Genomic DNA, 230686 nt, shown 5'->3' on the forward strand with positions numbered 1-230686 from the left:
GAACGTCTGGCAGGGCCAGTAACGGACTTCGGGCTGGGCGAGGTAGTGTTTCAGCGACATCCCGTTGTTGAACACCCACGCGTTGTAAGCGCCCCAGGCATCCAGGCTCACATGGTCCGACAACCGGAACTCGAAGCCCATATTGGGCGTAGTGGTGGCCCAATAAAGAAGGTTGCTCTTTAAGGAAACGTGCTGACTTCTGAGTGGCGTTAAAGTCAGGCAAAGCATGATTATCAACAATAGACCGAATTTGTTCATTTACCCCTTTTTTACAGGAACAACACATTTTTCCCTTATTTACAAAATAAGGTATGTTATCCCGTCTTCCCCACCAATTCGGCTATCGATCTCGTTATCCTGTTATTCGCTTTATTCAGCACCGACTGGTCCAGGTAGATACGCGTGGTCTTCTCCGACGTATGGCCCAAAGCCTGGCTGATGACCGAAACAGGCACATGCTGCCTGAAAGCCTCCGTTGCCCACGATATTCTCACGCGTCAGGTGCGCCATATCCACAAAAGGCATGCCGCAGGAAAGGAAGCTGAACAGGTAGAAGTCCAGCGAACGGGACAATTCCGACCCGCCGATTTCCAGACGGCAAGCCTCCTGCAACGACGATAGCGGAAGCGCGCGCTTGGCGGTAAGCTCACGCCGGAGGCGCAGGAAGCGGAAAGGATTCCTCTCCGGGACAAACAACTCCTCACGCACCGCCGCATTATAGATGGCGCGGAAGCAACTGAGGTAACTGTTCACGCTGTTAACAGCCAGGCCTTCATGGCGGAGGCTCGAAGCGAAACGCTCGATAAACACGGGGGTAACACATGAAAAAGGCAGACCCCCGCCACCCGTAAAAGCCCTCAGGCGGTTACAGGCCACGGTACAGGTCTGCCGTACTCTCCTTGCCCGACGAACGCCTCAAAGCGATCAGACCGGACGAATAAACCAACAAATCGTTTTCCATTTCTCTTGTTTTTAATACTGCTAAAAACAAATGTATGGAATTTTGTTCACTCCCGGCAAAACTTTTGTTTCATGCTGACAATATTTTTCATAACTTTGCGTCCAATACATACATTATTAATATAGTATCCATGAATAATCCCTATATATCGCCATTCGCTAAACCTGTATATGTGATGTTAAAGCCTGTCGGCTCTGTCTGCAATCTGGCATGCGAATACTGTTATTATCTGGAAAAAGGGAAATTATATCCGGAGGTCAAGAACCACATCATGACCGATGAATTGCTTGAAAAATTTATTCAGGAATATCTCGAATGCCAAACCATGCAACAAGTTCTTTTCACCTGGCATGGCGGAGAAACCTTGATGCGTCCTATCAGTTTCTATAAAAAAGCATTGGAGTTACAACGTAAATACGCCCGCGGACGTCAGATAGACAACAGCATCCAGACAAACGGTACGCTGTTGAATGACGACTGGTGCCGCTTCTTCAAAGAAAACAATTTCCTTGTAGGGGTTTCAATAGACGGCCCGCAAGAGTTTCACGACGAATACCGCCGTAACCGGCAAGGACTTCCTTCTTTCTACAAAGTGATGAAAGGTATTGAACTACTGAAAAAACATGAAATAGAATACAATGCCATGGCCGTAGTAAACGATTATAATGTAGACTATCCGCTGGACTTCTACAACTTCTTTAAGGAAATGGACTGTCATTATATCCAGTTCGCCCCTATCGTAGAACGTTTGCTGCAACATAATAACGGAACTAAACTAACATCGCCGGAACAGGAAGATGCGAACATCGAGTTAGCCTCTTTCTCGGTAGACCCGGAGAAATGGGGAGACTTTTTATGTGCCATCTTCGACGAATGGTTGAAGGAAGACGTAGGCAACTATTACATCCAACTGTTCGACTCCACGCTTGCCAACTGGGTGGGGGAACAACCGGGCGTATGCACCCTTGCCAGAAATTGCGGACATGCCGGCGTGATGGAGTTCAACGGAGACGTTTACGCGTGCGACCACTTCGTATTTCCGGAATACAAACTGGGTAACATCCGGACACAGACGCTTACCGAAATGATGTACAGCCAACGCCAATTAAAGTTCGGAACAGACAAGCACGATAAGCTGCCTGCGCAATGCAAAGAATGCGAATACCTGTTTGCCTGCAACGGAGAATGCCCCAAGAACCGTTTTATGCACACCGCCAACGGAGAAGCCGGATTAAATTACCTGTGCAAAGGATATAAAAAGTTCTTCCGCCACGTTGCACCCTATATGGACTTCATGAAGAAAGAACTTTTGGCACAGCGTCCTCCGGCAAATGTGATGCAATGGGCCAAAGAGAATAAGAATAACTTATAAAAACAATATGAAATACAACAGACGTGATTTTATCAAGACAGGAGGTATGGTTATGCTAGGTTCACTGGCTGCACCCTCTTTTTTAAGCAGTTGTACCGGTAGCGCGGCAGACAAAGCCGCCGGTATCTCATTCGCACTGAACCATTTCGGTGTAAGCGAAGGTGATTTGAAAAAAGTGCTGACCGCAGCATTGGAAAAGGGAGGAGATTATGCCGATCTTTTCTTTGAACATTCTTTCCGGAATAATATAGGCTTGCAGGACGGGGAAGTAAACCGTGCCGCTTCCAATATTGATTTCGGTATGGGAGTACGTGTTTTGGCAGGAGACCAAACCGGATATGCTTATGTGGAAAACGTTACCATGGACGAAATGCTGAAAGCCGCCCGTACGGCAGCACGCATCGCAACAGGCTCGGCGGCAAAAAGCCCGGTAAACCTGACGGAAGAAACTATCGCACAGAATTATTATACGATTCAGACACCGTGGGACGAGATAGCCGTAAGCGAGAAAAAGCCTTATCTTCAAAAGCTGAACNATCCGGAACGAACAACTCCTCACGCACCGCCGCATTGTAGATGGCGCGGAAGCAACTGAGGTAACTGTTCACACTGTTAACAGCCAGGCCTTCATGGCGGAGGCTCGAAGCGAAACGCTCGATAAACACAGGGGTAACACATGAAAAAGGCAGACCCCCGCCACCCGTAAAAGCCCTCAGGCGGTTACAGGCGGCACGGTACAGGTCTGCCGTACTCTCTTTGCCCGACGAACGCCGCGAAGCGATCAAACCGGACGAATAAACCAACAAATCGTTTTCCATATCTCTTGTTTTTATACTGCTAAAAACAAATGTATGGAATTTTGTTCACTCCCCTTTATAATCCAACCACACTTTCATCTTACCGGCCGTACGGTTATCCCAGGCGTAATAAGGAATCAGGGACGCACATTTGTCGCCGTCGGCAGCCTTAACGGTTACCACTCCGTTCAACAGGTTGGCATCGAAGCCTTCGGTAAAGGTGGTTGCCGGAGAGATTGCCAGTTTGTCGAAATCTTTCTTATTGTCCGTCTCTTCCATGCAGTAAACAAGCGGTCCACGCTGAATGGCACGTTTGCCGATGTCTTCTTTTACACGCGGGTCGGCTTCCACCACTTCCACCGGCATAGCCATATCCAGCGTAATAACGTCGCCCGATTTCCATTCGTTATCCAGCACCGCATATCCCTTTTCCACCGCAGGAGAAACCTGTTTACCGTTCACCGCAAGCGTATATTGCTTACACCAGCCGGGGATGCGCATACGTATTTCCTTCTTCAACGGAGAAGATGCAGAAACCGTAAGCCGCACCTGTCCGTCCCACGGGTAAGCGGTTTCCTGCTTCAACGTAACGTTTCCTTTACCCATCGGTATCTCGGTAGTATTGCCAATATACAGGTTCACCCAAACAGCCTTATCGGAAGTTCCGTAAATATAGTTACCTATAGAAGGCAGGAAGCGTGATATCTGGCTGGGGCAGCATGCGCAACCATACCATTCCTGACGGTGGTGGTCGCCTTTCGATTCCAACGGATTGACATAGAAGAAACGGTCGCCAGAAAGGGAAATACCCGCCAACGCACCGTTATACATGGAACGTTCCAGTACATCCACATACTTTGAATCTCCCGTAAACTGGTTCATACGCTGATTCCAGTATACCATACCGACGGAAGCGCATGTCTCGCAATAAGCATCCAGATTAGGCAAATCGTAGTCTTCGGTAAAACCTTCATTGTGGCGTGACGAGCCGATACCGCCGGTAACGTACATATTACGCAGCACGACGTCGTCCCAAAGACGGTTCAAAGCCTTTATATATCCGGTATCTTTTTTCAAGGCGGCCACATCCGCCATACCGCAATACAGATACATGCAGCGAACAGCGTGTCCGGCAATATCCGTCATTTCGCGTACAGGCATTTCATCCTGGTAGTAGAAAGGATTCCAATCGCCTTCGCCCCCTTTCGTTCCGTGTCCGTGTCCACGTTCCTCAATCAGCCAGTTGGCAAAGTCGAGGTATTTCTCTTCGTGCGTCACTTCATACAACTTGACAAGCGCAAGTTCTATCTCTTCGTGTCCGGGCACCCAATGACGTTTGTCCGGGCCAAACTGCGTCATCATGTGGTCTGCCATGCGGATGCAAACATCCAGCAGCTTGCGCTTGCCGGTAGCTTTATAATAGGCAACGCCGGCTTCGGTCATGTGTCCGGCACAATACATTTCGTGCTTGTCCATATTCGTCCAACGCTTGTCGAGCCCTGTCAACGTATAGAATGTATTGATATATCCGTCCGGCTGCTGGGCGGCGGCAAACTTATCTATCCATTCGTCGGCTTTCTTTTCCAGTTCGGGATCGGGGTTGTTGATAAGGCTGTAGGCAATACCTTCGAGCGCCTTATAAACATCAGAGTCATCGAAGAAGATGCCGGAATGCTCGCCCTGCCCTTTTGCCGCGTTCTCGAAGTTGCGGATACGGCCTGTCCGGTTCTCGATCTGGTCTATACAAACCGGCAAGGTGGCCGTGATGTGTTTAGCCAGGCGCGGCGACCAGAAATTATCCTGTATTTTTACATGGGAGAAGTCCACCTGCTCTATCATTTTAAGCGGAGCTTCCTTTGTGACTTGCTGTTCCTTGCATCCCCAGAGAGACAGGCAGGCAAGGGATAATAATACATACTGTTTCATGCTATTAGAATTAAGTAATTAAAAGTAACCACCCGGACACTTCGCCCAACCGAAACCACAACCACGTAAAGGACGCGTATGGCTTCGGGCAAAGCAACGTTGCCGGCAACACTATTATAATAACGGCCGACAACAGCAAATCCCCAAACCAACCGACAACAAAAAACATCAGTTCCATTTTGTTCCACCCCGATGAAACTTTTGTTTCATGCCGGTGAAACTTTCGTTTCATCCCGATGGAACAAGTGGTTCATGCTGACGGAACAAGTGTTTTATGCTGACGAAAACAGATCGAATTACGGAACTTCATCAAAATGGTTATCCACTTGGGAGCAGAAAAGAATAGTTCAGACAACTCTGTCGCACTTATTAATCTTTCAGTATGGATTATATCGCTAAATTCATCCGTATAGTCGTAATTCTTATTGCCTTTCATAATTCTTTAGTTCAACAACTTACGATTGTAATTATCGCCACTTTCCAATATACTCATTTGATGGATAGCTATTTGGTTTAGCTTAACAAGACGCTCTCTTTGTGTCATATTCTGTTCGATAAACACAGCATTTAGATTCTCCATATTCGACAAGCAGATAAGTTCATTGATAGTGGCATAATCACGGATATTTCCTTTCAGTTCGGGATTAGCTTCCCTCCATTGTTTTGCTGTCATACCAAACATCGCCACATTCAGCACGTCAGCTTCATTGGCATAAATAATGCTTGCTTGTACCGGTGTGACTTCCGTCGGAATAAGATTTTGCTTTATAGCATCAGTATGTATGCGGTAGTTGATTTTCGACAATTCACGTTTCGCTGACCACCCAAGCAACCTTTGTTCTTCTGTCTTTAGCCGCTGATACTCCTTAACAAGAAGTAATTGGAATTTAGGAGAAATCCACATACCAAAATGATATGCTATATCCCGATGTGCATATGTGCCACCGTAGCGACCAGCCTTAGAACGAATGCCGATTGCACTGGTTCGTTCTATCCACGTTTTTACCGAAAGCACGAAATTGTTGCTCCCTGCCGCATTTTTAATTGTACCGAATTCGGTACAATTAAAATCGGGGTTATACAGCATTTCCCATTCGCCAAGATATTCAATAGTACTTTTAAGGCTAAGCCAACGGAAAATAATATGCTCTTGCAGTTGGCTTCTTGCCATGTCTGTAAGGCTGATGTAGTCTTCTTCATTGTACTTGACAACGCTAATATCTGTATTTTGAACGGTAATTTTTGCCATTGTAATTGATGCATTGAGTTTCAATCACGAAGGTCGCTATAATTTGCGAGATTATATCCTTTTTAATGGACTATTCACAAAGATGGAATGTAGTTTTTTCGATAACAAGCATTATTTTCCGAATAATTATTCTACCTTTACAAATAGAAAGAGTTATTTGACAACATAACAGCGCAAAACGCTGAAATTCGAACGGTTACTAACTCGTTACCATTACTTCTCAAATAATTCGCTAAAAATTTATTCTTCAAATGGTTATATCAAACCGTTGAAAATCTAAAACAAACCTTGTACTTTATATACAAACTCCATCCATACCCAGTAACGAATGGCTTTTCCTAAAAACATAGAGATAGCTACAATCCATATATTAGCACGCAGGAAACCTAAAGCAACGGCTATAAAATCGCCAATACCGGGAAGAAACACGAAGAATCCCATCCAGGAACCTTTCCCTTTTATCCAGTCCTGAACTTTCTGGAGTTTTACGGCGTCTAATTTGAGATATTTTTCTATCCATTCTACTTTTCCCAACATGCCCAGCCAATAGCAGCTCATCCCTCCCAGGAAGTTTCCAAGCGTGGCGGCAACCATACAAGGCCAATAGGCGGCACCGGCCAGTAAAACTCCCGTTAAAACCACTTCACTGCTAAACGGAAGTATCGTAGCCGCCAGAAAAGAGGCTATAAACACTCCTATATATCCATACTCTATAAAAATTTCCATAAGCGTATAAATAAAAGGGCAATAAAAAAGAGTACTGTAAAATGAAACAACCAAACAACGTATTTGTTACGCATTACGGTAAAGAAATGGGCCATTAATATAGAAGCGGGGACACAGGCCATTTCCAGATATTCTTCGGAAGACTGTTCATACAAAAAGAATAACACGAAAGACCATACCGCCATTACTATGACAAAAGACAAGAACTGACGCGTACGTAAATTATCTTCATACTCATGCATTATGATATTGACAGAAGCGATTATTAAAAGCAATGCCGTGTACAAAAGCCCTATCCAATCCAGAAAGTCGGCATCCCTTATCAGCACGAAATGTATTTTGAACAGAGAAGTAAAGGGAACGATGAACAACGTAAAATCTTTTTGCCAGACACACCAGCCCAGCACAAACCAATAGATAGTACATACGCCCAGCAGTGAAGCAATAAAAGTCCGGATGTTCAATGACCTGAAACTATACATTCCTAACCAGAACAGCGGCAAGAACCACAATATATCCACCCACAGCAGGCTTCCCAATCCTATTAAAAGAGCCGCATTGTACGCATTGCCCATAGACAGGGGTTCATGATATGAAGTAAACAACTGGTATACGGCAAATATGAGGCAGAAGACGCCTAATGAAGTAGATTTAAGCGGAAAGAAATTCGGATTCGTACTGATAAGCAGTATAAAAAAGAGAAAAGGGAGCAGAGTCTTTTCGCGGATCAGCATTAACGCGTAGTTCGCCCGATGCAATAAAAAAGCCCCTCCAACCATTAATAACAGACCGATAATATAAGTAAATACTTTGCCGGGAAGAATTTGGCAAATGGCATTCCATAAAGGCGGTGCCATCACTTCGCCATATACCGGATACCCAATCGAATTGATATAACTAAACACCCAACATAGCATACATGCCGCAAATACATATATGTATACTATGGGAGTGTCTATCTGATATTTTCGATATTGCAGGTCTGCCATTTCTTTCAATTAATGCAACCGGACCTGATTATAAATCAAATCCTATATCCTTCCGGAAATATTTCTTATCAAAATCAATACGGTTCGCACCGGCAAAGGATTTTGCCAGAGCCTCTTCCTTATCTGTTCCATACGAGCTTACAGCAATCACACGCCCTCCGCTCGTCAGGATTTTGCCGTCGGCGGCTACTGTGCCGGCGTGGAAAATAATATTTTCGGAAGAAACTTTATCCAGTCCACTAATCACCTTCCCTTTTTCATACGCTTCGGGATAGCCGCCGCTAACCAGCATAACAGTAACAGCAGCGCGTGGATCGTGTACTAAGGTACGGCCGGCCAAGTCGCCATTAGCAACTCCTTCCAACAAATCGACCAAATCACTTTGAATACGGAGCATAACCACTTCGGTTTCCGGATCACCCATGCGACAATTATATTCGATAACCATCGGCTCTCCCTTCACATTAATCAGGCCTAAAAAGACAAAACCTTTATAATCTATATGTTCCGCCTTCAACCCTTCAATAGTAGGGCGAATTATGCGTTCTTCCACTTTCGCCATAAAAACATCATCGGCAAACGGGACCGGAGAAACAGCTCCCATACCGCCTGTATTTAAGCCGGTATTTCCCTCTCCTATACGTTTGTAGTCTTTGGCAACAGGTAAGACTTTATAATCTTTCCCGTCGGTCATCACAAACACGGAGCATTCTATTCCATCCAGGAATTCTTCAATAACGACGGTCTTGCTGGCGTCTCCGAACATTCCTTCCAGCATATTGCCTAATTCGGCCTTAGCCTCTTCCAGACTATCAATAATCAAAACTCCTTTTCCGGCAGCCAATCCGTCCGCTTTCAATACATAAGGAGCTTGCAGCGATTCCAAAAAGGCATAGCCTTCTTCCAGATTCGCCGCGAAAATACTTTTATAACGTGCGGTTGGAATATTATGCCGTATCATAAAGGCTTTCGCAAAATCCTTGCTTCCTTCCAACTGAGCGCCTTCTTTGCTTGGTCCGATAACAGGAACAGCCGCCAGCGCCGCATCCTTCTTAAAGAAATCATACACCCCTTTTACCAGCGGGTCTTCCGGACCGACTACTACCATATTTATATGGTTTGCCAGTACAAAGTCTTTAACAGCGGCAAAATCATCGGCCTTTATGTTTATATTGTTTCCCACCAGCGCCGTTCCCGCATTGCCGGGCGCAATATACAGGTTATTTACTTTCGGACTTTGGGCAATCTTCCAGGCTATTGCATGTTCGCGGCCGCCGGAGCCTAGTAACAAAATATTCATAGGAGTACTTTTATTGCTATGTTAATATCGCAGCAAAGGTACAAAATAATACCGTTTGCTTCCTACTCATTGGAGATGTATATGAACCTGTTGTGTACTAACTAACGGAATCCAGAGAATCAGCTTGTCGCCGGTCAGTTCCGGAAGGTATCCGTATTGGAAGTCTTTCCCTTTTACCAACGCTTTGCCGTTTATTGAAACCGCCGGAGCATCCGGATTATCCCAATCCTTGATTTCCAATGCCAGATTTTGCACAGGGGAAGCTTCGCTGGCTTCGACGGTCAGGTCCAGCGATGCAGCATTTCCACCGGCCTTGTTACGGGTGATCCGGTAAGCACGTTGGTACACATTATATCCCTGATAATCGAATCCGCTGCCTGAGACACGGATCACCGGAGGATAATTCCAGGAACGGGCCAGGGGAAGCAACGATGAAATCGGGGCTGTTGTCATGCCTATCATCTGCCGGGCCATGACCGTATTATTTTCTCCCCGTTCGACCAACTGGTCTTTGCCGCTGATCTCTGTCAGGGAAGTATGGGACGGTTTATCCGGGCTGGTCGCGTTGCGCCCGTCGCTCTTGATCTGTGAAACCGGCCAATGATTCCAGCAAGGGAAGGTGGAATATCCCTCTACCCAACCGAATTTGAACGGTTTGGTAAACCGTTCCGGCTGGAAGATCGAGAAAGGCCGGTATTTCGCTTTGATATTGATTAACTGGATGGGCTGATGGCGCGGTTCGGTGAAGTCGTTCGGTGCGCCATGCTCCCACGAGTAAGATGCTGTTTTACCATCCATATCGGCAAACAGGATAGCCTCCATTTCGAGATTGTCCTGCGGTTTGGTGCCTGGCTGGTTAAACAGGATGGTTTCCTGAAACTGGTAAACGTCCGTATCGAAATAATCGGAGTGCAATATTTGCTGGCGGATACCGACACCATCCGGATAGACAGTCCAGTATTCATCCGTCCAGTCGCCCCATCCCGTTTCATCTTCGTGCATGATCTGGTTATGGATTCCAGCCAACGCATACCGCCAGTGGATAACACAGCGGGCGGGTGTCGATTCGATGATACGGACGTGCGAATAACGGCATTGTTTGTCGCCCATCGCTTCGAAACATTGTCCCCAACCGTAGTCTTCAAGACTTTGGTCGGTCATCCAGATATTGTTTTCGCTGACAATGGCAGGGATGTATCCGGTTCCTCGCCAAAAGATATATTTAACCGGGCTGTCAGGAAAACGTACAACGACGTCGGGATATTCGCCGGTTTTCCATAAGGCTTCCCACCCATCGGTATAACGCAAACGGGTATAATAAGCACCGAACGGCCCTTGCGGAATGTCGGCGGATGGCATTTGGGGCATCGGAAGGGCTTGTTCGCCCGCCTTGCCTACCTTCTGTATTTCTTTAGCCAACTGTTTCTCATCGGGGATTTCGGTAGAGATACGGAGTTCGTCTATCAGGCCGCTGAAACGCATCCAGCTCTTGACGTTCTTGCTACTGGGGCCTTCCGTGTAAGTGGGTGTTTGTTTGGTTTGTGTCTTCCCGATGAAAAGGGGAAGCGTTGGATTCCAGTTCAGTTCGCCTTCGACCGCTCTGGACGCAACACAGATTCCGTTCAGGAACAAGCGGATGCCGGACGAGGAATTGAAAGCGAAGGCTACGTGTGCCCATTTCGATTGCGGCAATACTTCCTTAGTGACACAAGTCTGCCATTTTCCACCAGACGACAATGCGCCGACCAGCTGGCCGTCTTGATTGATTCCGAAGAAGAAACCTTCTTCAAACGCTCTTTCCTGATCCACTATGGCAGACAGATTGAAAGAGTATTCCTGAGGTGACACCCAAGCCTCGATAAACAGACTACCGGGCGTTTCGGTGATTCCGGGAGTAATCCAGTCACTTGTATAACCGTCGAACCTTGCCCCATTTCCTTTGATACCGGGGATGAACTTAACGTTCTTTACTGTGTCTGTCACGGCAATAGCTTCGTCGAAACTCCAATACCGGCTGATCGATTGCGCAGAAAGCTGCATACCGGCGCATGCAACGCATAAAAATAATCCAAGTCTTTTCATAATAGTTTGTGTTTAAGTCAGGTATTTGCCGGCTGTGCCTTATTATTTAAGGTAGTCGTCAAAGTATCGTGTAATCTTCTCGTGCAAATGCGGACGGTCTTTACCGATCACATTATGCTCATGACGCGGATAGACGAAATAGTCGGGATAGGTATCGGCATCCACACATGCTTTCAGGAAGCTGAGGCTGTGTTGCCAAACGACCACAGGATCGATATCACCATGTATCAGCAACAGATGTCCTTTCAGGTTGCCGGCCTTTAATTTTAAGTCGGCATTCTTATAGCCTTCCGGATTATCCTGGGGACGATCCATATAACGCTCTCCATACATTATTTCATATTTGCTCCAGTCGATAACAGGACCGCCGGCTACAGCTACCTTAAACACATCCGGATGGGTAAGAATAAGGTTTGTCGCCATAAATCCTCCGTAACTCCAACCATGTACGCCTATGCGGCCTTTATCCACATAAGGCAAACTTTTAAGGTACTCCACCCCTTTCATCTGGTCGGCCATTTCATTGATACCCAAATTACGGTGTATAACGCTCTCAAAAGCATGCCCTCTGTTTGCAGAACCACGTCCGTCAACGGTAAATACCACGTAACCACGCTGAGCCATATAAATATCCCAACCACGCGCACCATTCATCCAGTCGCCTGTTACCATCTGAGCCTTTGGCCCTCCATATACGTATATAATAGCAGGATGTTTTTCCGTTTCAACCAAGCCCACCGGTTTTATCAGGCGAAAATTCAGATCGGTAACTCCATCGGCCGCCTTTATCTTACCGGTTACGATCTCCGGCATTATATATCCTTCATAAGGATTTTTCGCAGACAGCAAGGCTTTAACAGGCCGGCCATCTTTTGTCTTTATAATATCTATATTACGAGGAACGGACGGTGAAGAATAATTATCAATAGCGTATTGTCCGGAAGCACTCAATAATACTTTATGTACTCCTGTTTTCCAATTTATGCAAGTACGTTCACCCGTTTTAATATTCACTTTCCAGGTATAAACTTCCATCGGTGTTCCATAACTGAATGAACTCAACGGGTAGGGAGCAGTTGCCGAAATAAAGACATTATCTCCTTTCTTATCAAAGCCTAAGACGTCCAAAACGACCCATTCACCGGAAGTTAACCGCTTTATTTCTTTTCCGGAGGTATTATAAAGATACAAATGATTATATCCGTCTTTCTCACTCTGCCATATAAACTTATCCGGATCATCCGGTAAGAAAAGAACCGGATGTTGGGGTTCTACATACCGCTCGTCCTGTTCGGAGAATAATTCGGCCTCCTTTTCTCCGGTCACGACAGAGTAACGCACTAAGCGCATATCATTCTGATCGCGGTTCAACTCAGCGATGTAAATACTTTTTTCATCCGGGCTCCAGGCTATATTAGTAAGATATTTCTCTTTGGGTAACCCCGTCTTAAGCCATACCGTATTTCCGGTAGACAGATTATAAACGCCCACTGTTACCTCATGGCTTTTCATACCTGCCATCGGATATTTATGCGGTTCAGCCACCGCACAGCGGGTATCAATATTCACAAACGGATAATCCGTAACCATGCTTTCATCCATCCGGTAAAAAGCCAACGCAGCCCCTCCGGGCGACCAGAATGTACCTTTTCTTATACCAAATTCATTCTGATGTACGGACTTCCCGCATACAATACCATCCTTTTCTTCTGATGTAACAATCGTAACCGTATTATCCGGTGACAGTATCCGTAAATTATTTCCTTCCGTACAGGCCAGATAACCGTTTGCCGGACAGAAATCATAATTTGCCCATTTAGCCGCCAACTGATAATCGGCAACAATTCTATTTTCCTTAAAATTATAGTGGATACGATGATTTTTACTTTCAAAGGCAAGGACCGGCTCTTCTTTGTAAGGAACAGAGAAAGAAGGCAAATGGCCGACAACCCGTAATTTTTCCATCGTCAATGCATCATTCAACTGCTGACGAGTAAAAATAACACGTTCCGGTTTACCGGGAACAGCTCCCCAAACAGTATCGCCTTTCGCATAAAGGTATTCGTCGGCACACCATTGAAGCTGTTTAAGATCACGGGGGACAAAACGATTATACGTTTTCCCTCCCGGAATTAAATCATGCAATGTCAATGATTGTTTTGATTGCGCCATAACCGACATAGATGCTGATGTAAAAAACAGACATACAAATACTATAAACTTAATCTTTAAAGTCATCCCGTCCTTTTTTCTTAAAAGGTTTCTTAGTTATATGCTTATTCCCAAATCCCTTTCGATGGTCGTCGTCATCACGATAACGCATTTTAGTCAGCTTTTTATTTGAAATATAACCGCTATCATCGTCATCATCAAGATGAGCAGCCGCAAAGCGCCGTTCCGGGCGATCCATACGGGCTGTCTTAAAGTTCGTCTTTTTTACAACCTTCGAGCCATCATTTCGTTTCGTAACAGCAGAACGCCGTTCCTCTCCTTCGCCTCTCTGTTCATTCAGAGTCTTCTTGAAATCTTTGTTTTTTCCGTCAAACATCTCAAAACAACGATATTCACACTCCAAAGAACCGTTCATCAACTTCATCTTTTCACTCGGACGTAAACCTATCTTGTCGAAACATTCATCCTTATAGCTCAATATCCATACTTTATAACCGGCAAAAACATGTTTCAACCGTTCACCTATCATGCTATACAGTCCCAATAAATCACGAGAAGAAATACGTTCGCCATAAGGAGGATTCGTTACCATAATACCCGGTTGCGGAGCTTCCGCATATTGCTGGAAAGGCATTACTTTCAAGTCTATATATTTCACCAGACCCGCGCTGCGTATATTCTTTTGAGCTATTTCTATAGCTGCCGGTGAAATATCCGAGCCATAACATTTAAATGTAAACTCCCGTTCTTTACTTTCATCATTATAGATACGGTCAAATAATTCCTGATCGAAATCTATCCATTTTTCAAAAGCAAACTCTTTACGGTGAATACCCGGCGCAATATTCAATGCAATCATAGCGGCTTCAATCAGCAATGTACCGGAACCACACATCGGGTCTACAAAATTAGACTCTCCTTTCCAGCCGGTTTTCATAATCATACCGGCAGCCAGCACCTCATTCAAGGGCGCTTCCGTCTGGTCTACACGGTATCCCCGTTTATGAAGACTCTCGCCGGAACTGTCGATTGATAAAGTACAATCATTATGTGATATATGTATATTAATATATAAGTCCGGATTGTTGACGCGGACAGACGGACGTTTCTGCATCTTCTCCATAAAATAATCGACAATAGCGTCCTTCGTACGATAAGCGACAAACTTAGAATGATTAAAATCTTCCGAGTAAATAACGGAATCTATCGCAAAGGTTTTATCCAATGACAAGAATTTTTCCCATTCTACCGTCTTTACCTCCTTATATACAGTGTCTGCATCTTTAGCTTTGAAGTGATAGATAGGTTTCAAGATGCGAAGAGCGGTACGACAACAGAAGTTTGCTCTGTAAAGGAGTTCTTTATCACCTGTAAAAGAAACCATACGGCGGCCTATTTGCAAATCGTTGGCACCTAAAGCTAATAATTCACCGGCCAAAATATCTTCTAACCCATAAAGAGTCTTGGCCACCATTTCAAATGTCTCGTTCATTTCAGTTGGAAGTTAGCAATGGATCATTGACAATCAGTATTTACCATGTACAACATATCCAATCGCTTAATTAGTAATTTATTTAAATTTGTTTTTATGTTTTTCTCATTGTTCAACAATTATCAATTGTCCCTTGTCAATTGAACCTTGCTTTACAGTAGCTCCTGCCGGAATATCTTCCGTAAGCCAAACGTTACCACAAATAGTAGCCCCTTTGCCTATACGTATTTTACCTATCAGAGTAGCATTTGAATAAATTGTAACGTGATCTTCCAGAATCGGATGCCGCGCGATACCGCGGATGGCATTTCCATTCTCATCCGGCGGCAACTTTTCACCGGCCAGACTGACCCCCTGAAATATACGGACATAATTTCCTATTACACTGGTTTCACCTATAACCGTGCCTGTTCCATGATCAATAGAAAAATGATGGCCTATTTGTGCTCCGGGGTGGATATCAATCCCTGTTTCGGAATGTGCCATTTCCGCAATCATTCTCGGGATATAAGGAACTTTCAATTTATATAACTGATGTGCTATACGATGATTGCTTATCGCGCGGAATCCGGGATAACAGAAAATCACTTCTCCGGGATTCTGTGCCGCCGGATCGCCATTAAAGGTCGCTTCCGCATCCGTAGCCAATACAGATCGTATTTCAGGGAGTTTAGCAATAAACTCCTCAGAACGTATTTCCGCAATTGCCAAAACTTTTTCTTCAGAGCATACTGTACAAGAAGTATCTGCGAAACAAAGTCCTGCGTAAATCTGCCGGGATAATAAAGAATGGAGCGTCTGAACATTTACCCCTGTATGAAAGCGGATAGTCTGTTTGCTAATCCGCGCATTTCCATAATAACCAGGGAACAAGATGGCACGACACAGGTCTATAATTTCCTTCAATACTTCCCCGGAAGGTAATGCCTCTTCATCCCGATAAGCATGGAACAATTGTGTATACGATGCCTCATCCGACAGTTTATCTATCGTTTCGCCCAGCACTTCGCGATGTTCCTGCAAATCCATTATTATTCAGGTTATTCTTTATAATCGACAAAGGTAATTTATTTTTCTGTTTAATAGTTCATCACGACTCTGAATTGCGCCTCACCAGGGGCAACACTCGTTGCAAAGTCACTGTAAGTTACATAAAATGTAATTGAGCCGGGCATAAAATCAAAATTTATAATCTCCGACCATCTCTCGTCATATGTATTTTCCAAAGGAATAGTATAAGGCAACGGCGTTTGCACCTCATCATTCCTGCCCGGATTTTGTATCCAATAAGCAAATACGTTTCCGTCTAAATAAATATCATTGGAAAGATCGTTCACCCTTACTTCACATTTATAAAAAGAATTACGTCCATCGGGGTCAGAATACAATTTCCAATCATTTTCACGTATTGTATATGTTTTCACAAACCAGGTCATTCCCGTTCCATTCTGTCCCGGAGGGCCGGCAGGTCCTTCACACGCAGTGAAAGCCAATAGCATCATAAAAAGGAGTAAAAGATTTTTTTTCATCATTATTTATTTTAGTTGATTTTACAAAAATAGCTAAATAAACGAATCGTTTATTTTTTATGGGGTGCACCAAATTCCTTGCAAGTCATTTCATCCACTTTTACTTTCCAGATTTTTACGTTTATAACTGCCGGATCGCTATACTTGAAAGTCTTATCGGAATACTGTTTCATAATAATATCCAGCGCTTCCACTTTCTTATCAAAATCTTCCTCATAGGTTACTTTTCCCCAGCAGATAACACTTTTGGAACGCATACGGTAACTGCAAGCTACCTCCGGATGCTGAAAAGCCAAAGCATGATCCGTACTGAATGTTATACAAACTTTCGGATTACGTTCCAAAATAGAAATACTGCGTCCCTCTTGAGCCGAGTGCAGATAAACAACGCCATCCCGATAGCCAAAATTCATCGGTAACACGTAAGGAGTACCATCTGTGTCCGCCAATCCCACATAGCAAACATCACATTTTTGAATTATATACTCTATCTGTTCTTTATCAGTATGTACAAGTGTTTTCATTTCTCTTTTGAATTATGTCATTGCAAACATAACTAAAAAAATTCATTCTTATTATCAAGGTTCGTTTCTAATAGTATCAGAAGAAATTTTCTATTACAGAAATATTTCCTTATTCTTATTGCTTGATATGCGGATTTAGCATACCTTTGCACGATAATTACATAGTTTAAGATTGAAATTTTCAAACACAATTAAATAACTTAAATTATTATCTTATGTGGTTACTTAATTCCTCTATCGGGAAGAAGCTGATAATGAGCATATCAGGTCTTTTTCTTGTTTTGTTCTTATTGTTCCACTTGTCAATGAATGTGGCGGCTGCTTTCTCGGGAGAAGCCTATAACATCATTTGCTCATTGTTGGGAGCTAATTGGTATGCTGTTGCTGCGACTTTAGTGTTGGCAGCAGGCGTTGTGATTCACTTTGTGTATGCACTTATTCTGACACTGCAGAACCGTAAGGCTCGCGGTAACGACCGTTATGCAATTAACGCTCGTCCGAAAGGAGTAGAATGGGCATCTCAGAACATGCTGGTGCTGGGTATTATCATTGCCCTGTTCATTGTATTGCACCTTAGCCAGTTCTGGTATAAGATGATGTTCGCCGAACTAATGGGCAATCACATGGTTACACTTTGCGACGGAGTAACAAGCGTGTCTCCTCAGAATGGTGCGGCATTCATCAACTATTATTTCCATACAAGCTCGCTGGCTGCCTTATGGACAGTTCTGTATATAGTATGGTACGTAGCTTTGTGGTTTCACCTGACACACGGTTTCTGGAGCGCTATCCAGACTATCGGTTGGAACAACACGATTTGGATGAACCGTTGGATCTGTATCTCTAAGATCGTAGCAACTGTTATCTGTGGTCTGTTTGCAATCATTACGATTATCTTCTTCCTGAACGGTGTGGGAGGCGATTGCGTAGCTGCTTGTGCAGGACATTAATTTAAGGTGTAACAATATTGAAAATAAATCATTATGACTCAAATAGATTCTAAAATCCCTCAGGGCCCATTGGCTGAGAAGTGGAAAAATTATAAAGATCATCAGAAACTGGTGAATCCCGCAAACAAACGTCGTCTGGACGTGATTGTAGTCGGTACCGGTCTGGCCGGTGCTTCTGCTGCTGCCTCTTTGGCAGAAATGGGATTCAATGTATTGAACTTTTGTATTCAGGACTCTCCCCGTCGTGCGCACTCGATCGCTGCACAGGGTGGTATCAATGCTGCAAAGAACTATCAGAATGATGGTGACTCTGTTTACCGTCTGTTCTACGATACAATCAAAGGCGGTGACTATCGTGCCCGTGAAGCTAACGTATATCGTTTAGCCGAAGTTTCTAATAATATTATCGACCAGTGCGTAGCTCAAGGTGTACCTTTCGCTCGTGAATACGGAGGTCTGCTGGATAACCGTTCATTCGGTGGCGCTCAGGTATCCCGTACGTTCTATGCCCGCGGTCAGACCGGACAGCAGTTGTTATTGGGCGCTTATTCTGCTTTAAGCCGTATGATCGGTTTGGGTAAAGTAAAAATGTATACTCGCCACGAAATGCTGGATGTTGTTAAGGTAGACGGACGTGCTCGCGGTATCATTGCCCGTAATTTGATTACAGGAAAGATCGAACGTTTCTCGGCTCACGCCGTAGTTGTTGCAACAGGCGGTTATGTAAATACATTCTTCCTGTCAACCAATGCAATGGCTTCCAACGGTTCTGCCGCATGGCAGTGCTACAAGAAAGGTGCTTACTTTGCTAACCCTTGTATGGTTCAGATCCACCCGACTTGTGTTCCTGTACACGGTGATTACCAGTCTAAACTGACTTTGATGTCCGAATCTTTGCGTAATGACGGCCGTATCTGGGTTCCGAAAAAGCTGGAAGATGCAAAAGCATTGCAGGCCGGAACAAAGAAAGGAAAAGACATTCCGGAAGAAGACCGTGACTACTATCTGGAACGCCGCTATCCGGCATTCGGTAACCTGGTTCCTCGTGACGTGGCCTCACGTGCCGCTAAAGAACGTTGCGACGCCGGCTTCGGTGTTAATAACACAGGGCTTGCCGTATTCCTGGATTTCTCCGATGCTATCAACCGTTTAGGTAAAGAAGTAGTAAAACAAAAATATGGTAACTTGTTCGATATGTACGAAGAAATTACCAATGATGATCCATACGAAACTCCAATGATGATCTATCCTGCACTTCACTATTCAATGGGTGGTTTGTGGGTAGACTATGAATTGCAGACTTCTATTCCGGGTCTGTTCGCTATCGGTGAGGCTAACTTCTCAGACCACGGTGCTAACCGTCTGGGTGCATCTGCTTTGATGCAAGGTTTGGCCGACGGTTACTTCGTGTTACCTTATACGATCCAGAACTATCTGTCCGACCAGATCCAGGTTCCGCGTTTCAGCACCGACCTGCCTGAGTTTGCAGAAGCTGAAAAGGGTATCAACGACCGCATCAAGAAATTGATGAGTATCAAGGGGAAAGAATCAGTAGATTCTATCCATAAGAAACTGGGTCATATCATGTGGGAATACATCGGTATGGCACGCGATGCAGAAGGTTTGAAAGAAGCTATTCAGAAACTGAAAGACCTGAAAAAGGAATTCTGGACAAATGTACATATCCCGGGACAGGCAGAAGATCTGAACGTAGAACTGGAAAAGGCATTGCGTCTGGCAGACTTTATCGAGATCGGTACTTTGATGGCTCACGATGCTTTGGATCGTGCTGAATCTTGTGGTGGACACTTCCGTACAGAACATCAGACTGAAGAAGGCGAAGCTCTTCGTCATGATGATAAGTTCATGTACGTATCTTGTTGGGAATATCAGGGTGAAGATAAAGACCCTGTTATGCTGAAAGAAGATCTGAATTATGAATTCGTAGTACCACAGACACGTAACTACAAGAAGTAAATACAGTAGTTAGAAGTTAGTAGCCGGTAGTTAGTAGAATAATTTCGACTATCTCCCACTGCTAACTACTGACTACCTACTACTAATTACTAAAAAATATTAGAATCATGGATAAAGATATAAATATCACACTTAAAGTCTGGCGTCAGAAAGGTCCGAAAGAAAAAGGACAGTTCGAAACTTACCAGCTTAAAAACATTAACCAGGGAACATCTTTCTTGGAAATGCTGGATATCCTGAACGAACAATTGATTAACGAAGGTAAAGATCCTGTAGTTTTCGATCACGACTGTCGTGAAGGTATCTGCGGTATGTGTTCATTATATGTAAACGGACATCCGCACGGACCGGCAACCGGTGCAACTACTTGCCAGCTTTATATGCGTCGTTTCAATGATGGCGAAACAATTACTATCGAACCGTGGCGTTCAGCCGGTTTCCCGGTAATCCGCGACTTGATGGTAGACCGTTATGCTTACGATAAAATTATCCAAGCAGGTGGTTTCGTTTCCGTAAACACAGGTGGTGTACCTGATGCAAATGCAATCGCTATTCCTAAAGCGGATGCCGAAATGGCGATGGATGCTGCTGCATGTATCGGTTGTGGTGCTTGTGCTGCCGCTTGTAAGAACGGCTCGGCTATGCTGTTCGTTTCTGCAAAGGTTAGCCAATTGGCATTGCTTCCTCAAGGTAAGATAGAAGCAGCCCGCCGTGCAAAAGCAATGGTTGCCAAGATGGACGAACTGGGATTCGGTAACTGTACCAACACTCGCGCATGCGAAATGGAATGTCCGAAGAACATCTCTGTCAGCAATATCGCCCGTTTGAACCGTGAGTTCATCTGCGCTAAGTTGAAAGACTGATAAATAATCCGGAATACATTTCGGAAGATGATAGAAGGGGTTGCGAATGAACACATCCAGTGTCATAACGCAACCCTTTTACTTTTCAAATAAAATACCACCACAAACAAAGAGTAAAACATGAAACCACTAAAAATAGCTACCGTTCAATTTGAGCCTCGTGATAACGACAAACAATATAATCTTTCAATAATCCGTGATATATGCCGTAATGCCGCTGCCGACGGTGCGGAAGTCATTGCTTTCCACGAATGTTCCGTCTGCGGATATACATTTGCCAAAGATTTATCAAAAGAAGAACTATTAGCTATAGCGGAACCTATACCTTCCGGTCAAAGTACACAGGCATTAATTTCAATTGCAAGAGAATTCAATATAACTCTATTAGCCGGTTTCTTTGAAAAGGACAGTTCCGACCACATATATAAAGCACAAATCTGTGTAGACGAAAATGGATTGAAAGCCAAATACAGAAAACTTCATCCTTTCATCAACCCGAACATTTTACCGGGAGACCAATATGTCATATTCGATATTAAAGGATGGAAATGCGGTATTTTAATCTGTTATGACAATAATATCATAGAAAATGTCCGGGCAACAGCCCTCTTGGGTGCAGATATAATATTCATGCCGCACGTAACAATGTGTACTCCTTCCCCACGTCCGGGAGCAGGATTGGTAGATCCGGCATTATGGGAAAACCGGGAGAATGACCCGACAACACTCCGACAAGAGTTTAACGGTTTGAAAGGCCGTGCCTGGTTAATGAAATGGCTTCCCGCGCGTGCGTACGACAATGCTGTATACGTAGTATTCTCCAATCCGATAGGAAAAGACTACAATGAAATAAAGAACGGTTGTTCCATGATACTGGATCCGTTCGGAGATATATTGGCCGAATGCAGGAAACTGGGAAATGAATATGTGATAGCGACATTAATTCCGGAGAAATTAACACAGGCCGGAGGTTTTCGTTATCGAAATGCCCGCCGGCCCGATTTGTATGCTGAAATCATTGGTCAGCCGCATAAATCCGTTCAGAAAGTTGCCTGGTTAACGGGGAAGACAAGTAAATAGAATACTAGGAACACTGTCTGTCAATATTCAAGGAAAGCCCGGATTAGTTTTTATTATATGTTATAAAACACTATTTAGCATTATATCTATTGACAAAAACAGAAGAACCTGTACATTTGTACCGTGGTTTTTTCATAATAGTATTAGATTTAAGGTTAACAAAGTTTGGTTAGGGCTTGTCGTGAGACAGGCTTTAATTGTTTTATATAAGTTCTTTTGATCAGAATTGTTCACAAACTACCTGTTTTGATCTCTTATTTTCTCAAACAGGCTTCGTTTTCTTTCGGTGTTTATCGGGTTTATTCCGTATTTTATCGGGATTTCGCTGTAATAGAACGTTTTTCTCTTGATGTATCTTATCTCTTGCCCTACATTTGCACCAAACGAATTTAAAATATAGCAGATTATGAATAAAAGAAATGTATTTTGGGCAATCCCGTTTATCTTTGTCGGCATTGTCTGGTTCCTTAAAAATATGGGAATAGTTACGCAAGAATTATTTTCCATACTTATTTCCTGGCAAGTGCTTGTTATGTACATCGGTATTTACAATCTTTTCGGCAGACATTTCTGGGGCGGAGCAATTACTTTTGCCGTAGGAGCTGTATTCCTGTTACCCGAAATTGGTTTGCTAGACAGCCATTGGCTTCATGTTTATTGGCCTTTAATATTTATATTTATCGGTGTATTCCAATTAATCAAACCGAAGAGAAGATATAATGAAGCTTTCCGTCGGAAACATTTTCACCACATGCATGGTCGCGGAGATTGGAGAAAAGGGCAAAATATGTATTCAAACACAGACTATTCCAGTAATGACGGCTTCGTTGTATCCAACAACACCTTCGGCTCTATTCAACAGATCGTATTAGACCCGGTTTTTAAAGGAGCAGATATCCGGAATACATGCGGAGGCACTGTATTGGATTTGAGACGCACCAAACTGGAAGCCGCACAAACATTCATTGATGTAGAGTGTACTTTTGGCGGTATTGAAATCTATATGCCTGCGGAATGGAATTTACAATCGCAAGTGAGTGCCGTTATTGGCGGATGCGATGATAAACGCTATCAATCCTCCGCCAATATAGATCAGGAACACGCACTGGTCGTTCGGGGAAGGATTACTTTTGGTGGTATCGAATTTAAAAGCTGAATGTATGCAAACACATCCGTTTTTTGGATCAGTCATTGACCGGATAGCCGGAATCTTTGTAACTATAACGGCATGGATACTTTATTCCCTGTTATTATATTGCTACGGAGGTCTGGAATGGTGGATGGCTGGCATAGATGGATTAGTCTCCGTAGGACTGTTAGCAATAGCAGGCTATCTATACGGATACATTGTAGAAGCGATTCATGCGTTTCAGATACGTGTATTGCTGGGAAGCCTGGCTCAGGCAATCAGTCTGGCTGGAGCTTGGGAAATAGAAGTTTGGATACGTAGGGAAACTCTGGCGGACTTTTCGGCAACCCTTCCGCTTCGGCTCACTTTTGGAATATCAGCCTGGATTATCCTATTGATGTGGTATCGTATCTATAATCTCGAAGAACAGGATTTAACGGAATCAACAGAGCCGGATGAACCGGAATACCTTATAAATGAAGCATCGGCTGCAACATCTGATGAAGAATCTATGCTAGACCGTATTTCTGTAAAAGACGGTTCCCGCATACATATTATCCACTTGGATGAATTGCTGTATATACAGTCCAGCGGAGATTATGTAACTCTTTTTACTCCCTCCGGACAGTATGTTAAGGAACAAACGATGAAATATTTTGAAGCTCACTTACCTTCGGATATATTTGTGCGCATTCATCGTTCATGTATTGTAAATATGGAACAGATACTGCGAGTGGAACTGTTTGGCAAAGAAAATTATCAGGTACGATTAAAGAATGACGTTTGTCTGCGGGCAAGTTTATCCGGATATAAACTACTAAAGAGACGTCTCAATTTATAGGCATATATCATCAACAAAGTGTTAATTTTAGCATATTTTGATTGCAATCAATGAAGTTTTATATAGAATAACACTTTTTAGACGCAGGACGGCTACCACTTAACATATATTAGACGGAAAACCCTTGACAGAAGAGGATTACAAGTTGTATATTTGCAATGTGGTTTTTTCATAATAGTATTAGATTTAAGGTTAACAAAGTTTGATTAGGGCTTGTCGTGAGACAGGCTTTAATTTTTTATATACATTCCTTCTTTCAGAAACACCCCTTTTACTCCTCTTATAGAACACTGTAAATCACCCCATTAAAAAGAGCTGACTTTTGCAATCAAAAGACATGTCTTAACATTTCAAAAGAGCAGACCTTTGAAGTGTTAAGACGGGACTTTTACATTCAAAAGATATATCCTTTTAAAGCGTTGTATATCAGCATAAAAAAGGAGGTTGCTTCAAAATCAGAATGAAGCAACCTCCTTTCTATAAACTACTATAGATCAATCTATTGTTTTACTATCTCTGCAACTTCCATTTCAAAAATCAAAGTCGTATAAGGGAGAATCGTAGCCTGGCCGGTTGTTTGGGCTCTCTTTCCAGCAGATCCGTAACCCAACTCCTGAGGAATCCAAACTTCCCATTTATCGCCTACGTGCATATGTTGCAATGCCGTAGTCCATCCATCTACCACTCCCGAAACAGTAAACTCAGAGGGAGCTCCTTCTTCAAAGGTATGAGAATCAAAAATAGTACCGTCAATAAAAGTTCCTCTGTAATATACTTTAACTGTACTTGTATAGTAGATCTGCTCTGTTCCTTCGCCTTTCTTCAAGACTTTATAAAGGATAGAGCCTTCATTACTTTCCGATCTCAGCTGTTGAAACTCCGGGTCGAACATTTTTGCCTGAAAAGCCTCTTCATTCCTTACTTTCCATGCTTCATCTATTTCTAACGGTTCATCATCATTGCCACAGGAGGAAACCACCAGTGTGCAAAACAACATCAGGGCTATTTGCAGGTATTTCTTCATTCTTTCTTATTTATTCTATTATCTTTTTCAACAAATTCTTCATATTAACCTTCTCAGAGATAATGTCGTGTAGCTTGTCAATACTTACACGTTCCTGTTCCATTGTATCACGGAAACGGATTGTTACGCAATTATCTTTCAAAGTATCATGGTCTACAGTAATACAATACGGAGTACCTATCGCATCCTGACGACGGTAACGCTTACCGATCGAGTCTTTTTCGTCATACTGGCAACGGAAATCGAAACGCAGCATGTTCACGATCTCTTCGGCCTTTTCAGGCAGGCCGTCTTTCTTCACCAACGGCAATACGGCCAATTTGATAGGAGCTAATGCTACAGGCAACTTCAACACAACGCGAGTTTCTCCGTTTTCCAATGTCTCCTCGCAATATGAACCGGCCATAACGCTCAGGAACACGCGGTCTACACCGATAGATGTTTCGATTACATACGGCGTATAGCTCTGATTCAATTCCGGGTCGAAATATTGGATCTTTTTACCGGAGAACTTCTCGTGCTGGCTCAGGTCGAAGTCGGTACGGCTATGGATGCCTTCCACTTCCTTAAAGCCAAACGGCATTTCAAATTCAATATCGGTAGCCGCGTTAGCATAGTGTGCCAGCTTTTCATGATCGTGGTAACGGTACTTCTCGTTACCCAGCCCCATTGCCTGATGCCATTTCAAACGGGTTGCTTTCCATTTCTTAAACCATTCCATCTCTTCTCCCGGACGAACAAAGAACTGCATTTCCATCTGTTCGAACTCGCGCATACGGAAAATGAACTGACGGGCTACTATTTCATTACGGAAGGCCTTACCGATCTGTGCAATACCAAAAGGCACTTTCATACGGCCTGTTTTCTGTACATTCAGGAAGTTCACGAAGATACCCTGAGCTGTTTCCGGACGAAGATACACTTTCATAGCACCGTCGGCGGTAGATCCCATGTCGGTAGAGAACATCAGGTTGAACTGACGTACTTCCGTCCAGTTACGTGTTCCGGAGATAGGGCAAACGATTTCACAATCCAAAATCAACTGGCGCAGGTCCTCGAAGTTGGAATCGTTCATATCTTTCACATAGCGTTCGTGTATCTCATTCCACTTAGCCTGATGTTCTAATACGCGGCCATTGGTAGCACGGAACTGGGCTTCATCAAAAGCATCGCCAAACTTCTTGGCAGCCTTGGCTACCTCTTTATTTATCTTTTCTTCTATCTTTGCCAGATGGTCTTCCACCAATACATCGGCACGATAGCGTTTTTTAGAGTCTTTGTTGTCTATCAACGGGTCATTGAACGCGTCTACGTGGCCGGAAGCCTTCCAGATAGTAGGGTGCATAAAAATAGCGGAATCAATGCCCACTACATTCTCGTGCAACAAGGTCATACTGTCCCACCAGTATTTCTTTATATTATTTTTCAGCTCTACGCCATACTGTCCATAGTCATATACAGCTCCTAAACCGTCGTATATTTCAGAGGAAGGAAATACAAAACCGTACTCTTTGCAATGTGAAACTAATTTCTTAAAAACATCTTCTTGTGCCATAGTGTAATAATTTGCCAATTCATCAATATGCCAATATGCCAATCAAAACCATCCCATGCAACCAGCCAATTCTCATTGGCATATTAGCACTTTGGCACATTGGCATATTATTTAAGGTTGCAAAGTAAATGATTTTTCATCAAAATACGATACTTTTAGAATGCTTCTTTCTGATAAACACTTAATTTACTTTTAAAATCGGAATATAGACTTGTATTTTTTATTACATTTACGACATCTCAATTAAGCATGCCATTTTTTCAACATGAAAGCACTTGTTAAAATATCAGTTTTATCTTTTTCCATTAGTATGTTCCTTATTTCAGGACTAAGTTGTACGAGTACAGGACTGTCAGAGCCCGTAATTTCAATAGATAACGGAAAAATAGAATTAGGCTTTGAGCGCTCCACCGGAAAACTAATCTCATTCTCAGACATTGAAACCTCCTACAATTATATTGATTCGTCAGCCGTAGAAGGTTTGCCATGGTCGTTGAACGTTGCCGCCGGATCATCTCCATTAGGCAAGTTACCTACAAAAGTCAGTTTTAAAAAGCCCGATCCGTTTACCCTGAATATAAAATGGGAACAAGCGGATGAGACAGATGGTATAAAGGTACTGGCATCCGTATCGCTCGATAAAGAGAAAGCTCTATCTTACTGGAACATCAAGGTAGAAGGGATGAAAGAACAAAATATCCAACACGTGAAATTCCCTGTCATTGCCGGCATTAAAGACTTAGGAAATGAAGAACTGGCCGTATCAACCTGGCTGGGAAGCCTTATTAACAATCCGAGAGCAGGCATGACGAACGCTGAAACTCCTAAAACATTTACGTGGAATCATCCCGGGCATCTTTCCATGCAGCTATTGGCGTTGTATAATAAAGAATCGAACGGAATCTATTTTTCATGTAATGACACGCTGGCCTATACAAAGAATTTTTCAATGACCTTCGACTCCAAAAACAGCTTGGAATACAGTATAACAAACATTCCTCCTTTTAATAACCGCATCGACACCTATCAACCGGCTTACCAGGCTATACTCGGTTCTTTCCAGGGAGATTGGATTACTGCTGCAAAAATATATCGTGAATGGGGCATCCAGCAGAAATGGTGCCGCGAAAGCCGGTTTAAGAACAACCGGACAGCAGAATGGCTTCCCAAAACCGCTTTATGGGTGTGGAACAGGGGTAAATCACCGAATGTACTATCCGAAGCAATAGATTTTCAGGAAAGACTGGGTTTGCCCGTCAACGTATTCTGGCATTGGTGGCATAATTGTTCTTACGATGATTATTTCCCCGAATACCTTCCCCCGCGTGAAGGAGGCGAATCTTTCATCAAAGCAGTAACAGCCGCCCAACAGAAAAACGTAAGGTGTATCGTATATATGAACTCTTTCCAGTGGGGAACTTCTACAGATAGCTGGAAAGCGGAAAATGCAGAACCTTACTGTGCTAAAACCATCGACGGAAAAACATACGAGCATGCTTATAATATATTTACCAACAAAGCAATCACTCCGATGTGCATGGCCACCGAGTTTTGGCAAAACAAATACGCCTCATTATGCGACAGCGTAGTAAATGTTTATCAGACCAATGGCGTATACATGGACCAGGCTTGCATGAATTTCCAATGCTATGACAAGAGCCACGGGCATGATCTGGGCGGAGGTAATTACTGGGTAAACGGATTCGGGAAATTAACATCACTCATCAGAAGTAAAATATCCGGTAAAAACCAACCTATTCTTGCGGGAGAAGGTTCGGGTGAAGACTGGATAGCCTACCTTGACCTCTTTCTGACACTGGAAACAAGCCGTGAACGTTACGCAGGTATCAGTAATATTGAATCCATTCCTCTTTATCAGGCGGTTTATCACGATTACGCCATGACTTACGGAAGCTATTCTTCTCTTGTATATCCTCCTTATGATGAGTTATGGCCGGAGCAGTATAGTCCGGCTAATAAAGAGAAAGCTTTGCCCGAAGATTTCAACGCCCAGTTTTTAATGGAGCAATCCCGATCTTTTGTATGGGGCATGCAGCCTACTATAGCAAACTATCACGCTTTTTTAGCCAAAGACCGGAAAGAAGAAATAGACTTTCTGATAAAATTGGCTAAAACCCGCTATAATGCACTTAAGTATCTGCTTTACGGAGAATACTGCCGCACCCCTCAAATAAATTCTCCCCAGCAGGAAATCGACATATCGAAACTCTCTATTTATGTAGGGCGTACAGGAGGCAATGTTTCCCGCTTTAAGAAAACAGTACCTTCACTATATACCGGAACCTGGAAATCTTCGGACGGATGTATAGGGATCGCTATCGCCAGCATAAGCGACAGACAAATACCTGTAGACTTTACACTGGATACATCCGAATATAATCTGCCACAAGAAGGAGATGTTTATGTAATAACAGACAATGCACGTACTCTCTTACAATCGTATGGCAAAAACCGGACAGACATCCATTTTGTTATGCCTTCACGTGGAGTTTGTGTACTCGAATTTGTCCCCAGGCAATAAGAAGCAAAATCAATCAGTAGAAATAATATATTTAATACATAATAGACCATGAAATCAAAAGACACTTCACGCCGCCTGTTCCTGAAACAAGCCCTTGCCCTTTCGGCCACCGCCGCCATCCCTTCATTCTGGATACCAGTAAAAGGACACGCCACTCCGGCATCCCCGTTCGTCAGTCCGAACGACCGCGTCAACATAGCCTTCATCGGTATTGGCAACCGCGGAGGAGAGATCGCCAAGGAATTATACAACACGGGACTGTGCAATGTAGTTGCCCTGTGCGACGTAGATATGGGCGCTCCGCATACGCAGGAGGTCATCTCCATGTTTCCCGACGTACCCCGCTTCCAGGACTTCCGTAAGATGTTCGACAAGATGGCGGACAGGATAGACGCCGTTACGGTAGGCGTGCCGGACCATTCGCACTTCCCTATCACGATAGAAGTCATGTCGCACGGAAAGCACGTTTACGTAGAGAAGCCGATGGCACGTACTTTTAATGAAGTGGAACTGATGATGAAGGCTGAAAAGAAATTCGGCGTCGTCACCCAAATGGGCAATCAGGGACACTCCGAAGCAAACTACTTCCAGTTCAAAGCCTGGCAGGAAGCCGGAATCATTAAAGACGTTACAGCCATTACAGCCCACATGAACAATTCACGCCGATGGCACGGGTGGGACCCCGGAATCAGAAGATTCCCCGCTGCCGAGCCTATACCCGATACGCTGGATTGGGATACCTGGCTGGGCGTTGTGAAGCATCACGATTATAATCACGACTTCCATCTGGGACAATGGCGTTGCTGGTACGACTTCGGTATGGGAGCGCTTGGCGACTGGGGGGCACATATATTAGACACCGCCCACCAATTCCTCAACCTGGGCTTGCCCGTCGAGATCAATCCCACTTACCTGAAAGGGCATAACAAGTTCTTCTTCCCGATGTCGTCTACCATCGTCTTCAAGTTTCCGGAGCGTGGAGCTATGCCACCGGTTGATATAACCTGGTACGACGGTCTGGATAATATCCCGGCAGTGCCCGACGATTACGGGATTTCCGAACTCGATCCCAACATCCCGACAGTAGCCGGAGGCAAGATACAACCCGCCAAACTGAACCCCGGAAAAGAGATTTACACAAAGACACTCACCTTTAAGGGCGGTTCGCACGGCAGCACCCTTTCCATCATTCCGGAGGAAAAGGCCAAGGAGATAGAGCCCCTGTTGCCGGAAGTACCGCAAAGCACCTCCAACCATTATGCTAACTTCCTGCTGGCTTGTCAGGGGAAAGAGCAGACGCGCTCGCCCTTCTCCATTGCAGGTCCGTTAAGCCAGGTATTTTGTCTGGGGGTATTAAGCCAACAATTGGGAGAGAAGCTCCTGTTCGACCGGGCTACGAAGCAAATCACCAACAACAAGCTGGCCAACCAAATGCTGGCAGGCGCGCCTCCACGCAAAGGATGGGAGGAGTATTACAAGATATAAGTGCCGATTAAAACAGTAAGACATGGAATCGGGCATGTGGAGATATACTATTCAGCTAACCATCGGTTAATCTGCGTCAGTATTTTTTCCTTCATGTCATCCGGCATATTGCTGATACGTGCACGATGACTGCCTCTTGGCTGAATATAGACCTGCTCATTCTTTTTACCTTTGAAAGACGGAACACGAGTTGCGCTCCACGGATCAATTTCGCCATAAATAAAGATCATCTTCGGATCATTGTCTTTCAAAAAGCTATACACCTTCCGGTAAAGTTCGGGGCGGAACTCGACCGTTCCCGCACTCTTCGGAAGCATGATACGGCTCAGATATCCCTCACTACTTTGTATGGAGAGATACTTTTCAAGAGGCTTTGTATCATAACCATAATACCCCAGTTCACGGGCAGCCTGCACAAAGAAAGAGGCATTTGGCTGGTCTTCGGCAAAATAATCCGGAGAGCAGACAGCCACCAGATGCCTGAATAGAGTATCCGTATCCGAAGAAAGAACAGGTATCGTACCCACCGGAGTGCCCCATTGCCAAAAAGCAAAAGGGTATTCTAATACGCAATAGTCCAACACTTCATCCATTGAAATATGAAAACGCAGACTGCTTTCCTTGCAGAAAGCCTCCAGCAGGGGAACGATCTCGGTCCTGCGCTTCAAGACTTCCTCCTGGAACTTCTTAATCCGGGTACGTTCCGCTTTAGTACCCACCTTACGTAAAAAAGGCTCGTGACGCCCGTCCTCCACAGCACGATTCAGAGGAGCTACATAAGGGACTGAGAAATCCACATCATCCGGAAAGAAGGCACGATACAAAAGGGTAGTCTGTCCACCTTTGCTTATACCCGTACTTATCCACTTTCCGGTGTTATATATCCAGCGGAAAGTCTGGTTTACATGATGAAGGTCATAAGCAGAATTCTCGGCAGTCAGATAGTCCCAATTCAACGGTGACGGCGTAGATTCCAAAAAGTAGCGATACTCCACAAACACAAGATTCGCATCCAGCAATTGTGTCAATTCTTCCCGGTATCTGGGGTTCATAGCATACGCAGCTCCATAGCCTTCGGTAACCAGAACGGTAGGACGATCGAAGCCTACATGTCCTATGATGACGCGCTGTGTAAAGCTGCCAGCCTCCGGATGTTTCGGATCGAGTGGCTGTGTGATACGCACCACATATTTCTCGGGATAATGATCGGACTTTAATTGTTCTACATGACTAATACCAGGCAGAGCTTCCAGTTTCGCCTTCAACTCGCCCGTTGCAGCCGCAACGGCTATCATAAAACTAAACAGAAGCAGTATCAGTATGGACGTTCTTCTCATGGGTTTATTCTTTTAAGTTTCGTATTGTGCGCAGCAAGCCTTCGTACTTGGCTCTTTTCACCGCCGAATGGGCAAAGATACGATTATATTCTTCTTTAGTAAGCATGCGGAGCTGTTCTTTTTTAAGGGAGAGAAGGGCTTCCGAGGGACGGAACTCGTCTTCTTTCGTGGGAACGGCAAAACGGTTCCAGGGGCAAACCAGCTGGCAGGTATCGCAACCGTACAGGCGGTTGCCCAGTTTACCGGCTTGCTCAGCGGGGATTTCTCCTTTATGCTCGATGGTGAGGTACGACAGGCATCGGGAGGCATTCAAACGTTGCTCACCCTCCAACGCTCCTGTGGGGCAGGCTTTGAGACAACGGGTACAGTTGCCGCAACGGTTTTTCTGAGACTCATCATATTCGTCCACCTCCAAAGTAGTTACAATCTCGCCCAGAAAGAAAAAAGAGCCTTTGCGGGGAATAATCAAATTGGTGTTCTTTCCAATGAAGCCTATGCCGGCCTTCCAGGCCCAATAGCGTTCCAGGATGGGTGCCGAATCGGTAAAGATACGGGCGGAGGGGGCCTCTTCGGGCGTCATTCCGTCTTCTTGAAACGAAGACAGTATGCTTTCCCATAGCCGGCGGAGCTTTTCCTTCACTACCTGATGATAATCTTTGCCATAAGCATAATAGGCTATATGGGGAATATTGGCAGGAAGCTTCTTCTCCGGATAATAATTCAATGCGACGGAGATGACGGAGCGCGCACCTTCTACCAGGCCTTCGGGATTGAAACGTATATCACGGTGATTCTCCATATACTTCATCCCGCCGTGGCACCCTTCGGCAAGCCAGCGGTCAAAGCAGGCGGCCTCGGTGTCTGCCGAAGCTACGCGAGCTATTCCGCAGGCATCGAATCCTTGTTTATACGCCAGTTCTTTTATCAATGTAGATAATTTCCGCATCTTTATATTGTCTGTTGATGGTATGTAAAAAGTAGTCACAGGCACCTTAGTATGTCATTGCGGGCTTGACCCGCAAACCCATACTATACAAAAGCACAACTAAGAGGATAAGAGGCAGGTCAAGTCCTCCAAGACATAAACGCTATAAACAATACTTTTTGCACATCCACCTTATCTTTCTTTAAGTTCTTTATTCATATTATATCCCAATCTGCTGCCAAATCATTCCAATCAGGATTGATACTTACAACAAGAGCATTCTTCCATTTTCTTTTCCAATTTTTCAATTGCTTCTCACGGCCTATGGCATCCTTTATACTGTTAAAACTCTCAAAATAAACAAGCTTTGTACAATTATACATAGCTGTAAAGCCAGGGATTTCCCCGCTTTTATGCTCTCGTACACGACGTTCAAGATCGTTTGTAACTCCAGTATAAAGAACATTTCCGTGCTCATTGGTTAGCATATATATCCAATACTGATGTACATTTTTAATCATAGTTAGATTGATTTAGGATAAGATGGCGGGTCAAGCCCGCCAGGACAATTACCATTGACACATTACCATGATATTCCGGCAATATTTTTACCGTACTAACAGTAACGCTCTTGCGGCGTACACGGTAAAGGTGTTACCGTACTAACGGTAACGCTCTTACCGAAAAACAGTGCTTTGCCCAACAATACGGCGGCAGAGGGAGGCTATTCAAATACCTTAAACTCGTAGCCTTGCTGCAGCAGCCATTCAATGGAACGGGGCATGGCTTCGCGCATGTTTCGTTCGGCTTTCAGGGAGTCGTGGAAGACAATAACGGAGCCGTTGCGGGTATAGTTCTTTACCACGTTGAAGACGCCGTTAGGGGTCATGTGCGGACTATAGTCGCGCGTCACCACGTCCCACATCACAATTTTATAATGTTGAAGAAGTGTAAGGATCTGCGGGAAACGCATATGCCCGTGCGGCGGACGGAAAAGGTCTGTCTGTATATAATCGGCCGCCTTCTTCACATTTGCCAGATAATTCTTCGTCCAGTACTGGATGCCCTGGATATGGTTGTAAGTATGGTTGCCCACCCGATGCCCGCGGTCTATCACCAGTTGGTAAAGATCCGGATGTTTGCGTACGTTATCGCCTACCATAAAGAAGGTGGCTTTTACGCCATACCTGTCCAATACATCCAAAACCCAAGGGGTAATCTCGGGAATAGGGCCGTCGTCGAAAGTGAGATATACACACTTCTTCTCAGCCGGTATTCGCCAGATTACCCCCGGAAAGAGGACCCTGTAAAACCAGGGCGGTTGTTCTATAAACATAATTCTCGTTCTACTCTTTACTTTCTGCCGCACCGTAAGCCATACGGTAGTTGTCAAATTCCTCCTGATACTTCTTGCCGAACTCAGGGTTGTATTGCTTGTTTACGCGAAGCACTTCCTGCAATATAGCCAGGTTCTGACGAAGCTCACCCTCTACAGATGACAATTGTCCCGGTTTCAGGCGGAAGAACCAGTTGATATTACGCAGTGCATCATCGGCAATACCGGTATATACCTCTTCTGCCTTTTCCTTTTGGCCGAGCACATAGTAAAGCTCACCGATAGATAGAGCGGAATAGTCTAACGGCACATTTTCGGGCGGAAGCACCTCCATACATTTATCCAGCACCTCCAAGGCTTTGTCTTTCTGGCCTTCGTTATACAGTGCGGCGGCCAGTTTGGCAAATATCACCATACGGTAGCTTTTGCACATGCGCATTACGTTTTCGTCCAGATAGATGCCTTTCTTATCTACGCCGCCCCATTTGAACTTGTTCATCACGTTGTCGTACATCTTCTCGGCGTTAACCTCCTTGATAGTACCCTTTACCTGCATCGGAACGATCTGGTTGGCCAGTCCGGTCTGTTGGAAATACGGATCAAGATTTACCCATTGATCGCTTGCTACCGTTACAGCATAGTATATCGGACGCTTCCAGTCGTTTGTCTGCAACATGTCCAGTACCATCAGTTCCTGCTTGCCCAGAATGTCTTTGCCTTTCAGGTCAATCGTCATGTCTTGAATATAACGGGCATCGGCCGTATCTACCACACCATTCTGCACGGCGGCATTAGGATCGACCTTATAAACAAGCGTCTGCGACGGTATATAATCCAATTCCTGATTGATTTGCGGTATCTTCTTATACTTCGGATCATTGCTGCGGACGAAATCCAATGCTGTTTTCAAATCAACAGCCTGTTCCGTCAGCGGGAAGACATATGCGGCATCACGCGTGCCCTGCACATAATCTGCCCGATCCCAGGAGATAGGCAGCGGCTGCGATTCATAGGCCTGCTTTTTCATTTGGTCTATATACCAGTCGGTCTGCAGGTAGCTGGTGTTACATACACGAACGTCGGTACGAATGCCTTCTACTTCCTGGGCGTACCACAATGGGAAGGTATCATTATCACCATTGGTAAAGATGATGGCGTTCGGTTCGCACGACTCCAGATAATTCGATCCGAAATCACGACAAACATAACGGCCGGAGCGATCGTGGTCGTCCCAGTTCTGAGCTCCCATCTGAATAGGAACAAACAGACAGAGAAGCGAAGCGATAGAACCGGCAGCTACTGCCGACAACTTTCCATACTTCTCCAGGCCTTTTGCCAGCGCCGCCACTCCAAAGCCTATCCATATACAGAAGGCATAGAACGAGCCGGCATACGCATAGTCTCGTTCGCGTGGCTGGTATGGCGCCTGATTCAGATAAAGCACAATGGCTATACCCGTCATGAAGAACAGGAAGAACGTCACCCAGAATGCCTGTATGCCTTTCTTTCCGGCATAAGCCTGATACAACAGGCCTAAGATGCCGAGTAAAAGCGGCAACATGTAGTACACGTTATGTCCCTTATTGTTTATTATATTGAAAGGCATATCTTCCTGAGAGCCTACAAGGGCTTCGTCGATAAACGGAATACCGGTAATCCAGTTGCCATTCAACACTTCTCCATTTCCCTGAATATCATTCTGCCGACCGGAGAAATTCCACATGAAATAACGCCAGTACATGAAATTAAGCTGATAAGCGAAGAAGAAGCGGAGATTCTCCGCAAAGGTAGGCTTCACTACCGAGATCATCTCTCCGCAACGGTTATACTTGACTGGCTGTCCTTTAACCTGTGCCCATTCTTTATAGGCCTGGATATGACGCTGGTCGTTGCTATGCATGCGGGGGAAGAGCATATTCAGCTCATCCACGTATTTATAATCCGTCTCATAACGGGAAACATAATAACGGTCTTTCTCATTCTTATCTTTTTTGATAACGCGGCTCCAGGTTGGCGCGCCTTTTTCGGAAACAGGAACGCAATTGCCGTCCTTATTCTCCCGTTGCACTTCCGATACATAAGTCTGTCCGTATACTAAAGGTGTTTTGCCATATTGCTCACGGGCCAGGTAAGTACGCAGTGTAAAAATATCACTCGGCGCGTTCTGGTTCATCGGCGTATCGGCAGATGCACGGATTAGCGTCAGTGCATAAGACGAATAACCAACAACAACAACCATTAAGCAGATCAGTACGGTATTCAGCATCTTGATATTTACTTTCTTACTCATAAACAAGTAAGCCGTAAGAGCAGCCGTAAGGATAACAGCCAACAGATATCCGCTTCCAATAAATGGAATGCCAATCAATACGACGGCCAGTATAAAGGAAACTTTCATACGCACCGGATTGATCTCATCACGCATTGTTTCCCAAATAGACCAGGCCAGTACTCCTGCCAATACAATCACGTAAGCAAATACACCGGAGTTATATGGCATGCCGAATACATTTACAAACAGAAGTTCAAAGTAACCGCATACTTCTACCAATCCTTGTACTACGCCGTACATCATCAAGGCCACGATAACGAATGAAACCAAAAGGGCAATTAATGTTCCCTTCATGGTAGGATTCTCAAACTTCTTATAATAGTATACCAATACGATAGCCGGAATACACAACAGGTTCAACAGGTGGACACCGATACTCAATCCCATTAAGTAGGCTATCAGTACAATCCACCGGTCGGCATGGGGTTGGTCCGCCATATCTTCCCATTTCAGTATCAACCAGAATACTAAAGCAGTAAAAAGAGAAGACGAAGCATATACCTCACCTTCTACGGCACTGAACCAGAACGTATCACTGAATGTATAAGCCAATGCACCGACAAGACCGCTACCTAAAATAGTAATCAGCTTTCCGGTTGATATTTCTTCACTCTCATTTACCATAATTTTGCGGGCCATGTGCGTAATACTCCAAAACAGGAATAAGATAGTCAGCCCGCTAAAAAGTGCAGACATGCTGTTCACCATCATCGCAACTTTCGAAGGATCGGGAGCAAACTGTCCGAAAAGATTAGCTACCAGCATAAAGAAAGGCGCTCCGGGTGGATGTCCCACTTCCAGTTTAAATGCCGAAGAAATGAACTCGCCACAATCCCAAAAGCTGGCTGTGGGTTCGATAGTCATCAAATAAACGGTGGTAGCGATTGCGAAAACAATCCATCCCAAAACGTTGTTGATTAGTTTATACTTTCCCATTTTTTTGTATAAAGTGATATGATTAATTACTATAACAAAACCACCCTTCGCCGGGTAACCGGGCGCAAAGGTAAGCATTTACGTTTAATACGTAACGTTCAGATTCCTTATAAATTGTAATCAAGAGATTAGAAATGTATTAAAGAAAAAGTAATTACAATAAAAACACACGCCACTTTTGTTAAACAAAGCTTCAACACAAACTGTTTTATCTATACATAGGGATTAAAAATTAAAGAATATGGCTGAAGACTATAAATTAACGGACAACGAAGAACGTCACCAGTATGAATTTCATATAGACAAATACGTTCCAAGAATCGAGTATATCAAATCAAAGAATGGGGAAATTTATTTAACCCATACCGAAGTACCTGTAGCTCTTGAAGGAAAAGGTATCGGTTCCCAATTAATAGAGAAAGCGCTTATAGATATAGAAAGTAAAGGATTACGCTTAGTTCCACTCTGTCCTTTTGTAGCAGGTTACCTGCAGAAGCATCCGGATTGGAAACGTATCGTTATGCGAGGCATTAATGTTTAATCATCATAAAAAATGGACATGGCAGAAAAAAAAGAGTATTCAAACGGCGAGTTGACCATCATCTGGCAACCGGATTTATGTCAACATTCAGGAATATGTGTAAAAACATTACCTCAGGTATATAATCCAAAAGAAAGACCTTGGATTAAAATAGAGAATGCGACCACTGAAGAGCTAATCGCTCAAATTAAAATGTGTCCTTCCGGGGCTTTAAGTTATAAACTAAATAAGAAGTAAAGTAAATTACCGTTTATATCATTTATACTGCATTTCATTGATATTTAAACGGTTCTTTGGGTTTATCGGAATATACTACCACATTATAGACAGTAACATTTGCCTCCGGTTGAGGGTTTAGCCATTTAAAGGATACTTTATGTTTACCTTTGGGCAACTGATATTTATAAAAAAGATCTTCACGGCGACGAATCTGGTCCGCCGGAAGAGGAATTGTTTCCAGTAACTCGCCATCTACATAAGTTTCAACCATTGCGATATAAGCAGGATCATTGCTGGTCACACCTCCGGGTATGGCAAAACCTACTCCGTCAAATTCAAACTCATTCCATTCCCGAAGACTTTTGTTAATTGTTCTCTTTTCTATCGGATAATGATTGGTAAAGCATTCTTCAAAAGCAACCGGTTGAGGGGTCTGGCAACGAATAACAACATCGTCATTTTCAATTTTTCCTCCATTCTTTTCTATCACCTGAAGAGCTTGGTTATAACTTAACTGATATACTTTATTCAAAGAAATATCGGTATATGCAAATGGAATATCCTCCACTTCATATAAATTCTTTTTCCAATATTCAGGAATATTACTATAGCCTAACATTGTACCTAAAATACCTCCTGCTGAGGCCGGGTTACAATCCGAGTCGAAACCGCAACGAGTGGATATTTCCAATGTCTTGGCATAATCTCCGCCACCATACAACAAACCTATTACAATATATGCGTTATTTATGATAGCATCAATATTATAATAATTAAAGACACCCGTAGGCGAGCCTTTGTCATTATCCCATTTAATTTTACATTGGCTCCAGGTTTGCTTCCAGTCATCAGGATATTGTTTATGCCAACGGATTACATCAGTAATACACTGATAAAAAGTACTTTCTTTAGGAATTATCTTTATGGCTTCATTTACTACAAATTCAATATCGTCGGAAACAAAAGCCAATGCATACATAGCACCTACAAAAACACCACCGTACCAACCGTTACCATAATTCATTATGTGCCCGATCTTATCACATATTCCGGCAGCGGTATTCGGCATTCCGGGAGACATTAATCCGGAAAAATCAGCTTCTATCTGGAAATCTATATCATCAGCATGCGGATTATTCAACCAGTGCCCGGAAGCAGGAGGCATTATACCATGCAAGATATTATAACGAGCCGTTTGATTTGCAGCCCACAGCATATAGTCTGCATTTGCAAAAGCCATAGCAAAAGAATCTACCGGAGCATCTAAGCCTAAACGGTCGAACACTTGTACAAAAGTCAAATCCATATACACATCATCATACAATCCGGGGAAAGTATCAAAATAGCCTTTTATAGCTCCGTCCGGCCAAAGAATATCTACATAGTCGGGAATATACACTCCGTTATATTTAAATTCGGTAGGACCGCCGTAAGTACAACCGATAGTCTGTCCGGCCCATCCGCCTTTAATCTTATCGAGTAACACTTCCTTACTTAATTTCTTTTCAACAGGAACAGATTGTTTGCTTTCTTGTGCGCAACTAACCAATAAGAACAAGAGCACCAGCACATAATAAACATTTGTTTTACTTTTTTTCATAATAGCATTTATATGGAGTGAAACAACACCTACAAAGCTAATAAATATTTGTTTACAAAGCACATATCTTAATCTTTTACAGTATTTGTACTGTTATTAATGCAGAAATAGTATATTTGAACATTTTGATTAGTAACCGATAAGTACCAAGAATATGTTTAGGAAACACGTTTTATTTACTGCTATCCTGCTTTGCTTTACTACATTATCTTCGATCCTGGCACAGGAAATACAACCGCTGCCCATCGATCCGCAAGTACGGTATGGCAAACTGCACAATGGACTAACTTATTATATCCGACACAACGAACAACCAAAAGATAGAGCCGATTTCTATATAGCCCAGAATGTAGGATCTATTTTGGAAGAAGATAATCAACGCGGACTGGCCCACTTTCTGGAACATATGGCCTTCGACGGAACAAAGAATTTTCCCGGGCACGGTATGGATGAATTTATAGAAAGCGTAGGGATGCGCGGTGGGGAAAACTTTAATGCTTATACCAGTTTCGACGAAACTGTTTATATGATCATGAATGCCCCCGTAACCAATTCAAGTGTAATAGATTCATGCTTGTTGATCCTGCATGATTGGTCCGGTTTCATTACACTGGCAGATACAGCAATAGAAAAAGAACGCAATATAATCCGCGAAGAATGGCGTACGCGACAAGATGCGCAAGCTCGAATCTGGGAACAACAATTTCCCAAGATGTACCCGGATAGTCGCTACGCAAATCGTTTGCCCATTGGAAGTATTGATGTTATCAACAACTTTAAGCCGGAAGAATTAAGAGATTATTATAAAAAATGGTATCGCCCCGATTTGCAAGCTATTATTATCGTAGGCGATATTAATGTTGACCAAGTAGAAGCTGCCGTTAAACGCATTTTCTCTGATATCCCCGCACCCGTTAATCCGGCAAAAAGAGAAAATTTTACTGTCCCGGATAACGATCTCCCTATCATATCTATTGCAAAAGACAAAGAAGCGTCAAATATTATCCTCAGTATTTTTTATAAACATGAAAAATTACCCGATGATCTTTACGCAACAATCACCGGTTTAGTGAAAGATTATGTTCAAGCCGTTTGTGCCAATATGATGAATGAACGTCTAGAAGAGCTTCTTCATCAAGCTAATCCTCCTTTCGTTTACGCCGAAGCATATGACGGAGACTATATGATTTCCAAAACGCAAGGCGCTTGGACTATTACAGCTATTGCAAAAGAAGGGGAGATTGATTCCACCCTAATAACATTAGTAAAAGAAACAGAACGGGTAAAGCGCTATGGATTCACAGCCTCAGAGTATGACCGTGCACGTATTAATATACTAAAACAATACGAGACAGCCTATAATGAACGTGACAAACAAAAAAACAGTGCTTACACTCGTGAATATGTCCGGCACTTTACCAACGGAGGATATATTCCCGGCATTGAAACAGAATATACGCTTATTAACCAAATAGCGCCTGTTATTCCCGTAGAACAGGTAAACCAATACATCCAAGATATGCTGAGCAGCGATAATAATATCGTAATCAGCCTGACCGGTCCGGAGAAAGAAGGTTTGTCTTATCCGTCAGACGAAAATCTGCTACGTACTTTCCTGAAAGCACAATATATGCCTGTCGAACCGTTTCAAGAAACGGTCTCTAATGAACCGTTAATACCAACTCTTCCTGCTGCCGGAAAAATAACAAAAACAGAAACAGACCAACGCTTCGGAGCAACAGTTCTCACGTTAAGCAATGGCGTTAAAGTGGTTTTAAAACCGACGGAATTCAAAAAAGACCAAGTGCTCATGACCGCGACTAAACCCGGAGGAAGTACACTATTCGGCAATAAGGATATAGACAACTTAAAAATATTCAATGACGTGATCGGATTGGGAGGGCTAGGAGATTTTTCTGCTATTGAATTAGGAAAAAGATTGGCAGGAAAGCAAGTATCATGTGCTCCCTCATTAGGATTGGACAATGAAAGTCTGAATGGCTCTTCCACCCCTTCAGACCTGCAAACACTCTTTGAGCTGATCTATCTTACTATCACAGCTCCGCGTACGGACGAAGAGGCTTATGCTTCCTATGAAAACCGGATGAAAGCACAAATGAAGAATCTGGAATTGAATCCAATGGTAGCTTTTAGCGATTCACTCACCAAAGCAGTTTATAGCGATAATCCAAGGGCCATGCGTTTGCAACCGGAAGACTTCGAACATATCAGTTATTCCCGTATTATGGAGATGTATAAAGAACGCTTTGAAGATGCCTCTGGTTTTGTTTTCACATTTGTGGGCAATATCAATACCGACAGCATTCGCCCCTATATCGAGCAATATCTGGCAACTCTTCCAGCCAAAGGAAATGTTGTAAACGGGAATCCCGCCGAAGTACCCGCTTTGCATAAAGGAGACTATACAAACATTTTTCGGCGACAAATGGAAATACCTAAAGCAACCGTAGCAATCCTTTACTCCGGGCAAATGGACTATATACTGGAAAATATTATCAGTGCCACAATGTTAAAACAAATTCTTGATCTTGTCTATATGGAAAAAGTACGTGAAGATGAAGGCGGAAGTTATGGCGTACAAACCTCAGCCCGTATCTCCCCATTTCCCCAGGGACAAACTATTCTGCAAATCTTTTTTGATACAGATCCGGTAAAACGGGAACGGATGAATGCAATTATACATAATGAGTTAAAACGTATATCCGATATGGGGCCTCGTCCTGAAGATTTCAAAAAGACTCAGGATAACATGCAAAAACGCCATGCTGAAAACTTGCAAGAGAATAGTTATTGGTTAAATGTTTTGGACAACTATTATTATAAAGGCTTCGATGCTGACACACAATACGAAAATTTATTACAAGGCATAACGCCTGTCAAAATACAAACATTTGCAAAAAAATTGTTATTACAGGGGAATTGTGTGGAAGTCGTCATGGAACCGTAAAAACGAAATCATCGGGATCATTTTATAAAATCATCGGGATGAAATAGAAAAAACATCCCGATGATTTTTTATTATATATCATTCATTTTCCACCTAAGTTCTGGAAGAACTAACGTTAGTACCCTGAGAAAACTTACTCTAGTTGGTTTGTGCGTGGCTGCTTTGCAGTTTCAATTAATGGCAGCATCGTCACAAATGATAACATTAAGTATTACAAGGGGTACCATTTCAGATGTATTCAAAGCAATAGAAAGTCAGAGCGACTATAAATTCTTTTATAATAACAGCCAGGTTGACCTAAACGACCAGGTAAATGTTAACGTATCGGAAGGCTCTATTGAAAGCGTTCTGGACAATGTTTTTACAGGGACAAACATTACCTACAAGATTGTAAATAACCACGTTGTCCTTACAAACCGCACATTAAAAGACGCAGAAGTTACTATTGTAAATCAACAAGGCAAACGGGTAACCGGTCAGGTTCTAGATCCAAACGGTGAACCGTTGATTGGTGTGAATGTACTTGTAAAAGGTACAACTATCGGTACAACTACAGATATGGACGGTAATTATGTTTTGGATGGTGTTCCTGCAAACGCAACATTGGAGTTTTCTTATATTGGTTATAATGTACAGAGTGTAAATGCAGGGAATAGAACGAACATAAATGTTACATTATCAGAAGATACTCAAAAATTGGACGAAGTAGTAGTAGTAGGTTACGGTTCATTTAAGAAAAGTGACTTGACCGGTGCTATCTCTCAAGTAAAGGGAGATGAGATTTCGTCTTTACCGCTTCGTAGTGCATCAGATGCTTTACAAGGTAAGGTTGCCGGTGTAACAATCACTGCTAATTCTGGTAGTCCGGGTGCCTTAGGCGACGTTCGTATTCGTGGTGTTGGTACGTTGAATGGTAATAATCCACTATATGTAGTAGACGGTATGCCCCAAGATGGTATCGGTTGGTTAAACCCCCGTGATATTGAAAACATTGAAGTATTAAAAGACGCATCTGCCCAAGCTATTTATGGTTCTCGTGCAGCTAACGGTGTGATTCTTATTACCACTAAACGTGGAGCTAGTGGAGACTCCTATCGTAGTAATATCGAATTTGACATGAGCGTTGGTTTTCAAGCAGCATCAAAAACATACGATATGTTGGATGCCGAAGGTTTTATGGAATACAAAAACCGTGCTTATGCAGCTGCCGGCAGAGAATTGATGGATGATTTTGCCACTCCTGAAAAACGCGAAGCTATTCTTTCGTTTTTGGAAAAGAATGGAGGTCGTCAAGGTACGAATTGGTGGGACGCTATTACTAATAAACCAAAAGACGCCGTTAATCAAAGCTATAATTTAGCATTATCGGGGGGAACAAATAAATTGAGATATCGTGCTAGCTTCGGCTATATGAACCATAAAGGTCTTGTGAAAAGTTCTGAATATGAACGTTTAAATGGCCGTTTAAGTGTGGATTCAGAAGTAACAAAGTGGTTCAATTTATCTGCTAATGTGAATGTTGCATATGAAGCACGCAAAAATATTACGGAAAACGATTCTTATACTGCAACTGTATTCTCTACTGCCTCTGCAGACCCGATCACTCCTATTTACAGAGATAATCTGGTAGATGTACCTGATTTCTTGTACGACCGTATTTATAATAGTTACGAACCTGCCAATCCTTGGTCTCGTTATACAGGAGTACTTTATTCAAACAAACCGAATACAGTAGCTCAGGTTGATCGTCATGCTTTAAATGTTTGGCATGAAATCTCAACAAAGAGTAATATTGCCGGTGAATTTAAACTATTCCCGTTCTTAACCTATAAATCTAGTATCTCTGTTGATTTGATCCGTGCCCAATCTGATGGCTTTAATCCTAAATATTATTTAGATGGCGATGAATATAATTCTTTTGCTACCGCAAGCCGTAGTGTTTATAATACAGATTACTGGGTATTTGATAACTACTTGACTTATGCAGAAAAATTTGATAAGCATAATGTTTCCGTGATGGTCGGTACTTCCGCAGAAAAGAAAAAGTATGAGGTAATTTCTGCTTCTAAACAAGGTATGATTAATAATGATCCGGGACAACAAATTATTAATGCCGGAACAATGAATCCCGGAGCAGGCGGCTATTATGTTATCAATACATTGAATTCATATTTCGGTCGTGCTTTCTATTCTTTTGACAATCGTTATATGATTACAGCTAATATTCGTTGGGATGGTTCTTCGCGGTTTGCGGATGGAAACCGCTGGGGTGTCTTCCCTTCCGTATCCGGAGGTTGGAACTTCTCAGAAGAAAAATTCTTAGAAAGTACTAAAGGTTGGTTATCACAAGGTAAGCTAAGAGCCGGTTGGGGTGAAATCGGTAACCAAACAATTGGTGATGGTGCTTATTTAAATACATTCGCAAATGGTTCTTATTTCCTATTCGGAGGTGATAATACACAGTTAAGTGGTAGTCGCAATCAGGTTGGTAACCCTGATTTAAAGTGGGAAACAACCCGTCAGTTAGATTTAGGTTTGGATCTGGCATTTTTACAAGGTTCTTTGAGGTTCACATTTGATTATTATAATCGTGATACAAAGGATATGTTGGTACAGGTTCCTAATCCTGCCAGTTTAGGTTTCCCGAATACTCCATGGGTAAACGCGGGTAGTATTAACAATAAAGGTTTTGAAGTAAGTGTTGGTTATGACGGAAAAGCCGGAAAAGACTTTGTTTACCACATCAATGCCAATGTATCTACCTATAAGAATAAAGTAAAAGATTTGGGTAGCGATGCCAGCATTCCGGGAACAGGAGTTCATTTGGGATATTATACTTATACTATGACGGAAGTTGGAAAACCAATTGGATATTATTATGGTTATCAAACAGACGGAGTATTCCAGACCCAAGAAGAGATTGACAGTTATGTAAATAACGGTCAGGTTGTTATGCCGGGTGCCAAACCTGGTGATTTGAAATTTGTTGATAAAAATAAAGATGGCAAATTAGATGACCTTGACCGTGGTATGGTAGGTAATCCACATCCTGATTTTACATTTGGTATCACATTAGGTGCAGAATATAAAGGATTCGACTTCTCTGCTTTCTTCCAGGGATCAGTAGGTAATGATATTTTGAATATCTTGAAGTATGACCTTTACGGCGGTGTTGGTTGGTATAATGCGCCAAAAGATATCTTGACTACATTCTGGAATGGCCCGGGTAGTACAAATAAGAACTTCGCAATTGATGCTGACAGCCGTTTGAACCGTGAAATGTCAGATTGGTTTGTAGAAGATGGTTCTTATGTCCGTTTGAAGAATTTACAGATAGGCTATACTATCCCGTCTTCTATTACAAGAAAGATTACATTGAATAATCTTCGTGTATTCGTAGCTGCTCAAAATCTATTTACCATTACTGGTTATTCCGGTTTGGATCCTGAAATTGGTGAATATAATAATAATCCAATCTATAGAGGTGTTGATATGGGATATTATCCACAGGCAAGAACCTTTATGTTTGGTATCAGTATGAAACTATAAAAATGGATATCTTATGAAATCAATAATAAATTTTGGAAAAGTCTGCATTATGACATTATTCGCCAGCATTTTGATGGTAAGTTGTAATTCCGACTTTTTAGACCGTCCGACTTTAGGGTCGGTGGATGAAACGACTTATTTGAACTCTGAGAATGGTGGTTTTAAGTTATTAATTAATTGCTACCAGCCTATTAATGATCACTGGAATTACCAGCAGATGAAGTTCGATGTGGGAGACCAATTAACCGATGATTGTTCGAAAGGTGGTTCTGATGCAGCAGACCGTGTGGTTGTAACAGAAGTAACACGTGGTAATCCTACTACGACAAGTAGTATGTTAAGAGATTTGTGGAATCATCGTTATCAATCTGCAATTTCTGCATGTAATGTATTTTTATCATTGGTTACTCCGGAAACTCAGTTAATAAAAGATGGAGGTGCTTTAGTTACAACAGCTGAAAAACAGCGTTGGATAGCAGAAGCCAAATTCTTACGTGCATTCTATTATTTTGATTTAGCAATGATGTTTGCTAATGTGCCTATTATAGATAAACCGTTAACTTCTGCGGATAAAGGTAGTATTACTAAATCTGATAAAGAGGAAGTAAGAAAATTTATTCTTGCGGATCTGGATGCTGCTATAGCAGAAGCTAATTTGCCAGGAGCAAGTGCAATTCCTGCTTCTGAAACTGGACGTATTTCTAAAGAGGCAGCAATGGCTTTCCGGGCACGTGTAAAAATGTTCTTTGGTGATTATGAAGGTGCAAAAACAGACTTGAAGGCTGTTGTAGATGGTGGACAATTTGATTTGATCAGTGACTATCAGACATTATTTAATAGTGCAGCAAACGGTTATATGTCTAAAGAAGCTGTTTTTATTACAACACGAGCATATATACCTAACTATACTGGAGGTAGTGTTGTTCCTCAAATGTGTATTGGCCGTAATACCACCGGTGGTTGGGGCGGAGAATGCCCTACCAATAATCTAACTGCAGAATATGAAGTGGGCGACCCTCGTTTAGTTCATACTGTTATGTCATCCGGTGATATCTTCTACAAAGGAGATGGTGTAACGACAGAGCTTCACGATTATTCCGGTTATGATAACTTCCCTCAGCAACATAACCGTAAGTTATGGATTGATTATTCAAGAAGACCAACAGGAGGTTTAATGGATACAGACTGGTCTTTCTATCATATCCGTTATGCTGACGTATTGTTGATGTACGCAGAATGCCTGATAGAAACCGGAGGAGACAAACAACTGGCTGTAGATTTGATTAATAAAGTTCGCTATCGTGCATTTGTAACTACTTCGCCGAAGGATCAATTTGCCCAGTATCGCAAATTCAATGTGGCGGATGATAAGAAAGTAACAGAGGCAGTTTTCAATGCAAATTATAAAGTGAAGGTTTCTGATGATCTTCGTAAAGCGGTACGTCATGAACGTCGTGTAGAATTAGCCGGTGAAGGTCTTCGCTTGTATGATTTACTTCGTTGGGGTACATTTGTTTCTACTATGCAGGCTTTCAGCAAGACTACAGAAGCACAATACTCCGGTGCAGGTTCCAATGTTACGGATAAGACTTGGCCATATCCGATACCTCAAACAGAAATAGATAATATAGGAGGCGCTTTAACTCAGAATGATAATTATAAATAAATAATTATTTTCTACTATAAGAAAAGCCATGTTCCCAATAAGGGCATGGCTTTTTTGTATTTCAGGATCTGATGGATTTGCAACTGAACCCTTCAGTTTTTTATCGCTTTTTATCAGTTATTTACACTAAAGCTGAAAGGTTGAATGGTTTAATGTATGTTAATCGAAATACAATTCCCTTTATTCGTTTTTAAAAGAGCAGACCTTTGAACTTAAAAGTCTTGTCTTAACACTTCAAAGGTCTGCTCTTTTGAAATGTTAAGACGGGACTTTGTAATTCAAAAGATAGCTCTTTTTTGATGCTTTCTTTCGTAAAAAAATCATAAGAACTGACTGAACAAAATATCGGATGATCTATAAATTAATTCTGCCAACAGGTTACTATATAAAAGAGAATAATTTAAATTTGTCCTCAACTAATATTCAGTTAATCATATATACATATTATGAAAACATTAAAATCATTCGTTTTTGTGGCTTTATGCCTGTTAGTATCTGTAACTGTGTATGCCGGAGATAAAAACAGTTTTCTTAAAAAACAGTTTACTACCTCTAATGGCTATAAATTAAACTATAGGGTGTTGTATCCCGAAAACTATTGCCCTGATCAACAGTATCCTGTTATCCTTTTCCTGCATGGTGCCGGTGAAAGAGGGGATGACAATGAAGCTCAGTTATTTCATGGGGGCGACATGTTTGCTTCACATGCAAATCGATCCAAATATCCGGCTATTATCATTGCGCCGCAATGCCCGAAAGACATATCATGGTCATCTTACCGGAAACCTGAGAAAGATGGGGAAAAACGTTATTACCCCTCCGTAACCCCGATTACAAAACCAATGGCTGCAGTAAAAGAGCTTTTAGACAGCTATATTGCTAAAGGAATTGTGGATACAAAACGGATTTATATTACGGGGCTTTCTATGGGAGGCATGGGAACGTTTGATCTTGTTTGCCGTTATCCTAATCTTTTTGCAACAGCTACTCCTATCTGTGGGGGTGCTAACCTGCAACGATTAGCAAACTTTAAGGGAAAAACCGTTTTTAGTATTTATCATGGAGCAGATGACAGTGTTGTAGACGTGCAGTTTTCACGAGATGCTTACAAAACATTGAAAGAGGCGGGTATAGATGTTCGTTATAAAGAATATCCCGGCGTAGATCATAATAGCTGGGATAATGCGTTTGCCGAGCCTGATTATCTCGAGTGGATGTTTCTGCATAAGTAATCTTTCACTACTTTTGCAGCCGCATCAACTAAAGAAATAAAATGAAACCAACTTTATTAACAACCTCACGCCAGGTTATGTGGAGAGAAACGAGGGATTATCTGATGATAGCCCTCGGCATGATATTTTACGGTATCGGTTGGACTGTTTTTCTTTTACCTAACGATATCACAACAGGAGGCGTGCCGGGTATTGCTTCAATCGTATATTGGGCTACCGGATTCCCTGTACAATACACATACTTTATTATTAACGGTTTCTTACTCCTGCTTGCCTTGAAAATTTTGGGCTTCCGCTTTAGTATCAAAACCATCTTCGCTGTATTTGTACTCACCTTCTTTTTATCTGTGATTCAGAAGCTGACAGCCGGGCTGCATCTGCTGCATGACCAGCCTTTTATGGCCTGCGTGTTAGGAGCCTCTTTTTGTGGTAGTGGCATAGGTATTGCTTTTTCATCCAACGGAAGTACAGGAGGTACGGATATTATTGCCGCTATTATCAACAAATACCGTGATATTACGTTAGGGCGTGTGATGATGGTCTGTGATATGATTATTATAGCTTCCAGTTACTTCGTTTTAAAAGATTGGGAAAAGGTTGTATATGGTTTTGTTACATTATATGTATGCAGTTTTGTACTTGACCAGATTGTAAACAGTGCCCGTCAATCTGTACAGTTCTTTATCATTTCCAAAAAATATAAAGAGATAGGGAAAGAGATTAATGCTCTTCATCGTGGTGTTACAGTGATTGATGCAACCGGCCTTTATACCGGACAAGAACAAAAAATAATGTTTGTGTTGGCTAAGAAACGCCAGTCTACTACTATTTTCCGTATCATCAATGATATTGATCCGAACGCTTTTGTTTCACAAAGTGCTGTTATCGGTGTATATGGTGAAGGTTTTGATCATATTAAAGTGAAAAAATAAAAGAAAATTAGGCATACGGTAATGTTTAACGAATTATTGCATGCCTAATTTTGACTCCTTTTGCAGACTTTATTCAGGGATTAATCTAACAAATGTTACTCCATGATAAGGGACTTCTGTATTAAAGGAAGTTTGAGACGTCGCAAGATCTTTCTGCCGCCATAAATCTCGTATCGTATATTTTCCATTCAGTCCGATAGACTTGAAATCCAAGTTGAATCTATATTTACGACTTTGTACATCGTCTGTTTGATCCCAATAGATAGCATACGGATTGGCATGGAAAAATCCTATTGCAACCGAGCCATCCTCCAAGTATTTATACCAGATTTGCCCGTTTTCAGTTATTATCTTACATGCCGGCATAACTAATGGGTCTTGATTTACGGCCAGAACTTCATCATTTGTAAGTAAACCGGTGGTAAATTCGTCCATTTCATTCATATCACAGCCTATTAGTAACGGAGCAGATAAGATACACCATAAACTTATATGTGAATACTGCTCGTCAGGGGTGAGATAAGAGTCGTGTGCCCTTGCTCCCCAGCCCAATCCAAGTTTACCTACCACAAGCATATCCGGATCATTATATTTACCCGGCCGGGTTGCCTGTGCACAAACATCCTGGAAGAAGCCGATACTACGTACAACGTTCCACTCATCTGTAATATCACGAGTGGTACGCCATTGATTGCCTCCGGCATCGCTACCCCAATTCCATACATTAGGAGCTCCATAGCCTACGCAATAAACAATATCGCGGTTTACTTTATCCAATGCTTTACGCATTACGACATAAGGTTCTTTTATTATTTCTTCCGTAGGAACCGGAGCGACCTGTGTATACAGGCAATAATCATATTTAAGGTAATCGATACCCCAGGCAGCCCACGTATCGGCATCAATTTGTTCATGTTGGTAACTGCCTAAATGACCTCCGCAGGTAAGTGGTCCCGGAGATGAATAGATACCGAACTTTAATCCACGGCTATGAATGTAATCACTTAAGTCTTTAAAATCCGGGAATTTCTCATTACCCATCAATACCCCTTCAGAAGTACGTTCTCCCGACTCCCATCCATCATCTATATTAACATAGGTCCATCCATGGTTAATTAAATTGCGTGCCATATAGTCGGCCGCATCTTTTACCTTTTGGTCGTTTACTTGTAATCCCCAACAATTCCAGCTATTCCAACCCATCGGAGGAGTAAGGCAAATCTCGTTTCCAACTTCGATACGCAAGGGACGTATATCTTCACCGTTACTATTTTCGGCTTTCAGGATTACATTAAATGTGCCTTGCTTTATTAATTTGCCCCGGATGAAGCCTGTTTCAGAATCTAACGTTAGTCCTTCCGGAAGATTAACAGCTGAAAACTTCATTGGACGATCTCCTGTAGCTGCTATAGTATATAAAAATGGGCTTCCGGGTCTTACTCCAAATACTTTTGCGCTATTAATACGTGGAGTTGCATCGGGACATGGGGTAAGGATGTACTTTTCGCCCAGACGAGGTTCTGGCATAACCGGTTCAGGTATTACAGAGCCGGAGGTTTCAATCTTTGCATTAAGCCAATCCGCATGGTCATACATAATCCCGTCTCCAGCTTCTTTAATCAGCAATGCTAGTTTCTTTACGCCTTTTAAATTAATATTAAAGGGTACAGCAGGCATTCCTTTGTGAAGTACTCCACTACTCCATACTAATTGTTGGTCTGCAAGAATCTGAAATTCGAGGTTTCCTCCAAAGTCATTATGGTCGTCTGCACCGGCCAAGCCGGAAAATGTTTTTGCTTTTCCTTCTAAATTTAATAAAAAACGACTGACAGAATGAGATCCTATACCGCGTTCATACTTCACTCCATTAACTTGCAAAGAGGTACCCATAACAGACTTGTTAGCTAAAGGTACACCCCAGTCTTGTAACATATACCCTAAATCTAGTTGATCCAGATATACTGTTTTAGCAAATGATAGGGATGGTATCAAACATGCCAAAATGATTAATTTGATTTTCTTCATATATAAATGGTTTAAATAGTAAAAAATAAGGCCATATCCTTATTTGGAATATGGCCTTAAAGATAAGGAAATAATTACTTATTAATAATTATCATTCTGTGTTAAAGAACCTCCTACAAAATCAATTTCATTCTGTGGTATCGGATATGGCCAGGTTTTATCCGTAACCTGTGTACCAGCACCGGAGTATTGACCTTCTGTAGTTTTTCCAAATGCTTGCATAGTAGAAACAAATGTTCCCCAACGAAGTAAATCATAAAAGCGTAAACCTTCGCAACCCAATTCTACACGACGTTCATGACGTACAGCTTTACGCAAATCATCCGTTATTTTTACTTTGTATTTTGCATTGAAAATTTCTTCTGTTACCTTTTTATCATCCGGTACATTGAATTTGCGATACTGGGCAAATTGATCCTTCGGCGAAGTAGTTACAAATGCACGGTGACGAATCTGATTAAGGATATCAACAACAACTTGTTTGTCTCCACCGGTTTCTACCAAACATTCTGCGTACATTAACAATACATCGGCATAACGGATATGATAGAATGACCAATCCGTATCAAGTAAGCCACCGGTAAAACGTCTTGAATAATCAATCCATTGTTTGCGACTATGTTGTCTGGGATAGTTATCATAACCGGAATAGTCATGCGTCTCTGTTGTTTCCATATCCGCTTTATAGAAAATATCGCCGGAGGATATTACTGTATGAACTAAACGAGGATCACCTACTTCATATTCATTGACTAAATCAATAGTTGGGCATTCTCCACCCCAACCGCCGGTAGGACCACGGCCCATATTCATTTGAGGACAAACACTTCCTCCTAAACTGTATGCCGGTTGATAACCTCTGACAGTAATAAATACGGCCTCTTTAGATAAGTATCCTTTTTCCACACTGTTAAACAAGTCTGAATAATCATCTATTATTCCGAAATAATTAGTATCAATGACATCCTTCAAATCTTTTTGTGCAGCAGCGTAATCACCAAAGAACATCAAGACACGGGCCCGGAAAGCTTTAGCTGCCTCTTTAGTGATGCGACCATATTCATTTATCGGTAAATTTGAAGCAGTTGGCAAATTCGGTTCGTTAATTGCCGCTTCCAAATCTTCAAGAATAAATTTCTTTACTTCTTCTTTATCCGACTTCGTAAGTGTACTCTTATCTACACCAGCTAATGGTTCTTTGATAATAGGCACATTAGCATACACGGTCGCCAAATCATAATAATAGAAAGCACGTAGGAAGCGAGCTTCTGCAATCCATCTTTGTTTCTTTTCTTTTGAAACTAAAGCTCCACCTGTTTCGATTAGCTGTGTTTCAGGTGTGATTTTCTGAAGGAATACATTACAAGGAGATATACCATCTTTATAACGATAAGTCCAATAGTCTGTCAACATTGCATTTGTAGCCAATGGACGTCCTGTTGCAACTTCGGTAATACGCACGCGGTCACCGGCATCTGAACCTCCTTTAGAACAATCATCGGCCAATTGGTCTCCGAAAATAAATTTGGTGTCCTGATAGTTCCAATGGTCTGTTATATGAAAATAACATTGTATCAACAATTTATAACCGGCATCTTCCGTACTTAAAAATGTTGTTTCATCTAATGTACCCAACGGCGGTCTATCCAGAAAGTCGTCATTACAACTTACTGCTAATGCACCAATACATAATAGTGCAATACACGTCTTACTAAAATTTATTATTGATTTCATAAGATATCCGTTTTTAAAGTTTCATACTGATACCAAACATAAAGGTTCTTGGCTGTGGATAATATCCCATATCGATACCTTTATAATAAGCCTTATTGTCATATTCACCAATTTCAGGGTCCAGACCGGAATAGCCGGTAATAGTAAATAGATTTTGTGCGGCAACAAAAACACGAAGATTATTAATTGTAACCTTTTTTGTAATAGAAGACGGAATAGTATAGCCTATCTGTATATTTTTCAAACGGACATAAGAACCATCTTCTACAAACCAGTCAGACATTTCCAAGTTCATACGGCTGTTTGCGTCAATACCAAAGTTTTTATTCGTACTACCCGGACCATTCCAGAATGTAGTTAAGATATCTTTTGGCGCATTATACCAACCTGTACCTGAATAAATATCATATTTCAAAATATTCAAAATGTCGCCACCAATAGCTCCCTGGAAGAAAGCAGAGAAGTCAAACCCTTTGTATTCTGCACCTAATGTGATACCAAATGTAAAATCAGGATGCGGATTACCGATCATTGTACGGTCTTCATCATTTAATTCTCCATCACCATTCAAATCCTGGAACTTCAAATCACCCGGTTTAGCACCCGGCATGACGACCTTTCCATCATTCTTATAATTATCGATTTCTTCCTGAGTCTGGAATACCCCATCCGTTTTAAATCCGTAGAAATAACCAATTGGTTTACCTGTTTCAATCATTGTATAGGTCTGGTTTCCTAAATGTATACCTTTATTCGGAATATTAAAGTTACCTCCTAAGTCTTTCACTTTATTACGATAGGTAGAAAGGTTTCCATTAATATGATAGATAAAATCTTTTCCTGCTTTTCCGTCATATCCTATTGTAATTTCAAAACCCTTATTACTAACACTACCTGCGTTCATCCATGGGTTGTTCGGCAGACCTAAAGTGTTAGGAAGAGGTACTTGAACCAACATATCCTTTGTATCACGATTAAAGTAGTCGAAACTTGCTCTTAAAGAACCATTGAGAAATGCTAGATCCAGACCAAAATCTAACTGACGGGTTGTTTCCCATTTCAAATCGGGATTACCAACTTGGGCACGACCAGCCGCTAAATCTGCAATAATCGGATTACCAAACGGATAGTAATATTTATTTCCGTACGTATCCAGATAAGCTCCACCCGGAACATCCTGATTACCAATTTCACCCCAAGCAGCCCTTAATTTTCCTTGAGATAACCAATCTTTCGTACTTTCCAAGAATTTTTCTTCTGAGAAATTCCAACCAGCAGAAACAGACGGGAAACATCCCCATCTATTCCCTTTGGCAAAGGAAGAAGAACCGTCCCATCGGATATTGGCTGTAACCATATAACGATTGTCGAATGAATAAAATACACGACCGAAGTAAGAGTTCAGTGAAGAAATTTCATAATAACCTTCTGCTGATGGATCAATTGTTCCTGCATTAATAATCTGTTGGCTGGGATCATTTGTAACCATTCCTCTCTTATAAGCATAAATCATTTCATAACGTTTCTTTTCTGCAGAAGTACCTGCCATCGCTGTTATTGAATGCTTGTCAAACTTTTGGTTGTAAGTAAAATAATTATCAAACACCCAATAATCTGTGTTTTTAGACCTGCGGCTTGCTGCAGCATAGGTAGAATACTCATCTCCATCCGAGTAATATTTAGGAGAAAATGCCGCTTCCAAATTACGTATCAAATCAATTGCAATACTGGACTTAAAGGTTAAGAACGGAAATAGTTTAATTTCACCAGTTACATTACTTTTGGTTGAGAGATATGTATTATTATTTAAAGCATTCATATCTGCCTGTCTCGGACTATTATTTTTATTTGAATAAATAACGCCGGTATAGCGAGACCAAGGATTGGTTGGTTCATATCCTTGCATAATACGATCGTATAAGAAATCAGGAATATCAACCAAGTTATCACGAAAAACAGGGGTGATTGGGTCTGCCGTTACCGTGTTAAATACAGTACCTGTATAAGCATTACTTTCCAAAAGATTTCGTCTGGTTTCATAAGTAACATTTACATTAGCAGACATATTCAACCATTTTGTTACTTCTGAATCTAAATTCAGACGTCCATTCAAACGATCATAGTTAGATCCTCTTAAGATACCTTTTTGATTCATATAGCCAAAGCTTGCACGATATCTTAATTTTTTTGTTCCACCCGATAGTGCAAGGTTATATGTCTGAACAGGAGCGTCCTTTGCTTTACGAATTGTAGCATCCCACCAATTCGTACCTTGACGACCTCCGTTCTTTTCCAAAAATGAAAGAATAGCTTCGCGTTTTTCAGGAGTGGCAAAGTCTTCCATTAAATCTTTGCCTGCTGTTGTATAAGCACGGTTTTTGTATTCCATAAAACCTTCGGCATCTAACATGTCGTATGTTTTAGCTACCCCTTGGAAACCTATACTCATGTCAAATTCAATGTTACTTTTATATGTATCTCCGCTAGCTCCGCGTTTGGTGCTGATTAAGATCACACCATTAGCTGCACGGGCTCCGTAAATAGCTTGAGCAGATGCGTCTTTTAATACTTCAAGACTTTCAATATCACGTGCATTTAACCAACCGATATCAGTTTGGGGCATGCCGTCTACTACATATAACGGATCATTATTATTGATAGTACCGACTCCACGAATACGAACATTACCCATAGAACCCGGACTACCGGAAGTTGCTGTGATTGTTACACCGGCAGCTTTTCCTTGTAAAGCATCGGCTGCACTACGAAGTGGTAAATCTGCAATTTCATCTCCCTTTACTTGAGTAATAGCACCTGTTAAGTCACTTTTCTTAAACGAACCGTAACCTACTACTACTACTTCATCCAATTTTTGAGTATCTTCCGATAATGTAACATTAATGCTAGCTTTGTTTCCTACATTTACACTCTGTACATTATAACCAATATAAGAAAATTCCAATGTTGCGTTAGCGGGAACGTTTTCCAGCATATAATTACCGTCTATATCCGTAATAGATCCGATAGTTGTACCTTTTACAAGTACATTCACGCCAATCAACGGTTCACCGTTCGGATCCAGAACCTGACCGGTTACCCGCTTGCCTTGTTGATTTACAACAGTAACTTCTGCTAATGTGCGGTTTGTAAGGACAACGTGATTATTTACAATCTTATAGGTAATATTTGTCCCTGTAAAAACATTGTCCAGAACGCTTTCAATAGAGCCTTCCGATACGTTAACATTCACCTGGTCGTTTAAGTCAACTTGGCTGTTATTATAAAAAAATTTATAATCACTTTGACTTTCTATTGCTTTGAATACATCTGAAATGGTACCCCTTGTGATACTTAATGTTATCATTTGTGACGATGCTGCCATTAATTGAAACTGCAAAGCAGCCACGCACAAACCAACTAGAGTAAGTTTTCTCAGGGTACTAACGTTAGTTCTTCCAGAACTCCCTGTATGATTTGCCATAATTATTAAAATTAAGATTATACAATAAAATCCAAAAAATTTAGGTTAACTGTGTAGTAAAAAAATGATTTTCTCAATATTCCGTCATAGGCAATTAGATTTAAAGATTTATTATTATGAGTTACTTAATAATTATTGTGTCTTTTACGACCTTATAACTAATAGAGGTATTAGTTTTTATTACTCTCAAGATTTCAGACAAATCTTCACTGTTACGGAAACTTCCACTAAATTTCAACTTTTTAATTCGTTGGTTTTCATAGCGGAACACAACATTATAATTCCGTTCCAGCAATTTGGTTATGTCTTCCAGATACATCATATCAAATGATAAAGCTCCGCCTCTCCATTGAGCGAATATTCTCTTATCATATGGTACTATTTCTATTTTATTTCTACTTTTATAATAAACAGCCACTTGATTCGGTTCCAACAAAATTTGTTGTTTTGTCAATGTTGGCTGTACTATTACTTTACCGCTAAATAAAGTAGTTATCAACCGTGCATCTTCACTATAAGCAGAAACATTAAAAGCTGTTCCTACGGCTTTTACGTCAATACCTCCACTTGTTTTTACAATAAATGGAAGTTCTTTATTTTTAGCTACTTCAAAATAGGCTTCTCCATTCAAATGTATGTCACGATTTTCTTTTCCGTAATCATGAGCATATTCAATAGTTGTACATGAGTTGAGCCAAACATTAGTTCCATCCGGCAACTGCAAATAACTTTTTTCTCCTTTATCCGTTACTAATTTATATGTACCGATGATATCAGACTGCTTCTTTTCCGCAATATACAGTACTGAAAATGAAAGAACAACACCAATGAACATTGCTGCCGCATAACTGACCGTTCGAAGAAATACCTTTTTTTTTTCTCTCTTCAGGGAAGAAGATTTTGATTTCTCCATTATAGAAGAAGCCAAACGGCTCCATTCTTTGTTTACATCGACCTCTTCTCTCAGGCTTTCCCCAACTATATTTTTAATATATTCTTTCATTTATCAACTGTTCTTTCCTCATCTTTGTAAGTATGACACATTTAAAGGAAAAGTTACTTACAAACATGATCTATTATTTTTACTTTAATATTATTTTCTATGTGATCAAATAGTCTTTTAGTTTATCTTTTAAGACTTTAAGTGCTCTATATATCTGTGTATCTACTGTTCGGACAGAAATATTCAGTTTATCCGCAATTTCTTGATTTTTAAGTCCGTTTATCCTGCTTAATTTAAAAACAGATTTACATTGGTCCGGTAAGTTGTCAACGGTTTCCTCAACAATTTTTTCAATTTCAAGTGCAACTAAATCAGAATAAGGAGAGGGTTCGTTATCATTTAAACCATTTTTTATTTCATCCGATAGGCTTTCATCCAAAGTTGTAGAAATTTTACTTGAACGTATATAATTCAAACATTCGTTCTGTACAGAACGAAACAAATAGGCATTCAACGAAGTATGAATGTCTATTTCGCTCCTTTTTTCCCAAAAACGGAGGAATACATTTTGCAATAAATCTTTGGCATCTTCCGGATCAGACACAAATTTTCGACAATGAAAATACAGCAAAAGATACACCGAATCAAATAGAGATTTGAAAGCGGTCATATTTCCATCTTTTAGCTGTATAATTATTTCCTCGTCAGATACCATAAAATTACTATTAGAATTTCAATATTTACGTAACTAAATACGTATAATCAATCTTTCAGATAATCTTGAAGATTATATTTTACAATACCAACATCCGGATCTTTCATTATCCATAGACAATCACCCAAAAAGATTTTATTTTCAAGTCGGTAAGAAAGAACAAAATTACAGGAAGTTTTTAATGAACGGTTTCGAGTATATACGTTTTCTTGCCAAGTATGAAGCGCTAAGTCAATTTGCTCAACTACCCAATCCGTACTAATTGTTTTAATATCTTGTTTATAATGTTCCAACACCTTTTCAAGTTCTGGGCGATTATCTTCAGCAATAAATAATGCACACGTTAAAGGATCAGCTTGCTTTTGATGGCAAGAAAAACAAATTATCAATAAACTTGATAAAAGAATATGGTAAAATACCTTTCTCATTCTTTTCAATTGCGTGTGGTTTCATTACGTGGCAAAGCGCACAGGCTCGGAAATAAACACCTTACCTGCACGCGCAACCACTTATTAACCTATATGTCAATCCACTTATAAAATTTCATCCGCAGTTTTGTTAAAATACTTAATACATTCCTTAATATCAGGAACTGAATTATCCCAGTTATATTCATACTCTATAGAGAATACACCTTTGAAATTCTGTTTTTTAAGTTCTTTCAACATTCCTTTGACGTCCAAGATACCTGTACCCCAGATTACATCGTGTTGTTCTTTCTCTCCTTCCACTTTAGGAGCAATATCTTTAAAGTGTAAAGAAACAATACGACCTTTTAGTTGTTTCAGACAATCAATCTGATTCAAACCTTCTCTACGCCAATGTCCAACATCAGAACAAGATCCTAATAGCTTGCTACGCTTTGAAATCGCATTCAACAAGTTTTCGGGCTTCCAATAAGCAGAAGGTTGTGGATGATTATGTACTGAAATTTTAATATTATACTGTTTTGCCAGTTTTTCTACCAAATCCCAGTCCTCAAGAGCCGGTTCACAAGTAATGAACTCCATATCCATTGCCTTTGCAAACTTAAACATTTTCTCCCAATCGGATGATTTATCAGCTACATAAACACCTGTACCGACAATCTTAATCCCCTTAGAGGCAGCCAATTCTTTTATCTCTTTCTGAGTTTGAGGGTCTAGATTAAAATCAAAAACTTTATCTCCCCATTTACCTCCTAATTTATGTCCGGGAAACACTTCAATACATTTCAAGCCCAGTTCATTCGTTTTGTCGAATGCTTCCACCAATGTGAACTTATGAAATGAATAAGATTGCATACCTAAACGCCAACCCTGTTTCTCTGCTTTTGTCTGTGCTTGCGAAGGTAAAACCAACAAACAACAAAGAGCAGCAATTATCGTTTTAAAAATTCGTCTAATCATAATTATTTATTATTAAAGTTTTACTTAGGCATATCCGGTAAAGAGAAACCATTATTATATGTATGTTTAATCCATTCATTTGCCATATCTTGTGCACTGAATTCAGCAAAACGACGGTCAAAACGCGGATCACCATCAATCACCTTAAAATCATCTACTGTTACTATTTTTATCTTGTCAGTCGGAGAGATATTCGTAAACTTCATATTTTCACCATCCCATTTTAATTCACGATGTAATCCTTGCAAACCAGACAAGCGAACAGCCAATACACCCATTACTACCATTTCGTTGAACGGACCTGAGAATTGGAAATTTGAAGAAGACTCTGTTCTGTTTTCAGGAGATTCTTTACATGCACGAATCCAATCTTGTTCGTGAGCATTGGTAGACCAGATATTTCCATTACCACCTTTTACTCTCGGAATAGAAGGTTTAGGCTGGTTGAAATGATCCATATCCGATACAGGTAATAAAGTAGGATTCATGCCGTAGCATCCAGTCATAATCTTCCCTTTTGTACCGATAAAGATAATACCACCGTTTTCATCACCCATCATCTGACCATCTTTCAGTTCTTCCGGACGAGGAGGCATCAAACCACCATCATACCAATAAACTTTCACTTCCGGCATTTTTACGTTGCCTTTTGGCGGACGGGCAGGGAAAGTATAAGTTACAATCTGAGCATGAGGAGGAGAGTACAAGTTGCTCAAAGTAGAACTACCTATTACACTGATAGGATATTTCAAATCCAGTGCCCAATACAACGGATCCATAATATGGCAAGCCATATCTCCCAAAGCACCAGTTCCAAAATCCCACCATCCACGCCAGTTCCACGGTGTATAAACCGGATTATACGGACGTTTCTGAGCCGGGCCGATAAACAAATCCCAGTCCAAAGTTTTAGGAGTCTTTACAATTTCACTAGGTTGCATTAAACCTTGCGGCCAGATTGGACGATCTGTCCAACAATGTACCTCTGTAACTTCACCGATCACACCAGACTGAATCCATTCGGCAATCTGACGGCACCAGTCAAAAGAATTTCCTTGATTACCCATCTGGGTAGCCACTTTATATTTTTTCGCTAACTTAGTCAGCAAACGAGATTCATATACAGAGTGAGTAAGTGGTTTTTGTGTATAACAATGTTTTCCTAAAGTAATAGCATGTGCAGTAACACCGGCATGTGTATGATCCGGAGTAGCTACCATAACAGCATCAATAGAATTACCGATCTCGTCAAACATGACACGCCAATCTTTAAAACGTTTGGCATCCGGATAGTCTTTAAAAGTTTTATCCGCATATTTCCAATCTACATCACAAAGGGCAACAATATTTTCCGTGCTCATATTCGCCAGATTACGACGGCCCATACCACCGACACCAATACCGGCAATATTCAATTTATCACTCGGAGCCGTAAAGCCATACGACTTGCCCAACACCGATCCCGGTACAATTGTCAGACCAGCCGCAGCTACAGCACCAGTCTTTAGGAAATTTCTTCTGGATATGTTTTTCATAACTATTAAATTATAAATGAACTATTATAAAGTCTTTAAATGCAAATTACGCCATAACACTTTAATACCGCCGCCATCATGAATCTGTAAAGCGATACGTCCTTGTCCGGCACCTATTTTTTCATCACGGATGTTGACCATTTCCTCTCCGTTTAACCAAGTTTGTATGTTATCACCCTGTACCTTAATACGCATTGTATTCCAGTCTCCTTCTTTCAATATGTTTTCTTTTTCATCCGGGATTTGAACTAACCAACCACGACCATATGATTCGTAAATGCCACCTGTATCATACCCTTTAGGAGCCACTTCAACTTGCCAACCATTTACTTTTACATCTTCTTCGATGAATGAACGAATAAACACGCCCGAATTACCGTCTGCTTCCTGTTTAAACTCTACAGTCAAATCAAAATCATCATAATACTCACGAGTTGCCAGATAACCATATTGTTTATCCGGACCACTTTCACAAACTAAAAGGCCGTCTTTCACATACCACAATTCTGTTCCATATTTATCCCAACCTTGTAAATCTACACCATTAAAAAGATCAACCTCCTTTGATTTACGGGGAAGCTCTTTAATCTTGATATTACGGAACCAAGCCGGATAGCCATGGTCTTGCAGACAAATTACACCTTTATGAGCCAATCCATATTCCGGAGCATTTGCCCATTTACCGCTGTTCTTACGTGCAAACCAGTCATTTGTCCAAGCATCAAACTCAATTGTTTTCTGACCATTCATATAATAAGAAACATGTCCGTTATCGAAAATAATTTTAGAATTATTCCATTTTCCGGCAGGATTCACTTTCATCTTTGAATAATCGGGAAGATACATTGCATAATCCACACCGCAACGTTGCCAATCTTCCAACGGCTCCGCAAAATTTGCATCATCTATTAATTGATATTCGGGACCTGTTACATAAGGAACTGCAAACTGCGGACGTTCTACCACATGATACAATACACCGCTATTACCTCCTTTTGATATTTTCCAATCCCAGGAAAGTTCAAAATTCTCATATTGTTTATCCGTCACAATGTAACCACTGGCATCACTACCTTCGCCGTCAGCCTGAATTGTTCCATTCACCACCTCCCAAGGACCGGTAAGTGCAGTTCCATTATAGTCACGCCAACCATGTAGAGTTTTGCCATCAAAAAGAAGTTCCCATCCTTCTGCTTTTTCTTGCTCCGTCAATATATTTTGCTTCATATCAGTACATGATGACAATAAAAAAACAAAAGTCATTGTACATGCTAAGAAAAATCTGTGTGTGTGTGTTCCCATAATTCTCATATGAATCTTATTTATTGTTTCATGATATTAGGCACTTACTTCATCATCCTATAAAATAGACACGCTTATTAAAATTATTACGTACTATCAATTTCATTTTTTAATTATTTTAACCACAAATGCAGTCTCCAACAAAGATATTAAATAATCAATATAAGCATACATTTTCAGTAAGAAAAACAAACAGAGCAAAGATTTTAATTTTCAGCAATCAGTCTATTATTCTATTGAAATACTGATACAAAAAACCGGAAGAAGACTTAATATCTCCTTCCGGTTCTATATACTATTTATTAAATGAAATTACGTTTTATGGCTGCGCATCCCACCACATACGAGTAGTTGTTTTATCACCACCTATGCGGGCAACAGCTTCATTATAATTCGCTTCATTTACGATCGGTTCTTTTGCCGGATAAATAATACGGCGAAGAGAGCCTCTCCACCCCATTGCTCCTTTTTCCACAACATAACCAGATTCAGGCATAGCAAATGGGTCCAATGTAGGCAAACTCAAACGACGATAATCATTCCATGCTTCCCAACCATTATCTGGAAAACCAGACAAATATTTCTGTGTAATGACTTTAGCCAGTTGCGTATTATTTTCACCTTTTGTATCAGTAAAAAGAACAGTTGTTCCGTACATATTAGGCATAGTAGACTGCAAATACTGAGCTATTACATCTTCGGAGATTTCAACTTCCTTCATAGAAGCCCTGATACCTTCTTCATAAAAGCTCTGGGCAGAACCTCCCATATCCCATCCACGCAAAGCGCCTTCAGCACGCAGGAAGCAAACTTCGGAATAGTACATTATAGTCTGATCACGGTCCATATTTACAGTGAAAGGAACATCTGTTTCTTTAGTGCTACCTACAAAATAAACACCAACACGAGAATTATTCTTGTTCACATTGTTCGGTTCCAAACTTACAGCTTGAGTATAACCGGCAGGAACCCCTCTCCAACGGCCTCTATATTCTTCACCGGCTCCATTATATTCATTAGTTACATTGAAATAAATTGGGCCACGAGGATCACAGTATTCAGGAACTTCTTTATAAGAATCTTTCTTTGGGAAAGGAATTCCACCCAAGTTTGTTAACAGTTTCTGCATAGAATAACTCATTGTCATACGTCCACCATTAAACAGGTGAGATACGGCATTATAGAATCCGTAATCTACCAGATAATATGCATTCTTACGAACAATTTTCACGTCTTCTGCGATACTTGACAGCAAACCACCCTCAGCCTTTACAGCAGCTTCAGCCTCTGTCTTAGCTTTGTTAGGATCAACCTCAGACATACGCATAGCTAAACGAAGACGCATACTATTTGCAAAGGCTTTCCAGCGAGCCACATTTCCACCAAAAATTAAATCACCCGTACCCAGGTTATCCCCATTCGGATCAAGTGCTGCAGATGCTTCCGCCAGTTCTTGCACCATGTCATAATAGATATCCTTCTGAGTATCATAAGGAGCCGCTTCTCCGGAATCGTCACAAGCTTTTGAATAAGGAATATCACCAAATAAATCGGTTGCGCGTCCAAAAGTCCAAACCCTCCAAATACGAGCCACCTGTACAAGGTTATTATGCTTCGGATTATCTTCACAAATACGGATTACTTCATTCAGGTTGGCAATCCATCCCCAATGGGCATCCCAATACTGTTGTGTCCAGTCATTATTTGGCACACATACATTAGAAGAATATTTATCATTCGAGAAATATTGAGCGTATGTATCCACATATAAGTTATGAATACGTTGGTACAAGTCTACATTATACACGCTTCGAATAAATACCGGAGACAGTAAATAAACCGGATCTATCTTTTCCGGAGTCGGATCATTGGGATTTTCATTCAAGCTGTCAAAACTCTCACAGGAAGTCAAAACGGAAGTTCCCGCAAGCACAAACATTAGCAAATAAGATTTTATTTTAGTCTTCATATTGATAATTCTTAAAAAGTCAGACATCATTAGAAAGAAACATTCAGGTTAAAACCGAAACTACGCATAGAAGGGAATGAAGCATATTCAATACCGCTTGCATTACCAGTGCTGTATGAAGATTCAGGATCATATCCCGGAATGTTATTCTTAATCAGCCATAAATTACGTCCTACAAAACTTAATTTCAAGTTTGTAAATGGCGTCTTAGCCAACATCTTTTTCGGGAATATATAACCAATTGTCAATTCGCGCAAACGTAAATTAGTTCCATCATATAAAAATTCTTCACCGGAACGTGATACGCGAGACCAATATTCCTGTGGATTAACAGCCTTTGTATTAACCTGTCCGTCTTCTGTAACGCCATCAACAACGATACCTCCTGTTCCGGCATACCATTCATCACGTCCGGCCAACGACATTTCCGTTGTACCATATACTGAACCACGAGACAAAGAATTCATATAGATATCACCACCTACACGTAAATCCAACATGAAACTAAATGTAATATTTTTATAAGTAAACATATTGTTCATACTACCCGTCCATTTCGGCAAATAGTTTCCTATCGGATTTTCATTATCCATATTTGCTTCCAATAAAGGAAGTCCTTCACTGTCTATTATTTTACGTCCTTGTTCATCTCTCTGATAACGATAACCTACAATATCACCATAGCTACCACCTTCTCTGGCAACAATTTTAACAAAACTGGTAGAGCCTAATTCATACGTTGATAATTCAGGATGCAGTTCCTTAATCTTATTTGTATTCTTAGAATAGTTGACTGTCACATTCCATTCAAAATCACGCGTTCTTACAGGAGTTCCCGTCAATACAACTTCAATACCTTTATTTTCAATATTACCAGCATTAATCAAGCGAGCTGTTTTACCAGTAGTAGAAGAAATCGGTAATGTCAGAATCTGGTTTGTTGCATTTTTCTTATACCAGGTAAAATCTACACCAATACGGTTATTCAAGAAACGAACATCAAAACCGGCTTCTGTAGATTTAATCGTTTCAGGTTTCAAAGTAGACAAAGGTATGGTATTGTTCACTTCAGAACCTTTAATATCTGAAGTTACATTTAAGATACCATAAGTAGTAGCTAAACGATACGGATCCGTATCATTACCTACTTCCGCATAAGATCCTCTTAATTTTGCAAACGACAGCCATTCCGGAACATTTACGTCATAAGAACGTAACATATCGGAAATAACCCATCCTAAACCAAAAGAAGGATAAAAGAAAGAACGGTTCTCACGAGGTAATGTTGAAGACCAGTCATTACGCCCTGTTACATCCAAAAACACCCAGTTTCCATAACTCAATTGAGCAAATCCATAAATAGAATTTACTGCTTTTTTGCTCAACCGATGCTCTGGAACTCGTTGTTCTCCATTACTAATGGCAAAGAAATCAGGAATTGCTAAAGGACCAGACTTCTCTGTAAATGATTCAGTTTTGGTAAACATCATATTTCCACCGACACTCAAACTTCCGGAAAATTTTGATCCCCACCAGTTATCTTTTGCCGCAGTAACTAAAGCATCTGTATTACGTTCACGGAAATTAGATGTTCCGACAGTATAACTACCATGCCCCTTAGCATCCTTTTCATAAGGAGTAGCAGCCAATACCTTATTTTCACTGCCAGACCAATACATATCTTCACCATGACGCAACTTGATAGTTAACCAATCTGTCGGTTGATATTGCAATGCTATGAAACCAATAAAACGGTCACGATGACTATTACTTTCATTATTAGGAATGAAATATGGATTCTGTACATAATTCATTTCTTTTGATGTCCATTGTTTAACTGAACCATCCGGATTAAACGGGTCTTGCAAATCAGAATAATGTACACTTCGTGGCATCATTAAATAATTGTTCATTATAGCAGTAGGACTACCTGAAGAAGATGGAGTATTCCATATTTTCTGTTTTACATAATTAACTTTCGTATCCAAGGATAATTTTTTACTAAGATTTACGGTATTACGGAAGTTAATTATATATTTATCCTGATAGTTACTTGGAACAATACCATCCATACGCTGATAAGAAACAGTTCCCAGGAAAGAAGCTTTATCTGTAGCAGCTGATGCCTCCAATGTATTTGTAGTAGTAACACCTGTTCCCAGAAAATCCATAATATCATTATCATACGGAGAATACGGACGTGATTGGCCTGTCCAATCGGTTATATTCTTACCATCCATTTTCGGTCCCCAACTGTAGTTACCATCCGGATCATATACACCATTTGTACCTTGTCCATATATATTTTGCATCTCTGGTTTAATTAATGGACGTTCCATCATTACATTTGAATTCAATGTTATGCCTAATCCTTTTGCCTGATCTCCACCCTTTTTTGTAGTAATCATCAATACTCCGTTACCGGCACGTGTACCATAAAGAGCTGCTGCTGCTGCTCCCTTTAAAACAGAGATCGATTCAATATTATCAGGGTTTATATCAGATAAACCGTTACCAGAATCGGAAACACTCCATTCATTACCTTCAGTACCTCCATTAAAGTTATTAATAGGTACTCCATCCACAACAACCAAGGGTTCATTGTTTCCTCCTAAAGAGTTATTTCCACGAATAACAATACGGCTGGAACCCATTCCACCATTACCACTACGGCTCACCTGTACGCCAGCCATTTTACCAGACAAACTATTCATCACGTTGCTTTCGCGAGCTTCGGTCAGCGATTCGCCTTTCAATTCCTGTACGGAATAACCTAAAGCTTTTGTTGAACGTTTCAAGCCCAAAGCAGTAACAACGACTTCTTCCAGATTTTCTGTAGTCGGTTCCAATGTTACATCAATAATACTACGGCCATTCAATGCAATTTCCTGGGTTTTATAACCAATATAAGAAATTACCAAAGTGGCATTCTGGGAAGGAACTTTAATTGTAAATTTACCGTCCAAGTCCGTAATCATACCGGTAGTAGTTCCTTTAACAAGAATATTTGCACCGATAATAGGTTCACCGGTATCATCCTTTATCACACCGGAAACTTCTCTTTCTTGCTGAACAGAAGGAGCTACTGTAACAGTTGCAGCCTCTTTACGCGTAATAATTACCTGACGGTTATCAATTTTATAAGTTACATCTGTTCCCTGGAAAAGATTATCCAAGATAGCAGTTACAGGTTGATCCTGAACACTTACATCCACAACTTTACGACTATCAAATGTATTATCCATATAAACAAAAATAAATTCGCTATTTTTCTCTATATAGTTAAATACATCTTTAATTGTCTTATTATTCAACTGCACAGTCAACGTAGTTGATTGTGCATAGGTATTCGCAGCGAATACATTGGCAATACTAAAACTTGCCAATAAACAAATAATAAATACCGATTTAGGTATTTTAGGAAGTCTTTTTTTTAATAAATAATGATTTTTCATACGTTTGTGTCGTTTTTCTTTAAACAATAAATAGCAGAAAGTTAACGTTTAAACTAAAACAGTAACCGGGTGATATTGCAGTATTATCCGGTTATTTTTTTCGATTTCTCTACACCATAAGCATTCTTTTTTTAATAGGTTTATATTATATTGGTTTTTATTTCTTCAATTTCACTTGGATAGTACTATCTGTGCTCGCAAAAGTAACAGGAGTGGCTGTGGTAATAATTTTCATTACATCTTCCAGATTATCACGTAAATCCAATTTCCCGCTGATCGTCATTTTACTTAAGTCAGCGTTCCAAGCTATCTTTTCACCATAATAGCGAGATAGCTTGGTTAACACTTTATTTAGTGGTTCTTGTTTGAATATCATCATATTTTGTGTCCAACAAACATATTCGGACGCATCTACTTTACGTGTACTGATACCTTCTGGTTGTATGCTAAACAATTCATCGGGAGATAAAGTAACCTTTTCATTTTTATGCGTTTCTACTTCGACTTTACCTGAAACCAAAACGACAGAAGCTTCCTCATCTTCCTTATATGCACATACATTAAATACTGTTCCCAGTACACGTACATTCATATTTTCTGTCTTCACATAAAAAGGACGGGCTTCATCCCGTTTCACTTCCAAATAGATTTCACCTTCAACATATATTTCACGCTTATCATCGGCGAATATGGCAGGATAAACAACTCTTGTTCCTGAATTTACATAAATTCGCGTACCATCGGCAAAAGTAATGTTCGTTCTTCTGCCTTTAGGAACAAAAATCTGGTTATAAACCGGGTCAGTTTCCTTCTTTTTTTCTTTGGTAACAGTTTGATCCACTGTTTCAGAATTCACGACAACACTTCCATCCGGATTATATTTAACGTCAGTATTATCTTCAATATTTAATTTTTGCTTATTGGAAGTAACCAACATAATTTCCTGTGTAGAAGGAGTAGGAACCGGCAATTGAGTTACAATATCCGCTAATGTTGTTTTTTGAGGTTGTTCGACAGGAAAACTCACGAACAAACCTCCAATAATAAGGATCAATATACAAGCCGCTGCAGAAGCAAAATAAAGAACACGCCTACGAAAATGATGACGCTCATAAGCATTTATTCGCTGGCTTACTACGTCCCACGAGTCAGATTCGTCTTTACCAAACGTTTCTGTTTCATAACGCTTGAACAATGGAACTATCCGATTGATAGCATTTCTGAATTGTTGTTTTTTACTTTGTCTATCTTTAGGCATATACCTTGATTATCTTTTCTTATTATAAGAGAAACGAAATTTTAACAAATCAGTACTCAATTCCGGGAAGAAAAATTATTTTTTAATATACAAAAAAATAAATAGTAAAACAAAGAATACTTTTACTACCGTTCAAAAAAGAATCTAAATACTAAAGATTATAAATAAAACTTTTGCTCATTATCTTGATATATAAAAAGTTTTTCCTCTTGTCCACGTGTCAAATTTCTCAACCAAAACAGTGCATTTTGAGGTACTTCATAAAATAAATAATTTTCTTTTGCAATCTGTTTACCTAATGAATTCCAACCTTCATTTCCATTGAAATACAAAAGTTCATAAACATCTCCTATCCGAATAAAATTATCATCATTTCGAGGAATAAACATAAGTTGTTTTACCGTTACCTTTTCTAAAAAATCAAGATGAAGAAAATTTTTTTCTTCGTCTGATGTATAATAAGTTAGCGGATCATTATCTTTCATATTTTGTACAGAAGCAGGTAAATATTTATCCATGAAAATATAAGGCAATTCCCGCTCTCTTTTTTCATCTGAATAAAATGCCAATTCAGCAAATTCTAATCGTTTACCTGTAGCTGCCCGACAACATATATACCGAAACGAGCGATTTGGAATAAAAGGTATAATATTATAATTAGTACGGACTGTATCCGTTATTTTATAAAGAATATAAGAAGGATTAAATGAAGGATTATCTGCACACTCAATCGTAATATCTAATGCATTATCAAGATGGTCAATAATACGTGAAACCAATGGAGCCTTACGTCTCAACTTTATTCGTTCTAATAATTGATTATTTGGTGTATAATAATGAATGTTCTCTCCATCATAGAAAAAGGGATATCCAATTATTTTAAATTCATCTGCTACATAAAATGCTAAAAAATACAACTGATTAATTCCCATATTTTTAAAAATAGCTTTCCTTTTTTTTACAGGAACAACAGCTTGAGGTACCCAACCTTTACGCCCAAATGCACATATATACACCAACTGTTCTTTTTCTATAGGAGGAATTTCTAAAGAAAGTATATTTTCTCCATAATATTCTGCTGTTACATCCTTAATTAATCTATTTTTCAAAATCTTATAAAGACCTTTATAGCGAATACCTTCAAGTGAGCAGGTTGGTTGTTCTTCATAACATTGTCTATAAATTTTTCTTTTAGGACGAATATCATCATCGTTTCGCCCTCGTTGAACACCCTTACTGTCAAAATCAGAAACCACCAGTCTCCCTGTTGTATCTTTCACTGATATCCAATAATGTATACGTGATAAATCATAATAATAGTAAATCATATCTTGATTAACAGGAATTCCTAATGCTCTTAAAACATAAACAGCAAAATTTATAGATTCTTTACAACCTCCCAAACGTTGATTTAACAAAAATGATGCACTATAGCTAGGTAATTCAAAAGGCATTAAACTCTTTTCACCATAAGAACCCTCATTCCATAATACCACAGACAACACATCACATGCTTTGATTATATCTGTTCCTTGATATAAAGAATCTAGTAATGGTAAAAACCTATCATAATATTTTTTCCTCCATGAATCTAAAGGTTCATGTTCAATTCGATAGGGTAGCACCATTTTACAAAAATCATCAAATGAATAATATTTAGACCAAGGGCATTTTTTCCAAGTTTGAAATGATAAATCTATATTTTCAATTAAATAATCTGCAGTTATAACATGACAATCATATATTTTACTAACATTTCTTGTCTTTTTCTGTATATTCTGTATAATTAATAAATCATTTATACTCAAACTATCTTCTTTTTCTGATTTTATTTTGATTTGCTCCAGCTCATCAGCATCAGGTATTGAAAAACTATAATGTTGTGGCATATTTTCAATTAAAAAACATGCTGCTTTTAATTTTAAAGAATCATTTTTATAATGTTCTAGCACCTTTTCAAGTTCAACTCTATTTTTTCCAGCAAAATCTAAAGCAAATTCCAATTTCTTATTCTTATTAGAAGAACAAGAAATAAAAAGAATAAAGAAAAAACAAATCAAATATTTCATTTACAAAACGTTTATAAATGTTTTTAACTTTTATGGGATATCGAAGCGTATAACATCCGTACCTCCATCACTTGACATATGCAATCCCAATAAATATGTACCATCGGGAGATATAGCCATTCTTCTGATCTTATATTTCAAAGAATACGAAGTTTTAAAATTACCTTCCCAATCAAAAATAAAAATCTTTGATTTATCATTTTGTCTAATTGGATTTAGCAAGCAATATACAAAAGATGAAGTCCCACATATATCTATAAAATAATTAGGAGAATCTGGAAAGTCTAGGTATTTTTCATTTGCCTCAGGTATTTCAAGTTTTGTCCCAAGAATTATAGATTTATATATCTTACCAGAAAAATCATAAAATTGTATAGAATTCATTTTCTTTAATGCAACACATATACTGTTTTTCTGATCATTAGCAATCAAGCTCCCCATATATAAAAAGGTCAAAGTATCTTTTTTATATTTATGTTTCACATGAGGATAATATGGTACATTAATGATTTGTTTTGAATATTTATTATATATAAAAAATAACCTGTTCATACCCATATCAACATCAAAACCAATAATATATTTAGAAAACATATTACAGCTATTCATCATTGGCATTTCTGTATCCATTAATTCATTTATAACAGTATTATCGTTCTCCGTTAAATTTATATACTTAAAATTTCGCAAATTAAGGTCAACTATAGATAATAATGATAAGTCAGCACTATCTAGATTAATTTTTTGTATAAAAAAAGGAGATAAAAAATCATTTGGTCCATTTCCTTTAAAAAAACACATTTTCAAAATTGAAAATGTATTATCATATATTTGTAAAATACTATCACTATAAAAATCTAAACAAGCAGTATAATTCTCTCCTATCACTATATCATAAAATATATTAGTATTATCAATTGATGAAAATATATTTGTTCCAATTAATTCCTTCTCCGTTTGATCTGATATATATTGACTTGTGACATTTTCATGTTTACAATTCAAAAAAAAGAAAACAAATAATACTATTAACAACTTTTTCATAATCTATAAATTTAGTTCAGGAGATTCAGAAATGAATCTCCTGAAACTTTAATTATAAGAAGAGCCACAAAAACCATTTGGAACAATGTCAATAAGTTGCCTATACATACATACTCCATTGCCATCTTTAACTCTTACCCAAGTACCTTCAAAATCCTCTCGCCCATTGTATGCAAAAAACGGACCAAAATCACCTCCTCCACCTGAACCTTCACCTTCAGCCAAGGCTTCAATATTACTAAGAGCCAGATCATTTAGCCCAGTTCCTTTACTATTTTTTGAGCTCCACATAGAAGCAGAAGCAGCCATTGCGACAACAGCAATAACCAATATTTTCTTTTTCATAATGTACAAATTTAATGTTATTATTACCCTAGATTAAGGAATGTTTGCATTCTCTGAATATAAATTGTGTTTCTTGTTCTATGAATTTGTGCACCTCCTTCCCTTTCAATATTACAAAGAAAGCAAACTTTATTCAAAAAAAATATTTTTCAGATTTATTTATATCATTTTAAATCATAAATTAGATTTCTAGATAAAACCGCCTCATTTTAACCAAAGTACGAGACACTAAATTTTTCGCAGATTGATAATTTATTCCCAAAAATTCACCTATTTCATTATAATCCAGTTCACGGATAAAACGTAAATAGACAATCTCTCGTTGCCGGGGAGACAACTTTTCTATTGCATTCTGCAATTTTTTTCTTTGGATTAAATCATCGTCATTTTCTAAAAAATGTGTAAGAAAGAAATCGTCCGTCGTAAAGTCAAATGATAAATCATCTATTGTCAATTTATTCACACTGACCGACATTTCATCATATAACCTATTACGTAAAGATTTAATAAGGTATGTATTAACGTGGATAGTTGCTGAAAGATTTTTTCGGTTAATATATAATTTTACAAACATGTCCTGAATACAATCTCTCACCATTTCGTAATCCGGCATTATTTTCATACCATAGGCCAATAACGGCTGATATTGCTTGCCATAAATATATGCCATTGCTTCCTTATCTCCCGATAAAAAACATTCCCATAACTCTATATCCGTTAATGTAGAATATGACATACAATTTTTTATTCTCTTGGTACACGATTAAGGCCGTTGTTGTGTTTTCAACCAATTTGCATAATCTGTATACAATTTTTCGGCACGAACCTGGTTTATAGACGCAATTGATCCCGGTTTACTCATTAAACCACAATATTGATAAATTAAAATATTGTCTACAAACGGAGATATATCTTCCAATTGCGCATGTATACGTTCAAATGAAGATGGGATAAGCGGACTTCTATATACGTCTCCTTCAAAATCGAAGACTTCCAAATCAGCCCATAATCTGGAACGACCGGCTTTAGCATGTACGCGATATAAACCTTCATAATACTTGCCTGCAGTACCGGCTTTAGCCTTTCGTACTCCTACTTCGTCCTGATAAGCTACAATATCTACATCTAAACGTTCAAGTTGTCTGACATACTGATCATCCAAACGGATTGATTTAGTTCCATAAGGAGCAATCAGATTTACAGAATGAGGTATTAATTCACGTGCCATACGAGAACAGTCGTTTACATACGTAATTGTCGTTTCATCAATCGTACGGTAAAGGCCCGATTCATTCGGAAAATACCAACCATAAAAGCTCTTGTGATGTCCGTACTTTTCCGCCACTTCTTCCATTCCTTTGGCACGAAGTATTGCAACATCCTTATTCGTCATCATTTTACTCACGTCACGGTAATCCGCCCAGAAATCGTTACTGATAAAAAATTTAATGCCACACTCATCAGCGGCACTCATAACAGCTTCCAATGGATCCGGAGAAGCCATATCATACATCGGTTGCAGTTTAGACGGATACAATGTCTTTCCATTATCGGCAACGGACAACAGCACCAAGTATTCCATACCTAAACTGCTTATATCTTTTATCAGTGCCTTCCATTGTTCGTCTGAAAAAGAAGCAAAAGCCGGATTCCAATAAGTTCCTTCTACATCAGAATGATGCTTAAACTCAAACCAAGAACCGATAATAGGTTTTACATTCAGATTCTTTTTATAATCAAAAGCCTGCAATTTACCACTCATACATGCCGAAGCAAGGGCCAAACCACTTGTATATATAAAATTACGCCTATCCATCTCTTTTCTCAATTTTATTTTACATCTATTACTGAAATTCCCGAACTTGTTCCTATGTACAACTTATTATTGTACAATGTCATTACTTGTATTCTATTGTCCGGCAAATTACTGTTCTCTGTTGTATATTTCTTCCAGTTTTTACCATCAAACATATCCAGACCCTTATAAGAACCTACCCATAAACGGCCCTTTGAGTCTTCTACAAGAGATATTATAACATTATCCGATAAAGGAGAATTTGAAGTATCATATGTTTTTTCAATTTCACCCTTTCCATTTAGAAGGGTAACACCTTTGCATGTACCCGCCCATATCCGGTTATTTTTACCTGCCGCTAGTGCATACACTATGTAATCCGGTAATTTACTATTATTTACCGTATAAGAAGTCCATAGCTTTCCGTCATAAGAAGATAGCCCTAGATAAGTACCGATCCATATCTTATTATTGGAATCACAAGCAAGAGACAAAACTGAATTACCAGCCAGATTATGATCTTTTACTGTGAAGTTTGTCCATTTATTGCCTTCACCCATCATTACGCCTCCTTGCCACAAGCCGGCCCAGATACGCCCGTTCATATCCTCCATCAATACATTAGCCGAAGTCGGTATTTCTTTAACTCGTTCAAATGTTTGTGTGCCTTTTTCTGCCAGATAAACACCTTTTCCCCATCCACTCATCCATAAACGGTCTGCACCATCTATTAGAAAACTTTCCAGATAAGTATCTTCATCCGATACTAACTGCCAACCTGTATTTACCTGTTTATATACACCTCCATAAGTGGCAGCAAATAAGTTCCCCGCCTTATCAAAACTAATAGAACGGATATCATTCTTTGGAGAATATGCCTCTACAATCTGCATGGAAACAAATTGGGCTTGCAAATGAAACACACAAAGGCAAAGAACTAATAATGAGAATAGCTTTTTCATGAATAATCAATCTATATCGTTTCTATATTGCAAATATATAGAAAATTCAGCAAGACAAAAAAGCTCCTCAACAACAATCTGCTATTGAGGAGCTTTTTTCCTGTTGTCTCACGAGGATTCGAACCTCGACAGACAGAACCAAAAACTGTAGTGCTACCATTACACCATGAGACAATCCGACGCTTTATTTAAAGCGATGCAAAGGTAAGAAATTAATCTTATATTGCAAATTTTTTGTGCATTTTTTGCTACTTCACAATCAACAAGTAATAATTCTTTTTACCTCTCTGCACTAATAAATACTTATCATCAAGCAAAAAAGAACAGTCTATTACCGCATCTGCTTCTGCGAGCTTTTCTTTATTCAGACTTACACCGCCACTCTGAACTAATTTACGCATTTCTCCTTTTGACGGAAAAACAGCCGCTTTCTCTGTAAGTAAATCAACTGCTTTTATTCCTGTAGAAAGTTCATCGCGAGAAATTTCAAATTGAGGAACTCCATTGAATACATCCAATAACGTAGCTTCATCCAGTTTTTTCAAGGCTTCAGAAGTTGAACTTCCAAACAAAATATTTGAAGCCTCAACAGCAGCCTCATAATCCTCTAAAGAATGAACCATTACCGTCACTTCCTTTGCCAAACGTTTCTGCAACGGGCGCAAATGAGGAGCAGCAGCCTGTTCTTCTTCCAGAGCAGCTATTTCCTCTTTATCCAAAGCGGTGAATATCTTAATATATTTAGCAGCATCAGCATCACTTACATTCAACCAAAATTGATAGAACTTATAAGGCGATGTATAACGACGGTCTAACCAAACATTTCCGGATTCTGTTTTTCCAAATTTACCTCCGTCTGCTTTTGTGATAAGCGGGCAAGTCAGAGCATATGCCTCACCGCCTAACTTGCGACGAATAAGCTCCGTACCGGTGGTAATATTCCCCCATTGATCCGAACCGCCCATCTGCAAACGGCATCCCTCATGTTCATATAGAAAAAGATAGTCGTATCCTTGTAGTAATTGATAAGAAAACTCAGTAAATGACATACCTACATTTGAATCGGCGCTTAAACGTTTCTTTACCGAATCTTTTGCCATCATATAATTAACGGTAAGATGTTTACCTATATCACGAATAAAATTCAGGAAAGAATAATCCTTCATCCAGTCATAGTTGTTTACCAACTTGGCCGCATTAGGCGCATCAGAATCAAAATCAAGAAATTTAGCCAACTGAGCTCTAATAGCATTCTGATTATGACGGAGAGTTGCTTCGTCTAACAGATTACGTTCGGCAGACTTCATAGATGGATCGCCAATCATACCTGTAGCACCTCCAACCAATGCTATAGGACGATGCCCTGCGCGTTGAAAATGCTTCAACATCATTACGCTTACAAGGTGACCTATATGCAACGAATCTGCTGTCGGATCAATACCCACATAAGCCGAAGTCATTTCTTTCTGTAATTGTTCTTCCGTTCCAGGCATCATATCATGAATCATGCCCCTCCATCTTAATTCTTCTACAAAATTCATCGTATTAATTTATATCATATTAATTATTATACATTTAATATACGGGTATAAAGCGTAGCAAAGGTACGACTTTTAGTTGACAGTTAGCTATCGACTGTTGACAATTATTACTTTATGCCTACGCCAATAATATTTTCTTCTATCTGATGAGTGAAAAGTTCCATATCGACAGATAAGGCTTCCGCAAGTTTAGTATAAACAAGACGTATGTCGATCTGTTTATCATCCGTTTCAACCAACAAACGACCCGGCCAAACAGCTTGTAAAGCCTCAACATTAAAATATTCACCAAAAGAAAGATAAAACCCTTGATTCACCAGTTGCACAGCCAACTCTCCATTTCCTCGAAAACCATGAATAATCCAAGGTACATGTGGCCGAATTCGCTTTTTGGCTGCAATAATCTCTTGCCATGCTTTTACACAATGAATAATTAGAGGTTTAGCACAATCTTCGGCCAACCGGGCTTGTGCAAAAAAAATGTCTTGTTGGGCAGATAAAGATGTTTGGACCAGTTTATCAAACCCCGCCTCTCCTACCGCAACTATTTCAGGTAAGAAAAGCAATGATTTTAATTCCTTCAATTGTATTTCCGCATTCTCAATATACCAAGGATGAATCCCACACGAAAAAAGATTCCTTTCGAGAGAAATTTGATTTTCTTCCGAGAGAAATTCAGATTTCATCCGAATGGGGTCAAAATTGATGACTGCAATATCTTCCGGATGAACGGATGGTTGATGAGTATGTATATCGTAATATTTCATTTTAGGGAACCGGGTCGTATCCGCTTCCTCCCCACGGATGACAGCGAAGTATTCGTTTTACGGCCAAATACAAACCTTTTATAGGACCATATTTCTTTAAAGCCTGCACGGCATATTCCGAACAAGTAGGTGTAAACCTGCACGAAGCCGGTGTCATAGGCGAAATACAATATTTATAGAAATAAACCGGCAATAAAAGAAGTGTAGTAAAAAAGCGTTTCATTTTATTTGTCCCGGAGGATCGCTATTGCTTTATTCATCGCTTTTTCTATATCAGTAAACGGGTGAATCTCTTTATCCAAATAAAGAAAAGCAATAAGCATACTTCTATTTTTTGCTAAAAGTGGTTCTATCAAATCGTATTTACGTGTTCGATAAGCCTCACGAACCTGACGTTTAATCAAATTCCGCTTTACTGCACGTTTAAATTTCTTCTTCGGAACACTTACCATAATAGATGCAGGAGCCGGTAACTGTTCTTCCATCGGTAAATAAATAACCCGCAGTGGAAACGCTATAAACGATTGCCCTTGAGCAAATAGTAAATCAATATAACGTTTCCACGACAGGCGTTCTTCTTTTGAAAGAGTATACCTTTTAACTTCTGTCATCTTTTTTTCTTATCGCCCAGCTCCTTCTTCAGATATAATTCCAAAGCAGCTGTCATAGAAGGAGCTTCGGGAGTCGGAGCTTCCACATCCAAACGCAGCCCGGCATCTTTTACCGCTTTTGCGGTTGTAGGGCCGAAACATCCGATCCGGATATCATTTTGCTCGAAATTAGGGAAGTTCTTCAAAAGAGAAGATATTCCTGAAGGGCTGAAAAAGACTAACATATCATAATCAAACTTCTCGTCTTCTGCAAAGTCATTACTTACTGTACGGTACATCACAGCTTTCGAATAATTAATCTTTTTAGCATCCAACATAGCAAACAAATCATCTTTATGCACGTCTGATACGGGCACCAGATATTTTTCTTTGGCATGTTTGCCGATTACTGTGACTAAATCATCCAGTTTTCCATTCTGACCATAAAATATTTTACGTTTTCTATATACAATATACTTCTGCAAGTATACAGCAATAGCCTCTGTCATACAAAAATATTTCATTGTCTCCGGAACAGTGATTCTCAATTCTTCACACAAATGGAAAAAATGGTCGATAGCCGTGCGTGCAGTAAATACAACAGCCGTATGGTCCAGGATAGAGATTCTTTGCTGTCTAAATTCTTTCGAACTTATTGCTTCAACCTTAATAAATGGTCGAAAATCTATTTCCACACCATATTTTTCTGCAATATCGAAATAAGGTGATTTCTCTGATGCAGGCTTCGGTTGTGACACCAGCAATTTTTTGATATTCAATGCCATAATAGAGTACTCGTCTCGATAAAATTATACAAATAAACCATACCTTGATATAAAAACATCAATGGTAAAATTTCTTGGCCGCAAAGGTACAAACTTATATACAATAAACCAGCATTTCTCTTGTGAAATATCCGTATTGTCTTATAAATTATCACAAAACGGAACAAAATATAGAAAAATATAAACAAAATTACGGGTATAAAAAGATGAGCCGTTACAAAAATCAACCATAATACCGGTATATATAATAAAGTGCCCCAAGCACTAATAGTTGCATTATAGTTCATTTTCCAGAATTTATAACGCGGCGTATCTGTAAAAATACAGCCAAATAAATAGTAAAAGAATTGTTTAAACTGATAAAACAGGCAAAGGACAACAAATATAATTCCTATGGATATCAATACGGCGTTTTCTTTCAGATGATTTACATACCCATAAGCTCTGGCTACTTCAAATAAAAAAATGCTGGATAAAAATAATGCCTGAAATATCATAAAATTGCGAAAGAACCATTCACTTCCTACCGGCTTTTCAAAAAGGCTTTGTCGTTCTCTCAAAAACACAACATCTCTAAGCATCTTTAGAAACAAACGGAAATTTGTACGGAATACAATAGCAAAAGCAACAAATAAAACAAACAGCATAGTGAATATAATATCATCTACCAACTGCCCGTCCCATAAACGAATGCCCACATATCCTTCAAAAATTCCCATTTATTCTGAATTGTGCTGCAAATATAGTGTAAAATAACGAATTGTATTAAAAGCAAATCATCCCGATCGTTTTTTAAAATGATCGGGATGATTTAGAAAAAACATCGGGATGAAATTATAAAGCTTCTTTTATTATTTCACCTACTGTTGGATGTGGAAAGACAATAGACTTTAGCTCGTCCGCTTTCATTCCTTTTTCAATAGCCATGCCGGCAATAACTATTAGCTCGGATGCAGGATTGCCAAGCAGATGCGCTCCGATAATTGTTTCATCTTCCGCAAGGATCAACTTACAAACACCATTACCCATTTCATTTTCCGCAACGAAACGACCGGAAAATGCCATCGGAATCTTTTTAACGATATATGGCGTACCTTCGGCCATTAATTCTTCTTCTGTCTTTCCAACGCCAGCAATTTCAGGATTTGTATAAACCACGCCCGGAATAGCTTTATAACTCATACCTGCATCGCCTTTTCCTAAAATATGTTTCACCGCGACCTCAGCTTCACTTACGGCCGTATGCGCCAACAAAGAAAATGCCGTAATATCACCACAAGCATATACATTTGGCAAAGAAGTCTGCATATATTGATTCACCTTAATACCATTACGGAAAGGTTCTACGCTTAACGTTTCCAAACCGAAGCCTTTTGTTACCGGACGACGTCCTACGCTCAGCAAGACTTTATCACCATGTAACGTAAATGTTTCGCCATCTTTTTCAACAGAAACTTCCGTACCATATACACCGGTAACTTTATGGCTCAGATAAAATTTAATTCCTCGTTTCGCATATTCAGCTTGCAACATTTCGGATAATTCACGATCCATCGGTCCCAGAATCTTATCCAGCATTTCAACTACGTGAACTTCTGTTCCCATGCTATTGAAAAAAGAAGCAAATTCCATGCCGATAACCCCACCGCCTATAATTACTAACGAGGCGGGAAGTTCTTTAGACAATAATGCTTCACGACTTGTCCAGTATTCCGTTTCCGACAATCCGGGAATTGGAGGAATAACTGTTTCAGAGCCTGTACATATTATCAAATTAGCGGCATCATAAGTCTCTTCTCCGCAGGCAATCGTAATTGTACCATCGGCAGCCCGGCCTTTTATTTCCGCTTCACCCATTATCATAACAACTCCATGCTCGGTCATCTTCATACGGATTCCGGCCGTTAATTTCTTAACTACTTTGCTTTTACGGGCAATGATTTTAGGAAAATCGAAAGAAGGGTTTTCTGCAGATACGGCATATTTGGAGGCATGCTTAATCGTATCATACATTTTTGCCGAATAAAGAAGGGTTTTTGTAGGAACACATCCTTCATTTAAACAAACACCACCTAATGCGTTTTTTTCAAAAAGTACAGTTGAAAGACCTGAGGCTGCAGCTTCTCCGGCAGCCGTATAACCGGCAGGGCCTCCACCGATTATGGCAACATCGTATTTCATGCTTATAGATTTAATATATTATTATTTATATCATAGGTTCTTTTATTCGGATATCCGGATTATGTTTACGAAGTAATTTCATAAAATCGCTCTTATTTACAGGCGAAATCAATAACCATTGGCGTCCGTTTTTATATATTATCAACCGGTCCAATGATAGTGCATAACTTGAAACCGGCATAACCGAAGCTTCTACGTCTGTTATTTCCGAAATAGCAATCTTTTTTTCAGGGAAAATACTGCAATGAGCTATTAATTGGCCATCCTCTGTTATTTTATACCAAGTATTCATCAACATATGCAGTATCAATAATGCACATAATAACATTACTACCATTGCAACAATTTTAGTTCCTAAAAAGGCAAAAACACATCCGATAATTGTCAATAATACAATCAGATGATACCACCAGCCCACTTTCGATTTAAATACTCTATCCATCATTCCGAAATTTTGCGCAAGTTAGCGAAAAAGATTCAGAGCCTTATTGTTCATACCAGTCTTTATTGTTACATTTAAGCGTTCAAAACAAATCTAACATTAAAATTTCTAATTATGATTACACCAAAAATCTACGAGTTGCTTGATATTACTCGTTTTTCCAAATCAAGCGTAATCGGATCTTATCAAGATGAAAAGTTTGATGACTTCAACAAATTCTTTGCACAACCATTATTACCTACCGCCGTAAAAGTACACAGTGGAGACGTAATAGACTCAATTGAAATGGTCTATGAAAATTCTTCTTACAAAAACGGTGAAAGTCCTTTTTTTCACGGAGGACCGAACGGATATGAAAAGCTATTCATCATCAAACCCGGAGATTTTCTTCAAAAAATAGAAGTAGAATATGGGAAATACACATTCTCTACAGATCCAACCCAAAGAAACAAAGATGTAATAGTAAGGATTCGCTTCACTACCCGCTCCGGGATAAGCAGCCCATGGTATGGAAACGAATGTGGAAAAAGAACTCAGCTTCAGGTAAAACCTTTCGTTCTCGATGTATCCGAGAATAACGTGATTTGCTGTTTCTATGGCGCTATTGGAAAGCCCAATTTGACACTCCATAACTATTTGCAGGCAATAGGAGTTTACTTCATTACATTCTTGGACCTGCAATCAGCCAAACTATCAAACATTTAATTCTTGTATTATGAAACAAATACAGTTTACGACAATAATCATCTTCCTGTTTCTCTTTCTTGCAGGAGGAAAAAGCGAAGCTATAACTATAACTCCACAGAAGACCGATACGATTGCAATCATCAGTTTGAATGATTTTCACGGTGCATTTGTAGAAAGTCCCAGCCAGGGAATACCCGGTGCCGGCAATGTCTACTCGCAGGTCAACCAACTTAAGGAAAGGTATCCATTTCATATTGTTTTATCTGCCGGAGATAATTTCGGAGGAAGTTTCTTTTCCAATCTGACAAAGGGAGAAATGATCCCTTACTTCTTTAAGAAACTAGGCATCTCTATTTCCGCATTAGGAAACCATGAATTCGACAACGGGCAGGAGTTTCTTAAAAACAAGTGGAAGGAAATAGCCGGCAGCGATACTCTAACCTACGTATGTGCAAATTTAAATAACTCGGCCGGAAGAATTCCGAATTATACTATACCCTACCTGATAAAAGAAATAAAGATGCCCGATGGCCAAATGCAAAAGTTGGCTATTGTTGGCCTTATTGCATCATCTGCCGGAAGCCAAACTAAAAAGGAGAATGTAGAAGGGCTTACTTTCAGAGGAAACTACAATCACATATTAGATAGCCTCGAAAAAACTACAGAACTGAAAGACGTAAACTGGCAGATATTGTTGGCTCATATCGGAACACAAATGACCGGGAATTCTCCGGCATGGGATGATATAGATTCAGCAAATCTAATTCTTCCCACACCCATTACAGGCATTGCAAGCGGACATTCACATAAGCTAGTCTCCGGCTATTTAGAAAGTATTCCCGTTGTACAAGGTGCTATTTCCGGCAAGTACATCAGCGTTCTTCGCTATGTGTACAACCAAACAACAAAAAGTCTTGCACCAATAGAACCTTATGTAATAAAAGTAGAATCGGTGATCGATCATTCTCCGGAACGGATCGAGATAGACCAGAAAGTAGACAGCATACTCAACAACACCAAAGAACCCTCCATTGATATGGCACTGACGGAAAAGCTCGCAACAGTAATCAGTGACGAAGGCCTGCCGTACGATAGAGGTAAGAATGCCAAAGAGCTGATGGCTTTGGGTAGTTATGTATGTATGTCCTATGCACAAGCTTACCGGGAACGTAAGAATCTCAATATAAATGATATTGTATTGGGATTTTCTCATATGGGAGGAATCCGTAATGCACTGCCCAAAGGAGATATTTCTGTCATAACAGCTGCCGAAGTCCTTCCATTCACCAATAAGCTGAAAGTTTATAACCTGAAAGGAAAAGAAATAATGAAACTGGTAGAAGCCGGATTATCTAATCCGAAAGGGTATTTGCAAACAAATAACATCATAATAGATACAACCTCTGTTTCAGGAAAAACCAGAGTATTTAATATTCGCTACGTTGTTCCGGGAAGAGAAGAAATCTACTTGGGAAAAGAGAAGCAATATCCTGTTGTAGTAGACGAATTTATTACTACGGGTGGTGACGGTTATAGCGAAGATTTATTTCCTAAAGACCGGTTGGATTCCACCATTACCGATCTGGAAACAACACCTTCATTTTTCAGATATCTAAAGAAATATCCTACATTGGACAATAATACCCCATTCAAAGCAAAACTAAATCATTATAGACAATGAACATTATCAATTACGACAGCTCCCATTTCGGAGGTTTGGCAGTAACAAGAATAAATGAACTTGTTTCAGACACATTCCCCTCCGAAGCAGCCCAAAGTGGCACTTTGTTTTTTCTGGGGAAAGTGTTTAGACAGAGAATACTGGAAGAATGCAATCAGGTCCTTACAGTTAATACAACGGAACAAAATGCTTGGGATCTATTGAAAAAGATCAACACAGATTTGCAGAAAAGCAACAGAGTATCGGAAACATTTATTCCTGAACTTCAGAACACGGGAAGGGCTATCCAATCCGAAGACGGATACTGGAATCCTGTGTTTTACACTATCATCATGCTAACTCTGACTTATCTCTATTTTGATCTGGAACGAAGTAACTACGAAGGAAGAGATAAAAATATAGACAGACTTTCAAGACGGCAAACACTCGGAGAGATGTTATACACACTCGAAGGAATTAGCCAGACTCAGAAAAACCGTCTCCGAAAAGCAGCGAATGGCTCCATCCAGAAAGGCAGAATAGCCATCGTTGAAGAATTCGTGATGGCCTATAAATATTACTACGTCGACTTAGATGGAAAAAAATACACAAACTATAATAGCGAAAGTTCGCGGGACAAAGCCGTATCCGATTATTTAGAGAAACTATGTGCTTTATACGACACTTTTAGCCTAGCCGATTCTATCAAAATGATCCTCTGCTACAAAAAGGATTATAAAGTGATCTAACGACGGCAACATCCATTATTTTGGTCAGTGCCTGTAAACAATCAAGTTATTTCGTTTAACTACGAAGTAACTTGATTCATACAAAGAAAATACGCCGCCACTTTTCAGCGACAGCGTATTCCACTTAAACCGGTTTATACAACACAAGATTGTAAGTCACCCTGTTATTTTATTTCTTCCAATACGGTATAAGATTGAAGAGCATTATTGTCATTATATTGTTCCGTACGAACCAAACCTACATTAGGAGCATACCATTCATAACCGTAACCCGTTATTTTTTCCTTACTTTTGGGTGAACGAGTATCCATTTTATATTTCACTTTTGCACACTCAAACGTACCGGCAGGCGTTGTTATCGTTTCATTTGTCATATATTCACGATCATAAATAGAAATATCCCGGCGGTTTTTACGGTTTTTCTTATCGTAAATTTTTACGGAAGCATCATCCATATATACATTATCGCTATTAAAATCAGGAGTAAACGTATTTGGATAATTCACAAAATTATCGGTAATGTCTACATCCGTATTCATTTCAGAAACAACCCCCGGATATGAAAGAGATTGCTTCATGTCCATAAAGAACTCTCCATTTTGGCAATAAGCCTCAATATCGCCTTTATTGATAACTGTTCCGGCAGCATTGGTAAACACATAATCTGCTTCAACTTGTTGTCCGGAAGGAATTGTTTCTACCTCATCAACCTTATAAGTCATGATTGTTTGTAAATTACCTTTCGCATCGTATCCTTTACGAACCAATACTGTTCCTTCGCTTTGCGGAAAGAAAAAAGTACAATCTTGAGCCATTGCTCCAGCAACAGCAAACATTGATAATAAAGCTGCGAATACTACTTTCATGTTCATATTACTTTATATATTAAATAATTAATTATTAGTCAGATGACGGATATAGAACACACAACCCAAATGAATGTTCAATACTGTAAGTTTAAAATATCCAAAGAAAAGATACTGTTTGCTGAGTTAATTCCTACCTTTGTAATTCTAAACAGTATGGACGATGGTACATAGATTTGAATTCTTAGTGATAGGTTCTGGCATAGCCGGAATGAGCTTTGCTCTTAAAGTAGCAAGTAAAGGAAAAAAAGTAGCCCTTGTTTGTAAATCCGGACTGGAAGAAGCCAACACTTATTTCGCGCAAGGCGGAGTTGCATCCGTAACAAATCTGATTGTTGACAATTTTGAAAAGCATATAGAAGATACAATGATTGCAGGCGACTGGTTAAGCGACCGAAATGCCGTAGAGAAAGTTGTACGCAATGCTCCCCAACAAATAAAAGAGTTGATTAGTTGGGGGGTTGATTTCGATAAAGACGAAAAGGGTAATTTCGATTTACATCGTGAAGGCGGACATTCCGAATTTCGTATTCTGCATCATAAAGATAATACGGGCGCCGAAATACAAGACAGCTTGATAAAAGCTGTACAACAACATCCTAACATCACTGTATATGAAAACCATTTTGCCATCGAAATACTGACACAACATCATTTAGGTGTAAATGTAACTCGTCAGACACCGGATATTCAATGTTACGGAGCTTACATCATGGATTTGAAAACAGGTAAAATAGATACATTCTTATCTAAAGTAACTCTAATGGCCACTGGTGGAATCGGTGCCGTATATCAAACCACGACCAATCCGATGGTAGCAACGGGAGACGGCATTGCGATGGTTTACCGCGCTAAAGGAACCGTTAAAGATATGGAATTCGTACAATTTCATCCTACAGCCTTATATCATCCGGGAGATCGTCCTTCTTTTTTGATTACTGAAGCTATGCGTGGTTATGGTGGTGTATTACGTACTTTAGACGGTAAAGAATTCATGCAGAAATATGACAAGCGCCTCTCCCTGGCACCGCGTGACATTGTAGCTCGTGCCATTGACAACGAAATGAAGAATCGGGGAGATGATCATGTTTATTTGGACGTAACACATAAAGACGCAGAAGAAACTAAGAAACATTTTCCCAACATTTACGAAAAGTGCCTGAGCCTAGGTATAGATATTACAAAAGATTATATTCCGGTGGCACCGGCAGCACATTATTTATGCGGTGGCATTAAAGTGGATTTGGATGCCCGTTCCTCCATCAACAGGCTATATGCTGTAGGTGAATGTTCTTGCACCGGTTTACATGGAGGAAACCGTCTTGCTTCTAATTCCTTGATTGAAGCTGTAGTTTATGCCGACGCAGCAGCAAAACATAGTTTAAGCGTTGTAGACACACTAAGTTTTCAGGAAAATATTCCTTCCTGGAACGACGAAGGAACCCGTTCGCCGGAAGAAATGGTACTTATTACTCAAAGTATAAAAGAAGTAGGACAAATCATGAGTACCTATGTAGGCATTGTTCGTTCCGATCTCCGCCTAAAACGTGCATGGGATCGTTTGGATATTATCTACGAAGAAACAGAAAGTTTATTCAAACGTTCTGTTGCATCCAAAGATATCTGCGAACTGCGTAATATGATCAATGTTGGTTATTTAATTATGCGTCAGGCTATTGATCGTAAAGAAAGTCGCGGTTTGCATTATACGCTGGATTATCCACCTATAAAGAAAGGCTAAATATTGCCTATGAGTTTTTCCGGATTTGTATTCGACATGATACGACGCAATAAAGAGAATCGGGATTTACTTAATTTGCGTCGGGAGCGAGCTAAAGATCATCAAAGCAAAATGTATAAAAACAGCTCTCTAGAAAACTCTCATATCACTATAGAAGAATTAGAAAAAATAGAAAAAGCCACGCAAGAAAAAGAAAAACAAGATCGAAGATATTACTTTCGGTATTTGTTAATCTTTTTCTTGTGTGGAATAACAATTATGCTGATTTTACTTATTTGGCGGATATTTCAATAACGTAATCCATTTGCATAGATCAAAATTCCCAATACCATAACATAAAACACCTAAACAACACAAATATGAAAACACGCTCACTTATCTTACCGCTTACAGTATTACCATTCATAGCTCCTGGAATTATCCAAGCAGCCGACACACCTCAAAAACGCCCGAATATTGTCCTTTTTATGGTAGATGATATGGGATGGGAAGATACTTCCCTGCCTTTTTGGAAAGAACGCACCCAATATAATGACATATTTGAAACACCAAACATGGAACGCCTTGCCCAACGAGGTATGATGTTCACGCAAGCGTATGCTTCAAGCATCAGCTCTCCTTCTCGTTGTAGCTTGTTTACCGGCAGCAATACCGCCCGTCACCGGGTAACCAACTGGACGCTCGAAAAGGATGGTTCCAATGATGGTATAAGCGACATTATAGAATTACCCGAATGGAACGTAAACGGTATTTGTCAAGTACCCAACATACCAAAGACTTATCAAGCAACTTCATTAGCCCAACTACTAAAGGATAATGGTTATCACACCATACATTGCGGCAAAGCTCATTTAGGAGCACGAAATACACCCGGCGAGAATCCATATCATATGGGATTTGAAGTAAATATTGCCGGACATGCCGGTGGTGGCCCTGCCACTTATCTGTCGGAAGAAAATTTCGGTTTCCGTGCAGACGGACAAGCTAACAGCCGTTTTGCCATCCCTGGTCTGGAAAAATATTGGGGGAAAGACATTTTCTTAACTGAAGCGTTAACGCAAGAGGCCACATTAGCTCTCGACAAAGCAAGCCAATATGAACAACCTTTCTTTCTTTATATGGCACACTATGCCGTACACGTGCCGATAGATAAGGACAAACGTTTTTATCAACATTTCATTAACAAAGGGCTATCCCCTAAAGAAGCCGCTTATGCAGCTCTGGTAAAAGGGATGGATAAAAGTCTGGGAGATCTGATGGATTACCTCGATAAATACAACCTGACAGACAACACGATCATCATATTTATGTCCGACAACGGAGGATTGGCCGCCGAGCCCGGATGGCGTGACGGAAAAGTTCATACCCAAAATTACCCGCTAAACAGCGGAAAAGGTTCAGCTTATGAAGGAGGCATTCGGGAACCGATGATTATAAGCTGGCCGGGAAAAGTAAAGCCACAAAGCAAATGCGACAGTTATCTGATTATTGAAGACTTCTTCCCTACTCTTCTGGAAATAGCCGGCATTAAAAACTACAAAACAATACAAAAAGTAGACGGAAAGAGCTTCATGCCATTACTTCTACAAACCGGCAATCCGTCGGAAGGACGCAGCTTATTCTGGAATTGTCCGAATATATGGGGACCTACAGGGCCAGGTATCGGGGCAACCTGCTCTATTCGCAAAGGTGACTGGAAACTGGTTTATTACTATGAAACCGGCAATAAAGAACTATTCAATATTAAAGAAGATATTGGCGAAAAACATAATCAGGCAGCCAATAAGCGGAAACTGGTAAAGAAATTGTCAAAAGAATTAGGAAGTTTCTTACGTAAAGCCAACGGACAACGCCCTTCCTTTAAAGCAACAGGTCTACCTTGCCCCTGGCCTGACGAAATATAATATAAAACAGAAAAGATCCCGATCATTTTGGAAAACCATCGGGATGATTTTATAAAATGATCGGGATCTTTTTACAATAGAGAAAATTAATAATTCTGTTTCATCGGCTCGAAATATGCCTGTGGATGTAAACAAGCCGGGCATTTCTGAGGGGCTTTCTTTGCCTCAATAACAAAACCACAGTTACGGCATTGCCAGAAAATAGCTTCGTCTTTTTCAAAGACTTTTCCATCCTGAACGTTTGACAATAATTTACGATAACGTCTTTCGTGTTCTGCTTCCACTTTTGCAATCATACGGAAAGCAACAGCTATTTCTTGGAAACCTTCTTCTTCTGCAACTTTTGCAAATTCAGGATACAACTCCGCCCATTCTTCATTTTCACCGGCAGCAGCAGCAGCCAGGTTTTCAGCTGTAGTAGCAATTACACCGGCAGGATAAGAAGCAGTAATCTCTACCATGCCTCCTTCAAGGAATTTAAAGAAACGCTTTGCATGTTCTTTTTCCTGTTCAGCTGTTTCCATAAATACACCTGCAATTTGTTCATAGCCTTCTTTTTTAGCTACGCTTGCAAAAAATGTGTAACGACTTCTTGCCTGTGATTCTCCGGCAAATGACTTTAATAAATTCTGTTCTGTACGTGTACCTTTAATACTCTTTTCCATAATACTAATATATGTAGTGAATTGTAAACAAATAACGACCCTATTTATTAACAAGTCAAAAATACATATAGTTTTCCAACAACACAATTTCAATTGTTAAATATTTTCTATCAGAATATAAATAAAATTTATACTTATCTTTGCAAAATTATTTAGTCTAGTAGGATAAAAGGTAAAATGAACAGCAAACTCGATTTTCAGCCTAAACTTTTAACTGCGCTGAGAAATTATTCAAAAGAAAAGTTTACGTCAGATCTGATGGCGGGTATCATTGTCGGTATCGTAGCTCTTCCTCTCGCAATTGCTTTTGGTATAGCATCCGGTGTCAGTCCGGAAAAAGGATTGATTACAGCAATAATCGGAGGATTCATTGTTTCTTTACTAGGAGGCAGCAACGTACAGATAGGTGGTCCTACTGGAGCATTTATTGTTATTGTATATGGTATTATTCAAAACTTCGGAATAGAAGGGCTTGCCATTGCAACGGTTATTGCCGGTATCTTATTGATAGTGATGGGGGCACTCAGGCTAGGCACTGTTATAAAGTTCATTCCTTATCCCATTGTTGTCGGATTTACCAGTGGAATTGCTTTAACTATTTTCACCACACAGATGAAAGATTTATTCGGTCTGACGATAGAGAAAGTACCTGCTGATTTCATTTCCAAATGGATCGCTTATTTTGACGCGTTTAATACAATAAACCTTTGGTCGTTACTGATTGGTATAATTAGTATCATTATCATAGCTTTTACTCCCCGGTTTTCAAAAAAAATACCCGGTTCATTAATTGCTATTATCATAATGACCATCATTGTTTATGTAATGCGTAATCATTTAGGCATTAGCGGTATAGAAACGATTGGAGACCGGTTTACAATCAATGCATCACTGCCTCAACCTGCGCCTATTACTTTTAACATGGAAACTATCAACTTGCTGCTCCCCTCTGCATTTACTATCGCCATATTAGGAGCTATCGAATCTTTACTGTCCGCTACGGTGGCCGACGGTGTTACAGGAGATAAACACAACTCTAATACAGAATTGATTGCTCAAGGTGCCGCAAACATCATTGTTCCCATTTTCGGAGGTATTCCCGTAACCGGTGCTATTGCACGTACCATGACGAATATTAACAATGGCGGACGGACACCGGTAGCCGGTATTATCCATGCTGTTGTATTATTATTGATATTATTGTTCTTAGGTCCGCTAACCAAACATATTCCGATGGCTTGTCTGGCCGGTGTGTTAATTATCGTATCATACAATATGAGTGAATGGCGTACATTCCGTTCATTGATGAAGAATCCCAAAAGTGACGTATCCGTATTATTAGTTACTTTTCTGTTAACTGTAGTTTTCGATTTAACGATTGCCATAGAGATAGGTTTGCTAATCGCCATGTTTTTATTCATGCACCGTGTAGCGGAAACGACACATATCTCAGTTACCACCGACCATATAGATCTTTCGGATGAAAGTGAGATACCTCACGACAAAGAAGTACTCATATTACCTAAAGGAGTAGAAGTCTATGAAATAGACGGCCCGTATTTCTTTGGAGTAGCCAACAAGTTCGATAGTATAATGAAAAGTATGGGCGATAAACCCAATGTACGTATTATACGTATGCGTAAAGTCCCGTTTATGGATTCAACCGGCTTACATAATCTGGAAAGTTTGTTACGTCTATCACAGGCCGAAAATATTCATGTGATACTGTCCGGTGTGAACGAACAAGTACGTAAAGTTCTTATACAGTCGGGCTTTAATAAAAAAATCGGAGCGGAAAATATTTGCAGCAATATTAATGAAGCTATTGAAAAAGCAAAGGAGGTCTCTTAAAGACCTCCTTTATTTAATTTTTCCTCTTATTCCAGGACCTTTTAATCCATAAATAATATCCGGTCAAAGGTAATGTCGCACCGAATAAGGTAACTAAAAAGGTAATTATCCGGGTAAACATGCCACCCCAGTTGCCTACATGTACAGAATATATCCATCCGCGTATTTTACCAGAAGTATCTGCGTCTTCATAAAGTTTTATGTCGGTGATTTCTCCGTTTCCGGGATTAAATGTATAACTGTCGGCAGCACGTTGATTTCCATATCTGTCGAAAGAGACTTTTGCCGACCCGTTGCTAACAGTAATTTGCTTATAATCCGGATTCTGTTGGCTTAATACATCATACACACTTTGCCAACTTGCAAATATGTTCTGAGGTTTATCCGCCCGTTCTCCTTTTCCATTTAACTTTCCTTCTCCACGTTTTTGTTCGGTTTTTGCCTCCTGTTGTTGTCCGCCATGTTGAGGTTGCTGTTGCATCTCCACACCGAATACTTTATAAAAAGCCGATCTGTACCAAGAGAAAGACCAGGTCAGTCCTGTTAACGATAAAACAAGTAGAACAACAATCGCATATATTCCACCAGCCACATGCAAATCGTACCAAAACCTTCTCCAACCCTTATTCATTACAATTTTCAGCCGGTTCTTCAGTGCTTTAGCCGAACGCGGAATCCATATTATAGCTCCTGTTATAAGGATAAATACAAATAATAAAGTACTGACACCCACTATCATCTTTCCCCAGAAAACACCTCCATCCGGCTTCATACTATCCAATAGCCAACGATGTGTGCGAAACATAAACATAAAAAAAGCCGCACGTTCATTTTTTCCTTTTATCTCGCCCGTATATTGATCTACATAGATAGAAGCACGACGAGGTTTAGATAAACTAACCTGATAGGCCCTATCCGGATCGGAAGAAACACTGACTCCTGTAACCGATACACTATCCGGAAGAATAACAGTCACTTTTTCTACCAGTTGGCCAATAGGCAAAGGCGTTGCTTCTACCTTCTTCACATAATACAAGTCATGCCGGCATAACTCCATTACTTCATCTTCAAATACCAAAGCAGCTCCGGAAAAGCAAATTATGGAAATGATCAATCCAAAAGGAACGGACAACCAAAGATGTATCTTGCGAAAAATCTTTTTCATATGCTTTTTAGCTTTCCTACTCCTGTAATCTGGTCGGATTCAACAGTGATACCTTTAGTTGCCATCGCTGTTTTCGGATCAATACGATAGATAGCAGGTTGACTTCCATCGGTAGTTGTTACAGGTATATAAGCAATACCATCTTCTGTATACGGAGTATTTCCGAAACCGGAAATAATATCTGTAGAAGGCATTCCCGTTATATAAGTAAGTTTCTTATCTTCACCTTTGTAGATAGCTAATTGATTAGCGGTAAAACCTGTTTCGGTCAATGGCCTGTCATACATCAACAGCATGAAATAATCTTCCGTAATATGCCAGCAACGCACAAAAGCCTTACCATTTGTCTGTTCTTCCAAATTGCAATAATAATCTGAATCAAAATCTTCAGTACCGGCTTTAATACGTACAACACCAGCAGGTAAACTCGTTTTCTGAACATCGGCAGTCATCGTCTTTGCATAACTTGGTGAGAAAACATATACATCCCCGTTATCTGCCGCCCAAATTGTCTGGTAGTATTGAGAACGATTACGTCCACAGGCATAACTGATTTTATCTGTTTTAATTAACTTCGGATTTGTAAATTTCTCGTTGCCATAGATAGCAATCCAAGCTTCGTCAGGATATTGCGTCCATTGCAACTCACCTTTTTCGTAAGCACCACTACCACTGCCACCAGACTCTTGTTTTACCAATTCCGGATATTTTACATAGCGACCACCTTCTGCCTTCACCCCATATTTGCTTAATCCCATTGGAATAGCGGCAGAATAAATTTTATTATTGACCTGCAAAATACCGGCTAGTGTAACAAATTCGCCATTACCCAGATAGTTCTCCGACATAATCACATCACTGTTTGTAGTAAAACTTTCATTAACCACATCCAGATAAGACAGAAGAAATCCTTTAGGCAAATAGCCGTTTTCATCGGAATACTGTTCGCCCAGATCACCGGTAGAAGAAGTAATAATATAGTTATTGTAGATACCATAAGACGTGAATCGTTTAATTTCATACGTATTATCACGTTCTTCCACTTTCCCTTTTGCATTCAGAACATACGAAGAAGTTATGCCTGCATTCCCCTGGTTATACACCAAACGATACAAATACTTATCTCCATAGAAAATCCATTGAGTTCCGCTTTCCGTTACTGTACCGTTATTTTTCGCAGATACAGTACCTTCATTCAGCTTATCGGCAGTTAGTAAAGAATTGGCATCACCAACTGAAGCTGCGATAACATAGCTAGATAAGGCACTATCGTCTCCACCATTATCACCACCTCCGCCATTAGGAACATCATCATCGCAGGAAGTTGTCAAACCCATACACAGGATAGCAGCTAAGCTCCAGTTTAAACAGTTCTTTTTCATATTAAAATCGATTTAAAATAATAATTGTTTTTATTTATATTTGAGGAGAAATCATTTGCCTCCGAAATAAACTCTCACTTTACCATAGAAAGCTCTACCGGCTTTCTGCAAACTAAAATTGTCATACAACTTTTCATTTGTCAAATTCCTGCATTCAAAGGATATGTTATAACGTCCGTTCTGCATACCGTACGAGAAAGTCAGGTTATGTGAGAATTGCGTAGGCACTACAAATTCAGATTCACTGCCGATTACTTCCGAATAAAGCGGGAAACTATGCATATACAAGTTATCATAAGTAACAGTCAGCATATTACTCTTCTTTCCCAGATTTCGCCAATAGAAAGTGATGTCCGAATTAGCAAATTGATAAGGCAGGTTCGGCATACGCGCGCCATACGTCAGGCTTTCCTGATTTGTTCCACTGCTAACGGTCTTTACATTGTCACGTACATTCATTTGCGTGAAACTCCCTCCTATGCTTATCCAGTTGGCAAAACCATAACGAGCCGAGATATTATACCCTTTAGTCAACACTTTGCCGTGGTTCACATAAGTCGCCCCATATTTACCACCACTCAGATCAGAGATATTACGCTGAATATAATCTTTTGTATTACGATAGATTATACCGCCTTCCACATATACGGAGTGCTTACCGAACATCTCGTTATAGCTCAAATTGACATTTATATTATCACTATTCTCAGGCTTCAAAGCTATATCTCCGGTTTCAAGGTCCTCATCACCAAACATTTCTTCGTTAGTTGGCAAACGATAAGCCTTTTCATAAGACAATTTTGCCTGCAGGCTTTTCATGATAAAATAAGTTCCTGCCGCACCATATCCCATAGCACTGACGGAATTAGTAGTACGTATATATGTATCCTGAGCGGTACTTGAAGCAACAGGCCCTGCTATAAATTGATTATAATATTTACCGAACACCGATACATTCCAATGCTCCATCGGCATCAGGCGATAAGAAAGGCCACTGATATTTTTACGGGTTTCTTTAGGTATAGCATTTGCTTCGGAATCTTCATTCAGGAGTGACTTGTTAGAACGGTGAAAGGCATTTATCACATGGTTAAAAGTGAACATATGCGCTTTACCGATACGATAATTAGCCGTCAACGTTCCATTCCAGTTATTATTATCCGAACGGGTATTCTGATACGACTGCTCTCCGGGCATTTTAAGAGGACGCATTTCACCGCGCCAGTTGAACTCATAAGAAGATGTATCAACATTATTCATTATATTCTTATTATAATTAGCAGTCAACGCTACATCCAATCCCTTTGTAAACAAATCTCTTTTACGGTAATCCAACGATGGCATAAGAGAATAACCTTTGCGGTATTTTCCACCAAATACAACTTCCTGCCGTACTCCGGTTTGTATATCCTTATACATATTCGACCACGTAAAACCAAACATCAAACGATCCGCCCATTTCTTATCTACAAAGCCTATTTTTCCAACAACAGCTTCATTATGATATTTATCATGAAAACGTTTTACATGCTCTATCTTTTTCTTATTAATTGCTCCCGTCGCAAAGTCTTTTACAGGAGTATCCACATAATAATCATTATCCGAATAGTTTTGGAACGCATTTACTTCATAAGTAAAGCCGCTCCGGAATGTTTGTCCGAAATTGACATAAGATTTGTGAGTATTGAACGATCCAAAAGAATAAGAAGCATCCAGAAACCATCTTTTCTGATTCTTTTTGGTAATAATATTAATAACTCCGCCGATAGCATCCGTCCCGAAACCAACAGGAACAACTCCTTTATATACCTCGATACGTTCAGCATAATTGACCGGAATATTATTCAGACCAAACGAACTGCCTACACCTTCCTGCGGTACACCATCAATAAATATTTTAATATGCTTTCCGGTAAAACCATCCATCATCAACTGCATATCCGAACCTACCCCGCCCGATTCACGTATCTTCATACCCGGAGCTTGCGCTAATGCTTCGCTCAGGTTTTGCGTAGAGTTTTGTAAAGCTTTCGTATCGAGGGCAACAGCATTGAAAGCAGAACGTTTTAACCGGCTAATTCCGTTGGAAACTACTACCACCTCATCCAGTTCCGTAGCTTTAGATTCAATCACCACATTCACTTTTGTCCTTTGACCCTGAATTAATGTTACCGGTTTCTCTACCGTTTCATAACCGATAGCCGAAACGACCAGCGTATATTTACCTGCCGGAGCATGAAGATGATAAAGACCCTGTTCGTTTGTAGTACTTCCATAAGTAGTACCCTTTAAATATACAGTTACAAAATCCATACTCTCCTTTTCCTTCGATACTACTCTGCCGGATAACATCGTTGTATGTTGCGCCCATAAAGACAAAGCCCCTACTATAAAAAGGAATGTCAAACCAATTCTTGTCAAATATCTTTTCACCTTATTACCTATAAATCATTATTGTATTGAGAAGGCAAAGGTCTACAAAAAGAAAAGGGGAAACAATCACCTTTTTTAGGTAATCGTTTCCCCTTGTTTTACAGTATATACCTTTTATACAATCACTCTTTTTAGGTATTCTGCCATTTATTCATACTATTCTGCTTGCAACAGAATACTTTCTAAATAATAACTATATATATACTACAAAGAAAATCTATATCCGATTGATGCTCCCAACTGTGTATTTTTATCAGTTATGCAATTCTGAAAAACAGCTATTCCTACAAACACTTTCTTTATATCTATTCCTGCTTCGGCTGAAACGCCCAATCTTCCTAATGAAGCAATACCCAAATAAGGACCAGCATTCAGCCTTATTTTTGTGACTTCACTAACCGGAAGACGAAAGGATGCATACACAGGGATGTTAAATCCCATATCCCATTTAGAGGTATTCCTTTTCCAATAGTCCCCGCTATACAATAATACACCCGGTTGAATAAAAAATTTATCCGTAACCTTAAATCCCAACAATGCACCGGTCTGTAATCCCCATTTATGCGAACAGGACAATCCTATTCGAGGTTCTAATTCCACAGCCTTTACTAACTGGATAGATAAAATAGCCAGTAAGATTAATAACGTTTTTATCATCATTATTTGTTTAATATATGTTTTTTATTAAACGGCTATACATAAATCTTATTGTCTTTTCATCATTACATGATAAAAATAATAAAAGGACTTACTAAATATTAACCCCATCCTTCCTACCTTTTATATAAAAGATCCCGTCATTTTATTCTTTTGAGCCTGGTCAAAATTGATTTCTAGCCAGGTCAAAAGAATAAATATTCAGGAACTTTTTACTAGATAGTGCTGTGTTTAAAACTTAATTCCGGTATGTTTTTTGTTTATTACGGACTTATTTAGAAAAAAATTCATGTATCTTTGATTTCTGTTCATAAACCCTATTACAATAAGTCAACCTGGTTAGGTTTGATTTGATACAGTTATAACAAGATGAATAAAAAGCATTTTCTTTTTTTCACCCTCCCAATGAGCATTATATGTGCCCTGTTTTTGAGCACAATACATTTGAATGCACAGATCAGTGAAGGAGGATTGCCTCCCAGTTTCAACGATCGGAATACATTGAAAAGTGCTTTAGCTCCTGTTGAAATACCTGTTGATTTTAGCGTTGAAGATTTAAAATCCGTAGATGCCTGGCAGGTAAGCCAAGGCGCTCCTTTACGTGTAGCTAAATTAATTGACACGGATTTAAGTATTGATAAAGACGGCAGTTGGACTACATTAACGAATAATGAAAAAATCTGGCAACTCCGTATCCAGGCAGGAGGTGCTATTGCTATAATGCTTTATTACAAAGATTTTTATATTCCCGAGGGGGGAAAACTGTTTATTTACAATACAGATAAAACACAGGTACTGGGCGCTTATACATCGATAACAAATCCTCCTACGGAGAAATTTGCCACCGAGTTTGTTGCCGGAGATGATATCGTACTTGAGTACGTACCGGCAACAAATAATGACGAACAGCCTCGTATCAAAATAGAAAGTATCGGATATGGATACAATCATCTGTATATATCACAAAACACCTCACTTTTAAAAAGCACAACAAGTTGCATGGTAAATATAAATTGTGAGGAAGGTGATGCCTGGCAAAATGAAAAAAAAGGCGTTTGCAAGATAATAGAGAAAATAGGGAATTACAGTTATTTATGTTCCGGCTCTTTGATAAATAATACCAAAGAAGACTTGACTCCTTATATCTTATCAGCATTTCATTGCACTCAGTCAAGCTTCGATGAATCGACAAGTAAAGATGAGTACAACCAATGGATGTTTTACTTTGGTTATGAACGTACGCAATGTTCCAACACCTCTACAGCCTATAAACCAAACACAATGTCCGGTTGTACAAAAGTAGCGTCTACTCCGCTTAATGGAGGTTCGGACGGATTATTGCTGAAATTAAATCAATCTATTCCTGCCAGTTATAATGTATACTACAATGGATGGGACAGAAGTGATACGCAGGCACAATCGGGCGTCGGTATTCATCATCCCGAAGGAGATTATCAGAAAATATCTACATTTAAATCTCCGGCAATAACTACCACATGGCTAGATATGTTTAACGAAGGATATAAGAATGCCCATTGGGAGGTTATTTTCAATGAAACAGCCAATGGGCACGGGGTAACTGCAGGGGGTTCATCCGGTTCTCCTTTATTCAATCAAAAGAAACTGATAGTAGGGACGTTGACAGGGGGTGACTCCGATTGCGACAAGAAACCGAACGGTTCGAATATATATGGAAAATTATTTTATCATTGGGATAAATTTGCAGATTCGGACACTACCCGTATGGATATTTGGTTAGATCCTGTAAAAAAAGGAGTCACTCAATTACCCGGACGTTATGCAACCGAGAGAAAAGCGGCTCCTTCCAATTTAACGCTTTCATATAGCAATAATGCAGTAACACTAAAATGGGTTGCACCGGAAACAACAGATGTTATTACAAAATATGCGATTTACCGTAACAACACATTGATAGATTATGCCACTAAAACTACATATACCGATGAATCTATAGAACAAGGATCACAAACATATAGTGTATCGGCCATATATGAAGACGAAGAAGAGTCGTCTACTGTTAGTGCAACTATTCTGATTACAATTTATAAAGCTCCTACAAATGTAACAGCAAAAGAAACTTCCTCCAATAACGTATTGGTAAGTTGGAAAGCACCGGTCTATCAACAAACCATTTATTGGGGAAGTAATTCCTATTACATCTCTATGGGTTTTGCAGGCACTCCATTTTATTTCGGTCAATCCTGGGATGCCGCCGAACTGAAACCTTTCCATAAAAAGTTACTTACTGCTGTTAAGTTTTTGCCAAAAGCCGGCAATTATTCCATTCTTATTTTTCAGGGAGAGATGGAAAACAAATATGAACAACAAATAAGTAATCCGGTTTATGGTGAAATAAACACTATTACTTTAAAAACTCCGTATGTAATTAATGCCAACAAGAATTTGAATATTGCTATCTACGCCAGCAATTATAAAGAGACCGAGTATCCTGCCGTCTGTGATCCAGGACCTGCCATAAACGGAAAAGGCAATCTTATATCAAAAGATGGGAAAAGCTGGTCTTATTTATATAATCCGGAAGGAAGCAGTACCGTTTTTGATTACAACTTTATAGTAAATGGCGTTGTTACTTCCGAAGAAGGAGAATTATCAACACGCAGCAGTCAGGTTGCGGCTTTCCCTGAAATAACAGGATATAACATATATCGTAATAATATAAAGTTAAATACAACACCCGTACAGGAAACTTTGTATACAGACAAAAATGTTAAAGGCGGCAACTATACATATGCAGTATCTGCTGTTTATAATAACGAAGAAAGCACCTTGGCAAGTGCAGAAAATGAAGTAACCGTAAGCATAAATGCTATAAATAATGATGATGTTACTATAAATCCGATTGTGTTTAATGAACAAATAAGAATAAACAATGCACAAAAAGTAGAATTATTGGAAATTATTTCTGCCGACGGTAAAGTTGTAAAACGTATCAAGTCTCCGGAAGAAGTAATTTACACGGATTCGTTTGTTCCCGGTACATACTTCTTTAAGTTCCATACAAACAATGATGTAAAGGTTATACAAGGTATAAAACGTAAATAATAAATTAAACAATGATGATGAAAAAGAATATTCTTATAACTATCAGCTTAGTTGCAGTTATTTCAGGTATAACAGCATGCAAACATGTTACAGAATTAAAAGTTATAAACGGAACTGTTATTGATGCCAGTATGAATAATATTACATTGGCAACTTCCGACGGAAATACGGTAAATATCAGCACAATGAATGCAAATCCTGAAAAAGTTCCGGGTGTATTGCTTTATGATTCCGTAAAAGTAACTTGTGTAAATAAAGATATGGAGGGTATAAAAATATTGACCGCTACCGAATTGTCAATACTGAGACATTCTCCTTATTATTATATACAAGGAACGTGGATAGAACCTAATCCAATTGCTCCGAAAGAAGTGCAAGGTTTTACGTTAAACCAAGATGGAACGGCACAATCCGTAAATATGGCCACTTTAAGCATTGACGGATGGAATTTAGAAGACCGCACATTATTCCTTAATTATAAAAGCATAGGAAACAGACAAAGCTTTGATGGCATCGATACTTTACAAATAAATAAAATAGACGCTGATTCATTGGTTTTATCCCAAAAAGGCATAGTAATCTGGCGTCTTGGTAAACAGAAATAATACAGAAGAAGGCTATCCATCACAGATAGCCTTTTATTTACGCAGAAACCGTTACATCAAAGCCTGCTTTACGAGCTTTATCGGCTATTATTTCCAAATCATCCTTAGAAACCTTTTTCAAGGCTTTTACAGGCGTTTCTCTGTCTATGGTATATATCATTACCTGTTTAGGACGAATTTGTTTTAAGGCTTCAATCCAACCGTTTATTTCAGCTTCTGTGGTATTATCTATATTTACTCCGTTTATTTCACCTCTTAAAAACATCGTTTGAATAATAAGATTACCTTTAAAACGACACAATTGTTGTAACAACTTATCAAAGGTAAAAGAAGGCGAATTAGGTACATTCAATTGTTGTATCCGGCTATCTAAAACAGAGTCTAACTTCAATATATTATCTTCAATCTTATTCAATGCGTGGAATACTTCTTCCTTATGAAGCATAGTGGAATTGGAAAGAACAGCTATTTTAGCTTTTGGGAAGAATTTGTTACGGGTTGCTATTGTATCATCAATAATTCCGGCAAACTCCGGATGCATAGTTGGCTCGCCATTTCCCGCAAAAGTAATTACATCAGGAGCAACTCCCTCAGCTTGCATGCTTTCTAATTTCTTTTCCAAAGCCTCTTTTACCTCTATACGAGACGGTAATTTACTATGTGTACGACGTTCTTCATTCAATCCGCATTCACAGTAAATACAATTAAATGAACAAAGTTTACCATCGGTCGGCAATAAATTCATTCCTAAAGAAACACCTAATCGGCGGCTATGAACCGGGCCGAAAACTATTTTATCAAAAAGAATTGTTGACATAACTTTATTAACAGACATTTATCATCAGATTATAATAACATACAAAACTACAAAAGCGTTTTAAAATTTCCATCTAAGTAAAGCATAAATATCTGTTTTATTTGAGCCTTCTATTTCCTCCATATCCGTACCGATAACATCCCTGTCCATATAATGTGTGTATGCACATTTAGCAAAAAGAGATAATTTATTCAATATATCCCAACGAAATACGACGGATAAACGTATTCCCTTTCCATAAAAAGACGACATATTAAATACATAAAGAATGTTTTTCTCATAAGAACTTATCCGGCTGGAATAGTCGTCAGTGAAAAAACAGGCAGCATACAAATTGGCTTGAACAGGCAAAGCTGGAGGAATCCATCCTGCATTATGAGAGAACATAATGCCTTTACCGGATTTTCCAGTTTCTTTATACAAAATACCATCAACAGAAGTTTTGAAAATAAAAGAAGCCGAAAAATGATAGCTCGTCTGTATTCGTATCCGCTGCCGGCTATAAGGCGAAACAGCTATATTATTATCATCCGGAACTGACAAGTCCTTTTCTTTCTGCATGTATTTATAACGTATATAAGCCGAAAAGTTCTTTCCTGCCGTATAGTCCGCCTGTAGCATGTACTCTTGACCGGAGGAAGGCGAAGAAACACCGTATTTTAACCATGGGAAACGAAAGAAATCTGCATAGGCTGACAGTTTCCAATAAGGAATAGGAGTAAATTGAATTCCCATATATAACCCTTGTTCATTTTGTATAGATGAGTTTTGCGAAAAAGCATTTCCAAAATAAGCCTGATATTGTTTGTCGTAATAGCGATATAAGAGCAATAATGACATATAAGAAGCCGGAGTTAATTGTATTGCATTTAAAGTTGCCAGTGCTTTATTCTTAGAAACAGCTGTTTCTCCATAGAATTTAATCTTGTTATTTTTAAACAGGTAATCAATACTCGCGTTTACATTATTATTTCCACGAAAATAGAAATGATTATATGGTTTCCATTCCGGCATCATTTGATCATTTCCAAAAGAGTAGGAGAGGGCTGTTATACCTACACATATATTGGGTGTTGCATACCGGATATTTCCTCCTATCGTCTGCATTTTAACATTATACCTCTTTTCCCAATCTCTTTTCAAACGATGATAACCATCTGTTTTTATAGATGTGAAAACATTATCCTGTACATTTGCATCCAACTTACGCAAAGAATAAAAGAAACTTATATCTACAGACTTTATATTAACCGTTGCTGCCGCTCCACGGAAGAAGTCATTTTCATTTGTTGAAAAATGTCTTCTAAAACCATTATTTCTCCTTTCAGCTTGAGTAACAATGGAAGTACGACTAAGAGAAAAGTCATTGCTTACTACCAAACCTTGTCCGAAAGAAACTTTATAATCGCCTATCGACAAAGTTTTCAACATCTTTATATCTTTCAGAAAAAAATGGAATGAATAATAATCATACCCTTTATGATATTGATTCCAGAAAGGTTCTCCTGCATCCTTTTCTGCAACCACACCAAATTGAAATCTATCATCAAATGAGTATGAATAACGTAAAGATGTATAAAAGGATTCTCCTAAATATTTCCTATTCGGATATTGTTGTAATATACTATCAGGATATGAACCATATCCTTTCTTTTGTTGAAAACATTTATCATATCTGATTTGTAATTCATTAGAACCATATTTCAACAGGTTTTTCACTGTAAAAGGACGTTTATCAACAGATATATCACCAACATATACAAATGGAAGGAGTAATTCAATAGTTTGTAAATCCAAGTTTTCAATATTTTTCAGTTCGTAAACAGTGACCATTTTCCCATATCTATTTCTATAATTTATTATATTTTTTATCTGAATATCAGACAAAAAGGGTAATTTCTGTAATTGTTTTTCAGTAACTGAATTTAATTCAAAAGGATGTTCGGTAAGATAAGACAGTTCCGAATATACTGTTTCCAACTTTTCAGTATCTTCTGTATTTTGAACCATTTCCTCTACATATTCCATCCATTTATCAACAGAAAAAGAAGTTTGACTTTTAGCATTATAACCATTAATCAACAAGTATATTAACATGGTTATAAACGATAGATTAAATCTTTCCATAGTAAAGCATATTTAAAAAGAAAATGATAGGCCAATGCCTGTACTTATTCCCAGTACCGAATGATATGTAGCCGCAGTATTAATAGTAAAACCGGATAAATCATATCCAAATCCAAAAGAAGGTATAAACGGCTTTCCCCTTATTCCTCCCCGAATATGAAATACATTGAAAACTGTATATTCAAAACCTACATTTCCCAGTAATATATGTTCCTTACTTGTACCTAAACTACCAATTATCAACATATCATTAATAATTTCCCATTGAAAACCTAATTGTAACAAATAAGGCATAAAATCTTTTATTTCAACTCCTTTATTTTTAATTGGTACAGACGGTAAATTCATTATCAACATACCTACTAACAAATTATCAACCGGATGAATTGTAATTCCCAAGTCTGTTGATAATCCCGAAACTGTTCTTTCTGTTAACTCCGTTTGCAACATAGTATATTGTACAGACACTCCTAACGACCACTTTTCAGACAGTTGTTTACTTAAAGATAAACGAAACATACTTTCCCTGTAAGCATCGTATCCAAAAGAAAAGATATCAACACCTGCCGATAATAAATTATCAGGATACCGAAAACTGACATTTACAGTACTTAATTCCTTTAATAAGTATTTATTGAAATAATTGATTTGTATGGATTTTGACTCGGATAAAGCTATTAATGAAGGGTTGAAAAAAGCAGATTGAGTAACTTCATTTCCACCCATGGAAATACTGCGTATATCTGCCAAACGTAAGTTATCAACAGCATATAAATAAGATTGAAAACTTGCCAATAGCAGCAAGCCAAATACAATTCGTCTCATAGAAAAGGTTTTCGTTTTAATACAAATGCAAAAGTAATACTTTATACATACCTGGCAATTTATTAATAAACGAATTAGTCAAATAGTGTAAAACCTGTACATCAAATCATTAAATCACCTATTTTTGCAACGTATGGCAAGAGTTAGATTGTATATTTTTCTATTATTTATTACTGTTTGCTTCTTTAAGGGAAGTGCACAGACATTCAAAATGAACATCCTTCCGGAAGGACTACAAAGAGCTTATTTCGATGGAAAAGACACAGTGCCTATTGTTCATTTAAGAGAAGTATACGTTTTTCCCAAGGAAAAATTTAAAAATAAACGTGAAGAAGCAAAATATAATAAATTAGTACGCGATGTAAAACGCACATTGCCTTATGCTAAAATGGTATATGAAACACTTATAGAAACGTATGAATATATGGAAACATTGCCTACGGAAAAAGCTCGTCATGAACATCTTAAACGAATGGAAAAAGAATTGTTCAAAGAATATAAACCGGAGTTGAAAAAACTTTCTTTTTCGCAAGGTAAATTACTTATTAAACTAATTGACAGAGAATGTAACCAATCCAGTTATAATCTGTTGAAGGCTTATTTGGGTAGTTTTAGAGCAGGCTTCTGGAACTTGTTTGCCGGTATGTTTGGAGCCAGCCTTAAAACAGAATACGATCCAAAAGGAAAAGATGCAATGACCGAACGAGTAGTTATAATGGTTGAAAACGGTTTAATCTGACAACTGTTTAAAGAAATCCCAAATAACTATACCGGTAGTTACAGATACATTTAAAGAATGCTTTGTTCCGTATTGAGGTATCTCGATGCACATATCACATTTATCAACAACTGCCTGTTGAACTCCTTTTACTTCATTTCCCATAATAACAGCATACTTTTTATTCTTGTCCAACAGAAGCTTATCCAACATAATACTTCCTTCTACCTGTTCTATTGCGCAAACAGTATAACCTTGTTGCCGAAGTTTATCAACAGCTGCCAAAGTATCATCAAAATACTTCCAGGTAACAGTATCTTCGGCACCTAAAGCCGTTTTATGTATTTCTACATGTGGAGGACATGCGGTTATTCCACATAAATAAACAGCTTCTACTTTGAAAGCATCCGAAGTACGAAATACAGAACCCACATTATTTAGGCTTCTTATATGATCTAAAACTATTACTAAGGGTATTTTTCTACTTTCTTTAAACGCTTCCGGAGTAAGGCGATTCAATTCTGTTACTTTCAATTTACGCATATATCCAAATCTATTATTACCTTGCAAAGGTAGATATTTCCATACGAAATAAAAGTAAATATTCCGTTGAAAACATATTAATAAACAGTGAATATAAAATGAAAAATAATTCTTGTTTTATTCAAATACTTCATTATACATCCCTCTATTTTATATTTGCAATAGAAATAATCCTTTATTTATTATATACTTTCAACATCAACTATACACATATAAACATACATAATTTCCATAAATTTATTCACATCACTTATTATAAACGATAATATATAAAAATACGTAACTTAAAGAAAAACAAATGATAAGAGCTACCATATACTGTTGGTATCTTTTTAATAAGTAATTTATATACCTTAATAACTCAATATACAAGATATATAAAGAAAATCTTTTAACCATTTCAACAGGACATCATATTCATCATATTTTTTAATTAAGAATAAATATAATAAGAATATAATATATTAATGTGGATAACTTGATCACACACTATTTAGAGATACCTATTTTATAATACTCTCGGAAGAAATTTTATTTCCTTTCGAGAGAAACTGAATTTTCTTCCGAAAGGAGTTAAAAGTACTTTTTATATATGGTTTTATTCGTTTTTCATATTTGATAATGAAGAAAGTTATAACTTTGCATATTATCAACTTATTGTTGATAACTATATAATATAAAGATTATCAGTAAATAGAATATTAATAACTTAGTTTATATCTTGTAAATAAGCTATTATAATTGCCTTATTTATAGCTTCTGATAGAACTAAAACGAATAAAATAAAGCTATGTCAACAAATCAATCAATAGGATATATGGATGTTCCTGTACCGAAAAATATAGATCTGAAAGAAGAGATTAACAGATTACGTAAAGAAAAAAACGCAATCATATTAGCTCATTATTATCAAACCGGAGATATACAGGATATTGCCGATTTTGTAGGTGACAGTCTTGCATTGGCTCAGTGGGCAGCAAAAACTAAAGCAGACATAATTGTATTATGTGGTGTTCATTTTATGGGAGAAACAGCAAAGATTCTTTGTCCTGATAAAAAAGTATTGGTTCCTGATTTGAATGCCGGTTGTTCTTTGGCTGATAGTTGTCCGGCTCCTGAATTTGCAGAATTTGTGAAACAGCATCCGGGTTATACGGTTATTTCTTATGTAAATACTACAGCTGCTGTTAAAGCAGTAACGGATGTGGTGGTAACTTCTACCAATGCCCGTCAGATTGTTGAAAGTTTTCCGGAAGATACAAAGATTATTTTTGGTCCAGATCGTAATTTAGGTAATTATATAAATGGTATTACAGGACGTAATATGTTATTATGGGATGGTGCTTGTCATGTTCATGAACAATTCTCTTTAGAAAAGATATTAGAATTAAAGAAACAATATCCGGAAGCAGAAGTAATAACTCATCCCGAATGTAAACAACCTATTATACAGGTCTCAGACTTCGTAGGATCGACTGCGGCATTATTAAAGCATACTATTAAGTCTGATAGAAAACAATTCATTGTAGCGACTGAAAGTGGCGTTATTCATGAAATGCGTAAGCAGAGTCCTTACAAGGACTTTATTCCTGCTCCTCCGAATGATAGTACCTGTGCATGCAATGAATGTAGTTTTATGCGTTTAAACACAATGGAAAAGCTTTATAACTGTCTGAAATATGAATTACCTGAAATATTTGTAGATGAGGAAATTCAAAAGAAAGCTATAAAGCCAATTAAGAAAATGTTGGAAATATCGGAGAAACTAGGATTATAGTATCCTTTTCAATTCTATTATTTAATCACAGCTATTTTAGTAACAACGCTTTCAGAACCTTCGTTTGTAGATATTAATACTAAATAAATACCTGTAGAAACCCGACTGCCTGATTTGTTCTTACAATTCCAGGTTGCCTGTCCACCAATTGATTTGGTTTGATAAAGTATGTTTCCGTTTATATCGGTTATTTTTATATTTGAATTGTCCATTAATCCGGTAATTGTTACTTTATCATTAAAATCAGGCCTTACAGGATTTGGATAAGCATATACGTCGGAATAATTTTCTTTTCCTTTTGTAGCTTCACCTTTATAAGATACGAGTCCTTTATCAGTACCCATAAATACTTCTCCTGTTTCATCATTAATATCAATAGAATAAATTACATCGGATATTAATAAACTGTTGCTTGTATTGAAGTAATGAACTATTTCTTGATTATCGGCCGATAATACATAAACACCATTACCATCAGTTCCAATCCATTTTTGGTTCCCTCCGTCGACAGTGATACAATTTACTTTTATATTGTCAAGAAAATAATAAGGTTCATCATTTTCATTAGTAAGTTTTATGCGTATACAACGAACAACAGAAGCAGCGGCTTTGTCTGGATTAGTAATATAAATAGCGCCTTTACTGGTTCCAATCCAAACTTGGTTATTTTTATCTTCTGCCATGCAGTTGTAACTGTTAGGGCTGAAATTATTACCATCTTGATCTATAAAGTTGGTATATTCCATATACGTGTCATCAGAATCATCTATTGTTCTGTTGTTATCCAATACAACTATTTTAGGATTTACTCGTGGAATGTTAAACCATTTTTTATCTGTCGAAGTAATCAATATACTATTTAGTGTATATTGGTTATAAAGAGGAGGACAAGCTATACTATGCCATTTACCATCAGTATCCATTACTTTAATAGGTGTATTGGCTTCTGAATTATTCATCCATATATTTCCATATTTATCGAAAGTCGCTCCATCTATGTTCATGTAAGCCTTGCTTGAAGGAACTGAAATAGCACTTTCAATTGTACTGTTTGAAGTATCATACTTATAAAAATCGGAACCGGCAAACAGTGCTGCTCCATTATTGTAAGCAGTAACAAATATGTTTTCATCATTCTTCGGATCAATAGCAATGCTCGTAAAGTTTCTCATACCTGTTTTAGGTGATATTATGCTCCATTTATCATAATCATAAACCATTATTTCTCCTTGATAACCTAAAGGATTGTTGTTTGATGATTTTCCACCCGGTATTACATAAACTTTTGAATTGTTGCATAATACTCTGTAAGAATTATTGTATTTAGGACTGTTTATAATAATAGGATCACTATTTACGCTATATGCACCGGAAGTATTTTTTGTTATATATTTTAATCCGGAAGTACCGTTTGCTATCCAGTAAGAATCCGTTTTGTCAGCAGATGATATATCATTAATACTTATATTGTTTACTTGGTCGTATTTATCCAGATCAGAAAAAATGTAGAATTGATTAGAACATATACAAGCTAATTTATTAGCTATTAATTTAACGCTTGATATGGTGGTATTAGTAATTATAGGAATTATTGTATTATTGTCTTCATAATAAATTCCGTTATTCTTTACGAAAAAGCATATTTTACCTTGAAAAAGCAGTAATGTATTGATGTCTTTATTATTGAATAAAGAAGTATTGATGAAATACTCTTTCCAATTATTTTTATCTAATAAATTATCATTTAAAGATGCTTCCAATATACCATCTGAAGTAGAAGCATATATTTTGTTATTATTGATAATACATGATGTAGTAATGACAGAAAGATTATATGTATCTGTTATTTCTTTCTTTTTCATATTGACTACCATAATACCGAAATTGGTGGATATATAAGCGTATTCGTTATATAACAATACAGAATTAACGTCTTTATCAGTTATGTTAGTGTTGTTGTAAAGATAAGGAAGATTGGTTACGATATTATTATCTATAATATCTATGTTCCAGTTATTATAGATAATAAGGAGAGATTTGGTATTAGTATTGTATTTAATAAATGAAATTTGACTGTCATTTAAACCGGTAAGTTTATTGTATTCTTTAATACTGTTATCTTCTTTTGTATAAGAATATAAAGATCCTTGTGGTTTTACTTCATCCTTCTTTATATTATAAGGTAAATCACCTTCCGCAACAACAAATACTTTATCTGCTGCTTTCTCTACAATGCGTGTATTATAGTATGACAAATAAGTTTTCCATCTATCGCTTGATGAGTTATCTGAAAATACTGTATTTGCAATTACGAAAATGAATAATAATATAATATATAGACGTTTCATATAACTAAAATATGCCGTTTAATAAAAAAGTACTTAATTTTTTTACTGCTTCTGCACGATGACTGATCTTATTTTTTATATCACCCATTTCTGCAAAAGATTCTGTATAATTATCAGGGACAAATACAGGATCGTAACCAAAGCCGTTTTTCCCCCTCTTTTCTGTCAAAATAGAGCCGTTTACAACACCTTCGAATAAATACTCCTTATTATTTAAAATAATGGCTATAACTGTCCGAAAACGTGCTTTACGATTTTCTTTGCCTTCCATTTCTGATAAAAGCTTTTTCATATTGGCTTCCGAATTGTGTCCAGGACCTGCATAACGGGCTGAGTAAACGCCCGGAGCATTGTTTAAAGCTTCTACTTCCAACCCGGTATCGTCGGCAAAACAATCATAACCATATTTTTCCTTTATATAGCGTGCTTTTTGCAAAGCATTTCCTTCTAAAGTATCTGCCGTTTCGGGTATGTCGTCATGACAATTTATATCAGCCAAACTTATGATTTCTATTTTATCCGCTGTCATTTTCCGAACTTCGTCCAGTTTATGTTCATTATTGGTGGCAAAAACTAATTTCATATCATTGTAAGAGTATAATAAAAAAGCACTTCCGTGAATATAAACGTATGGAAGTGCTTTTAATTGTTTGAATATTTATTTTATGCTTTTATCTGATCAAATCCTTCGCCATATACTCCCCGTACAATGCTTTGCGAAATAAATGCCTGATGGTCTATTTTTTTTACCAAACGAAAAATAGAAACAGATTCGGATTTTTTAGCCAGCAAGACGACTACTTTAACAGGTTTTCGGGAATATCCTCCAACCCCATCAAGAATAGTGCATCCACGCCCTAAATCATGAATAATACGATCTGCTATCTCATCATATTTCTGGGAGAATATAAAAAATTGTACGGACTGACGGTTTCCGTTTAATACCATATCGAGAACGTAGTTGCTAATTATCATTTCAACAAAACCAAATACAATTTTATCTATGTTGTGGAATAGAAAAAATGATGAACTGATAATAAAGAAATCACAGAATAATAAAGCACGTCCGATAGATATATTCTTATATTTATTTACAATAGCTCCGATAATATCGGTTCCTCCTGTACTTCCATTGGCAGAAAATACTAATCCCAATCCGGCTCCGCAAAGAAGTGCACCGATCATGATGGCCATAAATGGCTGATCATGTAAAATTGGATTTCCTTTCAACAACCATTCAAAGAGTGATAAAGAAACGGAAAGAGAAAATACCCCGAATATGGTTTTTATAAGGAACTTAAAACCTAATATTTTAAGTGCTGCCAATAGTAAAACCACATTTATAACAAAGTATGAAACAGATACTGGTATAGCGCCATTAGTCGCAAAAAATATTAATGCGCAAATACCACTAACACCACCGGTCACAATTTCATTAGACAGGATAAATGCGTTAAAGCCGAAACCATACAATAAAGTTCCGAATATAATTACCAGATAATCCTGTATCGAAAAATAAACTTTATAAAATTGGGCTGCTCTCATTTAAATAACAATATTAACGATCTTACCTGGAACAACAATCACCTTTTTAGGTGTCTTGCCTTCCATCCATTTAGCGGAACTTTCGTGACTAAGAGCAACTTTCTCTACTTCTTCACGAGGCATATCGGCCGGAAGTTCCAGATTAAAACGGGCTTTTCCGTTGAATGAGATGACATAAGTAACTGAGTTTTCTTTCAGGTACTCTTCATTGTGCTGTGGCCATGGAGCATCGCAGATAGTGGTGGTATGACCACATTCATGCCATAACTCTTCTGCAATATGCGGTGCGAACGGGGCAAGCAAGATAATCAGTTGCTCCAGAATAGCACGCTTATTATATTTCAGGCTGCTTAATTCATTAATACAGATCATGAAAGCACTGATAGAAGTATTGTAAGAGAAATGCTCAATATCGAATGTTACTTTCTTAATCAGTTTATGTAATGATTTCAATTCCTCAGCTGTTGGTTCAGCATCCGTGATCTGCAAGCTTTCGGTATTTCCATAGAATAATGTCCAAAGCTTTTTCAGGAAACGGTGAACACCGTCGATACCGTTTGTATCCCAGGGCTTGGATTGTTCTAACGGGCCTAGGAACATTTCATACAAACGCAATGTATCTGCTCCGTATTTTTCGACGATCATATCCGGGTTCACTACGTTGAACATAGACTTTGACATTTTTTCAACAGCCCATCCGCAGATATATTTACCGTCTTCCAGAATAAATTCAGCGTTGTTGTATTCCGGACGCCAATTCTTGAAAGCTTCCGTGTCGAGTATATCGTTGGATACGATGTTTACATCCACGTGTAGAGGAGTTACTTCGTATTGATCCTTCAAGTTCAAAGATACAAATGTGTTGGTATCTTTGATACGATACACGAAGTTGGAACGTCCCTGAATCATACCCTGATTAATTAGTTTCTTGAACGGTTCTTCTTCGCAGACAACTCCCATATCATAAAGAAATTTGTTCCAGAAACGGCTGTAGATAAGGTGACCGGTAGCATGTTCTGTTCCTCCTATATAAAGGTCTACATTGCGCCAATATTCGTCAACTTGTTTGTCTACTAATCCTTTGTCGTTGTGCGGGTCCATATAGCGCAGGTAGTAAGCGGAAGAACCTGCAAACCCCGGCATTGTACAAAGTTCCAGTGGAAAAATGGTTTTATTATCTATTTTAGATGTTTCAACAACCTTTTTATTTACAGAATCCCATGCCCACTTGATAGCATGTCCCAATGGAGGTTCACCGGTTGCAGTAGGGAGGAACTTATCAACTTCCGGCAATCGCAATGGCAATGATTCTAAAGGTAACATTTGAGGCATTCCGTCGGCATCATAATAAACCGGGAACGGTTCGCCCCAATAGCGTTGACGGCTAAAAATTGCATCACGCAGACGATAATTTATTTTTACACGTCCCAGTTTATGTTCAGCTACATACTTTTTGGTAGTGGCAATGGCTTCTTTTACTGTCAATCCGTTTAATGACAGTTCGCAGTAGGGAGTTACGTTCGGTCTCGGCGAGTTGCAAACGATGCCTTCTTTGGCATCGAAACTTTCTTCGCTTACGTCGCAACCTTCGATCAGCGGAATGATAGGCAGGTTGAAATGTTTGGCAAAAGCATAGTCGCGGCTATCGTGTGCCGGAACTGCCATGATGGCTCCTGTTCCATATCCAGCCAGTACATAATCGCTGATCCATACGGGTACTGCATCTCCGGTAAACGGGTTGATGGCATATGATCCGCTGAATACACCTGTTACCTGACGGTCTGCAATACGTTCGCGTTCGGTACGTTTTTTAGTACGATCCAGATAGGCATCTACTTCCTGTTTTTGCTGCGGAGTAGTTAATTGCTCAACTAATTCACTTTCGGGAGCCAATACCATGAAAGTAACACCGAACATAGTGTCTGCACGGGTGGTAAAGATGGTAAATTCCAGATCGCTGTCTTTTACTTTGAAGTTTACTTCGGCACCTTCGCTGCGACCTATCCAGTTGCGTTGTGTCTCTTTCAATGAGTCTGTCCAGTCTATTGTATCCAAACCATCCAACAGTCGTTGTGCGTAAGCCGATACACGCAGGCACCACTGGCGCATCATCTTTTGTTCTACCGGATAACCACCACGTTCGGAAACACCGTTTACAACCTCATCGTTAGCCAGTACAGTTCCCAGTTCGGAACACCAGTTTACCATAGTATCACCCAGATAAGCGATACGATAATTCAGAAGTATTGCTTGTTTTTCTTTATTGCTTTTTGCTTTCCATTCTTCGGCAGTGAAACTCATTTCTTCGCCGCAGGCAACGTTTAGGCCCTCGGTTCCGACCTGTTCGAAAGCGGCAACTAGTTCGCTGATAGGGCGTGCCTGCTTTTCGTCGTTGCAATAGTAACTGTTGAACATTTTGATAAATGCCCATTGTGTCCAGTGGTAATATTCGGGATCGCAGGTACGGATCTCGCGGCTCCAATCGTAACTGAAACCTATTTTATCCATTTGCTCACGATAACGGGCAATGTTTTGTTTAGTAGTAACTTCGGGATGTTGTCCGGTTTGAATGGCATATTGTTCGGCCGGCAGACCGTAAGCATCATATCCCATCGGATGCAATACGTTGAAACCCTGTAACCGTTTATAGCGGGAATAAATATCAGAGGCTATATAACCGAGCGGATGACCTACATGCAAGCCTGCTCCTGATGGGTAAGGAAACATATCTAACACATAGTATTTAGGTTTATCTTTATTTTCTGTTACTTTGTAAACCTCATTGGCAATCCAATATTCATGCCATTTTTTTTCAATTTCTCTGAAATTATACTCCATAATTATTTGTTGTTTATTTTTATCTTTTCCATTTCAGGTCACAAAGTTAGTGAATTTATTTATTTTATATACGTAATTGTAAACAGTGCTTTTTTATAGGTGTTTTTTGTATTTGTTATTCATTATTTCGTATGGTTTGTACGAAAGTAAAGTTTATCGGATAAATGATTAATCAAAACTTAGTATTTCCTGTTTCATCGGGATGATTTTTTATAAAGTTCCCGATCATTTAAACAAATCATCGAGAACTTTATTTAGATGGTTTCGGAATTCTTTCTTCAGCAAAAAATAATACCTTTGTAGCAGATAATTGTAAATATTAAATAATAGATTGCAGTGGCAAAGATTGTAGAAACCCCTTTAATGAAGCAGTATTTTGATGTAAAAGCAAAACATCCGGATGCCATTTTGTTGTTCCGTGTAGGAGACTTTTATGAAATGTACGGGGAAGATGCTGTTATTGGTGCCGAAATACTTGGGATTGTACAAACAAAACGTGCGAATGGGGTAGCCCAACATGTAGAGATGGCTGGTTTTCCTCATCACGCGCTGGATACTTATTTGCCAAAATTGGTGCGTGCCGGTAAACGTGTAGCTATATGTGACCAGTTGGAAGATCCTAAAATGACTAAGAAACTGGTAAAAAGAGGAGTTACGGAATTAGTTACACCAGGTGTTTCTATTAATGATAATATTCTGAATCATAAGGAAAATAATTTTCTTGCAGCGATTCATTTCGGAAAAGATATTTGCGGCATTGCTTTTTTGGATATATCTACCGGAGAATTCATGACAGCTGAAGGTACTCCTGATTATATAGATAAATTATTGAATAATTTTTCGCCTAAGGAAGTCTTAATTGAAAGAAATAATAAAAAGCGTTTTGAAGAATGTTTTGGTCCCCGTTTTTTTGTTTTTGAACTTGAAGACTGGATATTTACTTCTGAAGCTGCTCAAGATCGTTTATTGAAGCATTTTGAAACAAAAAACTTGAAAGGATTCGGAGTACAGCATTTAAAGTTTGGGATAATTGCTTCTGGGGCAATTCTTTATTATTTGGATCAAACACAGCATACTCATATTTCACATATTACATCTCTTTCGCGCATAGAGGAAGATAGGTATGTGCGTTTGGATAAGTTTACAGTACGTAGTCTGGAACTGGTAGGAACTATGAATGATGAAGGAACCAGTTTGTTGGATGTAATAGATAAAACGGTATCTCCTATGGGGTCACGTATGCTTCGCCGTTGGATTTTATTCCCTTTGAAAGATGTTAAACCTATTCAGGAGCGCCAGGATGTAGTTGATTATTTCTTCCGTCATCCGGAAATAAAAGAATTGCTGGATATGCAATTAGAACAAATAGGGGATTTGGAACGTATTATTTCCAAAGTGGCAGTAGGACGTGTATCGCCTCGTGAAGTTGTTCAATTAAAAGTGGCTTTACGTGCTATTGAACCTATTAAAGAGGCTTGTATAGCGAGTGAAGAACCTAGTTTATGTAGGATAGGAGAGCAGCTGAATGCGTGTGCTTTAATTAGTGAAAAAATAGATAAAGAGATAAGTAATGACCCGCCTTCATTGGTTAACAAAGGCGGTATTATTGCTAAAGGAGTTAATGAAGAGTTGGATGAATTGCGTTCTATAGCTTATTCCGGTAAAGATTATTTGCTGCAAGTACAGCAACGTGAAATAGAAAAGACGGGAATACCAAGTTTAAAAATCGCTTTTAACAATGTGTTTGGGTATTATATTGAGGTTCGTAATGCGCATAAAGATAAAGTTCCGGCTGAATGGATACGTAAACAAACATTGGTAAATGCCGAGCGTTATATTACAGAAGAACTTAAAGAGTATGAAGAAAAGATATTAGGTGCAGAAGAAAAAATACTTTCTTTGGAAACACGTCTTTTTAATGAATTAGTTTTGACGTTAACTGATTATATTCCTCCTATTCAAGTAAATGCAAATTTGATTGGTCGTATAGATTGTCTTCTTTCTTTTGCCAAGGCGGCTGAAAGTAATAAATATATTCGTCCGGTAGTAAATGATCGGGAAATGATAGATATAAAACAAGGCCGTCATCCGGTAATTGAAAAACAATTGCCTTTGGGTGAACCTTATATTGCCAATGATGTTTATCTGGATGATGAAAAACAACAGATTATTATTATTACAGGTCCGAATATGGCTGGTAAATCTGCATTACTTCGGCAAACAGCATTAATTACATTAATGGCTCAAATAGGTTGTTTTGTGCCTGCTGAAAGTGCTCAAATAGGTATTGTGGATAAGATTTTTACAAGGGTAGGGGCTTCTGATAATATTTCGTTGGGAGAATCTACGTTTATGGTAGAAATGAATGAAGCCGCCGATATTTTGAATAATCTATCTTCTAAAAGTTTGGTTTTATTTGATGAATTAGGACGTGGAACAAGTACATATGATGGTATATCTATTGCGTGGGCCATTGTAGAATATATTCACGAACACCCGAATGCTCGTGCCAAGACTTTATTTGCTACGCATTATCATGAATTGAATGAAATGGAACGGTCTTTCCGGCGTATTAAAAATTATAATGTATCGGTTAAGGAGGTAAATAATAAGGTAATATTTTTACGGAAACTGGTACTTGGTGGGAGTGAACATAGTTTTGGTATTCATGTGGCCAAGATGGCTGGTATGCCTAAGAGTATCGTAAAAAGGTCTAATGAGATATTAAAACAGCTTGAGAATGAAAATCGCCAAGATGGAATAAGTAGTAAACCTGTAAAAGAAATAGCAGCTGCTGCAGAGGGATATCAATTAAGTTTTTTCCAGTTGGATGATCCTATATTAAGTCAAGTTAGAGATGAGATTAATAATACGGATGTAAATAATCTAACTCCTTTGGAAGCGTTGAATAAATTGAGTGAGATTAAAAAGATTATTACGGGAAAAAATTAAACCTGGTTTCATACCCGGATATACAAAACTTTATATCCGGGTAATTGTGGAAAGTCCCTGTTAATATTAGATTGTTAATTATATGTTGGATTGTTTTTAGGGAAGGAAAAAGTCCCTGTTATTTCCCGAAATCCAACTTTTTCTGTTATATTTCTCCAGTTTTATATTTTTTCCGTCAAAACGAAAACTATATAAGTATTGGTAACCTTTATCCCATTGCGTTTGCTTTGGTAGCCGATATTTGTAAGATTTTCCATTAATAATGAAAATGACTTCTATATCTCCTTCTTTAACAGTAGGATGTATAGTTGGCATAACCATTATTTTAAATGTTTTGTAAGAATCACAATTTAAAGTTACAGAAGTATCCATATTTAACCGGGTTGATGCGGTAGATGGATGAGAGCCGTAATTTATTTGTCCTGAAGTGATGTCTAGTGTCCCTTTATTACATAATATACTTCCTCCTGCTTTATTCCCTACTTGGATGGCGCTAAGTTGATAAGAATCTAAAATTTCGGATTTATAGTTTTTGTCCATTCTTATTTGGAAAAATAATAGGGATAAAGCATGTTTCATAGAAAGTAAAGCATATGGACAATGAACATTTACAGCTTTATGTCCTTTTGTATGTGTTCCATACATATAGTCATGTGTTAATATGGCTATAGGAGATACCTGTATCGGGATATGTGTTGCCGGACAAGATAAATTTTCTTGATAAGGATGATAAGCATAAACCCTTAATGGTTCATTATCTTTCAAATAGATAGAAGATGATTGTTTCCATATAATACCATTTTTCTTAGAATTGAGTGCAACAATTTTTACATTTTTAAACTTACAAATACCATTAGGTAATCTGTCTGCTTTTTCGGAAGTAATGTAAAGCCCTAACGCTGAACCGGCAGAAAATTGCTCCATAAACGTACTAGATTTAATTGTTAGTATTTTTGTAATAATACAGAGTTTTTTCTGATGTGAATCTCTTGATAAAGAAGGATTATTCTCATCAGAACAGTTAGTAAAGCAGAACAGGAAAATTAAAAAAATAAGTTTATTCATTTTGTTTTAATTTTGTGGGACTTTCCACAACTTAATAAACACTTGAATGTGAATTTTTTTTCATTGTTTTGAAATGGGCAATCTCGGTTTCGAAATGTTAATTGATTTAAGATGTTGAATAGTAATATCTATGTAAAAATGACTTTTTAGTGACATTTTACTATATTCTTGAAAAAGAAAAAAACCGGTTTCGTCTGGGTTATGATTAAATAGAAGAGTGTTGTTGGCGATAAGTTGAGAGGGAATAATAATCTCAATATTTGAGGTTTTTTTAGACGAAACCGGTTTTATAAGTTTTAGTCCGTACCAATTTTAGGTACGGGCTGGATTATATATGTAGACGGCCTTTTTTTAAGACCGGAATAATCATTGATATTTGGTGTGGCCACCAATGTTAGGTAATGAGCCTAACATTGGTTTTGCACCTGTAAAGCACATCTATACGTGCTTTACATTTCCATGAACCAAAACATAAAAACTTATATAAAATTTTTAGATATATTATTTTCTTCTTTAGGAATCCAATTGTCTATCAATATTTTATCCAGTAGTAAAGAATTTCCGTTAAAAGTCAATTTATACTGATATTTATATCCTTTTTGCCATTCCGTATTTGTTGGAATTAAATATCTATATGTTTTATTGTTAATAAAGAAAAGTGCTTCAATATCTCCTTCTTCAATGATATTGTTTGTTGGAATTACCATTATTTGTATTGGCCTACAGTGTGTTGTAGTTAACTGAATAGGTGATTCTGTAGTTAATTTTGTAGGAGAACAGATTCCTGTAGAACCGGTAATTGTTCCGGAAGCTATATCCATCGTACCCTCACTATATAATTTATTTCCTCCTGCCTTATTTCCTAATTGGATACCATTTAGCAAAAAGCTGTCTGCTTTTATATCTGTTTTTACTTCAAAGGAGATAAGAGATAAAGCGTGATTCATTGTGAGTAGGGCTATTGGTGACATATTGTTTACACTTTTTTGTCCGGTTGCTAGTGTTCCATACATATAATCATCAGTTTGTGTTGCATCTGGGGATATTTTAACAGGGATGTGTGTTGCATTAAAATCTGTTTGTGGTTGATATGGATAGTAAGCGTATACAGTTGTTATTTCTGAGTTAAGAGAAATATCCGGTTCTTGTTTCCAACAAATTTTGCTGTTTTCCAGATAGGCTGTTGATTTTACATTTTTGTAATCTATATTTTTCCGATAAACTTCTCCTACATTGCCTGATGTTACGTGTAATCCGATAATAGCTCCATTTGTGAATTCCTGTATTAAGTTAGGTGATTTTGTTGTTAAGACTTTTGTATATATCTGTAATGGTTTTTCTTTGAACTCAAAGCTATCTATAGATATAAGACAATTGTCGCCTGAACAACTATATATACCTGCTGTGAGAATCATGAATAATAGTAACTTTTTCATTTTTATTCTATTTTTGTAATTCATTTGTTACGAATGCAAATATCTGGCAGTTTTAGAAGAAAGAAGGAGCAATAGATATAAATTGACGGTGAAATCGTATAAAAATTCATGGTTCAAATAATCTACTAGCGTCATATTATCCGGTAAAGAAGCAAATGAAACATTTAAGGTTTCATTTTGTTTATATTATAGAAGAGGATTACTATTATGTTGGACAAAATTCAGTTTTTATTAAGTTTACAAATATTGGGGTTCTGTTTTTTTGGAGGTCTTACTTTATTATTGAAAGCTCGTGATAACCGGGCTAAACAGATTCTTGGTTGGAGTATGTTGCTGTGGGCTTTTTTAGCAGCAGTACGTGTCTCTGTCAATTTATATGTAAATGATTCAAAAGAAGTTTTCCATCCTGATGTTCTTGTTACCGGTTGCCTTGTCTCTGCTAGTTTGGCTTGCTATGTAATAGAAGTACTTAGACCTAGATATTTAACATTGAAACGTTTTTTGCTCTTTATAAGTCCTTTATTAATTAGCGGTTTATCATTTTTTATTTATCGTTTGGCCGGAGGAGAAATACATGTTTATTATTCTTTGAAGGATGTTTTTGTCAATTTTGATTTAGATATGTTTTTACGTTTGGTATTGTTGCTATTTACATTAATATATATGACTTTACCTGTGTATCTGGTGTTGAAATATAGTAAGGAATTTACAAAATACTTAAGCGAAAATGTTTCTAATCCGGAGGACTATGATTTGAACTGGTTGAAGAAAATCATGGTCATTTTAGTAATTTTATATGTCTTTTATCTGGTACTTTTGTTGACGGATAAACCTATACTTTATGTGATTGATAAAGCAATACTTCTTATAGTATGGTATTATTTCTTTTATAAAGCATTATTTCTTAAGGTTATAGAATTGGATCATTCTTTTGAAAAAGGTTGGGATTTGTCTTATTGTAATGAAAATGACGAAGAGGATGACGAACAACATTCTATGCTCACTAAACGTTATGTTGAGGATGTATATACGTGGTTTGAACGGGAAAAACCTTATTTGAGAGAAGATTTGCGTCTTACTGACTTGCAGCGTGTATTTCCTATTAGTCGTTCTTATTTGTCTCAATTATTCAATAAAGAATTGGGATGTTCGTTTTCTGATTATGTAAATAGTTTTAGGATAGAAGAGAGTAAACGTTTGCTGGAAGCTGAACCAATGACAAGTATACAAGAAATTGCCGAACGTTCCGGTTTTCACTCTATCAGTACGTTTCGGCGTGCCTTTATAAAATGTACGGGAATGATGCCTTCCGAGTATAGAAAATAGTAAACAGAATATAATAAAAAAGGACAGAAGAAAATAAACTCCCTGTCCTTTATATAAGTTCTGCTGTATTAGTTTAAACATTGAAACGGAAATGCATTATATCACCGTCTTGCACAATGTACTCTTTTCCTTCTACACTCATTTTACCGGCTTCTTTAACTGCATTTTCTGAGCCGTAGGAGATATAATCATCGTATTTAATAACTTCGGCACGAATAAATCCCTTTTCAAAATCTGTATGAATAACACCTGCACATTGAGGAGCTTTCCAACCTTTATGGAAGGTCCAGGCACGAACTTCGTCTGGACCGGCAGTTAAAAAGGTTTGCAGATTCAATAATTTATAGGCCGATTTAATCAAGCGGCTTACTCCGGATTCGTTCAAGCCTATTTCCTGTAAAAACATTTGCCGTTCTTCAAAGGTGTCAAATTCAGCAATCTCGCTTTCTATTTTGGCAGCAACCACCAATATCTGGGCATCTTCATCTTTTACTGCCTCACGTACAGCTTCTACATATTTATTACCATTTACCGTACTAGCCTCGTCTACATTACAGATATACATTACAGGCTTGTTGGTTAATAAAAACAGATCATGAGCTATTTTTTCTTCATCTTTTGTGTCGAAAGAAACAGTACGTGCACTTTTTCCTTGTTCTAAAGCCTCTTTGTATTTGCATAGTACTTCATAAGCTACTTTCGCTTGCTTATCGCCGCCGGTCTGCGCTTGTTTCTGTACTTTGGCGATACGGCTGTCTATTGTTTCGAGGTCCTTAATTTGGAGCTCATAATCAATAATTTCTTTATCTCGAACCGGATCTACACGACCATCTACGTGAACAATATTATCATCATCGAAACAACGCAATACGTGTAAGATAGCATCTGTTTCACGGATGTTTGCTAAAAACTTGTTGCCTAGCCCTTCTCCTTTACTGGCTCCTTTTACTAATCCCGCTATATCCACGATTTCCACAGTCGTAGGAATTACACGTTGCGGATGCTCGATTTCTGCCAATTTATTCAAACGTTCATCTGGAACAGTAATTACTCCAACATTCGGTTCAATTGTGCAGAACGGGAAGTTTGCTGATTGTGCTTTTGCATTTGATAAGCAATTGAAAAGAGTAGATTTTCCTACATTTGGAAGACCCACGATACCACATTGTAAAGCCATTTATAGTTGATTTAATTTATACATCTTTGTTTCAGCCCGTAAAGATAGTGAATTTTCATATTTCTTGTGGAAGATTCTTGATAGAATAAACCCGACTAGCGCAAAAGCTCATTGATAGGATATTTGGCCAGTGTAGATTAGTTTTTGAATTTCAGGATCATCAGTACAGGATTATCTTCTTCTTGCAATTTGGAAGCAATCTTTTTCAGTTTTTCGTCAGCTATTTGGTTTTTGTTGTAGGCTTCTATCAAATCCATTGCATTCAGTTGTACCAGGCCATATCCATAAGGAACAGCCGAGATATTGATGAATTTAGGATTCATGTTGTGGTTGTTTATATCATGGTTGTAATAGATAGGTTCGAACCATTCATCTGCTTTCCGATCGTACATATAAACCTTTTCCTCTCTTTCGATATTGGCTGCCATGTCACTCATTTTGATTTTTATATGCCGGGGTATCCTGCTTATCCAAGCGTAGCGGTCGTTCATACCGTGGAAGAATAGGAGAGGGGCTTCTTCGTTTGTACTTGGTAAGTGGATTGGAACCATTACAGGTTCTAATGTCTGGTCCGGATGCATGACGAATACTGTGTCTAATGCAACGTTTGTCAGCCATATCCTGTCTGTGCAGTGGAATATTTGAGGTAAATCTCCGTAGGCTTCGCTGATGTGTCCGTCATCCCATATAATTTTGCGGTTACTGGCAATGAAACGGGGAATTTCTATTAAGAGGGTATCTATTGTTCTATTGTCTTTGGAGATAATGAAATAAGGATAATACGGTTCTTTTGATCCTTCTTTATTATAACTGCATAAAAGATAATCCTGATTGAAGTCACAGACATTCATCTCCATTATATTTGTATTGATTAGAGTACGGAGATATTTTCCGGAAAAGTCGTACACTTTCATACTGGTATAATCAGCTATAAATACTTCTTTCCGCTTCCAGTCCACTATATTGTAAATAATGGCATTATATTCTTCCGGTCCTTGCCCTCTTTTACATATGCGTCCTTGCAGTTTTTGTCCTTGCCTGTCGAACAGCAAGATTTCTCCAACTTTTGCTCCTTTTATGACAATACCTTCCTCCGAAACTGAACCGAAGTCATCATTAACAAGCATTGAATCTGAAGTGGCTAACGGGAGATATTCCACTTCTGCTATATCTTGTAAATAAATGTCTTTAGATGGATAGTCTTTGGCTACATCAACCACTATTATATTACTTTTTATATCGCTTGTTTGTACACATGAACAATATGACAATAAAAAAAATACACATATTAAGTGGTATTTCATGACATATTCTGAATTAATGTGCTTCCAACCAGTTAATACCTTCGCCACAGTCAGCAATGAGAGGAACTTGTAGTTTGATAACACCTTCCATTTCTTCCAGTACTATTTGTTTTACTTTCTCTAGTTCTTCTTTATAGACATTGAAGTTAAGTTCATCGTGTACTTGTAGAATCATTTTGCTTTTTATGCCTTCCTTTTCAAAGCGATTGAATATATGTATCATAGCCAGTTTAATAATATCAGCAGCACTTCCTTGAATAGGAGCATTGATGGCATTTCGTTCAGCATAACCACGAACAACAGCATTGTGAGAGTTGATATCCGGTAAAAATCGTTTACGTTTGAATATTGTTTCTACATATCCTTTCTCTTTCGCTTTTGCGATACTTTCATCCATATATTCCCGGATACGTGGATAAGTTTGAAAGTAACCTTCTATAAGCTCTTTGGCTTCTGCGCGGGGTATATTTAAACGTTCAGATAAACCGAAGATAGAAATACCGTATATAATACCAAAATTCGCGGTCTTTGCTTTTCTTCGCATATCACTGCTAACTTCATTAATAGGCACTCCGTATATTTTAGCTGCTGTAGCGGCATGAATATCCGCTCCGCTCCGGAATGCTTCAATCATATGCTGATCACTGCTTAAATGAGCCATAATGCGTAATTCTATTTGAGAATAATCAGCCGAGAAAAATATGCAATTTGCATTATCTGCTGTAAATGCTTTTCGTATCTCTCTACCTAATTCATCTCGGACCGGAATATTTTGTAAGTTTGGATTAGTAGAACTTAAGCGTCCGGTAGCTGTTACTGCCTGATTATAGGATGTGTGTATCTTTCCGGTAGCAGAACGGATTAATTCAGGCAAAGCATCAATATAAGTACTGAGTAATTTTTTAAGTCCACGATATTCCAGTAATTTTCCTATAATAGGATGTTTACTGCGCATTTTTTCCAGTATATCTTCGCTTGTGCTGTAACTTCCGTTTTTTGTCTTTTTGGCTTTTTCTTCTATTTTCAGGCGACTAAAAAGGATTTCTCCTACCTGGCGTGCAGAATTGATGTTGAATTTTATGCCCGCAAGTTCATATATCTCTTTCTCCAAACTTTTCATAACCGCGGTAAGTTCTTCCGAAGATTGCTTTAAAGCGATAGTATCTATTGTGACACCCGTTGCTTCCATATCGGCAAGTACATATACTAAGGGCATTTCAATATCGTAAAATAAAGATTCAATACCTTCTTTTTTTAATTGGGGAGCAAAGAAATTTTTTAGTCTTAATGTAATGTCAGCATCTTCGGCTGCGTATGAAGAAATTTTAGATAGGGGAACGTCTCGCATAGAAAGTTGCTTTTTCCCTTTGGGTCCTATTAATTCTTCGATGTGTACAGTCTTATATTTAAGATAAGTTTCCGCCAAATAATCCATGCCATGACGTAATTCAGGATTTAGCAAGTAGTGGGCAATCATTGTGTCGAATAGTGGACCATTTACTTTTACCTTATACTTACGAAGTACCAGAATATCAAATTTTATATTCTGTCCTATTTTCTGTATTTTCTCATTTTGTAGAACCGAAGAGAAGCGTTCCGTTACTTTAGATGCTTCAATTGAATTTTCCGGTACAGGCACATACCACGCTTCATTTTCTTTTACCGCAAATGACATTCCTACTAATTCTGCGTTTAATGGATCTATACTGTTAGTTTCCGTGTCAAAAGCAAAAAAATCCTGACTCATTAAAAATCGAGCTAAATCTAATTGTTTTTCCTCTGTATCAGCAATATAGTATTTGTGTGGAGTAGTATTTAAGTCCGCGAGAGTAGAATATTTTGAAGAACTCGGACTCTCGGTCTCAAATAATCCAAAGAGATCGCCCTGAATTGGACCTTTTGAAGCTGGCTTCTTAGGTTCTGCTTTCATTTTGTTAATGAATGTTTTAAATTCCAGTTCAGTGTAAATCTCTGTCAAACGTTCTTCATTCGGTTTTTCATAAACACAAAGAGAAGCATCAAATTGAATAGGAACATCCGTTTTGATAGTTGCCAGAAATTTTGAGAAAAGTATCTGGTCAGCATTATCTTCTATTCTTTGTTTTTGCACTCCTTTCAGTTTATCCGTATTGGCTAATAGATTTTCTATTGTTCCAAATTCAGTGAGTAATTTTTGTGCGGTTTTTTCTCCTATGCCGGGGCATCCGGGAATATTGTCTGAACTATCACCCATTAGCCCCAATAAGTCAATTACCTGATTAGTGGAGGTTAGGCCATATTTGTTTAAAACCTCCGGTATTCCCATTACTTCATAATCTCCCCCAAAACGTGGACGGTACATGAAAATATGTTCCTCAACAAGTTGTCCGTAATCTTTATCCGGTGTCATCATATATACATCGAATCCTTCTTTGGCTGCTTGTTTGGCAATAGTACCGATTACATCGTCTGCTTCATATTTGGGTACTTCCAGAATCGGTATATTATAAGCTTGAATAATGTCTTTTATGATAGGTACGGATTGTTTGATTACTTCGGGCGTTTCTTCTCTCTGCGCTTTATATTGTTCAAAGGCTTCATGTCTGAAGGTGGGTCCTTTAGGATCGAAAGCCACTGCAATATGAGTTGGTGTTTCACGTTTTAATACATCTTCAAGGCTGTTTACAAAGCCGAAAATAGCAGAGGTGTTAACCCCTTTTGAGTTGATACGCGGAATCTTAATAAAAGCGTAATAGGACCGGTAAATCAACGCATATGCATCTATGAGAAATAGCTTCATTACTTTTAACACGTTTTAGTGAGACAAAATCTTTGTAAATGTACGAAAAAACTCGCTTACTCAATAGTTTTTGTTACTTTTGCGAATCTTTGAATAGATTATGGATGATAGAAGGAAAATAGAAGAACCAGTTGCAGTAGAGTTTAGACGCTTTAATGAGGATTTTGCAACTTCGCTTCATAGTAATACTCATTGGTTACAGTCTGCTATTGATGTAATACAAAATTCCACGGGAAAGCATGTTCGTCCTTTGTTGGTACTTCTTACTGCCAAAGCTTGTGGACGGATTTCGGATAATACAATAAACTCGGCTGTTTTACTGGAGCTTTTACATACCGCAACATTAATTCACGATGACGTGATTGATGAAACGAAACAGCGTCGCGGCGTGCCTTCGTTGAATGCTATTTTTGATAACCGTATTTCTGTTTTGGTCGGTGATTATGTGCTTTCCACCGCTTTGATCCGGTCTTTTCAGACTGGGGATCTACGTATTGTCGGAATCATATCTAACTTAGGCCGGGATTTATCCGAAGGAGAGATCAAGCAATTGGAAACTGCGGAGGAAAGTATCCTTGATGAGAATTGTTATCTGCAAGTCATTAAAAAGAAAACAGCTACTTTGCTTTCCGCTTGTACAGAAATCGGCGCTATTTCGGCAGGAGCTTCTACGGACATGATTACCCTTTGCCGGGAGTTTGGCGAGTATCTGGGGTATTGTTTCCAGATTAGGGACGATATATTCGATTATTTTAAAGGAGCTGATATTGGTAAACCAACCGGGAATGATATTCGTGAGGGGAAGGTGACACTGCCTTTATTATATGCTTTGCGGCAGGGGAGGAAAGAAGAAACGGCCCGCTATATGGATATGATTATACGCAAAGATTTCATAGCAGAGAATATAGATTCGCTGATAGAATTTGCGAAGACGAATGGTGGTATTGAATATGCAGAGGCTCGTATGAGGGAATATCATGACAAGGCGATGGAGCTTCTTTTGAAGTTGCCTGAGTCTGATGCCCGTACTTCATTAATCCAATTGGCGGATTATATTATGGCTCGTACTAAATAGAAAATCTGAAGAGATAAATAAAAAAGCATGATAGTGTCGTGTATTTGAACTATCATGCTTTTTTATTTATTTTTGATGCGTTTATTTTATTTACCCAGCCGTTTCTCTATATCACTTACCAAGCTGCTTGCGCCGATGCGGAATAGTTCTTTGTTCAGCCATTCTTCGCCTAAGATTTCTTTTGCAATCGTATAATATTTAACGGCATCCTCGGCGGTACGTACACCTCCTGATATCTTGATGCCTACCTTGTTTCCTGTGATGGAATGGTAGGTTTTGATGGCTTTACACATGGTGTAAGCGGCTTCGATGGTAGCTCCGGGATAACTTTTGCCAGTAGAGGTCTTGATGAAATCCGCGCCGGAATACATGGCCAAAATGGAGGCTCTCTGGATATTTTCAGCACTCACCAGAGCACCGGTTTCAAGTATTACCTTTAAATGTGCGCCACGACAGCTTTCCTTGATTTCTTGCAACTCCTCGGTTAGTTCCTCGAAATTGTCTTCCATGAAATAGCCCAGATTTATTACAACGTCGATCTCATCGGCACCTTGCATTACAGCCATGGCTGTTTCTGCTATCTTTACTTCCATAAAAGTTTGTGAGGAAGGGAATCCGGCAGCTACCGATGCAATCTTTACATTCTGTGCGGTAAGCGCTTGCTTTACGGTTTCCACAAAAAGAGGATATGTACAGATGGCGGCTACATTCGGAACATCTGGACGCGTCCCTTCAAAATCATTGACTGTATCAACCATTTTCCATATACTTTCTTTCGTATCCAGGCTGGTAAGCGAAGTTAGATCTATACAACCATGTATGTTCTTTAATACTTCGGGCGTAAAATTCTCCTGAAAATGTTTCTCTAAAAGGGTATTCACAGTTTCTGTTGTTTGAACATCCGATAAAGCGGGTTCAAATCTATTGAAAGCCTCATGATAGCGGTCTGTTTGTACAGAGCCTGATTCATGCTTATGATCATATTCGCAGTCGCAATGATGTGCCATATTCTTATAGTTTTTGATTGTTTATATGTCGTTCTTTATCTCTGTTCGTTTTCTTTTGGAGATTTTTCTCAAAAGCCGAGGTAATATCCACTCCGGTTTGATTGGCCAGGCAAAGTAATACCCATAGGACATCCGCCATTTCATCGCCTAAATCCCTATGTTTATCGCTTTCCTTAAAGGATTGCTCACCATAGGTGCGAGCCATGATACGTGCTAATTCGCCTACCTCCTCGGTGAGGATGGTCATATTGGTAAGTTCGTTGAAATAGCGAACACCGTAGGTCTTGATCCAGGAATCCACCATCAATTGGGCTTGTTGTAAAGTGATATCAGCCATATTTATTCTTTGTTTTGGGAGTCGATTATAATAGTAACCGGCCCATCGTTTAAAAGTTCAACCTTCATGTCAGCTCCGAATGTCCCCGTCTGTACGGGCTTTCCTAATTGTAGCCCTACCTCCGCACAAAATGCTTCGTACATAGGAATAGCTATCTCCGGTTTGGATGCTTTGAGATAGGAGGGGCGGTTACCCTTTTTTGTAGACGCATGCAGAGTGAATTGACTTACAATCAGGATTTCGCCTGCTGTCTCGATTATAGAGCGGTTCATCACTCCGTTTTCATCGTCAAATATACGCAGGTTGGTAATCTTTTTAGCCAACCATTCGATATCTTCCTGTGTATCTTTGTCTTCTACCCCTACTAATACTAACAGCCCTTTCTTTATTTTTGATTTGACTTGTCCGTCTATTGTGACAGATGCGTGTTGAACACGTTGTATAACTGTTCTCATTTCTTTTATATCGTTTATTTGTTCAATCCTTCTTGCAATACTTTTGCCTTTGTTTCCCCAATTACCGATTTCAAGTCTTCAAAGCTGGCTTCACGGATTCGCTTTACGCTTTTATATTGACGTAAAAGTAATACTTTTGTCTTTTCTCCGATGCCTTTAATCGTATCTAATTCCGATTTTGTTTGTGTTTTGCTTCGCTTATCTTTATGGAAAGTAATGGCAAAACGGTGTACCTCATCTTGCATACGGGTGAGCAAATGGAATAATGGACTATTCAGTTGCATGCCGATTGTTTCGGGAGGAAAGCCATATAGTAACTCGGCTGTACGGTGTTTCCCGTCTTTTGCCAACCCTGCGATAGGAATAGAGAGGTTTAATTCGTCTTCTATAACAGAACGCACAACTTCCATCTGTCCTTTTCCTCCATCCGTTATAATAAGATCGGGCAGGGGAGTTTCTTCATTTATAGCCCGCTGATACCGGCGGCGGACTATTTCTTTCATAGATGCGTAATCATCCGGACCTACTACTGTTTTGATAATGTATTTCCGGTAGTCTTTTTTAGATGGCTTCCCCATTTTAAAGACAACACAAGCAGCTACGGCATCGCTTCCCTGTATATTGGAATTGTCAAAACATTCAATATGCGCCGGAAGTTTGGGCAAATGTAAAGCGTCTTGTATCTCTTTTAAAAGTCTTGTATTACGTTGTTCCGGATTTAATTTTTCTGCTTGTTTTAAACGGTCTACCTTGAACTGCTTTACGTTCATTTCCGAAAGTTCCAGAAGTTTCTTTTTATCTCCACGCTGCGGAATAGTAAAAGTTACATTTCCCAGTTCCATGTCTATATTAAACGGAACGATTATTTCGCGTGCAGTGCTTTTAAAGCGGTTACGCATTTCTACAATGCCCAGACTTAGGAGCTCTTCTTTCGATTCGTCCAATCGCTTTTTATATTCAAAAGTATATGCCTGAACGATGGCCCCGTTGCCTATGTGCATGAAATTAATATAAGCGGAGTTTTCGTTTTCGGCTAAAGAGAATACATCTATATTGTGTAACATCGGGGTAACTACAGTAGATTTTGCCCGGTAGTTTTCTATAGCTTCATACTTCTCCTTTATCTTTTGCGCTTCCTCAAACTTCAATTTGCCAGCAAGCGCTTTCATTTCTTCATAAAGATGTTTGCTTATCTGGGATATGTTGCCCCGTAATATCTCTTTTATTTCTGAAATGTTTTGCTGGTATTCTTCCAGACTTTGTAATCCTTCGCATGGCCCTTTGCACCGTTTTATATGGTATTCGAGGCATATCTTGTAACGCCCTTCCCGGATAGATTCCGGTGTGAGAGGGTATTTGCAGGTTCGTATAGGATATAAATCCTTTAGCATTTGCAACATTATTTTCGCAGTGTACACTGACGGGTATGGACCATAATACTGTGAACCGTCCCGGACAATGTTGCGTGTTTGAAAAACGCGTGGAAAATATTCATTCTTTACAACAATGGATGGATAAGTTTTATCATCTTTCAAAAGAACATTGTATCGTGGACGATATTGTTTAATCAAATTGTTTTCCAGTAGAAGGGCATCTTCTTCCGTGTCTACTACAATATATTTAATATCGCGTATTTGTTTAACCAGTACGCGTGTCTTGTTGTTTTCATGTTCTTTGTTGAAATAGGAAGACACACGGCGTTTCAGATTTTTTGCTTTGCCTACATATATAATAGTTCCTTTCTCGTCAAAATATTGGTAGCATCCGGGTTTCTCCGGAATAACTGCGAGAATGGTTTTAATATGTGTATCCTTTTCAACTGTCATAGTTTTACTTCTCTTATTTTTATCTCCTAAACTGTTGTTCTAGAGAAAATGTTTCACGTGGAACACCGTTTTTATCTCCCTGAAAGAACCAACAGAATGTTTATATCGCTAGGAGAAATACCGGGAATACGACTTGCTTGCGCGATTGTATCCGGGTCTATCTTTGTTAATTTCTGACGTGCTTCTGTCGATAAAGACTGAATGGAATTGTAATCAAATTTACCTTTAATACGTATATTTTCCAATCGGTTTATTTTGTCGGCTATGATTTGTTCACGTTTGATGTAACCACTGTATTTTATTAATATTTCTGCCGCTTCAATTATTTCTTCTTTACGTGAAGCTGGAACTTTATCTAATTCGGAACGAAGGGCCGGAACCAGTTCGGCAATATCCTCTAATGTAGTTTGAGGGCGAACGATCAGATCGATCAATTTACAACCATGGGTTAGGGGAGTTGTTCCCAACTTTATTAAACCTTCATTTATATATTGAGGCTTTACTGAGTAATTCTCACAAAACTGAATGATGGCGTTCCGGCTTTCTTTCTTTTCCTTTAGAAGATCGTGCCGATGTTGTGTTGCCAATCCCAGTTTGTATGCTTTTTCTGTAAGACGCATATCTGCATCATCCTGACGGAGCAAGATGCGATATTCGGCACGGGATGTAAACATCCTGTATGGTTCATCTACACCTTTTGTTACTAGATCATCTATCAATACGCCGATATATGCTTCATCTCTTCCTAATACAAATGGGTCGCCTCCATGACAATTGATATGTGCGTTAATGCCGGCAATCAATCCTTGTCCGCCCGCTTCTTCATATCCGGTAGTTCCATTAATTTGTCCGGCAAAAAACAGGTTCTTGATTTGTTTTGTTTCCAGATTGTGATGAAGCTGTGTAGGATCGAAGAAATCGTATTCTATAGCATAGCCCGGCCGGTATATTTGTATGTCACGAAAAGCCGGTATCTGTTGTAAGGCCCGTATTTGTATATCGAGAGGCAGGGAAGAAGAAAAACCATTCAGGTAATATTCCTGCGTTGTTTCACCTTCCGGTTCCAAGAAAAGCTGATGTTGTGTTTTATCCGCAAACGTTACGATCTTTGTTTCTATACTTGGACAATAACGCGGACCGATACTTTGAATTTGTCCATTATATAAAGGAGAGTCGGGGAGACCCTGGCGGAGTATTTCATGACAAGCTTCATTGGTGAACGTTGTCCAGCAACTTAGTTGCTTCAATTGGCGATGTGATGTATCCAGGTATGAAAATTTATGGAAATCGTTTTCTCCTGCCTGTTCTCCCATTTCATCGAAATGAACGCTTCTTCCGTCTATACGTACCGGTGTACCGGTTTTCATCCGGTCTGATTTGATGCCTAAAGAAACGAGTTGTTCGGTAAGCCCTTTAGCCGCAGGTTCAGAAATACGTCCTCCGCGAATTTGGGTATGTCCGATATGTAATAAACCATTCAGGAATGTTCCATTGGTTAGTACAACTGCCCCTGCTTTAAATTCCACATTCATGCCGGTTCGTACGCCACATACACGTCCATCTTCCACGATGATTTCGTGTACCATATCTTGCCAGATAAACAAGTTATCCGTATTTTCCAGAATATTCCTCCAGCAATCGATAAAACGGGCACGGTCACTTTGCGCGCGCGGGCTCCACATGGCAGGGCCTTTGCTACGGTTCAACATGCGGAACTGAATAGCTGTTGTATCCGTAACGATTCCCATCTGTCCACCCAAAGCGTCTATCTCACGAACAATTTGTCCTTTGGCTATTCCTCCTACAGCGGGGTTACAACTCATTTGGGCAATCTTGTTCATATCCATTGTTATCAATAGCGTTTTCGAACCAAGATTGGCAGCAGCAGCAGTAGCTTCACAGCCCGCATGACCGGCACCCACTACTATCACGTCGTAATTGAATGTCATTATTATATTTATCTTTTTTCTTTTGCAAAGATAATCATACTCCGCCTTTTAGTCATCATCCCAAAGGATATTTTGCTTATGCTTTGTTTCGTTAAAGGTTTTGATTGTAAGATGTCAAATTCCTGTTGCAGCTTTTTCTTTCAATGCCGCATCCTATATTTAATGCCTGTTTAGTATTATATTTATGAATAACCTAAATATGTTATGAGAATTTCTAAAAAACGAATTTATCTTTTCTTTGGGCTGTTGATACAAACTGTATCGCTTTTTGCCCAGGATACATCGAAGGGAGAATCCATGCTTTCTATTTATGCGGGCCCTTCTTGGTATGCAGGAAAAATGATCGGGATCACTAACTATTCCGATTCATATCGTAACGGTTTGCGAGATGGAGTTGCATGGAATATGAGTTATTATTACTTGGGTCGGAAGTCTGTTGGAAAAACCTTTAAACTAGCTCCGGGATTTATCTATCAGGGTGGATGTTATAAAAATGCTCATGATGAGGGTTCGGATAAGATGCTAATGAATTATATAGCCCCTCAACTTGCGTTATTTATGGTAAAGCAGAAATATAATTTGTCTTTGTCTACAGGACCGGGTTTTCAGTTTTATAAGGATAAAAGTATTGTATATGATAAACCCCGGAACGTTTCCATGAATAAATTAGCCTATAATATTGCAGTTGCGGGAGAATATCTGTTTTCTCGGCATTGGGGCATATCTGCAAAGATAAACTGGATTGTAACCGGTTCGGAGAGTTATTCGGTGAAATATCATGGACAGTCATGGCAGGTCGAATCGCCTGAATTAAGTGAAGGTGGCGGATGCTTCTCGCAATTATCTTTACTGTTTGGTCTGAATTATCATTTTTAATACGATGGAATAATGAAAAATATACTATTTACTATCCTGCTTTTTCTCTGTATGGCGTGCGAAGAAAACAAATCAGTAGATCCTAGTATCATGCCGGAAATAACGACAATCGGTGAAAATACTTTTGGGTGTCTTGTAGATGGCTGGGTATATGCCAGTGGCAGATGGGGGCTTCCGACAGCTGAATATATCAATCGGGAGGATACCTCCTATGTAAAAATCGTTGCAGAAGTTGGTTTTGAATCATATATACGTTTCACAATCCCTAACCCCAAACCGGGTGAAACGATCTCTTATGTGGATGCATCCTTTGATTATCAATTAGTAGAAGATGGTAAAGCCCATATTCTACGTATGGATAATGGAATCATAAGTGGAACTTTTGAAGGGAAGCGCCTGACGAAGGGGCGTTTTGATTTGAAATATAAGGAATGATGTATCAGGTTCACTTTATCCATTCTTAAGAAGTAACGATTACTTGAATTCCATACTTTCCTTTTGCCGCTGGATTGGGTATGGCTGATATTTTGTTACCTTTTCTATCTGATAAGGAGAATTACCGGATTATCGTCTTCTTTCAGTTGTTTCAGCCATTCCGGTTGTTCAGGCTTAGGCATTTTATTACGGGCTTCTACCAAATCTTCCGTTTGATAGCAAACAATCAGTTCTCCTGTGGTCGATATGTTGTAAATGGAGAAGCCGGGCATATCTTTTTTGTCGTTCTCTATACTGACGGATTTCATGACTTTTGTTTCACCGCTTCGTTTATCATATATCCCACAATAGGGAGGGTTATAATTTCCTTTCAACCAGCTGTCTACATCATACATATTTTTAAACATATTAAAATAGATGATATTCTCTGTTTCCATCAGGCGAGTAATGATATACTTGTCTTCCATGGCATCCTTGTTTTCGTAGCGGCCGAATCCTCCGAAGTTTCCCATTTTGAAAACTACTCGGGGAATTAACCGGTTGAAAGTTTCTACTGTAAAAAGTGTGTCACAAAAGAAATCTTTCATGCGTACTTCTCCGTCATAATACCAATAAGATGCGTTATTTTGCAAGCCATAGGTCCATCTATTATCCTCGAATTGGACAATATAAGACATTCCTCCCAGCATTTCTGCACCGGATAAAGGCATTACAAACTTTGGTTTCCCCGTAGGGATATCGTTTCCCCATCTTAAAGGAAGGGAATCTTGTATCGCTTTGTTGTTTACATCATAAAGATACGAAAGGATACAGGTTTGTTCGGTGGGAATATTCACATATGTATAGATTTTATCACCTAGAAAATAGGGAGCAACGATCATACCTTTGGCGGCTTCTTCCCAGTCGACGGTTTCTAGAAAATGGCCGGTGATATCGTAGCTTTGATATTTTGAAGCAGAGATGCGGACATATACTTTATGGGTTATCGGGTCTGTAGAAAAACTAGTTCCGTTAGTATATTCAGCCGGGCCGTTCCCTATTTGTCCGATTTGCCTGAGGTAGTGTCCGGTCGCTTTATCAAAGACCTTGATTGGTACATTACGGGCACCGATAAGAATATGCCGGTCTGTTACGGCTATTGCTGTAACGGAGGAAATAGCAACGATGGAAGAATCTGTTGTTTCGAGAGGAATATAAGTCTGCTCTTTTCCCAGATCAGCTAGTGTGAAAGGTTTGGGATGCCGTAACGCTTCCTCTACATCAATTATTTTTAACCGGTTGCCGGTATTATTCCTGCTATCATGATTGCAGGCTGTAAGCAGGCAAATACTTAACAGGAATACAAAATTCTTCATGTTTCAATGTGTTTTTCTTTGAAATACAAATATATACAATAAAGCAAAGAAAACCAGTTTGAAGCAAGTCTTAAATATCCCTACTTTTATTTTTTAAGATAGGACTATTTATGGTAAAGTATAGCTATTTTTATTCTTTTGACCTGGCTCAAAATTGATTTTGCCCTAGCTCAAAATTAATTTCGAGCCAGGTCGTAATTGATTTCGACCTAGGTCAAAAGAATAAAAATGCGGGATCTTTTTCCTAAAAGGTGCTGAATTCTGATTTAAAAAGTCGTGATGAGTGTGATAATATGTATCTTTACTGCAATCTATTAAGCTTTGTTTTTGTTAATCTTTAAATCGGGTAAAATGAAAAAAAGATATTCCGTTCATGCTTTTCTGATTGGGTTTGCTGGAATAGTTGCATGCTCTTCTAATCCTTCCGTACCGGAAAATGAATTCTTGATTGAAGGAAAACTTACGAATGTACCGGATAGTTCCATTATCGAACTTCGTATTTCTGACGGACGATTATTGAAGGAGATTGCCAGAGATACTCTAATCAATGGTACGTTTATGTTTCGTGATACAATTGCGACCGGTGTGAGGGAATTATATTTGAGGTCTAGAAGTAAAGGTTTTCCGGGAACTTGGATGAGTGTTTGGGTAGCTCCGGGTGAATATATTAAAGTGAGTGGTACGGATAAATTATTGCAGACGTGGACTATAGAGAGTGATATTCCTGAGCAGAGAGAAGAAAACCTTTTTGTGCAAGCGTCTTTTCCCGAAAAACGAAAAGTCTTGCAATACAGTGCACAAGAATATGATATTATTCATGAGATGTACGGAGAACATGCCGGTGATGAAGAGTTTGAGAAAAACGGTAGGGCGTTGATCGATTCTCTCCGCAAGTTAGAAGAGCCTTTAAAAGATATAATTCAACAGAAAGAGCTTGATTACATGAAGACTGCTCCCGTATCATCTGTTTGGTTGAATAAATATCGATTATACGCATTCTGTTTGCAATGGAATAAAAAGAATCCGTTTATTCCGGAAATAAAAGCTTTATATGCACGAATGTCTGAAGCCGATAAAGAAACGGTAACCGGAAAAGAAATCTCCGAATATATGAATCTGGGCCAAGAAGTGAATATAGGCGATGAAATGGTGGATGGGGACTTATATGATCCGGAGGGCAATATTCGCCATCTATCCGAGTTTAAAGGCAGATATATTCTACTCGATTTTTGGAGCATGGGATGCGGGCCGTGCATTCAATCTATCCCTGAAATGGAAGAAATCTCCGAGATGTATAAAGACAAACTATCTGTGGTCAGTATCAATGGGGATAGTAAAGAGGATTGGATAAAATTTATAGCAGACAGGAAAATGACCGGCAACCAGTGGAACGAGTTACTGAAAGGGCGTACAGGGCTGATGGCTCGTTATCAAGTGATAGGTATTCCGCATTATGTGTTGATTTCACCGGAAGGAATAGTGGCTCAGATGTGGAGCGGATATGCTCCCGGTTCTTTAAAAGGGAAGTTGAAAGAAGCAGTGAAATAACTTATCGTCTCCGGCTTAACTATCATGCTTTTTACCGGGATTAACTTTCCCGGCATTCTTCCGGAAGGATTGCCAGTGCTTTGTTTTCGTTTGCTTCCATGATTTCACGTTCACCCGGACCTTTGTCGTTGATGCCGCACAGATGGAGAATTCCGTGGATAATGGTGCGATGAAGTTCCTCCTTATAGCTGGTGTGGAAGGATTCTGCATTTGTTTTAACGGTGTCGAGACTGATAAACAAATCGCCCGATATACGATTCCCATTTGTATAATCGAACGTAATAATGTCGGTATAGTAATCGTGTTGTAAGAATTGGCGGTTTACTTCCAATATCTTTTCATCGGAACAAAAGATATAACTTATATTTCCTACGGTTTTACCGTATGTTTTCGCTACTTTGTATATCCATTCGCTAACGATTTCCTGCTGGATAGCCGGAAGTTCTATGCTTTCTGCGTAATATGCGATCATTGTTTACTTTTTTGCAAAGGTACGATATTCTTGATATACGTATATCTTATGTAAAGAATAAATAGGCCATTGCAACAGCAGCGATAGCTCCGGCCAGGTCTGCCAACAAGGCACATTGTACGGTGTAACGGGTGTTTCGGATGCCAATGCTTCCGTAATATAATGCCACGACATAAAATGTAGTGTCGCATGAGCCTTGCACGATGGATGACAATCTGCCTACGAAAGAGTCTGCGCCGTATGTATTCATCGCATCCAGCATCATTCCCCTGGCTCCGCTTCCACTGAGCGGCTTCATTAACATGGTGGGTAAAGCTCCTACAAATTCAGTGTCTATACCTAACGCTCCGAATCCTATACGAATACCTTCTATTATAAAGTCCATTGCTCCCGAAGCGCGGAATACTCCGATGCCCACCAATATTGCTACAAGGTAAGGAATAATGGTAATGGCAGTATGGAATCCTTCTTTAGCCCCTTCGATAAAGCTGTCGTATACATTTATCTTTTTACGTATGCCACTAATGATGAATCCGCAGATAATGGTAAATAGTAATGAATTTGCGAATAAGGTGGAATATAAGGAGACTTGTTCCTGGTTGAGGGAATTGAACAGCCAAACCAGTCCTCCTATAAAAACGCCCATTCCTCCGAAGAATAAGAGAAGATTCCTTTGGAAAATATTAATGCGTTGTTTTACGCATACGGCCAATATGGCTATTAATGTAGAAGTAAAAGTAGTTAGCATAATAGGCAGGAATACATCGGAAGGATTAACCGCACCCATTTGCGCCCTGTACATCATGATGGTGATAGGTATCAAGGTTAAACCTGATGCATTGATACATAGGAACATGATCATTGGATTGCTGGCCTCTTCCTTTTCTTTGTTCAGCTCCTGTAATTGCTGCATGGCTTTCAATCCCATGGGGGTTGATGCGTTATCTAATCCTAACAGGTTAGCAGACAGATTCATGAAGATAGATCCTGTTACCGGATGATTTTTCGGAATATCAGGGAATAGTTTGCTGAATACAGGAGAGGCTAGCCGGGCAAAGGATTGAATTACTCCTCCTTTTTCTCCGATTTTCATGATTCCTAGCCATAAAGACAAGATTCCGGTAAGTCCTAACGATATTTCAAATCCGGTCTTGGCAGAAGCGAAAGAAGCGTTTATTATGTCGGTAAAGACTGCCGTATCTCCTATAAAGACCAATTTTCCAAGTGCAACTATAAAGGCTATTAGAAAGAAAGCAATCCAGATATAGTTCAGTACCATAGTTGAAAATGTATTACATTTGACAAAAATACGAATTAATTGCCAATAGATTTGTATTTTTGCTACCTAATAATTCTATATGGTATGAAGAAGATACTGGTTACCTATGACATGTTCCGTGAAGGTTTTACGGAGTTAGAAAGTAAATATGAAGTTACTTTTCCCGATGGACGGGACTTTACCTACGAAGAGGTGTTTGAGATGATACCGGAGTATGACGTACTTTGTTCTATGTTTGATTTTCCGGTGAATAAAGAACTGATCGACCATGCTCCGAACCTAAAAATGGTTGCCAATTATGCGGTTGGATATAATAATATAGATGTGGCTTATGCTCTGGAAAAAGGCATCGTAGTAGCGAATACTCCCGGACCTGTAACGGCACCGACTGCAGATATTGCATTGGGACTTATTCTGGATACGGCACGCCGTATTACTGAGTGCGACCGTAAACTGCGTACGTTGGGTAAAGACATGAAAGTGGGTGTGCTGGAAAATCTGGGAATGCCTATAACCGGACAAACATTAGGTATCGTGGGTATGGGACGTATCGGAAAGGCTTTGGCTAAACGTGCCCGTGCCTGTGGAATGGAGATTATTTATCATAACCGCCGGCAACTCTGTATAGAAGATGAAACAAAGCTGAATGCTACGTATGTCTCTTTTGAAGAACTGCTGGCACAGTCGGATTTTGTTTCGTTGAATGCGCCATATACCCCGGAGACTTATCATATGATCGATGAATCGGCCCTAAAACAAATGAAGCCTACTGCCATACTTATTAATACAGGTCGTGGTCCTTTAGTAGATGAACATGCTTTGGTGAAGGCTTTGCAGGAAGGTGTTATTTATGGTGCCGGACTGGATATGTTTGAGTTTGGCGAATATCCGCTGCCTGAATTGCTCGAGATGGATAACGTGGTGCTTACTCCTCATATCGGAACACAGACAACCGCAACCCGTATAGAGATGGCGCGTGCTGTTTCGGATAATGTAATCGGATTTTTGGAAGGAGACCGTCCTGTGGCACGGGTATTACATCCATGACAGCCGAATTTGTACTGAACGAATTGTTTTCTGTGGCGAATCCGGAGAAAGCGGCATTCTTGCAACGATTCTTTAAGACTGGTCCCAGGCAATATGCCGAAGGAGATGTCTTTTTGGGATTGGTTGTGCCTCTTGTCCGCAGTATTGCGAAGGCAAACAAGCAAACACCTTTACCGGAATTGCAGGTGTTGATAGAAAGCAAATATCATGAAGCACGTCTTTGTTCTTTATTGATTGTAATGGAACAGTTCAAAAAGGCTTCTCCGCCGGAACGGGATTTGCTTTATGACTTTTATCTGAGAAATGCCCGCTATATTAATAACTGGGATCTGGTGGATGTAACCTGTCCCCATATAGTTGGTGCTTACCTGTTGGATAAAGACCGTTCTCGTTTGTATGAACTTGCGGAAAGTGATAATCTTTGGGAGCAGCGGATTGCTATGGTTTCTACCGTTGCTTTTATTCGGAAAGGCCAATTCACCGACACATTGGCATTGGCAGAACGATTAATGACACATAAACATGATTTAATGCATAAGGCTGTGGGATGGATGCTACGTGAAGTGGGTAAGAAAGACCGGAACATATTAACTGATTTTTTGGAAGAATATGCCACCCGTTTGCCTCGTACAGCTCTGCGTTACGCGATTGAGCATTATCCGGAAGACCAGCGGCAATATTTTTTGAAGAAGAAATAATTAACGAATGGATGAACAAATAAGGAGGCAACTTCGTCGGTGGGCAGAACAATATAATACGAAATCTTTTATAAAAGATGATCCGGTGCAGTTTCCGCACAGGTATAAGATGAAGCAGGATGTTGAAATATCTGCATTTCTTACTGCTTGGATTTCATATGGCCGTCGTCCGAATATATTGAAGAAAGCGGAAGAACTTCATCAAATTATGGGAGCCAGCCCCTATAATTGGTTGATGAATAATGGCATAAACTCCTTTTCATCGTACAAAACAAAAGATCCAAGTATTCGTGATACCTTTTATCGCTTCTATACTTATTCCGATCTGGAAAGTCTTTGTGTACGGTTAAAAGAGATTTATCAGATACATGAATCATTGGAAGATGCTTTAGCTACTGTTCCATATTCCGAACCAATTCGGAAAATGCAGGAATTGTTTTCCGGCATAAATGGCATTCCTGTGGTGAACGGTAATTCGGCATGTAAACGATTAGCTATGTTTTTGCGATGGATGGTTCGTCAGGATGAAATCGTCGATTTTGGAATATGGAAGTCGGTTGTTAAACCTTGCCAATTACTTATTCCTTTAGATACACATGTTTATCAGATTTCAATGGAACTGGGATTAACATCTCAGAAGACAGCGTCTATGAAAGCCGCTCGTGAAATAACGGAAGCGCTGGATAAGGTCTTTCCCGGTGATCCGTGTTTAGGTGATTTTGCTTTGTTTGGATATGATATTAATAAATAAATTGCGATGAATACACTATCTTCTGTATGCGTATATTGCGCATCAAGTACAAAAATAGAAACTGTCTATTTCGAGGCGGCTAAACAATTAGGGACTTTATTGGGTAAACGAAAACTTCGGATCGTTAACGGTGCCGGTTCTATCGGGCTAATGCGTGCTGTTTCGGATGCTACTCTGGAAGCAGGCGGTACAGTAACCGGGGTGATTCCTCGTTTTATGGTGGAGCAAAATTGGCATTATTCCGAATTAACGGAGTTGATAGAAGTAGAAACCATGCACGAACGGAAGCAGAAGATGGCCGATTTGTCTGATGCGGTGATTGCTCTTCCCGGTGGTTGCGGCACTTTGGAGGAGTTATTGGAAATAATAACATGGAAACAACTTGGGCTGTATTTGAATCCGATCGTAATCCTGAACACGAACCATTATTTTGATCCTTTACTGGAAATGCTTCAACGATGTGTGGACGAACATTTCATGCGTCCGCAGCATACTGCTATGTGGACTGTTGCCGAAACATCGGAAGCTGCGGTAGACTTAATTTATTCTATGCCTAAATGGGATAAAAACACACGTAAATTTGCTGCCATATAACGGATATCTTTATCTAAAGTATTTCCCTATATACGGAAGTTCTCTCAGTGGCAAATCCCTTCTTACGGTGAATGCGATAAAAATGAGCAATAATATACTGCGATAAACTAGTCGTATGATTTCCGAATCTATTTTTGGGAGCATTCCTGCTAAATAGAGTATGGCTGCTATACTTGCATATATGAATGCGGACTTCAAATCATATTGTATCGGGAATTTCTTTTGTCCGACAAAGTAAGATAACAGCATCATTAACAGGTTACAGCAGAATGAAGCCCATGCACAAGCCATGTATCCGTATGTAGGACCGAAAAATAAAATAATAGATACGGTTATTACGCAGCCGGTTGTTGAGAAATAAGCTCCCCATTGTGTCTGATCTATTAGTTTATACCAGAATGATAGATTAAAATAGATTCCGAAAAACAATTCTCCTAACATAACTATAGGAACGACACGTAATCCGGGATAGTAGCTTTGATCTACAAAGTATTTGAAAATATCGATGTAAAACATTACAAACAAAAAGATAAAGAGAGTGAAGATGATAAAATATTTCATCGCTTCGGAGTAAGCTTTTTTGCTCCCTTCTTCTTTGTTCTTAGCAAAAATAAACGGTTCATACGCATAACGGAATGCTTGAGTAAACATCACCATTACCAAGGCTATCTTGAAACAAGCTCCGTAGATGCCTAGTTGTTCGTTGGCATATACCTTATCTTCAAAAAGAAATGGAAATAATATTTTATCGGCTGTTTGGTTAAATATTCCGGCAATCCCCAAAATTAAAATAGGAAAAGAATAACGTAGCATCTTGCTCCATACTTTCAGATTCGGTTTTTCTCGTAATCCGGGCATCATATCCGGTACTAGTAATATGAATGTGATGGCTGTCGTGATTACGTTGGAAATAAATATATATCCTACACTGTAATCGGGACGGAAAAACCAATCTACCGTTTCCGGATGATGTTGTTGCAGCCATGGGCAGGCAATCAGGAAGAAAATGTTCAGGGCAATATTGAGGAAGATATTGAGCAGTTTGATAAATGCAAAACGTATGGCTCTACCTTTATACCGGAGATAAGCAAACGGAATACAGCAGAAAGCGTCTATAGCAACGGTAATGCCCATCATTAAGATATATTCGGAACGATGGGCGTAGCCTAAAGATTGGCTGATTATTCCATGAAAAGGAAATAGTAATAGTATGAAAGCAAGCGAAGAAATCCCGAGGCTGAATAATGCGGTTGAATAAATCCTCATCGGTTGTTGTTCTTCTTTTTTATTGATGAAACGGAAAAATCCTGTTTCCATCCCATAGGTCAATAATACAAGTAATAAGGCTATCCATCCGTAGATATTGGTTACAATTCCAAAATCGGCTGTACTTGCCAATACACGTGTGTACATTGGAACCAACATCCAGTTAAGGAAACGGCCTAAAATACTACTAACCCCATATACGGCAGTCTCTTTAGCCAGCCGTTTCATTCCTTGCGCCATATTGTTTGGGTTTAAGCCGTTGTCGCGGCTGTTTTTTATTATTTATTCAAAAAGGAAACCTTGTTCGCTTCCTCTGTTCCGTCCAAGATGGGTGTAAGCTAAATCTGTTACTTCACGACCACGAGGAGTACGTTTTATAAATCCTTCTTTAATAAGGAAAGGCTCATAAACTTCTTCCAGTGTGCCGGGATCTTCGCCTAAAGCAGTAGCAATTGTTGTAAGTCCTACCGGACCGCCATTAAACTTGTCTATAATCGTCGTAAGTAATTTATTATCTATTTGGTCAAGCCCATATCGGTCTATATTCAAAGCTTCCAAAGCAAAACAGGCGATAGCCTTATCTATTTTACCAGAACCTTTTACTTGTGCAAAGTCACGGACGCGCCGGAGTAACGCATTAGCAATACGAGGTGTTCCGCGGCTACGTGAAGCGATCTCACGAGCAGCATTTAATTCACATTTTACATTTAATATATCCGCACTGCGCAAAACAATCTTTGTCAGCGTGTCCATATCGTAGTATTCAAGATGCATATTAATTCCGAAACGGGCGCGGAGAGGGCTTGTCAATAAACCGCTTCGTGTTGTTGCTCCAACTAAAGTAAACGGGCATAAATCTATTTGGATTGAACGTGCGCTCGGGCCTTTATCTATCATGATGTCTATCCGGTAATCTTCCATTGCCGAATAAAGATATTCTTCAACAATCGGGCTTAACCGATGGATTTCATCGATAAATAATACATCATCTTTTTCCAGAGAAGTTAATACGCCTGCCAAATCTCCGGGTTTGTCAAGAACAGGGCCGGAAGTTACTTTGAAACCTACACCTAATTCGTTTGCAATAATATTGGACAATGTTGTTTTTCCCAGTCCGGGAGGGCCGTGTAATAAAACATGGTCTAAGGCTTCTTTCCGCATCTTTGCGGCCATTACAAACACTTTTAAATTTTCGACAACCTTTGCCTGTCCGCTAAAGTCATGAAATGATAAGGGACGAAGTGCATTTTCATACTCTCGTTCATTATCTGGTATCCTCGCATCCCGTATGTCGAAATTATCTTCCATATCTATTTCCATCTTGATATGCAAAGGTAATAATTTATTCGCATATAGGTAAGATAAGAATGAAACGTGCTCCTTTTGTATAATCTGAGTCTACATGAATATCTCCATTCAGTCTTTGGGCAATCATACGGCAAAGATAAAGTCCAAGACCTGAACCGGGAACAAAATCATCCCCTTTTGTGAACCGTTCGAATATCCATTCTTGTTTGTCAGGGGCAATACCGCAACCCGTATCTGTCACGCTGATTATTGCAGTATGATTATCGTGATTTAATTGATATGCTAAAGTAATGCGTCCTTCCTTTGTAAACTTATTTGCGTTGTTCAAAAGATGCGCGATAAGTACGCTTAAATAAGTTGGATTGGTTAAAATTGTATCGTTTTCTTTTGAACCTTCCAATATATATTCTATCCCAACTTTTTCCTGAAGTTTTTTCAAATTCTCCATTTCCTGAAAGCAAAGAGCATGAAGTTGTATAGATTCCAATTCTATTTGATCTTTGCTACTATCCAGTTGGGCAATCTCCAATACATTGTTCATCATCACTGTTAGATTATGGCAATTTTGGTAGATGATTTTACTGAAAGCTTTTTTCTCGTTACTATCAGTATCTTCATTCGCGATTAATTCGGAAAAACCGTTAATAGCATTCAATGGTGTACGAACTTCATGACACATGTTCTTAATAAATGCGTTCTTCATCCTTTCACTTTCCTGCGCCTTTTCACTTGCAATTATTACCTGTTCATTTGATTCTTGTAATTTCTTATATAAAGATTTCATTTTTCCTAAACGGAAAGAAATATATATAGTAATACTGAGTGCAAAAAGAAATAGAGCTAATAATGAGTATCCGATGGATTTACTTTTTTCCAGTTTTAATTCTAATTCTTTTTTCTCTATTAGCAATTTGTTAACCTCTTTCTGTATCTCAAGGTTATCCAGTTTTTTCGCTAATTGTTGTTGGTGAAGGGTATCTAATAGAACTGTATAATCTTTATAGCAATTATATGCTTCTTTATACATTTTCAGACTGTCGTAAGCTGAGATCTTTTTTTCAACATAATCTATAATATTATCTTCGTAATGAGCTTTTTTAAGGAATGCTATCATTGAATCACAATAATCAATGTGTTTTTTATAGTTGCCAATTGTTTGATAGTAATTAGCAGAGGTATAATACAGCTCATAATCCGCTGTTACGTTCGCCTCTTCGGGATATTTTTGAAGGATGGAAAGGAACTTATGATAATAACCCGTTGCCATATCTTTCCCTATATATTGTGAACCGTTTGCCAAGCTACTGTAGGCATTGAGCAAATGCCGTTTATTTACGGCATACGGTCTTTTCTTCATTTCCTTTGTTTTTGCATAATCTTGAAGAATTGTCAGATATTGAATGGCATATTTGGTCCGTTGTTCTAAATCGAGAGAGAAGTTACATAATATATAGTATGAATTCGGTTGAAGATGGTATGAATAACGTAAAGGACGTTTTGCCGCAGCATTGATTACGTTAATAAAATAATCTGACACTTGTTTCAAGTCTTCTTTTGGAAAGTCTGTTAACACATTATTAGCAAGAGATATTCCTAAAATATAATTAGCAGACATTTTCTCATAGGGCGAAAGTTTCTGGTTTGATTCCAGTTTTAGTAAATTTTCTTTGATTAGCTGCTTCTGTTCTTCTCCTTGCGTATAATAAATAATTCTTGTATCCTGGATTGTTCTTATGAAATTAACCAAACTTTCTTTGGCTTCTCCCGTCAGTTCTTTATTTGTTATATCTAAGTAGTAATCTGTAGAATCTTTTATGTCCCGGTTAACATAGTAACGCATTAACTCTGTTAAAGCAGCTTCTTTGTAATATTGTTCGTTGGCTCTGGTCGCTTCGTCAAGTAACTGTTTTGCATAATAAACAATCTTTTCTTGTCGGGATAGATCCATAAGGTTTGTCAAAATCTCAAGTCTGGCTTGTTCTTCCGTTGTGTTATTTAAAGATTCCTGGAGTGAATCTTTAATAGATGTAGGTGTATTCCCACGAACAGTAGCACAGCATAATAAGCATAGAAATAAAAGGTATTTCTTCATTTTAAACTTGCCTTATTTCATAAATCTATTTAATATTTTTTCCTTCTTGTGTTTCACTGATTGTACTCATTACTTAAAAAGCATTGAAAGTTATAGTGAATCAAGGTTCTGCAAATGTATCATTTTTCATAACAACTGCAAACAAATACTTTTAATCTTCTGCTATTATATATTCTATTTTTATCTTTGTAGTCTTATATGTAAAAATATTAAATAAGGGAGGATGGCGAAGAGTTTGTTATATGAACATATTCGGCTTTTTTTTGTTCGGAACTTTGATGTCCGGCAGGAAAAAGAAAACGAACAAGAGACAATAGAATCCATACGTAAAGGCGTAGAATTCCGTGGTACTAATTTGTGGGTACTTATCTTTGCTACATTTGTGGCTTCATTAGGGTTGAATACTAATTCTACGGCTGTTATTATCGGCGCGATGCTTATTTCTCCTCTTATGGGGCCTATTATGGGGTTTGGACTGGGACTTGGCATTTTTGATTTTGAACTAATCAAACGCTCTTTCCGTAATTTTGCTACTGCAACGGTATTTAGTGTTATTACATCTACTCTCTATTTTCTTATCTCTCCTATCAGTGAAGCACAAAGTGAGTTATTGGCACGTACGCAACCTACAGTCTATGATGTTTTAATTGCCTTTTTCGGTGGATTGGCGGGAATAGTGGCCAGCTCTACTAAGAGTAAAGGAAATGTGATTCCCGGAGTTGCCATTGCAACGGCTTTGATGCCTCCGCTTTGTACGGCCGGCTTTGGGTTAGCTAGTGGTAACTTGTATTATTTCTTCGGAGCTTTCTATCTCTTTTTCATTAATACGGTATTTATAAGTTTAGCTACTTACCTTGTGGTTCGTTTGCTCAAATATCCCAAAAAGGTATTCTTGAATAAGCAACGGGAGAAAACAGTTACCCGTTATGTTGGCATAATTGTGTTTTTTACGATTGTGCCGAGCTTATTCCTTAGCTATAACCTTATTCGTAAAAGCTATTTTAATGACCGTGTTCGTACTTTTGTATCCGAAGAACTTACTTTCCCTAATACGCAAATATTAAGTAAAACGATAACCGATACGAGTGAAAAACGGGAAGTAAAAGTCGTATTAATCGGAGAAACAGTGCCTGAGACAATGATTGATAATGCCCGCTCTAAAATGCCTAAATACGGTCTTCATGATGTGCATTTAGCCGTTCAGCAAGGTTTTGGGCAAGAAGCAACCGATATTAATGAATTAAAAAGCCTTCTTATGAAGGATCTTTATAAAAACAGTGAAGAGGTATTGCGTGCTCAGTCTATCCAGATAGATTCGCTTAAGCATAAATTGGAAAAATACTATACTGCTTCGCGAATTACCGAAACTATTATGCCGGAACTGAAAGTGTTGTTCCCCTTTGTAGAGGAAGCTTCATGTTCTCAGACCTATATTATGAAAACGGCTGATGCGGAATCAGACACAATATTGCTTGTATATCTTAAATGTAAAGATCATGCGAAGGTTACTGCGAATGATAAACAAAAAATAAATGAATGGCTTTCTGCCCGTGTTAAAATGAACAATATTAAACTATTAATTGAATAAAAAAGGAATGAATTTAAAAAAGAGAGTGTGTACATTGCTTTTACTGCTTGTGGCAGCCGGACAAATGTATGCAGATGAAGGAATGTGGGTGTTGAAGGAGTTGAACAAGCAGAACCTTGCCCGAATGAAAGAGCTAGGTTTTAATTCGCCATATCAACAAGTATATAGTGAAACTGATCCTTGCGTTGCCAATGCGGTTGTTATTTTTGGTGGCGGATGTACAGGTATCACCGTATCAGAAAAGGGGCTTGTTTTTACCAATCACCATTGTGGTTTCAGTGCTATTCAGCAATTAAGCAGTATAGAACACGACTATTTGAAAGATGGTTTTGTGTCTCAGACTTTATCTGAAGAGCTACCGGTTCCCGGTTTGTCTGTCCGTTACTTAAAGGAGACTGTAGATGTAAGTGAACGTATTAATAGTGAAATCGCTTATATAGACGATGAATATAAACGTTTATCTGCTGCCGATTCCATTGGAAAAGTTCTTGCTGATTCCATCGGTAATAATGCCTTGCTTTCTGCTGATGTTATTCCGTTTTATAACAATAATAAGTATTTCCTTATCGTGTATGATGTATTTCGCGATGTCCGTATGGTATTTGCTCCTCCCAGTTCTATCGGTAAATTCGGCGGAGATACGGACAACTGGATGTGGCCTCGCCATACGGGAGATTTCTCTATTTTCCGTGTTTATGCTGATCAGGACAATAAACCTGCCGAATATAGCGCAAACAATAAACCGTACCAACCTAAGTACGTTGCTGAGGTTTCTATGCAAGGGTATGATGAGAAGGATTATGCCATGACTATCGGCTTTCCCGGAAGCACCGACCGTTATTTATGTTCATGGGGCGTACAACAACGTATCGAGAATTCAAACAAACCCCGTATTGAAGTACGAGGTATCAAGCAGGCAATCTGGAAAGACGCGATGCTTGCCAACGACGAAGTACGCATCAAATATGCCTCTAAGTATGCCGGAAGTTCTAATTATTGGAAGAACTCCATCGGAATGAACCGTGGTTTGGCGAACTTAAATGTTATAGAGCGTAAACAGCAGGAAGAAGCCGATTTTGCTGATTGGGTTTCTAAAGATCCGGCACGTCAGGAAAAATATGGTAATGTTCTTCAATTACTGGAAAAAGGTTATACTTCAAATAACGAATACATACAGGTTGCTACTTATTTGTCGGAAGCTTTTAACGGAGGGGCGGAAATTGTCCGTTTGGCCCGTATGGTTCAATCTGTAGATGTTGATGGCTCTACTGATGCAGAAAAAGACGAATTCATCGAAGATCGCATCACTCCTTTTTTCAAAGATTATGATGCTTCGCTCGACCAGAAAGTATTGGCAGCTATGATGAAAGTGGTAAAAGAACGTGTCCCGGAAAACTTTCTTCCTGATATCTATAAATCAGTAGATAAAAAATATAAAGGTAATTATGAACGGTATGCTGCCGATCTGTTTAAGAAGACAAAACTACTTTCTGAGGATAATATTCGAACATTTATTAAAGACCGTAAAGAATATGCTAAATTCAAGAAAGATCCTGCTTCTCAATTAAGCCTTTCTGTTCTCATTTCGCTTTTCGAGTTGCAACAGCTAATGAGTGATGCCCAATATGATATTGCTAAAGGTGAACGGCTTTATTTCTCCGGACTTAAAGAGATGCGCCCGAATGAAGCTCTTTCTTCGGATGCTAATTTCACAATGCGCCTTAGCTACGGTTCCATCGGTGGTTATCAACCTTATGATGCTGCCTGGTATAATTTCTTTACTACCGACAAAGGTATATTGGAGAAAGAAGATCCGACCAGTGATGAATTTTGGGTTCAAGATGATTTTCTTGACTTGATACGTAATAAAGATTTTGGCCATTATGCTAATAAGGATGGAGAACTACAGCTTTGTTTCCTTACTAATAACGACATCACCGGAGGAAACTCTGGTAGTCCTATCTTTGATAAGAATGCCCGTTTGATAGGGTTGGCGTTCGATGGAAACTGGGAAGCTATGAGTGGCGACATCGCTTTCGAACCGGATTTGCAACGTTGTATAGGTGTAGATATCCGCTATGTCCTCTTTGTTGTTGACAAATACGGCAAATGCCAGCGTATTATTGATGAGTTGAAGTTGGTGAAATAAGACGACTTTTATATAACCTTTAAATAAATATGATATGAAGAAACTTGTATGTATTATGACTGCCCTTGCGTTGTGTTTTGCAGGCTGTACGTTTACAAAAGACAATGGAGCAAAGCATGTCATCCTTATCGGACTTGACGGCTGGGGCGCTTACAGTGTAGAGAAAGCTGATATGCCGAATGTGAAAACTCTTATGAAAGACGGTAGTTACACGTTGAAAAAACGTTCCGTATTACCGTCTTCAAGTGCAGTAAACTGGGCATCTATGTTTATGGGAGCTGGTCCGGAGTTACACGGATATACCGAATGGGGATCGAAAGTTCCGGAATTACCTTCACGGGTAACAGATGAAGATGGAATTTTCCCTACTGTATTTGGCCTGTACCATCGGGCAGATCCAAATGCTGAGATAGGATGTATCTGCGAATGGGACGGCATACGTTATGTTGTGGATACGTTGGCTCTGAACTACGACAAACATGTATCCGAAGCTTCGGAAGAGCCTGCCGCTACAGCGCGTTATGCCATTGACTATATTAAGAAGTCAAAACCGAACCTGTTGGCTGTTATTTTCGACGAACCGGATCATGTAGGACATGAAATCGGACATGACACCCCTGCTTACTATACAAAACTGCATGAATTGGACGGTTATATCGGGCAGATATTGCAAGCTGTGAAAGAGGCAGGTATCTGGGATGATACTGTTATAATAATAACAGCCGATCATGGCGGAATAGAAAATGGTCATGGCGGCAAAACTATGATGGAAATGGAAACTCCGTTTATTATTGCAGGTAAAGGCATCCAAAAGGGGCAGGTAATAACAAACAGTATGATGCAGTTTGATATAGCTTCTACGATTGCCGACCTATTAGGTTTGCAACAACCTCAAGTATGGATTGGCAGAAGCGTTATACGTTAAGTTAGGCGTAATATAAAGAGTTTCCCCGTTTGTGCCTGTATTAACCTTATCACAAATACGATAAGGCTAATACAGGCACAAATACGTTTAATAATATGGTGAAGTTCTCGTTATTATGTAGTTTGTTGCTTAGAGCTTCCGGATGCTTAATTAATAAAGAATAATAAAAAAGGCAAGTAGTCTTTTAGAGCAATCCGAAGCACTTTCAATGATTTTGTTATATGATATTCTACTCCTTTTACCGTAATATTAGTTATTTCGGCAATCTCTTTCACTGATTTATTCTCAAAACGGCTTAAATAAAAGATCTGGCGGGTTTGCTCCGGTAAAGAGTGAAGCGTCTTGTTTATGATCTGGCGTATCTCTTTGGAGAAAATATCGGAAGGATTACACGCTTCCAATGTGGATATACGTGTATTCATTTCACGGATATTTATGTCTGCAATGTTCCCTATCGCTGTCAGATGTATTGCTTGATGACGAAGGTAGTCTAAAGATTTATGTTTAAGAATAGTCAAAAGCAGGGCGTCGGATGCTTCTGTATCTTCTTGCGAGGTAACTCTCCAGTACTTTACCAACGACTCGGCTACAATATCTTCTGCTACCAAATCATCGTGAACATACGACTTGGCAAAGAGGAATGAGCGCTTGTAATTCCGCTTATAGAGGTTCTCGAAGTCCTTGTTTTCCACGTTAATACTATATGTTTTATTTTGTAAAGATAAAAATAAATATTTGTAATGCAACTAATCTTTTTCGCCTTGTAGCGTGTTTGTAATATTGACGTAACAGATCCGAAATAATTATTTCAGACCTTTGCCCAGAACTCAGAATAATACGTATATATATGGAGACATTCTATCTATTCCTGGTCATTTTCTTGTTTGTGTTGGCCATATTCGATCTGTCGGTGGGAGTGAGTAACGATGCTGTAAATTTCCTTAATTCGGCAATTGGTTCCCGGGCCGCTTCTTTTAAAACTATTATGATAATTGCCGCGATAGGTGTATTTGTGGGAGCTTCCCTTTCAAATGGTATGATGGATGTGGCACGTCATGGAATCTACCAACCGCAACATTTCTACTTCTCGGAGATTATGTATATCCTGTTGGCTGTAATGCTAACGGATGTGGTGTTGCTGGACGTTTTTAATTCGTTAGGAATGCCTACTTCAACCACCGTATCGCTGGTCTTTGAATTGTTGGGAGGTACAGTAGCNATGCCATTGACTATATTAAGAAGTCAAAACCGAACCTGTTGGCTGTTATTTTCGACGAACCGGATCATGTAGGACATGAAATCGGACATGACACCCCTGCTTACTATACAAAACTGCATGAATTGGACGGTTATATCGGGCAGATATTGCAAGCTGTGAAAGAGGCAGGTATCTGGGATGATACTGTTATAATAATAACAGCCGATCATGGCGGAATAGAAAATGGTCATGGCGGCAAAACTATGATGGAAATGGAAACTCCGTTTATTATTGCAGGTAAAGGCATCCAAAAGGGGCAGGTAATAACAAACAGTATGATGCAGTTTGATATAGCTTCTACGATTGCCGACCTATTAGGTTTGCAACAACCTCAAGTATGGATTGGCAGAAGCGTTATACGTTAAGTTAGGCGTAATATAAAGAGTTTCCCCGTTTGTGCCTGTATTAACCTTATCACAAATACGATAAGGCTAATACAGGCACAAATACGTTTAATAATATGGTGAAGTTCTCGTTATTATGTAGTTTGTTGCTTAGAGCTTCCGGATGCTTAATTAATAAAGAATAATAAAAAAGGCAAGTAGTCTTTTAGAGCAATCCGAAGCACTTTCAATGATTTTGTTATATGATATTCTACTCCTTTTACCGTAATATTAGTTATTTCGGCAATCTCTTTCACTGATTTATTCTCAAAACGGCTTAAATAAAAGATCTGGCGGGTTTGCTCCGGTAAAGAGTGAAGCGTCTTGTTTATGATCTGGCGTATCTCTTTGGAGAAAATATCGGAAGGATTACACGCTTCCAATGTGGATATACGTGTATTCATTTCACGGATATTTATGTCTGCAATGTTCCCTATCGCTGTCAGATGTATTGCTTGATGACGAAGGTAGTCTAAAGATTTATGTTTAAGAATAGTCAAAAGCAGGGCGTCGGATGCTTCTGTATCTTCTTGCGAGGTAACTCTCCAGTACTTTACCAACGACTCGGCTACAATATCTTCTGCTACCAAATCATCGTGAACATACGACTTGGCAAAGAGGAATGAGCGCTTGTAATTCCGCTTATAGAGGTTCTCGAAGTCCTTGTTTTCCACGTTAATACTATATGTTTTATTTTGTAAAGATAAAAATAAATATTTGTAATGCAACTAATCTTTTTCGCCTTGTAGCGTGTTTGTAATATTGACGTAACAGATCCGAAATAATTATTTCAGACCTTTGCCCAGAACTCAGAATAATACGTATATATATGGAGACATTCTATCTATTCCTGGTCATTTTCTTGTTTGTGTTGGCCATATTCGATCTGTCGGTGGGAGTGAGTAACGATGCTGTAAATTTCCTTAATTCGGCAATTGGTTCCCGGGCCGCTTCTTTTAAAACTATTATGATAATTGCCGCGATAGGTGTATTTGTGGGAGCTTCCCTTTCAAATGGTATGATGGATGTGGCACGTCATGGAATCTACCAACCGCAACATTTCTACTTCTCGGAGATTATGTATATCCTGTTGGCTGTAATGCTAACGGATGTGGTGTTGCTGGACGTTTTTAATTCGTTAGGAATGCCTACTTCAACCACCGTATCGCTGGTCTTTGAATTGTTGGGAGGTACAGTAGCTATTTCAATGATGAAGATTATCAATTCCAACGGGGCTTTTCAGTTGGGCGATCTTTTGAATACAGATAAAGCCTTTGCCGTAGTACTGGCTATTTTCATGTCGGTGGCTATCGCGTTTTTCTTCGGGACGCTGGTGCAGTACATTGCCCGAATCCTTTTTACCTTCAATTATAAAAAGCAGATGAAGTACTTTGCCGCCTTGTTCGGAGGGACAGCGGCTACGGCCATCCTCTATTTCATGCTGATAAAAGGCTTGAAGGAGAGTTCTTTTATGCATGGTGATGTGAAGGCATTCATTTACGGTAATACCTCCGCCATCATATGGGGATGCTTTGTGTTCTTCACTGTTTTGATGCAGATATTATATTGGCTGAAAGTAAACATCTTTAAGGTAGTGGTATTGATGGGAACGTTTGCATTGGCCCTGGCCTTTGCCGGAAACGACCTGGTGAACTTTATTGGTGTTCCGCTGGTAGGCTATTCCTCCTATATGGATTTGATGGCGCAGGGAGGGACTACCACCACAGATACCTTCCTGATGTCATCTTTGCTGGAGCCGGCTAAAACCCCTATTTATTTCCTGGTAGGCTCGGGCATTGTTATGATAATAGCATTGGCTACGTCCAAGAAGGCCCAGAATGTAGTGAAGACCTCTCTTGACCTTTCGCGTCAGACAGAAGGCGATGAGAACTTCGGTACGTCGCCGGTTGCCCGTGTATTGGTGCGTACTTGCAGCAATATTGCCGGAACGATAGACAGTGTGATCCCTATCCCCATGAAGCGGTGGATAGACGGCCGTTTCAATAAGGATGAGATGGTGATTGAGGATAAGGCCAGCTTCGATTTGGTACGTGCTTCGGTAAACGTGGTACTGTCTGGCTTGCTGATCGCTTTGGGTACGTCGCTTAAACTCCCTCTGTCCACCACCTACGTAGCCTTTATGGTGGCAATGGGTAGCTCTTTGGCCGACAGGGCTTGGGGAAGAGAGAGTGCGGTGTTCCGTATCACCGGGGTGCTTTCCGTCATCGGAGGATGGTTTATTACCGCCGCCGCCGCTTTCTCGATCTGCTTCGTGGTAGCGCTCCTTATCCACTTCGGAGGTATCCCCGCTATGGTATGTATGGTTGGGCTGGCGGTCTATTCGTTGGTTCGTAGCCAGATTGCTTATAAGAAGAAGAAGCGTAAGGAGGCCTTGAAAGAAGAGGTGAACTCTACAGTTGCCAAATTACAGAAATCTACCGATACTGCCGAGGCCCTGGCTTTATTCCGTGAACATAGCCGCGAAGAGGTGGTGGGCGATATCACTTTTACGGCTGATATGCTCTCGCAAGCTGTTTCCGGTTTTATGAAGGAGAACCTCCGGGACTTGAAAAAGACACTGACGGCTGTGGCGGAGAAGAGGGTGCATTTGAAGCAGGTAAAGCGTGTGGGCACTCTCGGGGTAACGCAGTTAGACCATGACATAGCGGTGGAGAAAGGCTTGTATTACTACCAGTGTAATGATTTCGCAAGCGAGATAATATATAGCATCCGCCGTTTGGCAGAGCCTTTGAAAGACCATATAGATAATAACTTCTCTCCGTTAAGCGAGATACAGAAAGAGGAGTTCGGGGGTATGACGGACAAGGTAGTCCGCTTCCTGACCCGCTGCGCGGATATGGTAAAGAAGAATGATTATACCCCTCTGGACGGCCTGGTAGCCGAATCTGTAGCCCTGCAGAACCAGCTGACGGCGCTGAAGAAAGGGGAACTGAAACGTATCCAGGGGCAGAGCGGCAGCACAAAGGTGAGCATGCTTTACCTCAATATGGTGCAGGAGATGCAAAACGTGGTATCCTTCACCGGCAACCTGATAAAGGTGAGCCGTAAGTTCCAGAAAGAATAGGTATCGTCTCCCCATTCCCTTAGGTCGCGCGTACCTACGTGCTTAGGTCACCCATACCTACGCCCTTAGGTATCGCTTACCTACGCTCGTAGGTAACGCCGCCCTATTATAAGGTGAAAAGGTTTCATGCGGACGGGCTTCCGGCTTTCGGTCTTAGAAACGTCTCAAGGCCTGATGGGAAGGGAGGAGTCTCGAAGTACTACTATACTTTCGGGTCCCATGTTGAAAAGCAGGTCAATAATGCTGAGGTTGGCTATGAAGCCGAATTTGCCCTGGAAGACCTGGTAATAAGGTCTGGGGCGGAACGACGGGTCGGGCAGCGGCTGGCGCGGCCGGATGGACTCGCGGAAGTCGTTCGGAACGCTTGCTTCGTACACGCTCGTCTGCGTTACGTTAGGCTCAATATCCAATAGCTTGCAAATTACCCGGCGGAGTTCTTCGTTAAAATCCAGTAAGAAGTCAAATCGTTTCTCGTAGAAGGGCGCGAAGTCTTCTTCATAATATTCAAAGAACGGGCTCATGTTATAAGCGGACAGGATAGCATTCCAATGTAAATGACGCCAATTGCCATGGTCCGAGATGCGTATGTCTTTTGTGAGGCACTTTAGCGTATCGGGCTTAACGATGGGGACGGATAACGACAGCGGGCCGTTGGCTGCGGCAATGGTGCAGCGGTTGCGGTAGGTTTGTTTCAGATAGTTCTCGTACGTCTCCAGGCAGACTTCGCCGAATTGGTACATCTTGCAATATTGCTGGACAGGCCCCAGATAGGCGGTAGACAGATATACAGGTTGCATGCTAGTTTACAGGTTTTAAAATACGTTGTTTGTCTTTGCTGTACCAGCAGAAGAGGGCATTCCCTATCACATGGTCTGCCGGTATAAAACCAAGATGGCGGGAGTCTACAGCTCCAATCGTGTTGTCGGATAACATCCAGTAATAGTCTTGCTTGAAGAAGAAGAACGCAGTCTCCTTCCCGTCTATATAAAGCTTTCCGTCCCTGAAAGCGGCCTTGCCGTTTGTCTCCCTGAGGATAATTTCCTTACAGGCTACCAGCGACCGGGCATCGAGGCGGTAAGCCTCTCCCTTGCGTGGCACGATAAGCGTGTAGTCTTCTATCTGTTCATTAATAAAGCGGATATTGGCGTCTTCCGACAGTTCTTCTCTCAGCTGATACTCTTCAAAGGCGGTCAGGCACAGGCTGAAACCGTACTCTTCCGGCTTTACTTCACGTTCGGGGATGGCCAGTTTCCTCAAGGCTCGCATAAACTCGTCTTTCGCGCTTATCGTAACGAAGTAAGAACTCAGCGTACGGGGAGAACGTGGAACTTCTTTCCCGTTTACGCTATAACTGTTATTGCCTATCCGGATTGTATCGCCCGGCATGCCGATGCACCGGCTGATAAAAAGCGCGGGAACAGCACTGTCCTTTAAAAGGGGGCTTGTGAATAAGACGATGCGGTTACGCCCCGGATTATTTTCTACCGGCAGTTTGTTCACTATGATATAATCGCCTTTATGCAGAGCCTCTTCCATCGCTTCTGTGGAAATACGGTACGATTCAATGCAATACCGGCGGATGCCCATAACAATCCCGCCTACTAATGCAAGGGCTGTAATCCATTTGATGATAGACAGGAGAGTCTGTTTCATAGCGTAAAGAGGCCGTTATCGGGTTAATCGGGATGTACCCAGCGGAACAAACGGTTCCAGCGGATACCACCGTCGAATAAGCTATGGTCTTTATCCAAAGACAACCAGATGAGGATAGGCTTGCCAACGATATGGTCTTCCGGAACAAATCCCCACGAACGGCTGTCGGCGCTATTATGACGATTGTCACCCATCATGAAATAGTAGTCGTACTTAAAGGTGTATGACGTTTCCGGTTTCCCATTGATATATACCTTCCCGTCTTTCTCTTCAAGCGTATTGCCTTCATAGTTCTTGATGCAACGGCTGTATAATGCCAGATTGTGTTTCGTCAGAGGGATTGTTGCCCCTTTCTTCGGAATCCATAGAGGCCCGAAGTTATCACGTGTCCAGCCTGTATCATACCCTGCCGGATAGGTAGGGCCGCCCAGGGCGTCGGGTTCAATGATCACTTTCTTTACGTTGGGCAGCTTTTCTGCGATGGCATGCGCCTTCTGGGTAAGGGGCAAACGATATACGGGGAGGTATTGCCCGTCTTCGGAAGGGGTGAAGCCTAAGAAAGACAACAAGCCGCCGTTGGAAACCATGATACGGTCTTCTTTGCTGACATTCATTCTTTTGAATTGCTCTTCGGTAATAGGCGAACCGTCCGTTTCGATGTAGTAGTTGAACTGCATATCTTTGGGGTTCTCTGCCGGTTTTCCGTCAATATACACCTGGTTGTTGCGGACCTCAATAGTATCTCCGGGCATACCGATGCAACGTTTTACATAGTTCTCACGTTTGTCTACCGGACGGTAAATAACGTCGCCAAAGGTTGCTTTGTCCATATAAATACGGTCACGGCCAACTTCTTCTATCAATGTATAATAGTCCGGATTCTGAGCTTTCAAGGCAACTGTGTCTCCTGCAGGGAAGTTGAACACAACAATATCATTGCGCTTTACATGGCCAAGACCTTTCACCCGTTTATATCCCCATTCCGGCCAGTCCAGATAAGATTTGGTGTTTAATATGGGAAGTGTATTCTGTACCAGAGGGAAAGAGATCGGGGTGTTAGGCACGCGGGGGCCGTAGCTTAATTTGCTTACGAACAAGTAATCTCCTACCAGCAATGACTTCTCCAGGGAGGAAGAAGGAATCTGATAGTTCTGGAAAACGAACAGGTTGATAAAGTATACGGCAATTAAAGCAAATACGATATCATCCACCCATTCGAGTATATTCCGTATTTTCGGATTCGTGGAACGTTTCCAGGCTCCCCAGGGGATATATTGTGTCAGGAAGATGTCTATTAAAAGAATAATACCCAATAATAACCATGCGTTTTGCATCCATAAGCAAAACAATGCATATAATAGGGTGGCAATGCTAAACTTAATCCATTGCTTGTTTGAGAACTTCTTCATTCTATCGGATTTTAAAATTTAAACAAATCATTCATGCCGAGGAATCCTTTCTTTCCGGCGGTAAATTCAGCAGCAATGACAGCTCCCAAAGCAAAGCCGGCACGGCTTTTGGCATCATGCTTGATGCTGATGTAATCCACTTCGGAATCGTACACGATTTCGTGGATACCGGGAACTTCGCCTTCGCGAATAGCATGGATAGGAAGATCGGCAGGGCTTTCTGCTGTCTCCAGTGTCCAGCGGCCTTTGCGATCTATATTTTCGATGATATCTTCTGCCAGTGTGATGGCTGTTCCACTTGGAGCGTCTAATTTATGGATATGGTGGGTTTCCGTCATGCGGACATCATAAGACGGGAAGTTGTTCATGATTTTTGCCAGGTACTTATTCAAGGCAAAGAAGATGTTCACCCCGATGCTGAAGTTGGAAGCGTAGAAGAAGGTCTTTCCTTCCTTTTCGCACTTTTCTTTGATTTCATTCATGTGATCCAACCAACCTGTAGTACCCGATACCACCGGAACGTTGGCGGCAAAACACTTCATATAGTTGTCGAATGCTGTAGCCGGAGTAGTGAATTCGATGGCAACATCAGCGCTTTTGAATGCGTCCGAATGAATCTCCTCCGGGTTATTTATATCTACTATGGATACAATTTGATGTCCTCTGCTAAGTGCAATCTGTTCGATGGTCTTTCCCATCTTTCCATAACCAATAAGTGCAATCTTCATATTTTGGGTAATTGAATTTGTGTATATGATATCCAAATGTTTGGAAATTAATGCTGCAAATATAAAGAAAATGGATTAGATTTGTTGCATAAATCTTAACTCTGAAAGAATATGGAACGTTTATTACACTATGTTTGGAAATATAGGCTTTATACGACTACCCCTTTGGTTACTACCGACGGAACCGTTATCCAGGTTCTTGATCCCGGTATTCATAATACAAATGCAGGTCCTGACTTTTTCAATGCTAAAATAAAAGTATCCGGCACCGTTTGGGCCGGAAGCGTGGAAATACATGATAAAGCCTCCGATTGGTTTTTGCATAAACATAATACAGACAAGGCCTACAATTCGATTATCCTCCACGTAACCGGGTGTGATGATGCGGCTGTTTATAGGGAAAATGGAGAATTAATACCCCAGTTAGTATTGTCTGTTCCGCAGAATATCCGTAGCAATATAGACTGGCTCTTGCTTCGGGAAACTCCAATATCTTGTCTCTCTATGATAAAAGAGATAGAGCCTTTACATCTGTCCGGTTGGATGGGAGCTTTGTTAAGTGAGCGCCTGGAACGTAAAACGAATGATATAGATTCTCTTCTTGCGCAATATAATAATGATTGGAATGAGGTCTTTTATATTACTTTAACCCGCAACTTTGGATTTGGGGTGAATAGTGATGCCTTTGAATGGCTGGCAAAGAGCCTCCCGTTACGATATATCCAGAAGCAACGAGGGAGCACTTCACAAGTTGAAGCTTTATTATTCGGACAGGCAGGCATGTTGGAGGAGGAGCATGAATGCCATTACTATCGTTTGTTGCAACGGGAATATCAGTTTCTGCGGCATAAATTTGATTTGAAACCGTTAGATGAATCTTTGTTTAGGAGTCTGCGCATTCGTCCCTTCAACTTCCCTCATTTGAAATTAGCACATTTGGCTGCTATCTGGCTGCAACAAGATACATTGTTCTCGGCCATATTGGAAGCCCGTACTACCGGAGAGATTAAAAACTTCTTTCGCGTTCTTCCTTCCGAATATTGGGAAACACATTATCATTTTCGTTATGCTTCCGTAAAAAAAGAGAAGCCTATAGGAGAAAATGCACTTAATATTTTGTTAATAAATACGGTAGTCCCGATGTTGTTTGCTTACGGGCAGCGAAACAGGTTTCCCGAATACTGTGAAAGATCAATGCGTTTGCTCGAGAGTATTCCGGCCGAACGGAATAGTATCGTTTCTACTTTTACGAATGCAGGGATTATGGTTCGTAATGCCGGAGATACACAAGCGCTTATCCAACTTAAACGGGAATACTGCGAGAAAAAGAAATGTTTGTATTGCCGGATCGGTTTTCGTTTGATAAAACGGAGTAATTTGCCTATTTTTGCCTCTTCGAATAAACAGAGAATAGATGAGTGACAGATATATAAAAAATAGTTTCAGGCTATTTGCCGGTTTGTTTCTGCTGGTAATAATTTATTCGTGTGCGAATATGGCTTCGCCCACAGGAGGTCCTTATGATGAAATGCCTCCTAAATTTGTGAGCAGTACGCCCGTTCCTAACCAGACAAATTTTAAAGGCAAAAAGGTTGAGATTCTTTTTGACGAATTGATCCAGATAGATAAACCTTCCGAAAATGTAATTATCACTCCTCCACAGATGGAATTGCCTATCGTCCGCGCTTCCGGGCGTAAAGCTGTGGTTGAGCTGTTGGACTCTTTGAAACCAAACACCACTTATACAATAGATTTTACCAATTCTATTGCAGACAATAATGAAAAGAATGTATTCGAGAATTTCTCGTTTGCTTTTTCTACGGGTGATATAATCGATACACTGGAGATAGCCGGAACTTTGTTGAATGCGGAGAATCTGGAACCAATGCCCGGTATTACAATAGGCCTTCATGAGAATCTTGAAGATACGGCTTTTGTAAAACTACCGTTTGTTCGTACATCGCGGACGAATGACAGAGGGCAGTTCACCATCCGTAATATTGCCCCCGGGAAATATCATGTTTTTGCACTTAATGATGTGAACCGTGATTACAAGTTTGATCAACCGGGAGAGGATATTGCTTTTCTCGACTCTGTTATCGTTCCTACATTCGAGTTGACGACCCGCCAGGATACCATCTGGAAAGACAGCTTGACTATTGATACCATCTTAACGGTAGGATATACTCACTTTCTGCCGGATAATATAGAGCTGCGTCTTTTTAAAGAAAAGTTTGAACGCCAATATATGCTCAAACCCGAACGTACCCAACCGAATAAAGTAACATTGCGTTTTAATGCCGAACTGGATACCGTTCCAGAACTTATTCCTGTAAACTTTATTCCCGAAGCGGATAGCAGTTGGTATATTGTCCAGAAGACAGACGGAAACAGAAGTATTAATTATTGGCTGACCGATTCGATGGTATGGAAGCAAGATACCTTGTTTGTGTCTGTGACATATCCTAAGAGCGATTCACTGAACATCTTGCAGGCGCAGACTGACACCGTCGAATTTCTGATGCGTCGCCGTCCGGAGAAAAAGAAGAAGAAGGGTGATGACGACGAACAAATACAATTCCTCGGTATGACGGTCAATCTCCAAGCTTCAATGAACCTTTACGATACGGTATCAGTAGTCTTTGATGAACCGGTGTTGGAACTGACGAAGGAGTCGTTCTATCTGGATCAGAAGGTGGATACGCTTTGGCAGCCGGTAGATTTCGACTTTATCCCTGATACTACCAATTCTTTAGGTTTCTTTATTAAAAGGCCGTGGAAATATGGAGAGGAGTATCGTATGGAGGTGGATTCCGCTGCTATTTATAGTATTTATGGGAAGTGGAACGACTTTTTTACAAGCGAGTTTAAAATTAAGAAAGAAGATGAATACGGGCATCTTTACATTACTATAATTGGTAACGATACGATTCCTGCCTATGTAGAATTGCTAAATGGAAATGACCAGCCTGTCCGTAAGGCAAAAGTAAAAGACGGCGGTGCTCTGTTTATGGATTTGAAGCCCGATAAATATTATGCGCGTTTGGTTCTGGATGCGAACGATAACGGTAAATGGGATACCGGGAAGTATGCCGATAAGCTTCAACCGGAGGAAGTCTTTTATTGTCCGAAGCAATTCAATATAATGCAAAACTGGCAGGTAGAGGAGACATGGGACATCAAAGCTGCGCCGTTTAATCGTCAGAAGCCATTGGATATAACGAAGAATAAGCCTAAAGAACTAACCAAGAAGAAGAGGGATTACAAAAATGAAGGAAAACAATCGTCATCAAGAAATTCAATGGGAGGTATGCCGTTTTAAGGAGTATCTTTATATTTTGCTTCTTTGTATGCTTGCATCCACGGCGAGCATGCAAGCTCAGAGCCAGTCGATGAGTAAGGTTTTTTCTCATGGCGAACGGGTGGATTATGATCTCTTTTTTAAGTGGGGTATCCTGATGCCGAAGGCCGGACTGGCTACGCTTTCGGTAAAAGAATCCAAATACGAAGACAACCCGGTCTGGCATTATCGTTTATTATTTCGAACGACTGGTATGATGGAGAAGATTTATAAGATGCGCGATACCTTAAACTGCTATTTCTCTCCCGATGCCAAACTGTTGTTCAGTTCCAAACGAACGAATGAAGGAGACTACTATCTGGTAGACAATCTGAAATTCGTTTATGAAGAAGAGAGTACCTCTGCCCACTCGCACCGCTATAATCTGAGATCGACGAAAATAGACACAATATTGACTGCCAATGGCTATATGTTCGATATGCTGGGTGCAACTATGTATCTTCGTGCGCTGGATTGGGAGGAGATGTTTTATGGAGATAGCTTTCCCTTTTTTGTTGCCATTGGGCGGGATGTTATTAATGTAAGCTACAGGTACACTGGCCAGCAAATTGTGGAGCGTGGAGATGCGAAGTATCGTACCCGCCATTTCTATATCGACATCGTGGATGAAGCCTTTACCCAAAACAAGGCTGCTGCTGAGGTTTGGATCGGCGACGACCGTAACCATATTCCCATTAAAATACGGGCTAAACTAAAGATCGGGGCGGCGGAAGTTTATTACAATGCCTCTTACAACCTGCGTTATCCATTGGATTGCCGCGTCGTTCTCCCACGACATTAATAAAGCGTGTTCAGCATATTAAAGGAAGTACTCTTAGTCGTTCTTCGGCCGTAGGATGATCGTTCACCGACTAGCAGTGGAACATAAAGAATCAATTTAAGAGTCTGCTCTTCTCTTTCAGAAACGGTATAATAAACTTGTGTATAACCTCCGGTTGGTTCAGATTATGACCGGTGTTAGGTAAGATAATCAATCTGGAGTTGGGAATCGTACGGTATGCATTCTTGAAACACTCCGTAGAGAAGAAAAAATCCTTGTCGCCACCAATAATGAGAGTGGGAGCTTTGATCTCCGCAGCCTTTTCCTGAGAAATATATATCTTGGTTTGCCATAACGGGCGCATGCAGGTTATCAGCGAGTCCATCCTCGCGATGTCGGAAAGAGAGGCGTCTTTGCCCAGCCGTTGTTTGCCTGTCACCGTTTTTATCCAGTTTACGCCTTCCGGCTTATAGTCGGAGTAACGGAAACAGCCTGCCAGCGAAATAATGCGGTCTATGCGTTGCGGATAAAGGGCAGCCAGGCAGTAGGCCGTAACTCCCCCGTCGCTGAAGCCTATAATGGAAGCCTTATTCTCTTTTTCGTTGTCAAGTATGGCAATTATATCTTGGGCAAACAGATCGAATGAGTAAGGACGGTTTCCTAGTGTAGAGCGGTTGTGTCCGCGCAAAGAAACGGCTATCACTTTATATGCACTTTTCAGGCTGTCGGCCAACGAAGCATATCCGTTCACATTACCCAGTCCTCCGTGAAGGATCACAACCGGTTTTCCTTCTCCCAATACTTCATAGTAAATGCTTGCATCGCCACAGTCTACATATTTTGTTTGTTTTTGTGCTGCAAGCGGTAGCAATATTCCAAGCAGGAAGATGAGGCATGTGATTTTTGTGGTTTTCATCTTTGTGGATTATTCGATGGGGACAAACGGCAGTTCGGTGTCTTTGCGATAGCCTGTTCCGTTGAAGGTGGCTATCAGTTCACCGGCCTCGTTGGTGATACGGGCTTCACAATTGGCAAGCCGTTTATGGCTGAATACCTCCCGGGCTTCGGCATACAGATAGCCCCGGCTCTCGGCTTTGAAGAAATTGATGCTGGAGGTGATAGAGAGTGTGAGCCGCGCATGGCTGTTGGTTGCAGCTGCAAAGGCAAGATCGGCAAGGGTGAAGATGGCACCGCCCTGACAGACGCCGCCGCCGTTTAGATGCTCCGGGCGGATTTCCATACGGGCTTTTGCATATCCGTTGCCGGTTTCTATTAACTCCACTCCAGCCATACGGGCGAATTTATCGCCTTGAAGAAATTCGTTTATTGTCATTGTGATAGAATTTGTGGTTCATTATCTGCCGAGTTTCCACTCGGCACCATCCTTTGTATCCTTTATCTCAAAGCCAAGAGCGGTCAATTCGTTGCGAATCTTGTCGGACGTAGCCCAATCTTTGTTTACTTTGGCCTGCTGACGGATGGAGAGAAGCAAATCTATTGCCTTTCCAAAGGCTTCGTAGCTGTCGCCTGCGGCGGAAGCGGCCTCATCTTTTATCCCAAGGATGTCAAAGAGGAAGAGCTGGAAGACATACTGAAGCTCTTTCAGGTCATCAGCCGAGATAGTTGCCTTGCCGTCTTTCACGGAGTTAATGGCGCGGGCAGCATCAAACAGATGTGAGATAACGATAGGAGAGTTCAGATCATCATTCAATGCCTCCAGGCATTTGGTACGCAGGCTGTTTACGTCTACGGTCGATGTAGCCGAAGGCGTGAGTTTTTGCAGATGATGCCATGCGTCCATCAAGCGTTCCAGCCCCTTTTCGGCTGCCTGCAAGGCTTCGTTGCTAAAGTCTACCGTACTGCGGTAGTGGGCTTGGAGGATGAAGAAGCGGATTGTCATTGCGGAGTACGCCTGTTGCAGCATCTTGTGCTTTCCGGTGAAGAACTCTTCCAGCGTGATGAAGTTGCCCAGCGATTTACCCATCTTCTGCCCGTTGATGGTGATCATGTTGTTGTGCATCCAGTAATGCACCATGTCGTCGCCCTGTGATGCTACAGCTTGTGCTATTTCGCATTCGTGGTGGGGAAAGATCAGGTCCATGCCGCCGCCATGTATGTCGAAGTGTTCACCCAGGTATTTCTTTCCCATGGCGGTGCATTCGCAGTGCCATCCCGGGAAACCGTTGCTCCACGGCGATGGCCAGCGCATGATATGTTCAGGCTGTGCACATTTCCAGAGGGCGAAGTCTACGGCGTTGTGCTTTTCGTCCTGGCCGTCCAAAGCACGCGTTGTGTTCAGCATGTCTTCAATATTGCGGCCGGACAATACGCCGTAGTTATGGTCTTTGTTGTATTTCTCTACATCGAAGTAAACAGAGCCTTTGCTCTCGTAGGCATATCCGTTATCCAGAATCTTCTTTACCAGTTCGATCTGTTCGATTATATGCCCTGAGGCATGCGGCTCGATACTGGGCGGAAGCACATTCAGCGCTTCCATGGCATGATGGTAACGGTTAAGGTAGTATTGCACTACCTCCATAGGTTCCAGTTGTTCCAGGCGTGCCTTCTTGGCAATCTTGTCTTCTCCGTCGTCGGCATCGTGTTCCAGATGGCCTACGTCTGTTATATTGCGCACATAACGGACTTTATATCCCAGATGGGTGAGGTAGCGGAAGAGCAGGTCGAATGTGATGGCCGGGCGGGCGTGTCCCAGATGGGCGTCGCCATATACGGTAGGTCCGCATACATACATGCCGACGTGCGGTTCATGCAGGGGTACGAACTGTTCTTTCTTTCTCGTAAGCGTGTTGTAAATGTGCAATGGATGTTCCATAGGTCTATACGTTATTTAGGAAACGCAAATATAGGAATATCTCAGCGTATAGCAAAGGTATTTTATTTATTTAGCTTGTAACGGGCGCCGGATCGCAGGGTATGGTAAAGTGGAATGTAGAGCCTTTGCCCAATTCGGATTCTACGCACATTTCGCCTCCCAGCTTGTGTACAATCATCTGGCAGATGGACAGCCCAAGCCCTGTTCCGGGTACAAAGCTGTCTATCTTGGTGAAACGTTCAAATATCTTTTCCAGGTTTTCTTCTCCTATTCCTGTGCCGGTATCGCTCACATAGAACGATATGTCGTTGGAACATATCTTGTATCCCATCGTGATGCTGCCTTCCGGCGTGAATTTGCCGGCGTTGCTTAGCAGGTTTGATATTACCTGCGTCAGGCGGTTCTTCTCGGAATAGATGGTACAATGCTTATAGGGCGAATTGCATATCAACGTTACTCCCTCCCGTAGCTGGGGGGAATACACATGCAGCAGGTCTTCCATCATTTCAACGACGTCGAACGAGGAGTAGACAAACTGCATCTTGTCCGCTTCTATTCTCGAAAGGTCCAAAATGTCGTTGATGATTTGCAGCAACAGGTTGTTGTTGTTTTCGATAATGCGCACATATTCGGCGGCTTCATCCTTGTCGTCGGTTTGCGCCAGCAGTTGGGAGAAGCCTACGATGGCATTCAGCGGTGTGCGGATCTCGTGGCTCATGTTTGCCAGGAAGGTGGTTTTCATCCGGTTCGATTCTTCCGCCTTCTCTATGTGGGTAATGTCCAGAAGGAGGCCGGTGATGACTGAAATCTTGCCTTGTTCGTCATATCTCAACGGTACGGCGAAAATGTTTACCCAACGGTATTCCTTTTCTCCTTCCATCATGATACGGATATGGATGTTGGTTGTTTCTTTCTTGCCGAGCATGCGCTCTTCCTGCCCTTTGACGTAGGTTATGCGGTCTTCGGGATGTACGGTGAAACGGAGCGGCTCACGAATGAAGTTTCCGGGAGAATCGGGGTCGGAAAACAGGCGTGTGTATTCTTTGGTCCGGACGCTGTAATCCCACTGTATGATATTGGCGGAGCGTATGGCAAGTTCGGTACGCCGGATGTAGCGTTGTATCCGTTCTTCTTGCTGCTTCCTTTCGGTGATGTCTTTTTGCGTACCGATCAGGCGGACTACCTTTCCGCTGTTGTCTTGTACGCCTAATGTGTAGATTTCATACCAATGTATGCTTCCGTCCGGTCTTACTAGCCGGAAAGATTGTACGTCCTTTTTATGGATGCCTGAGGCCAGGTCATTGATCATTTTGTAAAGACGCTCTTTGTCTTCGGCCACGAGCAGGTTTATTACGTCTATAAGTTTCATGCCCGGTTGGGGTACGGTATTCTCGTCGGTAAGATCGAACCCGTCTTTATCCGGAAGGTACGACCATACGGAGAAGTCGCCGGCACGGAGGGCAAGGCTTAGTTTTTCTTCCAGGTCGGCTGTTTCGCACTTTGGCGTTTGTTCTTTGGGTTGGGAGCGTCTGAAAAGAAAGTGATATATTAAAACAACGGATAATGCGGCACATGCCGGCACCAATACGTAGAGTATAAAATAAACACATAGCGAAAAAGTAAATTTGGGCAAAGCGTAGCGAATTAGCTGATAGAGCGTTCGTTACGCTTTGTTTTTCTATGGGACAGAGCCAACGAAATACCACCTCGAAGCCAAACGGTGCAGAAGTTCAGTTACCACCTCGTTACTCCCGTAACGGGTGCAGATTTCTTGCTAAAATGTTCTGTTTCTGTGTTTTGCGTAGATTTGCATAGCTGTCGGTAACTCACTAATAACTAATTTTGTAACCAAAAAAAGGAGTGAGTTATGCGTAGTACATTCAAGGTATTATTTTACGTGAAGAAAGGCAGCGAGAAGCCCAACGGCAACCTGCCTCTGATGTGCCGTATCACGGTGGACGGCGAGATTAAACAGTTCAGTTGCAAGATGGACGTTCCCCCACGGTTGTGGGACGTGAAGAACAACCGTGCTTCGGGCAAGAGCGTCGAAGCACAGAAAATCAACCTTGCGGTAGATAAAATCCGTGTGGAGGTAAACCGCCGCTATCAAGAACTGATGCAGGCGGACGGTTATGTAACCGCCGCCAAACTCAAAGACGCCTATCTCGGTATCGGCGTCAAGCAGGAAACTTTGCTGAAGCTGTTCGAGCAGCACAACGCCGAGTTTGAGAAGAAAGTCGGGCACAGCAGGGCGCAGGGTACATTTACCCGTTATCGGACGGTCTGCAACCATATCCGGGAGTTTTTGCCCCACACCTACAAGCGTGAGGATATTCCGTTAAAGGAACTAAACCTCACGTTCATAAACGATTTCGAGTATTTTTTGCGCACGGAGAAGAAATGCCGCACCAATACCGTGTGGGGCTATATGATTGTGTTGAAACACATCGTTTCGATAGCGAGGAACGACGGACGTTTGCCCTTTAATCCCTTTGCCGGATATATCAATTCTCCCGAAAGCGTGGACAGGGGCTACCTCACCCAAACGGAGATACAGACGCTCATGAACGCACCGATGAAGAACGCCACCCATGAACTTGTACGGGACTTGTTCGTCTTTTCTGTTTTCACGGGTTTGGCGTATTCCGACGTGAAGAACCTCACCGCCGACCGCCTGCAAACATTCTTCGACGGCAACCTGTGGATAATCACCCGAAGAAAGAAGACCAACACCGAATCGAACATCCGTCTTTTGGACGTTCCCAAGCGTATCATAGAGAAATACAAGGGACTGGCTCGGGACGGTCATGTTTTCCCCGTTCCGAGCAACGGCAGTTGTAACAAGATACTCAAAGATATAGGCAGACAATGCGGTTTCAAGGTGCGTTTGACCTACCATGTGGCACGCCACACGAACGCCACGACCGTGCTTTTGTCGCACGGCGTACCCATCGAAACCGTAAGCCGCCTTTTGGGACACACGAACATAAAGACCACCCAAATTTACGCCAAAATCACCGCCCAAAAGATAAGTCAAGACATGGAAACCTTGTCGCACAAGTTGGAGGACATGGAGAAGAATATCTGCCGAGCCATCTAATTAAAAACAGAATACCGATGAAAGAAGAAAGGAACATTATCACGATGGACGGGCAGGGCAATATCTCCCTGCCGAGCGATATAGGTGCAACCGCCATGACCGAGCGGGAAATCTGCGAACTGTTCGGGGTTATCGCCCCGACGGTTCGGGCAGGGATAAAGGCTCTCTGCAAAAGCGGAGTTTTGAGTATATATGACATAAAGCGCATTATCCGCATATCGGACAGATACAGCGCGGAGGTTTACAACCTCGAAACGATAGCCGCCCTCGCTTTCCGTATCGAGTCGTTCGGGGCGGCGAAAGTCCGCAGGGCATTATTAGAGAGGATTATACACGGTCGAAAAGAGAAAACGACGGTATTCGTGTCGGTTGTTTCGGACGGCAAGCCCAACAGCCGTTGGAAAGCATGATGATATACCAACATATCAACATACCAACATGCAAACGTACCAGCATACCAGCATGCAAACATGCAAACCTATCACTATGGTGATATATATTGCAGGTTCTATTCCTCTTTTCAGAGGAAAGCGGAGCAATCATTTCCGTTTACAAAGGCAAAGCAAGCACGGGGCTTTATGTCGGCTAAAAGGTCAGGCGGCTGCGCCGTTTCCCGATAAATCTTCCTCTCGCTTCGCTGCGAGCGTATTTATCGGGAAAACCTTGTATCCGACCGCCCCGTGCAAAAGAGCCTTTGAAAACGGAAACGACCGCCCCGCCACCCACCGACCGAAAGGGAAAAAATAAGGTGGGGTTACGGGCAAGCAGGCGGCAGGGACAACCACCGCCGAAAGGCAGACGGGCAGACGGACGGCACGCCGCAGGGTATTTGCGGAGAAAATACCGTAGCTTATTAGGGAATTTTCCGAGCCGCAATACTACGTATCGCTGAAAATTCCCCAATAAGGCAAGGGGCAAGCCCCTCTGCACACCCCATCGGGGACGGCATTTGCCGCCCCTGAAGATACCAAAAATCATTGTTTCACAAGCCAAAAAAGAAAGGAAGAATATATGGGTTTCGTAGTTTTACACATGGAAAAGGCGCACGGCAGCGACAGCGGAACGACCGCACATATCGAGCGTTTCATCATACCGAAGAACGCCGACCCCACACGCACGCACCTAAACCGCAGGCTCATCGGCTACCCCGACGGAGTGAAAGACCGTTCGGCGGCTGTTCAGAGAAGACTGGAAGAAGCGGGGCTGACACGCAAAATCGGAAGCAACCAAGTACGGGCTATCCGCATCAACGTGTCGGGAACGCACGAGGACATGAAGCGGATAGAGGAAGAGGGGCGTTTGGACGAGTGGTGCGCCGACAATCTGAAATACTTCGCCGACACGTTCGGAAAGGAGAACATCGTGGCGGCTCACCTGCACAGGGACGAGGAAACGCCGCACATACACGTTACGCTCGTCCCCATCGTCAAGGGAGAGCGAAAGCGCAGGAAACGGGAGGAGCAGACGAAGAAGCGATACCGCAAGAAGCCGACCGACACCGTGAGGCTGTGCGCAGACGATATTATGACACGGCTGAAATTGAAGTCCTACCAAGATACCTATGCCGAAGCGATGGCGAAATACGGGCTACAAAGGGGCATAGACGGCTCGAAGGCTCGCCACAAGTCCACGCAGCAGTATTATCGGGATATACAGAAACTCTCCGACGACCTCAAAGCGGAAGTGGTGGATTTGCAACAGCAGAAAGAAACGGCACGGGAGGAACTCAGACGGACGAAAAAAGAGATACAGACCGAGAAGCTGAAAGGGGCGGCAACCACCGCAGCCGCCAACATCGCCGAGAGCGTCGGTTCTCTTTTCGGCAGTAACAAGGTCAAGACGCTGGAAAGGGAGAACACCGCCCTGCATAGGGAGGTAGCCGACCACGAGGAAACCATCGAAGCCCTGCAAGATAGGATACAGACCATGCAGGCAGACCACAGCAGGGAGATATGGGAAATGCAGCAAAAGCACGGCAGGGAGATAGCCGACAAGGACACAAGGCACAAGCAGGAAATATCGTTTCTGAAAACGGTAATCGCAAGGGCGGCGGCATGGTTTCCCTATTTCCGTGAAATGCTCCGTATCGAAAACCTCTGCCGCCTTATTGGGTTCGATGAAAGGCAGACCGCAACGCTCGTCAAGGGAAAGCCGTTGGAGTATGCAGGGGAACTCTACTCGGAGGAACACGGACGGAAATTCACGACCGAAAGGGCAGGTTTCCAAGTGCTGAAAGACCCCACCGACGGGACAAGACTGGTTCTTGCCATCGACCGAAAGCCCATTGCCGAGTGGTTCAAGGAACAGTTCGAGAAGTTAAGGCAGAACATACGCCGACCTATACAACCGCAAAGGAAAGGCAAAAGCATAAAATTATAGAAATTCGATGCATACAAAGAAAATGAAACGAGGTATTTAACTTTTGAGCCATACAACAAAATAATTTCTTTTGCAAAGAGTTATCTTTGCAAAAGAAATCATTGTTATAATCAAATAGAAGAAATGACAGACGGAATCAATACACTACGTTATTCAGATATTTTTTTGGCGATGTATTTCGATGATGGAAAAAGTTGCTTGCATCGGAATCATTCCCATGTTTTAGTATATATGTACTCAGGTGAAATAGTCATAGAGGAGAAGGGTGAAACGACCCGATTGCATAAAGGAGAGTGTGCATTTATCCGCAAGGATTTCAGTGTACAGATGACCAAGCAAGCATGGAACGGAGAACAGTTCAAAGCTATTTTCTTGATGTTTTCTCCGAAATTTCTGCGTAGCTTTTATAATAGGTTAGATAAAAACACCCTGCCCAAAGATGCCAAACGGAATAAGATAAGTCTGTGTAAGTTGCCCTCCAACCGTCCCGACATCGTAAGCTTGTTCGAATCCATGACTCCTTATTTTAATTCAGACATTGAACCGACAGAAGAGCTACTGCAACTAAAAATGGTCGAGGGAATGTATGTGCTACTCAATACAAGTAAGAATCTGTATGCTTCGGTTTTCGATTTTACTGACCCGTGGAAAATCGACATATTGGATTTTCTGGAGAGTAATTACATGAATGACATATCGATGGAAGAGATTGCCAACTATACCGGGCGCAGTTTGTCCACGTTCAAGCGGGATTTCAAAAAGTGCAGCACGCTCTCCCCACGCGAATGGCTGATTCATCGCCGTCTCGAAGCCGCTCATGAGTTGATACGGAAGGGCGAACGCAAGGTGTCGGAAATCTGTTTTGAGGTTGGATTCAAGAATCTCTCACACTTCTCGAAGATTTATAAAGAAAGATACGGTATTTCTCCGAAAGGGTATTTACAGCATGAAACGGGTCTCGCATAGATTGCGGGACTTTTTTTATTCCTGAACCTTGCAGCAAAGCATTTTGAACCATACAGCAAAATCGTTGTGTGACATTCCCATTACCTTTGCATCAGAAACATAAAAACATGGAAAGTATGAAGAATATTTTTGAAAAAGACTTGTCGGGTGAAATGGTTTCGCCCAATGAGCAGGGTTACGAGGCATTGATTAGCGATATTTTTGCAACTATCAAGACTGCGACTGAAATGAATACAGGTTATCGCACTCCTGAAGAGGTGCATGAGTATATGGGGCGGATTCTCGACAAACCACTCGAAGAGAGTACGACTGTGCTGCCGCCGCTCTATATAGATTATGGTAAACCAATCACTATCGGCAAAGGGTGCTTTATACAACAGTGCTGTACGTTCTTTGGTCGTGGCGGTATCACGATTGGCAATGATGTATTTATCGGTCCTAAAGTCAATCTGATTACGATTAACCACGATCCGAATCCGGAAAATCGCAGTGCCACCTTTGGTCGTCCAATTGTCATCGAGGACAAAGCATGGATTGGTATCAATTCGACTATACTACCGGGAGTGCGTATCGGTTACGGTGCAATTGTCGGAGCCGGCAGCGTGGTAACCAAAGATGTGCCGCCTATGACAATTGTAGCTGGCAACCCTGCCAAATTTATTAAAAAAATCGAAGTTAAATGAGGAAATTACAAGTTCTTGTTCTCCTGCAGAGCACAACAAAGAGGTATCAAGGCTTACACAGCTTGTGGATAGTGCGCTTGGTTCCCGTTGGCGAAAGAAGTCCTGAGAATAGAGAACCTTTGCTGGATTATCGGCTTCGACGAGAGGCAGACAGCTATACTCGTTTGCGGCAGACTGTTGAAGTATGCAGGTGAGCTCTATTCGGAGGAACACAAACGCACGTTCACAACTGAAAAGGCAACTTTTCAAATGTTGAAAGGCCATACAAACAAAAAAAACAGGTGCTCAAAATCGACAGGAAACCTATTGCAGAATAGTTCAGAGAGCTGTTTGAGAAACTAAGACAGAGCATACGGCAACCAAGGAAAAGCAATCGGGGATTTAAGTCACAACATACGACAATATGCCCATCTTTAATTGTTCTGATAATTAAAGATGGGCATACACTTCACTCCCGACAAATCCGTTCTCTAATTTTTCCCCATGCAGGTGTATTCGATAAGCAGCTATCTTGTATCGTATAATACATCTCCCGAAAGCGTGATATTGGTATAGTAAAACTTAATATATTCTCATGGATATAGCGACGCACAGAGGGGTCAAACAGTCCAATAAATGTACGTTTCCCATTTTTGCTGTTTTCCAATGCTGCTTCTGAAAAAATAGAAGAACATCCCGAACCAAATTTTGCAGTAATTGCATCATCCGAATTGTTATCGTAAAATGTCCATGAAGCAAGTCCTGAAAGCATATCAGGAGTAGCCAAAAAGAAAATCCCCACCACATTATTAAAGTTTTCAAGTTCAATAATAGGTGAAATATTCAAATACCGCATTGTCGTCATCTGCACATTTGCCTTTTCCACGAAATCAAGAACCAATTCTGAAGACTTCTTGTATTTTTCTTTGCTTGAAACAAACATAGGCATCTTTTCATTCATGGTCGAAAAACCAGTATAGAACTTACCACCCATACACCCGATTCTATCGGCACTCAAAGATATCGGTTCACCACCAATCAGCTTTTCAAACTCCTTAAAAAAACAACCGTTGATTTTTTTCAAATCATCATTAATCTGTTCATCGGAATACCAAAATGCAAAGGGTAATTGCACCTTTTCTCCGAAAGCCTTTTGGATATTTTCTATAAAAACGCTTACTTCCATTTGGTTACTAATTACATTATAACTATATTTGTCATGACAAATAAATTTTTCAGCTTTTAACAAACCAAATAATATGGATATAGATAAAATGGTAAATCACAAAATAGCCAAACTTTCTGGTATAATCAAACGTCAAATATATCAAATCATATCAGAAGAGGGGCTGAACATAACACCGGAACAGTGGGTTATCTTAGTCTATTTATGGGAAAACGATGGTCAGACCATTGGTGATTTAGTCACGCAGTCGCAAAAAGACTTTGCCAATGTTACGAGAATAGTTGAAAAATTATCCAAAAACGGATATATCATCAAGCGGAAAAATCATAAAGATGGACGGAGTGTTCTTTTATATTGCACCGATAAAGTAAAAATAATTATGCCACATATAAATAAATGTCAAATGCTATCTCTAAACATCTCATTAAAAGGTATATCACAAGAAGAACAAGATACATTTCTTCATATCTTAGACAAGATTGAAAAGAATTGTATCAATTATCTGAACCCAACCAAGTAAAATTATCGTGCCAATTGACAGATTGCATATAACACTGCAATTTCCGTCCGTTGTGCAGTTACAAACAACAGAAAATATGGAAAGCGTAAAAGAACGGTTGTTATCAGGGTAAAAAGTGCCGTGAAAGTTCGTTCTTTCGGAAAAAGAGATTATATTTGCAAATGAAGGAGTTATTTGACAGCATAGCACCGCAAACCGCTGAAAACTGTACGGTTGCCAATTCGTTACTGTTATTTCTCAAATATTCCGCTAAATGTTTATTCCTCAAATGGTTGTGTCAAACCGCTGAAAATCTAAAATAGTTCATAATGTAATTAAATGGATTAATAGATGTCTCCCCTTGTTATGATATGGTAAAAAAAGTCCCTCAATATAAATAACAAATCAAGGCCTTTTTTGTTCCTTTGCGGCAGTAAAATTTTAGTATCATGAGAAGATTTGTCGTATTGTTGCTAGCGGTGCTGTGCCTGGCGGGTGCTTCTTCGGCTATGGAGGTAGCTCCGGACACGGTTGCGTACCGTATGCCTGTGGTGGAGTATAAATTCAACCCTAAATCGCTGATCCTGCCTGCTTCGTTGATAACGGTGGGGGCTGTGGGCACGGCTATTGACGGGATGAATGATTTCCATCTTTTCTCGCGCAAAGAGTCCGTGAAGAAGATACATATAGACGATTATATGGAATGGGGTATGCTGGCCTGGCCTTTCGTATGCGATTTGATGGGGAAGGAGAAGCATAATTGGGTGGACCAGCTCTGCCTTGTCGTATTGGCCGAGGGGCTGAATGCAGGTATGACCCGCACGTTGAAATACACCGTAAATGAAACCCGTCCTGACGGTGCTCCTTATTCGTTTCCTTCGGGACATACGGCGAATGCTTTTCTGGGAGCCCATATGGCTTATAAAGAGTTTAAAGACAGCAACCCGTGGCTTGCTTATTCGGGCTATGCGCTGGCAACGTTGGTGGCGGGCTCGCGATTGTATAACAACCGGCATTGGGTGTCGGATGTGTTGGCCGGCGCCGGTTTTGGCATTCTCTCTGTGGAGCTGTCTTATCTTATCTATTTCCCGGTGCGTAATGCCGTTGCCCGCAGGATAAACACCCGGGGGGCAAAGAACCTGGTGATCTCTCCTGTGGTGAGCGAACAGGGTGGCGGTTTGTACTTCTCTTATTCCTTTTAAATGTGTACCGGATTCCAGACCTTGGAGAGTTATAACTCTAGAGTGTCTGGAGTTATGCTTGCAGAGTGTCTGGAGTTATAAGTGCGGAATGTCTGGAGTTATAACTCCAGAGTGTCTGGAATTAATATTGCCTTCACGACGGTTTATTTCCAACAATTCTTCAATATGCGTACGGTCGTTGCCGAGGCGCGGAATCTTATGCTGCCCGCCTAGTTTATTCTTCTGCTTGAGCCAGTCGTAGAAGGCGCCGTCGCGGGCTACTACTATCTCTAATGGCTGGAGTGAGATGTCTTTGTATCGCTTGGCTTCGTAATCGGAATTGAGTTCTTGCAGGTGCTTGTCGAGCAAGGCGGCAAACTGGCTGATGGATGGCGGCATCACGTCGAACTCTATAAACCATTGGTGGCGTCCTTTGGCTTTGTCTAGCAGGAAGAGCGGTGCGGCGGTGTATTCTTTTACCTTGGCTCCGGTTTCGCGCGAGGTGATGCTGATGGCCTTGTCGGCATTGTCTACCATCAGTTCTTCGCCAAAAGCGTTGATATAGTGCTTTGTTCTTCCCGAGATAATGAATTTGTGGGGGAAGAGTGACGTGAAGCGTACCGTGTCGCCTATCTGGTAGCGCCATAAGCCTCCGGTGGTAGAAATAACCATGGCGTAGTTCTTTCCGGTTTCCACGGCCTCGAGGGGCAAGACGGTAGGGTGCTCGCTGCCCATTTCGTTCATCGGGATAAATTCATAGAAGATGCCGTAGTCCGGCATCATCAAGAGGCTCTGGTCCGCAGGGTCGTCTTGTATTCCGAAGAAACCCTCCGAAGCGTTGTAAGTTTCTACGTAGTGCATCTTGTCCGACGGAATAAGCGCCCGGTATTGGTCGCGGTAAGGCTCGAAGCTGATTCCTCCGTGGAAGAATACCTCCATGTTGGGCCATACGTCCGTAAGATATTCCCTACCCGTTTTTTTCAATACGGCCTTGATCAAGACCAACATCCAAGAAGGAACACCGGATAGGCTGTCTACATCCTTGTTCCAGGTGCTTTCTACAATGGCTTTTATCTTGCTTTCCCACTCATCCATCAGGATGATCCGTTTGGAAGGGACGCGTATCAGGTTGACCAACGGGTTCAGATTCTGCAGTAAAACGGCTGACAGATCCCCGCAATGCGCTTCGGCATTCAGCGGTGACGGGCTGTGGCTTCCGCCCAGTATCAATCCTTTCTTGGAGAAGAAGCGGCTGCCGGGCGTATTACGCAGGTACAGGGCTACGCAGTCGAAGCCCCCTTTGTAGTGGCATCCCCGCAGTATCTCGTTTGTAACGGGTACGAATTTGCTCTTGTCGTTGGTCGTCCCGCTGCTCTTGGCGTACCACCGGACAACGGAAGGCCAGAGGATGTTCTTCTCTCCGTTTATCATCCTTGCTATGTAGGGCTTTATGTCGTCGTATGCCTGTAGCGGTACTCGCTGACGGAAATCCTCGTAATTACGTATGCTTTTGTAATCGTATTTATCTCCCCACTCAGTCCGCCTGGCTTTTGCAATAAGTGCATGCAGTTGCTTGCGCTGGATAAGATCGGTATTTTGCGCAAACCTCTCAATCTCTCTCTGACGTTGACGGAAGAGTAAAGAAATCGTTTTTGTTAAAATGTCCATGCTCCCTTGTTATTGTATGAGGCACAAATGTAGGCATTCTCTTTTTATTTATATCTTTGTCTGATACTAAATAAATGTTACATGAAAATAGGTATTCTCTCATCTGGTGGCGATTGCCCGGGAATTAACGCTACAATTCGTGGAGTAGGAAAGACGGCTATCATGCATTATGGGATGGAGGTGATAGGCATTCACAGTGGCTTTGTAGGCCTTCTGAATAAAGACGTACAGATGTTTGATGAACGTAGCCTTTCCGGTATCCTAAATCTGGGAGGAACTATTTTGGGAACTTCGCGTGAGAAACCTTTCCGTAAATTACTGGCTTCGGGTGATACGGAAAAGCCACAAATTATTAAGCAGAATTATGAAGAATTAGGATTAGACTGTCTTGTTTGCATTGGTGGAAACGGAACGCAGAAGACAGCGAATCTTCTATCGAAACTCGGGTTGAATGTAATAGGCGTTCCTAAAACGATAGATAATGATGTTTGGGGAACAGATATTACTTTCGGCTTCGATACGGCTGTAAATATAGCTACCGAGTCTATAGACCGTTTGCATTCTACCGCCAGTTCGCATAAGCGTGTGATGGTGGTGGAGGTAATGGGACATCATGCCGGATGGATCGCTTTGTATGCCGGTATGGCAGGAGGAGCAGACGTTATCCTGTTGCCTGAGCTGGGGTATGATATTGATAAGGTAAATGAAGCGATTTTAGACCGTGCTCATCGGGGGAAACCTTATTCCATTGTTGTGGTAGCCGAAGGTATCGAGACTCCGGATAAAAAGCGTCCTTCTGATTATATTACCCGGGCTATCGAGGCGGGAACGGGTATCGAGACCCGGGATACCGTATTGGGATACACCCAACGGGGTGGAAACCCCTCTCCGTTCGACCGTAACCTTGCGACTCGCTTGGGAGGCCATGCCACGGAACTGATCGCTAATGGTGAATTCGGACGTATGGTTTGTATGAAAGGAGATAGGGTAGAATCCATTTCCTTGTTAGAAGTAGCGGGAAAACTAAAATTAGTGACACCGGATCATGATTTGATCGTACAAGGAAAACGGATGGGGGTAACATTCGGGAAATAAAATAAAAAAGGTTGTGTGTCAGAGAACGCACAACCTTTTTTACTTTATACTAGTAGGCGGCCGTTTATTTCTTAATACCTTGAACGGTTTGGCTTCCCTTTTCGGTAGTCAAGCGGAATATATACATTCCAGTGGCAAAATCACCCGTGCTGAGACTGCTTCCCGGTTGCGGGATGCTACGTATCAACTTTCCATCGGCCCTGTAGATCTCAAGCGATTTCAGTTGTAGATAATTCTGGATCTGTACTTCATTCGAGAAGATACGTGGTTGAATGTCTACTTCTTCGCCTGTTGGCTTCAGTTCGTTACCTACGCTCGTTTCCGGAATTACTGTAACCGGAGCGCTCTCGTCGGTACCATAAAGTGCCGTTACTTGGAGCAGAGGGGTACTTGTTGTCAGATTTTTCACCGTATAATTCCGTTGAGAAACAGGTAATGTCGTCAGTTCCCGGGTATCTTGATATACCTTATAACCGGTCAGCTCCGGAAAAGCCGTGATCAACTCTGCTTCTTGCGCATCGGAGGCGATAGCCAGTTTCCGGAATGATAATCGGCCTGTTCTCATGGGTTGCGGTTTCTCCGAGAAAGTGCTCGTGGAGAATACGGAACTTGAGGGGAGCTCACCTTCTTCCGCGCTTATTACGATCGATAACACAACATTGGCATCTAGCTCATCATCTGAGAATGTTTCCCATTTTTTTCCGTCCAAAGAATATAAATTCCCTTTTCCATCGACTGCGGGGCCTTCATCGGAGCATGCCGGGTATGTGTTATTAGCATAGCTTATCACATGAATGGCTACCAGTAAATCCTGCTTCGCGTCGATTACGAATGGTGTTTTAAGTGTGACCGAATTTATTTTACCTGATTTCAGTTGAGTGAAACCCTCTTCATACTCCCGGTTTCCCTGTTTGATATAGACTCCATAAGTGACTCCTTTCTGCGGATAGAAATTAACCTTCCGGATCGTTTTTTTATGCACCGGTTGTAGATCTTTCGTATCCCATTTCTGAGCGAAATAGAATGGATCTCCTCCGAGACCGAACTGTTGATAACGATCTTGTGATCCCCAACCAGCTATTTTTTCGAGGACTGGGGCATTCCATGTCAGTTGAATCTCACTCGTGGAGATCTGTTTGTATTTCAAATCAGTCGGACTTTCATACTCGTTTCCGATCGTTTTCCCATCCTGCGTCATTCCCTGCAACGAGGTGACACCCGTTCCGAGTGGATCTAGCCAGACATCCATCCGGGCTGTATCATTATCACTGTATTTATTCCAGTGATAATACAATTTACCGTATAAATTCAATCCTTCGGGCAGTTCGCAACTGGAGCTTCCACCGCTCAGCGTACCTATAATCAAACCTTTGCTATTAAATAAAGGCGAACCGGAAGAACCTCCCTCGGTCACCCCGTGTCCGTTTAGCGTGGCATCGAAAGTAGCGTTCCAATGAGCGTTCGTGGCCCCGGTTTTTCCAACATCACTATTACGCCATGTAATCGATTCTGTCGGATAATTTCCATAGGTGGAGATTTTCATATAATCGCCGGAAGGATGATGGATGCCTACGCCCGAGAGTGAAAGCATATTTGAACGATCCCATCCGTTAAAGAATACATTATAATCGTCGGGGATCTCGTCGTTAAGCAACAGCAACAGTCCGTCGGAACCGTTTTCGACAGGGGTAGAAGCTTTCCGTGTACATCCTACCATGGTTTTTATCGGATAAATGGGTGACTCATTATCGCAGCCCACATGTTCTTGGTGGAAATAAAACAACCAGACTGCTAATTCCTCGGGAGTAACCGTCTGTTCACCCAGCATATCTTGCGAACAATGGAAGGCGGATAATACATAAGGCTTTTTGTCACGGGCCGTATTATTTACCAGAGAAGCCGTACAAATATAGCTTCCTCCTTCTCCCTCTTTATTACGGATGTATTGAATCATTTGTATCACCCCCTTCTTTTGCTCCTGCCAATCGGCTCCCTCCTCGCAATTGATATTCACTTCGCAAGCTTCTGAAAAGCCGGCTCCCGGCGCTTCCTGTACTTCTGGCATGATCGCTTCAAGATGATTATACCCGTAACCGACCTCCCGGATGCGTAGTCGAGGTGTCTCGCCGGATGGTGCAGGTACATATTCGAGGATCACTTCATCGCCTGCTACGGCTTGGGTTGCGAACGGTCCGTTTTTAGGATGCGTACGATGCGTATAGGCACCCAATACTTGGGTTTTCGCTGCGTTATACAAGTATAACCGGGCACCTTTGGGTATATAAAAATCGGAGTAATACAGGATCAAGGCGATCGCTCCTTTCGCTTGAAGGTGAAGTTGCCATACTTGGCTACCGTCAGGTAGTGAAATCCAATCGCCGCTATCGGCGATGTCGAAGCTGGTTGGGATCGACTTGGCTACACGCAACGGAGCGCCTTGGCTGACCCTCCACGCATCGACCGTCTTGAGGTCTTCCACACTGAAATTCACTGGAACTTGTTCTGCTAGCTTTTCACTTCGAAGTGAACCTGCGAATTGAAAGCTGGGGGGGAGTCCTCCTTCGCTGATCTGCGCCAACAAACTTGAAATCGAGAAATAACCGATATATAATATGCCGGTTATTAATATTCGGAGAAATTTACTGTACTGTTTTTTCATACATACAGCTTTATATGAGCTTATTCTTATATAACTAAGAACTTGGGTATATCAAACGATATACCCAAGTTCTGCTGTTTATCATACAGTTTCTTCCTCTGGGAGGTCGGAAAACTCTTTTTCATCGGTTAGTTCACCAGTCTTCTTTTTCTTTGTGGCAGAGATACGTTGCTGGAGTTCTTTGTCTGTCCGCAATCTTTTGACCGCCATTTTAGAAGCCGCTTGCTGGGATTCTTTTTTGGAGTAACCGATACCTATGCCAATTTGCTCGCCGAGCAATTTAATCGCGCTTTGGAATACAGGATTCCCATCATGATCCGTAAAAGACTCTATTAGATCGAACGAGATCGATATTTTGTTCTTTTGGCTCCATTCAATCAAGTTTGACTTGAAATTTATCTCTTTCCGGACGAGCGTATCTACATCGATATACTTTTCTATCATCACGTCACGGATAAACTTATAACAAACGTCATAACCTTGATCCAGATAAATAGCGCCGATCAAAGCCTCGAGCGCATTACCATACATATGATTGTTATGAGAGTTTATCTTGGTTGAATAGACTACCATTTGATCGAGGCCGAGTTGTATGGCGACCTTATTCATCGTTTCCCGTTGTACGATCTTGGAGCGTGTGTTTGTCAAAAAGCCTTCCCGCTTATTTGGGTAGCGCTTATAGACAATATCGGCGACCGCCGCATCCAAAATGCCATCTCCTAAAAATTCAAGACGCTCATTGTTAAGCCATTTACCATCGCCCGTCTCTACCGATGATGATTTATGCAACAAGGCCTGCTCGTAAATCTGGAGATTATCCGGATAAAAACCTAGAATCTTTGATAAAGACAAATAAGGCTCCCTACCTTTATTATGCAGGAGCCTTATTCTTTTATGTAGCTGTTTGTATAGCTTTCTAAACACGTTATTTCACGAATTTTTTAACAATGGCGCAAGCGTTGTGTCCACCGAAACCAAACGTATTCGATAAAGCGGCTTTCACTTCTCTCTTTTGAGCCTTATTGAATGTGAAATTCAGTTTATAATCTATTTCAGGATCATCGTCGCCTTCCGCATGGTTAATGGTCGGCGGGATAATACCATCGTTTATAGCCATAATACACAGGATCGCCTCTACCGCTCCGGCAGCACCAAGCAAGTGACCGGTCATTGACTTTGTGGAACTGATATTCAGTTGATAAGCATGTTCTCCGAACACATCTTTGATCGCCTTAACCTCTGAGATATCGCCTACGGGAGTCGATGTTCCATGAACATTGATGTAATCAATATCTTCCGGAGCCATCCCCGCGTCTTCCAATGCGTTGCGCATAACCAGCTTCGCTCCTAAACCATCCGGATGAGAAGCGGTCAAGTGATAAGCATCGGCAGACATTCCGGTTCCTGCGATCTCGCAATATATTTTAGCGCCACGAGCCAATGCGTGCTCCATTTCTTCCAATACCAAGCAAGCTCCACCTTCACCCATCACGAATCCGTCACGGCTAGCGCTGAACGGGCGAGATGCGGTCTCGGGAGAATCATTACGTGTCGATAACGCGTTCATGGAGTTGAATCCACCTACACCCGATTCAGAAACAGCAGCTTCCGCTCCACCGGTGATGATGACGTTAGCCTTGCCTAAACGGATATAATTGAATGCGTCACTGATAGCGTTTGTAGAAGATGCACAAGCTGAGACGGTCGCAAAGTTCGGGCCGTGGAATCCATAAAGCATGGAAATATGTCCGGCCGCGATATCCGAGATCATTTTCGGGATGAAGAACGGGTTAAACTTCGGACCGATCGTATCCTTGATCTTCGCATAACTCAATACTTCCTCGTCAAATGTCTTGATACCACCGATACCTGAAGCGAAAATAACGCCGATACGGTTCTTATCTTCGTTATCCAAGTCCATTGCCGCATCCTCGATCGCTTGTTTCGCCGCGTCGATCGCGAATAAGCTATAACGATCACACTTGCGGGCCTCCTTACGATCCATAACTTTCAACGGATCGAAGCCTTTAATTTCGCATGCAAATTGTGTCTTGAATTTGGATGCATCAAACTGAGTAATAGGTCCAGCGCCACTTTTTCCATTGATAATACCTTCCCATGTTTCGGGGAGGGTATTACCAAGAGGAGTAATAGCTCCAAGACCTGTTACTACAACTCTTTTTAATTCCATACCTTTAGTTAAAAGGATTGATTACTTCGCGTTAGCCTCGATGTAAGCGATAGCGTCACCTACAGTTGTAATCTTTTCTGCTTGATCGTCAGGAATTGAGATACCGAATTCTTTTTCAAATTCCATAATCAGTTCTACTGTGTCAAGAGAGTCTGCTCCAAGATCATTAGTAAAGCTTGCTTCGTTTGTAACTTCTGTTTCTTCAACACTTAATTTATCAACGATGATAGCCTTTACTCTTTCAGCAATTTCAGACATAACTTTTCAATTTAGATTAATAAATACGAATATACTTTTTAAATTTGCAGTGCAAAGAAAAGAATTTTTTATGTTACAAAACAAATTTAATGAGCTAAAAATGCGGAAACCTGCACATTTTTTCTTTTCTTGTGCACTAAAACATCGAAAAATATGAAGAATATAGCAATCTTTGCCTCGGGGTCGGGTACAAATGCAGAAAATATCGGACGATATTTCTCTAACAGTGAAACTATTAAAGTTGCAGTTGTTTTATCTAATAATCGTAATGTCGGAGTGCATGACCGGGTAAATAAATTGGGTATTCCTTCTTATGTCTTTTCACGTGAAGAGTTTGTGCAAGGAACTCCTGTATTAGCGAAATTGGCGGAGTATAATGTCGATTTTATTGTACTTGCCGGCTTTATGAATAAGATTTCCGATACTTTGCTGAAAGCTTTTCCCTGTAAAATTATCAATATCCATCCTGCCCTGTTACCTAAACACGGAGGAAAAGGCATGTTTGGAATGCATGTACATGAGGCTGTTGTTGCGGCAAAAGAGAAAGAATCCGGGATTACAATACATTATGTAAATGAAAATTATGATGAAGGTGCTACTATTTTCCAAGCTAAATGTACGGTATTACCTACAGATACTCCGGAGGAAGTAGCCACAAAGGTCCACGCATTAGAATATGCCCATTATCCTCATGTGATAGAGGAAGTATTGGCTAAACATTAAATCCTAACTCTTTTAAAAGTTTTATTTCATTATTGGTTGCATGGATAACCGTATATGCCTGGTATTCTCTCGGATGATTATAGTTTGCACGAAACCATTCAAATTTATCGGGTGATTCTCGTAAAGCATGATCTATCCCCAGAGGATTGAAGCTACTTAAAATAGCATGTTCTATCCGGTGTTCTTTGAATTGATCGAGGTCGATAACCGGTTTTTTAGGAGCGGGAGGAATAACTTCTCCTATCTTTTCTATTGTTACATGAAAGAAACGGCTGATGTTCTCCAGACATATCCGTGTACCGTTTGCCTTTCCATCAGCAGAGAATCCGGCAATATGTGGAGTTGCAATTGCTGCTTCTTTTAATAATTCGTTGTTAATACCAGGTTCGTTTTCCCAACAATCGATGATGAGTTCACTTATTTTATCTTCTTTTTTAGCGGTAAGTAATGCGTGTGTATCATGAACGGAGCCGCGGCAACTATTGATAAACCAGGGTTTCTTCTCTAATTTATTAAAGAAATCGGCATTCGCAAGGTGATGTGTTGCATATCGGCCTTCTTTGGTATATGGGACATGTAAAGTAATAATATCGGCTTCACGTGCAATGGTGTCTAGTGACACGAAGCCGTCTTTTCCTTCCGCTTCTTCACGGGGCGGATCATTGCGGAGAATCTTCATGCCGTAAGCTATACATAATCGTTCTATCTCTTTGCCCACGTGGCCGACCCCGATAATGCCAATCGTTTTATCTTTTAATGATTCATTATTGCGTAGCGCAACGGTAATCATTGACGCCAATACATATTGGGCTACCGATACGGCATTGCATCCCGGAGCATTTTTCCAGCTGATTCCTGCCTTATCACAGTACTTTGTGTCAATGTGATCGAAACCGATCGTTGCTGTTGTAATTAGCTTGATCTTGCTTCCTTCCAACAGCTCACGCGTACATTTATCAATACTGCGTATGATTAGTGCATCGGCATCTTTTACTGTTTCAGGTTTAAATTCTTTAGAATTGAAATAAAGAACTTCCGCAAAAGGTTCTGCTATTCCTTTTAGATAGGGGACGGTATTGTCGGCTACTATTTTCATATCAGTTTGTATTATCTTAATTTATTCCGGTTAAAATGCGGCCCTGCTTTAATAAGGAAAAATAAGGTAGATATAACGGTCAGGCAAGCGCCAAACAAATAAGCATGGTCAAAACCTCCGAATTCTTGTGCAATAGTTCCTCCTATCATTAGTCCTATGCCGATACCAACATCCCAGCTTGTCAGGTAGGTTGAGGTTGCCGTTCCGCGTTGGCTGTTAGGGGCCAGGTTTACAAATAATGTATTAAAGGCCGGAAACATGGTGCCGAAAGCTACTCCCTGAGAAAATGCTATACCTATATATAAATAGGAAGTAAATACAGGATACCACAACATTAATGTTTGTAGTGATGCCAATACAAAGAAGCTGACGCATGCAAGATACATCCCTAAAGATATGACCAGGGTAATGCGTCCCTTATCTACCTGCCGGCCTGAGAATAGACGGGATATTGCCAATCCGATGGCCATGAATGTAAAGTAAAGTCCGGCATTGACCGATATGCCGATTTCCTCGGCATACATAGCTACGTATGTTGTCGTCATCCCATAAGGAATAGAAAGTAAAAGCAATGAAAGACCCGCCCAAGTCCCTTTTACCAGGAAAAAACGGTCCAGAGAAATAGGCTCTCGTTTTACCGGTTGTTTATACGGTGTTTTTACCAGAAAAGCCATAAGGAATCCTAAGCTCCCGGATAATAACGAGCAACTAAAGATTGTTTCATATGAAAAAGCCCCATGCATAAATAGCCCGATCATAGGTCCGAAACTCATCGCTATATTATTTGCCAGTCCGTAATAACCGATTCCTTCACCACGGCGGGAAGAAGGTAAGATATCTATCACAATTGTATTACCCGATACGGTTACCATGCCAAAAGCAAAACCATGTACGATACGGAGGGCGATGAATAAGGTTAATGTCGTTGCCAGCATATATCCGCCAAAAACCACTGTAAATATGAAGTAAGCCAATAAATATAAAGGTCTGCGGGCAAAAGTATCCAGAAGGTATCCGGCAAACGGGCGGATACAAAGGCAAGCAATTGTATAACACGACAGGATAAAACCTATCATTGATTTATCCGCCATGAACTGTTCCCTTAAATAAAACGGTAAAATGGGTAGTATCAGGTAGAATGCAAAGAATAACAGGAAATTGGCCGCTAGTATATAACAGAAGCCGGGGGTTACTAATTTGTCGTTTGCCATGTCTCTTTGATAATTAACTTGCGAGTGCAAAGATAGCGGATATTGAATCAAGATATTCCCGAAATTGAATTTATCTTTGGTCTAAATGATATACGATTTTGCTTTAACCAATACCTTCTTATCTCAAAAGCATAGACTTTTTGTTCTTTTCCATAATATAGTTTAAGGAAAAATACCCGACATTTTATTCTTTTGACCAGGCTCGAAATCAATTTCGTCCTAGCTCAAAATCAATTTCGACCTGGCTCAAAATTAATTTTGCCCTAGGTCAAAAGAATAAAATGTCGCATACTTTCTGCTAAAAGGCTGTGAGCTTTTTATTAATAAGTATCGTGCTTTGTTTTACTTCTATCCATCTCTTTGTAAGAAAAGGGAATATGCTGAAAAGGATGAATTGAAAAGATTTCATTACCTTTGCGCTTTATTATTCACGGAAAACAGAATGAAAATATGAACTTTAGTGAAAAGTGTTACCGGATTTTTGAACAAGCTACTGAGGCTTACCATGTTACTGATAATGTAGATGCAACGGTACATAATCCGTACGAGGTAAAAAGCATTGAGTTTTATTTGTATCTGAAAAACTGGATAGATGCGGTACAATGGCATTTGGAAGATATTATCCGTAATCCGTCCATTGATCCGGTTGAGGCATTGGCTATCAAACGACGCATTGATAAATCCAATCAGGATCGTACGGATTTGGTAGAGCTGATAGACAGTTTTTTCCTTGATAAATATAAAGATGTAAAGATATTGCCGGATGCAACCATCAATACAGAAAGTCCGGCTTGGGCAATAGATCGTCTGTCTATTCTCATATTAAAGATTTATCACATGCAGCAGGAGGTGAACCGTCCGGATGCGGATATGGAACATAAGGCCCGTTGTGAACAAAAACTGGCTGTGTTACAAGAACAGAAAAAAGATTTGTCTGTGGCATTAGACCAATTATTGACAGATATTAAAGCCGGTCGTAAATATATGAAGGTGTACAAGCAGATGAAGATGTACAATGATCCTGCTTTGAACCCGGTATTGTACGGAAAAAAGTAAAATACGGAAGATGAAAAAGCCTATTAAGCATATCCTGATTATTCGTTTCCGTCGGGTAGGAGATTCAGTATTAGCTGTGCCTTTGTGTACTAGCTTGAAGAAATCTTTTCCGGATGTACAAATAGATTTTGTGCTGAATAGTGCTATTGCCTCTTTGTATGAAGGGCATCCCGATATAGATAAGATTATCTCGTTTACTGATGAGGAGAACCATTCGCTTATCAAATATCTTTCCCGGGTACGACAAGTAATGCAGGCTACAAAATACGATGTGATTATAGACATGCGTTCTACGGTAAAGACTCTTTTTTTTAGTCTTTTCTCTTTGAATACTCCCTATCGTATTGGAACTAAAAAAGGATATAATGTGTTGTTACATAATTATTGTATAGATAATCATAACGATAATTTAACCGATATGGTGCAACATAACCTGCAATTGCTTCGGCCATTGGAGAAGGAAGCAAAAATTACTTATGATCCGGAATTACGGTTATATGTGGACGAAAAGGAGAAAAACTCGTTTCGTTCGTATATGGAAAAGCAGGGAGTGGACTTTTCACGTCCCGTTATATTTGCTTCTGTTGTTACCCGTGTGGCGGAAAAGATGTGGAATCCGGAACGGATGAAAGACGTTTTGCGCCGTATTATAGATAAATATCAGCCTCAAATTATATTTAACTATACAGGAAATAGAGAAGAAGAACTGGCAAAAGCATTGCATAAGGAGTTAGATAATGATCCGCACATATTTACTTCTGTAAGAGCAGACTCTTTATTGGACTTGCGGGCAATGATTGCAAATTGCGATTTCTTTTTTGGAAATGAAGGAGGACCAAGGCATATTGCACAATCTTTTGGTATTCCGTCGTATGCTATTTTTTCTCCGGGGATTGTTAAATCCGTTTGGCTTCCGGGAGATAAGGAACGTTATCAGGGAATAAGCCCCGATGATTTGTCTTCACCTACACAACAGGGACAAATGAGCGCGCAGGATTATTTTAATCTTATTACGGTAGATGATGTTTGGAAAGAGGTAGATTTAATGCTGAATGTGTACTTGGCTAAGAAATAAATATAAATGGCAAAGATATTGGTAATAAGGCTTTCGGCAATCGGAGATGTGGCAATGACTGTTCCGGTGATTTATTCTGCGGCAAGAAGTAATCCGCAGGACACTTTTACCGTACTTACGCAAGCTTTTTTGATGCCTATCTTTATGAATCGTCCGGCCAATGTAAATGTAATAGGTATTAATACTAAAGCATCCGAAAAAACATTGCGCGGTTTATTAAAGTTTGCCTCTGCCTTAGTAAAATATGACTTCGATATCGTTCTTGATTTACATGATGTCATACGGTCTATGATTGTACGTACGCTTTTTCGCATCAAAGGAAAACCTGTTTATGTATTGGATAAGGCGCGTAAAGAACGGGCTCGTTTGACAGACCAAAAGAATAAAGATCTCAGACCGCTTCGTCCGGTAATAGAACGATATGCGGATGTATTTCGTTCGGCAGGATTAAACTACGTCGAATCATTTACTTCCCTTTATGAATCTAAACCGGCTGATCTTTCCCGGATGGAATCAATTGCCGGCGTAAAGAATGGTAAATGGGTCGGAATAGCTCCTTTTGCAAAGCATCAGGGGAAGATATATCCGATAGAAAGTATGGAGCAGGTCGTTGCCGGCTTAGTGGAAAGGGAAGACATAACTGTATTTCTGTTTGGGGCGAAAGGGTATGAAGAAGCTGTTTTGGAAGATTGGGCATATCAATATCCCCGGGTAAAGAATGTAGTGGGCCGTTATGCACTGAATGATGAGCTGGCCTTAATCAGCCAACTGGATTTGTTGGTTTGTATGGATTCCGCGAATATGCACTTTGCTTCATTGGTAGGGACGCGTGTCTTGTCTATCTGGGGAGCTACGCATCCATATACCGGTTTTTATGGATACCGGCAGCAAAAGGAAGATACGGTACAACTGGACTTATCTTGTCGTCCATGTTCCATATTTGGTGATAAATCTTGTTTCCGTGGAGACTGGGCTTGCATGGCATCTATGAAACCGGAAACGATTTTATCTAAAATATATTCGATTTTAGGAATTGAGTATCCATATAAAGTGGAGAAATAATGTAATAATGCAGCTATGAAGATCGGGTTTGATGCTAAACGTATTACTCATAATAAAACGGGGCTAGGAAACTATAGCCGGTATATCGTGAATATACTCTCCGCGTTTTATCCGGATAATTCATACGAACTTTATTCTCCCGGTGAAGGAAATCCGCGTTTACATGCTTTGGTAAAGGAAACCCCGTCAGTACAATTTCATTATCCGTCGGGCTTATTTACCTGGATTCCGACAGCCTTTTGGCGTTCTTTCGCTTTAACTTCCGTGCTGAAGGAAGATTCCGTCGGTTTGTTTCATGGCTTGAGTAATGAGTTGCCTTACGGATTGAAAAGCAGTAATATAAAATCGGTAGTGACTATCCATGATCTGATTTTCCTTCGTTATCCTCAATTTTATAGACGTATAGACCGCGTAATCTATACTAATAAGTTTCGCAAGGCTTGTAAAGAAGCCGATTGTATTATTGCAATCAGCGAAATGACGAAACGGGATATTATTCGTTTCTTTAATATAGATGCGGATAAAATACATGTTATTTATCAAGGTTGTGACCTTTCTTTCACACATCCGGCAGAGGAAGAACGGAAAGCATTGGTACGGTCGGCTTATAATTTGCCGAAACGGTATATATTAAATGTAGGGAGTATAGAAAAGCGTAAAAACCTCTTGCTGGTTATAAAGGCATTAAAGCAGGTGGATGAAGATGTCTCTCTTGTTGCCATTGGTAAACGAACGGAATATACGGATCAGTTGGAAAAATATATCATGGACAATGATTTGTCAAAACGGGTGCGTTTATTAGATGGCGTTCCGTTTGAAGACTTGCCTGCCATCTATCAACAAGCCTCTTTATTTGTGTATCCTTCCTTTTTTGAGGGCTTTGGTATTCCTATAATAGAAGCATTACATTCCGGTATTCCTGTTATTGCGGCTACCGGTTCCTGCCTGGAAGAAGCCGGAGGTCCCGATTCTATTTACGTAAATCCGAATAATGAATCAGATATGGCGCAAAGTATAAATAGCGTATTATCGTCTCCTGTTTTGGCCGAAAAGATGATTAAAGCAGGAAAGGAATATGTACAAAACTTCTCTGACAAGACAATTGCGCGCCAGTTAATGGAATTGTATAAAGGATTACTTTAGAATAATTTTATCTTGGGTTTCAATACTAATTTTGTTATAAAGTCATCCATCTCAAAACGGGCGGCACATCGGGGCATCAGCATTGGATTGCTTTTCGCATGTAAACGGTCTGTTACAGTGGTAAAGGCTAATTTGTACCCCGCTTCCTTAGCGGTATTTTGTGTATAGGCAGTTACATCTCCTTTGTTATAGATTCCGTTTGGATAAGCCAGATATTCACAAACGCTATGCAACTTTTCTTCTATTATTTGTTTGCTTTCTTTTAGCTGTGCTTTTATATCTTCTTCTGTCTGATAAATGTTACAGATAAAGTGATCTTTGCAGTGCGAGCCGATTGTACAATCGTATTCCGTATGAAGTTTGACCACATCTTCCCAATTCATGGGTGCTTCCGCTTTGTGGATAAAACATAATTCTTCATATTCGTCGCGCGATATGTTTTCAATCAATTGATGGCAAATCTCATTGACAAGATGAATATTAGAATGCTTTAAAATATGGATGATAGCTTCACAAATGCTTTCCCTCTGTTTTGGGTCTTTTAATTCTGCCTTAAATTTAAGGCAATCTATCTTAATAAAAGATAGATTACTGTCTCGTATAATCATACGGGCTATTGCTGTGGGAAAGTAATGTCCGCTTTCGATATGGTTCGTCGATATAAATATCGTAAAAGGAATATCCAAAGACTTTAAGATTGGTGCGGCTATCGTTAGATTGTTTTTATATCCGTCATCGAAAGTTACTACTATTTCATTCCCGTTAAATAGGCCGTTATGAAAACGTCTTTCATATTCGTCAATAGATATTATTTCGTAATGCTTCGTCAGGAAAAGCATTTCCTGTTCGAAGATATCCGGATTGATATGCAAAGCATTGTTCTTCTCGGCAAAATCTACGCCATGATAGAAAATAACTCTGGGATTCCTGTTTAGGGAACGAAGCAAACCGGCAATGCCAAACTTCACAAGACGATGTTTCAGTTTACTTTTTCTCATAGTCTTACGTTATATCTGGTTTACTTTCACTACCTGATATTCGAAATTAAGAAATAGCCGGCTATGGGCTTTAAACGGATTCTTGTCTTTTAAGAAAGGTATTTTGGCTTCCATAAGCTTTAGGTTCACGTCTGTATCCCGCACAAGATTGTGATAAGACTCTTCTCTGTCTATTGTATTGGAAACGATCTTCTTTAGGCGGGTAAAATACTTGATTTTGTTTCCGATGGCAGACTGGAAATACCTGAACATAACGTCTTCATAGCCGTAGTTGCCACAAAACTCTTCATCATATCCCAATGTAGAGAAAAAGGTAGCTTTGGATGTATAGAATGTGTTACAGTGCGATTGTATTGCTTTCCCGTTTGCGTCTTCCCGTTTGAATTTGTAGAGTGTTTTGTACGGTATTTTGTTGTTCAGAATTTTCCTGAGTAAGCTTTCCGGGAAAAAGTGGTCGCAATCGGTAATGATTATTTTAGGTCCGGCGGCTTTAACAACGCCAAGGTTGCGCGCTCCCGCCTGATTCCATCTTATATCTGTTGTTATGCGGAGAAGCTGGTAGTTTAGATGAATGTCCGACGGGATTTCTATCTTTATAGGAGAGCAATCGTCTACAATAACAAACTGGATGCGTCGTATTAAATCCTGATCCAACTTTGAATAGGCAATTAGCAAGTCATTTAATACTTTAGTATCCTTTTGATTGAAGAATACAGGAATTACGTAGCTTAACTCTATTTCTGTTTGTCCGATGGGTAACATTTTCAGGTGATATGTGAATTATTAGGCAGGAACAAAACTAGACAAAGTTTTTTTACAATCCAATTATTCAGTAATAATATATTATCTTTGCGCATTCACATTGTTTCTTTAAAGCGGATTAGCTCATAAAGTTATGGAGAAAGAATCAACTATTTTAGTTACGGGAGGAGCCGGCTTTATAGGCTCAAACTTGTGCGAGTTCTTATTAAAAGAAGGCTATAAAGTGATTTGTCTGGATAACTTCTCGACCGGAAAACCCGAGAACATCAGGCAGCATTTTGATAACCCTTCTTTTCGGTTGATAGTGGGTGATATCCGTAATCTGTCTGATTGTGAGAAAGCAGTACAGGATGTAGACTATGTGTTGCATGAAGCCGCTCTCGGCTCTGTTCCCCGTTCTATAAAAGACCCGATCACAACGAATGCCGTTAATATCGGCGGATTTATGAATATGCTTGTTGCTGCCCGTGATGCCAAAGTAAAACGCTTTGTTTATGCAGCGAGCTCATCTACATATGGAGACTCCGTAACTTTGCCGAAAGAAGAAGACGTGATCGGGAAGCCGCTATCTCCCTATGCCGTGACAAAGTATGTGAATGAATTATATGCCGATGTCTTTTCTAAAACATACGGGATGGAGTGCATAGGCCTGCGTTACTTTAATGTTTTTGGACGCCGTCAGGACCCGGACGGAGCGTATGCTGCGGTAATTCCTTTGTTTGTAAAGCTACTGATGAATCATCAATCTCCTGTTATTAACGGAGACGGTGAATATTCAAGAGACTTTACTTATATAGATAATGTGATCCTGATGAATATGCTGGCGCTTTCCACCTCGAATCCGGAAGCTCTTAATACGGTTTATAATACAGCCTTTGGCGAAAGAACGACATTGAATCAACTGGTTGGCTGTTTGAAAGAGTATCTCAGCGACTTCGATGCAGCCATAGCTAATGTTCAAGTTAAGCACGGGCCGAACCGTTTGGGAGATATTCCGCACTCTCTGGCTTCCATAGAGAAAGCTAAAAGATTGTTGGGCTATAACCCGCAATTCAGTATGCGGGACGGATTAAAACAGTCTGTCCGTTGGTACTGGGAGAACCTGAAATAAATAGATTATTAAATTACTTTGACATGGAAAACATAAGGATTGCTGTTATAGGATTAGGATATGTTGGTTTACCTCTGGCTCGTTTGTTTGCTTCCAAATATCCGGTGGTCGGTTTTGATGCCAAGCAATCGCGAGTGGATGAATTAATGTCCGGCCATGATTCTACATTGGAGGTTGATGATTCGGTTCTGCAATCAGTATTAATAAATAAAGTTCCTTCGGCAGGAGAGAATGGTTTATATTGTTCCTGCTCGCTGGATGATATAAGAGACTGCAACTTCTATATCGTATGTGTACCTACTCCGGTAGATCGCCATCACTCCCCTGATCTTACCCCTTTATATAAAGCCAGTGAAACTGTAGGTAAAGTGATAGGCAAAGGAGACATTGTGGTGTTCGAATCTACAGTCTATCCCGGAGTTACGGAAGAAGAATGCGTTCCGGTGATTGAAAAGGTTTCGGGACTGACATTTAACGTAGACTTCTTTGCCGGCTATTCTCCCGAACGCATCAATCCGGGAGATAAGGAACATACCGTTGAGAAGATAAAGAAAGTAACTTCTGGTTCTACTCCCGAGGTTGCCCGTAAGGTAGATAATGTATATAGCTCTGTTATCGTGGCAGGCACTTTCCGTGCTTCCAGTATTAAGGTGGCGGAGGCTGCTAAAGTTATAGAGAACTCCCAGCGTGACATAAATATCGCCTTTGTGAATGAACTGTCCAAGATATTCAATCTGATAGGGATCGATACGAGCGAAGTGCTTGCCGCCGCCGCAACGAAGTGGAACTTCCTGCCCTTCAAGCCCGGTTTGGTGGGTGGCCACTGTATAGGTGTCGATCCGTATTACCTGGCTCAGAAAGCACAAGACTATGGCTACCACCCCGAAGTAATCCTGGCAGGCCGCCGTATAAACGACAGTATGGGCGAATATATTGCCGGCCAAGTGGTGAAGTGCATGATAAAGAAAGACCTCCCGGTACGTAATGCCGAAGTGCTGGTGTTGGGCTTTACCTTCAAAGAGAATTGCCCCGATGTACGTAATACCCGGGTTTATGATGTCGTAAAAGCCTTGCAGGATTATGAAACGAAAGTAACCATCTACGACCCTTGGGCTAAACCCCGCGATGTTGAGCACGAATACGGACTGACGGTTACCAATGAGCTTCCGCAGCAAAAGTACGCGGCTGTTGTTCTGGCCGTAGCCCATAAGGAATTCCTTGCGTTAGATATATCCTCTTTGATCATTACAAACGGTGTTATATACGATGTCAAAGGATGTATAGACCCTGCTATTGTAGACAACCGTTTATGAAAGAAGAATACCGGATAAGCGCGGCATACACCCACCTGCAGAAGGAGATACTTTCTATCCCGGAGCGTTTTGATAAAGAGGGCGAGCTTCTTTACAGCGGGCGCAACATCCTTAAAGTAATGAACATCGGAGGTATCCGCATGTGCATTAAATCTTTCAAACTCCCGCATATCATCAATAAGGTAGCCTATGCCTATGTACGCCCTTCAAAAGCCGAACGTTCGTATGAGTATGCCATGCGCATGGCAGAGATGGGCGTAGGTACTCCCCAGCCGGTAGGATATATTCTCTTTAAGGATGCCGTAGGGCTGACGCATAGCTACTATATCTCCCTTCAACTGGATGAGGCGATAACCTTCCGCGAAATAGTGAAGCTGCCGGCGGAAGAACAGGATGACGTCTACCGCGCCTTTGCCCGGTTTACGTACCACTTCCATCAGAAAGGCATCTACTTTATAGACCATTCCCCCGGCAATACCATGTTACGGAAAGAAGCAGACGGGGCTTACCATTTCTATCTGGTTGATTTGAACCGCATGAAGTTTGAAGCTGTCCCTCCGCTGAAAGGCTTGAAGAACCTGTCTATGCTGGAAGTGCCGGAAGATAAGCTACGGGTTATTGCTAAAGAATACGCCATTCTGTCTCATGGCAATATAGAGAATATGGAACAGCAGCTGATCCGGTATTCAACAGCCCACAACAAATACGTAGAACGGAAAAGCTGTATCCGCGATTGCAGGCGCTACATCAAACGCCTGCTGTCTCCTCAAGGTGGGCAATGATACGGTCGGCCAGCGTACGCCAATCGAAGTTCTTCACATGCTTGTAAGCATTCTGTCCCAGCCGCCGGCGTAGCGCCTCATCTTCTATCATCCTTTTGATCTTTCTGCGGAACAGGAAGGTATAACGCTTCGTAAGCAACCCTGTCTCTCCGTCTATCAGCAAATCCTTTGTGCCGGCTTGGGTAGCAATTACCGGAAGCGCGCACGCCATCGCTTCGGACACCGTGTTAGACCAGCCGGCATGACGCTCGGCAGCTACAAACAGGTCGGCCCGGTTGAATATCTCCGAGTTGCGGTCGAACGGATGGTTCTGGATAAAGTCGAACGGGACGCTCGTCGTGAAGTTGTCTATCAGCTCCTGCGCCTTCTCGCTGATTGCCGTATCGAATAGCAGCATCCGGATGTTGTACCCCTTCTTGTACAGCTTTTCGCAGGCCCGCACCACATACTTCGTCCCCTTTACCCGTTCGGCCAGGCGTCCGTAGGCCATCACTACAAACGGGCGGTCTTTCACCTCGTAGCTCTCCTTGGCCCGGTAGTTGGAAGTGTCCACGCCACCCAGCGCCTTGAAGGCCTCTATGCCGTACTTCTTCTTGTCGTGCTCGTAGATGTTGGACGAGCAGGCAAATATCTCCACCCCGCCATGCTTAAGGAATGGTTTCAGGTTCTCGGTAATGCGGACGTGGTACAGTATCCTCCTCCGGGCATTGGCCGTGGTGAGCTGCTCGATGAACTTCACCTCGGTGGTGAACAGGGCGTCTATGCTGTCTTCCGTAAGCGCAGTGAAGGGCTTCGTCGCCCCTTTGAAGTCGAACCATACAGGGCCCGCCCCGTCGGGGGTGTAGACAGTGAACGAATGACCCTTCTCTATAAAGATGTTTCCCAGTTCAAGGAAACGCTTCACGCCTCCGTATAGTTTTGTGTGAGGCAGTATTACTCCCAGATGCATAGTATGATGTGTTGTTATGTTATCTCTCTTCTATTTCTGTTCCCAAAGCGATGCAGCCTGTCCGCTCTTCTTGAAGGCGCATAGCCACTTCTTAAGGCGGCTGCGTGCGATGTCCTTCTTTAGCCGCAACTCGTCAGGCTTGCCTGCCTTGGCGGCATCGAACGGTTCGCCTCGCCTCAGGACGTCTCTCATAAAGGAAGCCGACGTGATGCCCCATTTCTGCAGGAATTGCAGGCTGCCGTTGTTCTTCCTGACGCGTCCGGTAGAGACCGACTCGAAGTGGTACACCCGACTTTCGGACAGCCCCTTGAAGATACGCACCCCCGCCATCCACAGCTTGGCGGAGAAGTCTGGGTCGCTATACATACCGGGCGAGAACTCCACACTGTAGCCGCCTACCAAGTCCCACATCTCCTTGTGCACCACATTGGGAGGCCACGTAGAGCCCATCCAGTCCGCGTGGGGCAGTGTGCGGTAGTTGTCCAGCAGCTCCTGTTCACGGAACGTCTCCAGGCTCTCGCCGAAGTTGGCCGGAGCAATCACGCTCTTGCAGAAGAAAGGGCGCGGTTGTATCAGCGTAGCGGACAGGAAGAACCGGTTGTCCGGCATCCGTCCGATCTCTTCCCACAGCACCTTGTCCCAGTCCGGACAGACGTACATGTCGTCGTTCATATACAGGATATAGTCTGTCTGTACCTTTGTGCGCAGGGCGTTCAACGCCCAGCATACGCCAGCGTTCTCGGGGTTGTGTATGTACTCGTACTCGCCGCCCTGGCTTTGCAGCCACTCGGCCGTGCCGTCAGCGCCTTCGTTTACATAGATAAGTATCTGATGCTTGTAGGCGGAGTTCTTACGGATGCTTTCCAGACACAGTTTGAGATACCCCAGATTGTTCCAGGTGGGGATAAGAATAGAGAATATATTACTGTCGTGAGCCATCGTGTGTTGGGTTATTGAATGTTGTTCTACTGTGCAAAGATAGGTATTTTTTCGGTTTGAAGTCCAGGCGGATCATCTCCCAGTCGCTTGAACCACTGCACGTATTGCGACACCACGTAGTCCGCACCCGGCGTGTAGAGCATCGGGATCACGAAGAGAACCGCCGATGCCGTCCACGTCCAGAAGAGCGTGCTCTCTTTCCGCAGGGCGGGATGGTTCAACCAGTGTGTCAGTTTGTTCATGTGATGTGTTTGTTGTTTTGATGTGTGTAACAGTAGTGTCACCCGTGAAGGGGCGGACGTACCTACTTCCTGCCGAAGTCCGCGGGTATCTCGCCCCACTCGGAGGTTTCCCACTTAAGGATTGTGGTGGTGTAGGTGTTCGTGTTGAGCCACCGTTCGGCACGTTCTATCAGGTCGAAGATGGGGGCGTTGGCAGGCTCGCGCTCCAGCAGCGTCTTGCACTTCTTCTTCTGCACCCACAGGATGGCGTTGCGGCTGTCCGAATAGATGGGCAGGCTGCTGCCGTTCTGCTTCAAGAGGGCTAGACCGTGTACGATGGCCAGGAACTCGCCGATGTTGTTCGTCCCCCTCTTTAGCGGCCCTACGTGGAACACTTCTTGTCCGGTAGCGGTATAAACGCCCCGGTATTCCATGTCACCCGGATTGCCGCTGCAGGCAGCATCTACCGCCAGGCTCTCGTTGAGGGGCTTGCCTACGGGCTGCCGGGGTTGCAGGCTCTTGGCGGCTTTGGCCGAGGAGGAGGCTCTCAGGTAGTGCTCATAGCCCTTCTGATAGGCCACGATGGCTTCTTCTTCGGTCTCGAACGACTTGTACTTGGCGCCTTCCTGTCCGTCCACCTGCGCTTTGCAGTCCGCCCAATTGTCGTAGATGCCCGGTGTAGCGCCTTTCCATACCACGTAGTGTTTCTTCTGTGCCATGCTGTGCTTTCTTTTGCTGCAAAGGTAGTATAATTTCCAACATGGCGGGCTCATGGCACGCAGATGACACAGATCGGACAGATTTACGCAGATATTATTATTGAAGAAAATAGATAATCTGTGTTCATCTGCGCCTGTCTGTGTCATCTGTGTGCCTACTGTACGGTGCGGAGTGTGTCACTAGTACAGTGCGCTGCCGCAGGCATTGTGGGAGCTGGGCTTACAGGCCTAGCTTCTGCTTGATGTCTTGGGGGATGGCGTCTTTGTGCACCATGATGTAGATGGTCTTGGCGCGTACAAAGCTGTCGGACATGTTGAGGTAGCCGCCAAAGGCGTTGCGGTCTGTCCCCCATGAGTTCTTGGTGATGTAGTAGCGGGTGCCGTTCTGGTCGTTGGCCAGGCCGGTGATGTGCATCAGGTGGTCGTCGGTGGTAACGAACGATTCGAAGCCTTGCTGGCGCACTTCGGGGGTGACGCGTACCTCGGGGTAGGGGTGCTCAAACTTGTAGACTTCTTCCAGGCGTTCGTTGGCGTCCATCTTCTCGAAGCGAGCGCGGTCGGTGGTGGAGTAGTCTTCTACCTTGGTTACTTCGGGGTTGATGGCTACGCCGTTCTTGAAGGAGAAGCCTTTTTCGCTCACGTCGCCGTCCCAGCAGACGGTGTAGCCGTTGGCCAGGGCGTGGTCTATGGTCTCCATCATTTCATCCAGCGGGAGGTTGTACATCAGCTCGTGCTCCCAGTTGTCGGGCACTTCTACGTCGCACTTCCGGTAGTAGGGGTGATGGGTGAAGCTGGTCAGTTCCACGTAATCGTCCATGTCCAGTCCCAGCGAGGCGGCAAAGGTCTGCGGTGTGTATTCCTTGCCCTGGTAGGTGAACCGCTCGGGCAGCTTACCCAGGTAGGTGTCGAACAGGTTGTCTATCAGCTTGTAGTACTCCGGACTGCGTTGGCGTTGCTTTACGGCTACGTCGGCAATGGCGCGGAGGTACTTGGTGAGCTCGCCGTGGTTGTGGCGGTCGGAGTTGTAGTTGATGCCTGTGTAGACTTCTTCGGGTACTACGCCTACCTGGCAGAAGGCGTGTTTGTAGGTGTGCGACAGGCTTCCTTGGCTGATGTTGCCTTGCCCCTGGCGGAGGTAGTTGTCTTGCAGCTGGTTTATGTACTTCTGGCGTACGATGAACATTTCGGAGAGGTCGTACGTGCCTTTTCCCATCCGGAGCAGTTCGGATTCCATGAAGGAGGTGGTGGCGAAGCACCAGCAGGTTCCGGTGGATGCCTGGTTCTTTACGGGGGTGGCGGGCAACCGTACTGTTTCGGTAAAGCGGTAGCCTTGTGCTTGTGCTCCGCAGGCTATGAGCGAGAGGGCGCACGAGAGGAGGAGTGTTTTCATGGTGTGATGTATGATTTATGATTGATAATTACGGGATGTGTGGCGGGCTAGAAGCCTCGTGCGAATGTCTTCCAGAACTCGTCGGCCAGGTTCTGCCAGTGTTGCATGGCCGAGCCGGCAAAGTCGGCGGTGTATCCGGTCAGGAAGGCGTTGGCGGCGGCATCGCCTTTCTCGGTGCGCAGTGCCTGGTAGCGGCTTTCTACGAAGGGCATTTCTGCCTGTCCTTTCTCTTCAAAGTGGGATATGCCGTCGTTGATGTATCCTTTGGTCATTCCCCAGCGTACGGTGGCCAGCTTGTTGGCTTCGCGGAATTTCCAGATGGCCGCGTCGGTGCGGTGGCGGTGTTGTCCGCAGATGTTGAAGGGTTCGGGCAGCCGGGTTGTTCCGCAGAAGATGGGGATGCGTGGGCTTTGGCCGGGGTTATCCAGTGCCATCCATACTACGCCGCCTACGGCATCGGGCAGCCAGCTCCTGAGCTGTATCACGGTGGAGTAGGCGCACTGCGGCACGGCTACCAGGCGGTTGCGGGTTACGGTGCCGGGCTTGATGCCGTTCAGCATATTCATCATATCCAACGACATCCAGGGGTTGGCCGACTGGCTGATGATGGTGTCGGTGGTGTTCGTATCCTTGTTCTTTACGGCTACTTTCAGGTTGCGGGTGACGTCCCACTCGGTTCCTTCGTAGGTCTGGCGCAGCAGGGCCATCACGTCGGTAATGGCTACGGGCTTGTCCGGCTTTACGCTGATGGGCAGTTCTTCCGCATCGTAGGAGAGTTTGAGTGAGGGGGCGAGCGCGTTCAGTATGAAGTATTCGCGCAGGCTGAACGACTTGGGTTCGCCAAAGTAGTTGCCGCCGGCGTAGGCTTTCCAGAACTTGAAGGGCTCTTTGCCGTCCCAGTAGCCTAGCTTGCGGGCTACGTCGAACACGTTGGCCGAGGCCATGCAGTTGTCTTTGTCTTTTACATCTAACGTAGATATGCGGGGGATGTTGGCCGATACGCCTACATGGTCGTCGGGTATGCGGATGGCTGCCCATACGCCTCCTACTTTGTCCGGCCCTTCTCCAAAGACTTCGAAGTGCCATACTTCGTTGGGGTCGGCAATGGTGAGGCATTCGCCGGAGTCGCCGTATCCGTACCGGGCAATGAGTTCTCCCATCAGGCGGATGGCTTGGCGGGCGGTGGTGCAGCGTTGAAGGGCTATCTTTTCCAGTTCTTCAATGACGAACAGTCCTTTGGGATTCTCCAGCTCTTTGCGTCCGGTGATGGTGGTTTCGCCTATGCCCAGTTGCTTTTCGTTCAGGCAGGGGTAGGCGGTGTTGAGGTATTGATAGGTGGAACGGGCTTGGGGGATAGTTCCTTTGTACTCCAGGCGGCTCTGGTCGTCGGCAAACTCGGTGTGCATCCGTCCGGTGCAGATGGCCAGGGTGGTGTCGCGGTCGTAGGTAGCTGCCGGTACTATGGTCATCCAGCTCCGGTAATTGCCGTCGCAGGTGTGGCTGGTTATGACCGAGCCGTCGGCGGAGGCTTTCTTGCCTACCATGATGCTGGTGCAGCTTTCGGGTGAATTGACGGGTTGTGAGTATTCGATATCCTGCGCAATAACGGGGTTGCCACAGGTCAATAGCATGAGGAGTACGAGGTTAACTGTCTTATTCATTTTATCATGTGTTTAGGAATAGTGCGTAAAGATATAAAAAAAGCGGTATCTGTAAAGAATACCGCTTGGCTGTTTTATCTGTTGAATCGTTTCTTGCGTGAATCGCGCTCGGAGGAGCTTCTTCTCCAGGGCTTGTCTGAGCTGCTGCGACTTTTGCGTTCACCGCTTCCAAAGTCTTTGCCGTCTCGCTTGCCTCTAAAGCTGCCTCCGCGGTCGCTTCTGCTTCCGCTTCGTCCTTTGCCTCGGTCGCCTTTCTGGGCTTGGGCCGGTTCTACGGATATGCGGCGTCCGTCTACTTCAAAGCCGTTCATGCTGTCCATCACGCGCTTGGCTTCTTTCTCTTCTACTTCGAAGAATGAGAAGTTCTCGCGGAGGTCTATCCTTCCGATACGGACTTTGCCCGGAACGCATTTGTTTACCAGCTCTATCAGTTGGTTGGCGAAGAGGCCGTCGGCTTTACCGAAGTTCAGGAAGAAGCGTGAATAGCCTTCTTCGGAGTCGTGTCCGAACCGGCTGCCGCGTTCTTTCCGTTCTCCACGGCTCGAGCGTTCGTCTACCAGTTCTATCTCGTCGGCATCTTTGTAGTAGTCTATCATACGGTTGAACTCCATCGAAACGACGCGTTTGATGATGTCTTCCTTGTCCAGCCATTCCAGCTTGCGGAAGATGGAGGGCATGAGTGATTCTATTTCTTCTTCGTTTACCTTTACTTTCTCTATCTGGTCTACCAGGTTGAACAGTTGCTTTTCGCAGATGGCATGGCCGCTGGGCATTTCTCCCTTTTCGAACTTCTTGTTCAAGATGCGTTCTATCTCACGTATTTTGCCTTTCTCTTTCACATGGCAGATGGCGATGGAGATACCTGTTTTGCCGGCACGTCCGGTACGTCCGCTTCGGTGTGTGTAGGATTCAATTTCGTCGGGCAGCCCGTAGTTGATTACGTGTGTCAGGTCGTCTACATCCAGGCCTCTGGCGGCTACGTCTGTGGCAACCAGCAGTTGTATGTTCTTTACGCGGAACTTCTGCATTACGTAGTCACGTTGTGCCTGGCTTAATTCCCCGTGTAATGAGTCGGCATTATAACCGTCTTGGATTAACTTGTCGGCAATCTCCTGTGTTTCTTTACGGGTACGGCAGAAGATGATGCCGTATATGTTGGGGTAGAAGTCTGCAATACGTTTCAGCGCCAGGTATTTGTCCCGTGCATGAACCATGTAATAGATATGCTTGATGTTCTTGTTGCCTTCGTTCTTCCGCCCAATCACGATCTCTTTCGGGTTGTTCATGTATTTCTTCGTGATGCCGGCAATGCCCTGCGGCATGGTGGCAGAGAAGAGCAACATGTTACGTGAGGCGGGTACTTCTGCAAGGATGGCGTTGATGCTGTCGGTAAAGCCCATGTTCAGCATCTCGTCCGCTTCGTCCAGTATAACGTTCTTTACCAGGCTGAGGTCTACGGTCTTCCTGTTCATCAAGTCCAATAGACGTCCCGGAGTGGCAACAACTACGTGTACGCCTCTTTTAAGCGTCTTTATCTGGCTTTCGATGCTGGATCCACCGTATACAGGCAATACCTTTAAGTTGTCGATATATTTGGAATAATCGTTTAAATCGTCAGCTATCTGTAAGCAAAGCTCTCTGGTAGGACATAAAATAAGAGCTTGAGGCTGATATGTATGAACGTCAATTTTCTGCAATATCGGCAATCCGAATGCAGCCGTTTTACCTGTTCCTGTTTGTGCAAGTGCAATTACGTCGTTATCTTCTCCCAGTAAGAAAGGAATCACTTCCTCTTGTACGGGCATGGGCGATTCATAGCCCATTTCCTGGATTGCCTTTAGTATTGGTGCGGCAACTCCTAATTCTTCAAATGTTTTCAAAATATGATATATGTATTGTATGTAATGACTTTAAAACGCGCAAAGGTACGTAAATAATTCGGATACATGCTAATAAAGCAATATATCTTTTATTTTATCACGTTTATTTTCTGTTATATTCAATCCTTTAGACAGGTATTTGTCTATAGAGCCGTATTCTTTGTTGATTTTTTGGAGGGCAATATCCAAAAAGGATTCGTTGGCTGTGAGGATAACAGTTATGCTTTCCTGTGCATCCGAACTGAGGTCTTTAGCCAGATAGGCAAGATGGCTGATGTTAATATAATCATTGGATGCAATATAATCTTGCTTTATTGTTTCCATCGGTACGCCTAAAGCGGCCAGTAGCATTGCTGCTAAAAATCCGGTACGGTCTTTCCCTAAAGAGCAGCTGAACAAAATAGGATAATTCTCTTTGTTCTCAAATAGTTCGAGTGCTTTGGCAAACTGCTCGCTGTTATCCGTTACAAACTGCAAGTATTGATCCTGCATGTAAAGTAACGCGTCTCCTTTTCGCATCCGTCCTTCTGTAATACGTGCCGAAGCGTCTTTCATTCTCCCGGTGGATACGGGAATATGAACTATATTGGCATGGGGATATTTGATTGGTTCTTTTTTTATCTCTTCATCAGCCCGAAGGTCGATGATCGTTTTTATACCTAAGTTATTTATACGGATAGTATCCCATTCCCCAAGAGAACCGAGTTGTCCGGACCGAAATACTTTACCCCATTTTGTCATATTTCCCTGACGGTTAAAGTATCCTCCCATATCCCGTAAGTTTTGTACACTGTCCGTGGGAACGGAACGGGCTCCTATTGTTTGGTAATATTTATCGTTGAAAGAGAGCCGGAAGTATTTGCGTGTTATATTATCATTCGTTATATAGGTGGTTACGCCGTCTTTTATATTTGCATAGCCTGCCGGATTAGACATATTAAACTTTTCAGGATCGTCGGACACGTACATTTTAAGCAGTCCTTCTATCTCTGGATCGGTCTCCCATTTAATTACATAATTGCCAATATCATCACGCAGGCAAATGGACCGAATCTCCGGTATACGGGAATTGCATCCTATTAACATGCTTACACTGGCGAATAAAGAAATAAACCTACCTATCATCATCGTATTTTATATACTTTACCTACAAAGATAATAAAACTGACTATTTTTCAATCGGAGTTAATGATATTTAATATTGTTGGGAATAGGTAGTTGCGAATTCCTCAGAGATATAGTTGTTATAGCTTTTACATACTTCTGTTGCAAAATCTATCCCGCATTGTATAATCTTTCCCCAGGCTTCATCGCTTAATGCGGGAAGATCTTCATGGCGTACTTTATATTTAAGTAAACCATAAATAATACCTGCATTAAAATTGTCTCCAGCTCCAATTGTACTTACAGGTTTGATTTCAGGAGTATTGAAATGCTTTGTTTGTGTATTTGTGTACAGGTTTACACCGTTTTCTCCATGTGTAGAGATAAAACGGTTGCAATAGAATTGAATATGTTCTTTATATATTTCTTTTGTGTCGTTTTTTCCATACAGATTCATGAAATCTTCATCCGACCCGCGTACAATGTCGGCATATTCCAAATTCTCGAGCACTGTTGGCATTAAACGTATGGCGTCATGCGCATGTGCTTTTCGGAAGTTCGGATCATAGTAAATAATCGCTTTCTGTTCACGGGCGTAATTGAGGATTTCAAGCATTTTGTTTCTTAGTACAGGATTAAGGGCGTAGTAAGACCCGAAAATGAATATGTCATCTTCATTAATATCAGGCAAGGGCATTTCCAACCGTTGTGCCGGATAGTCTTTGTAAAAGACATAATCCGCATTATTTTCTTCATCAAGGAAAGCTAAGGAAATAGGGCTTTTCCCGGATGGAAAGCAATCCACAAATTCAGTAGAGATATGGTTTTTCTCCATAAACGTTCGGATAATCTCGCCCACCCTGTCATTTCCCAGTTCGCTGACGAAAGAGACAGGTACGCCAAGACGCCCTAAAGATACCAGCCCGTTAAAGACAGATCCGCCCGGTACGGCGGTATGGGGTTGCTCGTCCTTAAATATAATGTCAAGGATTGTTTCTCCTATACCAAATACTTTTCTCATTGGATGCTTGTTATTCGTTTTTACTTTGTTCCCGGCTTTTAGAGCCCAGATAACCGCCGTGATGCCTTTTTGCGTAGTCTTTATTGCTGAAATTAATATGCTTCATGGTGTTTACAACCAAAATATCTCCAATAACAGTCATTACGGTGGTAGACGTTGTAGGTGTTAGTCCTAATGGGCAGACCTCTTTAGGCGCTCCTGTCAGCAGGCAGACGGTTGCAGCGTTTGCCAGAGGGCTATCCGGATTACTTGTAATAACGATAAATTCCATATCCGGAGCTAATCCTTTTGTCAGGTCAACTAATTCCACCAGCTCGCGGGTTTTGCCTGAATTGGATATTAGTAGCATGATATCATTATCTCTTACAATACCCAGGTCACCATGTTGCGCTTCGCTTGGGTGTAAGAAAAAAGCGGGAGTGCCTGTAGAACTGAAAGTGGTTGCAATATTCATTGCTATTTGTCCGGCTTTTCCCATTCCGCTGGTAATTAGTTTGCCCCCCTGTTTGTGCACATGCTTTACTATGAGGTCTACCGCCTCATCATATCCATGTGTGACCGGAATGTTACGTACAGCTTCCGCTTCCTGTTCCAATATAAAAGAGATATTCTCGTTTATCATAACTGTTGATTGAATTATTTATGACCTGTGCTTTCTTATAAGAGATTACAAAAGTATTGCATTTTGGTGACACTCGTATATTGTAAAGACGATTTTTATCTTTTATCAAATACAATTTACTTCTGCCTAATAGAATATTTGTTGTAATTTTGCTGCCTCAAATAATTAAACAGGCAGATAATGTATTATTATTCACATACTCTTTCCAACGGTTTGCGTATTGTACATCTTCCGGTAGATTCTCCCGTTTCCTATTGCGGTTTTGCGGTGAATGCCGGAACGAGAGACGAAGAAGGGAGCGAATTTGGCTTGGCGCACTTTGTGGAACATATGATATTTAAAGGAACGAAGAAGCGGAAAGCTTGGCATATATTAAACCGGATGGAAAATGTCGGGGGCGAGCTAAACGCGTATACCACGAAAGAAGAGACTTTTATTTATTCCATTTTTATGGAAGAACATTTCGGAAGGGCTTTTGAGTTGTTGGCCGATCTGGTGTTTTGCTCCCAGTTTCCACAACAGGAAATAGAAAAAGAGGTGGATGTTATTCTGGATGAAATTAATTCATACGAAGACAGTCCTTCGGAGCTTATATTCGATGAATTCGAGAATTTTATCTTTGAAGGACATGCGTTAGGTCATAATATATTAGGTGATGAAAAATCTCTTTTAAGTTTTAATTCGGAATCCGGACGTTCTTTTATGAAACGATTCTATGCTCCTGAAAATATGATTTTCTTTTCGATGGGACGCATAGACTTTAAGAAAATTGTCAGGTTGGCCGAGAATGCTTTGGCGGATATTTCTTTTCCGATGGTTAACCGTAACCGTAAGGCTCCGGAATTCGTTGCTCCTACAGAGAGAAGAATCCATAAGGATACACATCAGGCACATGTTTTGATCGGAAGCCGTGCATACAGCATGTTCGATGAAAAGCGTTTTCCTTTGTTTTTATTGAACAATTTATTAGGTGGGCCGGGAATGAATAACCGCCTTAATTTGTCACTTCGTGAAAAGAATGGGCTGGTGTATAATGTAGAATCTAATGTGACATCCTATACTGATACCGGATTGGCAACTATTTATTTTGGTACTGATCCGAAAAATATGGAAAAGGCAATCCGGCTAGTGAATAAAGAACTGACAAAGATACGTGATGTAAAATTAAGTACGTCTCAACTGACTATTGCTAAAAAACAGGTAATCGGACAGTTGGGAGTTTCCAGTGATAACCGTGAAGGATTGTTCCTGGGATTAGGCAAAAGCTTTTTACATTATAATCATTACGATACACTTCCGGAAGTTTTCCATAGAGTTGAAAAGCTTACTGCTGAAGATATTCTGGCAGTTGCGAATGAAATCTTTGCTCCGGAACAATTATTCTGTCTAATCTATCAGTAATATGATTTACCAGCATTCAATATCTCCTTTTAATCCGGGTATACGGGATTTCTCAAATAGGGGATTTTTAATGCCTTTCTGTTTCTGTACATGATAATCTTGTAATAAGAGAAATGCTTCTTTGCTTAATAAGGAAATGGCAATAAGATTGCAGATAGTCATTAAAGCCATTGTTACATCGGCCAGGCTCCAGGCAAGATCCAGACTGGCTAAAGCTCCGAACATCACCATTCCACCGCATAAAAGACGGTATATAATTAATACATCTTTTCTTTTGGTGAAGAAGCGTATATTGGCTTCTCCATAATAATAATTCCCTATAATACTGCTAAAAGCAAATAACAGGATTGCGACAGCAACAAATATAGAACCGCTATTCCCTATCTCATTGGTTAGCGCTTGTTGGGTGAGTTGTACTCCGTTTATAGAACCATCCAGAGGCGCTCCGCTAAAGAGTATGATAAATCCTGTACAGGTACATATAATAAGAGTATCGGTGAATACGCCTAAAGTCTGAATTAATCCTTGTTTTACCGGGTGGGAAACATTCGCGGTTGCGGCTACGTTAGGAGCTGATCCCATGCCGGCTTCATTACTGAACAATCCGCGTTTGATTCCTTGCATAAGGGCAGCGCCAACCCCGCCTCCGGCTATTTGCTCCCAACCAAAAGCATTGTTTACAATTAGTTTCAATACCTCCGGTAATTTTGTTACATTAAAAAGTACCACGCCTAATGCCAGGATGATATAACCGAGTGCCATGATCGGTACAATAATACCGCTTACTTTGGCAATGCGCTGGATTCCTCCGAAGATGATAAGTAAAGTGAAAAAAGTAAGAAAACCTCCTACCATAGCCGCGTCGAATCCGAAAGCTCCAGCCCATGCTGCACAAATGGTGTTACTTTGCACGGAATTAAAGGCGAATCCGAAAGTGATGGTGATTAGGATGGCAAAAAGTACTCCCATCCATCGTAAACCTAACCCTTTTTCCATATAATACGCCGGTCCGCCGATAAAAGAATCTTTGCCTTTTATTTTATATAATTGAGCCAGTGTAGATTCAACGAAAGAACTGGCTGCTCCTAACAAAGCGATAAGCCACATCCAGAAGATAGCGCCCGGACCACCGATGGCAATAGCGGTAGCTACCCCTGCCAGATTTCCTGTTCCTACACGGCTGGCAAGCGATACGGCAAAAGCCTGGAAAGAGGATATATGTTTCTCTTCACGGTTTTTGATGATACCCGAATCGCCTAATAAACGAACCATTTCACCGATCATACGAAATTGTACAAAGCGTGTTTTCAATGAAAACCAGATCGCACAAACCAGCAGCATAACGATTAATACGTATGACCACAAGATTTCGTTTATTCCGCTAATCCATTCATTTACTATATCCATAAATATGTATATAAATTATCCGATAGAATACAAACTTAGATAAAACATCTTTGTTTTACAAATCGTTGTGTTGTAAAGATAGTTTTTCAGATATTGATATTGCAGATTTTTTCTTTTTGATTGTAACCAATAATGAAGTTATGTAGTCTTATTAATAAAAAACAAATTACAAGCGGAACAGACTAGCCTGTGAGAAGAAAAATAAGACAATAACATATGAAACGTATAAGTATAGTAGTCATGTTGCTTTGCTGCATGACAATAGAATCTTTTGCTCAAAATTTAACGATAAGGGGACAAGTGAAAGATGCGCGTAATAACGAAACATTGGAATTTGCGAATGTGATGTTGCAAATGAGTGATTCTGTTTTTGTGCAGGGAACAACTACAAATGAAAAGGGAAATTTCTCCCTTGACAGAGTAATACCGGGTAATTATATATTGGCAGTATCCAGTATTGGATATAATACGGAATACATAACATTAGATGGTTTTTCTAAAAGTGTTGTGCTTGGCGATATCTTGTTGGGAGATGCGGCTGTGTCTCTGGATAATGTAACGGTTACTGCATCCGGACAAACTAGCCGCATGGACCGCAAGATTGTTTTTCCTTCCGAACGCCAGTTAAAAGTCTCCTCCAATGGTATGGATTTACTTCAACAGATGATGTTGCCGCGTATTCAGGTAGATATGCTGAACAGTCAGATTAAAATGCCGGGAAATGGAGTCGTGCAGCTTCGTATAAATGGCGTAAAAGTAGAGCAGGAAGACATAAAAACTCTGATTCCATCGGATATTATCCGTATAGAATATCATGACAATCCAGGTCTCCGTTATGGCAATGCCGATGTTGTGTTGGATTATATTGTGCGTCGTCCGGATACGGGAGGAAGTTTTGCTATAAATATGGAACAGGGATTGAATGCTATGTGGGGAGAATATAATGTATCGGCTAAAGTGAATCATAAAAAATCGGAATGGGGCGCTTATTACCGTATCGGTCCACGTGATTTTTATGGTCTGAAACGTAATAACGAAGAAGAATTTCATTTGGCAGACGGAACATCATTAGATCGTGTGGAAATTGGAGAACCATCACGGGGCCGGATGTTTATGCATAATATGAATCTGAATTACAGTTATCAGGAGCCGGAAAAATACATGTTTAATGCTACTTTTCGCTATAGAACTACGCATCAGCCATGTTGGGACTATAAAGGCGTGTTGATGAATAAAGAAAATCAGGAAGACAGGGTGGATATGATTGACCGTAATGACAATGATTATAAAACTCCGGCTTTGGACTTATATTATCAACGGGATTTGAAGAATGACCAAACCTTGGTCTTTAATCTGGTTGGAACTTATAATAAAACAAAATCTGCCCGTATCTATAAAGAAAGCCGGACTGACGAAATGCTGACAGATATTAATAATAAGGTAAACGGTGAAAAATATTCATTAATCGGTGAAGCGATTTATGAGAAGAAACTGGAAAATGGCAATCGTTTAAGCGGAGGTTTACGTCATACGCAATCCTATTCGGATAATGCCTATATTAATGGACACAATTATAAGACTCACATGGTACAGGCTGAAAGTTTTGTGTATGGTGAGTTCAAAGGGAAGGTGAAGAAGCTGGATTACTCTCTGGGCCTTGGCGTTAATCGTTCCTATTATAGCCAGCGCGGAGCGGAAGATACATACGAGCGTTATACAGTGAACCCTCGTTTGACTCTTTTCTGTCCGCTTCCCGGCGAATCGTCTATCCGTTTGAAAGCGACTATAGGAAATGTTACTCCTTCTTTGGGTGAACTAAGTGCAATAGATCAGGTGATAGATTCTTTGCAGATACAACGCGGTAATCCGAATCTGAAAACCTATATGAGCTATTATACAGAGTTGAATTACGAATTTCGCAAAGGTCTGTTTTATACTAATTTTACCGGAGCATACGAGTATCAGCCGGATGCTATTATGGATGAAAAATATCAGGAAGGAAATAAGATTATCCAAACATGGGATAACCAAAAGAACTGGCAACGCATGGTTGCAGATGCCAATATAAAGTTTGGGCCTGTTAAAGATATTTTCCAGATTTCTTTTGACGGTGGCGTAAATCATTATATAAGTAACGGCAATACCTATAAGCATCGTTACACGAATTGGTGGTGTGATGTAAATGCATCTGTAACCTGGAAAAAGCTATCATTGTGGTATATGGTTATGACTAACTGGAACTGGTTCAAAGGTGAGACTCTGACGGGGGGAGAGAATATACAAGCTATTATGTTGAGTTATCGTCATAAAGATTTGAATGTTGGTTTGCGGGTTATAAATCCGTTTACCGATAATTATAAGGTAGAAACGGAAAACTGGAACCGCTATGCTTCCTATAAACGCTCTATGTATATAAAGGAAAGTTCACGCGTGTTCGTTGTCACCGTTTCTTATAACTTCTCTTTCGGACGAAAATACAGTGCCGGACAGAAAAAGCTGAATAATGCCGATAATGATTCGGGCGTAATGAGTACGGGGAAATAGGATTTAATTCGTATCTTTGATAGACAAAATAAGTAAAAGGTATGAAAACAATTAATCCGACACTGATCAAAGATAATTTTATTGAAATAATCAGTAAAGAATGGATGCTTGTAAGTGCAGGCGACAAGGATAAGTTTAACATGATGACGGCCAGTTGGGGCGGTGCCGGCGAATTATGGGGCAAGCATGTTGTATTTGTATTTGTCCGGCCGGAACGTTATACACGCGGATTCATCGAAGAAAAAGGATGGTTTACCCTCTCTTTCCTGGGAGATGAATATAAGAAAGTACATGCCGTTTGCGGAAGTAAATCCGGTCGCGATATAGATAAAGTAGCAGCAACCGGATTAACACCTTATTTTACGGAGAATGGCAATCCTTGTTTTGAAGAATCCCGATTGACTTTGGAATGTAAAATTCTTTATACTTCCGAGATAGAGAAGGATAAATTTAAAGATGTTTCCCTTTTTGACCGTTGGTACAATGAGGCCAGTGGAAATCCACATCTTGTATATGTAGCAGAAATTGTTAATGCCTGGGAAAAGTAATTTATTACTCAAAGGACAGATAGGGAACTAAACGTTCCTTATCCGTTTCCGTAAATTCTTCCAGCAGTTGCAGGTTCTCCCATCCGGTGAGCCTGCTTTTTTGTTTTACCAACCTCTCTATTGTTTTGGCTTGTTTATAGTTAATATAAGGATGTTTGGCCAGTTCGCGGGCGGATAAATGGTTTATTTTTATGAGACGAATTGATGATTGATCTGCAGAAAACCATGATTTTATCGATTCATACCGTTCGTAATCTATTCCATATACCTCGCTTAGCTGTGTTACGGAATAGAATCCTCCTAAAAGGTTTCTGAACCGGATGATGCGGCGGGCAAAGGTGCTGCCGATACCCGGGACTTTTTTTAATATGGTCGTATCGGCAGAGTTCAATTCTACAATTGTACCTTTAGGATATTTCTGAGAGGAGAAAAAGTTCCTTTCGGAAGGAATTTTAGTTTCTCTCGGGAGAAATTCTTTTTTCTTCCGGTAGGAACTTTTTGTAGCCTTTACGGGAACAGATTGTTTTGTTGTCTTCTTTATTGTGTCGTGTTGAACTGAAAGATGCTTTTCAGTTCCTTTTTCTTCTTTATATTCCGATGGAATCTTTTCTTCTGTCAGTTGGAGAATAAGAAAAGAAAGAGTGATTAGTAGAAGCAATACTGTTAATGCACGCCGTTCTCCTTTGGAGAAGTAAAATAAGTCACGCCAATTCATAGTTGTCGGGTTTTCGTTGTTTATTAAAGGGGCAAATATACCGGTTTTATTTTACCGGTATATTTACTTTTACGATTATAGTAATCCTTTAATCCATTTAATAATTCCCAATTCGTTCAGGAAAATAATACCAATGGCAATAGGGGAAATATATTTCATAAAGAAAGCGTATGTGTTGAAAAAATGGAAAGGAATAGTGCTCTTATTGGTCAACTCCTCTTTCAGGATTTTACGATCAACACGCGTTCCTACATAGATACAAATAAACATTCCGCCGAGAGGTAACATTATCTTGGCCGTTAAATAATCCAGTGCATCAAAGAATGTCAATCCGAAAATAGTGTATTCTTTTAATATTCCGAAAGACAGCGAACTTATTACCGCAAGAACCAGGACTCCTATGGATACGAACCATGCTGCCTTTTTACGAGACATATGATATTCTTCGTGTACATAGGCCGTTGCCACTTCATGCAAGGATATTGTTGAAGTTAATGCCGCCAACGCCAGAAGTACAAAAAAGATGAAAGACCAAAGCCAACCCAAAGGCAGTTGTTCAAATACATTAGGCAATGTGATGAATACCAGTTCCGGTCCTGCCGTTGGAGCAATATGGAAACTGAATACAGCCGGGAATATCATAATGCCGGCTAATATGGCGACTAATGTATCGAGCAGCGTAACCTGTAGCGCGGTTGTCTGTAAGTTTGTCTCTTTTCCAAAGTAAGACGCGTATGTGATGAGGCATCCCATTCCGATACTTAATGAGAAAAAGGCTTGTCCCATTGCACTTAATACAACCGAAGAGGTTATTTTTTCAAAGTCAGGATGGAATAAAAACTTTAAGCCCTCCGTTGCATCCGGCAGGGTAACCGAACGGATACACAACGCAACCAGAATAAAAAACAAAACAGGCATCATTACTTTGGAGGCACGTTCAATGCCACTCTTTACTCCTGATATGATAATGAGATGTGTCAAGGCAATAAAAGCGATTGTCCAACCAATGGGGCGGATAATACCGGAGGAGAATGTTTCAAATTCTACAGCAAAGTCCGCCGCGGTTTTTCCACTGAGAGAACCGCTGAATGCCTGCATTATGTATTCAAGTGTCCAGCCCGCTACAACAGAATAAAACCCGAGAATAAGGAATGCGGCCAATACGCCGTTATAACCGATGAAACTCCATTTTGTGCCCGGCGCCATTACTTTGAAAGCTCCGGCAGCATTTCTTCTGGAACGGCGTCCGATAAAAAACTCCGTGATCATTACCGGAAGACCTAGCAAAAGAATGCAGATTACGTAAATAAGCAAAAAGGCTGCTCCTCCGTTTGAGCCTACCATGTACGGAAAGCGCCAGATATTTCCTAATCCTACGGCACACCCTACGGTTGCCAATATTACTCCTATTTTACTGCCAAAGGTTGCTCTGGTGTTAGTCGTCATTTTTAGTTTATAATTAGTTATTTACTCTGAAACTACGCCGTCTTTGATGTGTATTACACGATCAGCACTGGAAGCCAGTTGCTCGTCATGCGTAACGATTACAAATGTTTGTTTCATCTGTTCCCGAAGTTCAAAAAAGAGGGCGTGCAGTTCTTCTTTGTTTTTTGTATCCAAGCTTCCTGACGGTTCATCAGCAAGAATAACCGCCGGATTATTGATTAGTGCCCGGGCTACGGCTACACGTTGTTTTTCTCCGCCGGAAAGCTCCGCCGGCTTGTGCGACATGCGGTCTGATAATTTCAGGAAGTCCAGCATTTCTTTCGCTCGCTTTTCTGCTACCGCCGGTTTTTCTCTCGCGATTAAAGCCGGAATCATTACATTTTCCAATGCCGTGAACTCCGGTAACAATTGGTGAAATTGGAACACAAACCCAATGTTCCTGTTACGAAAGGCGGCAAGTTCTTTATCTTTTAGCAAACCGGTTTCCGTACCGTTAATGGTAAGCCTGCCGCTGTCTGGTGAATCTAACGTTCCTATTATCTGCAACAGAGTAGTCTTGCCAGCTCCGCTCGGACCGATAATTGCAACCATTTCACTTTTATCAATCGTGAGGTCGATGCCTTTCAATACTTGTAAATTACCGAAACTTTTCGTAATTCCTTCGGTTTGTATCATTTTAATAAATAGTTAATAATTGACGCGTTATGGTCAACGGATTATATATTTCGTATTACGTATGAAGCAAGATAACAACCGAATATGGCTGGCATGTAAGATACCGTTCCGGTGGTAGATCGCTTGCATTGTTCGTTGTCTATTTCAATGATGGCGTCGCTGTTTGCCATTTCGGAAGAAAAAACAGTAGGAACGCCTTTGTTTATCCCCAATCCCCGGAGTCTTTTGCGTACAACTTTTGCCAGTGCGCAGTTATATGTTTTAGAAATGTCATCTATCTTTACTTGTGACGGATCGGTTTTTGCTCCGGCGCCCATCGAGGAAACAATCGGGATATTCCGTTGGCAGGCGTGATATATGAGGAAAACTTTTGGACTTAACGAATCAATAGCATCTACGATGAAATCGAAACTTTTAGACAGAATTTCTTCTGTTTTTTCATCACGCAGGAACTCGTTGAATACGGTTAGTTTTAAGCTGGGATTGATATCCAGCAAACGGGCTGCCATTACTTCTGTCTTTGGTTTGCCTATAGTGGAGTGGAGAGCCGGAAGCTGACGGTTGAGGTTGCTTTCGTTTACCGTATCTGCATCTACAATCGTCATATGCCCTATTCCGGCGCGACAGATTTGCTCTGCAACATAAGCTCCTACACCGCCCAGGCCAACTACCAATACATGGGCTTTCGACAGATATTCCATCCGGTCTGCTCCCAGTAAAAGCTCTGTACGTGTATTCCAACTATAACTCATTTCTGTCTTTTTAGGTACAAAAGTAATAAAACGGAAGGAATTGGGGGTGGTTTTTTATACTTTAATAACGGAAGAGCGGGGTTTTGTTTTGTTTCATGCCTGCGGAACAAACGTTTCATGCTGGAGGAACAAGTGTTTCATGCCGGTGAAACAAAAGTTTCAAGCTGAAGGAACAAGTGTTTCATCCCGATGGAACAAATGTTTCTCCAGCTTGAAATAAAGTGAAACTTTTTATATTGACCGGACAGGTACTAGTTTCGGAGTGGGAATTCGGTAATACGTAATGTTGTACAACCGTATGGAATCAGTTCTATCGTTTCTTCTTCACCAAAGTCATTTCCTTGTTGAGTGAAATAGGATATGTCACCTGCCGAACCACGGTAGAGCGTCCATCCGTTCAAACGTTTCCCTTTTGCTTTGATGCAGACAGGAGCGTTTTCTACGTTCCACGGATAAGGAGCGATGGTTTTTGCTTTTTCTACAATGAAAGACTTATTGATGTTTTCCGGTCGAATATCTTTATGTGATAAAGCATAGTTCCATGGGCTGTCGGACGTTACTTCGTAATACCAGTCTCCGTAAATAGCGGCATCCTTTTTGTCAAACTGCTTCTTTTCCCATTTTTCATTCATCTTTAATGCGTAAAGCAGCGGTCCGCGTTCAATAACGGCAGCGCCGTCGTACCATTGGCTGGAGCTTACCTGCATGGGCAGTTCGATGCACAGTTGGTCTCCATGCTTCCATTTACGATTAATACGCGTTATTTCTCCTGCAAAGTTATCAACATCCAATGCTTTTCCATTGAGAGTAATAACCGCATTCCGGCACCATTCCGGTATACGCAGATGGATAGGGAAGAAGGCTTCTTTGGTCTTTTCCGGGAATGACAGATTGAAACTGATTTGTTCGTCAAATGGGTAATTGGTCTTTTCTTCGATTTTTACAGTTACGTTGTCTGCCACCTTAGCTGTTACCTGCGACGGTGCATAAATAAGTGCTGCTATTCCGTTGTCGGCTGTAGCATACCAGAGGTTCTGCACTAGCTTCGGCCAACCTTGATGCAGGTTTGATGTACAGCATGGATAGCCAGTAAGAGTTCCGAAAAGAATATCCGTGTCATCATGTGGAGTAACAAAGTTGCGCCATTCACGTGTTACGGCTACCTGATTTGTTTGTTGATAATATTGGCGGGCGTCGTAATTGTCTGTTACCTGTGTTGGCAAAGCGTTGTAAGCTACGCGCTCCAGATGGTCGGCCCATTGTACATCGCCGGTTATTTCAAGCATTTTTTCAAGGGAAAGCATCATCTCTACAGCAGTACATAGTTCAGAACCTGCGGTTGGATTACCGAAACGGATTAATTCGTCGCCACCCCATAAACCGGTAGGCAAGCCAATTGTATTGCGTATCGTATTGCAAGCGGTCTTAACAGCTTCCAGTTGTTTCTGATCTCCGCTTTGTTGATAATAGATAACGGGTTCTTTGAATCCTTGTGCCAAGTTTACGCAGTGTAAGCTATGCTGGCGTGCCAGATAATCCTTTTGCAAAAATATATCAGTCCAGTTGAAGGTTTGTTTATGAATAAGCTCGCCCAGGTCTAATAAGAATTTATCGCCGGTGATGTTATAAAGCCAATAAACGATCATCAGGTTGTCGCCGCCACGTCGTTCTCCCCAGAATGTCCATTTCCCAAGAGGGTTTTTAGGCAATTCGTTCAGTTGGTATTTAAAATAATTGGTAAAGAATTTAATGACCCGCTGATCTCCTGTTGCCGAATAATACTGTTGCATAATTTTCAGCATAACCATTTTAGGCCACCAGTCTTGTGCATTGTCTCTTTGCAATCCCTGTTCATAAGGCCGGTCGGTGTCAGGTCCGAAGTATCCGTTCTCTTTTTGGGAAGCAAGCGTCCATTCTATCCACGGCTGTACTTTCTTTATCAGTTTCTGATCGTTTAAAATATAGGCAAGCGGTAATAAACCGTCTATCCAGTACGGACCGCGTTCCCACACATCGCCGTCTCCTCCTAACCAGCCGTTGCGAGGGCCCATAACTATCTCATATACCTGGTCGAGATTCCCGGTCATTCCGTCGGACATACGTTGTAGCTGTTCTTGCAGCCATCCGGAAGGTCGGATTGTCCCGATAGGGAGTTCCATATAAGGCTTCGTAACTAACGGGTAACGATTGTTCGGATAGTTTACATTGATACTTCCAGTATTCCCTGTTTCCGTTTTGGCTGCTACGGGAATAGCGGTAATGAGAACCGCTAATGCGGCCATTGCTAAATGTTTCATGGTCGTAACTAATTTTGAGAATTAATAGTATTAAAATAGCACACCTCAAAAATAGAGATTTATTTTTGGAGGTATGCTATTTTGAGTTAATATTCGCTTATTAGATTATTTTGATTGTTAATCTTTGGTACGATATGGTTCAATCGGAGGTAATGGTCCGAATTCACCGTGAGCTGCAGCTTTGATGCTGTAATTTTTATACATCCAATGATCCCGGTACCATGTACAAGGCTTGAATTCATCGTTTAATTCTGCCATTTTACCGGTCATTTCTTTACGGAGCTTTTTCAAAACAGATGCATATTCTTTTTTCCCGATAACATTTTCTGTCATATACGGATCTTTCTCACGGTCGAATAATAGTTCGGAACCGTCTCTCAGGTATTTGGCATAAGTATAGCGTTTGTCTCTAACCGCACGCCATTCAAAACCATCTTTCCATTGATAGGTGTGCCCCATTCCCTGCATGAAAGCAAAAGCAGGTTCTTCTCCTTTTTCATGACGGAGAATGAAGCTTAAATCTTTTCCTTCCATTTCTTGCGGGATTTGTTCGTTTAATCCCATTAACCCAAGCAGAGTTGGAGTAATATCCGGAGTATTTAGGCAAACATCGCTTTCTCCTTCTGTTTGTACTTTGGGATAACGGATCAGGAACGGAATACGTGCCGCTTCATCGTAGAAAGTCAGCTTGTACATCCTGCCTTGCGACGCGAACATCTCTCCGTGATCCGAAGTGAAAACAACTATTGTGTTATCAGCTAAACCTAAACTGTCTATTACGGATAATACATGCCCGAATTGTTCATCAATTGAATTTACCATAGAGTAATAGCAGCGCATGGTTTCCTGATAACCGCCTCCTTTAGTAAAGCTTTCTTTCCATGCGGAATCTCCGTCGAAGAACTCTTGGGGATAACGGTCCATGTATTTATCCGGCACATTCTTAAAGTTAGGAGGAAGTTCAAACTGGGTATTTTTGAATTTCTCATAACAGTGTTCTTGTACATTTTCTTTAACCCATGGATCATGTGTAGGATTCCAGGAAAGGAAGAGAGCGAATGGTTTGTCTTTATTCGCTTCCTTTTTGATGTAATCTACGGCCAATCCGGTAAAAACATCCGGCCCGTATTGTCCTTTCAGGTCAACCTCTACTTCTTCCCCGTTTTCTCCGTCCGTATAGTAATAAGCTTTATAGCTTTCATGATTAAAAGAATAACCGGCCCAATAACCATCAAACCCCATACGTTCAGGACCGGGCTTGTAGCTTCTGTGATGCTGGTCGTTCAGGTGCATTTTGCCAACGTAACCTAAATCGTAGCCTGCATCTCCCAGTATGTGTGCGATTGTCCGGTGATTGGGATTCATGTTAATCTCGTTAATAATGAAGCCGGTTGAACTTGTATATTTCCCGGTGAAAAGGCATGAACGGTAAGGGGCACTTACCGGAGTTACCGATACGGCGTTCTTGAAATTGACGGCTTGCCTGGCAAACCCGTCAATATTAGGGGTAACAGCCTTTGCGTCTCCGGCATAGCCCAATACATCAGCCCGTAACTGATCTGCGAATACATAGATCAGGTTTGGACGTGATTGTCCTTGTGCTGTCAGGGCAACACCGGATAGCAAAAAGCCGACTCCTAAAATTCTTTTGTTTAAATTCATATACTATTTGTTATTCATAATTTGGATTCTGCTTCAAATTATTGTTTGAATCAAGTGCTCTTTGCGGAATAGGGAACACGGTCCTGAAATCATTGCTTGATTCGTGAGATAGCCATTTTGCTTTTGTATATGTCCCGAAGCGTATCATATCTCTTCGTCTCATTAACTCTCCGGCGAATTCCCAACCCAATTCATCGTAGAAACGACCGAATTGTTCCGGAAGACGGACGTTTTGCGGAGTAAGTATGTATTTAGATACATTTCCATATACATAAGATGACGGTCCTTGTAATTGAGCGCCGGTTACTTTCGCTTTTTCAGGATGATCTTTAAATGCTCTTTCGCGAACGAGAGAAACCAATTGAGCAGCTTCATCCGCTTTGTTTGTCCGGAGTAAACATTCTGCTTTCATCATATAAATTTGAGCTAACCGGAAAATAACGAAATCATTGTTCAAATTGGCACGTGTTCCCATAACGATTTCATATTTAAGCCATCTCAATCCTTCTCCTTCTCCAACTTGTATGCCGTCGGGCATTACATTTGTAAATACTAAATCTTTATTTGAAAGATCGGTAAAGCCTTGACAAGGTTCTCCGTCTGCTTTATATTGAGGTCCGGATAACCAGGTAGCATTCAGACGGGCATCATCGGGATCATAAGTGTCGATGAATTGGGGTATTCCTTTGTAAGAACCGGTACCGGCTGGGGTTGTTTCCAGGTTATAGGTATCTTTGTTCGCTTTATGCAATGCATCTGAGAAATAATTGAATCCTTTGCCATAAACGGCATCATAAGGAATTACCAGAATATTCTCCAATGAAACTTCATTATGTTCGCAGAACGGTGTTCTGTAATCGTTATCCAATTGATACTTGCCCGAATTTATAACGGCATTACATTCTTCTATACATTTATCCCACATGGGCGTTCCTGTATAAACTCCGGCATTCAGATAGACGTTTGCAAGTAATGCATGTGCTGCCCATTGCGTAAAACGACCGTATGTATCCTCTGTTTTTTCGGTAGGCAAATCGTTAATTATTGCATTCAGTTCCGATACGACAAAATCAAACATTTGTTGTCTGGTCGAATTTTCAGGTAACTCATTTGTTGGTTCTGTGATTAAAGGAGCATTATCCCAGTTGTCCATAATGATCCAATAATGGTATGCTCTCAATGCCCGCGTTTCAGCTTTCAAACGTTTCTCGCTTTCATTTGCAGCGAAAGGGATTACACCGTCAAGCAAACTAAGTGTTTGATTCGCCAGAATAACACCGGAGTACTGGTTTTTCCATAAATCTAAAACCAATGTTTGTTCAGAGTTCCATTGATGAAGGTGCATGCGGCGATATACGCCACCGTCATCCCAACCTCCAACCATATTGGCCGGCATAACGATTTCGTCTGAAGAAATTTCCTGTGTCCTGTTGCCGGGAGTGTACATTCCTCTCAGGTTGGCATATATAGCACCAACAGACCTTGTTGCGTCTCCGGGAGCATAGACATAGGTGTTTTCGGTTATCGATGAATATACTTTTTCATCTAGATCGGTGCAGGAAGTAAGCATTGTGGCTGTTGCACCGAATAGTATCAAATATAAACTTATCTTGTTCATAATTTCTCTGTTTTAATTTAGAATGTAAGAATTGTTCCAAGTGAGAACGTACGTGTAGACGGATAACGTTCGCGGGTATCGCAACCCGGATTTAAGCCGCTGATATTGACTTCCGGGTCTAATCCGCTATATCCGGTTATTGTGAATAAGTTGTTACCTGTGAAATATACGTTTACTTTCTTTAGATAAGCATCTTTCAAGTTGAAAGTATAACCTAAAGTGATATTATCTATTTTCCAATAATCGCCTTTTTCTACATAATAGCTAACATATTGCAGCTCTTGTTTATTACTCAAAACTTTGCCGTTTATTTTAGGTTCATACGCTGTGTTCAGCAAGTTACCACGGGCTAAGAATATAGGATTATCGTAATACAAACGAGGCATATTCAATATATCAAAGCCAAATGCACCACGCATATTGATTGCTAAGTTAAATCCTTTATAGTTAAAACTATTTGTCCAACTCAGGAAATGCTTTGGCAAACCATTTCCAATTACCTTTTTATCATCCGGCTGTTGCTGTAGGATTGGTTTGGGATTTCCGTCTTTATCTTCAATTACCCAACGGCCGTCATCATCAATATCTATTACTTTATAGCCGTAGAAATCGCCTACTTTACCACCTACTTGCAGACGATGGGTGCTTTGCTGGATAGGTTCATCCGTATTTCCGGCGTCGATAAAACCTGCTTTTAACTGGAAGCGGTCGTTAGACAATGATAAAAGTTTATTTTTGTTTGTTGAATAGTTAACCGATGTGTTCCATACAAATTCTTTTGTTTGTACGGGAATAAAATTCAAACTTATTTCCAAACCTTTATTTTCCATACTACCGGCGTTTGCAAGTACATCATCGTATAAATATGGAGGTTTAGCTACCTGGTATCTCCAAAGCATATCTTTTGTTTTGCGCTGATAAAGATCAATGCTACCGGAGATTCGGTTTTCAAGGAAACCAAAGTCAAATCCGAGGTTCCATTCTTCTTTTCGTTCCCATCTTAGGTCGGGATTGGAGTTGGATTCTGATTTTATAGTAGGAATCCATCCGTCTCCGGTATAGAAATTGTCTCCTGTACCAAGACGGCTTAATGATTCATAAGGAGAGAAAGGAACAGTACCTGTTACTCCGAAACCGGCACGTACTTTTAATGTGCTAAGTATATTCCGGGTACTTTCCATAAACGATTCATTGAATATATTCCATCCAGCAGAGAAGGCGGGGAAGTTTCCCCATTTATGATCTGCTCCAAACTTTGTTGATCCTTCGTGACGAATACTGGCAGACAACAAATATTTGTTGTCAAAATTGTAGTTTGCACGGGCGAAGAAACCAATCAGGCTGTTTTCTTCCTTTTGGGTAAGCTGGGTTGCTTCTCCACGTTTTAAAGCGGCACCTGCTCCCATGTTGTTATATGTATATTGATCGGAAGGAAAATCCCAGTTTGACATGGCAGCACGTTCGTATGTACTGTTTTGATATGAATAACCGAGTAATGCCGTTACATCGTGCTTGCCGAATTGCTCTTTGTATTGAGAGGTAATTTCGAGCATATTATCCAGAGAACTGATTGTTTTCTTTGAAGCATATCCGTTTTTACTGTCGCGTACGGTTGATATATGTTTTTTTGTCTCTGCGTATCCCTGGTTTTCATTGTAGGATGTACGTGAACCTAATGCCCTTATATAAACCTGACGGATAGGAGTTAATGTAACTGTTCCGAATGTACGGAGTTGTGTGCTTCTGTCTTCTCCACTACTTTCGTAAATCAATGCAAGCGGATTGGAATATTGGTTTATTTCCGTATGCTCTATCCAATTACCATTCTCGTCTTTAGGACGTTCGGTAGGGTTATTGATAAGAGCATTCCTGTATATTTCTCCTTTAAAACTGGATTTATAAGAACCATCATTTGTATTGTCGCGTTCGCTTAACATCCGGTATTTTTGTTCGCGTCCCATGATGTTTAAGTTGAATTTCAAAAGTCCGTCCCACATGGAATGATTTACTTCCAAACGGGAAGTCAGTACTTCGTTATCCGATTCGCGGACAATACCCTGTGATGATTTATAATTAATATTTGCTATGTAATTCGTATTTTGCGTTCCTCCTTTCAGACTAGCATTGGTCACCCATGAAACCGGAGTCCGTAAAACTTCGTCCAACCAATTCGTATCGTAACCGTAATCAGTAGCGCCCACGATACCTTTTGCCACTAATTCCCGATACTCACTGGCATCCATCATATTCAATTTTTTCTTTATCTGTTGTGTTGTTACATAAGCCTGGACATCTACAGATAAAGGCATTTCGCCTTTTGCTTTTTTTGTGGTAATAAATATAACTCCATTATTACCACGCGTTCCGTAAATAGCTGCGGCCGAACCGTCTTTTACTACGTCGATGCTTTCTATATCTTCGGTAGCAACGGTGGTCAGATCTCCCGGAACACCATCTATAATAACCAATGGAGCAGAACCGGACAATAAAGTTCCTACACCACGGAGCATGATCTGGGTAGTGGCCGTAGGATCACCATTCGGTAATATAACACCTAAACCTGCTACTTTTCCTTGCAGTAACTGGGCGGCATCCTGAACGGCTCCTTTAATGAATGATTCGCTTTTTACACTGGTAATAGAAGAGGTCAATTCGCCTTTCTTTTGTGTACCGTAACCTACTACTACAACTTCGTCAAGTACCTGATTATCGCTTTTCAGTTGAATTTTGTAATTGTTTTGGTTGCCTATAGCTACTTCTTGTGTCAGAAAGCCGATATAAGATATTTGCAGGATACCTCCCGAAGCAGGTGCTTCTATCATAAAATTACCATCTAAATCGGTCACTGTTCCGTTGGTAGTTCCTTTTATCACAACGTTTGCACCAATGATACTTTCTCCGGTATTATCGGTCACTGTTCCGGTTATCTTCCGGTTGGTTTGTTGTGTAACAGCAGCTGCCGTACGGCGCATTAACATAATGTTATTTCCTTCCATAGCATAGATAACATCTGTTTTATTAAAAATATCCGATAGGACTTCTGCTACCGGGCTGTTAGATGCCTCTACTGAGGTTTTGCGATTCAAATCTACTTCATTGCTGTTGTAGATAAATAAGTAATCGGTTTGTTTCTCTATCTCATCCAATACGGTGTGAGTTGCTACATTATGAGCTTGGATATTTACCCGTATGGTCTGCGAGTGAACCGACGCGAATACTCCTGTAGTAAACACAAATAGCGAGATTAAAGCTAACTTCATTTTCCTTACTGTTTTGTGGATTGATTTTTCAGGGTATAAAGTCCCCTTTCCCCAATTTTTTTTCATACATTTGTTCTTCTAACATTGTTGACACTAGTAATTAATACGATTTTAGGTGTTGACGTAATACGGGGCGTGTGTGAACATCCCCCGTATTTTTTGCATTGTTACGTTTCCTTGTGCATAGGCTTGAGTAATTTTTAAGATTAACAGAAATTGGTCTATTTAATAGTAATTATATTTGTATTTTCATCTTTTTCATAGGTAAATTTATGTTTTAGCTGTAACACTTTCAGTACATGTTCAATGCCGTCTTTTATCCTGAATTTGCCGGAATAACGATATTGTAAAAGAGCGGGACGTTCAACTTTTATTGTAACGTCATAGTATAGTTGCATCTTTTTGATTAGATTTTCAATTGTTTCTTTTTCAAAACAGAACAATCCGTCTTTCCATTTAAAGTAGTTATAATCCGAAATAGCTTTTTTTGAGAGTAATCCATTGGAAAGCAAGGCTACTTCATTCGGATTTAACCGGAGATTCTTATTCATGGAAGGAGAGGTTATTTCTACACAACCCTTTATTAGGGCTGTCTCAAATACATTACTTTTATTGTAGGATTTTACATTGAATTCTGTTCCTAAAACGTGTATGGCATATTTTTCAGTCTGCACCGTAAACGGAGCTTTTTCATTGTGTTGTACGGTAAAATAACCTTCGCCATCCAGTTCTACATTTCTGGCATTGGCTGTAAAATGGTTTGGAAACCGGAATGTAGAGCGGGAGTTTAGCCAAACTTTCGTACCGTCGGTAAGGGTAAGTTCCGCACGCTGGCCGGCGGGAACATAGATGGATTGCATTTCTGTCTCTATTTCTTCCTTGCTGAAAAACTCTTTGGATAAAAGGATGCAAATAGCTAAAACCGAGGCGATTTTTAGAACCTCTATTCCTACCCGTCGAAAATTAATCTTACGGGTAATATTCTTTGATGTATCTTTTCCTTCCGGTATATTCCACAGGGATATGTCGTATAGTTTACGCATCGCCCTGTATTGGCGCATATTATCAGGGGACTGTTCAATCCATAGCATGACGGATTTTCTTTCCTCCTCAGTAGTTTCTCCTTTAATATACCGTAATAAAAGGTCTTCCATGTTTTTCTGTTTGGTACTATTTGAATAGATAACGATGCTCCGGGAAATATCCCTAGTGAAAAAGGGAATTATTTTTAAAACATCCCGATGATTTATAAAAAACATCCCGATCTTTTTATAAAATCATCGAGATGATTCTGAAAAAAGACCGGGAGGATATATTCGGTTTGTTAGTTTATCCGGTTGCTTTAATTTACGCCCAATTGTTTACAAATCCATTTGCTCCATTCGTCAGCCAGCTCATCATACCAAAAATGTCCACATTCTAAATAAACATGTAGTTCTTTGGGTGATGATATTACATTGTATGCTGCCTGCATTGATGTAGGAGGGCAAGTTTCGTCGTTGTATCCCCAGCTAAACCAACCGGGAACAGTGAGATATTGGGCGAAGTTGACTACATCATAATAACGGCAGACATATTTTATAGCTTCTTTGACTTCTTCCGGCTTGCTGAAATAATGAGGCCAGCCTCCGGCTCTTTTATGAATATAAGCTAAATGATCACACAAGCCGGGCATCAATGGCGCATAAAATTTTATCCGTTTATCCAGCGCTGCCGTAATTACACTTAAAGCACCTCCCTGGCTTGATCCTGCTACACCTATCGTTTTGCCGTCATATTGTTCCAGGCCACAAAGAAAATCGACCGCACGTAGACATCCTACTATTACCCGGTTATAATAAAAGGCATCACGGTCTGTGTTATTAATTTCCCAATAATGCCACAAAGCTCCGTTAGACAAATTGTTATAATAAGCCTGTGTTTGGGTTACCGGAATGCCGTGGATGCCGATTTCAAGAGTGATCGCTCCTCTTTCAGCTGTATAAACATCTCCATTGTAAGGACGTATACCTGCTCCGGGCACACGTAGTAAAGCGGGATATTTACCTTCTTTTTTGGGTACGCAAAGGATACCATACGTACGGGAACCGGGTCTTACATTTTGAAAACTGACGTGATATACATTTACTTTATCAGTACAACGTTCGGGCAACAGAACCATAGTGGGTTTAAGCTCTGTCTGGCGGGCGTTGGCAAGTGTCGTTTCCCAATATTCTTTAAAATCGCCGGGCATATCTGTAACAGGCTTTATTTTTTCCGGTGAATAGGCTACTGTAGCAAGCCCGGTGTATGTTCTGCCTTCTATGTTAGTGGTAACTTTACAACGGAGGAATCCGGGAGTGGACATTTTGCCTTTTATCTCCAACTTGCCGTTTTTAAGCGGCTGATTTGTCTTTTTTACATCTGGAAATTCAATGGGGCCTAATTCGTAATCAACAGTTACGTCTTTAAGTTCATTCTGAGCTTTGATAACACGGACCGTAAATGTACAAGATTGGTTTTCGGAATAAACCCAGTCCGTTTTATCGGGCGAAACCATTACTGTAATTTCTTTTTGTGCCTGTGTTGCTGTGATTGAACAGGCCATTAAAATAAACAAGAGTAGTGCATGTTTGACATACACCTTTTTCTCAATTAGTGTTTTTCTCATGATATTGATGTAATAATATTATTAATAAAGCAATGTTGCAAACTTACAGAAAAAAACTGAAAATGTCATTTTGCCAAAATATCAATTCTTCATAAAATGTCTCATTAGTGTCCACTAAAAATTCAGATATAGAGTTTGCAGTTTGTGATTATAATAAGCCGATGGGACGCTACCTACCGTGCCTCCAAAGATATGCCGGAACAACTTTGTAATGTTTTGCTTGGCATTGAGGAACTAAAAAAGTTATTGTAAAACAAAAACTGTCTCTTTTTGGGCAGTTTTTATACTTTTGCACATTGAAATTCATAGCTAAAAGAGTTTCTTCGTTTTTGAATTATTTGCTGGTAATGGGCAAGTGGCTGGAGAATTTCTCTTTGCAGACACCGCTTCATTGGTGGGTATTCCTTGTTAGTGGACTATTCGTTGTTGCCATTACTGTGGTAACTGTTAGTTGGCAGAGTTGGAAAACTGCTACGGAAAATCCGATGGATGCTATTCGGATCAATTAGGAGAATAGGTTTCTGATATTACTAAAAGGTAACTGATAGAAATTCAATAAGAAAATTTCCTTTCCCGTATTGCCTGTGGCGATTAAATACTTACATTTGCGGTTAAACTATAGGATACAGAATGAAACGTATTTTCCTTATAGGCTATATGGGAGCGGGTAAAACTACAATAGGGAAGGTTTTGTCCAAGCGATTAGGACTCTCGTTTATAGACTTGGATTGTTATATAGAAGGTCGCTATCATAAAACTGTAGGACAACTTTTTGCGGAGAAAGGGGAAGAATCATTCCGGGACATAGAACGCAGGATGCTTCATGAGGTCGCTTTGTTTGAAGATGTTCTGGTTTCTACCGGTGGTGGCGCTCCCTGTTTTTTTGACAACATGGAGTTCATGAATGGATGTGGAACTACTGTTTATTTACAGGCATCTGTAGAAGAACTGGTGAAACGTCTCGAACTTTGCAAGCATACACGTCCGGTTCTGAAAGGTCGCTCAGGAGATGAACTGAAAGCTTTTGTAGCGGATAG

At 40.7% G+C, this 230686-nt stretch carries 187 protein-coding genes and 4 pseudogenes (1 of these 191 only partly in view); 70 read left to right on the top strand and 121 right to left on the bottom strand.

What is annotated here, in order from left to right:
- Both C1721_RS05270 and C1721_RS16105 read right to left on the bottom strand, forming a co-directional pair.
- Positions 1-258 (bottom strand): DUF3575 domain-containing protein (locus C1721_RS05270; RefSeq protein ID WP_234347318.1); only part of this gene is annotated, 258 nt, incomplete at its 3' end.
- Between the two features lie 111 nt (positions 259-369).
- Entirely contained in the window at positions 370-876 is a 507-nt protein-coding gene (locus C1721_RS16105; protein ID WP_234347319.1) for a site-specific integrase, read from the bottom strand.
- 215 nt (positions 877-1091) lie between these two features.
- Here C1721_RS16105 and C1721_RS05280 point away from each other — a divergent pair, with 215 nt between their 5' ends.
- Both C1721_RS05280 and C1721_RS05285 read left to right on the top strand, forming a co-directional pair.
- Positions 1092-2333, top strand: coding sequence for an anaerobic sulfatase-maturation protein (locus tag C1721_RS05280; protein WP_102407430.1), 1242 nt, complete (start codon positions 1092-1094; stop codon positions 2331-2333).
- Between the two features lie 7 nt (positions 2334-2340).
- Positions 2341-2868: pseudogene (locus C1721_RS05285) on the top strand (PmbA/TldA family metallopeptidase); the annotation flags it as partial.
- On the opposite strand, the gene C1721_RS16520 reads toward C1721_RS05285, so the two are convergent.
- The 13 genes from C1721_RS16520 to C1721_RS05350 all read right to left on the bottom strand — a co-directional run bounded on the left by C1721_RS16520 (position 2783) and on the right by C1721_RS05350 (position 17119).
- Positions 2783-3151, bottom strand: a complete 369-nt coding sequence (locus C1721_RS16520; protein WP_102407431.1) for a phage integrase SAM-like domain-containing protein — start codon at positions 3149-3151, stop codon at positions 2783-2785. The pseudogene C1721_RS05285 and the gene C1721_RS16520 overlap by 86 nt on opposite strands.
- Before the next feature lie 45 nt (positions 3152-3196).
- The gene (locus C1721_RS05295; RefSeq protein ID WP_102407432.1) at positions 3197-5056 is read right to left on the bottom strand and encodes a glycoside hydrolase family 127 protein; all 1860 of its coding nucleotides are present in this window, start codon (positions 5054-5056) and stop codon (positions 3197-3199) included.
- A 250-nt stretch (positions 5057-5306) separates the two neighbouring features.
- Complete coding sequence (locus tag C1721_RS05300) at positions 5307-5492, bottom strand: hypothetical protein (protein ID WP_227472044.1); 186 nt, start codon at positions 5490-5492, stop codon at positions 5307-5309.
- Positions 5493-5498: 6 nt separating this feature from the next.
- Positions 5499-6305 (bottom strand): KilA-N domain-containing protein, encoded by an 807-nt coding sequence (locus C1721_RS05305; RefSeq protein WP_102407433.1) that lies wholly within the window; start codon positions 6303-6305, stop codon positions 5499-5501.
- 276 nt (positions 6306-6581) lie between these two features.
- A complete protein-coding gene (locus C1721_RS05310) occupies positions 6582-7031 on the bottom strand; it encodes a YqaA family protein (protein ID WP_102407434.1) in 450 nt (149 codons plus the stop codon).
- Complete coding sequence (locus C1721_RS05315) at positions 7016-8020, bottom strand: DUF6427 family protein (protein ID WP_102407435.1); 1005 nt, start codon at positions 8018-8020, stop codon at positions 7016-7018. The genes C1721_RS05310 and C1721_RS05315 overlap by 16 nt, the downstream gene beginning before the upstream one ends.
- A 28-nt stretch (positions 8021-8048) precedes the next feature.
- The gene (gene purD / locus C1721_RS05320) at positions 8049-9320 is read right to left on the bottom strand and encodes a phosphoribosylamine--glycine ligase (protein ID WP_102407436.1); all 1272 of its coding nucleotides are present in this window, start codon (positions 9318-9320) and stop codon (positions 8049-8051) included.
- A gap of 66 nt (positions 9321-9386) precedes the next feature.
- Positions 9387-11402, bottom strand: coding sequence for a LamG domain-containing protein (locus C1721_RS05325; RefSeq protein ID WP_102407437.1), 2016 nt, complete (start codon positions 11400-11402; stop codon positions 9387-9389).
- Positions 11403-11444: 42 nt separating this feature from the next.
- A complete protein-coding gene (locus C1721_RS05330) occupies positions 11445-13640 on the bottom strand; it encodes a S9 family peptidase (RefSeq protein WP_102407438.1) in 2196 nt (731 codons plus the stop codon).
- Positions 13624-15066, bottom strand: a complete 1443-nt coding sequence (locus C1721_RS05335) for a THUMP domain-containing class I SAM-dependent RNA methyltransferase (protein ID WP_102407439.1) — start codon at positions 15064-15066, stop codon at positions 13624-13626. Before C1721_RS05335 ends, C1721_RS05330 begins: the two co-directional genes overlap by 17 nt.
- A 105-nt stretch (positions 15067-15171) precedes the next feature.
- Positions 15172-16095 carry a serine O-acetyltransferase gene (locus tag C1721_RS05340; RefSeq protein WP_102407440.1) on the bottom strand — a complete coding sequence of 308 codons (924 nt, stop codon included), beginning with the start codon at positions 16093-16095 and terminating at the stop codon, positions 15172-15174.
- A gap of 50 nt (positions 16096-16145) precedes the next feature.
- Positions 16146-16598: a hypothetical protein gene (locus C1721_RS05345; protein WP_102407441.1), complete on the bottom strand. Its 453-nt coding sequence runs from the start codon at positions 16596-16598 to the stop codon at positions 16146-16148.
- 47 nt (positions 16599-16645) lie between these two features.
- Positions 16646-17119, bottom strand: a complete 474-nt coding sequence (locus C1721_RS05350; protein ID WP_102407442.1) for a pyridoxamine 5'-phosphate oxidase family protein — start codon at positions 17117-17119, stop codon at positions 16646-16648.
- A 215-nt stretch (positions 17120-17334) separates the two neighbouring features.
- Here C1721_RS05350 and C1721_RS05355 point away from each other — a divergent pair, with 215 nt between their 5' ends.
- The 6 genes from C1721_RS05355 to C1721_RS05380 all read left to right on the top strand — a co-directional run bounded on the left by C1721_RS05355 (position 17335) and on the right by C1721_RS05380 (position 23959).
- Positions 17335-18069, top strand: a complete 735-nt coding sequence (locus C1721_RS05355; RefSeq protein ID WP_102407443.1) for a succinate dehydrogenase/fumarate reductase cytochrome b subunit — start codon at positions 17335-17337, stop codon at positions 18067-18069.
- Between the two features lie 33 nt (positions 18070-18102).
- Entirely contained in the window at positions 18103-20046 is a 1944-nt protein-coding gene (locus C1721_RS05360; RefSeq protein ID WP_102407444.1) for a fumarate reductase/succinate dehydrogenase flavoprotein subunit, read from the top strand.
- A gap of 107 nt (positions 20047-20153) precedes the next feature.
- Positions 20154-20909 carry a succinate dehydrogenase/fumarate reductase iron-sulfur subunit gene (locus tag C1721_RS05365; RefSeq protein WP_102407445.1) on the top strand — a complete coding sequence of 252 codons (756 nt, stop codon included), beginning with the start codon at positions 20154-20156 and terminating at the stop codon, positions 20907-20909.
- 120 nt (positions 20910-21029) lie between these two features.
- The gene (locus C1721_RS05370) at positions 21030-21989 is read left to right on the top strand and encodes a nitrilase family protein (protein WP_102407446.1); all 960 of its coding nucleotides are present in this window, start codon (positions 21030-21032) and stop codon (positions 21987-21989) included.
- Positions 21990-22395: 406 nt separating this feature from the next.
- Positions 22396-23145: a LiaF transmembrane domain-containing protein gene (locus tag C1721_RS05375; RefSeq protein WP_102407447.1), complete on the top strand. Its 750-nt coding sequence runs from the start codon at positions 22396-22398 to the stop codon at positions 23143-23145.
- Positions 23146-23149: 4 nt separating this feature from the next.
- Complete coding sequence (locus C1721_RS05380; RefSeq protein WP_102407448.1) at positions 23150-23959, top strand: LytR/AlgR family response regulator transcription factor; 810 nt, start codon at positions 23150-23152, stop codon at positions 23957-23959.
- A gap of 499 nt (positions 23960-24458) precedes the next feature.
- On the opposite strand, the gene C1721_RS05385 is transcribed toward C1721_RS05380, so the two are convergent.
- Entirely contained in the window at positions 24459-24983 is a 525-nt protein-coding gene (locus C1721_RS05385; protein WP_102407449.1) for a BamJ family beta-barrel-assembly machinery protein, read from the bottom strand.
- A gap of 10 nt (positions 24984-24993) precedes the next feature.
- A complete protein-coding gene (locus C1721_RS05390) occupies positions 24994-26538 on the bottom strand; it encodes a glycine--tRNA ligase (RefSeq protein WP_102409252.1) in 1545 nt (514 codons plus the stop codon).
- 265 nt (positions 26539-26803) lie between these two features.
- Between C1721_RS05390 and C1721_RS05395 the strand changes: the two genes are divergently transcribed.
- Together C1721_RS05395 and C1721_RS05400 are read left to right on the top strand one after the other, a co-directional pair.
- Positions 26804-29080, top strand: coding sequence for a DUF6259 domain-containing protein (locus C1721_RS05395; protein WP_102407450.1), 2277 nt, complete (start codon positions 26804-26806; stop codon positions 29078-29080).
- Between the two features lie 48 nt (positions 29081-29128).
- Positions 29129-30565 carry a Gfo/Idh/MocA family protein gene (locus tag C1721_RS05400; protein WP_102407451.1) on the top strand — a complete coding sequence of 479 codons (1437 nt, stop codon included), beginning with the start codon at positions 29129-29131 and terminating at the stop codon, positions 30563-30565.
- Positions 30566-30612: 47 nt separating this feature from the next.
- Here the strand turns inward: C1721_RS05400 and C1721_RS05405 are convergent, their stop codons facing one another.
- The 5 genes from C1721_RS05405 to C1721_RS05425 form a co-directional block, all read right to left on the bottom strand.
- Positions 30613-31902, bottom strand: coding sequence for a S28 family serine protease (locus C1721_RS05405; RefSeq protein ID WP_102407452.1), 1290 nt, complete (start codon positions 31900-31902; stop codon positions 30613-30615).
- Between the two features lie 4 nt (positions 31903-31906).
- Positions 31907-32848, bottom strand: coding sequence for a tRNA epoxyqueuosine(34) reductase QueG (queG, locus tag C1721_RS05410; RefSeq protein WP_102407453.1), 942 nt, complete (start codon positions 32846-32848; stop codon positions 31907-31909).
- Positions 32849-33042: 194 nt separating this feature from the next.
- Positions 33043-33348: a GIY-YIG nuclease family protein gene (locus tag C1721_RS05415; RefSeq protein WP_102407454.1), complete on the bottom strand. Its 306-nt coding sequence runs from the start codon at positions 33346-33348 to the stop codon at positions 33043-33045.
- Between the two features lie 203 nt (positions 33349-33551).
- Positions 33552-34163, bottom strand: a complete 612-nt coding sequence (locus C1721_RS05420) for a polysaccharide deacetylase family protein (protein ID WP_102407455.1) — start codon at positions 34161-34163, stop codon at positions 33552-33554.
- Between the two features lie 10 nt (positions 34164-34173).
- Positions 34174-37431, bottom strand: a complete 3258-nt coding sequence (locus C1721_RS05425) for a protein O-mannosyl-transferase family (protein WP_102409253.1) — start codon at positions 37429-37431, stop codon at positions 34174-34176.
- A 241-nt stretch (positions 37432-37672) separates the two neighbouring features.
- On the opposite strand from C1721_RS05425, the gene C1721_RS05430 reads away from it, so the two are divergent.
- Both C1721_RS05430 and C1721_RS05435 read left to right on the top strand, forming a co-directional pair.
- Positions 37673-37972: a GNAT family N-acetyltransferase gene (locus C1721_RS05430; protein WP_102407456.1), complete on the top strand. Its 300-nt coding sequence runs from the start codon at positions 37673-37675 to the stop codon at positions 37970-37972.
- 18 nt (positions 37973-37990) lie between these two features.
- Complete coding sequence (locus C1721_RS05435; RefSeq protein WP_102409254.1) at positions 37991-38209, top strand: (4Fe-4S)-binding protein; 219 nt, start codon at positions 37991-37993, stop codon at positions 38207-38209.
- A gap of 34 nt (positions 38210-38243) precedes the next feature.
- On the opposite strand, the gene C1721_RS05440 is transcribed toward C1721_RS05435, so the two are convergent.
- Positions 38244-39791 carry an ADP-ribosylglycohydrolase family protein gene (locus C1721_RS05440; protein WP_102407457.1) on the bottom strand — a complete coding sequence of 516 codons (1548 nt, stop codon included), beginning with the start codon at positions 39789-39791 and terminating at the stop codon, positions 38244-38246.
- A 154-nt stretch (positions 39792-39945) separates the two neighbouring features.
- Here C1721_RS05440 and C1721_RS05445 point away from each other — a divergent pair, with 154 nt between their 5' ends.
- The 5 genes from C1721_RS05445 to C1721_RS05465 all read left to right on the top strand — a co-directional run bounded on the left by C1721_RS05445 (position 39946) and on the right by C1721_RS05465 (position 50138).
- Entirely contained in the window at positions 39946-42759 is a 2814-nt protein-coding gene (locus C1721_RS05445; protein ID WP_102407458.1) for a M16 family metallopeptidase, read from the top strand.
- 195 nt (positions 42760-42954) lie between these two features.
- Positions 42955-46308, top strand: coding sequence for a TonB-dependent receptor (locus C1721_RS05450; protein ID WP_234347327.1), 3354 nt, complete (start codon positions 42955-42957; stop codon positions 46306-46308).
- Positions 46309-46321: 13 nt separating this feature from the next.
- Complete coding sequence (locus C1721_RS05455) at positions 46322-47974, top strand: RagB/SusD family nutrient uptake outer membrane protein (RefSeq protein WP_102407460.1); 1653 nt, start codon at positions 46322-46324, stop codon at positions 47972-47974.
- Between the two features lie 446 nt (positions 47975-48420).
- Entirely contained in the window at positions 48421-49206 is a 786-nt protein-coding gene (locus C1721_RS05460; protein ID WP_102407461.1) for a carboxylesterase family protein, read from the top strand.
- A 41-nt stretch (positions 49207-49247) separates the two neighbouring features.
- A complete protein-coding gene (locus tag C1721_RS05465) occupies positions 49248-50138 on the top strand; it encodes a YitT family protein (RefSeq protein ID WP_102407462.1) in 891 nt (296 codons plus the stop codon).
- Between the two features lie 69 nt (positions 50139-50207).
- On the opposite strand, the gene C1721_RS05470 is transcribed toward C1721_RS05465, so the two are convergent.
- The 26 genes from C1721_RS05470 to C1721_RS05600 form a co-directional block, all read right to left on the bottom strand.
- On the bottom strand, positions 50208-52163 hold the full coding sequence (locus C1721_RS05470; protein WP_102407463.1) for an NPCBM/NEW2 domain-containing protein: 1956 nt from the start codon (positions 52161-52163) through the stop codon (positions 50208-50210).
- A gap of 81 nt (positions 52164-52244) precedes the next feature.
- The gene (locus C1721_RS05475) at positions 52245-53897 is read right to left on the bottom strand and encodes a RagB/SusD family nutrient uptake outer membrane protein (protein WP_102407464.1); all 1653 of its coding nucleotides are present in this window, start codon (positions 53895-53897) and stop codon (positions 52245-52247) included.
- 13 nt (positions 53898-53910) lie between these two features.
- Positions 53911-57378 carry a TonB-dependent receptor gene (locus C1721_RS05480; RefSeq protein WP_234347334.1) on the bottom strand — a complete coding sequence of 1156 codons (3468 nt, stop codon included), beginning with the start codon at positions 57376-57378 and terminating at the stop codon, positions 53911-53913.
- A gap of 121 nt (positions 57379-57499) precedes the next feature.
- A complete protein-coding gene (locus C1721_RS05485; protein ID WP_102407466.1) occupies positions 57500-58381 on the bottom strand; it encodes a FecR family protein in 882 nt (293 codons plus the stop codon).
- A 97-nt stretch (positions 58382-58478) separates the two neighbouring features.
- Positions 58479-59036 (bottom strand): RNA polymerase sigma-70 factor, encoded by a 558-nt coding sequence (locus C1721_RS05490; RefSeq protein ID WP_102407467.1) that lies wholly within the window; start codon positions 59034-59036, stop codon positions 58479-58481.
- 47 nt (positions 59037-59083) lie between these two features.
- Positions 59084-59464 (bottom strand): hypothetical protein, encoded by a 381-nt coding sequence (locus C1721_RS05495; RefSeq protein WP_102407468.1) that lies wholly within the window; start codon positions 59462-59464, stop codon positions 59084-59086.
- 105 nt (positions 59465-59569) lie between these two features.
- Entirely contained in the window at positions 59570-60424 is an 855-nt protein-coding gene (locus C1721_RS05500) for a sugar phosphate isomerase/epimerase family protein (protein WP_102407469.1), read from the bottom strand.
- Between the two features lie 20 nt (positions 60425-60444).
- A complete protein-coding gene (locus C1721_RS05505; RefSeq protein WP_102407470.1) occupies positions 60445-61959 on the bottom strand; it encodes a Gfo/Idh/MocA family oxidoreductase in 1515 nt (504 codons plus the stop codon).
- 24 nt (positions 61960-61983) lie between these two features.
- Positions 61984-63222, bottom strand: a complete 1239-nt coding sequence (locus C1721_RS05510) for a 3-keto-disaccharide hydrolase (RefSeq protein ID WP_234347339.1) — start codon at positions 63220-63222, stop codon at positions 61984-61986.
- Between the two features lie 358 nt (positions 63223-63580).
- The gene (locus C1721_RS05515) at positions 63581-65230 is read right to left on the bottom strand and encodes a SusD/RagB family nutrient-binding outer membrane lipoprotein (protein ID WP_102409255.1); all 1650 of its coding nucleotides are present in this window, start codon (positions 65228-65230) and stop codon (positions 63581-63583) included.
- A 29-nt stretch (positions 65231-65259) separates the two neighbouring features.
- Complete coding sequence (locus C1721_RS05520; RefSeq protein WP_102407472.1) at positions 65260-68685, bottom strand: SusC/RagA family TonB-linked outer membrane protein; 3426 nt, start codon at positions 68683-68685, stop codon at positions 65260-65262.
- A 157-nt stretch (positions 68686-68842) separates the two neighbouring features.
- Complete coding sequence (locus tag C1721_RS05525) at positions 68843-69943, bottom strand: FecR family protein (protein ID WP_102407473.1); 1101 nt, start codon at positions 69941-69943, stop codon at positions 68843-68845.
- Positions 69944-70101: 158 nt separating this feature from the next.
- The gene (locus C1721_RS05530) at positions 70102-72012 is read right to left on the bottom strand and encodes a hypothetical protein (protein ID WP_102407474.1); all 1911 of its coding nucleotides are present in this window, start codon (positions 72010-72012) and stop codon (positions 70102-70104) included.
- 30 nt (positions 72013-72042) lie between these two features.
- Positions 72043-73056, bottom strand: coding sequence for a hypothetical protein (locus C1721_RS05535; protein ID WP_102407475.1), 1014 nt, complete (start codon positions 73054-73056; stop codon positions 72043-72045).
- Positions 73057-73104: 48 nt separating this feature from the next.
- The gene (locus C1721_RS05540; RefSeq protein WP_102407476.1) at positions 73105-73401 is read right to left on the bottom strand and encodes an NVEALA domain-containing protein; all 297 of its coding nucleotides are present in this window, start codon (positions 73399-73401) and stop codon (positions 73105-73107) included.
- A 181-nt stretch (positions 73402-73582) separates the two neighbouring features.
- Positions 73583-74137 (bottom strand): RNA polymerase sigma factor, encoded by a 555-nt coding sequence (locus C1721_RS05545; RefSeq protein WP_102407477.1) that lies wholly within the window; start codon positions 74135-74137, stop codon positions 73583-73585.
- Between the two features lie 27 nt (positions 74138-74164).
- On the bottom strand, positions 74165-75217 hold the full coding sequence (locus tag C1721_RS05550) for a DUF4434 domain-containing protein (protein ID WP_102407478.1): 1053 nt from the start codon (positions 75215-75217) through the stop codon (positions 74165-74167).
- Positions 75218-75231: 14 nt separating this feature from the next.
- The gene (locus C1721_RS05555; protein ID WP_102407479.1) at positions 75232-76158 is read right to left on the bottom strand and encodes a ligand-binding sensor domain-containing protein; all 927 of its coding nucleotides are present in this window, start codon (positions 76156-76158) and stop codon (positions 75232-75234) included.
- 248 nt (positions 76159-76406) lie between these two features.
- Positions 76407-77699: a tyrosine--tRNA ligase gene (gene tyrS / locus C1721_RS05565; protein ID WP_102407480.1), complete on the bottom strand. Its 1293-nt coding sequence runs from the start codon at positions 77697-77699 to the stop codon at positions 76407-76409.
- Positions 77700-77806: 107 nt separating this feature from the next.
- Positions 77807-78466, bottom strand: a complete 660-nt coding sequence (locus C1721_RS05570) for a TatD family hydrolase (RefSeq protein ID WP_102407481.1) — start codon at positions 78464-78466, stop codon at positions 77807-77809.
- A gap of 1 nt (position 78467) precedes the next feature.
- Entirely contained in the window at positions 78468-78689 is a 222-nt protein-coding gene (gene yidD / locus C1721_RS05575; RefSeq protein WP_102407482.1) for a membrane protein insertion efficiency factor YidD, read from the bottom strand.
- 1 nt (position 78690) lies between these two features.
- Entirely contained in the window at positions 78691-79077 is a 387-nt protein-coding gene (rnpA, locus tag C1721_RS05580; protein WP_102407483.1) for a ribonuclease P protein component, read from the bottom strand.
- Positions 79074-79835 carry a uroporphyrinogen-III synthase gene (locus C1721_RS05585; RefSeq protein WP_187117263.1) on the bottom strand — a complete coding sequence of 254 codons (762 nt, stop codon included), beginning with the start codon at positions 79833-79835 and terminating at the stop codon, positions 79074-79076. Before C1721_RS05585 ends, rnpA begins: the two co-directional genes overlap by 4 nt.
- A complete protein-coding gene (locus C1721_RS05590) occupies positions 79832-80560 on the bottom strand; it encodes a DUF4271 domain-containing protein (RefSeq protein WP_102407485.1) in 729 nt (242 codons plus the stop codon). The genes C1721_RS05585 and C1721_RS05590 overlap by 4 nt, the downstream gene beginning before the upstream one ends.
- 115 nt (positions 80561-80675) lie before the next feature.
- Positions 80676-82022: a dihydrolipoyl dehydrogenase gene (gene lpdA, locus C1721_RS05595; protein WP_102407486.1), complete on the bottom strand. Its 1347-nt coding sequence runs from the start codon at positions 82020-82022 to the stop codon at positions 80676-80678.
- A 25-nt stretch (positions 82023-82047) separates the two neighbouring features.
- Positions 82048-82464, bottom strand: a complete 417-nt coding sequence (locus tag C1721_RS05600; RefSeq protein WP_102409256.1) for a PH domain-containing protein — start codon at positions 82462-82464, stop codon at positions 82048-82050.
- A 114-nt stretch (positions 82465-82578) separates the two neighbouring features.
- Between C1721_RS05600 and C1721_RS05605 the strand changes: the two genes are divergently transcribed.
- From C1721_RS05605 to C1721_RS05615, 3 genes are read left to right on the top strand one after another with little or no spacing between them, the layout of a single operon-like run.
- Positions 82579-83169, top strand: a complete 591-nt coding sequence (locus C1721_RS05605; RefSeq protein ID WP_102407487.1) for a jacalin-like lectin — start codon at positions 82579-82581, stop codon at positions 83167-83169.
- A 10-nt stretch (positions 83170-83179) separates the two neighbouring features.
- Positions 83180-84832, top strand: a complete 1653-nt coding sequence (locus C1721_RS05610; protein WP_102407488.1) for a bifunctional metallophosphatase/5'-nucleotidase — start codon at positions 83180-83182, stop codon at positions 84830-84832.
- On the top strand, positions 84829-85560 hold the full coding sequence (locus C1721_RS05615) for a hypothetical protein (RefSeq protein WP_102407489.1): 732 nt from the start codon (positions 84829-84831) through the stop codon (positions 85558-85560). The genes C1721_RS05610 and C1721_RS05615 overlap by 4 nt, the downstream gene beginning before the upstream one ends.
- 164 nt (positions 85561-85724) lie before the next feature.
- Here the strand turns inward: C1721_RS05615 and C1721_RS05620 are convergent, their stop codons facing one another.
- Positions 85725-86432, bottom strand: a complete 708-nt coding sequence (locus tag C1721_RS05620) for a TapB family protein (RefSeq protein ID WP_102407490.1) — start codon at positions 86430-86432, stop codon at positions 85725-85727.
- Positions 86433-86589: 157 nt separating this feature from the next.
- Between C1721_RS05620 and nadB the strand changes: the two genes are divergently transcribed.
- The 3 genes from nadB (at position 86590) to C1721_RS05635 (ending at position 90071) form a co-directional block, all read left to right on the top strand.
- Complete coding sequence (gene nadB / locus C1721_RS05625) at positions 86590-88167, top strand: L-aspartate oxidase (RefSeq protein ID WP_102407491.1); 1578 nt, start codon at positions 86590-86592, stop codon at positions 88165-88167.
- A 36-nt stretch (positions 88168-88203) separates the two neighbouring features.
- Entirely contained in the window at positions 88204-88461 is a 258-nt protein-coding gene (locus tag C1721_RS05630; protein WP_234347346.1) for a hypothetical protein, read from the top strand.
- Between the two features lie 65 nt (positions 88462-88526).
- Positions 88527-90071, top strand: coding sequence for a sulfatase (locus tag C1721_RS05635; RefSeq protein ID WP_102407493.1), 1545 nt, complete (start codon positions 88527-88529; stop codon positions 90069-90071).
- Positions 90072-90157: 86 nt separating this feature from the next.
- On the opposite strand, the gene rbr is transcribed toward C1721_RS05635, so the two are convergent.
- On the bottom strand, positions 90158-90736 hold the full coding sequence (rbr, locus tag C1721_RS05640) for a rubrerythrin (RefSeq protein WP_102407494.1): 579 nt from the start codon (positions 90734-90736) through the stop codon (positions 90158-90160).
- A 177-nt stretch (positions 90737-90913) separates the two neighbouring features.
- Between rbr and C1721_RS05645 the strand changes: the two genes are divergently transcribed.
- Positions 90914-92587 (top strand): SulP family inorganic anion transporter, encoded by a 1674-nt coding sequence (locus tag C1721_RS05645; RefSeq protein ID WP_102407495.1) that lies wholly within the window; start codon positions 90914-90916, stop codon positions 92585-92587.
- Positions 92588-92600: 13 nt separating this feature from the next.
- Here C1721_RS05645 and C1721_RS05650 read toward each other — a convergent pair whose 3' ends face one another.
- The 4 genes from C1721_RS05650 to C1721_RS05665 all read right to left on the bottom strand — a co-directional run bounded on the left by C1721_RS05650 (position 92601) and on the right by C1721_RS05665 (position 98227).
- The gene (locus C1721_RS05650; RefSeq protein WP_102407496.1) at positions 92601-93752 is read right to left on the bottom strand and encodes a PepSY-associated TM helix domain-containing protein; all 1152 of its coding nucleotides are present in this window, start codon (positions 93750-93752) and stop codon (positions 92601-92603) included.
- On the bottom strand, positions 93749-95134 hold the full coding sequence (locus tag C1721_RS05655; protein WP_102407497.1) for a DUF4374 domain-containing protein: 1386 nt from the start codon (positions 95132-95134) through the stop codon (positions 93749-93751). Before C1721_RS05655 ends, C1721_RS05650 begins: the two co-directional genes overlap by 4 nt.
- 51 nt (positions 95135-95185) lie before the next feature.
- The gene (locus tag C1721_RS05660) at positions 95186-97555 is read right to left on the bottom strand and encodes a TonB-dependent receptor (RefSeq protein WP_420872728.1); all 2370 of its coding nucleotides are present in this window, start codon (positions 97553-97555) and stop codon (positions 95186-95188) included.
- Between the two features lie 216 nt (positions 97556-97771).
- Positions 97772-98227, bottom strand: coding sequence for a hypothetical protein (locus C1721_RS05665; RefSeq protein WP_102407499.1), 456 nt, complete (start codon positions 98225-98227; stop codon positions 97772-97774).
- Between the two features lie 366 nt (positions 98228-98593).
- On the opposite strand from C1721_RS05665, the gene C1721_RS05670 reads away from it, so the two are divergent.
- On the top strand, positions 98594-101308 hold the full coding sequence (locus tag C1721_RS05670; RefSeq protein WP_102407500.1) for a T9SS type A sorting domain-containing protein: 2715 nt from the start codon (positions 98594-98596) through the stop codon (positions 101306-101308).
- Positions 101309-101319: 11 nt separating this feature from the next.
- Entirely contained in the window at positions 101320-101913 is a 594-nt protein-coding gene (locus C1721_RS05675) for a lipocalin-like domain-containing protein (protein ID WP_234347353.1), read from the top strand.
- Between the two features lie 37 nt (positions 101914-101950).
- On the opposite strand, the gene C1721_RS05680 is transcribed toward C1721_RS05675, so the two are convergent.
- From C1721_RS05680 to C1721_RS05690, 3 genes are read right to left on the bottom strand one after another with little or no spacing between them, the layout of a single operon-like run.
- A complete protein-coding gene (locus C1721_RS05680; protein WP_102409258.1) occupies positions 101951-102730 on the bottom strand; it encodes a radical SAM protein in 780 nt (259 codons plus the stop codon).
- A gap of 60 nt (positions 102731-102790) precedes the next feature.
- Complete coding sequence (locus C1721_RS05685) at positions 102791-104857, bottom strand: helix-hairpin-helix domain-containing protein (RefSeq protein ID WP_102407501.1); 2067 nt, start codon at positions 104855-104857, stop codon at positions 102791-102793.
- Positions 104858-104869: 12 nt separating this feature from the next.
- Positions 104870-105682, bottom strand: coding sequence for a PorV/PorQ family protein (locus C1721_RS05690; protein WP_102407502.1), 813 nt, complete (start codon positions 105680-105682; stop codon positions 104870-104872).
- A 133-nt stretch (positions 105683-105815) separates the two neighbouring features.
- Here C1721_RS05690 and C1721_RS05695 point away from each other — a divergent pair, with 133 nt between their 5' ends.
- Positions 105816-106421, top strand: a complete 606-nt coding sequence (locus tag C1721_RS05695; RefSeq protein ID WP_102407503.1) for a DUF4294 domain-containing protein — start codon at positions 105816-105818, stop codon at positions 106419-106421.
- On the opposite strand, the gene C1721_RS05700 is transcribed toward C1721_RS05695, so the two are convergent.
- Positions 106413-106943, bottom strand: a complete 531-nt coding sequence (locus tag C1721_RS05700; RefSeq protein ID WP_102407504.1) for an RNA methyltransferase — start codon at positions 106941-106943, stop codon at positions 106413-106415. The genes C1721_RS05695 and C1721_RS05700 overlap by 9 nt on opposite strands.
- Before the next feature lie 790 nt (positions 106944-107733).
- On the opposite strand from C1721_RS05700, the gene nadA reads away from it, so the two are divergent.
- Positions 107734-108720 carry a quinolinate synthase NadA gene (gene nadA / locus C1721_RS05705; protein ID WP_102407505.1) on the top strand — a complete coding sequence of 329 codons (987 nt, stop codon included), beginning with the start codon at positions 107734-107736 and terminating at the stop codon, positions 108718-108720.
- A 17-nt stretch (positions 108721-108737) separates the two neighbouring features.
- Here the strand turns inward: nadA and porZ are convergent, their stop codons facing one another.
- The 4 genes from porZ to leuS all read right to left on the bottom strand — a co-directional run bounded on the left by porZ (position 108738) and on the right by leuS (position 115451).
- Positions 108738-111068, bottom strand: coding sequence for a type IX secretion system anionic LPS delivery protein PorZ (gene porZ, locus C1721_RS05710; RefSeq protein WP_102407506.1), 2331 nt, complete (start codon positions 111066-111068; stop codon positions 108738-108740).
- Between the two features lie 4 nt (positions 111069-111072).
- Entirely contained in the window at positions 111073-111651 is a 579-nt protein-coding gene (locus C1721_RS05715; protein WP_102407507.1) for a non-canonical purine NTP diphosphatase, read from the bottom strand.
- Between the two features lie 80 nt (positions 111652-111731).
- On the bottom strand, positions 111732-112613 hold the full coding sequence (locus C1721_RS05720; RefSeq protein WP_102407508.1) for a YitT family protein: 882 nt from the start codon (positions 112611-112613) through the stop codon (positions 111732-111734).
- Positions 112614-115451, bottom strand: coding sequence for a leucine--tRNA ligase (leuS, locus tag C1721_RS05725; RefSeq protein ID WP_102407509.1), 2838 nt, complete (start codon positions 115449-115451; stop codon positions 112614-112616).
- A gap of 336 nt (positions 115452-115787) precedes the next feature.
- Between leuS and mutS the strand changes: the two genes are divergently transcribed.
- Positions 115788-118403: a DNA mismatch repair protein MutS gene (mutS, locus tag C1721_RS05730; protein WP_102407510.1), complete on the top strand. Its 2616-nt coding sequence runs from the start codon at positions 115788-115790 to the stop codon at positions 118401-118403.
- Between the two features lie 96 nt (positions 118404-118499).
- Here mutS and C1721_RS05735 read toward each other — a convergent pair whose 3' ends face one another.
- Both C1721_RS05735 and C1721_RS05740 read right to left on the bottom strand, forming a co-directional pair.
- Positions 118500-119468, bottom strand: coding sequence for a fimbrillin family protein (locus tag C1721_RS05735; protein ID WP_102407511.1), 969 nt, complete (start codon positions 119466-119468; stop codon positions 118500-118502).
- A gap of 479 nt (positions 119469-119947) precedes the next feature.
- Positions 119948-120904 carry a fimbrillin family protein gene (locus C1721_RS05740; RefSeq protein WP_102409259.1) on the bottom strand — a complete coding sequence of 319 codons (957 nt, stop codon included), beginning with the start codon at positions 120902-120904 and terminating at the stop codon, positions 119948-119950.
- A 207-nt stretch (positions 120905-121111) separates the two neighbouring features.
- Between C1721_RS05740 and C1721_RS05745 the strand changes: the two genes are divergently transcribed.
- Positions 121112-122230 carry a helix-turn-helix domain-containing protein gene (locus C1721_RS05745; protein WP_102407512.1) on the top strand — a complete coding sequence of 373 codons (1119 nt, stop codon included), beginning with the start codon at positions 121112-121114 and terminating at the stop codon, positions 122228-122230.
- A gap of 73 nt (positions 122231-122303) precedes the next feature.
- Here the strand turns inward: C1721_RS05745 and ychF are convergent, their stop codons facing one another.
- From ychF to polA, 3 genes are all read right to left on the bottom strand, one after another.
- Positions 122304-123407 carry a redox-regulated ATPase YchF gene (gene ychF / locus C1721_RS05750; protein ID WP_102407513.1) on the bottom strand — a complete coding sequence of 368 codons (1104 nt, stop codon included), beginning with the start codon at positions 123405-123407 and terminating at the stop codon, positions 122304-122306.
- A 137-nt stretch (positions 123408-123544) separates the two neighbouring features.
- Positions 123545-124711 (bottom strand): 6-bladed beta-propeller, encoded by a 1167-nt coding sequence (locus C1721_RS05755; RefSeq protein ID WP_102407514.1) that lies wholly within the window; start codon positions 124709-124711, stop codon positions 123545-123547.
- A gap of 13 nt (positions 124712-124724) precedes the next feature.
- Positions 124725-127490, bottom strand: a complete 2766-nt coding sequence (polA, locus tag C1721_RS05760; RefSeq protein ID WP_102407515.1) for a DNA polymerase I — start codon at positions 127488-127490, stop codon at positions 124725-124727.
- Positions 127491-127590: 100 nt separating this feature from the next.
- On the opposite strand from polA, the gene C1721_RS05765 reads away from it, so the two are divergent.
- Positions 127591-128565, top strand: a complete 975-nt coding sequence (locus tag C1721_RS05765) for a polyprenyl synthetase family protein (protein ID WP_102407516.1) — start codon at positions 127591-127593, stop codon at positions 128563-128565.
- Positions 128566-128651: 86 nt separating this feature from the next.
- On the opposite strand, the gene deoC is transcribed toward C1721_RS05765, so the two are convergent.
- From deoC to mnmG, 5 genes are all read right to left on the bottom strand, one after another.
- A complete protein-coding gene (deoC, locus tag C1721_RS05770) occupies positions 128652-129572 on the bottom strand; it encodes a deoxyribose-phosphate aldolase (protein WP_102407517.1) in 921 nt (306 codons plus the stop codon).
- A gap of 4 nt (positions 129573-129576) precedes the next feature.
- A complete protein-coding gene (locus C1721_RS05775; protein WP_102407518.1) occupies positions 129577-129909 on the bottom strand; it encodes a nucleotide pyrophosphohydrolase in 333 nt (110 codons plus the stop codon).
- A gap of 2 nt (positions 129910-129911) precedes the next feature.
- Positions 129912-130364 (bottom strand): D-aminoacyl-tRNA deacylase, encoded by a 453-nt coding sequence (gene dtd, locus C1721_RS05780; protein WP_102407519.1) that lies wholly within the window; start codon positions 130362-130364, stop codon positions 129912-129914.
- Positions 130365-130378: 14 nt separating this feature from the next.
- The gene (gene uvrC / locus C1721_RS05785) at positions 130379-132190 is read right to left on the bottom strand and encodes an excinuclease ABC subunit UvrC (protein ID WP_102407520.1); all 1812 of its coding nucleotides are present in this window, start codon (positions 132188-132190) and stop codon (positions 130379-130381) included.
- Between the two features lie 71 nt (positions 132191-132261).
- Positions 132262-134139, bottom strand: coding sequence for a tRNA uridine-5-carboxymethylaminomethyl(34) synthesis enzyme MnmG (mnmG, locus tag C1721_RS05790; protein WP_102407521.1), 1878 nt, complete (start codon positions 134137-134139; stop codon positions 132262-132264).
- Positions 134140-134343: 204 nt separating this feature from the next.
- On the opposite strand from mnmG, the gene C1721_RS05795 reads away from it, so the two are divergent.
- Together C1721_RS05795 and C1721_RS05800 are read left to right on the top strand one after the other, a co-directional pair.
- Complete coding sequence (locus tag C1721_RS05795; protein ID WP_102407522.1) at positions 134344-135015, top strand: hypothetical protein; 672 nt, start codon at positions 134344-134346, stop codon at positions 135013-135015.
- A gap of 12 nt (positions 135016-135027) precedes the next feature.
- Positions 135028-135450 (top strand): Riean_0653 family protein, encoded by a 423-nt coding sequence (locus C1721_RS05800; RefSeq protein ID WP_102407523.1) that lies wholly within the window; start codon positions 135028-135030, stop codon positions 135448-135450.
- Positions 135451-135554: 104 nt separating this feature from the next.
- Here the strand turns inward: C1721_RS05800 and C1721_RS05805 are convergent, their stop codons facing one another.
- Entirely contained in the window at positions 135555-136805 is a 1251-nt protein-coding gene (locus C1721_RS05805) for a 6-bladed beta-propeller (protein WP_102407524.1), read from the bottom strand.
- 351 nt (positions 136806-137156) lie between these two features.
- Between C1721_RS05805 and C1721_RS05810 the strand changes: the two genes are divergently transcribed.
- Positions 137157-138353, top strand: a complete 1197-nt coding sequence (locus tag C1721_RS05810; protein ID WP_102407525.1) for a TlpA family protein disulfide reductase — start codon at positions 137157-137159, stop codon at positions 138351-138353.
- A gap of 40 nt (positions 138354-138393) precedes the next feature.
- Here C1721_RS05810 and ybeY read toward each other — a convergent pair whose 3' ends face one another.
- Complete coding sequence (gene ybeY, locus C1721_RS05815; RefSeq protein WP_102407526.1) at positions 138394-138825, bottom strand: rRNA maturation RNase YbeY; 432 nt, start codon at positions 138823-138825, stop codon at positions 138394-138396.
- Positions 138826-138871: 46 nt separating this feature from the next.
- Entirely contained in the window at positions 138872-140104 is a 1233-nt protein-coding gene (locus tag C1721_RS05820) for a nucleoside recognition domain-containing protein (RefSeq protein WP_102407527.1), read from the bottom strand.
- 84 nt (positions 140105-140188) lie between these two features.
- Between C1721_RS05820 and C1721_RS05825 the strand changes: the two genes are divergently transcribed.
- From C1721_RS05825 to C1721_RS05840, 4 genes are read left to right on the top strand one after another with little or no spacing between them, the layout of a single operon-like run.
- Complete coding sequence (locus tag C1721_RS05825) at positions 140189-141151, top strand: 2-hydroxyacid dehydrogenase family protein (RefSeq protein ID WP_102407528.1); 963 nt, start codon at positions 140189-140191, stop codon at positions 141149-141151.
- Positions 141148-141849, top strand: coding sequence for a DNA alkylation repair protein (locus C1721_RS05830; RefSeq protein WP_102407529.1), 702 nt, complete (start codon positions 141148-141150; stop codon positions 141847-141849). Before C1721_RS05825 ends, C1721_RS05830 begins: the two co-directional genes overlap by 4 nt.
- A gap of 7 nt (positions 141850-141856) precedes the next feature.
- Positions 141857-142600 (top strand): TIGR02757 family protein, encoded by a 744-nt coding sequence (locus C1721_RS05835; RefSeq protein WP_102407530.1) that lies wholly within the window; start codon positions 141857-141859, stop codon positions 142598-142600.
- Between the two features lie 6 nt (positions 142601-142606).
- Entirely contained in the window at positions 142607-143194 is a 588-nt protein-coding gene (locus C1721_RS05840) for an LOG family protein (protein ID WP_102407531.1), read from the top strand.
- A gap of 9 nt (positions 143195-143203) precedes the next feature.
- Here the strand turns inward: C1721_RS05840 and C1721_RS05845 are convergent, their stop codons facing one another.
- The 3 genes from C1721_RS05845 to C1721_RS05855 are packed head-to-tail and all read right to left on the bottom strand — an operon-like array spanning position 143204 to position 147860.
- Positions 143204-144700 carry a lipopolysaccharide biosynthesis protein gene (locus C1721_RS05845; protein WP_102407532.1) on the bottom strand — a complete coding sequence of 499 codons (1497 nt, stop codon included), beginning with the start codon at positions 144698-144700 and terminating at the stop codon, positions 143204-143206.
- A gap of 42 nt (positions 144701-144742) precedes the next feature.
- Complete coding sequence (ruvB, locus tag C1721_RS05850) at positions 144743-145768, bottom strand: Holliday junction branch migration DNA helicase RuvB (protein WP_102409260.1); 1026 nt, start codon at positions 145766-145768, stop codon at positions 144743-144745.
- Positions 145769-145802: 34 nt separating this feature from the next.
- Positions 145803-147860, bottom strand: a complete 2058-nt coding sequence (locus C1721_RS05855) for a sensor histidine kinase (protein ID WP_102407533.1) — start codon at positions 147858-147860, stop codon at positions 145803-145805.
- A gap of 223 nt (positions 147861-148083) precedes the next feature.
- On the opposite strand from C1721_RS05855, the gene C1721_RS05860 reads away from it, so the two are divergent.
- Genes C1721_RS05860 through C1721_RS05870 form a run of 3 tightly spaced genes read left to right on the top strand, consistent with a single transcriptional unit; the run spans position 148084 to position 152522 of the window.
- Positions 148084-149448, top strand: coding sequence for a TIGR00341 family protein (locus C1721_RS05860; protein WP_102407534.1), 1365 nt, complete (start codon positions 148084-148086; stop codon positions 149446-149448).
- Positions 149449-149455: 7 nt separating this feature from the next.
- Positions 149456-151597 carry a dipeptidyl-peptidase Dpp7 gene (dpp7, locus tag C1721_RS05865; RefSeq protein ID WP_102409261.1) on the top strand — a complete coding sequence of 714 codons (2142 nt, stop codon included), beginning with the start codon at positions 149456-149458 and terminating at the stop codon, positions 151595-151597.
- Positions 151598-151631: 34 nt separating this feature from the next.
- Complete coding sequence (locus tag C1721_RS05870; protein WP_102407535.1) at positions 151632-152522, top strand: alkaline phosphatase family protein; 891 nt, start codon at positions 151632-151634, stop codon at positions 152520-152522.
- Positions 152523-152668: 146 nt separating this feature from the next.
- On the opposite strand, the gene C1721_RS05875 is transcribed toward C1721_RS05870, so the two are convergent.
- Complete coding sequence (locus tag C1721_RS05875) at positions 152669-153214, bottom strand: RNA polymerase sigma-70 factor (protein WP_102407536.1); 546 nt, start codon at positions 153212-153214, stop codon at positions 152669-152671.
- A gap of 155 nt (positions 153215-153369) precedes the next feature.
- Between C1721_RS05875 and C1721_RS05880 the strand changes: the two are divergent.
- Together C1721_RS05880 and C1721_RS05885 are read left to right on the top strand one after the other, a co-directional pair.
- Positions 153370-153750 (top strand): annotated as a pseudogene (locus tag C1721_RS05880) (inorganic phosphate transporter); the annotation flags it as partial.
- Positions 153744-154145 (top strand): annotated as a pseudogene (locus C1721_RS05885) (alkaline phosphatase family protein); the annotation flags it as partial. The pseudogenes C1721_RS05880 and C1721_RS05885, both read left to right, overlap by 7 nt.
- A 146-nt stretch (positions 154146-154291) precedes the next feature.
- Here C1721_RS05885 and C1721_RS05890 read toward each other — a convergent pair.
- Complete coding sequence (locus C1721_RS05890; protein WP_102407536.1) at positions 154292-154837, bottom strand: RNA polymerase sigma-70 factor; 546 nt, start codon at positions 154835-154837, stop codon at positions 154292-154294.
- A 155-nt stretch (positions 154838-154992) separates the two neighbouring features.
- Between C1721_RS05890 and C1721_RS05895 the strand changes: the two genes are divergently transcribed.
- A complete protein-coding gene (locus C1721_RS05895; protein ID WP_102407538.1) occupies positions 154993-157248 on the top strand; it encodes an inorganic phosphate transporter in 2256 nt (751 codons plus the stop codon).
- 164 nt (positions 157249-157412) lie between these two features.
- Here C1721_RS05895 and C1721_RS05900 read toward each other — a convergent pair whose 3' ends face one another.
- From C1721_RS05900 to dapB, 4 genes are read right to left on the bottom strand one after another with little or no spacing between them, the layout of a single operon-like run.
- Positions 157413-158045 (bottom strand): WbqC family protein, encoded by a 633-nt coding sequence (locus C1721_RS05900; RefSeq protein ID WP_102407539.1) that lies wholly within the window; start codon positions 158043-158045, stop codon positions 157413-157415.
- A 1-nt stretch (position 158046) separates the two neighbouring features.
- Positions 158047-158901 carry a signal peptidase I gene (lepB, locus tag C1721_RS05905; protein WP_102407540.1) on the bottom strand — a complete coding sequence of 285 codons (855 nt, stop codon included), beginning with the start codon at positions 158899-158901 and terminating at the stop codon, positions 158047-158049.
- 23 nt (positions 158902-158924) lie between these two features.
- Positions 158925-160310 (bottom strand): signal peptidase I, encoded by a 1386-nt coding sequence (lepB, locus tag C1721_RS05910; RefSeq protein WP_102407541.1) that lies wholly within the window; start codon positions 160308-160310, stop codon positions 158925-158927.
- An 11-nt stretch (positions 160311-160321) separates the two neighbouring features.
- Positions 160322-161038 (bottom strand): 4-hydroxy-tetrahydrodipicolinate reductase, encoded by a 717-nt coding sequence (dapB, locus tag C1721_RS05915; protein ID WP_102407542.1) that lies wholly within the window; start codon positions 161036-161038, stop codon positions 160322-160324.
- 111 nt (positions 161039-161149) lie between these two features.
- Here dapB and C1721_RS05920 point away from each other — a divergent pair, with 111 nt between their 5' ends.
- From C1721_RS05920 to C1721_RS05930, 3 genes are all read left to right on the top strand, one after another.
- Positions 161150-162460, top strand: coding sequence for a DUF2851 family protein (locus C1721_RS05920; RefSeq protein ID WP_102407543.1), 1311 nt, complete (start codon positions 161150-161152; stop codon positions 162458-162460).
- Positions 162453-164360 (top strand): Ig-like domain-containing protein, encoded by a 1908-nt coding sequence (locus C1721_RS05925; protein ID WP_102407544.1) that lies wholly within the window; start codon positions 162453-162455, stop codon positions 164358-164360. The genes C1721_RS05920 and C1721_RS05925 overlap by 8 nt, the downstream gene beginning before the upstream one ends.
- Before the next feature lie 70 nt (positions 164361-164430).
- Positions 164431-165180, top strand: a complete 750-nt coding sequence (locus C1721_RS05930) for a DUF3108 domain-containing protein (protein ID WP_234347357.1) — start codon at positions 164431-164433, stop codon at positions 165178-165180.
- A gap of 91 nt (positions 165181-165271) precedes the next feature.
- Here C1721_RS05930 and C1721_RS05935 read toward each other — a convergent pair whose 3' ends face one another.
- The 4 genes from C1721_RS05935 to C1721_RS05950 form a co-directional block, all read right to left on the bottom strand.
- On the bottom strand, positions 165272-166075 hold the full coding sequence (locus C1721_RS05935) for an alpha/beta fold hydrolase (protein ID WP_102407546.1): 804 nt from the start codon (positions 166073-166075) through the stop codon (positions 165272-165274).
- Between the two features lie 9 nt (positions 166076-166084).
- Complete coding sequence (locus tag C1721_RS05940; protein ID WP_102407547.1) at positions 166085-166492, bottom strand: PaaI family thioesterase; 408 nt, start codon at positions 166490-166492, stop codon at positions 166085-166087.
- A 21-nt stretch (positions 166493-166513) separates the two neighbouring features.
- Positions 166514-167992 carry a cysteine--tRNA ligase gene (gene cysS, locus C1721_RS05945; protein WP_102407548.1) on the bottom strand — a complete coding sequence of 493 codons (1479 nt, stop codon included), beginning with the start codon at positions 167990-167992 and terminating at the stop codon, positions 166514-166516.
- A gap of 70 nt (positions 167993-168062) precedes the next feature.
- Positions 168063-169625, bottom strand: a complete 1563-nt coding sequence (locus tag C1721_RS05950; protein ID WP_234347359.1) for a PAS domain-containing sensor histidine kinase — start codon at positions 169623-169625, stop codon at positions 168063-168065.
- 234 nt (positions 169626-169859) lie between these two features.
- Here C1721_RS05950 and C1721_RS05955 point away from each other — a divergent pair, with 234 nt between their 5' ends.
- The 6 genes from C1721_RS05955 to C1721_RS05980 all read left to right on the top strand — a co-directional run bounded on the left by C1721_RS05955 (position 169860) and on the right by C1721_RS05980 (position 175120).
- A complete protein-coding gene (locus C1721_RS05955; protein WP_102407550.1) occupies positions 169860-171092 on the top strand; it encodes a site-specific integrase in 1233 nt (410 codons plus the stop codon).
- A 17-nt stretch (positions 171093-171109) separates the two neighbouring features.
- A complete protein-coding gene (locus C1721_RS05960) occupies positions 171110-171502 on the top strand; it encodes a hypothetical protein (RefSeq protein WP_005797051.1) in 393 nt (130 codons plus the stop codon).
- Between the two features lie 28 nt (positions 171503-171530).
- Entirely contained in the window at positions 171531-171839 is a 309-nt protein-coding gene (locus tag C1721_RS05965) for a hypothetical protein (RefSeq protein WP_234347361.1), read from the top strand.
- A 264-nt stretch (positions 171840-172103) separates the two neighbouring features.
- Positions 172104-173471, top strand: coding sequence for a MobV family relaxase (mobV, locus tag C1721_RS05970; protein ID WP_102407551.1), 1368 nt, complete (start codon positions 172104-172106; stop codon positions 173469-173471).
- Between the two features lie 123 nt (positions 173472-173594).
- Positions 173595-174437: a helix-turn-helix domain-containing protein gene (locus tag C1721_RS05975; protein WP_102407552.1), complete on the top strand. Its 843-nt coding sequence runs from the start codon at positions 173595-173597 to the stop codon at positions 174435-174437.
- 116 nt (positions 174438-174553) lie between these two features.
- Complete coding sequence (locus tag C1721_RS05980; protein ID WP_102409265.1) at positions 174554-175120, top strand: DapH/DapD/GlmU-related protein; 567 nt, start codon at positions 174554-174556, stop codon at positions 175118-175120.
- 448 nt (positions 175121-175568) lie between these two features.
- Here the strand turns inward: C1721_RS05980 and C1721_RS05990 are convergent, their stop codons facing one another.
- Positions 175569-176285, bottom strand: a complete 717-nt coding sequence (locus tag C1721_RS05990) for a DUF169 domain-containing protein (protein ID WP_102409267.1) — start codon at positions 176283-176285, stop codon at positions 175569-175571.
- A 73-nt stretch (positions 176286-176358) separates the two neighbouring features.
- Here C1721_RS05990 and C1721_RS05995 point away from each other — a divergent pair, with 73 nt between their 5' ends.
- Entirely contained in the window at positions 176359-176805 is a 447-nt protein-coding gene (locus C1721_RS05995) for a MarR family winged helix-turn-helix transcriptional regulator (protein WP_102407553.1), read from the top strand.
- A gap of 488 nt (positions 176806-177293) precedes the next feature.
- A complete protein-coding gene (locus C1721_RS06000; RefSeq protein WP_234347584.1) occupies positions 177294-177986 on the top strand; it encodes a phosphatase PAP2 family protein in 693 nt (230 codons plus the stop codon).
- 75 nt (positions 177987-178061) lie between these two features.
- Here the strand turns inward: C1721_RS06000 and C1721_RS06005 are convergent, their stop codons facing one another.
- Entirely contained in the window at positions 178062-179633 is a 1572-nt protein-coding gene (locus C1721_RS06005) for a GH3 auxin-responsive promoter family protein (RefSeq protein ID WP_102407555.1), read from the bottom strand.
- An 81-nt stretch (positions 179634-179714) separates the two neighbouring features.
- Here C1721_RS06005 and C1721_RS06010 point away from each other — a divergent pair, with 81 nt between their 5' ends.
- The gene (locus C1721_RS06010) at positions 179715-180728 is read left to right on the top strand and encodes an ATP-dependent 6-phosphofructokinase (protein ID WP_102407556.1); all 1014 of its coding nucleotides are present in this window, start codon (positions 179715-179717) and stop codon (positions 180726-180728) included.
- Positions 180729-180792: 64 nt separating this feature from the next.
- Here the strand turns inward: C1721_RS06010 and C1721_RS06015 are convergent, their stop codons facing one another.
- The 4 genes from C1721_RS06015 to C1721_RS06030 all read right to left on the bottom strand — a co-directional run bounded on the left by C1721_RS06015 (position 180793) and on the right by C1721_RS06030 (position 185836).
- Positions 180793-183387, bottom strand: coding sequence for a T9SS type A sorting domain-containing protein (locus C1721_RS06015; protein WP_102407557.1), 2595 nt, complete (start codon positions 183385-183387; stop codon positions 180793-180795).
- 81 nt (positions 183388-183468) lie between these two features.
- A complete protein-coding gene (gene rnc / locus C1721_RS06020; protein WP_102407558.1) occupies positions 183469-184311 on the bottom strand; it encodes a ribonuclease III in 843 nt (280 codons plus the stop codon).
- Position 184312: 1 nt separating this feature from the next.
- On the bottom strand, positions 184313-185578 hold the full coding sequence (gene fabF / locus C1721_RS06025) for a beta-ketoacyl-ACP synthase II (RefSeq protein WP_102407559.1): 1266 nt from the start codon (positions 185576-185578) through the stop codon (positions 184313-184315).
- A gap of 21 nt (positions 185579-185599) precedes the next feature.
- Positions 185600-185836, bottom strand: coding sequence for an acyl carrier protein (locus C1721_RS06030; RefSeq protein WP_102407560.1), 237 nt, complete (start codon positions 185834-185836; stop codon positions 185600-185602).
- A 153-nt stretch (positions 185837-185989) separates the two neighbouring features.
- Between C1721_RS06030 and purN the strand changes: the two genes are divergently transcribed.
- Positions 185990-186559, top strand: a complete 570-nt coding sequence (gene purN / locus C1721_RS06035; protein ID WP_102407561.1) for a phosphoribosylglycinamide formyltransferase — start codon at positions 185990-185992, stop codon at positions 186557-186559.
- On the opposite strand, the gene pdxB is transcribed toward purN, so the two are convergent.
- Positions 186549-187655, bottom strand: a complete 1107-nt coding sequence (gene pdxB / locus C1721_RS06040) for a 4-phosphoerythronate dehydrogenase PdxB (protein ID WP_102407562.1) — start codon at positions 187653-187655, stop codon at positions 186549-186551. The genes purN and pdxB overlap by 11 nt on opposite strands.
- Before the next feature lie 11 nt (positions 187656-187666).
- A complete protein-coding gene (locus C1721_RS06045) occupies positions 187667-188866 on the bottom strand; it encodes an MFS transporter (RefSeq protein ID WP_102407563.1) in 1200 nt (399 codons plus the stop codon).
- A 450-nt stretch (positions 188867-189316) separates the two neighbouring features.
- On the opposite strand from C1721_RS06045, the gene C1721_RS06050 reads away from it, so the two are divergent.
- From C1721_RS06050 to C1721_RS06065, 4 genes are read left to right on the top strand one after another with little or no spacing between them, the layout of a single operon-like run.
- On the top strand, positions 189317-189922 hold the full coding sequence (locus C1721_RS06050; protein WP_102407564.1) for a DUF4254 domain-containing protein: 606 nt from the start codon (positions 189317-189319) through the stop codon (positions 189920-189922).
- Between the two features lie 10 nt (positions 189923-189932).
- Complete coding sequence (locus C1721_RS06055; protein WP_102407565.1) at positions 189933-190997, top strand: glycosyltransferase family 9 protein; 1065 nt, start codon at positions 189933-189935, stop codon at positions 190995-190997.
- Between the two features lie 6 nt (positions 190998-191003).
- Positions 191004-192059, top strand: a complete 1056-nt coding sequence (locus C1721_RS06060; protein WP_102407566.1) for a glycosyltransferase family 9 protein — start codon at positions 191004-191006, stop codon at positions 192057-192059.
- A gap of 15 nt (positions 192060-192074) precedes the next feature.
- Positions 192075-193202, top strand: coding sequence for a glycosyltransferase family 4 protein (locus tag C1721_RS06065; RefSeq protein ID WP_102407567.1), 1128 nt, complete (start codon positions 192075-192077; stop codon positions 193200-193202).
- On the opposite strand, the gene C1721_RS06070 is transcribed toward C1721_RS06065, so the two are convergent.
- Positions 193199-194200: a polysaccharide deacetylase family protein gene (locus C1721_RS06070; RefSeq protein ID WP_102407568.1), complete on the bottom strand. Its 1002-nt coding sequence runs from the start codon at positions 194198-194200 to the stop codon at positions 193199-193201. The genes C1721_RS06065 and C1721_RS06070 overlap by 4 nt on opposite strands.
- A 9-nt stretch (positions 194201-194209) precedes the next feature.
- A complete protein-coding gene (locus tag C1721_RS06075) occupies positions 194210-194962 on the bottom strand; it encodes a glycosyltransferase family A protein (RefSeq protein WP_102407569.1) in 753 nt (250 codons plus the stop codon).
- 133 nt (positions 194963-195095) lie between these two features.
- On the opposite strand from C1721_RS06075, the gene C1721_RS06080 reads away from it, so the two are divergent.
- From C1721_RS06080 to C1721_RS06090, 3 genes are read left to right on the top strand one after another with little or no spacing between them, the layout of a single operon-like run.
- Positions 195096-196073 carry an SDR family oxidoreductase gene (locus tag C1721_RS06080; RefSeq protein ID WP_102407570.1) on the top strand — a complete coding sequence of 326 codons (978 nt, stop codon included), beginning with the start codon at positions 195096-195098 and terminating at the stop codon, positions 196071-196073.
- Between the two features lie 23 nt (positions 196074-196096).
- Complete coding sequence (locus C1721_RS06085) at positions 196097-197386, top strand: nucleotide sugar dehydrogenase (RefSeq protein ID WP_102407571.1); 1290 nt, start codon at positions 196097-196099, stop codon at positions 197384-197386.
- On the top strand, positions 197383-198168 hold the full coding sequence (locus C1721_RS06090; protein WP_102407572.1) for a lipopolysaccharide kinase InaA family protein: 786 nt from the start codon (positions 197383-197385) through the stop codon (positions 198166-198168). Before C1721_RS06085 ends, C1721_RS06090 begins: the two co-directional genes overlap by 4 nt.
- On the opposite strand, the gene C1721_RS06095 is transcribed toward C1721_RS06090, so the two are convergent.
- From C1721_RS06095 to C1721_RS06140, 10 genes are all read right to left on the bottom strand, one after another.
- A complete protein-coding gene (locus tag C1721_RS06095) occupies positions 198134-199072 on the bottom strand; it encodes a glycosyltransferase family 4 protein (protein WP_234347363.1) in 939 nt (312 codons plus the stop codon). The two genes, C1721_RS06090 and C1721_RS06095, sit on opposite strands and share 35 nt — an antisense overlap.
- 75 nt (positions 199073-199147) lie before the next feature.
- Positions 199148-200056: a glycosyltransferase family 2 protein gene (locus C1721_RS06100; RefSeq protein ID WP_102407574.1), complete on the bottom strand. Its 909-nt coding sequence runs from the start codon at positions 200054-200056 to the stop codon at positions 199148-199150.
- 26 nt (positions 200057-200082) lie between these two features.
- On the bottom strand, positions 200083-200298 hold the full coding sequence (locus C1721_RS06105) for a hypothetical protein (RefSeq protein ID WP_102407575.1): 216 nt from the start codon (positions 200296-200298) through the stop codon (positions 200083-200085).
- A gap of 62 nt (positions 200299-200360) precedes the next feature.
- Positions 200361-200996 (bottom strand): ribonuclease H1 domain-containing protein, encoded by a 636-nt coding sequence (locus C1721_RS06110; RefSeq protein WP_102407576.1) that lies wholly within the window; start codon positions 200994-200996, stop codon positions 200361-200363.
- A gap of 220 nt (positions 200997-201216) precedes the next feature.
- Positions 201217-202386, bottom strand: a complete 1170-nt coding sequence (locus C1721_RS06115; RefSeq protein WP_102407577.1) for a C1 family peptidase — start codon at positions 202384-202386, stop codon at positions 201217-201219.
- Positions 202387-202433: 47 nt separating this feature from the next.
- Positions 202434-204047 (bottom strand): dipeptidase, encoded by a 1614-nt coding sequence (locus tag C1721_RS06120; protein WP_102407578.1) that lies wholly within the window; start codon positions 204045-204047, stop codon positions 202434-202436.
- 74 nt (positions 204048-204121) lie between these two features.
- The gene (locus tag C1721_RS06125) at positions 204122-205870 is read right to left on the bottom strand and encodes a DEAD/DEAH box helicase (RefSeq protein WP_102409268.1); all 1749 of its coding nucleotides are present in this window, start codon (positions 205868-205870) and stop codon (positions 204122-204124) included.
- A 126-nt stretch (positions 205871-205996) separates the two neighbouring features.
- Positions 205997-207052, bottom strand: coding sequence for a tyrosine-protein phosphatase (locus C1721_RS06130; RefSeq protein WP_102409270.1), 1056 nt, complete (start codon positions 207050-207052; stop codon positions 205997-205999).
- A gap of 70 nt (positions 207053-207122) precedes the next feature.
- Positions 207123-208052: a carbohydrate kinase family protein gene (locus C1721_RS06135; protein ID WP_102407579.1), complete on the bottom strand. Its 930-nt coding sequence runs from the start codon at positions 208050-208052 to the stop codon at positions 207123-207125.
- 10 nt (positions 208053-208062) lie between these two features.
- Positions 208063-208674 carry an SIS domain-containing protein gene (locus C1721_RS06140; RefSeq protein ID WP_102407580.1) on the bottom strand — a complete coding sequence of 204 codons (612 nt, stop codon included), beginning with the start codon at positions 208672-208674 and terminating at the stop codon, positions 208063-208065.
- Positions 208675-208854: 180 nt separating this feature from the next.
- Between C1721_RS06140 and C1721_RS06145 the strand changes: the two genes are divergently transcribed.
- Positions 208855-210075, top strand: coding sequence for a M16 family metallopeptidase (locus C1721_RS06145; protein WP_102407581.1), 1221 nt, complete (start codon positions 208855-208857; stop codon positions 210073-210075).
- A 6-nt stretch (positions 210076-210081) separates the two neighbouring features.
- On the opposite strand, the gene C1721_RS06150 is transcribed toward C1721_RS06145, so the two are convergent.
- Positions 210082-211482, bottom strand: a complete 1401-nt coding sequence (locus C1721_RS06150) for an alanine/glycine:cation symporter family protein (protein ID WP_102407582.1) — start codon at positions 211480-211482, stop codon at positions 210082-210084.
- A gap of 216 nt (positions 211483-211698) precedes the next feature.
- On the opposite strand from C1721_RS06150, the gene C1721_RS06155 reads away from it, so the two are divergent.
- Positions 211699-214026, top strand: a complete 2328-nt coding sequence (locus C1721_RS06155) for a TonB-dependent receptor (protein WP_102407583.1) — start codon at positions 211699-211701, stop codon at positions 214024-214026.
- 41 nt (positions 214027-214067) lie between these two features.
- Positions 214068-214574, top strand: a complete 507-nt coding sequence (locus tag C1721_RS06160) for a flavin reductase family protein (RefSeq protein WP_102407584.1) — start codon at positions 214068-214070, stop codon at positions 214572-214574.
- 4 nt (positions 214575-214578) lie between these two features.
- Here the strand turns inward: C1721_RS06160 and C1721_RS06165 are convergent, their stop codons facing one another.
- The 11 genes from C1721_RS06165 to C1721_RS06210 form a co-directional block, all read right to left on the bottom strand.
- Entirely contained in the window at positions 214579-215289 is a 711-nt protein-coding gene (locus C1721_RS06165; RefSeq protein ID WP_102407585.1) for a helix-hairpin-helix domain-containing protein, read from the bottom strand.
- A gap of 75 nt (positions 215290-215364) precedes the next feature.
- On the bottom strand, positions 215365-216735 hold the full coding sequence (locus tag C1721_RS06170; RefSeq protein WP_102407586.1) for a sodium-dependent transporter: 1371 nt from the start codon (positions 216733-216735) through the stop codon (positions 215365-215367).
- 21 nt (positions 216736-216756) lie between these two features.
- Positions 216757-217410, bottom strand: coding sequence for an ABC transporter ATP-binding protein (locus C1721_RS06175; protein WP_102407587.1), 654 nt, complete (start codon positions 217408-217410; stop codon positions 216757-216759).
- A 41-nt stretch (positions 217411-217451) separates the two neighbouring features.
- A complete protein-coding gene (locus C1721_RS06180; RefSeq protein WP_102407588.1) occupies positions 217452-218162 on the bottom strand; it encodes a tRNA threonylcarbamoyladenosine dehydratase in 711 nt (236 codons plus the stop codon).
- Positions 218163-218413: 251 nt separating this feature from the next.
- Positions 218414-220459: a beta-L-arabinofuranosidase domain-containing protein gene (locus C1721_RS06185; RefSeq protein ID WP_102407589.1), complete on the bottom strand. Its 2046-nt coding sequence runs from the start codon at positions 220457-220459 to the stop codon at positions 218414-218416.
- 117 nt (positions 220460-220576) lie between these two features.
- Positions 220577-222121: a sulfatase family protein gene (locus tag C1721_RS06190; RefSeq protein WP_102407590.1), complete on the bottom strand. Its 1545-nt coding sequence runs from the start codon at positions 222119-222121 to the stop codon at positions 220577-220579.
- 10 nt (positions 222122-222131) lie between these two features.
- Positions 222132-223739, bottom strand: a complete 1608-nt coding sequence (locus C1721_RS06195; RefSeq protein WP_102407591.1) for a RagB/SusD family nutrient uptake outer membrane protein — start codon at positions 223737-223739, stop codon at positions 222132-222134.
- Between the two features lie 17 nt (positions 223740-223756).
- Positions 223757-226999: a TonB-dependent receptor gene (locus C1721_RS06200; protein ID WP_102409272.1), complete on the bottom strand. Its 3243-nt coding sequence runs from the start codon at positions 226997-226999 to the stop codon at positions 223757-223759.
- A 111-nt stretch (positions 227000-227110) separates the two neighbouring features.
- Entirely contained in the window at positions 227111-227224 is a 114-nt protein-coding gene (locus C1721_RS16525; protein WP_420872729.1) for a tape measure protein, read from the bottom strand.
- On the bottom strand, positions 227221-228153 hold the full coding sequence (locus C1721_RS06205; RefSeq protein ID WP_102409274.1) for a FecR family protein: 933 nt from the start codon (positions 228151-228153) through the stop codon (positions 227221-227223). The genes C1721_RS16525 and C1721_RS06205 overlap by 4 nt, the downstream gene beginning before the upstream one ends.
- Before the next feature lie 188 nt (positions 228154-228341).
- Positions 228342-229649, bottom strand: coding sequence for an acetylxylan esterase (locus tag C1721_RS06210; protein ID WP_102407592.1), 1308 nt, complete (start codon positions 229647-229649; stop codon positions 228342-228344).
- Positions 229650-229777: 128 nt separating this feature from the next.
- On the opposite strand from C1721_RS06210, the pseudogene C1721_RS16575 reads away from it, so the two are divergent.
- The 3 genes and pseudogenes from C1721_RS16575 to C1721_RS06220 all read left to right on the top strand — a co-directional run.
- A pseudogene (locus tag C1721_RS16575) lies at positions 229778-229901 on the top strand (PDDEXK nuclease domain-containing protein); the annotation flags it as partial.
- A gap of 44 nt (positions 229902-229945) precedes the next feature.
- Positions 229946-230158 carry a hypothetical protein gene (locus tag C1721_RS06215; RefSeq protein ID WP_102407593.1) on the top strand — a complete coding sequence of 71 codons (213 nt, stop codon included), beginning with the start codon at positions 229946-229948 and terminating at the stop codon, positions 230156-230158.
- A 121-nt stretch (positions 230159-230279) separates the two neighbouring features.
- Positions 230280-230686 carry the 5' portion of a shikimate kinase gene (locus C1721_RS06220; protein ID WP_102407594.1) on the top strand. It continues 115 nt past the right edge of the window, so the window shows 407 of its 522 coding nt (coding positions 1-407); its start codon is at positions 230280-230282; its stop codon lies beyond the right edge, outside the window.

This window comes from Parabacteroides bouchesdurhonensis, assembly GCF_900186615.1.
Lineage (GTDB): Bacteria > Bacteroidota > Bacteroidia > Bacteroidales > Tannerellaceae > Parabacteroides > Parabacteroides bouchesdurhonensis.

What these genes read in the sequence shown, in the direction of transcription:
- C1721_RS06120 (WP_102407578.1), bottom strand. Translation starts at nt 204,047, where the DNA reads ATGAATAAGACAGTTAACCTCGTACTCCTCATGCTATTGACCTGTGGC.
- C1721_RS05680 (WP_102409258.1), bottom strand. Translation starts at nt 102,730, where the DNA reads ATGTCAACAATTCTTTTTGATAAAATAGTTTTCGGCCCGGTTCATAGC.
- C1721_RS05700 (WP_102407504.1), bottom strand. Translation starts at nt 106,943, where the DNA reads ATGCGTAAATTGAAAGTAACAGAATTGAATCGCCTTACTCCGGAAGCG.
- C1721_RS05485 (WP_102407466.1), bottom strand. Translation starts at nt 58,381, where the DNA reads ATGAAAGAATATATTAAAAATATAGTTGGGGAAAGCCTGAGAGAAGAG.
- polA (WP_102407515.1), bottom strand. Translation starts at nt 127,490, where the DNA reads ATGAAGCTATTTCTCATAGATGCATATGCGTTGATTTACCGGTCCTAT.
- C1721_RS06205 (WP_102409274.1), bottom strand. Translation starts at nt 228,153, where the DNA reads ATGGAAGACCTTTTATTACGGTATATTAAAGGAGAAACTACTGAGGAG.
- C1721_RS06090 (WP_102407572.1), top strand. Translation starts at nt 197,383, where the DNA reads ATGAAAGAAGAATACCGGATAAGCGCGGCATACACCCACCTGCAGAAG.
- C1721_RS06195 (WP_102407591.1), bottom strand. Translation starts at nt 223,739, where the DNA reads ATGAACAAGATAAGTTTATATTTGATACTATTCGGTGCAACAGCCACA.
- C1721_RS06200 (WP_102409272.1), bottom strand. Translation starts at nt 226,999, where the DNA reads ATGAAGTTAGCTTTAATCTCGCTATTTGTGTTTACTACAGGAGTATTC.
- C1721_RS05570 (WP_102407481.1), bottom strand. Translation starts at nt 78,466, where the DNA reads ATGAAATATTACGATATACATACTCATCAACCATCCGTTCATCCGGAA.
- C1721_RS05685 (WP_102407501.1), bottom strand. Translation starts at nt 104,857, where the DNA reads ATGGAAAGATTTAATCTATCGTTTATAACCATGTTAATATACTTGTTG.
- C1721_RS05590 (WP_102407485.1), bottom strand. Translation starts at nt 80,560, where the DNA reads ATGGGAATTTTTGAAGGATATGTGGGCATTCGTTTATGGGACGGGCAG.
- C1721_RS05670 (WP_102407500.1), top strand. Translation starts at nt 98,594, where the DNA reads ATGAATAAAAAGCATTTTCTTTTTTTCACCCTCCCAATGAGCATTATA.
- C1721_RS05895 (WP_102407538.1), top strand. Translation starts at nt 154,993, where the DNA reads ATGGAGACATTCTATCTATTCCTGGTCATTTTCTTGTTTGTGTTGGCC.
- C1721_RS05530 (WP_102407474.1), bottom strand. Translation starts at nt 72,012, where the DNA reads ATGAAATATTTGATTTGTTTTTTCTTTATTCTTTTTATTTCTTGTTCT.
- C1721_RS06015 (WP_102407557.1), bottom strand. Translation starts at nt 183,387, where the DNA reads ATGAAAAAACAGTACAGTAAATTTCTCCGAATATTAATAACCGGCATA.
- C1721_RS06155 (WP_102407583.1), top strand. Translation starts at nt 211,699, where the DNA reads ATGAAACGTATAAGTATAGTAGTCATGTTGCTTTGCTGCATGACAATA.
- C1721_RS05540 (WP_102407476.1), bottom strand. Translation starts at nt 73,401, where the DNA reads ATGAAAAAGAAAATATTGGTTATTGCTGTTGTCGCAATGGCTGCTTCT.
- C1721_RS05810 (WP_102407525.1), top strand. Translation starts at nt 137,157, where the DNA reads ATGAAAAAAAGATATTCCGTTCATGCTTTTCTGATTGGGTTTGCTGGA.
- C1721_RS05395 (WP_102407450.1), top strand. Translation starts at nt 26,804, where the DNA reads ATGAAAGCACTTGTTAAAATATCAGTTTTATCTTTTTCCATTAGTATG.
- C1721_RS05645 (WP_102407495.1), top strand. Translation starts at nt 90,914, where the DNA reads ATGAACAGCAAACTCGATTTTCAGCCTAAACTTTTAACTGCGCTGAGA.
- deoC (WP_102407517.1), bottom strand. Translation starts at nt 129,572, where the DNA reads ATGGCACATCATTGCGACTGCGAATATGATCATAAGCATGAATCAGGC.
- C1721_RS05600 (WP_102409256.1), bottom strand. Translation starts at nt 82,464, where the DNA reads ATGGATAGAGTATTTAAATCGAAAGTGGGCTGGTGGTATCATCTGATT.
- C1721_RS05515 (WP_102409255.1), bottom strand. Translation starts at nt 65,230, where the DNA reads ATGAAGACTAAAATAAAATCTTATTTGCTAATGTTTGTGCTTGCGGGA.
- C1721_RS05545 (WP_102407477.1), bottom strand. Translation starts at nt 74,137, where the DNA reads ATGTCATATTCTACATTAACGGATATAGAGTTATGGGAATGTTTTTTA.
- C1721_RS06055 (WP_102407565.1), top strand. Translation starts at nt 189,933, where the DNA reads ATGAAAAAGCCTATTAAGCATATCCTGATTATTCGTTTCCGTCGGGTA.
- C1721_RS05870 (WP_102407535.1), top strand. Translation starts at nt 151,632, where the DNA reads ATGAAGAAACTTGTATGTATTATGACTGCCCTTGCGTTGTGTTTTGCA.
- C1721_RS05800 (WP_102407523.1), top strand. Translation starts at nt 135,028, where the DNA reads ATGAAAAATATACTATTTACTATCCTGCTTTTTCTCTGTATGGCGTGC.
- C1721_RS05980 (WP_102409265.1), top strand. Translation starts at nt 174,554, where the DNA reads ATGAAGAATATTTTTGAAAAAGACTTGTCGGGTGAAATGGTTTCGCCC.
- C1721_RS05360 (WP_102407444.1), top strand. Translation starts at nt 18,103, where the DNA reads ATGACTCAAATAGATTCTAAAATCCCTCAGGGCCCATTGGCTGAGAAG.
- C1721_RS05370 (WP_102407446.1), top strand. Translation starts at nt 21,030, where the DNA reads ATGAAACCACTAAAAATAGCTACCGTTCAATTTGAGCCTCGTGATAAC.
- rbr (WP_102407494.1), bottom strand. Translation starts at nt 90,736, where the DNA reads ATGGAAAAGAGTATTAAAGGTACACGTACAGAACAGAATTTATTAAAG.
- C1721_RS05415 (WP_102407454.1), bottom strand. Translation starts at nt 33,348, where the DNA reads ATGATTAAAAATGTACATCAGTATTGGATATATATGCTAACCAATGAG.
- C1721_RS06075 (WP_102407569.1), bottom strand. Translation starts at nt 194,962, where the DNA reads ATGTTACCCATCGGACAAACAGAAATAGAGTTAAGCTACGTAATTCCT.
- C1721_RS05455 (WP_102407460.1), top strand. Translation starts at nt 46,322, where the DNA reads ATGAAATCAATAATAAATTTTGGAAAAGTCTGCATTATGACATTATTC.
- C1721_RS06100 (WP_102407574.1), bottom strand. Translation starts at nt 200,056, where the DNA reads ATGGCTCACGACAGTAATATATTCTCTATTCTTATCCCCACCTGGAAC.
- C1721_RS06160 (WP_102407584.1), top strand. Translation starts at nt 214,068, where the DNA reads ATGAAAACAATTAATCCGACACTGATCAAAGATAATTTTATTGAAATA.
- C1721_RS05690 (WP_102407502.1), bottom strand. Translation starts at nt 105,682, where the DNA reads ATGAGACGAATTGTATTTGGCTTGCTGCTATTGGCAAGTTTTCAATCT.
- C1721_RS05450 (WP_234347327.1), top strand. Translation starts at nt 42,955, where the DNA reads ATGATAACATTAAGTATTACAAGGGGTACCATTTCAGATGTATTCAAA.
- C1721_RS05635 (WP_102407493.1), top strand. Translation starts at nt 88,527, where the DNA reads ATGAAAACACGCTCACTTATCTTACCGCTTACAGTATTACCATTCATA.
- C1721_RS05715 (WP_102407507.1), bottom strand. Translation starts at nt 111,651, where the DNA reads ATGAAATTAGTTTTTGCCACCAATAATGAACATAAACTGGACGAAGTT.
- C1721_RS05425 (WP_102409253.1), bottom strand. Translation starts at nt 37,431, where the DNA reads ATGGGAAAGTATAAACTAATCAACAACGTTTTGGGATGGATTGTTTTC.
- C1721_RS05835 (WP_102407530.1), top strand. Translation starts at nt 141,857, where the DNA reads ATGGATGAACAAATAAGGAGGCAACTTCGTCGGTGGGCAGAACAATAT.
- cysS (WP_102407548.1), bottom strand. Translation starts at nt 167,992, where the DNA reads ATGGAACATCCATTGCACATTTACAACACGCTTACGAGAAAGAAAGAA.
- C1721_RS06080 (WP_102407570.1), top strand. Translation starts at nt 195,096, where the DNA reads ATGGAGAAAGAATCAACTATTTTAGTTACGGGAGGAGCCGGCTTTATA.
- lepB (WP_102407541.1), bottom strand. Translation starts at nt 160,310, where the DNA reads ATGAAGAAGTTCTCAAACAAGCAATGGATTAAGTTTAGCATTGCCACC.
- C1721_RS06000 (WP_234347584.1), top strand. Translation starts at nt 177,294, where the DNA reads ATGGAGGTAGCTCCGGACACGGTTGCGTACCGTATGCCTGTGGTGGAG.
- C1721_RS05345 (WP_102407441.1), bottom strand. Translation starts at nt 16,598, where the DNA reads ATGATGAAAAAAAATCTTTTACTCCTTTTTATGATGCTATTGGCTTTC.
- C1721_RS05490 (WP_102407467.1), bottom strand. Translation starts at nt 59,036, where the DNA reads ATGGTATCTGACGAGGAAATAATTATACAGCTAAAAGATGGAAATATG.
- C1721_RS05720 (WP_102407508.1), bottom strand. Translation starts at nt 112,613, where the DNA reads ATGAGAGCAGCCCAATTTTATAAAGTTTATTTTTCGATACAGGATTAT.
- C1721_RS05745 (WP_102407512.1), top strand. Translation starts at nt 121,112, where the DNA reads ATGTTGGACAAAATTCAGTTTTTATTAAGTTTACAAATATTGGGGTTC.
- C1721_RS05535 (WP_102407475.1), bottom strand. Translation starts at nt 73,056, where the DNA reads ATGAAAAAGTTGTTAATAGTATTATTTGTTTTCTTTTTTTTGAATTGT.
- C1721_RS05550 (WP_102407478.1), bottom strand. Translation starts at nt 75,217, where the DNA reads ATGGATAGGCGTAATTTTATATATACAAGTGGTTTGGCCCTTGCTTCG.
- ychF (WP_102407513.1), bottom strand. Translation starts at nt 123,407, where the DNA reads ATGGCTTTACAATGTGGTATCGTGGGTCTTCCAAATGTAGGAAAATCT.
- C1721_RS05460 (WP_102407461.1), top strand. Translation starts at nt 48,421, where the DNA reads ATGAAAACATTAAAATCATTCGTTTTTGTGGCTTTATGCCTGTTAGTA.
- C1721_RS05765 (WP_102407516.1), top strand. Translation starts at nt 127,591, where the DNA reads ATGGATGATAGAAGGAAAATAGAAGAACCAGTTGCAGTAGAGTTTAGA.
- C1721_RS05655 (WP_102407497.1), bottom strand. Translation starts at nt 95,134, where the DNA reads ATGAAAAAGAACTGTTTAAACTGGAGCTTAGCTGCTATCCTGTGTATG.
- C1721_RS06110 (WP_102407576.1), bottom strand. Translation starts at nt 200,996, where the DNA reads ATGGCACAGAAGAAACACTACGTGGTATGGAAAGGCGCTACACCGGGC.
- dpp7 (WP_102409261.1), top strand. Translation starts at nt 149,456, where the DNA reads ATGAATTTAAAAAAGAGAGTGTGTACATTGCTTTTACTGCTTGTGGCA.
- lpdA (WP_102407486.1), bottom strand. Translation starts at nt 82,022, where the DNA reads ATGAAATACGATGTTGCCATAATCGGTGGAGGCCCTGCCGGTTATACG.
- C1721_RS05400 (WP_102407451.1), top strand. Translation starts at nt 29,129, where the DNA reads ATGAAATCAAAAGACACTTCACGCCGCCTGTTCCTGAAACAAGCCCTT.
- C1721_RS06135 (WP_102407579.1), bottom strand. Translation starts at nt 208,052, where the DNA reads ATGAGAAAAGTATTTGGTATAGGAGAAACAATCCTTGACATTATATTT.
- C1721_RS05330 (WP_102407438.1), bottom strand. Translation starts at nt 13,640, where the DNA reads ATGACTTTAAAGATTAAGTTTATAGTATTTGTATGTCTGTTTTTTACA.
- tyrS (WP_102407480.1), bottom strand. Translation starts at nt 77,699, where the DNA reads ATGAATTTTGTAGAAGAATTAAGATGGAGGGGCATGATTCATGATATG.
- C1721_RS05555 (WP_102407479.1), bottom strand. Translation starts at nt 76,158, where the DNA reads ATGAAAAAGCTATTCTCATTATTAGTTCTTTGCCTTTGTGTGTTTCAT.
- C1721_RS05445 (WP_102407458.1), top strand. Translation starts at nt 39,946, where the DNA reads ATGTTTAGGAAACACGTTTTATTTACTGCTATCCTGCTTTGCTTTACT.
- C1721_RS05465 (WP_102407462.1), top strand. Translation starts at nt 49,248, where the DNA reads ATGAAACCAACTTTATTAACAACCTCACGCCAGGTTATGTGGAGAGAA.
- C1721_RS06130 (WP_102409270.1), bottom strand. Translation starts at nt 207,052, where the DNA reads ATGATAGGTAGGTTTATTTCTTTATTCGCCAGTGTAAGCATGTTAATA.
- C1721_RS06060 (WP_102407566.1), top strand. Translation starts at nt 191,004, where the DNA reads ATGGCAAAGATATTGGTAATAAGGCTTTCGGCAATCGGAGATGTGGCA.
- C1721_RS05955 (WP_102407550.1), top strand. Translation starts at nt 169,860, where the DNA reads ATGCGTAGTACATTCAAGGTATTATTTTACGTGAAGAAAGGCAGCGAG.
- C1721_RS05385 (WP_102407449.1), bottom strand. Translation starts at nt 24,983, where the DNA reads ATGAAGAAATACCTGCAAATAGCCCTGATGTTGTTTTGCACACTGGTG.
- C1721_RS06085 (WP_102407571.1), top strand. Translation starts at nt 196,097, where the DNA reads ATGGAAAACATAAGGATTGCTGTTATAGGATTAGGATATGTTGGTTTA.
- C1721_RS05510 (WP_234347339.1), bottom strand. Translation starts at nt 63,222, where the DNA reads ATGACTTTTGTTTTTTTATTGTCATCATGTACTGATATGAAGCAAAAT.
- C1721_RS06210 (WP_102407592.1), bottom strand. Translation starts at nt 229,649, where the DNA reads ATGAGAAAAACACTAATTGAGAAAAAGGTGTATGTCAAACATGCACTA.
- C1721_RS05740 (WP_102409259.1), bottom strand. Translation starts at nt 120,904, where the DNA reads ATGAAAAAGTTACTATTATTCATGATTCTCACAGCAGGTATATATAGT.
- C1721_RS05520 (WP_102407472.1), bottom strand. Translation starts at nt 68,685, where the DNA reads ATGAAAAATCATTATTTATTAAAAAAAAGACTTCCTAAAATACCTAAA.
- C1721_RS05435 (WP_102409254.1), top strand. Translation starts at nt 37,991, where the DNA reads ATGGCAGAAAAAAAAGAGTATTCAAACGGCGAGTTGACCATCATCTGG.
- C1721_RS05480 (WP_234347334.1), bottom strand. Translation starts at nt 57,378, where the DNA reads ATGGCAAATCATACAGGGAGTTCTGGAAGAACTAACGTTAGTACCCTG.
- mnmG (WP_102407521.1), bottom strand. Translation starts at nt 134,139, where the DNA reads ATGACATTCAATTACGACGTGATAGTAGTGGGTGCCGGTCATGCGGGC.
- C1721_RS05325 (WP_102407437.1), bottom strand. Translation starts at nt 11,402, where the DNA reads ATGAAAAGACTTGGATTATTTTTATGCGTTGCATGCGCCGGTATGCAG.
- C1721_RS05820 (WP_102407527.1), bottom strand. Translation starts at nt 140,104, where the DNA reads ATGGTACTGAACTATATCTGGATTGCTTTCTTTCTAATAGCCTTTATA.
- C1721_RS05390 (WP_102409252.1), bottom strand. Translation starts at nt 26,538, where the DNA reads ATGGCACAAGAAGATGTTTTTAAGAAATTAGTTTCACATTGCAAAGAG.
- C1721_RS06175 (WP_102407587.1), bottom strand. Translation starts at nt 217,410, where the DNA reads ATGATACAAACCGAAGGAATTACGAAAAGTTTCGGTAATTTACAAGTA.
- C1721_RS06145 (WP_102407581.1), top strand. Translation starts at nt 208,855, where the DNA reads ATGTATTATTATTCACATACTCTTTCCAACGGTTTGCGTATTGTACAT.
- C1721_RS05365 (WP_102407445.1), top strand. Translation starts at nt 20,154, where the DNA reads ATGGATAAAGATATAAATATCACACTTAAAGTCTGGCGTCAGAAAGGT.
- C1721_RS05925 (WP_102407544.1), top strand. Translation starts at nt 162,453, where the DNA reads ATGAGTGACAGATATATAAAAAATAGTTTCAGGCTATTTGCCGGTTTG.
- porZ (WP_102407506.1), bottom strand. Translation starts at nt 111,068, where the DNA reads ATGAAACGTCTATATATTATATTATTATTCATTTTCGTAATTGCAAAT.
- C1721_RS05795 (WP_102407522.1), top strand. Translation starts at nt 134,344, where the DNA reads ATGAGAATTTCTAAAAAACGAATTTATCTTTTCTTTGGGCTGTTGATA.
- C1721_RS05440 (WP_102407457.1), bottom strand. Translation starts at nt 39,791, where the DNA reads ATGAAAAAAAGTAAAACAAATGTTTATTATGTGCTGGTGCTCTTGTTC.
- nadA (WP_102407505.1), top strand. Translation starts at nt 107,734, where the DNA reads ATGTCAACAAATCAATCAATAGGATATATGGATGTTCCTGTACCGAAA.
- C1721_RS05475 (WP_102407464.1), bottom strand. Translation starts at nt 53,897, where the DNA reads ATGAAATCAATAATAAATTTTAGTAAGACGTGTATTGCACTATTATGT.
- C1721_RS06170 (WP_102407586.1), bottom strand. Translation starts at nt 216,735, where the DNA reads ATGACGACTAACACCAGAGCAACCTTTGGCAGTAAAATAGGAGTAATA.
- C1721_RS05960 (WP_005797051.1), top strand. Translation starts at nt 171,110, where the DNA reads ATGAAAGAAGAAAGGAACATTATCACGATGGACGGGCAGGGCAATATC.
- C1721_RS05340 (WP_102407440.1), bottom strand. Translation starts at nt 16,095, where the DNA reads ATGGATTTGCAGGAACATCGCGAAGTGCTGGGCGAAACGATAGATAAA.
- C1721_RS05940 (WP_102407547.1), bottom strand. Translation starts at nt 166,492, where the DNA reads ATGACAATAAACGAATTTCTTCAAGGCGATAAATTCGCCCGTATGGCT.
- C1721_RS05430 (WP_102407456.1), top strand. Translation starts at nt 37,673, where the DNA reads ATGGCTGAAGACTATAAATTAACGGACAACGAAGAACGTCACCAGTAT.
- C1721_RS06165 (WP_102407585.1), bottom strand. Translation starts at nt 215,289, where the DNA reads ATGAATTGGCGTGACTTATTTTACTTCTCCAAAGGAGAACGGCGTGCA.
- queG (WP_102407453.1), bottom strand. Translation starts at nt 32,848, where the DNA reads ATGCGGAAATTATCTACATTGATAAAAGAACTGGCGTATAAACAAGGA.
- C1721_RS05505 (WP_102407470.1), bottom strand. Translation starts at nt 61,959, where the DNA reads ATGAAAAACATATCCAGAAGAAATTTCCTAAAGACTGGTGCTGTAGCT.
- C1721_RS05975 (WP_102407552.1), top strand. Translation starts at nt 173,595, where the DNA reads ATGACAGACGGAATCAATACACTACGTTATTCAGATATTTTTTTGGCG.
- C1721_RS05605 (WP_102407487.1), top strand. Translation starts at nt 82,579, where the DNA reads ATGATTACACCAAAAATCTACGAGTTGCTTGATATTACTCGTTTTTCC.
- C1721_RS05650 (WP_102407496.1), bottom strand. Translation starts at nt 93,752, where the DNA reads ATGAAAAAGATTTTTCGCAAGATACATCTTTGGTTGTCCGTTCCTTTT.
- C1721_RS06010 (WP_102407556.1), top strand. Translation starts at nt 179,715, where the DNA reads ATGAAAATAGGTATTCTCTCATCTGGTGGCGATTGCCCGGGAATTAAC.
- lepB (WP_102407540.1), bottom strand. Translation starts at nt 158,901, where the DNA reads ATGAAACAGACTCTCCTGTCTATCATCAAATGGATTACAGCCCTTGCA.
- C1721_RS05470 (WP_102407463.1), bottom strand. Translation starts at nt 52,163, where the DNA reads ATGAAGAAAATCAAATTAATCATTTTGGCATGTTTGATACCATCCCTA.
- C1721_RS05495 (WP_102407468.1), bottom strand. Translation starts at nt 59,464, where the DNA reads ATGAGAAAGGTATTTTACCATATTCTTTTATCAAGTTTATTGATAATT.
- C1721_RS05695 (WP_102407503.1), top strand. Translation starts at nt 105,816, where the DNA reads ATGGCAAGAGTTAGATTGTATATTTTTCTATTATTTATTACTGTTTGC.
- C1721_RS05620 (WP_102407490.1), bottom strand. Translation starts at nt 86,432, where the DNA reads ATGAACATGAAAGTAGTATTCGCAGCTTTATTATCAATGTTTGCTGTT.
- C1721_RS05610 (WP_102407488.1), top strand. Translation starts at nt 83,180, where the DNA reads ATGAAACAAATACAGTTTACGACAATAATCATCTTCCTGTTTCTCTTT.
- C1721_RS05995 (WP_102407553.1), top strand. Translation starts at nt 176,359, where the DNA reads ATGGATATAGATAAAATGGTAAATCACAAAATAGCCAAACTTTCTGGT.
- C1721_RS05405 (WP_102407452.1), bottom strand. Translation starts at nt 31,902, where the DNA reads ATGAGAAGAACGTCCATACTGATACTGCTTCTGTTTAGTTTTATGATA.
- C1721_RS06140 (WP_102407580.1), bottom strand. Translation starts at nt 208,674, where the DNA reads ATGATAAACGAGAATATCTCTTTTATATTGGAACAGGAAGCGGAAGCT.
- C1721_RS05630 (WP_234347346.1), top strand. Translation starts at nt 88,204, where the DNA reads ATGATACGACGCAATAAAGAGAATCGGGATTTACTTAATTTGCGTCGG.
- C1721_RS05310 (WP_102407434.1), bottom strand. Translation starts at nt 7,031, where the DNA reads ATGGAAATTTTTATAGAGTATGGATATATAGGAGTGTTTATAGCCTCT.
- C1721_RS05965 (WP_234347361.1), top strand. Translation starts at nt 171,531, where the DNA reads ATGCAAACGTACCAGCATACCAGCATGCAAACATGCAAACCTATCACT.
- C1721_RS05375 (WP_102407447.1), top strand. Translation starts at nt 22,396, where the DNA reads ATGAATAAAAGAAATGTATTTTGGGCAATCCCGTTTATCTTTGTCGGC.
- C1721_RS05420 (WP_102407455.1), bottom strand. Translation starts at nt 34,163, where the DNA reads ATGTTTATAGAACAACCGCCCTGGTTTTACAGGGTCCTCTTTCCGGGG.
- C1721_RS06070 (WP_102407568.1), bottom strand. Translation starts at nt 194,200, where the DNA reads ATGAGAAAAAGTAAACTGAAACATCGTCTTGTGAAGTTTGGCATTGCC.
- C1721_RS05840 (WP_102407531.1), top strand. Translation starts at nt 142,607, where the DNA reads ATGAATACACTATCTTCTGTATGCGTATATTGCGCATCAAGTACAAAA.
- C1721_RS05380 (WP_102407448.1), top strand. Translation starts at nt 23,150, where the DNA reads ATGCAAACACATCCGTTTTTTGGATCAGTCATTGACCGGATAGCCGGA.
- C1721_RS05315 (WP_102407435.1), bottom strand. Translation starts at nt 8,020, where the DNA reads ATGGCAGACCTGCAATATCGAAAATATCAGATAGACACTCCCATAGTA.
- nadB (WP_102407491.1), top strand. Translation starts at nt 86,590, where the DNA reads ATGGTACATAGATTTGAATTCTTAGTGATAGGTTCTGGCATAGCCGGA.
- uvrC (WP_102407520.1), bottom strand. Translation starts at nt 132,190, where the DNA reads ATGACAGTTGAAAAGGATACACATATTAAAACCATTCTCGCAGTTATT.
- dapB (WP_102407542.1), bottom strand. Translation starts at nt 161,038, where the DNA reads ATGAAGATTGCACTTATTGGTTATGGAAAGATGGGAAAGACCATCGAA.
- C1721_RS05860 (WP_102407534.1), top strand. Translation starts at nt 148,084, where the DNA reads ATGGCGAAGAGTTTGTTATATGAACATATTCGGCTTTTTTTTGTTCGG.
- ybeY (WP_102407526.1), bottom strand. Translation starts at nt 138,825, where the DNA reads ATGATCGCATATTACGCAGAAAGCATAGAACTTCCGGCTATCCAGCAG.
- C1721_RS05990 (WP_102409267.1), bottom strand. Translation starts at nt 176,285, where the DNA reads ATGGAAGTAAGCGTTTTTATAGAAAATATCCAAAAGGCTTTCGGAGAA.
- C1721_RS05775 (WP_102407518.1), bottom strand. Translation starts at nt 129,909, where the DNA reads ATGGCTGATATCACTTTACAACAAGCCCAATTGATGGTGGATTCCTGG.
- C1721_RS05935 (WP_102407546.1), bottom strand. Translation starts at nt 166,075, where the DNA reads ATGAAAACCACAAAAATCACATGCCTCATCTTCCTGCTTGGAATATTG.
- rnpA (WP_102407483.1), bottom strand. Translation starts at nt 79,077, where the DNA reads ATGACAGAAGTTAAAAGGTATACTCTTTCAAAAGAAGAACGCCTGTCG.
- fabF (WP_102407559.1), bottom strand. Translation starts at nt 185,578, where the DNA reads ATGGAATTAAAAAGAGTTGTAGTAACAGGTCTTGGAGCTATTACTCCT.
- C1721_RS05805 (WP_102407524.1), bottom strand. Translation starts at nt 136,805, where the DNA reads ATGAAGAATTTTGTATTCCTGTTAAGTATTTGCCTGCTTACAGCCTGC.
- C1721_RS06190 (WP_102407590.1), bottom strand. Translation starts at nt 222,121, where the DNA reads ATGAATTTAAACAAAAGAATTTTAGGAGTCGGCTTTTTGCTATCCGGT.
- C1721_RS05300 (WP_227472044.1), bottom strand. Translation starts at nt 5,492, where the DNA reads ATGAAAGGCAATAAGAATTACGACTATACGGATGAATTTAGCGATATA.
- pdxB (WP_102407562.1), bottom strand. Translation starts at nt 187,655, where the DNA reads ATGAAAATAGTAGCCGACAATACCGTCCCCTATCTAAAAGGAATAGCA.
- C1721_RS05350 (WP_102407442.1), bottom strand. Translation starts at nt 17,119, where the DNA reads ATGAAAACACTTGTACATACTGATAAAGAACAGATAGAGTATATAATT.
- C1721_RS06115 (WP_102407577.1), bottom strand. Translation starts at nt 202,386, where the DNA reads ATGAAAACACTCCTCCTCTCGTGCGCCCTCTCGCTCATAGCCTGCGGA.
- ruvB (WP_102409260.1), bottom strand. Translation starts at nt 145,768, where the DNA reads ATGGAAGATAATTTCGACATACGGGATGCGAGGATACCAGATAATGAA.
- C1721_RS06180 (WP_102407588.1), bottom strand. Translation starts at nt 218,162, where the DNA reads ATGAGTTATAGTTGGAATACACGTACAGAGCTTTTACTGGGAGCAGAC.
- C1721_RS05615 (WP_102407489.1), top strand. Translation starts at nt 84,829, where the DNA reads ATGAACATTATCAATTACGACAGCTCCCATTTCGGAGGTTTGGCAGTA.
- C1721_RS05335 (WP_102407439.1), bottom strand. Translation starts at nt 15,066, where the DNA reads ATGAACGAGACATTTGAAATGGTGGCCAAGACTCTTTATGGGTTAGAA.
- C1721_RS05525 (WP_102407473.1), bottom strand. Translation starts at nt 69,943, where the DNA reads ATGCCTAAAGATAGACAAAGTAAAAAACAACAATTCAGAAATGCTATC.
- C1721_RS05355 (WP_102407443.1), top strand. Translation starts at nt 17,335, where the DNA reads ATGTGGTTACTTAATTCCTCTATCGGGAAGAAGCTGATAATGAGCATA.
- C1721_RS06005 (WP_102407555.1), bottom strand. Translation starts at nt 179,633, where the DNA reads ATGGACATTTTAACAAAAACGATTTCTTTACTCTTCCGTCAACGTCAG.
- C1721_RS05280 (WP_102407430.1), top strand. Translation starts at nt 1,092, where the DNA reads ATGAATAATCCCTATATATCGCCATTCGCTAAACCTGTATATGTGATG.
- C1721_RS05295 (WP_102407432.1), bottom strand. Translation starts at nt 5,056, where the DNA reads ATGAAACAGTATGTATTATTATCCCTTGCCTGCCTGTCTCTCTGGGGA.
- leuS (WP_102407509.1), bottom strand. Translation starts at nt 115,451, where the DNA reads ATGGAGTATAATTTCAGAGAAATTGAAAAAAAATGGCATGAATATTGG.
- C1721_RS06065 (WP_102407567.1), top strand. Translation starts at nt 192,075, where the DNA reads ATGAAGATCGGGTTTGATGCTAAACGTATTACTCATAATAAAACGGGG.
- dtd (WP_102407519.1), bottom strand. Translation starts at nt 130,364, where the DNA reads ATGAGAACAGTTATACAACGTGTTCAACACGCATCTGTCACAATAGAC.
- C1721_RS06045 (WP_102407563.1), bottom strand. Translation starts at nt 188,866, where the DNA reads ATGGCAAACGACAAATTAGTAACCCCCGGCTTCTGTTATATACTAGCG.
- C1721_RS05665 (WP_102407499.1), bottom strand. Translation starts at nt 98,227, where the DNA reads ATGATGATAAAAACGTTATTAATCTTACTGGCTATTTTATCTATCCAG.
- C1721_RS05675 (WP_234347353.1), top strand. Translation starts at nt 101,320, where the DNA reads ATGATGATGAAAAAGAATATTCTTATAACTATCAGCTTAGTTGCAGTT.
- C1721_RS05735 (WP_102407511.1), bottom strand. Translation starts at nt 119,468, where the DNA reads ATGAATAAACTTATTTTTTTAATTTTCCTGTTCTGCTTTACTAACTGT.
- C1721_RS05500 (WP_102407469.1), bottom strand. Translation starts at nt 60,424, where the DNA reads ATGATTAGACGAATTTTTAAAACGATAATTGCTGCTCTTTGTTGTTTG.
- purN (WP_102407561.1), top strand. Translation starts at nt 185,990, where the DNA reads ATGAAGAATATAGCAATCTTTGCCTCGGGGTCGGGTACAAATGCAGAA.
- C1721_RS05855 (WP_102407533.1), bottom strand. Translation starts at nt 147,860, where the DNA reads ATGAAGAAATACCTTTTATTTCTATGCTTATTATGCTGTGCTACTGTT.
- C1721_RS05900 (WP_102407539.1), bottom strand. Translation starts at nt 158,045, where the DNA reads ATGCAACCTGTATATCTGTCTACCGCCTATCTGGGGCCTGTCCAGCAA.
- C1721_RS05930 (WP_234347357.1), top strand. Translation starts at nt 164,431, where the DNA reads ATGAGTAAGGTTTTTTCTCATGGCGAACGGGTGGATTATGATCTCTTT.
- C1721_RS06185 (WP_102407589.1), bottom strand. Translation starts at nt 220,459, where the DNA reads ATGAAACATTTAGCAATGGCCGCATTAGCGGTTCTCATTACCGCTATT.
- C1721_RS05845 (WP_102407532.1), bottom strand. Translation starts at nt 144,700, where the DNA reads ATGGCGCAAGGAATGAAACGGCTGGCTAAAGAGACTGCCGTATATGGG.
- yidD (WP_102407482.1), bottom strand. Translation starts at nt 78,689, where the DNA reads ATGAAACGCTTTTTTACTACACTTCTTTTATTGCCGGTTTATTTCTAT.
- mobV (WP_102407551.1), top strand. Translation starts at nt 172,104, where the DNA reads ATGGGTTTCGTAGTTTTACACATGGAAAAGGCGCACGGCAGCGACAGC.
- C1721_RS05755 (WP_102407514.1), bottom strand. Translation starts at nt 124,711, where the DNA reads ATGAAATACCACTTAATATGTGTATTTTTTTTATTGTCATATTGTTCA.
- purD (WP_102407436.1), bottom strand. Translation starts at nt 9,320, where the DNA reads ATGAATATTTTGTTACTAGGCTCCGGCGGCCGCGAACATGCAATAGCC.
- C1721_RS05825 (WP_102407528.1), top strand. Translation starts at nt 140,189, where the DNA reads ATGAAGAAGATACTGGTTACCTATGACATGTTCCGTGAAGGTTTTACG.
- C1721_RS06105 (WP_102407575.1), bottom strand. Translation starts at nt 200,298, where the DNA reads ATGAACAAACTGACACACTGGTTGAACCATCCCGCCCTGCGGAAAGAG.
- C1721_RS06125 (WP_102409268.1), bottom strand. Translation starts at nt 205,870, where the DNA reads ATGGGCTATGAATCGCCCATGCCCGTACAAGAGGAAGTGATTCCTTTC.
- C1721_RS05305 (WP_102407433.1), bottom strand. Translation starts at nt 6,305, where the DNA reads ATGGCAAAAATTACCGTTCAAAATACAGATATTAGCGTTGTCAAGTAC.
- C1721_RS06030 (WP_102407560.1), bottom strand. Translation starts at nt 185,836, where the DNA reads ATGTCTGAAATTGCTGAAAGAGTAAAGGCTATCATCGTTGATAAATTA.
- C1721_RS05830 (WP_102407529.1), top strand. Translation starts at nt 141,148, where the DNA reads ATGACAGCCGAATTTGTACTGAACGAATTGTTTTCTGTGGCGAATCCG.
- C1721_RS06050 (WP_102407564.1), top strand. Translation starts at nt 189,317, where the DNA reads ATGAACTTTAGTGAAAAGTGTTACCGGATTTTTGAACAAGCTACTGAG.
- C1721_RS05920 (WP_102407543.1), top strand. Translation starts at nt 161,150, where the DNA reads ATGGAACGTTTATTACACTATGTTTGGAAATATAGGCTTTATACGACT.
- C1721_RS06150 (WP_102407582.1), bottom strand. Translation starts at nt 211,482, where the DNA reads ATGGATATAGTAAATGAATGGATTAGCGGAATAAACGAAATCTTGTGG.